This window comes from Rickettsiella endosymbiont of Aleochara curtula, assembly GCF_964030935.1.
Lineage (GTDB): Bacteria > Pseudomonadota > Gammaproteobacteria > Diplorickettsiales > Diplorickettsiaceae > Aquirickettsiella.
This window is the reverse complement of record NZ_OZ034990.1, coordinates 634,384-865,000: the sequence shown is the minus strand read 5'-3', so window position 1 is coordinate 865,000 and position 230,617 is coordinate 634,384. Positions and strand designations below refer to the sequence as shown.

The following is a 230,617-nucleotide window of genomic DNA, read 5'->3' as shown; positions in this document are numbered from 1 at the left end:
TTTATGTTTCTCTTAAAAAAGTGAAATAAAAGCTGATCTAGAAAATCAAGTATTTTAATTTAGTTCGAGGCGGGCGCGCTTTGAGAAGCGCAGTGTACTGGAAAGTACATGAGCATTCGAAAAGTAAGTCCAACGAAAAAATAAATTAAAAGACGAAGATTGTTCACCGATAAGAGTAACGAGTTGGGTTCTCAGATCAAGTAATGAAGCGCAGAAGGTGAATGCCTTGGCAGTCGAAGGCGACGAAAGACGTGGAAGCCTGCGAAAAGCTTCGGGGAGCTGGCAAACAAGCTTTGATCCGGAGATATCTGAATGGGGAAACCCGATCTATTTTATATAGGTCATTGTTAACTGAATACATAGGTTAACAAAGCGAACCGAGGGAACTGAAACATCTAAGTACCTCGAGGAAAAGAAATCAAATGAGATTCTGCAAGTAGCGGCGAGCGAACGTGGAAGAGCCTTCACGAGCTAGTTAATAGGTTAGCCAAAAGGTCTGGAAAGGCCTGCCATAGAGGGTGAAAGCCCCGTCGGCGAAAATCTGTTAATGAGACTAAACGTGAAAACAAGTAGGGCGGGACACGAGAAATCCTGTTTGAAGATGGGGGGACCATCCTCCAAGGCTAAATACTCTCGACTGACCGATAGTGAACCAGTACCGTGAGGGAAAGGCGAAAAGAACCCCGGTGAGGGGAGTGAAATAGAACCTGAAACCGTCTGCGTACAAGCAGTAGGAGCTCCGCACTTAAATTACTTTGTAGACCAGTTAATAGAGATATGAAACTGAAAAATAAAGAAGACTATTAGGATAATAATAAAAAACAAAATTAAAGATTATTGTCTTAGATAGTACACAGAGTAATTAAAGTGCGGAGTGACTGCGTACCTTTTGTATAATGGGTCAGCGAGTGACTTTTAGTGGCAAGCTTAACCGAATAGGGTAGGCGAAGGGAAACCGAGTCTGAATAGGGCGTTGAGTCGCTAGGAGTCGACCCGAAACCGAGCGAGCTAGCCATGTCCAGGGTGAAGCTTGGGTAACACTAAGTGGAGGCCCGAACCCACATCTGTTGCAAAAGATGGGGATGAGGTGTGGCTAGGAGTGAAAGGCTAAACAAGCTCGGAGATAGCTGGTTCTCCTCGAAAGCTATTGAGGTAGCGCCTCGTGTTAACGACTAGGGGGTAGAGCACTGTTTCGGTAAGGGGGTCATCCCGACTTACTGAGCCGATGCAAACTTCGAATACCTAGGACGTGATGCACGGGAGACACACGGCGGGTGCTAACGTCCGTCGTGAAAAGGGAAACAACCCAGATCACCTGCTAAAGTCCCAAAAGTTAGGTTAAGTGTGAAACGTAGTGGAAAGGTTTAAACAGCCAGGAGGTTGGCTTAGAAGCAGCCATCCTTTAAAGAAAGCGTAATAGCTCACTGGTCGAATCGGTCTGCGCGGAAGAATGAACGGGGCTCAAACCTAATACTGAAGCAGTGAATGTCATTGATTTACGAATTAATGATGTGGTAGAGGAGCGTTCGGTAAGCCGTTGAAGGTGACTTGTAAAGGTTGCTGGAGGTATCCGAAGTGCGAATGCTGACATGAGTAACGATAATGCGGGTGAAAACCCCGCACGCCGAAAGTCCCAGGATTCCTGCGCAACGGTAATCGACGCAGGGTGAGTCGGCCCCTAAGGCGAGGCGGAAACGCGTAGTCGATGGGAAACAGGTTAAAATTCCTGTACTTTTATAGACTGTGATGGGAGGACGAAGAAGGCTAGGTTAGCCGGAGACTGGTAGTTCCGGTTTAAACGTGTAGAGAGAATCTCTAGGAAAATCCGGAGGTTCGTTAATCTCGAGGCGTGATGACGAGTTGTTAACCTCGGTTAACGATGAAGTAATTGATGCCCTGCTTCCAGGAAAACTCTCTAAACTTCAGGTCTATAGGAACCGTACCGCAAACCGACACAGGTGGACAGGTAGAGAATACTAAGGCGATGAGACAACTTGGGTGAAGGAACTAGGCAAATTGGCACCGTAACTTCGGGAGAAGGTGCACCTTTTTTGGTGATTGGGTTTACCCCAAAAGCTGAGGGAGGTTGAAATAATCAGGTGGTTGCGACTGTTTACCAAAAACACAGCACTCTGCGAACTCGAAAGAGGAAGTATAGGGTGTGACGCCTGCCCGGTGCCGGAAGGTTAATTGAAGTGGTTAACTTGCGCTGAGATGGCTTTTGAAATTGAATTAGAGAAAAGAATAATTCGAAGAGAAAGATCAAAAGTCATGTCAGCGCAGGTGAAGCTGCGGATCGAAGCCCCGGTAAACGGCGGCCGTAACTATAACGGTCCTAAGGTAGCGAAATTCCTTGTCGGGTAAGTTCCGACCTGCACGAATGGCGTAACGACAGCCACACTGTCTCCACCCAAGGCTCAGTGAAATTGAAATCGCTGTGAAGATGCAGCGTACCCGCGGCAAGACGGAAAGACCCCGTGCACCTTTACTACAGCTTTACACTGGACTTTGAATTTAACTGTGTAGAATAGGTGGGAGGCGATGAAGCGAGTTCGCTAGAATTCGTGGAGCCGACCGGTGAAATACCACCCTGTTAAAGTTGAAGTTCTAACCTAGGGCCCTTAACGGGTTTGGGGACAGTGTATGGTGGGTAGTTTGACTGGGGCGGTCTCCTCCTAAAGAGTAACGGAGGAGCACGAAGGTACCCTCAGCGCGGTCGGACATCGCGCATTGCGTGTAATGGCACAAGGGTGCTTGACTGCGAGACAAACACGTCGAGCAGGTGCGAAAGCAGGTCATAGTGATCCGGTGGTTCCGAATGGAAGGGCCATCGCTTAACGAATAAAAGGTACGCCGGGGATAACAGGCTGATACCGCCCAAGAGTTCATATCGACGGCGGTGTTTGGCACCTCGATGTCGGCTCATCACATCCTGGGGCTGAAGCAGGTCCCAAGGGTATGGCTGTTCGCCATTTAAAGTGGTACGCGAGCTGGGTTCAGAACGTCGTGAGACAGTTCGGTCCCTATCTGCCGTGGGCGCTGGAGATTTGAGAGGAGCTACGCCTAGTACGAGAGGACCGGCGTGGAGGTACCGCTGGTGGTCCGGTTGTTTCGCCAGAAGCATAGCCGGGTAGCTACGTACCGACAGGATAACCGCTGAAAGCATCTAAGCGGGAAGCCTCCCTCAAGATAAGATCTCCCGAGGATTTATTCCTCCTAAAGGTCCGTTGAAGACGACGACGTAGATAGGTGGGGTGTGTAAGTACAGCAATGTATTGAGCTAACCCATACTAATTGACCGTGTGGCTTGATTTGAGAATCCAACTGGTTATTCTTTGGAATATACTTTGGAGCTGAATAAAGCATATCCACACAACATTTTTCTTACAGATTTTTTTGTTTTGATAAGCATTATTTAAGAATTATTTCCGTCAATGCGAGGGCAGAAATCCTCGTCATTGCGAGCGCGTAGCGCGCGGCAATCCAACTAGATGGCCACGCTCACTAACGTGAGCTCGCCATGACGGAAATTAAAAGAACGCCTGGCGACCTTAGCGAGTAGGTCCCACCTGATCCCATTCCGAACTCAGACGTGAAACTACTCTGCGCCAATGATACTTTGGGGTTCCCCCATGGGAAAGTAGGGCATCGCCAGGCTACTGTGTAACCAAAAAACCCGCTTAACCGCGGGTTTTTTCTTTATACTCTTCGCAATTGAACTTTGGTCTGTGTTGCCACTCAACTCGCAATCCTCATGTATTATTAATACACTCTGGTTGCTCCGTTTTCGCGGCGCCTTGACAAAAATACAATTGCGAAGAGTATATAATCAGCGTCTTTTTATTTACACTTTATGTTACAAGCTCAATATAAACTGGAAGACTTCTCTTATGAACTTCCTGAGAAACTAATAGCGTGCTACCCATCGAATCAGCGTACTGGTAGTCGTTTACTTTGTTTAAATAAAAGTAAAGGTGATATTGAACATAAAAAATTTAAAGACATATTAAATGTTATAAATGCAGGTGATTTGTTAATTTTAAATAATACACAGGTTATTCCGGCGCGCTTGTTCGCAAACAAAACGACGGGTGGCAAAGTAGAAATTTTAATTGAGCGTATTTTAGATAAAAAACGGGTTTTAGCGCAATTAAAATCAAGTAAACTCTTGAGGTTAGGCACGAAATTAATATTAGAAAATGGTGTGAGTCTAGAAATATCTTCTAGGGTGGAAAATATATTTGAATTAATTTTTTTAGTGGAAGTTCCCTCTATTCTAGAGCTACTAAATAAAATAGGCCATATTCCATTACCCCCCTATATACAAAGAGCGGATGAGTTATTTGATTGGGAGCGTTATCAAACTGTATTTGCCTCCGCACCTGGTGCAATTGCTGCACCCACAGCAGGTTTGCACTTTGACGAAGATTTGTTAGCTCAATTAAAAGCTAAGGGCGTCAATATTGCTTATATTACATTGCATGTTGGCGCAGGAACTTTTCAACCTATTCGTAGCATTCGCTTTGAAGATCACCGCATGCATAATGAGCATGTGACGGTGTCAGAAGCTGTTTGTGACCAAATAACCCTTACTAAGCAAAAAAATAAACGTGTTATAGCGGTGGGCACGACAACGGTTAGGAGTTTAGAGACCGCCGCTGTAAATGGCCAATTAAAAGCATTTGCCGGAGATACGCGCCTTTTTATTTATCCAGGTTTTAAATTTAACTGTGTCGATGCCCTAATTACTAATTTTCATTTGCCGCAATCGACATTGTTGATGTTAGTGTGTGCCTTTGCAGGCTATGAGTCTGTTATGCAGGGATATCGCGAGGCTATTAAACTAGAATATCGATTTTTTAGCTATGGCGATGCCATGTGGATTAGTTAGAGAGAATTTTCAACACACAAAATTTGCGAATAGGCAGCGAACCAGGTAAATTGCTTGGCTTAATATGATTTCCTCAGGAGAAAAGTATGAGTTTTTTTATCACTGATGTGTTGGCGCAATCAACCGCTACTTCTGCAGCCCCTCAAGCGAATGGTTATTCTCAAATTTTAATTTTATTAGGCTTTGTCGTTATTTTTTACTTGTTATTGTGGCGGCCACAAGCGAAGCGCGCAAAAGAACATCGCCAATTAATGGCCAGCTTAGCGGTAGGCGATGAAGTGACGACTACCGGTGGGATTGTCGGTAAGATTGCTCGGCTCAATGATGATTTACTTAGCCTAAAAGTTGCAGAAAACGTTGAAATTAATATACAAAAAGCAGCTGTTTCTAGTGTCTTACCTAAAGGGACTATAAAGTCTTAAACCACTTATGCTCAATAAATATCCTCTCTGGAAAAATAGTTTATTACTGGTGCTGTTGATACTTGGCTTTATTTATGCAGCACCTAATCTTTTTCCAGAGCAGCCCGCCGTACAAATTTCTCCTTCTACAGCAATAATGCATGTGAATTTGGAAGCTTTACAAGCTAGAGTCAACGCATTGATTAAAGCAGTACAGATTTCTCCTGTTAGTGAAGAGCTTAATCAGCAAACGCTTTTACTGCGATTCAATAACACCGATACTCAGCTTAAAGCCAAAGATATTTTATCTTCTGAATTAGGTGATGATTATACGGTAGCGGTTAATTTATTGTCATCGACACCGCGATGGATGCAGGCTATTGGTGCATCTCCGATGAAGCTAGGGCTGGATCTACGTGGTGGTGTACACTTTGCTTTAGAAGTCGATATTAATAATCTTATTGCGCAACGCATGCAGGGCTTAGCAAAAAATATTAGTGAAAATCTTCAACAAGCGCGTATCCGTTATATGGAATTAACGCCAAACGAAAAACGATTATCTATTTTATTCAGGGATACAAGCAGCTTAACGCAAGCGAAAAACTTGTTGCAACAACAGTTTCCAGCATTTGAATTTTCCGAAGTAACCGACAATCCCAAACAGCTTATTGTTGTTTGGTCAAATCAAGGGCTCAATAGCTTACGACAACTGGCTATAGACCAAACTATCAATACTTTACGAAATCGAATTAATGAACTCGGGGTTGCTGAACCGATTGTTCAACAACAAGGAAGTAATCGAATTTTAGTTGATTTGCCTGGCGTCCAGGATATTGCGCGAGCACAACAAATTTTAGGTGGGACAGCGACCATAGAATTTCGTTTAGTGGATACACTGCATGATCCGCATCTCGCTCAAACAAATAACGCTGCACCTGTGGGTTCGCAACTCTATCAATATGAAAATCAACCAGTATTACTGAACAAACAGGTTATTTTAACGGGTAATTCGATTACTGATGCGTCAACTAGTTTTGATGAGTCGGGACGATCCGCGGTCAGCATTAGTTTGGGTGGAGGTGGAGAAAGTTATTTTCATCAAGTTACCGGTGAAAATGTGGGGAAACCACTGGCTATAGTGTATGTAGAAACTAAAAGCACTGTAAAAGTTGTGAATGGGAAAATTACGCATATTCCTCGTAAAGTGGAACGAATTATCAGTATTGCCAGAATTCAGACTGCACTTCCGCCTAATTTTCAGGTAACAGGTTTAACCAATCCACAAGAGGCCTTAAACCTATCCTTATTATTACGTGCGGGCGCTTTGCCAGCACCGATTTACGTAGTTGAACAACGTACGATAGGTCCGCAGTTAGGCGCAGAGAACATCCATAAGGGAATTATCTCTATTGTGGTAGGATTTATGTTGGCGGTTGTGTTTATGGCTATTTATTATGGAGTATTTGGTGTCATTGCAGATATAGCTTTAGCACTTAATTTAGTATTATTAGTAGCCTTATTATCTTTGTTGGGGATGACGTTAACTTTACCTGGTATGGCAGGGATCGTGTTAACGGTCGGTATGGCGGTTGATGCTAATGTCTTAATATTTGAGCGTATTCGTGAAGAATTACGCAATGGTGTTTCACCACAGGCGAGTATTCATGCGGGTTATGATCGTGCGTTAATCACAATTATTGATGCCAACGTGACAACTTTAATTGTCGCATTAATATTATTTGGTGTTGGTACAGGTTCGATCAAAGGATTTGCTGTGACTTTAACCATAGGATTACTTACCTCTATGTTAACCGGGATCATGATAACCAGAGCCTTGATCAATGCATGTTATGGGGGACGTCCTCTAAAACGTTTGCCGATTGGTATTTAGTTTTAAAGAGTAAAAACTGTGGAATTTTTTAAAAAACAAACCCATATAAATTTTTTAGGCTTGCGTCGCTGGGCGGTGGGTTTATCTTTGCTATTAGTTATTATTTCGACCGGGGCCTTAATTACTAAAGGTTTACGTTGGGGTTTAGATTTTACCGGTGGTAGTCAATTACAAGTTTCTTTTAATCACACTGCAGATATACCGTTATTAAGAAAACAATTAGTGGCAGCAGGATTTAAAGATATCTTAGTACAAAGTTATGGAACTTCACGTGATGTATTGATAAGTTTGGCATCCCATCAACAGACTACGCAACATGATTTAAGCGCACAAATTATAAAAGCTTTACCAGGTGCACAATTAAAGCAAATTGAATATATAGGCCCACAAGTAGGGCGAGAGTTAGCCACGCAAGGTGCGCTTGCTGTTTTTATTGCCTTATTAGGCATCATGATTTATATCGCGCTACGTTTTGAATATCGTTTTGCCGTCGGAGCAGCTATAGCCTTGATTCATGATCCTATTGTTATTTTGGGGATTTTTTCTTTATTTGGGATTGAATTCAATTTGACGGCTTTAGCCGCTATTTTAGCAGTGATTGGTTACTCACTAAATGATACGATCGTTATCTTTGATCGAATTCGTGAAAACTTTCGTAAGCTACGCAAAGGCACCGCAGTAGAAGTGGTGAATCTATCGATTAACCAAACTTTGTCGCGTACTATCATGACGTCGGCCACGACATTGCTAGTCGTGCTTTCACTCTGTATTTTTGGCGGAACGATGATACATAGTTTTGCTTTAGCCTTAGTGATAGGAATCGTGGTAGGAACTTATTCGTCGATTTATGTGGCAGGAACCATCGCAGTCGCATTGGGTCTTGATCGGCGTAATTTCTTACCCCCCGTCAAAAGTGTCGATGATAGACCTTAATGCAATATGCTTCTTTAGAATTCTCAAACGAGCTTATATTTAAGTCTTTTAAAAACTATAAGTTTTTGAATAATTACTTAAGTTATCGTTGGTAATATATACCTTACTGAAAAATAATAAAAAGATACCTGTAACGGGAAAAAAAATGAATAGTTTTGCCTATGATATTACAAAATTTAAATTTTCTGTTGCTGATATTGAACAAGTAAAAAAGGACTTTACTAGAGATTTTGAGCTTATTTTTATAAATGGTAAGTCGCTAAAGGAAATTTATAACGACATGAACATTGTTGTCGAAAAGGAAGGTGACCTTCAAGAAAAAAACTTATCAATGATATGGAATGAATTCTGCTTTACAGAAGCCAATGAAGAACAATTATCGCATTGGCAAAAATTTGCTAATGCGTTATTTCATCAGGGTGGTTTGCTCTATGCGTTTGAATCAGTTTTAAGAGAAAAAATGAGTGTGCCTGAGAATAACAGTAAAGTCTATATTCCAGAAAAACCTGAAAAAGAAGTGCATATTAGTTTTGATAAGCAGCGTTTAACTATTCAAGAAAAGTGTATATTTACACAGATTCGAGACCCTGAAGAGGAGGATAATTTAGTAGCAAAAAAAGGAAGTTATCTAATAAAAGCACAATTATCACATTATATAACTTTAATCAAAGAAAATGACGAGCTAAGGTTTCGGCACGTTATTGCAGAGCCTGAATATAAATGTAAACACTCAGAGTTGCAGAAATGTTTAAATCAAAGAGAATTATCAATAATGGAAGCTTTTAAGAATATCATAAGGAAAGTATTTGGATTGAAGCCTGAGCCAAATAGCCACTCTTTTTTTCAAAAACCATGCTATCAGACTCAAATTAACCAGAGTCAAATTAATATGCAAGATGAGAGTAATAATATGCTGAAAAACCGTTACACCAAAATAAGCAATCACGGCTAAACTGAACGGATCGCTTGTAATAGTAATGGGCAAAGTTTTGGATTTGCAACCAAAATATGACCGCTAGTAAAATAATCTTCACCACCTTTTATATCACAGGCTATTCCACCGGCTTCTTGAACCAGTAAAACACCCGCAGCCATATCCCAGGGAGCGAGCTCTAGCTCTAAAGCGGCATCTAAACGTCCGGCGGCAACGTAGGCTAAATCTAATGCTGCCGATCCGGTTCTGCGTATACCACTGGCTTGCGACATCATGGCGCGTAAAGCTTCTTTATTTATAGAAGCAGTCAGTGTGTTAAAACCGCGGCTAGGAATTGAGATTCCTATTAAGGATTCTGGAATACTGGAACGTGTACTGACACGTAAACGACGCGTATAACGTTGCGTATTATCTAAATAAGCACCTTGGCCTCGCGTTGCAGTAAAGGTTTCTTGACGCAAGGGGTCGTAGATTAGCGCATGTTCGATACGATTTTTCTCATTGTTTTTAATGGCAATCGAAATAGCAAAATGCGGAAAATCATGCACGTAATTACTGGTTCCATCGAGCGGATCAATGATCCAAGTATAGCTATCACCGTTGATGGGTTCGCTTTCCTCAGCAAGTATTCCATGACTGGGATAGGCATCTTGGATAGTAGCGATAATAATTTTTTCCGCTTTTAGATCAACTTCAGTGACAACGCCGCGATTGTCTTGTTTTTGTTGCATACGCAGTCGGTCTAGGCGGTTCAAACCATCTAAAATAGTTTTGCCTGCCAGACGGGCGGCGCGATCGGCTATATTTAAGAAAGGGTGCATGGATATTGGCGATAGAGTGAAAACTAATACTATATTTTTAAAAGTATAAGAATGATACCATAGCTTATGTCTCTAAAATATCTTTATATGAAGCTATGGAAGCCAGGTATTTAAACAACAATATAAATCTAAACTGATCGACCTCTTAAAAGAATACAAAAGCGGCTAGTCGAAAGGTTTACAGGTAAAGCCATGTCATTTTCACAAATTCGGATCGTCCTCGTTGATACCAGTGATCCTGGTAATATTGGCGCTACTGCCCGTGCGATGAAAACCATGGGTTTAAGACAGCTTTATCTGGTTGAACCTAAGGCCTTCCCACATGTAAATGCTTCGGTACGAGCGAGTAATGCGATTGACGTGTTGGCTGAAGCAGTTGTCGTTGATGATTTAGCGGTAGCACTCCAGGATTGTCATTTGGTATTTGGTACCAGTACGCGTATTCGCGAGCTCAATTGGGTTTCTTTAACTGCTCGAGCGGCGGCTGAGAAAATAGCGATTAAACCTAAGCAAAAAGTAGCTATAGTATTTGGGCGCGAACGATGCGGTCTTACCAACAAGGAATTACAACAATGCCATTTTCAAATTAATATTCCAGCAAATCCCGATTATAGTTCCTTAAATTTAGCCGCTGCCGTGCAAATTGTATGTTATGAATTACGCATGGCCGTTTTACAGCAAGAAAATAAAACTGAGGAACAAGCTATTTCGTTAGCGGATGTCAAACAACAAGAATATTTTTACCAACATTTAGAGGGCGTACTTAATAAAATTGAATTTTTAAAACCGCTGCGTAGCCAACAAATCATGGATAGATTACGTCGCTTATTTGGCCGATCCGAATTAGATGAAACCGAAGTGAAAATTTTACGCGGAATATTAAGCACTATTGAAAAAAAATTAGCTTTTAAGCCATAAATCGATGTTTTATGAATAATTCATTTAACTGTCAATTAATCAAATCGAGCAAGAATTGCCATGCTCGAGTCACCAAAATAAGTACCGCGCATGGGGACGTGTTGACCCCTGCTTTTATGCCCGTGGGAACTCGAGCTTTCGTAAATCATATGACTCCTCATGATCTGATGGATGCAGGTTCGCAAATTATTCTAGGTGGTAATACTTATCATATGTTACTCAATCCTGGTATGGAGGTTATTTTCGCCAGTGGAGGCATGCACCGTTTAATGGCTTGGGATGGCCCGATGTTGACCGACAGCGGCGGGTTCCAAGTATTTAGTTTGTCGAAAAACGCCAAAATTTGTCGCATTGATGCAGATGGCGCACATTTTAAACATTCTATTAGCGGGAAAGTAATCCATTTGACGCCCAAAAGCTCTATTGAGGCGCAAAGAATTATTGGCGCTGATATCATGATGGCGTTTGATGAATGTACACCTGAAAATGGTGGCAGAGATGCCGCGTTAGCGGCGATGGAGCGTACGCATCGTTGGTTATTAGCCTCAAAAGAAGCCTATCTCGCTTCAAATGCAATTTATAGTCATTCACAAGCTTTATTTGGAATAATACAAGGCGGAAGTTTTCGGGATCTACGCGAGTTGAGTGCGCAATTTATTTTAGCGGCGCAACTGGATGGTATTGCAATCGGTGGAGAAGTGATTGGTTTTGATATGCAAAAAACTGCAGAAGTCATCGATTGGGTTCGGCCTTTGCTACCGGATGATAAAGTTCGTTACACCATGGGTGTGGGACTAAATCCGCAAGATCTTATTGATGTGGCCGCTAAGGGAATTGATTTATTTGATTGTGTGGCCCCCACACGCAATGCTCGACATGGTGCGCTATATCACGGGAATATCATCAAAAAGGGGAATTGGTTAGAATTTATGAGTGAAAAAAATCAATCAAGAATATTGATTAAAAAATCCATTTATGCAAAAGATGAAAACCCTATTTTAGCAGGGTGTTTATGCTATACTTGTCGGCATTTCACCCGCGCCTATTTACATTTTTTATTTAAGCAAGGATCGTCACTTTATAACCAGCTGGCATGCATACATAACATACACATCATGCACAATGTTTGTGAACAAATTCGACGTATTATTTTTGATGAATAAATGACAATATACTCGTAGCAATTGCATTTTTGGCAACACAGACAAAAATTCAAATGCGAAGATTTTATTCTAATGGATTGCCAGCGGTAATTTTTTATCGGTTTCTGCGGAACAACATCGATACAAATGCAATAATCGCTAATACTATGAATATGAAAAAGAGTATTTTGGCAATACCGGCGGCTACAACAAAAACACCTGTGTATCCGACGATGGCAGCAATGATAGCAATAGCTAGAAAGATAAATGCCCACGCTAACATAATACATCTCCTCTATTTAAATGGTTTAAGCTTTAAGGTTAGTTGATGAATCCAGTAGTCGCAAGTGGCGACAGTCATTCTTCGAAAAGTGTCGTCATATTTTGGTCGTTTTGACAACAGGAGTATAAAATATGTCTAGAAACGAATCACAAACAATAGATACTGTCTTAAACCCAATCAAGGTTTATGCCCCGTCAAAAAAGTTTTCTGATCAAGCGACAATCAAGTCTATGGCCCAATATGACGAGATTTATCGTTACTCGATGCAGCAGCCCGAACAATTTTGGGCTAACATCGCCGGTGAATTACATTGGATGCAAGCTTGGAAAAAGGTATTAACTTGGCAGGAACCGTATGCAAAATGGTTTGAAGGAGGTAAAACTAATCTGTCTTATAATTGTCTTGATCGACATCTGGAACAATATTCAGAAAAAACTGCGTTGATCTGGCAGGGCGAGCCCGAAGAAAAATGTCAATTTACTTATAAGGAATTACATCAAGCGGTTTGTCGATTTGCGAATGGTTTAAAAAAATTAGGTGTGAAAAAAGGCGATTGCATCACGCTGTATATGCCTTTAATACCTGAGCTTGTTATTGCCGTATTAGCTTCTGCGCGCTTAGGATGCATACATAATGTGGTGTTTGGTGGTTACTCGGTACAAGCGCTAGACACACGCATTCAAGATTCCCAATCTAAATTTGTGATTACTGCGGATGGCGGCTATCGACGCGGCAAGATCATTCCACTTAAACAGGTGATGGATGAAGCCTTACTCAGTTGTCCGTTAGTAGAAAAAGTGATTATTTATCAACGCACGCATGCTGAAATTCCTTTAAAAGCCGATCGGGATGTTTGGTGGCATGATGTGATAGCCGGACTTAATGAAAACTGTCCTGCGGAAGCGATGGATAGCGAAGATACGCTTTTTATTCTTTACACTTCAGGCTCTACCGGAGTGCCGAAAGGAATTTTTCATTCTACCGGCGGCTATATGGTAGGCGCTTATTATACTTCCAAGATAGTTTTTGATCTAAAACCAGAAGATGTTTACTGGTGTACGGCCGATGTGGGTTGGATCACAGGCCATACTTATGTAGTTTATGGGCCGTTGCTAAATGCCGCAACAGTCCTTATTTATGAAGGAGCGCCCGACTGGCCCAAGCCGGATCGTTTTTGGCAGTTAATTGAAACTTACCGAGTGAGCATTTTTTATACGGCTCCTACAGCAATACGTTCTTTTATGAAATGGGGTAATGAATGGATAGACAAAAAAGATTTATCCAGTTTAAGATTGTTAGGCAGCGTAGGTGAGCCATTAAATCCAGAAGCTTGGGGTTGGTATTTTGAAAAAATTGGTAACAAACGATGCCCGGTTGTTGATACGTGGTGGCAAACCGAAACCGGATCAATAATGATTGCACCACTTCCTGGAGCAACACCTACGAAGCCCGGTTCTGTGGCTAAGCCCTTACCCGGTGTAGAAGTTGACATAGTGGATCCTACGACAGGACTTCGAGTAGAGCAAGGAAAAGGCGGGGCGTTGGTCATCCGTCGACCTTGGCCGAGTATGTTACGCGGTATTTGGAATGATCCAAAAAGATATGAAGAGCAGTATTGGAGTAAAGTTCCGCACGCTTACTTTTCTGGTGATAGTGCGCATTATGATGCACAAAGTTATATTTGGATTATGGGACGTACTGATGACGTCATTAAAGTGTCAGGACATCGCTTAGGGTCTGCGGAAATTGAAGCTGCTTTAGATAGTTATCCAGCGGTTGCCGAATCCGCGGTGGTGCCTATTCCGGATAAAACCACCGGTCAGGCTATCGTTGCTTTCGTTGTACTTAATGATGCCGAAGAACCAACGCCACAATTAAAAACAAATATTATGAATCAAGTTCGAAATAGTATTGGTGCCTTGGCATTACCCAAGCGTTTAATTTTTACGGTTGCTTTACCAAAAACGCGTTCTGGGAAAATCATGCGCCGTTTATTGCAAGATATTGCAGTGAACCGTCAAATTGAGCAAGATACATCGACTTTAGAAGATTTCTCAGTGCTTAAGCAAATACAAGAACAACAAAGTGGGGAATCAAGTAATCATTATGCAGAATAAAAATATCATCGTTATTCCAGCACGTTATCAATCCAGTCGTTTTCCAGGCAAGCCACTCAAGTTGATTAAAGGCCATAGCTTAATCTATCGAGTTTGGTGTATTGCTAAGACTATCAGGGGCGTTGACGAAGTCTATATTGCAACCGATCATGCCGAGATACAAAATCATGCTTTGGGTTTTGGCGCTAAAGTCTTAATGACCGGAGAACATAAGAATGGCACGGAACGAAGTTTTGCTGCGCTTTCATTATTAGAAAATAGGCCGAATATTATTCTAAATCTGCAGGGAGACGCTGTATTAACTCCGCCTTGGATTATTCAAGCTTTAATTGATGCCATGATCGCTAATCCACAGTTAGAAATAACCACGCCGGCAACGCAAATTGATAGAAACCAATATTCTCTTATGGAAAAAGCCAAATCAAAAGGTGAAGTGGGAGGAACCATGGTTGTTTGTGATAAAGATTTAAATGCCATGTATTTTTCTAAAAGTATGATTCCCTATTTAAGAGACGAAAAGATGCAATCACCGCCGCTTTATCGGCATATTGGTTTATATGCATATCGTTACGCGGCCTTAAAAACTTATGTTTCATTAACGCCGACCCCCTTAGAAAAATTAGAAGGACTAGAACAGTTGCGAGTACTGGAAAATGGTCAACCGATACGAGTGGTGTTAGTAGATTATAAAGGACATACGCATGCGTCTATTGATAGTCCAGAAGATGTCATGCGAGTTGAAAAATTAATAGGCGTAGAAGGCGAATTAGTAACCCTGTAGTAAAAAATGATATGAGAATTATTTTATCTCGACATGGTAATACTTTTTCTGAAGGCGATCCGGTGGTTTGGGTAGGTGCGACAGAAGATTTACCTTTAGTTGATTCAGGTATTGTACAAGCTAAATGTCTGGCACAAGCTTTGCAAAAAACCGATAGCCATCCTAACGCCGTGTATTGTGGTCCTTTAAAACGAACGCGTGATTATGCCACCATTGTATTAGAACAATTACATTCCTCTGTAAAACCCATTGTGGATTCCCGTTTAAACGAGATCGATTATGGAAATTGGTCTGGTCTAAGTAATACGCAAATTCAAGAAATAGGCGAAGGTGAGGAATTATCTGCTTGGGAAAACTTAAGTATTTGGCCAAAAATTGCTGGCTGGTCTGGCTCTCCAACACATATAGCCAAGGAAGTTAAAGCGTTTAGCAAAGTGTTAGTGACTCAGTATGATTCCACCGACACCATCTTAGTGATTTCTAGTAATGGTAGGTTACGTTATTTTCTGAAATTAATTCCCGGTCTATTTGAGCAATATGTGCAGAATAAAGAATTTAAAGTAGCAACGGGTAATATTTGTTTATTAACTCACGAAAATAGAAAATGGCAAATAAAATTCTGGAATAAAAAACCCGAATATCTTTTGCAATATAAAAATGAGCGTTAAAACAATCAGTCTTATTAATTACTCGACCAAAAAATTAAAATAAGTATTTTTATAAGGCTCATTTTTTAAAGTAAAGTGCCACCATTCAGTTCTAATGGGCATAAAACCAGATTTGATCATTAACGACTGTAGTAACATCCGATTTTTAAATTGTTCTGGAGTCACATCCTGATTATCCGGATGGGACAGCGGATCAAGATAATCGAAAGGCGTGCCCATATCGAGTACTTGATTGCTTGCAAGGTCAACGATGGTTAGATCAACTGTGCTGCCGCGCGTATGTCCCGAACGACGAGCGATATAACCGCGTTTAAAGAGTTCTTTTTTATCAAGATGTGGATAAAACAAGCTTTTGGTTTTCTCATCACTATTTTGACTCCATAGGATAAAATCATCAACTGCCATTTGCGGTCGATAACAATCGTATACCAATAGACCCAAATTTTGTTTATTCAGTTCTGTTTGTATGTTCAATAAGGCATGAGCAGCGACACTGCTTAAAATACAGGCTGGTTTTTTATAGCCAACAATAGGACGGCCAACAAAATTATTACTGCCAAAATAACGCATATCTTGCTGAATGTTAGGAATAATCTCAGTGACATAAACAAAATTATCCGGTTTTTCTTCTGCAAAAACATCCATAACCATAAAAACCATCAAGTAAAGAAATATAAAATATTTTGTAAAGATTATTTTACACATAATAATAATGAATAATAAGAAAAATCAGTATTTATTTTATAACAGAAAATTTGCTTAGGCTAGGATGAAGAAAAGCATTTAATTTTCTTAGCAAGTATGTGTTATTTATTTTGAATAGACTTAGTATTGGCAATGTTTTTTAAGGAATCCGGAATTTGGTCATTTAAATATAAGTCACTAATTTTTGGAGTATCTTCGATATAATAAGCATAAGGCATCCAAAAAGTAGTGTGGTTAAATCGATCCAATAGAAGAAATTTGAGGAGAATTTCTGGTCAGAGTTTGTTCTGTTTAGTTTAAATATCGCTTTGCTAGTGACTACGTAATTTAATTGCTTCAAATATCAACAGTCTGTGTCCTTGATTATCACTTTCTTCTCTAGCATAAACACGGATATTTCCACATGCGCCTAGAGGCTTGGCTTTGAATTTTGCAGTAAACCACGCCCCCTGTCGATCCTTAACGGGCGTATGAGTGCGGACAATTCCTTGACTATTTTTTTTAGATACGATATGCGCGTTGGTAATAATATCTTTGAAGCGATCATAAGCGTCTTCTTGGCAGCGGGGAAAATCCTCGCGTTCGAGTTTAAATAGTGAAAATAAATTATGAGCTCCTCGGATTTTAACTACCTCCGAATCTTTAGTATTAGAGTAAGTGCCTGAAGGCCATTTGTAATTTTCAGATACGCTCAATCTTTCAGAAGTAGCTTGCACAGCGCTACTGGTTAACATCTCTTTTTTATTTTCTCTATCAGTTCTAGGAAAAAAGATCGTATTGGAAAGATTCTCCGGTTTCGCAATCTCTGCTGTAATAGTTGGGTTTTTAGCCTGAATTAGGTGTTGTTTGTAGGTACTGAATCGCTCTTTTAAAAGTTTTAATGCGCTTTCGTATCTTGATTGTTCAATGAGCGTGGCTAGCGTAATGATCGCAACCTTTTCATTGGCTGGAATAGAGCAGTTGTCGCCGAAACAATCATTTAATTGTGTATATAACTCCGCCTTTAAAAAATCAGGAATTTTAGCTAGCTGAATAATAAAATCGTAATTCGTTACGAAATCATCGTTATTAGTTTCTTGGATCTCATATTCAGGCGCTACTTCGATAGAAGTAAATAACTTATCAAGTTGTAACTTGAGCGTACGTTTATTTTTTATGCTTCTCAAACGATTTTCAAAAGAAGCTTTAATTTTTTCAATCTTAATATCTGACAATGGTTGCTCGGCGAACAAAGCTAAAGCAAGTTCGTGTTTACTATAGGCTATAATACGTATACATTCATAACTATAAAGTACACAAACTAATTCTTTTACTAACCGGGAAATCGACATATCTTGGAAGAGCTCTCGCCCTTTCTTGATATCCTGTCTAAATATACTTAACTGAAAATAACAAACTTCCATATCATCACTGTCTACCCTATTCCATTTAGGTAGATTTATCGAAGTAGATAAGTTATTGAGTGATTGTTCACCCATCTCCATGATATTTACTTGCTTATGTTTAAGCTTACGTTGGCACCGACGATTGTCCATGTTATCCCAAAAATTTGAAAATATTACAGATGGGAGCCAGAGATTCATATGATTGATAACATCGCCGAAGTAAAGGTTTATCATTAGGCTTGCTAGCGCAAATATGAGCAATATAGAATATGTTTCTTCGCTTAAAGACACTAAACGTTGCTTAACGATTTTCAATTCACTAATAGCTTTAGCCACTTCATTATGCGTCAGCGGTATTTGATGTTCTCGCAACAAAAGAGGATGTGGCGCTGTCCCATATACTCCCTGAGGAAAGACTTTAAAAAGTAAAGGCGTCATAACATACCTATTCATTAAGACTAATAGGCTAAATTTTATCAAATCTTCCCTTGCGTAGATAAGCTGATCATTAAAGTTACGATTATTCGGGTCAGCAATTGCGTCTGGATAATTTTTATCTTCCGAAAATGAAGGTAAAGTGGGAATTAACGAAGTTGACCAGGCGTTAAGTCGTCGCTCCCAACTACAGAAAAAACTATCAGAGGGAAAAAGCGCAAGCGAGAAGAAAATTGCAGCAGGCCTATTAACCTTGGCAGCTAACACCTTGACAGTATTTATGTAGGTTTGTAGTTCAACCAGCTGTTTTATTGAGGGTGGCTGTCGTTGATTAACAGAACTATGCGTTTTAGACGTCTTTGCATTTTTATTTTTTTTCTTAAGCATTTTTTTCTTCCCAAAAAGTGGCAATGTGAATTTAATTACTAACAATATAATTTTTGTTTGGTTTGTACTTACAAAGTCAAGCTGCTTTATGTAAATTAATACGATAATTTATCATACAATCACCATGATTATTTAAGTATTTATGGGATAGGTACTGCAGACGCAGTACCAATGATTGCGTCAGCATTGGATGGATTTTCTATCGTTACATTTTCACACATTCTTCACTTTCTTCGACATTCCGCGTCACGCTTAGGTCTTAACTATCGTCTAAGTCCTGACTATTTACTCCGGATAGTTTCTGTAAGCCCCTCATACAGAGTTTCAGTAAAAATCTCTAGTATTTATAGGGTTATTATCCAAATACTATAAGTAAATTGCCAATCGAAAAATCAATGAGAGCTTAGTGTCATGTATCAAGACTTATTATCAAATTGGTAAATAAAAATATTTTTATTTAAGGATTGTTTAATAATAATTTTATACATTAATTATTAATAGATATTTTTAAGGAAAAATAATCTATCCCTCTGCATATGTATAAAAACTCTCAAAACTGAGGTATATAATGCCTGCACTCATTACAGCTAGTCAACTTCGCGAACGATTCAAACTTGTTGATACAGAATTCAATAATCAAATTAAAAAAAATAATAAAGTGTCTGCTGAGTATGGAAGCATTGCTAGTAAATATGATGAGCTATTGACATTAATAAGTGACGTTAACCAGCTTAACGTTGACCTAGAATCTTCGCAAAGAAAATGCTTTGAGCTCAAAGCCCGTTTAGGGAGTCTACAATGTCGAATGAATTCCTTGGAGGTATCTCCTGTCGATGAAACAGTCATTCAGCAAAATGACGCTACACTTTTCTCATTAGCGCAGGAACTTGCTAAAATTGAATCTACAGCCAAAGAAGTTGCAGGCCTTTCAAAAAAATCTTTTCCAAAAACTTTTGGTACATTTAGATCAAATTTAAAGCTTACTAGAAAAAATTGGAGTAAAAATACACAAAAATTACAAGCGGCTTATTACTATAATTTCGGCGATTATTTCGCCAATTTTATCGTAGATGGAATAAAAAAATCGCATAAATTATCCACATTAAGTAAAAAAACAGAAAAGGCGATTAAGTATCTGGAAAAAGCCGCTAGTCTTTACCGGCAAAATGGTATGTCGGTATCCGAAAAACAGACGGAAAGCAGAATAACCGAAGTAAAAAAACCCTTAGAGCAGTTGCTAAACTTATCAGACTGGACAGTAAGTTTGAAGCGAGAAGAAAAAGCACAGAAAGCCAAGCTATCAGGGTTAATTACTAGTAGTACACAAGAGACAGAAAACCCTAAGCCAGAACCAGCGATTGTCAAAATAGAAAGGACCGAGAAGTTAGATGAATCTCTTCCCCGACATAAGATTGACAATAACTTACCGATCTTACAAGACCCGGAAAATCCGTCACACAGCTTGTTGTCGGAGGCCGAGGTACCGATTGACGAGCTCAAAGTCTCCCATTGGGGAGTCCTGAATGAACGGTTCAAAATACTAAAGATAAAAGAAGTCAAAAAAATACAAGAGAATATTTACAAAGAAATCCGTGAGTGGTTGCGAAGTGAAGGGCAACATGAGGAAAAATTTAATGAATTCTTAGGCCAGCCAGCAATTCCAATAGATGACGGCCCCTATCGTGGAATGAGTGTTTTTGCTAAGCGAGATATCCCGAGCTTCAAAGTAGTTGGTCCTTATAGTGGAAAATTTCTCCGAGATTCTGAAGTGCTGAATCGTGAGTATAATAGGGCGGGTAAGCATAATGTCGTTACATATCTTTTTGGTACTCGTTCAAAAAATCGAGCTGTCAGTGCTTTTGGCTCCGGCAATATACTTAGTTTAATCAATACGGCTGACCCACTACGGCTATCATCGGAGCATGCTAATGAGAGCTTGGAAGTCTGTGGTAAACACAACAATGTAGCCGCAATCCAAGTAGGCAAGAACTTAACCTTTTATGTGGCGTTAGAAAACATCAGTAAAGATACGGAGCTCTTAGTGAGTTATGGTCCTGTCTACGATCCAATGCAGGAGCAGACGACGCAAGATACTAGTCGCTTAGAAACTAGCAAATTGGATGTTCCTGTAAAAAATATACATTCAGTGGATCAATCTAATTGCTCAGTAATACAAGAAGAAAACGAAATAAACCGCAACAGCACAATAATCTCCTCGCCAGAAATATCACTAAGCTTAAACGCAATTACCCACGACGACTCATCCGATATCTCGCCGGATCCTCAACGCGTAGCAGTAGTTAATACGCCTACTAAACGTAGATACAGTGCCCTCCCTTCTTTTACAGCAGAAAACTCTAGAGATAATACCAGCAAAAAAAGCAAGCTAGATCTCGGCATGGAAGACAAATATTTGAAACTGGCGAAAGAAATATTACAATCGATCGAAACAAGTTTAGAAATAAAATCATCAACTGATTATGAGTCCTCAGAGAGCTTGTGTAATGAGGTTCATAATATTATAGAAAAATTTAAGGAGATTTATGGTACTGTAGAAAAATATATTGAAAAATCCGTGGAAACACATACTGTAAATCATTTTACTGACTATTTAAACAAGTTATCTCTCACCTCGTGCGATAACTTTCAGCGCTTTCTAAATACATTGTCCGATTTTTCTACGACACAAAATAGTGCAAAAAGTGAAGGAAAAGAAGGGCATATATCTATTGGGCAAACTATACAACTTTCATATGCTACTCTTTTAAAGGAATTAACAGAATCCTTTTCAACAGTGAACAATATTCCAGGAACGATTTTTTTTAAACCAACGGTATCCACTAGTAAAGAAACGCTTATAGAAACACTAGGTTTGGGTTTGATAGCTATTAAAAATAAATATAAAATCCCATGCGCTACATTTCTGGTTGTTTATAAGAATTTGCTTTGCATTATAGGCAATCAGTTTGATCAGTTTAATATAAATGCGAATACGATTATTATCAGACCCTAATACTATGTAGACCTGATAAATGTGTGCCTTTGCATCGCTCCAGTGGCGCCATGCTCTTCTAAGTATTGCTTATCTTCAGAATGCAGCAGAACGTGTAGCTGGTACAAAACTGGTACATGCGCCATAACGGACTCAAAACGAAATTGCTAATCCCGCTTAAATTAGCTACAATTCGGCTCCTCTCGTGTGAAGGGCCCATAGCTCAGTTGGTTAGAGCAGCGGACTCATAATCCGTTGGTCCTAGGTTCAAGTCCTAGTGGGCCCACCAGTATAATCAAACACTTACACTACTCAAATGTTGGGTTTTTGCTACTTTAGGGATATCGCCAAAAAGCGGTTCTTCGCTAGCAGTTAATTTTTTAGGCGGATCGGATCTTCATCGATTTGGATTCAATTCGCTTTTTAGTGCATGCTGCGGTTTACGATACAATTTTTGAGGTGATTATAATCTGTGTATCCCAAAAATCTTAGATTTAATTCTATCTTTTTGCTTTTCAACTTTTATAATAGTTTTATTTAATTTATTGTCGAAAGAAATAGGTAAAATGGGATTTTTTAAAGATTTTCGAGAAATAAGATCAAAAAGCATGAGTGTGCTATGAAGATTCGGTAGTTGTGGCTCTATATGCGGATAAACAGCGTGCTGATTCGTTTTTTTCGATCTAGATTCATTTTGTTGGTAACCTAATTTAGGAGCTATCGATAGGGATTTTGTAGTCGATTTAAAACTGTCTTGATGAGGTAAAAATTTTGGCTTTGCTAAAAAATCTCCTTTTTTATCAAAATTTGAAACGTTAAAAAACGTTTTTTTTAGTCTAGCGGCTTCTGGTTTAGAAAGAGAAAATGCTTGGAACCGCTTATCGGTTTGTGATTTTGCTAACACTCTCAGATTATTTTGAGAAGAAAAGTTCGGCATAGCGTGTTTGTACGAATTGCCACCCTTTTTGTTTTGAAAAGGGTGATTTTTTTCAATAAGGGGCTTAGCTTCCTTCTGGACTGATAGAAGCGAATTTGTTTTTTTCTTTTTATCTTTTGTTTGATTGCTGTTTTTCCTGCCACGATAAGCTTTAATTTCCGAATCGTCGTATTTTTTTAGATAATCATCGGCCATCGCTAAGATACGTTTTTTCTCATCAACAGTCCTAGATTGAAGGTAGTGAGTCATTTGAGGAAAAAAGGTTTGATCGGTGTGCTGAGATACTTCCTTAGAAAGAGTCGATTTTTGAAGAGTATTGACGGCTCTTTTTTCTTCTCGATGAGCTTGGCGCTTACGGCGTAATTTCTTCTGGTTCTGCATTTCTACCGTATTTAAAAAAGTATGGGTTATTATGTTACTCACATTATTGGAAGAAAATACTTGAGATAAATGCTGAAAATGAGTCGCATGCTTAATTTCCTTTTGATAATCCTGAAGATGAATTTCGTAGTCAAAAAATTTAAATGTCCCGGATAATATCTTTTTTTTCATTTCGGGCATTTGATAAAATTGGCAACAGATAATCGTGGAGTAATCCATAGAGGGTGGAAAGGCATTAGTCAAAATAAGATCTGCTTCATCACGAAAAAATGCAAAATTTCCTATGTTTTTCAATATGAGAACTTCAGTCTCCTCTTCTAGATCTTGATGAGTAAGAAGGATAATCTTCTTATCATCCGTAAACATTAAAGGTGCTGCAGTCAAAGTCCAAACGTCATCCTCAAGGGGTACTATATTTCTAGAGACTGAATCCAAAACAATATCAAGTTTTTGATACCAATTACTATTATCAAGCAGTGCATTTTTTAATTGGACAGTCATCCAAGGCCGGAAGCAAGTGGAGTCATAAAAATTAGGATAAACCGGAGAATACACTGAATCACTTAGTGTTAAGATTAAGTCATTCGCAGAGGGAACTACATGTGAAGAGATAACAGCCTTCGGATAGACTTGTTTATATTCCTTTATCATTTCCCGTAAATCTAACGTATCTATCCGCTCGATTAAGTCATTTGACTCTCTTTCTGAAGTATCGTATAAGATGATTTTAGGGAATGGAAACTTAGCATTCTTCCCCGGTAAAATAATATAAACATTTTCACCGCCATTACCTACTAAATGACTTTCATGTAAGCCGTTGATATAAAAAATTTCATGTTTTTTTTCTCGCCCTATGGAGAGGGTGAGGTTGTTTACTAATTGAATAGAGAAAGTTTTTTCTAAACGATTCGCTATTGCTCTAAATAAACTTATTTTTTCATCCACTGTTTTATTGTTAGAGATTATTTCTTGTCCATATAAATGTTCATTATTGATTAATTTTATTTCAATATCTTGAAAAAAATAAGCTATATTGTTTGAAAGACTCGTTGCATTCTTTGTTTGATTACTGTTTGAGGTAATCCGGTTTGAAATAGTAATAGCAAATAGTTTTCTATCTATACTTTCAGAAGTGAGCACAGAAATATGTAGCGTATTATTTTTTACCGTTATTGTCTCTAGATGCTTTAAAGGATATTCAAAAAAGAATTGATGCTGAAGAGTTTCTTTAAAGTAATAGTGAATCCACGATTGACCTATCTCGCCAGAAGGAATTCTATATTCGATAGAATCGATTGTTGGGTTTGATAAAAATGTGATGAGTGTATTGTTTCTTAATACAAACTTCAGATTTTTATAAGAGTGATTAGTGATAAAAAAATTATCGGGATGGGTTTGATTTTTTCCACCATAACCATCGATAAAACAAACATCCTGATCGAGATATAAAATATCAGATTCATTTTTTCGTCCGTAAATGTGATCGATCCCATCGATTTGGACTCTAATCTCATCAGAAGAGCAAAAAGGTGGAATCGATTGCATGGAGTCTTTGTTTTTTCCACATAAAAATCCCTCTGCATCAAGCAATACATAATCACTGTTTTCAGGATAAAAATTATGTAGATCCAGTATATCGGATCCCTTGCCGCCTTGTAGTCGGCCTGTCGTAGCATTGCCTTGTAAATTAAATACATTGCCATTATCACCTCCTACGTACCATTTTTTACCGTTTTGCACGATAAATAACGTGGGAGAATGAGAAAAAGCAATGACTTCGTCCTCTCCTTCTCCTAAATCGACTAAGGTTCCATTCCCAGTTCTGTTTAACGTGTAGCTTACGCCTAAGGTTTTATGGCATAAATAATACTTCATTTTTATATTAGGTGGCTCATAAGGAGGTGGAGAGGCGGATAAACAAACTAAATCGCCCTCAGTGGGTTTGTCAGGATTATTATCGTCAGGTGTAAAATTTATTTTTTCATTTAAAAAAACTTTACGAATTTTGCATACGTCTTCCACAAAGGTAAAAGCAGGAAAAATAGACCACTGAATAGCGGTATTACTTTTTAAAAAATCTATAGCACGTTCTATCAATTGCCCATTATTTGCTTTAAGTTGTATGTACTCTAAAGGTGCTTGATGAAGCGTGGCAAGTAAGAACTCAAAAAATTTTTCACCCCTAGAAAGATGAACATATTTTTCAATCGCTTCCACTTGTTGTTTGGCAGCGTATCCTTCAGCCCCTAGCCAAACATGTAATGCAATGCCTTCTCCGAGAGGACCTGTGAATGCCGATATCCCGGTAATAAATCCAAGAAATTCAGCGCCCTCGATACCGGCTTCGATGCCATCAATACCTAAAATAAGACTATTCGAAATGATATTCGGAAGAACGGTTTTATCTCCCATTCTATAGGCTTGTATTTCATTCTTAAGATTGTAAGCAAAAAAAATTGAGGTGGCTTTGCCAAGAAAAGGTGAAGCAACTTGCATTGCTTTTCCTAACAATTTTCTTTTACCCATGGATAATACGTCTTCATTAAAGAGAATAGTGAGCACTTTTTTGTTTTCCAAGCCTAAATTCTTTTCAAGTAAACTGGCATCGGAGGCTAAGTTTTTTCCTTGAGTGAGCAAGCTATTTGATATTTTTCCAAAAAACAGACTGCTAGTCATTAATCCGAAATTAATGGCCACCTCATCAAAATGACCTTGAAGTAAAGCCGATAACGTATCTTTAGTCATAAGCGCTGAACTTATATAACGGGATACCTGTTCTATTTTTTTAAAATGAGCTCTAATACGTGAATTATTGATTTCTGTGATTCTATCTTGATCCGATTCAGATAACGAACAAATACTCCTTTTTAGATTATGGGATGGGCAGCTATCGTAATTGGAAAGTTGATTCCCAAATATTTTCATCTTTAGTTCAAAAAGAAGTTTTATTGCTTGTTTTTGATTTGCTTTTTTTGAAGGAATAGTTGAATAGCGCTTCATCTTTAAAAGAGGGTTTTTCATATTATAAAAATGATCCAAAATGTACTTAATATTTTCCTTAGACAGGACTTCTATCCGCCATTTTTTTTCAATATAGTTAAATATTTCAGACAAATTAAAGAATGAGCCTAATTTGATATAGTAAGCTACTGCATCGCCTAAAAACCTAAGGAATTTTTCTTTGGGGTATTTGAGATAGGCCAAATCAATAAAATAATGGCAATATTTTACATTTTGTAAAAGTAGATTATCAAAAAATGTTTTCTCTGGATGGGAATACATTACTTTAGATATTAACTCTTTGTGTTCAGACATATAGAGAAGAAAATGCAGATAGTGGAAAACACTTTCTTCATCTTTTTTAAAAGTAAAATGCCAAAGCCAAAGTAAGTGTTGAGTTTTTTCGACTATCTTTTTAAATTTAGGTTGATCTTTTTCGAGATCAATCCGTATGATTTGTTGAACTAATCGATGAATCGTATATTTACCCTCATGTTCAAAAGTAATCATGGAATAACTGCTCAGTAAATGCATAATGGCATCTAAGTCATCAATTTTTAACTCTCGATTGATGTGATTAAAATAATAAAATTTTTTACTGGTAATAATATCTGGATATAAGTAGCCCATAATATTTAAAATTTCTATTGCATGGTTGCCGAGTGGATCCGCTTTAATTTTATCTAGCGTAATGCGCCAGGTTGTAAAAACTGTCTCTAAATAGGGGTCATTGGAATAATGTGAGAAATCAAAGTTTAATAATTCTTGATTTTTTTCTTTATAGAGTTCGATGTAGTGATAAAGAGAAAAACTAGTGTCGATGTTTCTTCTCAGTTTAATATAAGCGAGTGCTTGCTGTAATGCCAAAGGTAATCCTTGAAGCAATTTATGTAATTCTTTTATTCTTTCATACGGAATATCACCTTCTAAATCCAATGATTTCTTAATGAGTTCTCTGGTTTCTTGTTCCGAGAAAACATTCAGTGTCATAATAGTGGCAATATTACTCCAATTACTATAGCGTGAAGTGATTAATAAAGTCGGTTTATTGCCAGGCTGAGATTTAGGTAAATAAGCTTCTATGGCACGGTAATTCTCAACATTATCAAAAATAAATAGACTTTTTCTATCCGAAAAATATTCATAAACCTCTTCTACAATCTTTTCCAACACTTTTTCTTGGTTATAAGTGTCTTTAGTTGTAATTTGTAATTTTGCAGTTAGTCTGTTGAAAGAATAAGCTATATTTTCCTTGGTTTCTGCATTAATCCATAAAACATTATGATCATAATTTTGCGCATAAAGCTCAGCATAGCGTAATGCTAATTGAGTTTTACCGATTCCTCCTAAACCATTAATTGATAACTGGGAACCGGAAGCTTGTGATGACTCGCTATCCGGAGGACTTAACACCCCCGTAATTGGAGAAATAGATAACTTAGACCAAGAAGGTACAATTGCGGTTGTTCTTTCTGAGATTAAGGTACGATGCAATCGCTCAAGTACTTGAATTCTTCCACTGAAGTTTTTAACTGGCTTTCTTAAATCGAAATAAATAGGTTTTTTACTATCGTATTGTCTAGTAACCAATTGAGAAGGATAACGGTACTTAATTTTATCTAGGATACGCTGTGCTTCCGCTTGATTCGTCTCGGTATGTAGACGATAATAATACCGTCTTGAAAGAAATTGAAAAATGTCTTTTTCTTGAAGAAATTGCTTCTCTATATGCAAGCGTTTCAAGCTTTCTTTCAATTCTCCGTTGTCCTTTTTTTCCCATGCAAAAAGACGGCGATAACCATATTTGCTATATGGATATTCTTTAAGGACATAAAATTTATGAGGTTGGTCCTTTATACTAAGTTCAACTAAGCTTGTTTTTTCATATAAACTGGCGGTATTAATTTTATCTCCCTCTTTGTTTTGTATGCTATAACCTGAAATTCTCAGTTTGGCCTGTTTAACATTAGGGTCGAAGAATTTTTCTGATGGCCCTTGCAGCACACTTTTTTCTATCAGTTCTCTGGAAATAATATTATCTAGGTTGGAATATTTCTCTATACCGTTGAGTAACCGACCTACCGCATCTTCTGCTAATTTTTCTATCGCCACTTTGTCGCCAGCTTTATCCGTTACCTGCATAAATTGACTTTCGAAGCTGTGAAAAATATTTACTGCTGCTTCAGATAAAATGGAGTTTAAATGATCTGACTGAATTTCAGAAAAAATTTTGGTAATTTTTTGGGCTTTATCTTTGGTTGGGTAAAATTTACCACTAATCATTCTCAGCGAAGCCACCAATGATGGAATTGAACCAACAAGGCTTTGAGAAATACCTACTCCTAGTAACGCACCGGTTAACCCTGTTTTTAATTCAAGTTTCAAATTTTCTTCTGTTAGGTTTTCTCCTTTGGCTAGCAAATGATAGGCGCCAAGCTTTTTTACAAAAGCACTCATAAATGTTTCGACAAAAGTTTCTAATAAAATTGTTACCTTTTCCTTTTCATCTTTAAGCATAGCTTTAAATCGTTTAGGATCTGGTTCAATGTTAGTTTGTAACGCTTCTTGGATGGTAAGCTCTTGCGAAAACAGTGGATGTCGTTCACTCCAAAGGGGATCAGCACGGAGTTTTTCGGCAAAATATTCTCTTCTTAGATCAAAATATTCTTTACTGCGGGGCCGTTTTAATTTTTTAATTATCCATTGTATTGATTGATCAGACTCAAGCATCTGATTCAAATCAGCTGCATTTTCGAGTGCCCATAAGCCGCAATTACAGTCATCTTTTTGTTGAATAAAACCAGGGCTTAAGTTTATTAATGGTTGTATTAGAAATTGATTAAATAGAAGTTGAAAATATCTTGATGGAATGGGATTGTTTTTTGAATCCGTATAATAGCCCACATACTGATCATTTTTATAAGAAATAACCAATGTTACCCAATGTAAATTCTCTAAATTAATAATTAAACTAAGACGAGATTCAGTTAATTGATTAGCTTTAACTTTTAATTGAAATGACTCTAAAGTAATTTGTAATTGTGATGTAGAACCTAATACTTCATTCAGCATGGCTCTCTCCGTGATAATTGTTATATTTTAAGCGAGCGATCTCAGCGATATCTTCTTGACTTAACCAATAGGTATACTGGTTTTTTGCTGTTGCTTCCACCAGCGTTTCATCATCACCGGCTCGCTTAATGCGTGATCTTAAAAGAGTGTGTATTGAAATATTATTAAAATTATTTTTTTTGCTAAGGTCTGATAAGTGCAATACAGTTTGATCATATTTAATATCCATGTTTGTTGTTTCCTTTAATATCAAATATTAACTTTTTAGTTTCATTTCTAGGAAGATTTAGATCGTATTTAGTTATAATTGTTATTATATAAAAAATTATATCAAAAGAATATCATGGCAGTTTTTGGAATAAAATTTTATTGATTTTCCGGCATGGATTAGCATTGCGTAGTGATTTAGTACAATTTAAATCAGCGTAAAGGAGTTGTAAGGATTTTCCAAGTTATAAATTTACCTTAATATACCATGATAAAGAAAACCGCTAATTTATAATAATTAAATTATGGATGTCATTATGTCTGTTAAAAATATAATACAATACTTAAGCCTTTATCCTTGCATAGAGCTTTGCGTAATAGAAGGTATAGCGCCCAAATTTGAAATATTATTGCATGAGTTCAAATTTCATGTTCTTTCATTTTCAGCAAAGTTAACCGCGCATGATTTTTATTTTTTTAGACCTTCTGCAACTAACGCCGCTTGTACAGCCGGGCGTTTTGCAATGCGCTCGAAATAAGCCATCAAGTGTTTGTACTCATTCATATCGAACTTCATAACAAATCCCCAACGTAAAATAGTAAACAGATAAGCATCAGCGACCGTGAAATGGTCTCCTTGTAGGTATTCATCTTGTTTTAGAGCTTCATCTAAATATTTGAATTGTGCTTCCAGTTTTGCTCGTAGAATTGTTTTATATTCTTCTGGCGTGTTCGGGTGGAATAGCGGACTAAAGCTTTTATGCAGTTCGGAAGTGATATAGGCTAGCCATGTAATGGTTTGATAGCGTGACAAGTTACCGACAGGTGCAATCAGATTGGAGTTCGGCGCTTTGTCTGCTAGATATAACACGATAGCTATACCTTCGGTCAATAAGTTGCCATCGTCTAATAAAAGTGCAGGCACTTGTCCTTTGGGATTGATGGTCAGATAGTCTGCTCCGGACCCGGTCGTTTTTTTCGCTAAATCGACTTTTTCTAACGTAAAATCTTTTCCTGTTTCACGCAACACGATATGAGGGGACAGCGAACAAGCGCCGGGACTATAGAATAGTTTCATTTTTAACTCCTTTAAATAATGAATTATCAGAAATAATCTACATTATACCTGTCTAATTCCGAAAATTATCTAGCTATAGAAGTGATTACGCTCAATTTTTTATTAGAGATAATTTTATTTATATTAGATAGTTTAATCTGCTTTCTACAATATAATAAATAACATATAACAATTTATATATATAAATTTGATATAGAGAGATTTTCTGTGAGAGAATCATCGAATGGCGATGGATGCGTTTCTTAGCGCTGGATGGGCTTAGCTATCCATCGCAGCTATTTTCTTTCACTTTAAAAAAATTATGTCCAGTGCTTATCGATGTATTATTTCACATACTTATCTTATTCCTTATCTATCGTCGGCGGTGCATGCGGGATTTCCTTCGCCGGCAGATGATTTTTTAGAGGGGCATCTCGATCTCAACGAGTATCTGATTCACCATCCTGCGGCCACTTACTACGTGCGCGTTAAAGGTGAATCAATGATTAATGCGGGTATTCATGATGGTGATCTATTAATTGTCGATCGCAGCTTGGAGCCACGGGATAATAAAGTGGTGATTGCGGTCGTTGACGGCCAATTAACCGTGAAGCGACTTAAAAAGTTAAAGAATCAACAGTTTGTCTTGCTGGCGGAAAATCCAGATTTTCCGGCAATTGCAGTGAATGAAGAGAATAATGTCAGTATCTGGGGAATTGTGACTAATGTTATTCACGCGGTGTAAGTATGGCTTACTTTGCCTTGGCTGATTGTAATAATTTTTATGTTTCCTGTGAGCGTGTTTTTAATCCGGCTTTAGAAAAACAAGCTATTATTATTTTATCGAATAATGATGGTTGTATTATTTCTCGTTCTAATGAAGCTAAAGCATTGGGCATTCCCATGGGCGCGCCGGTTTTTAAGTATCGCGATCTGATACGACGCGGGCAAATTAAATGTTTTTCTTCAAATTACGCGCTTTATGGAGATATGTCGCAACGTGTGATGAATTCATTGCGACGCTTGTGTTCGGATATGGAAGTGTATTCCATTGATGAAGCGTTTTTAAAGCTCGATCATTTTTCATACTATGATTTAACGGCTTACTTAATAGATATTCGCCAAAAAGTAAAACAGTGGACCGGTATTCCTATTTCTATCGGTTTAGCGCCTAGCAAAACTTTAGCTAAAGTAGCGAATTTTTATGCTAAGCGGGTTATTAAAGCGGGGGTTTGCGATTTACGTAGCGCGCCATTACGTGATTCGTTATTACAGACGCTGCCTATAGAAGAAATTTGGGGAATTGGACGCAAACTGACTGAAAAACTCCGGCACTATTCGATTAAAACCGCTTTAGATCTACAACAAGCCAATCCGAAAATCATGCGTCGACGTTTTAGTGTGGTAGTTGAACGTATTATTCTCGAATTAAATGGTATCTCTTGTCTGAGTTTAGAAAGTGTAGCGGCTAAAAAACAAATTATGTGCTCGCGTTCTTTTGGTAGACCCGTGACCGACCTGCACGATTTAAGCAGTGCGTTGAGTCGCTATACCGCGCGTGCCGCGTATAAATTAAGAGAGCAAGATTGCAAAACGCAAGCCATTTATGTGTTTATTACCACCAACAAGCATAAAACTAGCGATCGACAATATATGAAGGGTTTAACATGCTCTTTAGTGACAGCGACGAATGATACTCGCGTACTAATAACCGCAGCGCAGCAGATCTTGAAGCAATTATATAAAAGCGGATTTAATTATAAAAAAGCTGGAATTTTGTTAATGGACATTATACCGAGTCACCAACAATCCAACGATCTATTTATCCAACCTACTTCACAACGTTCAGTCGCATTAATGAGAGTATTGGATGAGACAAATCAGATTTTCGGTGCACACACGCTTTTTTTTGCTGCGGAAGGTGGTGCACAAACCTCTTGGGCGATGCGTTCTGGACATCGTTCACCACGCTACACAACAAATTGGCAAGAAATTGTTAACGTAATCGCATAACGCTGTGATTCAGTGCCTGATTTATTTTTTTATTTTTATAGAGATCTAGTCAATACTTAAAATATAAATTATACTTTTTAATCTTCGTCAGCTGATGCTGAAGTTTATTTTTTAAAGGAATAAAAATATGAAACCACATATTATCTTTGTTGGATTTCGACCTGATATTATTGACTTGGTTGATTGGGAAAAAAATAAAGTTAGTATTATTACGCATGAGTTCATTGTCGATCAATTAGATGAGTCTGTGCGTTCTAAATTAGCCGGTATCGGTGTACTCAAGGTTTCTCATTCAAATAATTTGGAAGAAGCCTATACCGATGCTATGCCGCAAATTGAAAAGCTCGCGGAAGAATTAATTGCGCAACATGGCCCGGCGAAGGGGTTTATCGCTTTATATGAGCACTCCACGTTGCCAGCGGCGTTATGTCGAGAAAAATTTTCTGTGCCTGGCACGTCGGTAGCTACGGCGACATTATGTCGCGATAAAGTGAAAATGAAACAAAGCTTAATGGGTTCCGGCATTCGTTATCCGCTATTTAGGCCGGTTAACAGTCAAACAAGCTTGGCAGAAATCAAGCAGTTTACGCAACATATATCAGGAAAAATAGTATTGAAGCCAAGAGCACAGGCCGCTAGCGAAGGAATATTTATTTTTGAAGATGCATCTGACTTATTCCAACATATTTCTGAACATGGATTGCAGGATCGGTATCAGCTCGAAGAATTTATTGAAGGTCAATTATGTCTTTTTGATGGTATTGTGCGCGATAAAAAATTGATGTTTTTTAGTGTGTCAAAATATACGACCACTTGTTTTGAATACATCCATCAACGTACACCCATCGCCACAATTACCACCGATGATGTGCAATTAAGCCGTAAAGCGAGTCAATTTACTAGCGCTATCTTAGAAAAGGTCGGTTTGGAAAATGGCACATTTAATTGTGAAGCTTTTCTGTTACCGAATAATGAATGGGTATTTCTAGAAATAGCCAATCGTTTTGGTGGTGCTGGCGTGGCGCCATTGATGAAGCAAATGTATGGCGTGGATCTGATTAAGGAATGCATATTAGCCGATATGTTGGAACCTTCAGAGATAGAGAAGCCGATTAATGTGTCAGATTACAATTTTTCTTCGGCTTGGATGTACGTTCCTGTCCCTCAAGCAGGACCTTGTAGAGTTACAGAGGTGACAGGTTTAGATCAATTGCCTAATAGTATTGTTAAGGCGGACACGGTGCGACCAGGGCAAGATTTAAATCAAGCAGCGGGTGCGTTTCTCTATGCAGGGCGATTTTTTGTTAAAGCCGAAACTTCCGCACAAGTAAAAAAGGATTGCGCAAAGATTGCTAAAAATTATCATGTTAATGTGGCTAGCCCTTAAAACATGGATTTAGTTTCTTCTAGTCAAGCTTAATATTATCAATTATACTCCTAAGCCAAATTTTTCTAATGGAAAATATTTAAAAAACATGGAAATGTAGAAGTTTCGCAAATTAAATTACAGGCGAATAATGTAAAAAGATCACTGTCATGGCGAGCGAATGTAATGAGCGTGGCCATCCATGGATTGCCGCGCACCTACGGTGCTCGCAATGACGATTAATAGTTTACGCGCTCGCAATGACGAGTGAGTCATTATCTGAAAAGGTCGAGTTTTTGGGTTTTATTCGCGAAACTCCTATAGTTTTCACATTGCATCTAAGGAAAGATAAAATGTCTCATGCTATAAGTAATGTCATTAAAGAAGTGCTGGTCAAAGAGTTGATGGTCAATGTGCCCGTCGATAAGATCAATGACGAGGATAGTTTCCAATCGGTATTAGGTTTAGATTCCCTATCGTTTGCCGAGTTACGTTATCAATGTGAATCGCGTTTTAGTATTGATATAGCCGATGAATATTTTGTACCGGATTATTTTAATAATCTAAAAAATCTTGTTGCTCTCATCGCTAAGTTGCAAGCCGAACAAACTAGCACAGTGTCATGATGTCAGTCATGGTAGAAGGTCTCAATGCAGCAAATGCTTTGCATATGGATCATTATGGCGGGCATCGTTTAGCTTATAGCTGTATTAAAGCACAGGGTATTCATAAAACATTTTTACACTTAAAAGATTCGCATCAACAATTTGAAGTAATGGATATTAGTGGCGGTTATGCAAGCGCTTGTTTGGGAGCAAATAATCCGCATTTTTGGCAGCATTTACAAGCTAAATTATCACAGTGTAGTGCCGTTACCGATGAATTGTTAAGTCTAGAGCGTGCGGAATTTTTACAACAACAGTTTGGCAGACACGGACTATGGACGGATCATTTTCCGTATGGTGAATATCATGTCAGTGGCCGTAATTCTGGATCTGAAGGAGTAGAACTTGCACTGAGATTGCTATTAGAAAGTTTGCTGGATAAAAGACGACAAACCAAACACCCGCAGAAAATAAATAAAAAAATCATATTGGCTTTTGAAGGCGCTTGGCATGGATGGACAGCAGGAATTATTCCTTTATTAAACCGGCGTTATTATACGCATGGTTTTCCTAGTTTAGAGTCGCAAGGATCTTTTGGGATAGAAGTGAAATTTTTACCTTTCGGCGACCCGGCATTGTTAGAATGTTTTTTTAAAGAATTTGGTGAAAGTTTAGCCGGTGTTGTAGTTGAGCCGATTCAAGGGGATGCTGGAATTTTAGTTCCCCCACCCCATTATTTACGACGATTAGCTGATTTATGTCAACATTATCAGGCGTTATTAATCGCTGATGAAGTGCTGACATTTGCTAAGACCGGTCAATTTTTTGCAATGGCGGATGCCATGGGGCCTATTAGCACGGATATCACTATCATCGGTAAAAGTTTAGGTATGGGCTTAATGCCGATTTCGTTAGTGATTGCTAGAAAATCATTAACCGTTCGAGCTTGTGGCGCTGTGGCCACCAATGATTTGCGTGATTTTGCTTGCGCTGTAATGAGTGCGGGTTTACAAGTCATTAACGATCAAAAATTAATTCAACAATCAAAAACGCATGGTCAATTATTGCAACAGACATTGCAAATTCAATTGGTTGAAGCGTTTCCAGATATTTACAAGGAATGTCGCGGAATTTCGCATTTATTTGGTGTTGAGTTAACCGAGCAAGCAGCACAAAAATTATTGTTGTTTAGAGAAAACATGATCCATCATGGTATTTATCTAGAATTTATGGCCGGTGCAGGAAAAAGATCACATGGATTACGCTATATTTTCCCGACTATGCGTATTGCACCCGCTTTAATCATGGATGATGCGCAGTTAACTGAAATGCTTGAACGATTAATCAAGGCAAGCGTTGCATTTAGGTTGTTAACGAAAAAAAATAAAAGTAGCGAAAAAGGGAAAATGCATGCTTTATACTGATACACGATGTGTAGAACACATCGATACTGATGCATCGGGCGTGGTTCATTTTTCGCGTTATGCTATCTTTTTTGAAACGGTTTTTCTTAATTTTATTCGTAAACATAGCCTTCAGCTTATGGATGAAGAAAATCTTATCCATAGCTTACGTGTGACAGAGTTACAAATGAACTTTATAGCTCCCTCGGTATTTGCTGAAGTGTTACAAATAGAGATGTTATTAGTAAAAATGCGACAGGTTACGTTTGAGTTAGGCTTCATATTATATGCGGATAATACCGAAGTGCAGCGCAATAAAGCTCAAATGACCTTTTGTTATGTAGGTAAAAATAATAAACCAGCGCGGATTCCTGAATTTATATCAAAAATATTGGGGGAAGTGAATGTCTGTCCTGCTTGAACAAAAAAAAGGATTGGGGTTTAGTGAAATAAAAAAATGGCTGCGCCATAAACATCCTATGATCTATTTAGATCGCGTGATTGACTATGAGCCAGGTGTTTATTTAGCGGCAATACTGGCAATTTCCGGGAATATGGATTGCATGGCCGGGCATTTTCCTGAACGCGCAATATTTCCAGGTACACATTTATTACAGAGTTTTAGTCAAGCGGGAATACTTTTATTTCAGTTGAGTACACGATTATTGCAAGAGGACGAAGTAACCGTAGTAGGCGCGATTAATGGCCGTTTTTTTGCTCCTATCGTACCGGGTGATCAAGTTGACCTACATTTATCGGTTGAAAAGCTCTATCAGGATATTATTTTCTTTAACGGCGAAGCATTAGTGCATGGAAAACGAGTTGCCGCAATGAAAGCAAATATTAAACGTGTTGCTGTGACGCAATTTACGGAGGTTGCATGGTAGCTGAGCCGATACCTATTATTGGGCGAGCTTGGTCAACTGCATTAGGTAATGATATTGATGATGTTTGGGGAGCACTCTGTGCTGGCCGAACTGGAATCACTGAATGTCCTACCAAGGTATCGTTAAAAAATAATTTAGCAGCAAGTATCCAGGGTTTAAACCAGTCGTCCAGTGAACGTTTCTTGCAATTGGCAAAAAAAACGTTAGCTGCTAGCATACAGTCTATTGATCTAAGCCTTTATAAGCGCGTTGCGTTAATTGTGGGAACTAGTTTTGGTGCGCGTCTGGATGATCCAAGCGCAGCCGAAGCTGACTTAGATGCTTGGGGACAACAACTGGCAGAAGTAAGTGGCATCAAACAAGTCATCACGCTTTCTACCGCTTGCTCTTCAGGCGCTGATGTCGTCTATTTAGCGGGTATGCTCATTGCAGCGGGTGAGTATGATCTCTGTATTTGCGGCGGCGTTGATATTTTAAGCGATGCAAAACGTTTAGCACATACCGCATTAGGCACTTTAGCATCAGGATATTTAAAACCTTTTGATGAGGCTCGTACAGGGACAGTGTTAGGAGAGGGTGCTGGTTTTTTAGTATTGGCAAGAGCACCTATTAATCAGCAAGACATTTATGCCTATTATTGTGGCGGTGGTAGTGCCAATGATGGCGCTGGACTTACCGCACCTGATGCTAAAGCGATTGGCGCGATCTATGCCATACAACGCGCATGTCGCGAAAGTGGTATTTCACCGGATGATATTGGAATTATTAATGCGCATGGTTCTGGCACACGACTGAATGATCAAATTGAATTAGAGGCTTATCGGCATGTATTTCAGCATCAACCGATTATTTTTGCAACTAAGGGTGCATTTGGTCATAGTCTAGGTGCTACCGGTAGTATCGAGTTAATTGCATTGATTGAGTCATTGCGACGTCAACAAGTCCCACCTATTACTGGCTTAGTTAACCCCATAAAAGATTTTTTTACGCCGGTATTGAAGCAAGAAACTAGTATCAATGCTCATTATGGTATGAGTCTAACGCTAGGTTTTGGCGGCTTTGATACTAGCATTATTTTAAAGGCCGCTTGAATGCAGCAATCCTATCGATTGAGAAAGATTATTATAGAACGAGCCATTCGAGAAGATTTTCCCACATCATTAATTCAACATATTCGCTATATCGATCCAGTCATTTGGCCTGGTTTATTAGGCGTTTATGAGTTATTGCAATTGCCGGATCAAAGACCTAATGGCGATGATGTGGCTGTTATTCTTTGCGGTAAAAGTTATCCAAAGCAAGCTTCGCAGCAGGTGTCAAAGAGTTTATTGACCAGCAGGCGTGTTTCTCCTTTTCATTTTACTGCAGCGAATGCAGCAGCTAGCATTTCCATGATCTGTGCTACTTTTCATTTTCATGGCCCCACACTCAATTTATGTATGCCAGTACAAACTGCTTTACCAACGATAGAAGTGATTATTCAGCATTGGCTTCACCAAGGCTTAAAAACAATTTTTGTGATTAAACAGGATCATGAAAGTCATGCTGAAGTCGAACATATTTTTGTTGAAAATGAAAGGCTTGGGAATGCGCTTAGCGATGTGAGTAGGAAATGTGATGATGAAAGTTTCTGATCAGAATGTTAACAATATAGAAAATATCTCGGATCTGAAGCCTAATCATCGACAAGAAATTAATAATTTTTGGCTTACGCTACAAGTAATACCTAAAGGTGCGGCTATATTAGTATCTTTGGCTAACTCAGTGGACTTGCTCTATCATGTTTTAGCGATATTAGATGCGGGTTTTGTTCCTATCTTAGCAGCTCCGACATTGCCGAAGTTACGCTTATTAGATTTACAAACCAGGTTTGGCTTCCATGGTTTTATACAGGGTGCGTTACAAATCGCAGCTATATCTTATCAGCAACGTTTTAATATGGGTGAGCAGACTTTTTATTTATGTTCACAGCAAGAAAAAATTCATTTAAATCCAGGAGAAATAGTCTTAACTACGTCTGGTACCTCGGGATTTGCTAGTGGCTGTGTGTTTGATATCGAATCACTCTGGCGTAATGCCAATAAACATGTCAATGCGATTGGACTGACCGCTAAAGATACGGTGTTAGTGAATTTACCTCTATATTATTCTTACGCGTTTGTCGCGCAAGCATTAGCCGCATTAACGGTTGGTGCGAGATTGCTGATTACAGGCCCTCCATTTAATGAGAGTTTTTTTATAAAGACCCTCCAGGAAAAACAGGTTTCAGTAATTAGTATCACACCTTTATTAGCGCGTCGGTTGCTTAAACCAGATTATGCTTTACCGAGTTGTTTAAGAGTAGTAACCATAGGCGGTGATTTATTTAGTAAAGATGAAATTATACATTTTCTGCGCTTAAATCCTCTTCAAGAATGTTATATAACGTATGGCTTAACAGAAGCAGGCCCGCGTGTAGCGACGTTAGCGGCCCATACGGAATCAGCTGCAAAATTTGCTTCAGTGGGGCGTGTACTTCCACAGATAGAAACCCATTTAGAGCCCAGAGCGGCAGGGTGTGAGTTGTACTTAAAAACAGATACATGTCTTAAGCAACGACTTGGATCGTCTGAAAAACCGACTTTTCACCATTTAGCATCAGGTCGTTGGTTGCAAACCGGCGATTGTTTTCAGATAGATCAAGATGGTTATTTATTTTTTCGAGGAAGATGTTCAAATTTTCTTGTCATACACGGTGAGAAAGTTAATTTAGATGCGATAAAACAAGTTGTTTTAGAATTGCAGAGTGTTATCAGTGTTAATATCAAGTTAATATCCGAGCAGGATTTAATTTTAGGATATGAACTTAATGTCATTACTACTAACGAACTCTATATTCGTACTCATATTTCAAAGTATTTACGAAACTATCTTTATCGACATGAGCAACCATCCAAAATAAATATTCAAACATTAGATGCTGAAGAAGTAATATCTTTGCATAAATAAATCTGGATTAAGAAATTAATTTTATTCATTTAATTTTTCATTATTATATTTACAGCAATTAAGTTTTTGGCAACGCTGCGATAATAAGCAATCGGAGTGTATTAATAATACATGAGGACTGCGACTTGAGTGGGCATTTATTCAAGTGCGAAGCGTATATTTGAAAATAAAAATATTGCGTGTTAGTTTAACCGCTCAATTTTTATAAAAGGGAAAATTTATGAGAGAAATATTGTGGATTTCCTTACCTGAGCAAGTAGCGCAAGAGATTAATAACGTTTTAAAATTTATTAATAAAAGAAAATTACCTTCTTTAAGTGTCAAACAATTATTGCTTGATTTAATTGATAATAAAGCAAATGACTGGAAACAAGTATTTGCACACTATAATAATATTACTGCAGTGGATGATATTAATTTATCAGAATTACTTGCAAAGACGCTAAGCTTAAATAACCAATTTCTACGTCATGAAGAAGCGTTAGAAGATAAATTATTTAAACCTAATCAACTCATTAGCTTAATTATTCTATGTTATTCTGATCCGGATTTAGTTGGGCGTAAATTATGTAAAGCACTCAAAGATAATAATAGCAAAGGTATAGCTAAAGAAATTTTAGAAAACTCTGCTTATGTAAAAGCGCAACGAAGGATAGTGCCAGCGGTTAGTAATTTACGCCTACTGAATTATGCATTTTATGCTAATTCCCCCGCAGTTCAGTTACCAGACACTGTTCGAAATAGTGTGAGAGCAGGAACAGTAAGAGAAGACATAACATTATTAGAAGTAGGCCAATTTAGTTTTATAAATCAAAGTTTTTGGCGGCCGGTTGCTGCTCCTTTAAAGAATAATGCAAGTATTTATTTTGAAACATCACCAGCAATAGAATCTTCTACTTATCTTGCTGTTACCGCTGAAAAATCTTCTTTGCCAACTAACGCGGGAAACAGCAATCATATTGATAGTGTATTAGTCGGTAGTTTGGCGTTTTTTCATTTGGTAAAAAATACGCCCGTGCTAGGTGTAGTCGTAGGTAATATTCATAAAGATATTGGAAATACGTTGAGATATATTAGAAATTTTTTCCTAAAACAAAATACTCTGCGCCCTGAACAAATTGAGCAAACTAGCAGATTTTCCTCTCCGACAACTACTTGATAGCATGAAAAGTGAGCGATATAAAACAGTTAATTTTCACCTTATTTCCTTATAAAATATTTTATAAAATAAACCACTATAAGATAATTCTAAAAAATTTTCTTATTAAAATTAATTATTTTTATTATAATTTTAATTAATTTTTTCTATTTTTGTTTGTAAATTAATATTCTGCATGTTACTTTATTTAAAGAATATATTAAATAAGGAGTGATTTTATGAGTGAAACATTATGGATTACATTACCAACCCATGAAGAAAATGAACTTAAAGCGATTCTTAATTTAATTGTCACTAAAAATCTTGATAATTTAAGTATAAATCAATTAATTGAAAAAATAAAAAATCACCAAGCTCAAGATTGGTTAGAGGTATTGGGTCATTATAATTCGATAATATCGATCAATAATATTAATTTGTCTCAAATACTTACTCGAGCAATTAGTGTAAAGAATAAGTTTGATAGGGAAAATAGCAAAAATGGAATTATTTATCCAAACTTAAAAAATCAAGTATTTACCTCCAATCAACTACTGAGTTTAATTATTCTGTGTTATTCCAATCCTAACTTAATAGGTCCTAAGTTATGTAAGGCATTAAATGACAATAATGAAGCTGATATAAAAAAGGAAATACTCGAAAATTCTTCTTACGTACGTGCCCAAAATAGAGTGGTCCCTTGGACGCTTAATTTACGCTTAGCTAATTACGCGCTTTATGCGAATGAAACTTCGGTTAGATTACCCGTTGCAATTATCAATAGGGTTAAAAACGAAACCATTCAAAACGGGCGTACTGTCCATCTAGTGGACCAACGCGGGGGTTTTGATGAATGGGTCAATGGTACTGAGAGAGCTGTTAGAGGTGTTCGAGCCGCCAACGATGAAATCAAGTTGGATTCCTATCAAATATTGCAAAGTTTACAATCAGATGAGCAAGGTCTTTCTGAAAATACCCAATCTATAACAACGTTACCTTCCAACCATTCTTTATCACAAATGAATGCTTATCGGCTTATTAATGAGTCCTCTTCAGACTATAATGCAGCGAATTCTAGTAATGGCAATAGTTTAATAATGGGCAGTTTAATTGGCTTCCATGTTTTTAGAAATCTACCGATTATCAGTCCAGTGTTGCGTAATGTGCGTAAAGATATTGTCACGGCAGCTAGCCATATTGGAAGTTTTTTCTCAAAGCATAATCCTGAAAATGCAGAACAACTCGAGCAAAAAACTCCACCTTTATCCGCTGTCATTAAACCTTGAGTGGATAAAAAAAAGAGGAATGGATATTCATTATCTATTCCTCTTCCCCTGTTTTGTTATTCTTGGTCGAGAAAACTACGCAAGGGTTCTGAACGGGTAGGATGACGTAGTTTGCGTAATGCCTTGGCTTCAATTTGTCGAATACGCTCACGTGTTACATCAAATTGCTTACCTACTTCTTCCAACGTGTGGTCGGTATTCATGTCGATACCGAAGCGCATGCGTAATACTTTTGCTTCACGCGGAGTCAGCGATGCAAGAACTCGCTGTGCAGTTTCGCGTAGACCTTCGATGGTAGCGGCATCGATGGGCGATAAGGCGGTTGCGTCTTCTATAAAATCACCTATATGGGAATCACCATCTTCATCACCAATCGGTGTTTCCATGGAAATGGGTTCTTTAGCAATTTTAAGAATTTTACGGATTTTATCTTCAGGTAAACCCATTTTTTTACTGAGATCTTCGGGCGAGGGTTCTTTCCCCGTTGCTTGTAATATTTGGCGTGAAATACGATTCAGCTTGTTAATCGTTTCAATCATATGCACAGGAATACGGATAGTTCGTGCCTGATCGGCAATAGAGCGGGTGATGGCTTGTCGTATCCACCAAGTGGCATAAGTTGAAAACTTATAGCCGCGCCGATATTCAAATTTATCGACGGCCTTCATCAAGCCTATATTACCTTCTTGAATTAAATCAAGGAATTGCAAACCACGGTTGGTATATTTTTTGGCAATAGAAATAACGAGCCGTAAATTGGCTTCGACCATTTCTTTTTTTGCCCGTCGCGCTTTAGCTTCACCTGCTGACATTTGGCGATTGATTTCTTTTATTTCAGCTATCGTCATGCTTATGGTTTTTTCTAACTCACGCAACTTATTTTGCGCGTTCGTGACGGGTGTGTGTAAAGTTTTTAAAGCTTGCGAATAAGTCTTTTTAGCATTGATGTGTTTTTTGAGAAAATTTTCATTGGTTTCATTTTTTGGAAAAGTGCTAATGAAAAGTTGGCGTGGCATTTTGGCTTCATTAATACATAAACGCATGATGATACGTTCTTGCATGCGAACTTTTTCTAATAGCTCACGCATTTTGCGTGTCAGCTTATCAAGCTGGCGCGGTATTAACTTAAATTTAGTAAAGGCATCGGCTAATAAGGCCGCTTGTTTTAGGGTTTTTTTATCATGACGACCGAGTTTTTTTTGCGTAGCAATATAGGCTTCGTAAAGTGCTTTTAACTCAGCAAAACGAGTGTGAGCTAGTTCCGGATCGGGTCCGCCCTCCAGTTCACCAAATCCTTCCTCATCATCGGTTGTACCGATTTTAGTTTTGGTTTCATCGCTATCATCATCGGCGTCTTTATCATCAACGCTTTTAGCTTCGCTAAAACCTTCATCGTCTACTTCACCTTCAGGAACAATATTTTTTCCGGGTGGTAGTTCGAGAGGTATGGATAATTCTTCTAGATCCAGAAATCCACTAATAATGTCATTTAAGCGGATTTCTTGTTGTTCATAACGTGTATAATCACTCAGTATATCGAAAACATTTTCTGGATATTGAGTGAGTGCAGAGAGTATTGCTTGCAAACCTTCTTCAATACGTTTGGCAAGTTTAATTTCACCTTCGCGCGTGAGTAATTCAACGGTACCCATTTCACGCATATACATACGTACTGGATCCGTTGTGCGTCCTAATTCGGCCGCGATATTGCCTAGGATATTAGTATTTTCCGAACTGGTTTCTTCTTCCGATGAATTGCTGGCTATGCTCGAAGAGAGTAAAGTCTCCATATCCGGCGGAACTTCATACACAGGTATGCCGATATCATTGAGCATCAAGATAATTTCATCGAGCTGAAGTTGCTCTTGCTCGGCTTCAGAGATAATATCATCCAACAGATGGTCATTTATTTCAGCGTAAGTGACAAATCCTTGCTTTTTACCGTGTGCAATAAGCTCTCGTAAACGGGATTGTTGTTGTTCGAAATCCATAGCTGCGCATGACCTCTTGGGAAAGTAATAATTTTATTATATACCTAATTAAGATAAACCTATAAACCTTTAACGTCGAAAAGGCAAGCCCTTTAAGGTAAAAAATATGCTAATACTCAGTTTAGGTACAAACTTAGGCGATAGTTTAAATAACCTACGCTTAGGCCTGCAATTATTACAAAAATCACAGAAGATTGCACCTTTACAAATTTCTCCTCTTTATAGCTCTTCAGCACTACTCCCTGCGTATGCGCCCGTGGCTTGGAATCGACCCTATTTAAATCTAGCCGTTGTTTGTGAGACAGATTTGTCTCCATTAGAAGTGCTAAAACTTATTAAACAAATAGAACGACAGCTAGGGAGGGAAGAAAGCCAGCGTTGGGCGCCACGAATTATCGATATTGATATTTTGGCCTGGGATAATTGCGCGATTGATCAAATAGGTCTAAAAATACCCCACGCCGAGCTATTATCTAGACCTTTTGCTTTGTGGCCACTGCTCGATTTGTGGCCAGATTGGCAGCATCCAACAGCAGAATTTACGGATATATTGCAGCGTTGGGGTTCACGTTATACCGGCGAGCTAGCGCCCTGTGGGACCAAACAACTTCCACATCGTTTAGAGGGAAGTGCTTTAGTGGGAATATTAAATATAACACCCGATTCTTTTTCTGATGGCGGCAAATTTATAACTGTACCTAATGCATTAGCGCAAGCGGAAAAGTTAGTGCGTGAAGGAGCTGAAGTTTTGGATATAGGAGCCGAATCGACGCGTCCAGGAGCTATGCCTGTTTTACCTGAAACCGAGTGGGCATTATTAAAGCCTGTTTTAACCGCCTTAAAAGAACATACTAAACAATGGGCTTTTAAACCAAAGATTAGTATCGATACTCGACATGCTATCGTCGCAGAAAAAGCCATACAGTTGGGTATAGACTGGATTAATGATGTCAGTGGGTTTGTTGATCCGAATATGCGTGCACTTGCCGCAGGTAGTCCAGTAAAGTGTGTAGTCATGCACAATCTTGGCGTTCCTGCGCAGAAAAATGTTGTTTTAGCTTCTCACCCTAATATATGTGAGCAAATAATGGATTGGACTGAACAGCGCTTCGATGAGTTACTTGATGTAGGTGTTGATGCTAAGCAACTGATCTTCGATATTGGCATAGGTTTTGGAAAAACATCGCAACAATCCATTTTTTTGTTAAAAAATATCAAGCAATTTCGTCGTTTAAATTGTCCGTTGTTGGTGGGTCATTCACGAAAATCTTTTCTAAATTTGATCACAGAAAAACCTTTTCCAGATCGAGATTTTGAGACTGCGATGGTGTCCTATCAGTTGGCCGCACAGGGCGTAGATTACTTGCGCGTGCATAATGTCGGTTTAAATGCTGAAGCCATTGCCATGGCAACACAACTTATTTCAACAGATGAGTTAGTCACTGCGTAAGTGAGCGATATTCCGTCATGACGAGCGAATAGAATGAGCGTGGCCACCCAGTTTTATGAATTCCCTAGATTGCCGCGCACCTTCGGTGCTCGCAATGACGAGAGATTTCTATAGAAATGATGATTAACTTTGCCAGGTAAGATCTAATTCACGCACCGCTCGTACATCATCTAAACGTTGTAGAGTTAAATGATGCGGTGCATTATTTAACATGCTTGGGTTTTCTTTCGCTTCAACAAGAATTTTTTCCATAGCGCTTATAAACTGATCTAACTCTTGTTTTGATTCCGTTTCCGTAGGCTCTATCAATAAGCATTCTGGAACGAGTAAAGGAAAATAGGTCGTTGGGGCATGAAAACCAAAATCGAGTAAACGTTTACCCACATCCATCGCGGTGACATTAAATTGTTTAGTTAAGGTTTTTAATGTCAAAATAAATTCATGGCTGGCGCGTCGTTGCGGAAAAGCGGGAATATATCCAATTTGTTGTAATCGTTTAAGTAAATAATTGGCATTTAGCGTAGCGAATTCTGACACGCGTTTTAGACCATCGCGACCTAATAAGCGCGCATAGATATAGGCGCGCAAAAGAATACCGGTATTACCCATAAAAGTGGATAGGCGACCAATACTTTGTGGCCGATCACTTAAGTTTAGCCAACGATATTGATTATTTTCAAAAGTGACAGTTGGAATGGGTAGAAATGGTAGGAGACGTTCTCCAACAGCAACAGGTCCCGCACCAGGACCACCGCCGCCGTGCGGTGTGGCAAAAGTTTTATGCAAGTTGAGATGCATGACGTCAAAGCCCATATCCCCCGGCCGAACTTTACCTAATATAGCGTTCAGGTTAGCTCCATCATAATAGAGTAATCCACCGGCTTGATGAATAATATTAGCAATTTTCTCAATTTGTCTTTCAAAGATTCCTAAAGTCGAAGGATTGGTTAACATAATTCCCGCAGTATGTGGTCCAACGGCTGCTTGCAACGCGACTAAATCTAAATCACCTTCAAGATTAGTGGGAATTTCACGGACTTTATAACCACACATGACTGCAGAAGCAGGATTGGTACCATGCGCGGCATCAGGAATAAGAAATTCGGTTCTGGCATGATCATTACGTGAAGTATGGTAGGCCTTGATCATAGCGACACCCGCAAATTCGCCTTGCGCACCCGCCATGGGTGTCAGTGAAACACCAGACATTCCGGTTATATCTTTTAAAATTTCTTGAAATTCGTAAAGACAACGTAAAGTGCCTTGGCAACTTTCTTCAGGTAATAAAGGGTGTTGATTAAGAAAGGCAGGTAATGATGCCAAACGATGTACGCCACGTGGATTGTACTTCATCGTACAGGATCCTAATGGATAGAAATTTGTGTCGATAGAGAAGTTTTTTTGTGACAAACGAGTAAAATGACGTACCACTTGTAATTCAGAAACCTCGGGCAGAGAAATTTTTGTTTTACGTAATAAATTGTCAGGTATAGTAGAGGACAGATTGCGCGGTAAATTGGGAATTTGCGCTTTTGCAGTACGACCTGGTTGACTCAATTCAAAAATAAGCATAAAAATTTTTTAAGGTAATGTATAAAGTAAATTTGATAATTCTTGTTGATAAAGCTTTAAATCAGTTTGACTTTTAGTTTCCGTGACACAAATTAATAAAGCATGGCCTAATTCAGGGTAGAGCGTCGATAAATCATATCCACCGTGTATTCCTAGTTTTGCTAAATCGTGTAATAAGCCAGGAACAGGTTTAGGTAAACGAATAACAAACTCGTGAAAAAACGGGCTACTGAAAATTAATTCTACATCAGGTATTTGGTTTAGTAGATCAGCGAGTTGCTGAGCATGGTGATGAGATACCGACGCAACTTGTTGTAAACCCATGGGTCCTAACAGGCTCATATAAATCGTTGCAGCAGTGACTAATAAACCTTGATTGGTGCAAATATTCGATGTGGCTTTCGCACGACGTATGTGTTGTTCACGGGCTTGCAGTGTTAATGTAAATCCTGGTTTAGCATTTTTATCCACAGTGCGGCCTACAATTCGACCTGGCATTTGTCGCAGCCATTCTTTTTTGCAACACATAAAACCAAAATAAGGTCCGCCACCGGCAAGAGGTACACCGAGTGCTTGTCCTTCACCACATACGATGTCTGCACCTTGCTTGCCCCAACTTCCCGGCTCTTTAAGCAAAGCCAAGCTAACCGGGTTGGTGACAGCAATGACAAAAGCATGTTGAGCATGTGCCCATTCAGTTAATTGATCAACTTCTTCTAAGCAACCAAAAAAATTAGGTTGTGGTATCACTACAGCGCAAATATCTTGTTGCTTCCAGTTATCAAGCGTTGCTAACAATGTCTTACCTTGTTCTGGACAATAAGGCAGATCAATGAGTTCTATGGCTTGTTGAGTAACAATAGCTTGTAAGGTTTGTCGATAATGAGGGTGTAAAGTGCGTGGGACTAGAATTTTTGCCGATTGCGTTTTTTTGTTGCTTCTTACGGCCATCAAAACTGCTTCAGCCAAAGCAGAGGCACCGTCGTAAAGTGAAGCATTAGAATAATCCATCCCCGTCAGGCTTGCCATCATAGTTTGATATTCGTAGATCAGTTGTAATGTTCCTTGACTTGCCTCGGCTTGATAAGGCGTATAGGCTGTCATAAATTCGCCGCGGCTAGTAATGTCCCAAACGGCAGCTGGAATATGATGTTCGTAGGCACCGGCACCAATAAAACAAAGGCCTTTTTTATTTTCTTGACCATGTTGTTCTGTTAAACGTGTCATTTCCATTTCCGTTAAACCTGCAGGAATATGATTTAATTCTGCGGTTTTAAAATGAGATGGAATTTCATCAAATAAATCGTCTATGTTATGTATACTCAATGTCGCCAGCATTTCTTGTACTTCGACATCGGTATGAGGAATAAATGGCATGTTAGGCCTCAACCAAAATTTGTTGTTGGTAAGTTGCAAAATCCAATAAGTTGTCTAATTCAGTCGCATCGGAAAATTGAAGACGAAATAACCATCCTTCTCCATAAGAGTCAGAATTGATGAGCTCAGGTGACTCATTAAGAGCAGTATTTATTTCAGTGATTATGCCTGAGAGCGGGGCATAAACATCTGCAGCCGCTTTTACAGATTCTAAAACACAAGCTTCTTCACTTTGTTTTAAGATCTTTTTAAGCGTAGGTAATTCAACATAAACGATATCACCTAACAATTCTTGTGCGTGTGCGGTAATTCCAACGCAGACAATATTATTATCTTCGAGTCGAAGCCATTCATGTGTAGAGGTATATTTTAGAAATTCGGGTAGTTTTTTCATGGTAATTACTCTTTAATAAATTCAATTTTAAATAAAAGTTTTTTTTCCTTTCCGTATGAAGGGAGGTTTAATGATGCGTGCTTGATATTGCTTGCTGCCCATGATGACATCACAATAATCTTCGTTATGTGAGTAAGGTATTCTAGCAAAAGCGATAGAACTGCCTAACGTGGGAGAATAACTGCCACTGGTAATTTCACCTTCTCCTTCAGAAGTAATAATCTTTTGATGGTTGCGTAAGATACGACCTTTTTCTTCTAACACTAAACCAACTAACTTACGCGTGAGATTTTTTTGTTGTTTGATTAAAGCTAGGCGGCCAATAAAGTCGCGATCGATAGGGTCCCAGGCAATTGTCCAAGCTAGATTGGATTCTAGAGGAGTTGTAGTGACATCCATATCAGAGCCATGCAAATTCAATCCGGCTTCTAGACGTAAAGTATCTCGTGCGCCTAATCCACATGGTTTGTTACCACATTCAATTAAACGTTGCCAGAAATCTTCAGCTTCATGTACGGGTAAGATTACTTCTAATCCATCTTCACCCGTATAACCCGTTCTAGCGATACACCAATTATCTTGTTGAACACAATGAAAAGGTTTTAAATCTTTAATCAAGGATTGTAGACTTGAGCTAAAGGCTTTACTTGCTTTTGATGTGGCATGAGGACCTTGGATAGCGATAATCGCTAGATCGGTACGTTCAACTATAGAGAGGGATGAATAATGCTGGGCTTGTTTCTTCATCCAATCCAGATCGGATAGGCGATTTCCTGCATTGATAACGACGCGATAAAGTTGTTGTGAAAGCTGATAAACGATTAAATCATCCAAAATGCCGCCCGCATCATTTAGCATGCACGTATATAAGGCTTTTCCTGGGATGAGGCGCTGTGGATTATTTGCCAATAAAAAACTGAGATAATGAATTGCATTTTCTCCGCCAATGTCGACAGCTAACATATGCGAAACATCAAATAAACCGCTGTCTTGTCTGACTACGTGATGTTCCTGTATTTGCGAGCCATAATGCAGAGGCATTTGCCACCCTGCAAAATTAACAAGTATCGCTCCGTTTTTTTTATGCTGTCCATGCAGAACTGTTTTATTTTCCATTAGCTGACCACTTAATAAGTTTTCGATAGCTAATTATAACTTGTGAGGGATAAATTACTACTCTTCACATTTGAAGATTTGTGTTAATCTGCTTGGTGGGTTGGAAAATTAATTCATATGGGACAGAATCCCATCTAATTCTTCTAAGCTATTATAGTGGATGATGAGTTGACCTTTTCCTTTGCTTGTTTGCTTAAAATATACTTTAGCGCCTAATGTTTCGGATAATTTACGTTCAAGTTGTTGTACATCAGTATCAACTTTTAACGGAGTGCTTACTTCAGGTTTAATAAAACAAGCATTCTGTACTAAGCGTTCTGTTTCGCGAACAGACAATTTATTTTTTACAATTTTTTCAGCTGCTTGAATTTGTAGGTTCCCAGAAAGACTTAACAGAGCTCTGGCATGACCCATTTCGATTTGACCTTGCTGCAATAAAAGTTTTACTTGTGGAGTCAAACTTAACAAGCGGAGTAAATTCGTAATCGTAGCTCGCGAACGGCCTAAGGTTTTAGCAATTTCTTGATGGGTTAATTTGAATTCGTTGATAAGTCGTTGTATACCTTCTGCTTCTTCCAATGGGTTGAGATCTTGTCGTTGAATATTTTCAATCAATGAAATCGCCAGTGCCGTTTCATCGGAGATTACCTTGATTAAGACGGGTACTTCATTCAGCTTAGCAAGCTGAGCCGCGCGCCAGCGACGCTCGCCGGCAATAATCTCATAACAATTTTCATCAACCAGGCGTACGACGATAGGGTTGATGATGCCTTGTGTGCGAATTGAATTAGCTAAATCTTCTAATGCTTCTTGAGCAAATTCTCTTCTGGGTTGATAACGACCGGCTTGTAACCATTCAATCGGTAGATGACGTAATTCTTCTTTGTGAGGTTTGACTGTTTGTACTAAATCTTCAAAAGGCTGACCACTTAATAACATGTCAAGATTTCTACCTAAACGCGATTTTTTCATCATAGTACCTGTTCGACAGACTGAGATTGTTCATAATTAGAACGTTTTTTTAAAAAAACGTTCGATGGAATATCACTAGGTGATGCTACTGAGGGGATAGGGCATCCATCCCGGGTTAACACTTCCTTAGCTAAACTTAAATACGCTTGACTACCATTTGATTGTGGGTCATATAATAAAGCAGGTTGTCCATGACTAGGGGCTTCGGCGAGTCGAATATTGCGTGGTATCAGTGTGTTATACATTTTATCTTTAAAATGAGTGAGTAATTCTTCCGAAACTTGTTTGGCGAGACTATTTCGACCATCAAATAGTGTACGAAGTATGCCGTGGATCTGTAAATGTGGATTAACCGTGGCACGTAAACTTTGTAAGGTGTTCATCAGATTGCTTAAGCCTTCTAAAGCAAAATATTCACATTGTACAGGGATGATGACGAAATGAGCGGCCACTAAAGCATTAACAGTCAATATATTTAAAGACGGAGGACAATCGAGTAAAATATAATCATAAACGTCGGCCAATATGCTTAGCTTTTTTTTCAGTGTATATTCACGTTGTTCAATCTTTAACAATTGGATTTCAGTCTGGGTTAAATTTCCTGAGCCAGGAATCAATGTATAATTTGCTGGCGTAACCACTAGGCTCTGCTCTATTGGAACTTCATCTAAAAGTACTTGGGCAATATGCGGCTCGAGGTCTTTTTGTAAAAGACTGCCTGTGGTTGCATTGGCTTGAGGATCGAGGTCTATTAACAGCGTTTTTTGTTCTAACAAGGCCATCGATGCAGCAAGATTAATACAGGTGGTGGTTTTCCCCACGCCCCCTTTTTGATTTACGATAGCGATAATTTTACCCATAGTGTCCCATAATAGCTTGACAGGTTTGATATAGTATACTCTTCAAACTTGAATTTTTGTTTGTGTTGCCGATTAATTCGCAATTCTCTTCGCGGCACTTGCCAAAAATCCCATTGCTCTGAGTATAAAAAAAGGTTTTTTCATGTTGAGATTTTTACTAGCTTCAGCCTTGCTATTGGCAATCAGCTTTACAACGCCTAGTATAGCAAAGCCTATCCACATTATCGCTGCTGAGAATTTTTATGGTTCTGTTGCGAAACAGATCGGTGGGGATTTTGTCCAAGTCACCAGCATTCTTAATCAACCTGATCAAGATCCACATTTATTTAGTTTAACACCGAGTGTCGCTAAGATTTTGGAGCAAGGAGATCTGATTGTTTATAATGGTTTGGGCTATGATCCTTGGATGCAGAATTTATTAAGTGTGGGCTCAGGCTCAGTAAGAAGCGTTATTTGTGTCGCTGATTTAATCAACAGAAAAGAGGGGGCTAATCCGCATATTTGGTATGATCCAGATACTATGCCCGTTTATGCGAAGGCATTGCGCGGCTATTTGATCAAGCACGATCCACAACATCAAAAGAAATATCAAGCGAACTACCAGCAGTTTATTTTACAACAGCAAAAATTATGGCGACTAATAAAACAAATTAAAGTTCAACATCAAGGTAGCTCGGTTATTGCGACAGAACCGGTGTTTGGATATATGGCGCAGGCCTTAGGATTTCGTATGCAAGGAATTCCGTTTCAACTCAGTATGATGAATGGAGTGGATCCTAGTCCTAGACAAGTACAAGAGTTTCAACTTCAGTTGCAGCAGCATCGAGTCAAATTAGTATTTTACAATAGCCAAGTGAGTAGTCCTTTAGTCTTACATTTATTACAACAGGCTAAGTTGTTAGGCATTCCTATTGTGGGAGTGATGGAAACTCAACCCGTGCATACTACGTATTATCAGTGGATGCAGGATCAATTAACACGAGTAGAGCAGGCATTAGATGAACGCCATTGAATTTAAACAACTTAGTCTTGCCTATGGGCAGCGCTGCATTTTCCAGGATTTCACTGCCGACATCAAGACCGGTGAATTTGTTGCCATTTTAGGTGCTAACGGCGCCGGAAAAAGTACTTTGTTGCGATCGATACTAGGTTTAGTCGCTCCAAGCAAAGGCAGCATTACATTGTTCGGACAAGCGGTACATAAAGGGGCCGCTTTTATTGGGTATATGCCACAAATGCGCCAAAATAGTGGGAATAGTTTAAGTGCGTACGCTTGGTTGGGCGCCAATTTAAATGGCTATCAGTGGGGGTTACCGGTTTTAAATGCACAACAAACCGAAGAATTGCAACGTGTTATTCAATTGGTAAAAGCTGAAAAGATTGTCAATCGACCTTATAGCCTTTTATCAGGAGGGGAACGACAACGTTTATTATTGGCTCAAGCGTTGTTGAATAAACCCAAGATTTTATTGTTAGATGAACCGCTAATGAATCTAGATCCTTATTATCAAGCTACGTTGGTCAGTTTAATTGATGAGATTCGTTTGCAATATGGCATTACCATATTGTTTACTTCACATGATATTAATCCGCTGTTAACCAGCGTCGATAGAGTACTCTATTTGGCGAAAGGTAAAGCAGTGATTGGTTTAGTCGATGAAATTATCAATAGTAAAAAATTAAGTGAACTTTATGGCTTGGATATACAGGTTATTCAGCATGAACAGCAACTTTTTGTCATCAATAAAGAATTAGGATTCCATCATCATGTCAACCATTGTCGACCCGACCTCGATCATTTCTCTGTTTGAATATCATTTTCTACGTAACGCACTGCTAGCGGGTACGATTGCAGCGATGCTGGCCGGTTGCGTCGGATATTTTATGGTCATTCGTAAATTGGCTTTTGCTGGTCATGCCTTAGGGCATATTGGTTTTGCTGGAGCGACGGGTGCCGGCTTAGTGGGTTTAATGCCGGTAACAGGACAGTTGCTTTTGACGATATTGGCGGCCATCGGCATGGGTAGCTTAGGTCATCGAATGAGTAAAAGTGATGTGGCTATCGGCATAGTGTTGGCATTGGCGCTAGGATTAGGCGTTTTATTTTTACATTTTTATACCAGTTATGCCGCACAAGCGATGACGATACTATTTGGTAATCTCTTAGGCGTGTCAGCACATTTAATAAATATGATGTTGATTTATTCGGTTCTCAGTTTGTTAGCCCTAGGTGTCATTGCCAGACCTTTATTATTTGCTAGCTTAGAACCTGAATTAGCGGAAGCGAAAGGTGTTTCCTTACCTCTCATCTCTATTTTATTTATGATCATCGTGGCAGTTGCTGTCACTGAAGCGAGTCAAGTGGTGGGTGTACTCCTAGTATTTACTTTATTGATAGGACCTTCCGCAGCGGCGTTAAATTGGACGCATCATATTTTAAGCGGCTTGTTTTTAACGGTATTGTTTGGCGTCTTAATCGTCTGGCTAGGTATCATTTTAGCTTTTGTCACGGACTGGCCTATTCCGTTTTGGATTAGTGCAATAGCTGCCGCTAATTATTTTTTAAGCTTTATAGGAAAGGCGAATTAAATTAACCTATTAAAAAAATCACCGTCATAGGCGAGCGAATGTCTAGATTGCCGCGCACCTATGGTGCTCGCAATGACGTCTATATTTTACACGCGCTCGCCGTGACAAGTAATTATTTAATCGTCCCAATTCAAACTGCCGCCGGTTTGATATTCCGTTACGCGGGTTTCAAAGAAATTCTTTTCTTTTTTGAGATCAATGATTTCACTCATCCATGGTAAAGGGTTGCTAACACCAGGATATTGTTCAGGCAAGCCAATTTGTGCGAGACGTCGATTACCGATGAAACGTAGATAATCCCACATCATGTTAGCATTTAATCCAAGGATGCCGCGCGGCATAGTATCTAAAGCATATTGGTATTCTAGATCAACGCCTTCTTTGACGAGATCAATGACATAGCGTTTGAACTCCGATGTCCATAAATGTGGGTTTTCTAATTTAATCTGATTGATCACATCGATACCAAAATTTAAATGCATCGATTCGTCGCGTAAGATATATTGAAATTGTTCGGCGGTTCCAGTCATTTTATTTTGCCGACCCATGCTTAGGATCTGTGAAAAACCAACATAGAAAAATATGCCTTCGAATACCACATAAAAAGCAATTAAGTCACGCAATAGACGTTGATCATTTTCGGGTGTGCCGGTACGAAAATTCGGATCAGCTAAACTTTGCGTAAAAGGAAGCGCCCATTCTGTTTTTTTAGCTACCGTAGGTAATTCGCGATACATATTAAAAAGGCGTGCTTCATCCATACCTAAACTTTCTATGACATATTGATAGGCATGTGTATGCAAAGCCTCCTCAAAGGCTTGTCTTAATAAGTATTGTCGACACTCTGGGTTGGTAATATGTCGATAGACGGCTAAGACCAGATTGTTTGCAACCAGGGAATCGGCGGTTGAGAAGAAACCTAAGCTGCGTTCTATGATCAAACGTTCATCTTCGCTTAATCCTTTTGGATCACGCCATAATGCAATGTCTGCCGACATGTTAACTTCTTGTGGCATCCAATGATTAGCGCAGGCCGCTAAGTATTTTTCCCAGGCCCATTTATATTTAAATGGGACCAGTTGATTGAGATCGGCGCGACAGTTGATGATCTTCTTGTCATCTACTTGTACGCGTGCCGCACCTATTTCGAGTGTTTCTAGACCGGTAAAACCACCGGTGGCATGTTCAGTCGTATTCATCGTTTTATCCTCTATAATACTCTTCGCACTTGAATTTTTTTCTGCGTTGCCACTCAACTCGCAATCCTCATGTATGACTAATACATTCCGGTTGCTCATTTTCGCGGCGCCTTGCCAAAAACCCAATTGCTGTGAGTATAGTAATTCTATTTACGAAATTAGTCGTTTATTAGACCTCTTTACTAAATCAAGTCTATAACGCAGGTTTAGAAAGAGGTCTATTGACATGATTCGCAACCTGGGTCAATTATCGAGCAAGCAGGGCCGGTTACACTATCCATTTGTACTGAATTTAAGTGACTTTTTTCTAAGGTTGCCTTTTCAGTATGTGTAGCGCCCATCGTCCGTAAGTAGTAACTTGTTTTTAATCCTTTCAGCCAAATTCGTTTATAAAGCTCATCGAGTTTTTTACCTGAAGCTTGTGCCATATAAAGATTTAACGATTGACTTTGATCGATCCATTTTTGGCGGCGCGATCCGGCTTCAACCAGCCAATGCGTGGGAACCTCAAAGGCAGTGGCATAGAGTTGTTTTAAGCTATCAGGAACACGTTCAATTTTTTGCAAACTACCGTCATAATATTTAAGATCATTTAGCATCACAGCATCCCATAATCCGAGTAATTTCAAATCTTTGACTAAGTAGGGATTGATTACGGTGAATTCACCGGACATATTGGATTTTACAAAAAGGTTTTGATAAGTCGGCTCTATCGATTGTGCAACGCCACAAATATTGGAAATAGTGGCTGTCGGTGCGATGGCCATACAATTTGAGTTACGCATACCTTCTGTCATTACTTTTTTGCGTAATGTGTCCCAATCTAAATGCGCGGTTTGATCTTGATCTAAGAATTCACCACGGGTTTTTTGTAATAGCGCAATAGAATCTAAAGGTAATATTCCTTGGCTCCACAATGATCCATCAAAACTTTCATACGAACCCCGCTCTTTGGCTAAATCGCTGGAAGCTTCTATGGCGTAATAGCTAATCGATTCCATAGAGTGATCGGCAAAAGTGATGGCGGCTTCTGAAGCATAAGGTAAACGTAATTGATATAAAGCATCTTGGAAGCCCATTAGGCCTAAACCGATAGGACGATGCTTTAAGTTCGAACGGCGTGCTTGTGGCACGGTGTAATAATTGATATCAATGACATTATCTAACATACGAATGGCAGTGCGGATAGTACGACGCAATTTCGCTTGATCGATCTCTCCTGATTCGGTCAGATGTTGAGGTAAGTTAATACTTCCCAAATTACAGACAGCTATTTCATCAATAGAGGTATTGAGCGTAATTTCAGTACATAAATTGGAGCTGTGAATGGTTCCCACATGTTGCTGTGGTGAACGTAAGTTGCAAGGATCTTTAAAGGTAATCCAAGGATGTCCGGTTTCAAATAATAAGCTCAGCATTTTTCGCCATAGATTGGCTGCAGGAATAGTTTTGAAATTTTTAATTTCACCGCGCGCGGCTTTGGCTTCATAGGCTTGATATTTTTCTTCAAATTCTAAGCCGAACGCATCATGTAAGTCCGGTGTTTCATCGGGTGAGAATAAAGTCCAGTTTTTTCCTTGCATGAGACGTTTCATGAATAGATCAGGTACCCAATTTGCGGTATTCATATCATGCGTACGCCGCCTGTCATCACCGGTATTTTTTCGTAATTCCAAAAATTCTTCGATATCTAAGTGCCATGTTTCTAAATACGCGCAGACCGCTCCTTTACGTTTACCACCTTGATTGACGGCTACGGCAGAAGCGTTGGCTACGTTTAAAAAAGGTACGACGCCCAGTGACTTGCCATTGGTACCTTTAATTCGTGCACCCATTGCTCGAACTGAAGTCCAGTCATTGCCTAAGCCACCAGCAAATTTTGAAAGTAGGGCATTATCTTTTATGGCACTGTAAATTTGATCGAGATCATCCGATACCGTGGTTAAGAAACAACTTGAAAGTTGTGGACGCAGCGTTCCAGAATTAAATAACGTAGGCGTGGATGCCATGTAATCAAAAGATGAAAGTAGCTGATAAAACTCAATCGCTCGTTCTTCTTTATTAGGTTCTTGTTGTGCAAGTCCCATGGCAACACGCATGAAGAAAGCTTGGGGCAATTCAAAGCGGATATCATCGGCATGCAAAAAATAGCGATCATATAAAGTTTGTAAACTTAGATAAGTAAATTTCTGATCGCGCTCAGGTAATAAGGCCTTACTTAATTTTTCTAAATCAAAGCTTTGTAATTGTGGATCCAATAATTCTAAGTTAACACCGCGCTTGATATAGTGTTGAAAGTAGTGATGGTATACGCCATGATCGCTGGTGTGCGTCGTCGTGGGGAGTTCAAGAAAGTTTAATGCTTCTGTATATAAGGTGCGTAATAAGAAACGTGCAGTTGCGTAAGTATAATTAGGATCTTGTTCAACGAGAGAACGTGCGCTGATAATGAGTGCTTTATCAATTTCTGCGACAGGCATGCCGTCATATAGATTACGTAAGGTTTCTTGTAAAATGAGTTCGTGTTTAACTTCGCTTAAGTCTTTACAGGTCTCCGTGATCAATAGACTCAGTTGTATGAGATCGAGTGGGCGTTGGCTACCATCGGCTAAGGTTATTTGTAACTGAATGTCAGATTGTGATTTCGTTTCTGCACGCATTTTTCGTCGTTCTTCACGATAAAGCACATAGGCGCGCGCGACTTGATGCGCTTCCACTCGCATTAAAGCCAACTCAACTTGATCTTGTATGGCTTCGATAGGTAATGTTCCACCATTGGGGTGGCGTTGTTGTATGATGTTCGTGACTTGCTGTGTTAATTGCGATACCCGTTCATGAATACGTGTGGACAGTGCCGCTTGTCCGCCTTCTACAGCAAGAAAAGCTTTAGTAATGGCAATCCTAATTTTACTTGGATCGTAATTAACAAGTTTACCATTACGTTTTATAACCTGTAGTGTATAGATCGGTTTACTCTCTTGTTCTGCTTCCGCTTCAGGTTGTAGAATCTCGGCGCTGTTAAGCAGAAGAGAAGAAGTCATTAGTTCGGATGAAAGTCCGCTCATGGATGCTCCTTAAAAAAGGTTGTGAGGAATTATGTCTATGGAAATGATATAACACAATATCATGTGGTTTCTATACTATGCAACCACTATATGAAGTGAAGAAGACTTTAGTAAACTGTGAGTAAGCTGGGTAAAACATGTTAATGGTGGCGTGATTTTCGGTTGAAGAGGCCGTCGGAATTAGCTTTATGCATCGATGCTTAAATTTTTTGTATGATGAGTGTATTTTTGTCGATTTGTAGGTAATAGAGGTGATATGCAACAAGTTTCTTTTACAGAGGTTTCAAAAAGTATTTTTCGTGCCTACGATATTCGGGGCATCGTGGGTGAGACGATAACGCCAGAGCTTATCTATACACTAGGAAAAGCCATTGGGAGTGCCACTCAGGAGCAAGGTGAACACACTATTATCACTGCGCGTGACGGACGTTTGTCAGGACCGGTTTTGATGCAGGCTTTACAGCAAGGATTACGTGAAAGTGGCTGCGATGTAATAGATATTGGTCAAGTTCCTAGTCCTGTGCTTTATTTTGCAACACGTTATTTAAATTATCGTTCAGGGGTGATGTTAACAGCGAGCCATAATCCATCGAATTATAATGGCTTAAAGATAGTGTTAGCAGGAAAAAGCTTATCCGAAGGTTCTATAGAGGAACTTTATTTACGTGTCCAAGCAGGGGGCTTTAAATCTGGAAAAGGAAGCTATCAGCAAATATCGGTTACGGAAGCTTATCTCAATCGAATCACTCAAGATATTGTTTTAGCGCGACCTTTACGCGTCGTGCTTGATTGCGGAAATGGAGTAAGTGGTGTCGTTGCTCCTGAATTATTGAGGCGTTTGGGTTGTGAAGTGATTGAGTTATTTTGTGATGTAGATGGCCATTTTCCTAATCATCATCCGGATCCGAGTGTGCCAGAAAATTTAAATGATTTAATTGCCAGTGTAGAACAACATAAGGCCGATATTGGTTTGGCCTTGGATGGCGATGGCGATAGGCTGGGTGTGGTTACGAATCGAGGAGAAATTATTTGGCCCGATAGACAAATGATGTTGTATGCAATAGACGTATTATCGCGTAACGCAGGCGCGCTTATCATTTATGACATCAAATCGACAGGTCATTTAGCCAAGCTTATTGCCGAATACGGCGGCCAGTCTTTAATGTGGAAGACAGGGCATTCGATTATGAAATCTAAATTAGAAGAATCAGGTGCATTATTGGCGGGCGAGATGAGTGGCCACATCTTTTTTAAAGAACGTTGGTACGGTTTTGACGATGGGTTATATACCGCTGCTCGATTATTAGAAATTGTCGCTAAAAGTAAAAAAAATGTGAGTGATCTATTTGCCGAATTACCGAATAGCATTAATACACCCGAGTTAAAGTTACCTATCGCTGAAGATAAAAAATTTGCATTTATTCAAGTTTTCCAAGCACAGGTGGATTTTCCGGACGCGAAACTGAGTAAAATAGATGGTGTCCGTGCTGAGTTTAGTGACGGTTGGGGCTTGGTGCGCGCATCGAATACCAGTCCTTATTTAATTCTGCGATTTGAAGCAGATAACTCAACTGCCTTAAAACGTATACAAACCCTCTTTGGGAATGCCTTGTTAGCGATGGATCCCGATCTCAAGTTACCTTTCTAAGTATACTCTTCGCACTTGAATTTTTGACTGTGTTGCCGCTCAACTCGCAATCCTCATGTATGTCATATACACTCCGGTTGCTTCGTTTTCGCGGCGCCTTGTCAAAAACCCAATTGCTGTGAGTATATGCGTATTATTACTTTAAATGTGAACGGTATTCGCTCTGCTGCGCGCAAAGGTTTTTTTGATTGGTTGAAACTGCAAAATGCTGATGTTGTTTGCTTACAGGAAACCAAAGCACAAAAAGCTCAATTGGATACGTCACATTATCCTGAGGGTTATCAGGCGTATTTTTTTGATGCTGAAAAAAAAGGTTATAGTGGTGTGGCGATTTATAGCCGTATCAAACCTGATTCAATTACTGCCGGGTTAGGTTGGGAATGCGCGGATAAAGAAGGGCGTTATCTTCAGCTGAATTTTCCTAGATTGAGTGTTGCTTCGTTATATATGCCATCAGGTAGTAGTGGTGAATTACGTCAGCAGCTTAAATTTCAATTTTTAGATCATTATTTACCTATTTTGAAAAAACAATGCCAGCAAGAACACGATTTTATTATTTGTGGAGATTGGAATATTGCGCATCAAGCCATCGATTTAAAAAATTGGCGTAGCAATCAAAAAAATTCTGGCTTTTTACCTGAAGAGCGGGCTTGGTTGGATGAGCTATTAGGACCCATAGGTTATGTGGATGCTTTCCGAGAGATGAATCAACAAGCCGAACAATATACCTGGTGGTCAAATCGCGGACGTGCTTGGGATAATAATGTCGGATGGAGGATTGATTATCAAATCATTACACCCGGACTTAAGAATAAAATTAAATCGGTTGGGATTTATAAAGATCAACGCTTTTCAGATCATGCTCCTTTAATTATCGATTATAAGTTTTAGAAGTAGTTGGAATAAGGTCTGGAACTTCAGGTGTTGAACAGTTAAAAAACAAGGGTAGACAGGATGAGGATTTTCGTTTTAAACATAAATTTTCTTCGGGGCAGATTAATTTCTCTTGATCACTATTGAAGATTCCATGGAGTTTAAAAGTTTTTTTTAACTCTTGAGAAAATATTTTTATTATAGTAGGTAATTTGGCAATATTTTTTTTCAGTTTCTTACTTGTTTTTTCCGATAAAGGTTTAGAGGGCTGTGGAAGATCAATTTCTTCTGGCAAAAATTTAGCTAAACCATCTGTTTGTTCTTTCGGTAATAAATAATTCCAATGCGAGCTTACATTGACTAGTGTAAATAAGGACTTAGATTTATCTAATGGAGTTTGTGCCCAATAATAACGCTTAAGATTCGGATTGTAGGCGATTAAGTTTATTTCTATTTTAAAATAGTTGGCTAAAGCAATAAGAATTTCAAATCCCACGTAATTTCCATCTTGATTTAATTTTTTATCTTCTGGTTCAAGATCGGTCAATTGAGTTTCTTGATTTAAAAGCGCAAGATAACCCGCATAGCCGATTTTACGTAAGGGATTGGAAAGTAATGCAGTTAAGTTAATAAGTCCTTGACGTGAACTTTGTTGATGTAGAAAGGCTTTAAATTCAATAAAACAGAGCGAAGGATTTTTTAACAGTTTTTTGAGAGGGCAGGAAGCTAGATTGTTTAATACTTTTTCCCTAAAGTCTTCGAATAAATGTTTATCTAAAATTAGTTGATTGCGAGTGATGGCATCAATTAATCCGCAAGCAAAGGCATACAGCCCACAATTTCCATCGGCAACCGGCGATATTACCCAATAAAAATTATTATCGATAATGCAAGAAAGATTTTTTCTATAGTCATTATCCCTAAGACTCAGCATAACAAAATCAATAGTATTATTGTAGTCTCTATATCCTCAGGGTTTGAATAATATTTTATTTTATTAAATTTAACAATGTTTGTAATGCAAATTCTACTGCTGCATAACGAATAATTAATCGATCACCGGTATAATGCTGGCATTCGGTTTTGCTAAAAGCGTTTTCACTCACCCAAGCCGTCCATATTGTACCTACCGAGAATTTTTCTGTTCCTCCGTCAGGTCCAGCAATGCCGGTAATGGCAATGCTGACGCTGGCTGGACTTTTGTTTAAGGCACCCATAGCCATTGCGAGTACGACTTCTTCACTCACAGGTCCATATCGCTTTATGAGTGATTCGTCTATTCCTAGTGTTTGCTGTTTAGACAAATTAGAGTAAGTAACGAATCCACGTTCAAACCACGTTGAAGCGCCAGGAACACTGGTAATGGTTTGTGCTAATTGTCCTCCTGTGCATGATTCAGCGGTTACTAGCTGTAACTCCTGTTGTTTGAGTTTATCGCCTAACTTTTTTGCATCGCAATGCACTTGGGATAATGGGTGGCTCATCAGTTGTTTAGCTTCCTATAATGGCTTCCTATTTAAGAGTATAACGGCTGGTGTAAAAAAAGGTTATTGTAAACGCATGGCATTTACGGCAACATAGCCTCTTATTAGAGATGTGATAGAGTTAATTGCTAGGTAATTTATGGCCAAAGAAGATCAGATAGTGATGGAAGGTACAGTCATTGAGACCTTACCAAATACCTTATTTAAGGTGGAATTAGAAAATGGGCATGTTATTAATGCCCATATATCCGGACGTATGCGAAAAAGTTATATCCGAGTCCTTACCGGCGATAAGGTGAAAGTCGAAATGACACCGTATGATCTAAGCAAGGGTCGTATCATATTTCGCGGTAAAGGCTCCGAGCCAGATAAGTCTAAGCCGCCTCCTGCTGCTGCTGGTTAGCTGATAGGCGCTTGAGTTAGATTTTTATTTTGTTCTTCAGGGGGAATAATAATTCCTCTTTTTTCCGAAATAATTAATTGTAATTCATCGCTGCTACACGTTAATATTAAATGACCACCATGTACTAAACGTCCAAAGAGTAACTCATCAGCTATCGGCTTTTTGATTCGCTCTTGTATGAGGCGCATCATGGGACGTGCCCCCATGCTTCTATCATAACCATGTTTAGCTAACCAGATACGGGCAGGTTTTTCGACCTGCATGCTAACGTGTTTCTTTTCGAGTTGTGCTTCTAACTCGAGTAAGTATTTGTCAACTACTTGAGAAACGATGTTTGCATTTAAATAATTAAAGTAAATAGTGGCATCCAAACGATTACGAAATTCAGGAGAAAATACGCGTTTGATAGCTTCTGAATTTTCAGCATGATTCAAACTAGGTGTAAAACCTATCTCTTGACGACTAAACTGTTCAGCTCCTGCATTACTGGTCATGACTAAAATAATATGACTAAAATCGGTTTTTCGACCATTGGTATCAGTTAAGTTACCGTTATCCATCACTTGCAATAAAAGATTAAAAATATCCGGATGAGCTTTTTCAATTTCATCTAACAATAAAACGGCATGTGGATGTTTAGTCACTGCTTCGGTTAATAAGCCACCTTGATCATAACCAATATATCCTGGAGGAGCTCCGATTAGACGAGAGACACTATGTCTTTCCATATATTCAGACATATCGAAACGTAGTAGTTCGATGCCCATGAGTTCTGCGAGTTGACGTGTAACCTCGGTTTTCCCCACACCCGTTGGTCCGGCGAAAAGAAAAGATCCTATAGTTTTATTGGTTTCTCTTAAACCAGAACGCGTCAATTTCATCGCAGCGCAAAGATTTTCGATGGCTATATCTTGGCCGAATACGCGAGCTTTTAATTTTGCTTCTAAGTGACGTAAACGACTCTTATCTGAAGCAGAAACATTTCGCGTGGGTATACGTACCATCTTAGCGACAATGGCTTCGATTTCATGGATACCGATGATATGTTTTCTTTTATGGCTAGGTCGTAAGGCCTGATAGGCGCCAGCTTCGTCAACAATATCAATCGCTTTATCGGGTAAGAACCGATCCGGTAAATAACGTGCGGCAAGCTCGACGCTAGCACGTAAGGCTGTCATACGATATTTGACGTGGTGATGTTCTTCCAGTCTATCGCGTAATCCGCGTAAAATGGCAATAGTTTCTTCTAAATTAGGTTCAGGAACATCGATTTTTTGGAAACGTCTTGCTAAAGCACGATCTTTTTCAAAAATGCTACGATATTCTTGGTAAGTGGTAGCACCGATGCATTTTAATTCGCCGGTCGTGAGTAACGGTTTAATTAAGTTAGAAGCATCCATCACACCGCCTGAGGCAGCACCCGCACCAATGACAACATGAATCTCATCAATGAAGAGTACGGATTGAGGTTCTTGTTTAAGTTGTGCTAATAAAGCCTTAAATCTTTTTTCAAAATCCCCTCGATATTTGGTTCCAGCTAATAAACTACCTAGGTCTAAAGAATATATGGTGCTGTTAGCGAGAACAGAGGGAACCTTTTTTTCAATAATGGCTTTAGCGAGTCCTTCCACAATTGCCGTTTTACCGACACCGGCTTCACCGACTAATAAAGGATTATTTTTACGACGGCGGCAAAGAATTTGAATCACGCGTGCTAATTCTTCTTCACGACCAATTAAAGGATCAATTTTTCCAAGACGCGCTTTGCTATTTAAATTAATGGCATAAAGCTCTAATGGACTATTTCCAGGGCCCTCGATAGTGACTTCTTCTTCAGTCACAAACTGATTTAATTTAGGCTCCAAATTATCTTGTAATTTAGGCAGCCCTTGAGATATGTAATTCGATACATCGGAGCGCGTCACATTTTCGCGACGCAAAAAATAAATAGCTTGGCTATCTTGCTCTCCAAAAATAGCAGCTAAAATATTAACGCCATGTACTTGGGTTTTTCCACTGGACTGTACTTGAAAAATGGCGCGTTGCAAAACCCGTTGAAAACCTAATGTAGGTTGTATATCGAGATTAGGATCAGCCGAAGGAAACAAAGGTGTGGTTGCTGCAATAAAATTACTAATCTCGTTCTTAAGCCGATTTAAATTCGCTCCGCATGCTTTTAATGCAGCAACGGCGGAAGGTTCATCTAAAAGTGCTAACAATAGATGTTCAACTGTTAAATATTCATAACGTTTTTCACGAGCTTGTTTAAATATTGAATTTAAACTAACTTCAAGCTCTTTGCTAAACATGGTAGCCCTCCTTTTCGAATCGTATAAAATCCGTGACTTCCCGCATAAAGGCGAGTTTCACTGTTGTTATACAAGCTGGGTAGTCCATGTTGAAAAAATTATTTCCCTTTATTTTTAAGCCTAGTCGAAATTTAAGGATTTGCGAGTTTGCGTAATTTTAAGCCTTTTAAATACAGGGAAAGGGAATAGCTGTATTTTTTAGATAGTTTGCTAGCGCTTTTGTAGTAAGGAAGAGCACTCAGACGGATGATTTTAAGAGGAAAATTGAAATTTTCCTCTTAACTTAGTAAAGGATTATAAAATGATAATTTTTATAATGCAGTAGCCGAGGCAAGTGTTTGTTTATTGCACATATGATCGACAATAGCTTGGGCAAAATCAGAGCAACTGACTTCTTTGGCATCGTTCATTAAACGGGCAAAGTCATAAGTCACGGTTTTTGCTAGGATAGCGCCTTCCACACCGGTAATGATGTGATCGGCTGCTTCATTCCACTCCAAATGCCGTAACATCATTTCAGCGGATAGGATCAACGATCCGGGATTGACCTTATTTTGTCCGGCATATTTGGGTGCTGTGCCATGAGTTGCTTCAAACATGGCCACTTTGTCACTCAGATTTGCGCCAGGGGCAATGCCGATGCCGCCGACCTGTGCGGCTAAAGCATCTGAAATATAATCACCATTCAAATTTAATGTTGCAATTACGCTATATTCGGCGGGACGGAGTAGAATTTGTTGTAAGAAGGCATCGGCAATGAAATCTTTAATAATGATTTCTTTAGCAGTTTTCGGATTTTTTAAGCGCATCCATGGGCCGCCATCAAGCAACTCTGCACCAAATTGCTCTTTAGCCACTGCATAACCCCAATCTTTAAAAGCACCTTCGGTGAATTTCATGATATTGCCTTTATGCACTAAGGTTACTGAGGGCAGATCTTGGTCTATAGCATATTGAATCGCGCGTTTGACTAAACGTTGTGTGCCTTCTTTCGATACCGGTTTAATACCGATGCCACAGTGCTCAGGAAAACGAATTTTTTTAACGCCCATGTCATGTTGTAAGAAAGCGATCAATTTTTTGGCTTCTTTACTGTCGGCTTCCCATTCGATTCCGGCATAAATATCTTCAGAGTTTTCCCGAAAGATGACCATGTTAGTTTTTTCCGGTTCACGAACCGGGCTAGGCACGCCTTTAAAATAACGGACTGGGCGTAGGCAAACATATAAATCTAGTTTTTGGCGCAATGCCACATTTAACGAACGAATACCTCCACCTACTGGCGTGGTGAGCGGCCCCTTGATCGAAACCACATAATCACGCACTGCAGCGAGTGTTTCTTCGGGTAACCAAACATCAGAACCGTAAATCTGTGTGGCTTTTTCTCCGGCATAGATTTCCATCCAAGCAATTCGACGTTTATCGCCATAAGCCTTGCTGACAGCGGCATCAACCACGAGTCGCATCGCTGGCGTGATATCAACACCGATACCATCACCTTCAATAAAAGGAATTATTGGTTGATTCGGCACATTTAAAGAATAATCTGAATTAACCGATATTTTTTCGCCGGAACTTGGAATCTGAATATGCTGGTAAGACATTACGCTCTCCGCTTTTTTTTGGGATAGAAAAATTTCGATCCAATTTTACAGGATTTTGTTTACTTGAGCGAGTTTACTTTGTTAATGTTAACGCAGTGATAAAGGCGAATAGACAAGCTTTCCTGAGTTTTGCTGATTTTCAACTTTTATAGCATTGTTTTCCGGGCATGATAAGTTTTTAAAGAAAGTTCGAGTGTCTCGAATAGGTAAAACAAGTTTTTTATCACTAACTACTGGTTTATCGAAGGTAGTTTTTTCATTAGTGGATGCGATAGAAGCTAATTTTTTTATGCTTAATGTAAGTATATTTATGCATTGCTTTGCTTTATCTTTTTCTTTTAAAAGATTAGTCTGAGTATAAAAATTTGAGGAATTTAAAAATTGCTTTTTGGCTTTTTCTAAAAGTTCCAGTTTTTCAGAGTCAGCTGCATTCTTTTTTGAGTTGATTAAATCCATTATTATGGTTATTGCATAATTGTTGCAAGCGATAGCGCGACGTTCGTTAAATGATTTCTTATGGAAAGGATTGAGGATACCTTCAAGCTTATCGTTTATTCTCATTTGTGAGAACTCGTTTAATAAATGTTCACACTCTTTTTTCCATTGGGACTTTATTTTATGATGGGGGGCGATAGCAGGATCTATTTTTACTTTTTTAGCTGGCTTGATGTCATTGTCAAATGATTCTCTTTTACGCTGAGTTGGTTTGATCGCATCTGAGGCAGCTATTTTTTGCGTTACTATAGGAAGTATGGATTGATCAAGCACTTTAGGCAATTTATCCGATGTTTCCTTAGGAGTTTCTTTATAGGATGCGGTCCATGTTATTGCTGCATGTTTTAACGGGGGAGATGTTCTCCTTAAAACTACGACGAGTTTTTTATTCGGGTGCGAAGTAAAATGATTATTCTTGGATGAATTCTGTAATTTTTGTGCTGTTATTTCAAGTTCTTTTATGCGCTGCTCTGTTTGATCTGCGGATTTTGATAGATTAGCCTGTTTATAAAAATTAACGGCTTTTGCTAAAAACTTCATTGCAGCTTCTACCTGATTTATCTGGCCATTCGCTTTATCTTTTAATTCTATTTTAGATTTTTCGACTAAAGTTTCTGCAAAATTATAATGACTATCTGCTAGAAGTCTTTTTTCCTTAGTTTTCCAGGTCTGTTCAAAATCATCGATATACTCTAGCAGCGTAACCGAGTTTTCATCTTTTGAATCTAAACTTGCTTTTTTCGTTTGTAATTTTATGAAATCAATTCCAATAGCTAGAATCTTTTCGTTTAATTTAATTAGTTCCTCTTCTGTTTCTGGATCCAAATTTAAGGCATGCACATCAGAATAGAGCGTTGATATCCATGCTTCCAGATAAATTTTATTAATTAATGCTGTAGAATTTCCTTTTGATTCAATAATAGACTTAATTTTTTGGAAATTTTCCTTACAAAAGCTAAATTTTTCTATATTGGGGTTATTTTTATACATACGATATACGGTGTTATAATGCCCGTTGGCAACCGTCATAATTTCCGTTAAGTGTTTCTCTAGATCTTTTTCATTATTTGCATTTTTTGCACTAAGAAATGTATCTTCATGCATCAAAATCGACTGGGTATTTTTTGCGGGCATTTTTTGGTCTCAAGATTAATTTGTAATTTTTAAACTACTGTAATTAACTTTCCTTAACGCATTATTAAATTAAAGGTCAGCCTAATTCTGCTTTCAGAAAGCCAAAAAAATATGGATGTCATCAGTAATGAGAAATATTGTTAGGTTTTAGCGTAAATCAGGGCATTTTTGGCAAGCTTTCGAATCAGTCTATTCGCCAATTTAGTTTGGATGAGTATATACTTTAGTTTAATGAGGTTATTGAGTTAAAAGATGATAGGTGATTTTTCTTTAGGCCAAAAAATAATACTATGGGTGATACCTTTACTGTTCGCTATCACTGTCCATGAAACCGCACATGGCTGGGTTGCCTCAAAATGCGGCGATCCTACGGCTAAAGTATTGGGCCGTTTAACGCTGAATCCATTGAAGCATATTGACCCCATCGGCACCATTATTGTACCAGCCATTCTTTTTTTCCTGGGTGGGTTCGTATTTGGTTGGGCGAAACCGGTACCGGTTACTTGGCAAAATCTTAAAAACCCCAGACGTGATATGGCTTTAGTCGCCGCCGCGGGCCCTATGGCGAATCTCGCGATGGCTTTTTTGTGGGTGGGTATCGCCAAAATAGCGATGTTATTTGATAATGCGCCGATTATTTATATGGCCCAGATCGGCGTGTCGATTAATTTGGTATTAATGCTATTAAATCTAATTCCGATCCCACCTTTAGATGGTAGTCGCGTAGTGGCTAGTTTTTTGTCACCGGCGATGGCTTATCAGTTTAATAAATTAGAGGTGTATGGGTTTTTTATTTTAGTGCTGTTATTAGCCAGTGGTGTTCTGGCCAGAATCTTAGGTCCGCTATTGCAGGGGCTATTATCGGTTTTTTTTAGATTTTTTGGCTTATAACCATTACACTGGAGCTATGACTGAAAACCTACTTGCTACGACACCAGCCGATACGCCTATTGCCACTATACGTGGTCAACCCTTGGCCCAAATGCCTAGTGATCTGTATATTCCTCCTCAGGCCTTAGAAGTACTGCTAGAAGCCTTTACAGGACCTTTAGATCTGCTGCTCTATCTGATAAAAAAGCAAAATTTTGATATTTTGGATATTCCGGTTGCAGAAATAACGCGCCAATATATGCAATATATTGAGTTGATGCAGGTATTGGAAATTGAATTAGCCGCCGAATATCTGGTCATGGCGGCCATACTCACTGAAATTAAATCACGTCTGCTTTTGCCTAAGCCCTTCGAGGCGCAAACGAATGATGAGGCCGATCCTCGGGCTGAATTAATACGTCGTTTACAAGAGTACGAAAGAACCAAACAAGCCGCGCAGACTTTAGAGCAATTGCCGCGTTTAGGCCGCGATGTTTTTTTAGCGATGGCGGAAGCCGTTCTGCCGTCTGTTTCGGCAGAAAATCCCAGACAACTTCCGCCTTTGGCTTTAGAGGAGTTAGTGGAAGCTTTTCAAGCGGTTTTATCTAGGGCTGCTTTAAGAACGCATCATGCCATTGCCGAAGAACCGTTGTCGATTAAGGATCGTATGGCGCAAATTTTGCATAAAATAACCACGCAATCTCAGTTAAAATTTACTGAGCTGTTTAAACTCGATGAAGGTCGTATGGGTGTCGTAGTGACTTTTATGGCTTTGTTAGAATTATGGCGCCAATCCTTAGTTAAACTTTCGCAAGCCGACCCTTTTGGAGAGATTGAAGTGCGAGGAATCTAATGTTTCAAAATAAAACAATTATAATAACCGGTGGATCATCAGGAATTGGCGCAGCAACTGTCGCGTTATTCAGTGGTGCAGGAGCAACCGTTTACATACTCGATAAAAAAAAATTGGCAAATGTCGCATCTCAGTCGATTCATTACTTAGCGTGTGATGTTTCGAAAGCTGATCAAGTTAAATCAGCGATGCATACCATTCTTCAGAAAAACCCAACGATTGATTATCTTTTTTGTAATGCGGGTATACATTTATTTGCTAACATAGAAGAAAGTTCTGATGAAGCTATGCAAAAAGTCTTTGCAACCAATTTAATGGGTACGATTTATTGTTTGCAGCAAGTATTACCTTGCATGAAACAGCAAGGATTCGGAACAATCGTTTTAATGGCTTCGGATCAAGCTTTTATCGCCAAAGAACAATGCGCCATTTATGGTGCAAGTAAAGCAGCTATTGCACAATTAGCTAAAAGTACGGCATTAGATTATGCCGCTTATGGAATTCGAGTTAATTGTGTTTGCCCCGGTACTATCGATACACCGATGTATCAAGCTGTTTTAGAAAGTTTTCGGCAAAAAACAGGCTCAACACTTTCTTCTATTCAAGCACAAGTGGCTGAAAAATTACCGCTGAAGCGCGTAGGAAAACCTGAGGAAGTGGCGCAGCTGGTCGGTTTCTTATGTAGTGATTCCGCTTCGTTTATGACGGGTGCATTGGTTAATATTGATGGTGGCTACACCATACAATAAAATACTCTTCGCACTTGAATTCTTGTTACATCAATGGGGAATCTGTACGACTGCGGATTCGAGCAATCGGCCTAGATTATCGCTTGCTTTCGCGGCAAAATGTACCGTTCCTTCATGCGTAATCGGTTCATCACTAAGTCCAGCCGCTAGATTCGTTACTACAGAAATGACCGCTACATTTAAACCGCAATGTCTAGCAACAATCACCTCGGGAACGGTGGACATTCCTACTACATCCGCACCTAACTGTCGAAAAGCCCGTATTTCTGCAGGAGTTTCAAAATTAGGACCTAAAACACTAACATACACCCCTTCGTTTAAAGGGATAGACAACTTTTTTGCCGTTTGTTGAATGATATGTCGGATACCCGAATCATAAGCATCATCCATAGGGAAGAAACGTGGACCAAATTCTTCATCATTAGGTCCGGCAAGAGGATTCATCGGTTGAAAATTGATATGATCGGAAATTAAAATCAATTGACCTAATTCCACATTTTTATTTAAGGCTCCGACAGCATTCGTCATTAATAGGGTATGGCAGCCCAAACATTTTAAGGTGCGGATAAATGTTTTAAAGTCTTTACCTTGCATCCCTTCATAGGGATGAACACGCCCTTGGCAACATACAACAGGTATTTTGTTGAGATAGCCAAGTATCATTTTTCCATGATGTCCTATTACGCTACTCACTGGAAAACCAGGAAGTTCAGCATAGGGAATTGAGATGCTGTCAGTAAGCTTATCGGCAATATCTGCTAAACCAGAGCCTAAAATAATTCCAATCTTAGGTTGGAAATCAGTTCGACGTTTCAAAATAGATTGAGCAAGCTGTTGTGGGGAAAAATGGGCTGTCATGAATCACCTTTTAGTGAGATAAACTCGTCTTTTATATGATTTTAATGAGGGTCACTATACCCCGGTGGAGGAGTGCTCGCTACTTCATCCGATCCAAATAAAAACTTTTCCATTTCTTTTTTCAAAAATTCCCGTGCTTGAGGCTCGAATGTACTTAAGCGATATTCGTTAATGAGCATAGTTTGATGGTTTACCCATTGTTGCCAAGCGGGTTTACTAATCGATTGATAAATGCGTTGACCTAATTCTCCGGGGTAAGGGAGATAATCAAGTCCTTCTGCTTGGGTATGTAGTTTAATGCAATAAATAGTTCGGCTCATAAATACTCTTCGCATTTGAATTGTTGTCTGTGTTGCCGCTCAACTCGCAATCCTCATGTATCTTGAATACATCCGGTTGCTTCATTCTCGCGGCGCCTTGCCAAAAATCCAACTGCTGCGAGTATACTCTTCGCATTTGAATTGTTGTCTGTCACTTAACTCTGCGGTATTTGCCAAAAGCATCATTGCTATGAGTGTATGTGGCTTAATAATTTTCTGACTGGTGCGGCAAGACCTTTCGTGGCTAATTGTTGCTTGTTATACCAGACTATGCGCTCAGATTCCATTAGTGGCGGGCACCATTGTTTTACAGGTATGACGACAGGCCTAATTTCCAGTTGAAAATGACTAAACGTATGTTTTAAAAAATGATATTTTTTGATAGGTTTCTCTATTTCACAATAATAGTGTTTTTTGCAAAAATTTTTCATATTTTCTGTTATTGAACATTCCGGCAAACTCCATAATCCCCCCCAAATTCCGAACGGCGGCCGTTTTTCTAGTAAAATTTCTTGCTGATCATTGATTAAGATTAGCATCTTGATGGTACGGCAAGGGATGGTTTCACGTGGTTTGGGTGAGGGATAATCTGTAGTGTTATTTTCAATATAAGCTTGGCAATGGCTTTGTAAAGGGCATTCTGTACATTTGGGTTGCGTGCGTGTGCAAACGAGTGCGCCCAGATCCATCATCGCTTGTGTATATTCACCAATGTATTTATTTTTGGGCGTATAATGTTCAGCTAAAGCCCATAATTGTTTACTTACTATGCTTGAACCAGACCAGCCTGAGATGGCATGAAACCGCGCCAGTACTCGTTTTACATTTCCATCGAGTATAGTCGCAGGCTGGCTAAATGCTAAGGCAAGTATGGCGCCGGCTGTTGATCGACCGATGCCAGGTAGGTTTTGTAGTAACAATAAATCTTGTGGAAATTTTCCTGAATATTCTTTTTCAATGGATTGCGCACAGCGGTGTAAATTGCGTGCCCGAGCATAATAACCTAAGCCTGCCCAAAGCATAATAACCTCATCGATATCTGCTTTAGCGAGTGAGGAAAGTGTCGGAAAATGTTGAACAAAACGTTCAAAATAAGGAATCACTGTGGCAACTTGGGTCTGTTGCAGCATGATTTCCGAAAGCCAAATAAGATAGGGTGATTTTGCTTGCTGCCAGGGGAGATGTTTGCGGCCCGAGCTACTGAACCAGGTTAATATTTTTTGTTGAAATTGTTTAGCTGTTAGTGTCACGGGACGCTTTATAACAAATTAGTTACTGATGTTTTGCTTTAGTAATTAATGAAATAGTTTGTTTAAATCTAATTTTTTTAATGTATCGCCTAGTTTCCCTTTGAGTTTTTCTTTGATGATGTCCACACTGAGTTGATCCAGAATGGGGCTGATAGAAATGTGTTCTAAAGGTCCTGAGATCCGAATCGGTATGGCAATTCCTTCAGGGCTACCGTCGGCTAAAATCGGTTGGGCTTGTAATTCATAATTGATTTGTTGCAATGGTAAATTCAACAAGCCTTTACCATTGACACGCAAACGACCGCTGCTAATGATTAAATCATTGTTACTGACGATGCCCTGATTAATATTAAAACTACCATTAAATTTATCGAATGGTGTATCCGAACCTGTGTTCTTAGGTGTGACTTCGTGTTTAAGTAGTGCTTTTCCTAATGCTATCCAATAGGATAAATTAATTCCTTTTAGTGCACCTTGATCTAAATTAAAGTGACCTTGTCCGCTTAAATTTTTTATGAGTGCATCAGTGGTATCACCGGTCGTGGTTACATTAAGGTTCAATGTCGCTAAACCGGCTAATTGTATCTGACTTTTATTAATTAGATCTTGCAACAATAATGCAGTGTTAATTTGATTAAATTGATTTTGCGCAGTAATGAAGGGTACTTTTGGATTAAGATTGACAGTGGCTTTTCCCTGATAATTGCCTCGATAAAATTGGGCATTAATAGGATTAAGCGTAAGCAAATTATTTGAAAATTGAAAGCCAAGATGTATTTGTTGAAAAGTTAATTGTCCTGTTTTAATTTGAGGGCTGTTTAAGCGACCCGCAAAGCTAGGATTATTTAAAATATGTTGTCCTGTAATCTGTCCGTTTAGTTTAATTTGATTAATAAAGGCAATGAGGTCATCAACGGTAATATCTTGTTTATTTAAATCGAAATTGATATGTCCTTTTAGAGAAAGAGGAAGTACGCCTTTAGGATAATTAGGCCCTTTTAAATAAGTATTTAAATTAAGATGATTAAATTCTAGATGGCTTCTATCGGCACTGAGCAAGATATCTGAGCGCAACTTAACGGCAGCATTAATATTAGGTACGTTAGAATTTAAGTTAAACTGAATGTCAAAAGGGGAAGTTTTATTAATAGCAAGATTTGCACTTTTAAGCTGTAGTCCAGTTATCTCAATATGCTTATTTTTTTGCTGGTCAGCATAAATAATATGGCCGTCACGAATGCCTAAACCGGTTACGATAAATCCTATTGGTTTTAAACGATCTAAACGATTATTTTCTGAACTACTAGAAGTTTTGTTAGACGAGGTCAGCGGACCTTCCCAGTTGACCTGACCCTTAGCATTTTTTACCAAATAGAGTGTGAGTCCATTTACTTGAAACTTACCAATTTCCAACTGCTTATGTAATAAGGGGAGTAAACGAACTTGAATGTCTAACTTTTTAATTTGTGCGAAGGGATTACTACCAAAGCCCGGGCTATTAGTCAGTTTGGCATCATTTAATTGTAATCCTAACCAAGGGAAAATAGACCATTGAATATCACCACCTAATTGCAGCTGACGCCCAGTAAACTTGGTGACGGCTTGACTAATCTGTGGTTTAAGATCGTTGGGATTCACGAACACCACTAATCCTATCAAAGAGACTAGGGCTAGTAATATAACAGCGCCAATAAAAGTAATAAAAATACGAAATATCTTAGACATGGGGTTTTATTTCCTCAAAAATCTTCTAAACGGACTATCGCGTAAGCAGGTTCTTCATAGGGGTGAGATTTTTTTAAAGCTGCTATGACCGGCTTAATATTTTTTTCATCACAAAGCATTTCAACTAAATATTCGTCGAGCGTTTCTACGTTTCCTTTTTGACCTTTAAAAGGGTTAGACTGTGCCAAGGGGCGAAATTGACCTCGTCCTAATAATTGCCAAGCACAGTGATCATAATTCCCTAGTCGACCGCCACCCTGATCAAACATTGCTAGTTTGACTGCTTCAAGATGATCGCTAGGAATATAGACTGAAATTTTATACATGGATATTAGTATATAGTATTTGAGATTAAATTTGCGAGTGAGCTAAGATTGTCTATGATAAATCGCGTTAAAAACATTGTTTTCAGTCAATTATGGGAGAATTATAGCTCTCATTTAACCGAGTTAACTACGATTCAAAGTTATATTCAGAAGCATTTTCAGGAAGAATTAATTCTGGATCATTTTGCAATCATTGATTTGCCGGGTCCTTTTACGGGCATGGATACGCTTTCTTGTTTATTCTCTTATCTCGGTTATAGGATACGCGGACAGGACTATTTGGCTGAAAAACAAAATAATTTTAGATGGTTGTCCGAAGAAGTAAGTCCTGAGACTTTGGCCACTGAGGTATCACCGCAAATAGTAGTTGCAGATTTTCGCCGCGAAGCGTTAGCGCCCCAAGTATTAAAAATTATTGATCGTTATGCCGGGTTTGCACAAGCATTAGATCATGAGCAATTAAAATTGTTACATCAGCGTACTTTACAACAAGATGAACAGGCCGCTAAACAACTAGCGAAATTCATTTTGAATTATCTTCAATCTAGAGATTGGCCCTTACCTACTCTGCAAGAATATGCAATAGTAAAAAATCAAAATGAATTGTTAGCGTGGGTGTTAGTGATGGGTCGTCAGGTTAATCATTTCGCTTGGGGAATTCATTTATCTAAAAGTTTTGCTCAATTAAAAGAATTTAATCAATTTTTGAGTTCTACTTTAAATATTCCTTTGAATCAAAAAGGTGGTTTGATAAAAGGCAATATTAATAAGGGTATAGAACAAAGCGCTACCCAACCCACTCTTAAATCCATAAAACTTGCTGATGGAGTCATAGATTTATCGGATCGATTTATCGAATTTGTTTGGCGTTATCCCAAAACAGAAAAAGCCGAAGAAAAAATACGCTGGCATGATTATTTTACCGGTTTTGTTGCAGATAATGCCGATCGTGTGGTTGAATCATTGTATTTAAAATAACTTTTGGAAATGAAATTGAACAAAAAAATTTATTATGTCACCAATAATGCAGGTAAATTCGAAGAGGTTCGCGATTTCTTTGATAAGACTGCTTCGTCTTTCCAGGTTGAACAATACGCTATCGAAATTGATGAAATTCAGAGTTTAGATCAAAAAATAGTGGTGTCAGATAAGGTAAAAAAAGCATTTGACGTGGTTAAGCAACCTTTGTTGCTTGATGATGGAGGATTATTTTTTGCTGCTTATAATCAATTTCCTGGAACTTTATCGAAATTTGTATTCCAAGGATTAGGCTTTAAAGGCTTATTCAAATTGGTAGAGGAAGACAATCGTGCCTCTTTTATTTTACAGCTAGCCTACACCGATGGACTGCAAACGCAATTATTTGAAGGTATTTGTCAGGGTAGGATCATCATGCCTGAAGATTTATCTTCGCATCCTAAACTTCCATTTACAGCCATCTTTAAACCCGATGGTTCTGATAAAACCTTGGCGCAATTACGTTACACAGAGGATTTTTTTCATTTTTCTTTTCGTCAACAAGCATTGCAGAAATTTTTAGATTGGTATCAAACTCAATAAGCTCCTCAAGGAAAAAATTCTGACCAAGGATCAAAAAAAGCTCATTTTTTCAGCTTGTATAGGGACTATTTTAGAATGGTATGATTTTAGTCTTTATGCGTATTTAGCCGGTATGTTTGCGCAGATTTTTTTTCATAGTCTACGTAGCACGGGTTTATTACTGAGCTATAGTGTTTTTGCAATGGGCTATTTGGCACGCCCTTTGGGTGCAGCGCTATTTGGTTATCTAGGCGATACGCAAGGTAGAAGAAAAGCCTTAAGCCTAAGCGTTTTACTAATGGCGATAGCGACTTGTGGTATAGGCTTGCTTCCAGATTATGCAACGATCGGAATAAGTTCTGCATTTTTATTACTTTTCTTTCGATTACTACAAGGTATAGCAGTAGGAGGCGAAGCGTTTGGTTCTGCGTGTTTTATTGTAGAATCGATACCCTCTAATAAAACCGGTTTTTTTTCCTCATTAATTTGGGCTAGCTCCGTGATCGGATTGTTATTTGGGTCACTCATTGTTTTTGTTTTATTCGTTAGTTTTCATGGGCCTTTACTGTATCGTTTTGCCTGGCGTTTACCTTTTATGTTAGCCGCTATTAGCGGTTTAATCGCTTATTATATACGGACACGAACTGCAGAGACACCGGAATTTCAGCGTTTACATACTCGATGTTTAATAGAAAAATTTCCTTTAAAGACTATTTTTGTAGTGCATAAAGTATTGATAGTTCAATTAATGGGACTTTATTTATTATCGGCTTTGATAACCTATCTAGTATTTATTTTCATGCCGGTTTATTTCACAGACGTGTTAGGTCATTCTCGGATCCACGCACATGCATTGAATACGTTAATATTAATTTTACTGATACTGCTAGATATTTTTTTTGGTTGGCTTTCAGATAAAGTGGGTCGAAAACCTTTAATGTTATTAGGTGCAAGCGGATTGATGTGTTTTAGTTACCCACTTTATGTGATGATTGTGCACGGTGCTTTTTTTTCTGTTGTTATTGCGCAATTAGTTTTAACAATTCTTGCAGCCAGTTTTCAAGGGCCGTTGATGGCGCTTACGTTGGATCTGATACCGGTTACAGTGCGCTATACCTTGGGTTCGCTTAGCTATAACCTCGCTTATTCCATTTTTGGTGGCACAGCACCATTGCTTGCGATTTATTTAATAACAAAAACTTCTAATGTCGCCATACCCGGCGTATATCTTGCTATGGGTGCCGTTGTGGCAGTCGTTATGTTAATAACGATTAAAAAATTCACTATCATGGCGAGCGAATAGAGTCAGCGTGCATTCATGGATTGCCACGCACCTACGGTGCTCGCAATGACGAGTAATATTTTACGTGCTTGCAATAAACCGCTCTATTCACGAAATTCCTATCCTATAAGTGTATTTTAACTAGTTCCATTATTTTTTTTACATTTTCTTTATCTTTACTAGCCAATAGTTTTAATTCTGGCCAAGAACGTAACCAAGTTAATTGACGTTTAGCCAGCTGACGCGTTGCAATAATGGCAAGTTCTTGCATCTCAATATAGGAAATATTATTGAGTAAATAATTCCAAATTTGTCGGTAACCTACCGTACGGAGTGCGGGTAAATTAGTGTTTAGATCGCCACGCTTAAATAATTTTTCCACTTCTTCTATGAAACCTAAATCTAACATTGTTTGAAAACGCATTGCGATAGCTTTATGTAGTAGGTTTCTATCCTCTGGAAGCAATGCAATATTAATAAATAAATAGGGTGACGCTGAGAGAGAGGGTGTGAGTTGTAATTCAGTTAATGTTTTCCCTGAAATTTGAACAACTTCTAATGCGCGTAAGATTCGTTGCGGATCATTAGGATGAATACGCTGTGCAGCAATCGGGTCAATAGCAGACAAACGTTCATGAAGCTTATTTAAGCCCAAATCTTTTAGATCTTTTGTTAATTGCTCACGAACCAGAGGATTAGCGGGTGGTAAAGTGGCAATGCCTTGTTGCAAGACATGAAAGTAAAGCATCGTTCCACCTACCAATAAAGGAATACGACCTTTATTAATAATTTCTTCAACTGCGCTGATAGCATCTGTCCTAAATTCTGCGGCGGAATAGACTTCGCTAGGATCATGCGTATCAATTAATCGATGCGGAGCTTGTTTTAAAATAAGCGTAGAGGGTTTGGCTGTACCGATATCCATGCCACGATAAATCATAGCTGAATCGACACTAATGATTTCACAGTCTAAATAGGAGAGTAAATCGATGGCCAGATTAGTTTTTCCTGAAGCAGTAGGGCCCATCAGGCAAATAACAGGTTTAACGTCCACGTAAAAACAACCGGTCAATATCAGATAGAGACAACTGTTTCCAGGTTGGTCGACCATGGTTACATTGATTACTGTGCGAAGTTTGTTCCATATCTCGCAGTAGTTGGTTCATTTCCATCAGTGTCATGTTGCGATGCGCACGTACGGCACTATGACAAGCTACGCTAGAAAGTAATTCGTTAATTTTTTCAGGAATATGCTGGCTGTTAGTATGTTGATTTAAATCACTTAACACGTCATGTACTAATTGCTCAAGATTGCTTTGGGCTAAAAGTTCTGGAATTTGACGAATAACGATAGTTTCAGGACCTAGATTTTCAAGTTTAAAGCCAAATTCTGTGAATAGATGAGCATATTCATCTAATAACAGTATCTCTTGTTGAGATAATGTTAAACAGAGTGGAATTAATAAAATTTGAGTTTTTATACCGGCATTTTTTATGTCTTGCTTTAAGCGCTCATAAAGGATGCGTTCGTGTGCGGCATGAATATCTACAAGAATTAAGCCCTGCGTATTTTGGGCCAAAATATAAATACCATGCAATTGTGCTAAGGCAAAACCTAAAGGTGGATCGTTGAGCAAATTTTCTGTAGGTGTAATTGTTAATGGAATAGAAAATGATCTTTCCGTTAACAATTTTTTCTGTTCTGCAGGCGAAATACTAGGCTCATGATTGATTTTAATATTTTCAGTACTGTAAATCGGAGTATCTAGTGCAACCTGTAAAGGAAAACTGCTTTGACGAGGGTTAGCAATATCAGTAGATAGTTGAGCCATGTTCTCATTTAACTCAGTTGCCGGGATTATTGATTCAACTGTTTGTGGCTGAGGAGAAGTATTAGTCAAAGCTTTTTGTAGACTTTGTTTGACAAAATCGTAGACCAAGCGACTCTCGCGAAAGCGAACTTCATGTTTCGCCGGATGAGCATTTACATCAACTGATTGCGGATCTAGCTCGATAAATAGCGTAAAAGCAGGGTGACGGCCATTATAAAGAACATCATGATAAGCTTGTTTAACGGCGTGATTGATTAGCTTATCTTTCACCATGCGTCGATTAACATAAAAAAACTGGTGATCGCTTTGGCTGCGTGAAAAAGTGGGTAATGAAATCCAACCCCATAAACGCAGATCGATGCCGTGCATATCAATGTAGATAGCATTTTCGACAAACGCGCGACTACATAGTGTGGCAATACGTTGCTCTTTTGACGCTTCGTCGTAAGCAGGATGCAATTGGTAAATGGGTCGTTTATTATGCTGTAAACTAAAGCCTATACCAAAATGACTGAGGCTCAAACGTTTTATCAAGATTTCTATATGCGCGAATTCGGTTTGTTCTGACTTTAAAAATTTACGCCTACCAGGTGTATTAAAGAAAAGATCGTGAATTTCTACTGTTGTTCCTCGTGCACGAGCAATAGGGACAGGTGTTAGCGGATGTTCCTGGTGATAATCGCAACTGATTTTCCAGCCTTGTTGCGTAGTTTCTGTTGAAGAGCTTAAGTTAAGACGAGCGATAGAGCTGATACTGGCTAAAGCTTCGCCTCGGAAACCTAGGGTGTTGATCCGTTCTAAATCATTGAGAGTGTGGATCTTGCTGGTTGCATGTCGATCCAAAGCTAAAATTAAATCATCTTTATGTATCCCATAGCCATTATCGCGGACACGGATGCGTTGCATGCCGCCTTTATCAATATCAATGTCAATTTGCTGACTTCCAGCATCCAGACTATTTTCGACGAGTTCTTTAACGATAGAGGCAGGCCGTTCAATCACTTCTCCGGCTGCAATTTGATTGGCCAAATGCGATGTTAAACGTTGGATACGACCTGACATAATTTGCTACAGTTAAAAGACGGTAATTCTATCAAATTTTTAGCACTAGCTGAATAATCGGATTTTATTGGTGGATTGTTTGCAGAATTTAAGTTTTGATATCCAATATTGGAGATTTATTGAAAATAAAAAAACGCTGTATGGTAAATGAAAGGATAAATAATGCAATTTCCGCAATAATTTTGCTGCTATATACGTTTATTCCAAAACCATGGATTAATGTAATTAAACTGTAAGCAATAAGCCCTAAAAAACTGGCTAGTGCGGTGTATTTCAGCGCAGCAGGTAACCAGTGATTTTTGCTTTTAAATGCGAGGTGCTGATTTAATTTGAAATTGAAAGTGGCCGATAAAATACGACCCAATAATACTGCTAGAAATATATTTTTTTTAAGCCAGTAGGTTAAGAAAAACAAAGCAAAATCAATGGCCGCTGAAATTAAGGAAATGGCAGCAAAGCGGATAAACACAAAATAAATTTTGATTGAATCTATTAAAGGATTAAAATGAGATGAACGATTATGATCTAAATACACCGTTTTTATCGGGATTTCTTGAATATTGACTTGGTGATCTTCGGCAATTAATAACATTTCTAATTCAAATTCATAACCACGCGCATTCGAATTTAATAAAGGTAATAATAATTCCCGAGGAATGACGCGTAAACCGGTTTGCGTATCTTCTAAGATAGTTTTACTAAATAGGCGTAAAATATATTTAGTCAATTTATTGCCAAATCGACTACGCCAGGGAATCGGTGCTTGGTTAAATGTACGTCTTCCTAAATATAGATCAGAAGGTTTTTGCATGAAAACGGTGGAGAGATGAAGAATATCGTGAGGAAGATGTTGCCCATCAGCATCCGCAGTGACGATGCCTAATTCTTTGGGATGACTGGTGGATAACCAATGCTGAAATCCTGTTTTTAATGCCTGACCTTTACCTTTATTTTTTGAATGGCGCAGAAGTTCGATATTAAAAGCTTGAATTCTTGAGAAAATGTTTTGCGTATCAACATCCGATCCATCATCTACCACAATAATCCGTTGTTTAGATTGACTTTCGCGTAAAGATTTTATCAGTGTTACCAGATTATCGTTAGGCTGGTAAGCAGGAATAAGAATAGTTGGATAAGAGAAGTCCATTAACATAGCTTGAGTATAAGTAAAAGAGATAGAGGAGACTAGTCCTTTATAAGATTCACTTTAATAGAAGGTTGCAAAGCTTAAATCTAAAGTCAATGATTCATTAGGTAAGTATCGAATAAGGATAAGGTTTGTTCACCTTCAGGGGTTTTGGCAAAGAATCGAAATTGTCGGTTCATATCGATCAAATCGATATGACAAACAATATCGGGTTTGGGTAGAAAGTTTACAGCACGTTCAGGCCATTCTATTAACCAAATGGCGGCGTGACCAAATTCATCGTAAAGCCCCATGTCGAGTATCTCGTTGGCGGATTGCAAACGATAGAGATCGAGATGATAAACAAAGTAACCCGCTATCTCATAAGTTTCCATTAGTGTGTAGGTAGGGCTTTTGACTAAGCCTGGAAAACCTAAACTTTTTACGAGAGCACGCACAAAGAATGTTTTGCCTGCGCCTAGTTCGCCATTTAAAAAAATGATCAATCGTCTATTTTTAGGACAGAATTTGGCAAATTCTTTGGCTAACTGTACGGTTTCCTTTTCTGTTTTAAGCAACGTGCAAGTCATAAATCACTCTAGAGCATTCGATGAAATCTGAAAAATAAGCAGCATCCGTTAATGCGTTAATTTTTTAAATTTCATTTTTTTTTCTGATTGAGCTTCCTGATCACCTAGGCGACTTGAACGATCGGCTTCATAGTCAGAAAAATTACCGGTAAAGCATTCTATTTGATTATTGTCTTGAAAAGATAGGATATGCGTCGCGATTCTATCTAAAAACCAACGATCATGAGAAATAACCAAGGCACAACCGGGAAAACTTAACAGGGCTTCTTCTAAGGCACGTAAAGTTTCTACGTCTAAATCATTGGTAGGCTCATCGAGAAGTAACACGTTGCCTCCGGCACGCAATAATTTGGCTAAATGGACACGATTACGCTCACCTCCGGAAAGATTCTTTACTAATTTTTGCTGGTCAGAACCTTTAAAATTAAAGCGCCCAACATAGGAGCGAGAAGGCATTTGAAATTGATTAATCGTCATAATATCCAGTCCTTCAGAGATTTCTTGCCATACGCTATGATCAGGGTTTAGTGAATCACGACTTTGATCGATATAAGCAAGCTGTACTGAAGCGCCTTGATGGATGTGGCCGCTATCGGGCTGTTCTTGTTGCATAATCAGTTTAAATAAAGTGGATTTTCCAGCACCATTTGGACCGATAATGCCTACGATGGCACCTTTAGGCACGGTAAAGCTAAAATCATCGATTAGTACGCGTCCGTTGAAGCCTTTAGTAAGGTGATCAAATTCCAATACCGAATCGCCTAAGCGTAATCCGGGTGGGATATAGAGCTCTTGAGTTTCGGCGCGTTTTTGAAATTCTTGCGAGCTAAGCTCTTCAAAACGTGCGAGCCGGGCTTTGCTTTTTGCTTGCCGACCTTTCGGGTTAGTCCTTACCCATTCCAATTCAGCCTTTAAGCTTTTTTCATGAGCGGCTTGTTGTCTGCCTTCTTGAGCGAGACGCTTTTGTTTTTGCTCTAACCAAGAGGAGTAGTTTCCTTCGTAGGGAATGCCATGACCGCGATCGAGCTCCAAAATCCAGCCGGCTACATTATCTAGAAAATAACGATCATGGGTTACAGCAATGACGGTGCCTGGATAATCATGTAAAAAACGCTCTAACCATGCCACACTTTGTGCATCTAAATGGTTAGTGGGCTCATCTAATAGCAACATATCAGGGTTAGATAATAATAGTCGACACAAAGCAACACGGCGGCGTTCACCACCGGAAAGTTGAGTCACTTGAGCATCCCATGGAGGTAAACATAGCGCGTCCGCAGCAATATTCAGTTTACGCTCTAATTCCCATCCACCTTGTGCATCTATCTGAGCTTGTAATTCACCTTGTTCTTCAAATAGCTGATTCATTGCCGTTTCACTCATCGGTTCAGCAAATTTCATGCTAATTTCGTTAAACCGATCCAATAGTTTTTTAGTATCGGCAATGGCCTCTTCCACATTGCCACGCACATCTTTAAGTGGGTCTAATTGTGGTTCTTGGGGTAAGAAACCTATTTTGGTTCCAGGTAATGCCCGCGCTTCACCTACAAAATCCTTATCCACCCCCGCTAAAATGCGTAGTAAGGTTGATTTGCCAGCACCATTCAGCCCTAAGACCCCAATTTTTGCTCCGGGGTAAAAAGATAGCCAAATATCTTTTAGAATTTCCCTTTTAGGCGCAACGATTTTACTCACTGCTTGCATGGTATAGATATATTGTTGTGACATAACTTAGAATTAATTAATGGATTATTAGAAAAAGAGAATACTAGCAACATTAGCTTGAACTAGCCAGATTTTTTGTAGCCCTAATCCTACTAAATTCGGTTATTTTTAGGTAGAAATGTAAGGGGAACGGTCGCCATATAGATCTCAGCGCTAGATCAATTTGCTTGTTATTAGTTGAGTTAAGCAGTCGCACACAGCAGAATAGTTTTGCATGACGGACTCATTTCCTACCCTACGTGAAGTCAAAAACTAGTTTTTGATTAGTGCTTAAAAAGCAAGTAAAATAAATAGAATTTTTATTAATAATAAATTTTTTGTCATCCCCAAAAAGGATTAAATCATCATGTCTTATTTTTTACGAGAAACTATTAGCGATTTTGATCCTGATTTATGGTCTGCAATGCGCAAAGAAGCCAAGCGTCAGGAAGACCATTTGGAATTAATCGCTTCAGAAAATTACACCAGTCCGTTAGTCATGCAAGCACAGGCTTCCGTGTTGACGAATAAATATGCAGAAGGTTATCCCGGTAAACGCTATTATGGCGGTTGTGAATATGTTGATATTGTCGAGCAATTAGCTATCGATAGGGCAAAGGAATTATTTCAAGCGGATTATGCCAATGTACAAACGCATTCTGGTTCTCAGGCAAATGCCGCAGCTTATATGGCTTTGCTTGAGCCCGGTGATACTTTGTTAGGGATGAGTTTAGCGCATGGTGGGCATTTAACGCATGGAGCAAAAGTGAGTTTTTCGGGAAAAATGTATCAAGCTTATTCTTATGGTGTAACGTCCGATACACAATTGATTGATTATGATGAAGTAGAACGACTGTCAAAACAACACAAACCTAAATTAATTATTGCGGGTTTTTCAGCTTATTCGCGAGTAGTGGATTGGCAACGTTTTAGAGATATTGCCGATGAAGTGGGCGCCTATTTTTTGGTGGATATGGCTCATGTGGCTGGACTGGTGGCAGCCGGGTTGTATCCTTCACCCATTCCCATTGCCGATGTGGTGACAAGTACCACACATAAAACTTTACGTGGGCCGAGAGGAGGCTTAATTTTAGCGCGCTCAAATCCCGAAATCGAAAAGAAATTAAATTCAGCCGTATTTCCAGGGCAACAAGGCGGACCGTTGATGCATGTTATTGCCGGTAAAGCCGTCGCTTTTAAAGAAGCTTTAGAGCCAAGTTTTAAAGTCTACCAGCAACAAGTGATAGCTAACGCAAAAGCTATGGTTGAGGTGATGTTGCAAAAAGGTTATAAAGTCGTCTCGGGCGGGACTGATAACCACCTTTTCTTAATCGATATGATAGCAAAAAATATCACCGGGAAAGAAGCAGAAGAGATATTAGAAAAAGCCAATATTACGTTAAATAAAAACATGCTGCCTAATGATCCTCGCTCACCCTTTGTTACCAGTGGTTTACGTATCGGTACGCCAGCCATGACGACAAGAGGTTTAAAAGAAAAAGAGGTGAAACAAGTCGCGCATTGGGTATGTGATGTGCTCGAAAATCTAAAAGACCCTGCGACGATAGAAAAGGTCAGAAAACAAGTCATGGCACTATGCGGTCAATTTCCAGTATACTCCGCCACGAGGGTGTCTTCAATTGCACAATGATGGCCAAAAACCGCTATTTTTCTGCGTTTCGTTACTCATACTATTGTGAGTGTGCCGTTACGATACTTAAAAAATAATGTTTTTGGACCTGTCCTTGCACAATTGAAGATACACTCGGAGCTCAGAAATCTTTTTCTAGAGAAACAATGATGTTTTGTCCATTTTGTAATGAAGCAGATACTAAAGTGATCGATTCGCGTCTGAGTAGTGATGGTCAGCAGGTCAGGCGTCGTCGTGAGTGTTTACAATGTAATGAACGCTTTAGTAGCTTTGAATCGGCTGAGCTAGGATTGCCGCGCGTGGTCAAGCGTGATAATACACGCAGTGCATTTGATCAGGAAAAATTAAGAGCGGGTATGCTCAAAGCCCTAGAAAAAAGACCGATTTCCAGCGAGCAAGTGGAGGCGATAATTTTACGTTTAATGAAAAAATTACGCTCCTTGGGAGAACGTGAAATTTCTTCTCGACAAATTGGTGAGTGGGTTATGGAAGAGCTGTGTGATTTAGACCCCGTCGCCTATGTAAGATTTGCTTCGGTGTATCGCAGCTTTCAGGATATACAGGCATTCAATCAAGCGATTGAACAATTAAAACAAGATATTTCTGCTAATAAAAAACAAGCTCATGACACTGAAATCGAAAAAAAATAATAATTTTAAGCCAAAACAACGCGCACGACGTTTTGCTATGCAAGCCATTTATCAATGGCATTTAACGCAGGAAAAATTTTCTGTTATTCAAGCTAGATTTTTGCATCAAGAGGAAATGGTGAGTGTAGATACTGCTTATTTTCTTTTGTTGGTTCAAGGAGTCTTACAGGATCAAATATCATTAGATAAGCATTTACAGGAATGTCTCGATCGTCCACTAAAAGAATTAGATTTGGTAGAACTGGCAATTTTAAGATTGGCTGCTTATGAATTACTTCAATGTGCCGAAGTCCCTTATAAAGTGGTTTTAAATGAATCTATCGAGCTGGCAAAAATGTTTGGTGCTACCGATAGTTATAAATATGTTAATGGAATTTTACATTTACTAGCAAAAAAAAATCGCCCTACGGAATGTAAATAATTGATAATTATTTTCTCATCATCAATTAATAATGTCTTTTAATGAATTTGATTTGATTCAACATTTTTTTAATCAAGAAACAAGTAATCGTAAAGATGTTGTTTTAGGCATAGGCGACGATGCTGCTTTATTGCAAATGCCACTTGGCCAACAGTTGGTGGCAAGTACCGACACATTAGTATCAGGTCGACATTTTCCTGAAAATACACCCCCGGCAGATATTGGGTATAAAGCATTAGCCGTTAATTTGAGTGATCTCGCTGCAATGGGTGCTGAACCAGCCTGGATATTATTGGCACTTACTTTACCTAACGCCAATGAAATTTGGCTCCGAAAATTTACCGACGGCTTTTTCCCCTTAATGCAACGTTTCCGATTGCAATTGGTAGGGGGAGATATGTCGCAAGGGCCACTTACAATTACCGTTCAAGCTTTGGGGTTTGTTCCGCCGGGAAAAGCTTTATGTCGTATCGGAGCACGCCCAGGTGATCGCATTTATGTCACTGGAACCGTAGGTGATGCAGGTTTGGCGCTAGAAACAATAAATAAAAAAGATTGCTTAGAACTAACATCTTCACAAATTCTTGCAGTCATGCAGCGTTTACATCGACCAGAACCTCGAGTCGAGATAGGCTTAGCGCTAAGGAATATTGCAAGCAGTGCTATTGATGTTTCAGATGGATTAGCGGCCGATTTGGGACATATCTTGTCTGCCAATCAAGTAGGTGCGATTCTGCAATTAGAAAAACTTCCTTTATCAGATAGTCTGCGAGCTTTACCACTCGAAAGAGCATGGCAATTGGCGTTAAATTCAGGAGACGATTATGAATTATGTTTTACCGTGCCAGAATCGCATGAAAGGATGTTACAACAACATTTAACTGCATTGAATACACGCTATAACTGTATAGGGACTATTAAAAAAGAACCTGGATTAATATTGCTTGGGAACAATGGAGCAACTTTTAGTATTGATAAAACCGGATTTCAACATTTTATCTAATAATAAGCGCTGTTATCTGTTCGCCATGGCTTCTAATCAGTATATAATCTTTTTCCAAGAGTTTCGCGGATAAAATGATACGCCAAGGGTGAAAACCGGGAAAACACCGGGCGAGCGGATGTGATGAGCGTGGCCATCCAGTAGATTGCCGCGCGCTCCGCGCTCGCAATGACGAGTAAACTATATATGGTACTTATGTGAGAAAATTATGCAAAAGGATCTAGTGCGCAAGGTATTTAGTCATCCTATCTACTTAATTGCTTTTGGGTTTGGTGCTGGACTATCACCTTTTGCGCCGGGTACCTGTGGAACATTAGTTGCTATTCCCTTGTATTATTTCATACAGTCCTTTTCTTTAGTAAATTACGGATTGGTTTTGCTATTCGCCACTTTGATAGGAGTATGGATTTGCGACATTACAGAGCGAGGCATAGGTGTGCATGATTATTCAGGGATAGTTTGGGATGAAATATGTGGATTCGGTTTAACTATGTTTGCTGCGCCGAAAGGTTGGTTATGGATAGCGATTGGTTTTGTTTTATTTCGTTTGTTTGATATTGTGAAACCTTGGCCTATCGCTTGGATAGATCGCAAAATGCCGGGTGGAATAGGCGTCATGGTCGATGATTTAATGGCGGGCGTGTATGCTTGGATAGTGTTACAGCTAATCTATCATTTTCATTTATTTTAAAAAGCAATCACATATTCAAGTGCGAAGAGTAAATTCTATTCTCGGTGATAAGGATGATTACTTAATAGACTCCAAGCGCGATACAATTGCTCTGCTACAACAATTCGAACCAATGCATGCGGAAGTGTCAAACGGGAGAGTGACCAAATACGCTCAGCATGGTTTATACAAGTGTCACCTAAACCATCAGGGCCACCAATTAACAAACTGACATCTTGTCTTTCTAGCTGCCACTGTTGTAAAGTTTGCGCCAATTGTTGAGTATTCCACATCTGTCCTTTGACGTCTAAAGCAATGACACGAGAGCGCTTGGGAATGGCAGCTAATATTTTTTTTTCTTCTTCGGCAACGTGTTTAGAGATTTGAGAATTTTTATTACGTTTACTGAGCGGTATACTTATTAAATTAAGCTTACATTCCGCCGGTAAACGTTTCTGATAATCTTGAAAACCCGCTTCTGCCCATGAGGTGCATCGGCTTCCTACGGCAATTAGATGAAGGATCATGGTTCTCTAGGGTTGGCTCCATAACTTTTCAAGATTATAAAATTCACGCTCTTGAGGTAGCATGATATGGATAATTGCATCGACTAAATCGATCAATACCCATTCCCCTTCCTTCTCACCTTCAATCCCATAGATGGTCATGCCTTTGGCTTTGGCTGCTGAGATTAAATATTGTGCCAAGGTTTTAACATGCCGATTAGAGTTTCCGGTGCAAATGATCATCAGATCGGTAATGTCAGTAATTTTACTGACATCGAGGACGGTAATATTTTTTGCTTTGTGATCTTCTAATAAATTGACTAGGTCAGTTTGCAGATCTTTATTTAAAGTAGGTTGTATCATAAATATAACTTTTGTTCCAAAATGTAATCCAGGACGGCAGGAGGTAATAAACCAACAGGGTAATTACCACTCGCAATGGTCTGGCGTATGTAAGTGGCCGAGATGGGTAAAGCTTTTACATCAGTCATGAATAATAATCCAGCGGGTTGTTGAGATAATAACAAAGGATTCAAAGTTTGATAGCTTTCAACAAAAGCGTGGATTTCCTTAGGATAAGATTTAGCCTGATCGGGTCTAGGCACAATTAATAAATGTGCATAATCGATTAGCGAGGTCCATTGCTGCCAGCGATCTAATGTGGCTAAATTATCATATCCTAAAATAAGGCCCAAGGGCGTATTCCCTAATTCTAGACGTAGAGAAGCTAAGGTTTCTATCATGTAAGAAGGAGTGGCTCTGCGTAGTTCTCTTTGGTCAATCGAAAAATATGAATAGGGTTGTAAAGCAAGTTGCAGCATGGTAAGTCGCTGTTGTCCGCTAGCCACTATTTTTTTGTCACTAACTGAATTCTTACAAGGAATGAAACGGACTTCGTTCAAACGGAGCTGTTGATAGAGAGTTAATGCAACATGTAAGTGCCCATAATGGATGGGATCGAAGCTGCCCCCAAATATACCTATCATGTGTTGCTGGGCTCTGCAAATTCGAGGCTAAGTGTCTGTAAAGCATTCCAAACTTGACCGTTACCTATCCCTTTTATAAGTTGGTCAATGCGGCTGGCAAGACCTAGTAATCGATACCAATGCGTAAGCGGGTGACGCGTTAAGGCTTGTTGAAATAATATTTGACGCTTTTCCCATACCTGCTGTTCTTTAAAAAGCGTTATTAAATTTTGGCCTTGCTTAAGTTTATAGGAAAAAGAAGCTAATAATCGACATTCGCGACTCAGTGCCCATAAAATTAATAAAGGTTCTACACCTTCTTCTTTTAGGTGTGCTAAGATGCGTAAACAACGTTCAGAGTTTCCTTCTAATGCAGCATCGGTTAGTTTGAAAGGATCAAATCGTGCGCTATCGCTGAGTGCTTGCGTTATCATGTCAGTCGTAATGACATTAGCTTTTTCGTTAAAATATAAACTAAGTTTCTCTATTGTTTGCGCGGTCGCTAATAAATTTCCTTCGGTAGCAAAAATTAGGCATTCAATAGCCGCTTTTTCTGCTTTTAAACCCATGGCGTGAAAACGTTCTGTTACCCATCTAAATAATTGTGAGGTTTGCAGGGGCCATATGGGAATGACTAAACCTACCTTATCAATACTTTTAAACCAAGTAGTTTGCTGTAAGCGACGATCCAGCTTCCCGGCTATGATGAGTAAAAGTTTATTGGAAGGAGGATTTTTAGCATAGAGTGTGAGCGTTTGTGTGATAGCTTCAGAGTAGCCTTGTGATAGATGTAGTTCTAGCAGTTGTCGGTCTGCAAATAGTCCATAATTATTCATACAGCCAATTAGCGAGGAAGCATTAAAATGCGCGTCGGCATAAAATACTTGTCGATCGATAAAACCTGCGTTTTTTGCTGCTAGGCGTATGGCGTTGCAAGCTGCTTGAATTAATACTATTTCTTCACCGGCTACAAAATAAATCGATGCTAAATTAGGTTTATTTAATTGCTGATGTAACTGTTCATATCGACATTGCATAATAGATCTCTTTCATAACCTGCGTTATAGGCTTGATTTCATCGTTAACGCTACTCTGTGGTCCTCATTTACTTATGTAAACTTCGGTCCTCGATTATCGTTCGCTTCGAACTCAAGCCTATCACTTGCTTATGCAAGAGATCGAATAGATCATTGCTGAGGGCAAGTACTGCAGCGAAGCTGCTGGCGTAACTCTGGGGAACCTAAACGAATTAACAGTTGTTGAATAACATCCTGCTGCATATTTTCTTGTAAATCAGTTTCCGTATTCAGATCACCGGCAAGTTGATTGGAAGTAATCGAAAAGGTTCGTGTGGCTTGTATTAATTGTGGTGCCAATAAAACATGGCCCTTACAATCTATGATCTGAAATAAAATATTATAAACAAGCAAATAAGTGGTTGTTTGTCCAGCATTTCCTAGACTGGTAGTCGTGCGAGTAAAGTTTTGTGCAAGGATTTTTAACCGGGGGGATGCTGGAGTCGCGAGTGCGGTATGAACACCTGCCGCCGCTAATGCTTTTTGTAGTTCTTTGGTGAAACTGCTATAGGGCTGATCAGATTCCAAAGAAAGCGTATGAAAAGGTAAGGAAAACTCACAATGACCTCTTAATTGAAAGCCACAAGCAGTTAGCATGAAGCTAAAAATAAGACTAAATAATAACGGGTACCAACGAGTCGTCATAAATATACTCTTCGCACTTGAGTTTTTGTCTGTGTTGCCACTCAATTCGCAATCCTCATGTATCTTGATAAATGAAGGTTGCTTCATTCTCGCGGCGCATTGCCAAAAATCCCATTGCTGTGAGTATACTCATTTTAAATGACAATATTAACTAATTTTTTGGGGACTATAATGATTTTTTTAATCGTTTGATTTTCAGTATAACGTTTGATTTGGGGGTCATTAAGAATAATCGCTTTCAGTGTTTCATCGTTATAGTGTATATCAAGTGATAATTGTGCACGTAATTTACCATTTACTTGTATCACCCAATCAATTTTTTCAACGGTTAAAGCATCAGCCGCCACTTTCGGCCATTGTGCCTTACTAATTAAACCGCAAAATTTGAGTTCCTTCCATAAAGCATGAGCTATATGGGGAACGATAGGGGCTAGTAAGCGTAGTAATATGCTTAAACCTTGCCAGATTAAATGTTTAAGCGTGAGTGCTGCATCATCATCATTAGTAGAGTGTAATAAATGGCTGGCTGTTTGTAGCGTATTCAAAAGTTTCATGCAACTGGCAATAACGGTATTAAATTGTTGCCGTTCATAATCATTGCGCGCAACTTGTAAAATCTCATGAATTTGCCGACGTAAACTACGATATTCATTTGGAATTTTTGTCCAATCGATGGCCTGTGTGAAACTATGTTTATGCGTTTCATTGAGTTCCATTATCCAAGAATTGCCATACGCTAAAGCCCATAAACGTTTTAAAAATCGATAAGCGCCTTCGACACCTGCATCAGACCATTCTAAGGACTGCTCAGGAGGGGCCGCGAATAAAATAAATAATCGTAAAGTATCCGCTCCATACTGTGACATCAGTTTGGCAGGATCGACAGTATTTCCCTTAGATTTAGACATTTTTGCGCCGTCTTTGAGCACCATGCCTTGTGTCAGCAAGCGTGTAAAGGGTTCATTAGAATTCAGTAAATCTAAATCGCGTAATACTTTATGAAAAAAACGCGCATAGAGTAAATGTAATACCGCATGTTCAATGCCGCCAATGTAATGATCAACAGGCGTCCAATATTTTGCTCTGTCATCTAACATGGCTCTGTTTTGCGTCGGGCAGGCAAAACGTGCGTAATACCATGAAGATTCGACGAACGTATCTAGAGTATCTGTTTCTCTGGTGGCTGGCTGTTTACACGTAGGACAGTGGGTTTGATAAAACTCAGGCATATTTTTTAAAGGCGAACCAACGCCCTTAAATTCTATGCTTTCCGGAAGTACAACAGGTAAATCTTCTTCTGGAACAGGAACTACACCACAAGTAGGACAGTAAATAATAGGAATAGGTGTTCCCCAATAACGTTGACGTGAAACACCCCAATCACGAAGTCGGTAATGGGTGGTATGCACAGCGGTTTTTTCTTTTATTAATTGTTTTGCAATCGTTACAGAGGCTAATTCAACACTTAATCCGGTATAAGGACCCGAATTCATTAATGTTCCAGTATGCGAAATAAGCGCAGCTGACTGATAATCGTGTGACTGAGCGGATAGTATGACCGGGCGTATTGGTAGATCATATTTCTTTGCGAATTCAAAATCGCGCTCATCGTGAGCAGGCACTCCCATAATCGCTCCCGAGCCATAGTCAGTTTTGACAAAGTTGGCAATCCATATCGGCAAATTTTCCTTAGTCAGTGGATTGCAGGCGTTGAGTTGAGTGCTAAAACCTTTCTTTTCTAAATGCGCAGTGGCTTCTTCAGATGTTGGGATTTGTTGATAACGGGCAATGATAGCTTGCAACTTGGGATCGTGCTTGGCGACATAGTGTGCAATCGGATGCTGAGGCGAAACCGCGATAAAAGTAGTGCCAAATAGAGTGTCAGGACGGGTAGTAAAAACTTCAATCGAGTCTAATGCAGGATGATCAACTGTAAACTGAATCGTTAAGCCTTGAGATCGACCTATCCAATTGCGCTGCATGGTTTTGACTTCATCAGGCCATGCTTCTAAAGTATCAAGGTCATTTAATAATTCATCGGCATAATCGGTGATTTTTAAAAACCATTGCGGAATTTCTTTACGTTCTACAAGTGCACCAGAACGCCAACCGCGACCATCAATCACTTGTTCATTCGCTAATACGGTTTTATCAACAGGATCCCAATTCACCACGGCGTTTTTTTTATAGGCTAAGCCGTTCTTAAGTAATTGAATAAAAAGCCATTGCTCCCATCGGTAATAATCGGGTTTACACGTAGTAATTTCTCGACTCCAATCAAAACTTAAGCCGAGTTGTTTAAATTGTTTACGCATATGCTCAATGTTGGCATAAGTCCATTTGGCGGGTGGTATTCCTTTTTCGATCGCAGCATTTTCAGCAGGTAATCCAAAAGCATCCCAACCGATGGGGTGCAAAACATTTTTACCTAGCATGCGCTGATAGCGCGCAATGACATCACCCAACACATAATTACGAACATGACCTACGTGTAAATGACCGCTAGGGTAGGGAAACATAGAGAGGCAATAAAATTTTTCTTTATTAAGATCTTCAGTGACCTTGAAACATTGATGCTCTTCCCAAAATTTTTGGATGTCAGCTTCAAGTGCTAATGGTTGATATTGTTCTTGCATGTGGCTAATACCTTGTTTTATATGATAGCCGTTTGGATAAGGCTTGAGTCTGTGAGCCTGAATTAACCGAAGTATATCGGACTAAGTATAACCTTTTCGATAAGCGTAACATAAGATACATAATCCTACTAAAAAGATAATAATGGGACCATCGCCTAGATACACCCAGGGAGTTAAACCGACACTTTTATAGATCAAGCTGGTTAGTACACCGCTCTCGAAGGCAGGAAGTTGCGCTATAATTTTTCCTTTAGGTGTCACGATTGCTGTTAGGCCAGTATTGCTTAGGAAAGCTAAATAGCGTCCGGTGGCTAAGGCTTGAAACTGACCAATTTGTAGATGTTGAGCTAAAGCAAAAGAATGCCCGAACCAAGCATCATCATTTATGGTTAATAATAACTGAGCATGGTCTTGCAATGCTTGCCGTACTAAACCGGAATAAGCAATTTCGTAACAAATAAATGTGCCCAAATCCACATTGGCTACGTTGAATGCCGGTTGGTGATTGGGTCCTGGTGAAAAACTAGACATCGGAATATCTAATAAATTTAATAAGCCATGAGCCCAGATAATCCACCAAGGGAGATATTCACCGAAGATAACCAGTCGTTGTTTATAGTAAGTGGCATGATCCAGGCCTAAGGCTAACATGCCATTGTAGTATTGAAAGCCTTTCTGGATAGGAATTCCAGTAATCAGTGTGGTTTTATGTTGTTTGGCTTGCTGGTCAAGCTGTTTTAAAAAAGCTTGTGCTTGATTTTGTAAGAGAGGAATGGCAGCTTCTGGCCAAATGATGAGTCGACTATTCCAATGCGATTGTGTTAATTGCTGATAATGTATTAATGATGCTTTTTGATATTCAGGCTCCCATTTTACTTCTTGGGGAATATTAGCTTGTATCAGACTGATTTGAATTGGTTTCCCTTGAACGTGTGTCCAAGGGATAAAAGTTAAGGCATAACCTATCGCCCATAAGCCTATCAGCGCAAATAAGGGGCGACAATAATGAAAATTTTTTAGATCAAACTGACAATCGAAATATTTATTTAAAAAAGGGCAGAATAAAGTAAGCAATAAACTGGCAGACAAAGCGATTAGAAATGCGAGTGCATAGATTCCAAAAATCGGAGCATAGCCACTGAGAGGCGTGTTTACTTGGCTGCTGCCTAGTAATAGCCAAGGAAAACCAGTCAATATCCAACTCCGCACCCATTCTGCTAATGCCCAAGAGCTAGGAAAGATTAAATAAAGCTTGGTGAACGTATTACTAGGGAAAAAACGATTTAACAGAAAACCTTGGATGCCGGTAAATGAAGCTAAAATAAAAATAAATAGCGCAGTAATTAAGGAAGCTAAAAAAACAGAAGTATGGCCAAATTCATGAATACTAATAAATACCCATGAGACACCTATACCATAAAAACCTATACCAAAAATTAATCCCAAAATAAAAGCACGTTGCGCTGAGCTATTTATCCAGAGTAATAACAATAAAGCGGGTGAAAAAATAGCTAAAGGATAAATACCCATCGGGGCAAAAGCGAAGGCTAGCAAGCCGCCAGCAATGAGCGCGCTTATTTCTTTATAGTAGATCATAAAATTGCATAAGAACGAGTAGGCCAGTTGCATAACCGGCGTGCTAGACTTAATTTCATCGTTAAACGCCAGTCTACGGCCCTCATTTACTCATGTAAACTCCGATCCTCGACTATCGTTTGCCTCGAACTTGAGCCTATCACTGGGTTATGCAAGGGGTTTTTCAAGAAACCGATTTAAATGATACATCTTTTACAGATTTAAAGCTGCTATAGCGAAGGTTTAGTCTTCAAGAGCGAGCGCTAGTTTTAAACCACATTAATTTACTAAGAGCCGATTGTACATTACCGCTTAATTTCTCTGCCACTGATTTTTTAGTCAGATATTGGCATTCATAGATTTCTGCTTTATCACTACCTGCCAACAAACTTAAATAATCATCGCTGGTGATGAGTTCATCCACTAGATTGAGTGCTAAAGCATCTTTTGCCAGCCAATGCGCCCCAGTAGCAACCTCAGCCATATCGACTTGTTTACGATTAGTTTGGATAAAGGCTTTAAAAAGATGATGAATTTCTTCCAGATCTTGCAGGGTTTTTTCACGTGCTTTGGGTGTGTTCTCTCCAAAAATGGTGAGGGTACGTTTATATTCTCCTGCGGTTAACAATTCAAAATCAATATCTCTTTTTTTTAAAAAACGATGAAAGTTAGGAAGTTGTGCCACGACTCCGATAGAACCAATAATCGCAAACGGTGCCGCTAAGATTTTATCACCGACGCAGGCCATTAAATATCCACCACTTGCGGCTATTTTATCTATGGTAACTGTCAAAGGGATGCGTTTATCTTTTAAACGTTGTAACTGCGAAGCGGCTAAGCCATAAGGAGCAACCATCCCCCCGCCACTTTCTAAGCGTAAGACCACTTCATCTTGAGGCGTAGCCACTTGTATCAGTGCGGTGATTTCTTCGCGTAGATTATTAACGGCTGTAGCTTTGATGTCACCTTGAAAATTTAAAACAAATACCCGTTTTTTTACTAACTTAGCAGTCTTTTTCAATTTAGTTTTTTGTTCTTTAGCATATTTTCTGAGTTGTTTTTTATTAAGAATTTCCGAGTTTAAGGTTTCAGCAAATTCTTGATATTTTTTATTAAGTTTTTTAACGCAAAGTTTATTCTTGTTTTGTTCTTTTGCTTTGCGAGCAATAGAAAAAACGCCGGCGGTAACTATCAAAATAGCGACTACCAAGGTAAAGAGCTTCGCTAGAAATACAACATATTGGAGAAGAAATGACATGGCATTTGGCCTTTTAAGTAGTCTGGAAAAGGAATAATATAACTTACGCTTCGTTGTGTATACAATAGAACTACACTACCCCAAATAGACAGATATAAAAACAGAAACATCGAACAAAAATGCGTCTGAAAATCGATATTTATCAAGGATTGAATAGTGTTAACCGTGGAGAGACTTGGCTATGCACGTAATGACAGAGTTCTGTTTAAACAACTTACATTTCAACTTTTTCCAGGACAGATATTGCATATAGTCGGTGCTAATGGTTCAGGTAAAACCACGCTATTGCAGATATTAACTGGATTACGTATTCCTTTAACAGGAAATATTCTGTGGCATGGAATCTCAATTGAGAAAAATAGAGTAAATTTTACTGAAAATTTACTCTATGTTAACCATCGTTTAGGTATGAAAGCAGCTCTGACGCCAATTGAAAATCTGTATTTATGTTTGGCTAGACGTAATTTAATCCATAAGCAATCTAAACAAAGAGCACTGCATGATATTCAACAAGTGTTAGAACAATTAGATCTAAAAAATTGTTCAGGAACGTTATTAACGCAGCTTTCAGTGGGTCAACAACGGCGTTTGAATTTAGCGAAATTGTTATTGATCAAAGCGGACTGTTGGATCTTGGATGAACCTTTTACTTCTCTAGATAAAGCAGGAATTGCATTTCTATCCTGTTTGATGGAAAAACAAAGCGCTAGAGGCGGAACCATAGTTTTTACTAGTCATCAAGTGGCTTATACATCATCTGCAGAAATAAAAACAATTTTTTTAGACGCTAACCATGTTAAATGATAATTTTTTTTTAAAACTAGGAACCAACTTACGTTGCGAGTTATTAGCTATTTTTCGTAATTATCAAGAATTGATTTACCCATTATTATTTTTGATTTTAGCCATTATTTTATTCCCTTTAAGTATAAGTGCCGATCCTGTTTTATTAGAAAAAATATCCCCTGGAATTTTTTGGGTGGTAGAATTATTTTTAGTATTATTAATGCTCGATCAACTGTTTCGAAATGATTGGAGAGAGGGTGATTTGGAGCAGCTTATTTTACTGCCGAATGAACTTGCTTTAGTATTATTTATTAAATTAATCGTTTTTTGTTTAGTGATTAGTGTGTCTTTGTTTCTTGTGACGCCGATTTTGAGTTTAAGCTTGTTTATTCCGGTCGTGGCGCTAAAGACCTTATATCTCAGTATCTTACTCGGCACTCCAACGTTAATATTTCTGGGCGGCATTGCTCGCGCCTTAACCTTGGGTCTACGTCATAGTGGCTTATTAATAGTATTGATAATAATTCCCTTTTATATTCCGGTATTAATTTTTGCCAGCAGTGCAGTTACGCTGGCGAGCATGGGATTGTCTGCCAATGGAGCTTTAGCTTGGTTAGGTGTGTTAATGGTCCTGAGTATGAGTTTATCGCCGTTGGTTATAAGTAAAATATTGCGTTTAGGTATCGCTTTTGCTTAATACTCTTCGCACTAGAATTTTTGCCTGTGTTGCCGCTCAATTCGCAATCCTCATGTATCTTAAATACACTCCGGTTGCATCATTCTTGCGGCGCCTTGTCAAAAAATCCAATTGCTGTGAGTATACTCTTCGTACTAGAATTTTTAAGGGAATAATAAAATGAATCGTGTAAGAAAAAGAAATAAAATCTACCGATATATCGCAGTACATCACTTTTATACATTGTCCAACTATTTAGTTCCCATCTTTGCTTTATCTTTATTAGTATTTGGTATTTATGGAGCGATAGGGGGTTTATATTTAGCCCCTGCGGATTATCAACAAGGAGATGCTTTCCGCATTATTTATGTTCATGTGCCTAGCGCGTTTTTATCGTTGTTTATTTATTTTATTATGGCATTTTTCTCTGTCATCGGTTTAATTTTTCGTATCAAATTAGCAGAGTTGATTGTTTCCGGTAGTGTTTTTTTAGGTTCATGGTTTACTTTCTTAGCGTTGTTAACAGGAAGTGTTTGGGCTAAACCAATGTGGGGAGCTTGGTGGGTTTGGGATGCGCGTTTAACTTCGGAACTCGTCTTATTATTTTTATATTTAGGTGTTATTGCTTTACGTTCCGCCATTCCTGAGCGCCATATTGCAGCGCAAGCGACAGCGATATTGCTGATGTTAGGTTTAGCCAATATTCCCATTATTCATTATTCAGTCTATTGGTGGAATACGTTGCATCAAGGCGCCACACTACATTTTTTAAGTCCTTCATTAATCGAGCCTTCTATGCTTTATCCTTTATTATCGATGCTAGTAGCCTTTATAAGCTTTTATTTTGTTGTTTTATTATTACATATCCGCTGCGAAATTTTACAGCAATATATTAAACTCAAACAAGTTAATGACATGTAATGGGTCCAGGTGAAAATGTTGAACTAATGGCAGGGCTAGGTCGATTAAAATCATCTCTAAAATTACTGTTTCCATAGCGCCAAAAAGTCGATGCGCAAGCGGCAGATTGTAGTTGTATTTTAGCGATCTGATTACATTCTAGCAGTCGTGTTAAATAATGACTAATGATCATTTGTAGTAATAATTGAGCAAGAAAAATATTTTCTTGGTTCGGTGCGCTGCAACCCTTAGCGAGACTTGGTTGATTTGTCTCAGTAAAGTTCGGCATGTATTCTCGATGGGGAAGTTTAACTGACGCAAGCATTTTATTTAAGCAGCCTTCGAAGTTGGCTTTTAATAGTGGACATTTTAATTCTTTAACATACTCAACTAAACAAGTAGACCAAAAATCGGTTAAATCGGGAATTTCAGTATCAATTTTGGCTTGTTTTTTAAACAAAGACCAAAATATTAAAAATTGTTCATCTAAAAAATAGTCAATTTTTTCTTGGTGCGCGAAATCTGGCTCAAGGGTTTTTGTCAGTATAATGCTGAGTAATTTAATGAAATTCAGATCAGTTATCCAATGATTGAGCTTGTTTTTGGCACTTTTAATTTTTCTCATATCACTTATTTCGCTTATTCCATGTCGAGTGACGGCACCGATAGCGTGAAATATGGCAGAAGAAACCAGCCCAGCGGAATAGGTCAATATAGAGATCACCTTAGTCACGATATCTGGGTTTAAAGCAATATTTTTTCCGTGATCGGCATCGATGATTTTTAAAATATCAATTTTTGCGGATAGCCTATTGTAAAAATGCAAATAGGCATGTTCATTAACTTTATTATTTTGTATATAATGTTGATAGAGTTTATGGACGGCGTTTTCTGCATGATATTGAGGGAGAAAAGCCAACAAGCTTTCCTTTAATTGATATTCGACTAAAGGTTTATGCTCGTTAAAAAATAAATTTTTATTGATTCCTAAACTATTGTTGCTAAGTTGTTGACGGCGCTTTTTTGTTACCTTTTGCCATAAGCTTTTTTTTGTTTTTTTAATTAAATTAAAAGGCAATCTTTTTTTAAAAAGAGTAGGTTCTTTTTCTTTATTTGAGAATATAATTTTATTATTTATGAAGTGCATTCTCATACTACCTTATTATTATTTTTTACCATATTAACACCAAATTAAATTTTTTAAAAAATATTTTTTCTTGCGATAATTTCATTTACTAAAGGTTACTATTGACCGGATTTTAATCCGCTCTCAGTTGCTAAAGGGGGTAGGACTTCATTAAGTTTAAGAGTAAACTATGACCCTTTGATTTTGCGCTAATTATTATTATGAAATTGCTAAATTTTGAAGTCGGTATTGATCAACCTTTATTTGTTATGGCAGGGCCTTGCGTGGTGGAAAGCGAACAGTTAGCGATGGAAACCGCTGGACGCTTAAAAGAAATAACCAATAAATTGAATATCCCCTTTATTTATAAATCCTCCTTTGATAAAGCAAATCGCTCTTCAGCTAACAGTTTTCGTGGTTTGGGTTTAGAGGCAGGCTTAGCTATTTTAGCCAAAGTAAAAAAGGAATTAGGTGTTGCCATAGTCACCGATGTTCATGAAGACACACCCTTAAATGAAGTGGCGAGCGTAGTCGATATTTTGCAAACGCCCGCATTTTTATGCCGACAAACTAATTTTATCCAAAAAGTCGCGCAGCAAGGTTTACCGGTTAATATTAAAAAAGGTCAGTTTCTTTCTCCATGGGATATGCAATACGTCGTCGAGAAAGCCCGTCAAGTAGGGAATAAACAAATTATGGTTTGTGAGCGTGGAGTGACTTTCGGATACAATAATCTTGTTTCCGATATGCGTTCATTGGCCATTATGCGCGCAACGCAATGTCCAGTGGTATTTGATGCGACACACTCTGTACAATTGCCCGGCGGTCAAGGTGGATCATCAGGAGGCCAACGCGAATTTATACCAGTATTAGCACGTGCGGCAGTGGCGGTTGGCATATCTGGACTTTTTATGGAGACCCATCCCAACCCAGAGCAAGCATTGAGCGATGGACCCAATTCATGGCCATTGGCAAAAATAGCTGAACTGTTAACTACCTTGAAAGAGCTAGATGCCATCGTAAAAAAAACCAATTTAATAGAAACAACGCTATAGGTAGAAGTATGTCAAAAATTGCTGAGATTAAAGCGTATGAAATTTTAGATTCGCGGGCTAATCCTACTATTGCCGTCGAAGTCATCTTGGATTCAGGATTAAAAGCAGACGCTAGTGTACCTTCGGGTGCATCGACAGGCTCAAAAGAAGCTCTAGAATTAAGAGATACTAATCGATCGGATCGTTACCAAGGTAAAGGTGTTTTATTAGCGATCCAAAATATTTTAGGACCGATTCGGAAAAATTTAATTGGAAGGGAAGTGACTGATCAAAAAACATTAGATCATTTAATGAAAGAACTTGATGGAACTGATAATAAAGAAAAATTAGGCGCGAATGCTATTTTGGGTGTTTCATTAGGTTTACTGAAAGCCGCTGCTTTAGCCCAAGGACAAGAACTGTATGTGCACATTGCTGAGCTGATGGGTCAACACGATAAGAAATACCTAATGCCAGTTCCGCAGATGAATATTATTAATGGGGGCGTCCATGCCGATAATCCCTTAGCGATACAAGAATTTATGATCTTACCGCTAGGCGCACCGACTTTCAGTGAAGCTTTACGCTGGGGTGTAGAGACTTTTCATTGTTTAAAATCCTATTTAAAAAAACAAGGTTTCAATACCAATGTGGGCGATGAAGGAGGTTTCGCACCTGATTTTCAGACGCACCATGCAGCGATAGAAAGTATTTTAGAGGCTATTCAACAAGCGGGATATAAGCCAGGGAAGGATATCTATTTAGGATTGGATGCCGCCAGTAATGAATTTTATGATCAAGGGAAATATTGTTTAGAAAATAAGGAATTAGATGCCGAACAGTGGATTACCTATTTAGAGCATTTAGTGCAACAATATCCTATTATTAGCTTAGAAGATGGTATGGCCGAATCCGATGAACGAGGTTGGATGCAACTCACGCAACGACTGGGTAAAAAAATTCAACTGGTCGGAGATGATTTATTTGTAACTAATCCGGCTTTATTTCAGCAGGGAATAGATAAAAAATTAGCCAATGCTATTCTGATTAAGTTGAATCAGATTGGCACAGTCAGCGAAACCTTAGAGGTGATTAGCTTAGCGAAACAAGCGCATTACGCTGCAGTTATTTCACATCGTTCGGGCGAAACAGAAGATACTACAATAGCCGATTTAGCCGTCGGCACGGGTGTAGGACAGATAAAAACCGGTTCGGCGTGTCGGACCGATCGAACCGCTAAATACAATCGCTTATTACGTATTGAAGCAGAGCTTGCAAAGAAGGATCAGGTGAATTATGCCGGTAAAAATGCTTTTTCACGTTTTTTAAATGCTTAAATCAATGAAATCTCTCATAGCTATTTTGACCGTACTTTTTTTAAGTTTGCAATACAAACTATGGTTTGTACAAGATGGCGTATGGCGAGTACATCAACTTAAGAAACAGATTGCTCAGCAAATGAAAGAAAATGCACAAATGGGCCAACGCAATACGGCGATGGTGGCAGAAATCAAGGATCTTAAGTCAGGTAAAGTCGCATTAGAAGCGCACGCACGTCGCGATCTGAATATGGTAAAACCTAACGAGCTATTTTATATGCTAGTGGAAAAGCCAGAACAGAAACACTCAGTAAACACCCATTAAAATTTAACCGGTTTCCAGATTCGGATAATCGGTGCTAGGGATAATACTTTGATATTGCGTAAAGGCGGAAATTCTAAGGAAGCATCCGAATTAACAACATACAGATCGTAACTATTAGCAACATGACCAATTTTTACGCGTCTAATCAATAATTCTCTTCCTTCAACTTCAACGATACAGTCTGCACCATGAGCCAGCTCCATATTTTTATCCGTTAATTTTTTTCCAGCGACGAGATCACCAGGGCTATAAAGTGGATGCATACTCTCATTATCAATTAGATAGATCAGATGCTCAGGATAATTTTTTCTAAAAAGTGCTAATTCCTCTTTAATTTCAGTATTTTCCGTCGGGTAATCAAATTTCTTTTCACTAATAGAGGTTCTGGTTAATGAAGCAAGATTTTTATAATTTAATTTGGAAAGTTTACTTGAATCAGTTACCTTCGGCGGTTCGCCATAACCTGTCATTAACCAGATCACCGAACACTCGATGCCTTCTTCACGCATAGACTTGCAGACTTTTTGTGCCCCACGTTCAGTGACACTACTATATCCTTGTTCCCAATAGTTAACAGTGGTTAAGCCAAGATTACAATGTTGAGCAAATTCTTTCATCGAAAGATGCGACATTTTACGCAAAAATCTTAATCGATTGGCACGTTCTTGAATATCCATTGACACTATAGTGTTTTTTTCTTTTTTGGACTTAGGATGCTTTTTCATTATCTTCCTTTACTAAATTTGACATAAAATATCTATTAAGATAATATTTAGTCTTAATAAAAGACTAAATAACTTGAGCGTTACATTTTTTATTGTAGGTACTTTGTCTATGTAGATTCTTTGCATTTAATAATTTAAAAATAGGGTTAAAAAATTAACTAAAAATAGTTTAGTTCACCGGTTAACATTACTTATCTAAAATAAATAAATTTTCCGGCTTAACTGAAATAGTGCTAAAAAATTTTTAATAATAGCTATAAAAATACCCTGGAGTTTAAATAACAGGTTAGTAGTTGATGTTTACTTTAAATTTAAGCTGAGTTTTCATGACATTTAAAACTATGCTCAAAGCAATTAAATTTTTGGCAAGGCGCCGCGAAAAGGAGCAACCTTTGTCCCTATAATATACATGAGGATTGCGCGTTGAGCGACAATACAGCCAAAAATTCAAGTGCGAAGAGTATATCTATCATTATTTTATAGACACAACTCAAGCCTACAATAAAGGAAACATCTCGTTAAGTTTATCCATTATAACGAATATCCTCGATAGAGTGGATAGTAAGAGTTGTTTTTATTTAAAATAAGCTATGTGGATTAGACCATAGTGATTTAGCTATGCTGATTTTACTTTGTTACTGGCTAAAAAGGATTAATACCTAGAGTCTACTTTAAGTTCCTGGATTACGGCGCGCAACACGCTCGCAATCCGTAGACTATCGCGATCTAGTTTTATAACGATCAAGTGATGGGAAATAAAACGATTGCTAATTTATGGAGAAGAATAATGTCAATTTTAAAATTACGAGCTAACCTCGTTGGAAAAATTAAAGATTTTGGAAATTGCTTTCACCCCATGTTGAAAAAATCTTTAGAAGAATTAAGCTTACCTACAAAAAAAATGACTGACTCTTTGGCGCGAATTTTATGTATAGACGATAACAAAATTTGTCAAACAATCAATATCAATCAACTTCAAAAATTTGGTTGCCGGGTGGATTGTGTTAATTCTGCACGCAGTGCTCTAGAGAAACTGACCTTAGCTTACCAAGTTATTTTCTTAGATGTCCATTTGCCGGATTGCAGCATTGACGTATTGATTAATTTAATCCGTAGTGATGAGGGTAATGTTAATCAAAAGGTACCCATCATATTAACCAGTAGTTGGCTTAACGAAGCTTTCAAGAAAAATTATCTCGCTTTAGATGTCGATGATGTGTATGTAAAGCCCATGCAAGAAAAGGATTTTAAAAAAATTTTACAAAACTATGGTGTTATAAAATTTTAAATGACAACAAACAGCTTAAGGTGATTAGATTTTTTTCAAGCAGGCATTAACTGGCCATCTTCCATATGTAAAATTCGATCTAATCGACTTGCGAGACCTTGATCATGCGTGACGATAATTAAGCTGGTATTAAATTCTTCATTGAGTTCGAGTAAAGTTTGATAAACCTGCTCGGCCGTGTGGCTATCGAGATTACCCGTGGGCTCATCCGCTAAGATACAAAGTGGATTGTTAACTAACGCTCTGACGATGGCAGTGCGTTGACGTTCTCCACCGGATAATTCACCGAGCTTATGGTGTTGCCGATGTATCAGACCGACTTTTTTTAATAAAGTAAGTGCTTTCTTTTGGGCTAAGGAGGGCTTAACACCTGATAATAATAAAGGAATACACGTATTTTCTAATACACTAAATTCAGGTAATAGATGGTGAAATTGATAAATAAAACCAAGATAACGATTACGCAGCTGACTACGCTGGTTCTCGGTCAATTCCGCTAAATTTTGTCCTGCCAGAAAAACTTCGCCAGAACTAGGGCGATCCAATCCACCTAATAAATGTAGTAAGGTACTTTTTCCTGCGCCTGAAGGACCAACGATAGCAATACGTTCGCGAGCTTGCACAGAAAAATTGATAGGTTTGAGTACTTCTACATACAGTGAACCATCGTGAAAGGTTTTACTTAAACGCGTACAACTCAGTACAGCAGCATCCTGTTTAGATGATCTATTCATAACGTAAAGCCTCCGCAGGAAGTGTACGCGCGGCTTTTAATGCTGGATAAATGGTGGCTAATAAGCTCATACCCAAAGCAGCTAAACAGATATGGATAACGTCAGCGGTTTCAATTTTGGAAGGTAACTTATCTACGAAAAAGTAAACATTAGAAGCAAAAATTTGCACATGAAAGGCATGTTCGATAAAGCTTAAGATGTTACTCACTTGAGAGGCCAATGCAATGCCACCGATTAAGCCCAATAAAGTACCGCTAAAACCAATCACGCAACCTTGAACCATAAAAATACTTAAAATCGTACCGGGAGTCGCGCCCAAAGTACGCAAAATCGCAATATCGGATTGTTTATCGGTGACCACCATCATTAACGATGAAACTAAATTAAATGCCGAGATGGCGATTAGTAATAATAAAATAAAAAACATCATTCTTTTTTCTAAAGAAATAGCATATATCAAACTACCGAAGGTACTGGTCCAATCAGTTACGGTATAAGAGGGTGGTAATGCTTTATTAAGTGCACTCGAAACACGCGGTGCGAGATATAAATCATTTAACTTTAAACGTAAGCCGCTTACGCCTTGACCCAATTGAAACAATGTTTGTGCATCTTTTAGGGCGACGTACGCCATGCCACTTTCAAATCCAAAACTTCGTCCAACACGAAAAATTCCGCTGACCGTAAAGGTTTTAAAGCGAGGAATAATTCCGACAGGGGTTAAGCTGACACTAGGTGTGATGACATTAACTTTGTCTCCGACTTGAATGCCCAAGCCTAAGGCTAATTCTTCACCCAACACAATATTATATTGACCGGGTTCTAAGTTGAAATTACCTTCCACAATTTTATGCGGTATTTCAGAGACATTTTTCTCCAAATTAGGCAGTACACCGGTGATCATAATCGGATGCGGTTGGCCTTGATCAATTAATAAACCTTGTCCCGCAGCATAGGGGGCGCTGGCAATAACGTCGGCCTGTTGCGATACTTTTTGTGTTAACGGAGCAATTTGCGTCAGTGGATGTCCATTCGTCGCAGTGATAGTGACTTGAGTTGCTATATTATAGATGCGATCACGTATCGCATCATCAAAACCATTCATCACCGATAATACTGTGATTAGCACCATCACACCGAGTGCGATACCTATCATCGAGGTCAACGAAATAAAGGAAATGAAATGATTACGCTTTTTTGCACGCGTATAACGCAAACCTATGTATAAAGCGATAGGACGGAACACACCAAGCACCCTCAATGTTGTTAGGCTAGGTAATATACCACTCACAATAAAGAATGCGAATGTTTAATGCGCGGAACGCCTGCTGATAAGGGTAGAAATAGACTTTTCTCGCTATATCTTTGTTGCGGCTTCGGTAGGCTCGCCCATGGCGACGATGGCATGAAATCCACCATCTACATGCACTACTTCGCCGGTAATACCGGAAGCCATATCGGAACAAAGGAACGCCGCGGTGTTTCCGACTTGTTCTATCGTAGTATTTTGGCGTAATGGCGTAACAGCCGCATTATACGCCAAGATTTTTCGAAAGCCCGAAATGCCCGAGGCAGCGAGTGTGCGTATGGGGCCCGCCGAGATAGCATTAATCCGGATGTGCTTAGGGCCTAAACTATTGGCCAGATAACGGACATTGGCCTCTAAACTCGCCTTAGCTAAGCCCATAATATTATAATTTTGCAAAGCCTTTTCTGCACCAAGATATGTGAGTGTTAGAATGGCTCCGCCGTTAGTTTGATCTTTCATCATGGGCAACGCCGCTTTCGCTAATGCCGCTAAACTGTAACTACTGATATCATGTGCAATTCTAAAACCTTCACGATTCACATTGTCGAGATAATCACCTTGTAATTGGTCGGCAGGTGCATAAGCAACCGAATGAACCAAGATATCCAATCCATCCCAAGTGACATTCAGTTGTTTAAAAAGTTCGGTAATTTCTTCATCGCGACTGACATCGCAAGGAATGACGATATCTGAATTAAAATCCCGATTAGCCATTTTAGTGACACGTTCTTTTAATTTTTCACCTTGATAGGCAAAGGCTAGTTTGGCTCCTTCGCGGTGCATGGCTTCAGCAATTCCGTAAGCAATCGATCGATCACTCGCTAAACCAACAATTAATGCACGTTTATTATCTAGCAGACCCATGGTTTTCCTCTTTGCTTTTGTTACTAAAATTATTTAATAATTCTCGGATTTTTGCTTTGATGAGTTCGATCGCAATCCGGTTTTCGCCGCCACGTGGAACAATGATATCAGCATAATGTTTCGAAGGCTCTATGAATTGGGAATACATCGGACGAACGGTTTGTTGGTATTGTGTTAACACGGCTCCGATTTCTCTACCACGCTCTATGACATCGCGTTTGATGCGACGAGTTAAACAAACATCTAACGGAGTATCCATATAGATACGGATATCCATCAATTCCCTTAAGCTAATTTCCGCAAACAGCAAGATACCTTCTAAGACAATGATCGTATGTGGACCTAAGCGTCGGGTTTGCTGTTCACGTATGTGTAACGTGTGATTATAAATCGGAATTTCTACGGATTTACCAGCCTGTAATTGCTTAAGATGACTGATGAGCAGGTGATGATCAAACGCATCCGGGTGATCATAATTGGTTTCTAAACGATTCTCAAAGGGGATGTTACTGTTATCCTTATAATAAGAGTCTTCAGAAATGACAGCGACTTGCTCGGAGCCTAGCTCTTTTACGATGGTATTGGCCAATAAACTCTTGCCCGAAGCAGAGGCCCCGGCGATACCGATGATGATACAGCGCTGAGTCATACAAGCCTTAGTATGGAATAAATGCCCGTAAGTTAGCAGTTTTTTATAAAAAGGTAAATGGCATAACAAATATTGATGGATTAATATTATATTTATTTAATAATTTTATTATGTTAAACAACTATTATATGTGAAAATATAATTATAAAGAAAATCATAAAAAAAGGATAATAAATGGACATAGAAACTATTAATGAAGATGCAGTAAACAGGGAAGATGACAGTCAACATATAAGTTATCTCCCCTCAAATTTTTCAGAAGAACCCGTCGTTTTTTCAATGCTAGCATTTAAGAAAATGTTAGGTATGTCCGCGCCATTGATGTTATCCCATTTAACAAATATGTTAGGTGGATTTGGGAATGTATATCTTTTTTCTAGATTAAGTGCTAAGTCGCTTGCTTCTGCTGGGCTCATTACTGCAACACAAAATCTTTTTGTCGCTTCTTTGGGTAGTAGTCTATATGGGGCGAGCGTATTGATGGTGGAAGAGCGAAATCAAAGGAACCCCGAGCCAAAAAATATAGGGGTATTGTGGCGACAAATTCAATTAATAACCTTGGCTTACGATATAGTCGCGGTACCCCTTTTCTTAACTATCGAACCTATTTTATCCGATTTAGGTCAGGATGATACGTTGCTTTCGCATGTCCAAAATTATTTTAAATATTATGGTATTGGATTTGTCGCTAATCTCTTAAGTTTAGGTAATCAACAAATATTGTTAAGTCATGAGAATACTTTGCCTATTTTATTAATTAATATAGTTAATAATCTTAGCAATTTTGGTTTAGGATATTTGCTAATTACCAAAAAAAATAATTGGAAAGAAAGTGCTGTGAGCATAGCTTATGGAATTTCGTCGTCCGTTAGCTTGTTACTGGGAAGTGTATATATTACTTTAAAATATCGGCAAAATAGATTATTATCGTTTAATCTAAGGCCCTGCTTAACTAATTTTCGTAAATTACTGCAAAAAGGTTTTCCGATAGGCTTGCAAAATGGTGCCGAAGTAATTGCTTTATGGGTTTCTATGTTGATGGCAGGTTATTTTGGTAATGCCAATTTGACAGCCGCTGAAATTGCTGGCCAGTATGTTTATATACTAACAGTTCCTGGTTTTGCCTTAGGGCAAGTCACGATGATCTTAAGTGCCCAACAATATTCAAGAATGAATTATTCCGAGTTGGTAAGAGTGGGTATAAGAGCCATGCTTTTATCACAAATATTACCAGCATGCGGTATGGTATTTTTTTTAACCGTCCCTAGACAGCTAACCCAGTTTTTTTTAACTAATAACGCTGATGCAGATGAGATTTTGCAAACGACATCGCGTTTATTAATTATTAATGGAGTTGGACAATTATTTGATGGTCTACGTCAAACTTTAACGGGGGCTTTAATTGGTCAAGGTGATAATGTTTATCCCATGATTACTAATATATCTTCGATGTGTTTTATCGGGATTTTATCGTCTTATCTAATTGGTTTTTTAGCCAACAAAGAGGTTGATGGAATCTTTGCAGGACGGAGTATTTGTATGTTTTTAGCGGCACTTATGTTGGGTATCCGTTGGTTTAGAACGACACAATTTTTTTTATCGACCCCTTTACAACAAGATGCATGGGCAGGTAGTAGAACAGCATTTTTGGATGATACTGAGGATTTAATGGATTCACAGCAATCTATTTCCGAAATAAATTCTATATCGGCTACATCGAGTGCTAATTTCTTTCCAAGAGTTCCTTTAGTTCGGTCTCATAGCTTTCCTGATTTTCAAGTTGAATCCATCGAAAGGAATGGTCCTTCTTTATGTCCCTATATTTGAGTGGCTGAAAAGGAATATAACTCAATATAAAGCAAAATGAAAAAACGGAATAGGTCATTGGATACATTTCTTAAGCAACAGTTTAATCTTGATGAAGATTATATCCATTTGTCTTTGTGTCTAATAGCGTCGCATCCAAATTGCGTTCAGGATATGATTGATTATTATCAATACCAACTTAATCGAAACCCAGCTTTATTTTACCGTAATAAAGATTCATTAAATGAAAAAGTTTTACAAGCTGCTGCAGATTATTTATTAAGCCATCCAGATAATATTGCATTAACAAATAATACAACAGAAGGTTTAGCCTTGGTTTATATGGGTTTTAAGTTAGATGCAGGCGATGAGATTTTAACCAGCATTCACGATCATTATGCTTCAGATAAAATTTTGTTTTTTAAAGCAAAACATTCAGGAGCGATAGTCAAAAAAATTGAATTGTATAGAAATCCAGCAGAGGTGACCGAGCAAGAAATTATTAAAAACCTAAAGAAAAATATTAATGCTAAAACAAGATTATTAGCACTAACCTGGGTGCATTCTTGCACGGGGGTTAAATTACCAATGAAAAAGATTCAAAATTTAATAGCGACTATTAATACATTTAGGATCAAACACGAAAGGATTATTTTAAGTATAGATGCAGTACATGGTTTGGGGGTAGAAGATTTTAATAATGTAACAGATATCGGATGCGATTTTTTGATTAGCGGTTGTCATAAATGGTTACATGGGCCAAGAGGCACGGGTTTGGTATGGGGTACAGAAGAAGCTTGGATGCGTTTAATTCCTATTAGTGCTTCGTTCGATCTACCCGCATTTCTTCCTTGGAGAAAAAAAGAATATGAAAATACATTTTGCCCCCCTGCCCGTAGCTGTAACCCAGGAGGGTTTCCAAATTTTGAATATCGCTGGGCATTAACAGAAGCGTTTAATTTTAATAATAGCATTGGAAAAACCATAATAAACCAAAAAATTTTGCTACTAGCGGATATATGCAAAGAAGGATTAAAAAAAATCCAGGGGATTCGTCTGTATACCCCGTTAGAAAAAAAAATTTCTTCAGGGTTAGTTTGTTTTGATGTAATTGGATGCAATCCTACAACAATTGTCGATGCTATGTTAGAAAAAAAAATTATGATAGGCCAAACACCCTATAGAAATTCTTGTTTACGTATTGCACCAAGTATTATTAATAAAAAAGAAGATATTTATAGGACGCTTGAAGCTTTAATAAATATAGTGGAAATTTTAACAACAGGGATGAAGGATGAAAAACATATTATGTATAACGGATACATTAAATGATTTTAAAGAAATAACTAAAGAGCATGCGACTTATTTTTTTCCGATTAAACAATTAAGACCTTCAGAGCATAATTTTTCATTGTTTGAATCTGCATTTAAAAAATTATCAAATCAACTTGATTTAAATCAAATTGATTTGATTCTTGCAGAATATATTGAGGCTCTACCCTTAATATATTTTATCCGTCGCGCGGGCTTTTATTGTCCATCCATACTTATTCCTCATACGAATGCTTACCCTTTAGATATTTTAATTTACTTTATTTTACTGAGGAGCTATCCACATTCAGAAGATATTATTTTATGTGGTTCAGAACATGCGGCGGTTGCTTATAAAAAAATAGTAGATATAAATGCAAAAAACATAGCAACATTTGGGATTAAAAAGGATTTTAAGCCTTTAAATAGAAGCTTATGTCGAGAAGAGCTGCAACTATCAAAAGAAAAAAAAATAATGCTTTATACGGGGCGGTTTATGAATGATAAGGGATTAGAAACCTTATTAGCTATTTATTCATCGTTGTTAAAACAAAAACAAAATGTCCAATTAATTATTAGCACGAGTCATATTGATCCTAATTATTATAATACATTAGCTCACTCTACGAAAGATGTAATCATTTTTTATAGACTAGAAAGAGATAAGCTAGTAAAGCTTTACAATGCGGCTGATATTTATATTTCTTGCGCACTAAGCATTTTTGAAACTTATGGAAAGTCACCTTTAGAATCAATAGCTTGTGGCACTCCCGTTGTAGTACCTGCGTGGGATGGTTTTCCTTATTATATTACTCCTGAGCGTGGATATTTGGTGAAGGTGAATTTTAATGACAAATCTTTTGTATCTCCTTATCAGTTTGCAACGATAGATCAACAGGATTGCATAGAAAAAATAATCACTGTTCTTGAAGAAATGCCACGCATTAAGTCCATTTTACCTAATTGGGCTTACTATGATTACTCAATACAACAGATTAAAGATCTGATTCATACTCTCTTGAGAAGTCCTAGTTCCAAAAAATTTTATAAAGAGCTTGAGACAAGTAAAAAGAAGCTTGACAAATCTTTATTTAGCTCAGGCGTCAATGCGATTTTTAAATTTTATGAAATAAAAAAAATAGAAGATTTAATTGTTAAAAGTAATGAAGGTGTTTTTGCCAATAAATGTCAACAGGGGCGCGAAGAAATTTTAAAGATATTACATCATGAGATTTTTAATTCAATGAAATCATGCCATGAAAAAATGGAAGAAATACAAGAAATCGAAGTTTAGGTTTGATTATAGATGTTAAAAAGTCATAATTGATATTTTCATATCATAAATTTATTGTTAACATATCTAAAGGAGTATTTATGTTAGAAAAAAGGTTACTAGTTACAGGAGCGGCAGGTTTTATTGGCAGGACCTTAGTTAAGCAATTGGCGGAATCAGGTTATTGGGTTGATGCATTAGATAGTTTTCGATTTTCAAATCGTAATCAAATTTACACACATAAAAATATTCAATGGGTAGAAGGAGATACGCGTAATTGGAAGTTGATTTCTGAACTATCTAAAGGAAAACAAGCCATCATTCATCTTGCAGCGCCATCTTCCTTTCTGATGCATGAAGAAAATGATTTAGAGGCCTGTGAATTTACGCTGATGGGATTTAAAACTGTTATGGAAGCCGCTAAAAAACATGCTATTAAGAAAGTCGTATGGGCTAGCACAAGCGCAGTTTATGAAGGAAACCAAGTTCCTTACCACGAAAGTATGCCGCTTAATCCACCCGATAGTAAAGCAGGGTGTAAATTGTTTTGTGAGCAAGAGGCACGACGTTACAGCGAGCGCTATGGAATCACCTGTATTGGCTTAAGACCCTTTTCAGTTTACGGTGTAGGCGAACATACTAAGGGAGGATATGCCAATATTGTTTCATTATTTACTTGGGCCATTATGCATGGAGAAGAGCCTGTTGTGTGGGGTGATGGTCGTCAAACGCGAGATTTTATTTTTGTTGAGGATGCGGCGACTTTTTTTCTGAAAGCTTTAGAGGCAAATATTTCTACTCAAGAGTTGAACGTTGGTTTTGGTAAAGAATATAGTTTTAATGATGTAATTCAACACATAGCACAAATATTGGGTAAAAAAGTCAAGCCACGTTATGTGCCGATCCCTATTAAAATTTATGCTCATAGATTATGGGCTGATATGCGTAAAACGGAATCGGTTTTGAATTTAAAGCCGCATATTGATTTGTCTCAGGGTATAAAGAAAATTATTGAAGCGACTGCAGCGTTAAATAATGATCTACTTCGCGACAAGCAACATTATTATTTAAGTTTAAACGAGCTTATTTAGAAGGGACTCAAAATATGTCGGCAGAAACGATAAATGCTTTACCTACGGATAAGAAAATTCTATGGTTATTTCCATTATGTCTAATCTTTTATGAATTACCATTATATTTTGCAACTAATATGTACTTGCCCGCTTTACCAGCCATGAGTCAAACATTTGGAGTTAACGCAAGTTTAGCACAATTAACCATAGCAATTTGGTTTTTGGGAGCATCTAGTTTTCAAATTTTTCTAGGCCCTTTGGCAGATCATTTTGGGCGTCGTCAAGTTTTATTAGGGAGTGGATTATTTTTTGTAATGGCGAGTATGTTGTGCGCACTAACAAGTAATATTGGTATTTTTATCGCTGCACGATTTATTCAAGGTTGTGTGGTGAGTAGTATTTTAGTAACTGGATATGCAGCTATACATGAGTTACTTGACAGCGAACAGGCTATTAAAACTTTATCTTGGATGGGAGGTATAACTGTATTAGCTCCGGCTATAGGACCCTTTTTAGGAAGCTTTTTGATAAATATATTTTCTTGGCGGAATATATTTTTTCTACTTGCTTTAATAGCAGCTTTGGCCCTTTATTTGCTTTATTTGTATATGCCTGAGACCCAAGAAAAAAAAATAAATTTGTCATGCAAAGACACTTTAAAAAATTTCAAAATAGTAAGCATTAACAGAAATTTCCTATATTTTACACTTCCATTTTGTCTTTTATTTGCAGCTATGATGTGTTGGGATACTTTCAGTCCATTTTATATTATTAAATATTTAGGACTAAGCGTATTTTATTTTGGAATAGTTCAGTCCATCGTTTATGGTGGATTTATTATCGGTACTCATTTAATTCGTGTGTTTATTACAAAAGTTAATCTCATCATTCGCTATGGATTAATAAGCGCCTTGTTTTTTTCCATTTGTGTCATTTTTACACTTACTTTACTACCAAATAATGGAAGTATGGTTTTATTTTTTCTAACAGCTTTTACATTAAGCACAGGTTTAGTTTTTTATGCTTTACATAGAAAAGCAATTGAATCAGTAGAGGCTCCTATGGGAGTAAAAATGGCTGTATTTTCAACGGCAATGAATTTATTTGGGTTTTTTGGCAGTTTAATTGCAAGTATGATTCATTTCTGAGTTTAAAATAAGGTAAAATTATGTCTGATGTGTTAGACAGGTGGGATCCTAGCGAATACGAAAAAAATAGTGACTTTCAATATGGAAGTGCAATATCTATACTGAAAGATCTGCCCATTAAATCTAATCAAAAAATATTAGATATAGGCTGCGGCCCAGGAAGAATTACTGCGGCCTTATCAAAACGAATTATTAATGGAAAACTTACCGGAATTGATGTATCAGGAAAAATGATTCGGTATGCTAGAAAACAATATGGATCGATAGAAAATTTAAATTTTATAGAGATGGATGCACAAGCCTTGCAATTTGGTCGTTACGGTTTGAAAAAAATTTACTATGATTGGGTAATTTCTTTTTGGACATTATCATGGATCAAGCAGCATGAAAAAGTAATTTCTGGTATAACCAAGTGTTTAGCAGAAAAAGGAAATATCTTTTTACTTATTCCTCTTAATAATCCGTGCATCGAAAATACTTTTTTAGAATTACGGAAAGAAAAAATATGGAGAAATTATTTTATAAATTATCAAGCGCCTAAAAATGATTTTTCCCCCAAGCTACATATAGATTTAGTTGAGAAATATGGGTTTACTGAAACTAGCTATGCATATAAAAAAATTACTAAAGAATTTCCAGACCGTGAATCCTTAATAAATTTTGCTCGCCCGTGGTTACCTTATCTAGATCCTGTTCCTGATGTGGTTCGAGACTGCTTTCTTAAAACATTTATTACGTCTTATTTAGCAAGATCTAGCTATAATAAAAATATTATAGGATTTGATGTTTTTACGATAACAGCTTCCCAAATGTCTATGGTCAGACAAAAACTTAGGAACAATCAACTACTAAGTTATGAAAAAATTTAAAAAAATTAAGTTTTACTGGGATGATTTGCACATTTATTTATACTATTGGCTTTACAGGGGTAGGATGTCCCACCCCCAATCTAATTTTAGCTGCCGGCAGGGTAAAATAGGAGCGAGTTGTAAAAATGATTGCCATTGTTGGCTGGTTCACTATGAATCCAAGTTGTTTCCGAGGTAGCAAGCCAACAGATGTCCGCTTGAACCCAATGAGGGACTTGGTTTTTTTGCCAACAAGGTGCATTATATTGACACCACATGGTTTCAATTTTATCCATTATATTATCTCCGTATATAAATAAAGACGATACAATATTAGTACTTAAATTATTATTAATCAATGAGCTTTTTCATGTGATTTTTAATTAATTTTACAATCTGGGTGGTTATTTTTCATATATTATCTATTTATACTTATATAAAGATATGATTTAAAAATAATAAAATTCTAAATGTAGAAATAAAACAAAGGAAGTTTTCTGTGACATATTCTTACGCGCTATTATTAGGCGCTTTTTTTCTAGCCATCATCCAATGCTATGTTCCTTTAGTAGGGCTTAATTATCAACATTTGAGCTGGTTAAAATGGATTAAACCGGTAAGTTGGTCGCAATTTAGCTTGGTTACACTAGCACTTATAAGTTTAGCGTATGCTTTTTTAACGAATGATTTTTCTTTTGCGTATGTAGCGCAAAATTCTAATACGCACTTGCCTTGGTTTTATCGCGTGTGTGCCGTATGGGGCGGGCATGAAGGTTCCATATTATTATGGGTTTTTATTTTAAATCTATGGACAGTCGCAGTTATCATATTCAATCCAAGCCTAGAACCTGCCAAGCTAGCGCGAATCGTAGCGGTACTAGGATTCATCAGCGCAGGTTTTTTATTATTTTTATTGACACTCTCCAATCCATTTAGTTTAGCAACCGAAAGATTGATGGATGGACGTGATCTCAATCCTTTATTACAAGATCCCGGCTTAATATTTCATCCACCGTTACTCTATATGGGTTATGTCGGTTTTTCGGTCAGCTTTGCGTTTGCCATCGCCGCATTATTAAGCGGTCGCTTTGATAAGCAATGGGCAAACCGAATGCGACCGTGGACCTTAGCTGCCTGGTGTTTTTTGACCTGGGGAATTGTATCCGGCAGTTGGTGGGCGTACCGCGTGTTAGGTTGGGGAGGTTGGTGGTTTTGGGATCCTGTAGAAAACGCCTCACTATTACCTTGGTTAGCCGGCACTGCATTAATTCATTCCTTATTAGTGGTAGAGAAAGAAGAATTACTAAAAACCTGGGTTATATTACTGGCTATCTTAACGTTTGCGTTAAGTTTAATCGGCACTTTTATCGTGCGTTCCGGAATTTTAATTTCGGTGCATGCCTTTGCCGTTGATCCCTGGCGTGGAGTTTTCATGTTAGGTTTATTAGTGGTACTGATAGGAACAGCATTGGGCATTTATGCCTTCAAGATCCAACATTTTAAACAGCCCACTGCCCAGATTAGCTTACTCTCACGCACTACCTTGTTAATCGTGAATAATGTTTTATTAAGTGTGGTGATATTTACCGTGTTACTTGGCACGCTCTATCCTTTGATCATTGAAGTGCTTGGTTTAGGTAAACTTTCCGTAGGCGCGCCGTATTTTAATATCGTGTTTGCGCCATTTGCGATTTTATTATTATTTTTTATGGGCCTATCCTATTTAATTCCCTGGAAACAAAATGTGCGTGCCGATGTATTGAAAAAGATCGTCAGTATCCTGTTAAGCTCTTTCAGTCTTAGCTTTATATTAATTATTCTATTTAGTAAGGATATGCAATGGCAAGCGCTCATAGGTTTAGGTTTAGCATTATGGATTATATTAAATACTTTGCAGTTATTGGCCGCATCATTCAAAAAAAAATTAAGCTTAAAAAATATTTTTAAAACGCAGGGCGCGATGTTAGTCGCACATTTAGGCGTCGCTATATTAGCGATAGGCATCATTTTAAGTAGTTATTATAGCCTTGAGCGTAATGTGCGGATGAGCGTCGGGGATGACTTATCATTAGCGGGTTATCACTTTAGATTGCAACAAGTATATGCCTTACAAGGGCCCAACTACACCGGCGCAGTAGCCAATATTCAAGTCAATCGCCACAGTAATCAATTGCTACACCCACAATTACGATATTATCCCATAACCGATGTCATGATCAGTAAACCGGCAATCGCGGTTGGACTATGGCGCGATTTATATGTGTCTTTGGCCGAGCCGGTGGGCAAACAGACTTGGGCCTTACGCTTTTATTACAAACCTTTTGTGCGTTGGATTTGGGTGGGTGGACTTTGCATGATGCTCGGCGGTGTATGGGCTATACTTTCCAGACGCTATAAAAAAATTAAATAGACTCTTCGCACTTGTATTTCTGGCTGTGTTGTCGCTCAACTCGCAATCCCCATGTATATTAGATACACTCCGGCTGCTTCATTCGCGGCGCCTTGCCAAAATCCAATTGCTGTGAGTATATTGATACACCGATGCGTTATATTCTTCCGCTGATTGTTTTGTTGATCTTGGTCTTTTTTCTATGGCAAGGGCTTGCAAAGGATCCTAATCTACTGCCATCGCCATTAATTAACAAACCCATCCCAGAATTTTTAGCGAATGATTTACTAAAAAAATCCACCAGATTAAGAAAAAAAATATTTTTACAACATTGGACATTGTTAGTCGTATGGTCAAGCTGGTGTTTAACCTGTACCGAAGAACAGTCCTTTTTGTTAAGCTTACGAAAAAAACATACGATCGAAATGATTGGTTTAAATTACCGTGATGACTTGCAGCGCGCACGACGTTGGCTAAGACAGCAAGGCAATCCATTCCAAAAAATTATCTTTGATCCAGAAGGTTCGTTGGCTATCGATCTCGGTGTTTACGGCGTGCCGGAAAGTTATTTAATCGATCCGCAGGGTGTCATACGCTATAAGCAGGTCGGGCCGCTCACTGCCAGCGTATGGACTCAACAAATGACAACCTTAATTCATTCATCTGTCTAATAAAAGTTTCTTTTATACTCAGGATTAAGCATGCACCTATCTAATAGAAAATCTTTAACGCAGTTTGGTTTAAGCGGAGTTTTTTGTTTGGTAATATTGTTTTCACCATTAGCCGTGGCTAAGTTAAGTGAAATGTATGTCTTTGATTCAACACAGAAAAATAACCAATTTGCAGAAATTATTCATGAAATGCGCTGTCTGGTTTGTCAAAATCAAAATTTAGCGGATTCGAATGCACCACTCGCCAAAGATTTACGCTTGGTGATTTATCGACGGATTAAAAATGGCGAATCGACTGTCCAAATTAGAAATTATTTGGTGAGTCGTTATGGTAATTTCATTTCTTTTAAGCCCGCTTTTTCAGGTTTAACCTACTGCTTATGGCTAAGTCCATTTATTCTATTATTAGTTATTTTGCTCATACTATTATTCAAAATAAACAAATTTGATATACGTGCTTCTCGTCATTAAATTAATTCTACTGTCCTTTTAGACAGCTTACTTTTTATTTTTTATTTCTGCATAATTATTTTTTTGATAAAAAAATCATATTTTTAAATTTAATTAGACATCTATAAGGGATAAGCATGGAACACCAAGAAAAACAACTGCAAGAGACAAGTGTGACTATTGGCAAACGCGCCTTGTTAGTTGAAGACTACATACCGTGCCAAAAAATAATGACGCATTATTTAAAACAACTCGGTTATGAAGTAGAACTGGCAGATAATGGCATCACGGCCGTAGAACAAATACAGAGTAAGGTCTATGATTTAATTGTTGAAGATCTCGGTTTAAGTGGCGTAACCGGCAAAGAAGTGATTAAAAAGGTACGTGAAAGCCCACTCAATGTAGGGACGCCCTTATTAGTATGGAGTGCTTACGTTAATAGGTATGATGAAGAAAAATATCTGGCTTGGGGAGCGGATGGTGTTTTAATCAAGGTATGTCAAGTTAAAGAATTAAAAAAAGCGATAGATAAATGTTTTTCGAAAAGCAGATACCATAGAAAATTTCATTATCAATTACAGAATTTTAAAAAGAAATGCGATCAATTTTTCGATGAAGCCCAAGCCTTAAAGGATAGCGAATGTGTTAATCAATTTAAATTTAGTTTGCATGAAGCGTTAGCAACCATAGAAGAACATCAGCATTGGCTGAATCTAAACAAAAATGAAAAGCACGTAGGATAAATACCATTATAATGAAAAATTAAAATGGAGTTTTCAATGGATAAAATTAATACGAATATTTTTAGAGGTCCATGTATATTTAAAGATGACGCTTTTACGATAAAGCATACAACTTCCTAAGCGCCAGACTTATTTGCTTGGATAATGAAAAGTAAAAATGAGCAATATCAAAAAATAGAATATATTTCAAAAAAAATTAGTAATAAATTTAAAATCTTAAAGAATACATACGATAAGGAAGTAAATTCATCGAATGTATAAATTAAATAAAGATAAATATTTAGATGATACGTTTGTTATTCCCGTCGGTAAGGATAGCAAGAGTCAGAATGGAATGACCACGTTTTTCAAAAAGCCGGTAAATTCTTGGAAATAAACATCTAAAATATCTTTCCAAACAGAGTCATGATTTGCTCGTATATTTTGTTCAGCCATTTTTATTCTTCCTTATGGTTAATGGATGGAGATTCGAACTTGATCAATATCTAAAAAGACAGCATACTGTCTGAAAAATGTTTAAGGATATTCGAATAAAAGATCAATTAAAAATTTTATATCAATATAATAAAAAAATTAACATTATTTTTTTAAAATTTTAATATATAATATTTTTGCGTGATTAATATTTAACTATTATGAATAATATAAAAACAGTTTCTGCGCTAGATAAATTGCATGAAATATCCATTTTAGGTATTTATGACAAAGAATTAATTTATAAAAATAGCTTGTGTTGACTCTTTTGCTAAAAATATTAATAATCGCGATACCATAACTTAAGCGTAACTCTGTTTATTGCAGGTATAAAAATGACAAAAGAAAACAATCCTATAAAAGCACCAAGTTTTCGTATCGCGCATTGCGGAACTTTTCCAAACTACCACCTGGGGAAATTATTTTTAAATGAAAAAAATATAATTTATCTTGTGAGTGTAGGAAAAGAGAAATTTGAAAAGAAATGGGTAGAGCGTTTTGTTAATTTCATTAAAGAAATAAAACCTAAAAAAACTATTATTGTTGTAGCTGATAGTTTACAGCGATTTAACATCGAAGTAGATGAAAATATGTCAGAAATTGCAGCCTTACAAGAATCTAAAAATAGAGGGGAAAAATGGGTGGAAAAATATAAATCTTATTTCTCAACCCCAGAAATAAACTACGAGTTTACTCATTGGGATACTCTAAAAGAAGATGTGGATTTTGAGCAGTATTTAGGCGAAATTATAAGTTTGAGCACTCAACATACCGAGTTTAAAGAGGCTCTTTTAGACTCTTCTAAAGAATATACTGAGCGACCGTCTAGAATAAATTCAAATCATGTATCGGATCAAAAAAAAGCAGAAAGCAAGTCTTGTGATTTCTTACAAGAAGAATGTGCGGTATTTCAGATTCTAGCAAAAGAGAAAGATAATATAGCCATCGTATATCCTGGTGCTGCTACCAAAGTGTTAGCTTTCTCTATAGCGCATATTAATAAAAACTATAGAGCCGATAACTCTTTTTATTGGCTGCATATGCGCGCTACCAAAGAACGAAAGAAAAATAAAAAACTAGATGTACAACTAAGCAATAATATTGAATTGGATAATAAAGAATGCAAAACTATCAAAAATCATTTTAAAGTAAAATTTTTTAGACGGTTCTCTTTAGATGAAAGTCAATCATTTAATATTCAAACAAGTAAAAATAAAGAAAATGATTTGAATCCCTCTCCTTTTTTCAGAAGACCTTCCCTAGATGCTAATGCGTACAATCAGGTACTAAAACATTACATTATATAAAAGGGGGTTTAAAATGTCTAGAACAACAACTTATGAAAATTTAATAAATATTGTAGCGAAAGCACCGGGACATTTTTATTGGAAGGATACAAAAGGAGTATATCAAGGCTCTAATGATGCGCAGGCTATTTTTTTAGGATACAAATCTGGTAAGGATTTGATTGGGAAAACTGACTTCGATTTACCTTGGAAAGAGCAAGCTGGCTATCTACAACAAATCGATAGACAAGTCATGGAAACTCAAGAGGAATACTCTGTAGAAGAAGTTGTTAATTGTAATAAGGGTTTAAAAGCAATCTTTTTTTCTCGAAAGATTCCATTATATGATCCTAAAACTAAAAAAGTGATTGGAATCATTGGATCTTCTTTAGATATTACAGGGAGTAAGAAAGCTGAAATTGCTAAGCAGGAATTTTTAATGAATATGAGCCATGACCTTCGCACGCCTTTGGCAGGGATTATTGGCCTTTCAAGTTTACAAATCGATGAAGCAACCAGTGCTCAGGAAAAAAAGTATGGCGAATGGATCCATAGTGCAGGTGAGCAGCTTTTAGGATTACTTAATTCTGTGATAGAAGTTACGGCTACTGAACAGCAAATTGAAAACAAAAAAAAAGAGAATATTAATTTATCGCAATTTGCAGAGGAACTTCTAGCATTAATGCAACCCGCAGTAGCGGCTAAAGAATTAGATTTTCAAATTAAACTCGATAAACATTTACCCTTGGTTATTAGTGACCGTATTAAGCTTAAAAGAATTATACTTAATCTCTTATCTAACGCATTAAAGTTTACTAAACAAGGAACTATAACTTTAAAAATAAATGTATTGACCATGAAAAATGATAAAGCCGCAATAAAAATATCAGTAATCGATACCGGCATTGGTATTAGTAAAGATAAACTTGAAAAGATATTTGATCGTTTTTATCGTGTGCATCCCTCCTACCTTGCAGAATATACTGGATATGGGCTTGGATTATACCTAGTTAAAAAAGCTACTGAATCATTAGGTGGAAAAATAAAAGTCTCTAGCGAAGAAGATAAAGGTAGTTGTTTTAGTGTGGAATTTAACTTTACTGTAGTCGAGCCTGATTCTAACGCGCTATTATCGATATACTCAGAACCTATTATGGAACCTCAACCTATAACCGATAAGCAAAAAGGTTCGGTTTTAGTTGCAGAAGATAATACTTTAGTTTTATATGTTGTTAAAAAAATGTTATCAAGCCTAGGTTACCAAGCTATAACAGAATCGACAGGAGAAACAGCATTACAGGCATTAAAAACGCAAGTATTTGATTGGGTATTATTGGATATTGGTTTACCCGATTTAAGTGGGATAGAAGTCGCAAGACACTATCGTCAATGGGAACAAGAAAATAATAAATCACATCTACCAATCTTTGCTTTAACAGCACATGCGGAAAAACAAGTTAAGCAACAATGTAAGGATGTAGGTTTTGATTATGTGCTTCAAAAACCTTTTACCGACAAGGACTTCAAAACCATAGAAAAATTTTTAAAATAAATTAAATATTTGTTATTTCAATATATAATATTTAAACTATTACAGTATTGTTATGTAATTATATGGTTAAAAATAAGTTAAAAACTTTTACTATTTTAAATAAACTACATGGACAAGAAAAACAATCTAAAAGAGAAATAGCTCAAACTTTCCTAGAATATGTAGATAGCCTGCCAACCAATAAACGCATCGAACAAATGGAGGCTATACTTTATGAAAGAAACCTGCCTACACTGGATCGTCGTTTAACTCCACAAGAGAGAAAATGTCTGTTCTTAGCCAGTAAGGGAAAAGAAATCAAAGATATGGCAAGTATTTTAGGCCTATCGTAGCGTACTATTAAATATCATAGAGCGAATGTTATTAAAAAACTTGGGGGTGAAAATATTACAGCTGCTGCTACTTCCAGTTTCCAATATCAGATTAATGAAGATAAAGATTATATATATTCTCGCTTATCTGGGACTCAGAATAATTAAATTTTTGCTGAAAAGAGATAGTTTGAAAGTTTTACATTCAGGACAAGCGAAGCTTAATATTAAGGAACCACCTATAACAAATCGGGATGCTAAATGGATCAATTTCCTAACAAGCCGCATACCTATTTTAGATCGTAATAATAAAGTGACTAGCGTCGTTGGAATTTCAATAGATATTACTGATCTAAAAAAAATAAATATAGGTTTATGATTTTATAAACTTGTAATTCTGTTGATCCTTAAGCTTAATTTCTTATAAGTAAAGTTCATGACATGCAACTAATTATTGAAGTGTTATGTTCCTATTTGAGGAATATATTAATTCTTTATTTTTTTAGTTTAACAGATAGGTCAAAGAAATCTTGGTCAGAAATAATCTATTTACCTTTCAGCAAAATTTTATATTTGATAATATAAAATACAATATAATTTTTTATTAAAAAATAATAACTCGAGATAACTATATATGAAAAAAATAAAAAAAGCTAAGTTCAAAGGAAATATTGAGGGCCTTAAAAAAGCTAAATGTATTTTAATGGGTATTAGCATGAAGCAAACTCATCAATCTGGTGAAGAGTTACATGCTTTCATCAATGAAATCGGTAAATATACGAATATAAAAAAAATTATTTTTGTAATAACTGATTATTTACATCGTCATTATGTGCAATTAGAGTATGGCTTTACGCCTGAAAAATCTGGAGAAGAATCAGAAAAAATGGGCGAGGTTTGGATGCAAGACAACAAATTTATTTTGAAAAATTTAACTTCTGTTGAGCTGGAAATAATTAAATGGAAAAGTTTAATTGAGAATTCTAATCTATCTAATGAAGATATCCCTTTTGTTAATTGTTTAAAAACAGTACAAAATTATTATAACAAAGACGCTTATTTTCACCAATTAGTAGATGTTTACTCAAAAAAATTTGGGAATAAATATTATAATCGATTGAAGGATAAAGTTACATTGGAACTGTGCACACAGACGGCTAGGGATTATTTTTTAGAAGAAAGTGCAATTATTTTAAAATTTATTTCCCTAAAGTTTGATATAATGACTTACCCCGGAGAATGTAATCAAGGAATAAGCTATGTTTATGATCAATGTTTTGGTAAGCCTTTAAATTTTATCTCTTATCGTTTTCGAAAAAACGGCAAAGAAAATAAATTTTTTCCTACAATTGAACAAGAACAAGAACAAAAAGAAGTTAATATTAATGAAATCCACCAATTTAAAAAAAGTATTTGAAGATTCACAAGAAACCTTAAATCAATTTTTAATTACTCAATTACCAATTAATATTTTTTTAATTAATACAGAAGGTTATGTCTGTTGGGCTAATAAAAACCTTTTAGATTTTGTAAGTATGGATACGGTAGATGATGTGATAGGAATGCATATAAGTGAGTGGGATAAATGTCGATGGCATGCTATTGAGGAAGTACTTAAATCTCAGCAAGAGACCATTACCGAGGAGTTTTATAACGGAACATTTTTTTCTACTGTAAGAAAACCTGTTATTCAAAATGGCGAGCTTATTGGGGTATTAGGGCTATCTATTGATATTACTGAAAAGAAACAATCTGAAATTGCCAAACAAGAATTTTTGATGAATATGGCGCATGATTTGAGGACGCCTTTAATGGGTATTATGGGTCTTGCAAATCTTCAAGCTAATCAACAGATGGATCAGCAAGATCAACAACAATACGGACAATGGATTCATGGAGCCAGTGTACAACTTTTAGAACTGCTTAATTCAGCGATCACAGTCAAAACTTCTGAACTTCAGATAGAGTGTGTGAAAAATGAAAAAATAGATTTACTACAACTTGCTCATGAGTTACAAATACTGATGAAACCCTCATTGGAGTCCAAAGGGTTAAGCTTTCAATTACAATTAAAAAACGGATTGCCGGTTGTTATCAGTGATCGAATAAAACTGAAAAGACTTTTACTTAATCTCTTATCTAACGCATTAAAGTTTACTAAACAAGGAACTATAACTTTAAAAATAAGAGTATTAACCATAAAAAATGGTAAGGCTGCAATAAAAATATCAGTGATCGATACCGGCATTGGTATTAGTAAAGATAAACTGGAAAAAATATTTGATCGTTTTTATCGCGTTCATCCCTCCTATCTTGCGGAGTATACTGGTTACGGTCTTGGTTTGTACTTAGTTAAAAAGGCGACTGAATTACTGGGTGGAAAAATAAACGTCGCTAGCGAAGAAGGCAAGGGTAGTTGTTTTAGCTTGGATTTTAAATTTAGCTTAGCTGAGCCATGTTCTGATATGAAATCTCCTGTAGATTCAGCACCGACTTTTGTGCCCCAGGTTATCGCAGACAAATTAAAAGGCTCGGTTCTAGTTGCTGAAGATAATACGTTGGTTCTGTATGTCGTTAAAAAAATGTTGGCCGGTTTGGGTTATCAAGTTACAACGGCGTCAACCGGCGAAGAAGCATTGCAGGCATTAAAAATGCAACCTTTTGATTGGGGAATATTAGATATTGGTTTACCGGGTTTAGATGGTATCGAAGTCACCAAACAATATCGCGAATGGGAACAACTAAACAATGACTCTCGTTTGCCAATTTTTGCTTTGACTGCGCACGCCGAGGATAAGGTTAAAAGTCATTGCCAGCAAATAGGCTTCGATTTTGTTCTGCATAAGCCTTTTACGGAGAAAGATATGAATATTATCCAAAAATTTTTAAAATAAATTAAATAGTTGGTTTTTTGTTTATAATGTTGTTTAAATATTTCGAATCACTCGAGAATTATTTTACATTTATATGCTTAAAAATAAACTAGGGACTTTTGCTCTTCTACACAAATTATATAAACAAGAAAAACTATTTAGGAAAGAGCTGGCTAAAACATTTCTAGATTACCTTGAAACCCTTCCGATAAATAAACGTATTGATCAAATTGAATCGCTGCTGCATGAAACGAAAATTAACAGTATAGTGACACATGATTCACGTTTGACGTCACAAGAAAAAAAATGTCTATTTTCGGCAAATAAAGGAAAAGAAGTCAAGGAGATGGCAAGCATTTTGGGTCTATCGCCACGTACTATTAAATATCATAGAGCTAATATTGTTAAAAAACTTGAAGTTTCTAATCTTACGGCCGCGGTTGCTTCTAGATAATGTCTTGTTGGTCATTGCGAGCGCGTGGCAATCAGTGAATATGAAACGGTGGATGGCCACGCTCATTGCATGAGCTCGCCATGACGACCAATAATCTTGTTTCATTTCATAGGCTCGACATGACATGTAATCTACTTGTCATTGCGAGCGTGCAGCGCGCGGCAATCTAGCAAGTCTGAGTTCGTGGATGATCACGGAAATGAATATTTGCTCACCATGACGAAGAAAATCTGTATTTCAATTTGCAATACTTTTGTTATTATATAGAACATAAGCATAATACTTCATGCTTATAGATTCAGTATAAACTTCCCCTATGAGGAGTGTTGCTTGATTCATAAAGTTGCTGTTGTTGGTGCTGGTATTATTGGAATGACCAATGCGATTGGTCTTCTTCAAGAAAATAAAAATGAAATTATATACGACGTGACTATTATTTCTAAAGAAGGTCCGTTGGATACAAATTCGGATCAGGCGGTAGCTACTTGGTTCCCACCCAACGATGATAAGCCTTTATTACAAAAATATTGTTTGGAAAGTTTGGAAAAATTTAATGAATTAATAAAGAATAAAACTCCTGGGGTAGATAAAATTCAACAAACTCTTTTTTTCGAAAACAAAAAACATTTTGAAAATAGTGTTTGGTCAAAAGCAACTACAAGAGAATTAGTTCAGCTTATAGAGATTCCGCAAACTGAATCAGAAACCCAAGATAGTTTGCCTGCTGTACGAGTAACGATCCCTCTTATTAATCCTACTTTTTATCGCCCGCACATGTTAGAACACTTTAAAGCCTTAGGTGGTAAATTAGAGCATGAAGAAATAACTTCATTAAGCAATCTGACTAAGTCATACCCTATCGTTATCAATAGTACAGGTTGGGAGGCTAAATATTTAACTTCCGATGATTCGGTTTATCCTGTGCGGGGTCAGACTGAAACATTTGATACACCGCTCAAATTAAATAAAGGTTCTATTAACGTTGAGCATTTGACTATGTATGTTGTTTATCGTCCTGCCAAAGTAGGGAATGGAGATTGCGTGGTTGGAACAACCTATCAGGAGCATGATGCAAATAGAGAAGTCAGAACGAGTGATAAACAAGATATTATTAGTAGAGTCTCAACATTTTTTCCTACGGTAAAAAATATGACTACCGTTTCAAAGGTTGGCATACGTTGCGGACGACCTGAGGTGCGCGTCGAGGAAGAAAGAGTCGGAGAATCCATGATAGTGCATTGCTATGGACATGGTGGCAGCGGCTATAGTGCTTCTTGGGGAAGTGCAAATAAGGTGTTGGAGTATTGCAATCGTTTTGTAAATGAAAAGACCCAACAAATTAGACCAAAAATTTAATTTTTCTTGGATTTGTTATGTTTATTCTGATAGTCGGTATTAAGGCTAAACGGATTAAAATTAGTTTGCGTATCATAGATATCTAAATTTTCGATCATTTTTAAGCGTTTGGCCAGGCGTATTGAAAAGGGTAATAGTAAAATCTCAATAGAGACCATAAATCCCCATGAAGTTAGCATGTGTTGTAAGAAATGTTTGTTTGGAATCAAGTTATAAAAGGCTATCGGGGCATAGATTAGTTCATTAAACGTATAAGCGGTTAAAGTAGAGCCGATAAAACGTAGGCCCATATACTTACCATCTAATTTAATCTTTAGTTTGGCGACGATATAAGAATTAATACTTTCAGTAATTAAATAACTTAAAATCGCTGCAAAAATAATACGATTATTGGTATACAAAAAAGTAGTGATGGCGACTCGTGAAATAGAGTCAGGAGCAAGCAGAGCAATAACTAATTGGCCATAGAGAATAAAGATTAAAAAAAATAGTAAGGCTGTCCAAACGGCTATTCTTGCGTGTTTATAGCCATAAACTTCGGTAATAATATCAGAAATAAGATAGGTTAACGGAAATACGATGGATCCAGCTCCGGTGTTTAATCCAAAAATTTGTATTTGTCTTGGGTCAAACCAATTAGACGTAAAGAAAATTAACGTATAGGCTAAGATGAATAGCCATAAATATCGATGTCTAATATTGCTTAGTTGCGTACTATCGGTTTTTACCGCTCCTAAGCTCATCGTTTAGTTTTCCTTAAAATTTATTTTTTTAATACCTGCAAGCAATTAAAGGTCTAGCTTATTAAATCCATTATTTCTAGCAATGTAATTTACCTCAAATCTAAAAAAATTAAACTGTGTGTTTTGGTCATATATGTCTATTTCTTCTATTTTTTTTACTATTTCTATTAAGTAAATCATGATTGGTAAGATAATTAATAATGTTAGTAGGCTAATAAAGGCATTGGAAATAAATTTTTGATTCATTAAAGCAGCATAGGTGTTAATGAGACTAAAAATTGATCCGCTGATTATTATTGAGAATATAACCGGGATTAACAGTCGTAATTTCATATAATATCCGCTCAGTTTCAATTTTAATTTTGCCAAAAGCAATATATTGAAGGGTTCAGCAACAAAATAGCTTAGCATAAAGATAAATGAACTTTTTAAATAGCTGCTTATGATCGAATTAAAAGTCATATTATGGATGGCGTAACAGGGACTGGGTAAATTAATAATGAACAGTGCATAGAAAATTGATAGTATATTGAAAAAAAATCCACACCATACTGCGCGTCGGGCATTTTTATAGCCATATACTTCGGCAATGAAACTAGATAATAGAAACGTAATAGGACAAATGATTATTCCTGCATTAAGCGTTAAATTTTTTAAAGAAATGCTGCATATGACAAACCAACTGCTCAGTAAGCTCAACATGGCATAACTCAGCGTGATAAACCATAAACATTTAGTATCTAAACTACGATAAGCATTATTATTCAGATTTTGACTGATCAATTGCAACTTCCTCGAAAGAGATGACTAAGCCCTTAGCAATACTTTTGCCGACAGCTAAACCTATCTTTTCATTAATTATGACGTTGGATTTTTTTAAATCATTGTTATTAAAATCATTCCAGGGTTCTTTAAAGATATGTCGTTTATAAGGGAGGGCACTGGTTACGATAAGATAATTATTTTTCATGCATAGACTTTGCGGTCTAATTTTTTCTTTATTTATGCCAAGATAAAGACAAAATAGGTTATCAAGTTTTTTCGCCAACATGGTTAATAACATACTCCTCCATGCGGGATTTAAGTTTTAGCATTGACTTGTACGACCACACCTAAGATTGAATGTAACTGTGGGTCCAAGGTTAATGGCGGTGTACTGTTATCGTAAGTCATAAGTAGCATCTTATGGGGTTCAAGATAAATTTTTCTTATTAAAGTATGAGGGTTATCTTTGATTTTAACGGCGACTAAACTATCATTTTCTAGCGTTGCATTCGGATCAACAATAAAAATAGAGCCTTTTTTAAAGATAGGTTTAATTTCTTCTTCGGACAGCAGCGCAATTAGGTTTTTAGCTGAGGTGCTTAACTTAATGTGTATTTGACCAATTTTATCGAGCTTAGTTGCATCAAAAGAATAAAGCGGTAACTCTGCCTCGGTATTAAAAGAAAAAGCCTGCTGCTCCTGAATAGTCATTTCAGATTCAGCGCTAATCCCCATCAACAGATCATTAACCGTGATATTAAAGCCGTCTAATTTAAAAAATTCGACAATTTTATATAAAGTATCAATTCTAGGATTATTAACACGTTTAGTGGGTTCTAGATGAATTAACCTTAGCAGCACCGAATGTGGCATATTTAAGGATTTTGCCAGCCGATATAGCGTAAAATTTACGCCGTCGCGTGCCGTTTTCATTTGCATTAAAGTTCTTAAAGTGAGATGTATTTTATTAGCATTCATGGTGCACTTCACTGTTATTAATATTCAATATTTTTTTATATTTGATGCTATGTCTTAAAGCACATACTCATCCATAAGATAGAATGCACAACTTGTTATTCCTAATAAGCTAACGCAAATTGAATAACTATTCAATTTATTTGTAAGTTTTTTTATAAAAAATGCTATTTAGAAAAATTTATTTAAACAGCCAAATAATAAGAAAAAAAATCATAAAGTTTTATCTGCTCCAGAGCGAGGTGCCATACCAAAATCTTGATGATCATCCTTATTTTTTTTCTTATAAAAATCACAGTAGGCTTTTTTATCAGGAAATATGCTGAGGAGCTGCTTTAAATCTTCGATTTCCTTTTTAATGACCTCGATATCTGCTTGATATTTCAGAATGGCACCCTGATACTTAATATACATATCCCAATTATGATCAAGCTTTTCTCTTAATTGATTTATTTCATCTAAGTTTTGAGGGTTCTGGATTAAAGCGGCACTTAATCTTCGCTCTGAATCGTTAACAAAGCTTAATCTTCCACTTTTTAATTGAATCGAATCACTAAGTAGCTCATTCAATGCGCGCAAACGATCTCTTTTTGGATTCAATTGCGCGAGTAAATTTTTAGCATCCATATAATTAATTAAATAAAAATTAAATTATACAAAATAGTTAATTTCGTATCTAGTCAATTTAAAAAATGTAGATTAGACTAAAAAAGCTACGAAAATCATAGGGAACAACTACAATAAAAGGACTTATTCATGCTTCAAGAAGTTAATGCCAATTCATTTGATCTCGCCTTCAATCGATTTATACAAGATGGTTTTTTTGAGTTAAGTAACTCATCTCTACATTTAGGACAACTTAATCAACTTCAAGAATATATTTCTGGTGAACGTAATCCAGAAATTCCTTACTATCAATTTCATTTAAACAACGTTTATCTCATTCCACATTATGTCTTTGAAGATGTCATCGCTGGTGCAATTACTGAGCATGAACATGTCGTTGGAAATGATCACCGTGATAGGCATGTTGATGCCCATTTAGTCAGGATGCTTGCTCCTTCGAATAACTTTAATTTGGGGCTACCCATTACGAATCAAATCACTGATTTTAATAGTCAAAAAAATCATTTTGAAAGAACATTATTTTATTTATTAACTGTTCCTGCAACCTGGAATGAGATTGACTTAAATGGTGCTTATTTTTCTAATGAGAATAAAGATCTACCATTAAGCTTTAATTTCGGCAATAATTTGTTAAAAAAATTAGAGAAAGACGAAACTATCCTAGAAAAATTAAGTTTAGTGGGAATAGATTTTCGGCAAAATATCTTGATTGAAACCTTGGAAAGAGCCTCAGCATTGGAATTTTTAGGCCTAAAAATAGATTGGCAGCATGATGATGAATTTCATTGGTTAGTCCCTGAATTAGCCAAGCATCCCAGTTTAGTGACCTTGGACTTAGGAAATATTCCCCTTGAAAGAACGAGTTATAACAGTTTAATTTCACTACTTTCTAGAAATTATCGAATCAATAGAATTAGATTTAGAAAGCCAGTAGCTGAGAAGTTTATTGGTTTAGAAGCAACCCACGAAGCGATCAGGCAACGTTTAGCAGGAGATCGAGAAGGACAGTTTAAATCTGAACAATTAAATGAAAATAAATTGGTATCTTTAGCGGAAGAAGCCATACAATTCAATCATGTCGAGTATTTACAAGTAGTCTTAAGTTATCAATTGGATTTGGGTAGCATTACTGCTGCAGATAAAGATAACAATAAGGAAATTTGGATACAAAGGGCTTGTAGTATTTTACCCGAAGTTTATAAAAATCATCCAGAATATCTACAAGAGGCTTCGTCGCTGGTTGCGCTTGATTTAAGCAAAGTTTATAAAGAGACGAATAAAACCATTGGCTATTATTTATTGGAAAAGGCTTTTAGGGTAAAGAGCGCAGGTAGTATTCAATTATTATTGCAAGCAGGGGCTAATATATTTGAAACACCGAAGGATCAAAAAATATTTTTATTAAAACGACTATTTGATGGAAACGAGTGCCCACCCTGGAAAGAAGCGGTGATAGAACATATCCAACAAAATTTAAGCATTTTAGCGCCTAATATTTCAAAGTTACATAATTTCTTTGATTTATATGTCACATTTAACAATATAAAAAAGCATTTTGATAACTACTTAGATAAATTAAAAACGAGAATGACGCATCCGGTTTATATACAGGTGATAACCGGTGTACATGCATTTTTAGAGGAAAGATACGAACAATATATCAAAAGTTTACATCGATTAGTGGATTCCATTACAGCTGTTACTACCAAAGGCCTCAATGAAGAGGGAAATATTGCCTATGACTCTATGGTAAAGTTGATGCAGTACACTAAAGAGATGATAGAAGATGCAAAAAAAGCTAGTCGAGGTGTTTTAAATCGTTCTGAATTCAACGATGGCTTGATACGCTTAGGAGAAGAATTACATTACGAAATCGATCGTTGTAAAGATATTCTCCATCATCGAGAACTTGCCATGGCTAAAGCTGCCGCTCCCCACCTAGAAGAAACTATCTTAGTAGCAACTAAGGCACATAAAGAAAAAAAGAAAGAACAAGGAGGGCAATTGAATATTCAAATGGAAAAAAACAATGTACTGCGGGCGCAATTGAGTGAACAAATTACGGAAAATAATTTTCTTCGAGAACAAGCTAATGCTCAAGAAGCTGAAATTAAAAAATTGAATGAATTAATGAAGCAATTTTTACCTCAGCAGAAGGTCAATCCAGCGCAAAAAGAAACAACCCGAGCTGGGCCAAGTTTATTTAGACGCTAGGAAGACTATGGAGGGTAATGAAAGTAACTATGCTAACTATGTTATTACAAAACATTGGCCAGCGACTTTCTAAGCAACCCTTCACATGGATGTCTTGGTGGTCGGGCTTAAGATGGGGAGCTTTTATAAGCATTCACCCTCCACTAACCGAAAAGATTGCCTTATGGAGTCGAGATGATAGTAGCTTAAAGAGTATAAAGCTCTTTAAGCTAACTCCTAATGAACTACAAGCTGAGATTACTCGTTATTGGGAAAAACCCTTTTGGCACAGATGGCTATTGCGTTTATTTACCTCTATTGGAAGTAAGATTAGGATTTGGTCTTATTATCAACAATGTCTCTCATTTAGAGAGGTGCATAAACAAAACCCCATTCTCGATCAACGTTTACTACGCTATGAACCGGAACAAAAATTCGTTAACTTGTTAATCTCTGCATTAAATCGAGAAAATCTAGTCTTAGAGCAGCGTTTAGAAAGGTATTTCGGTAATCAACCATGGATACAAAAAAACTTTAGCTCGTTATTAATACAGCACGAAAATAGAAGACAGCATACTTTTGTAAAATTAATGGAAAAGCAATTAAAGAAATTGCCATCGGAATATAATCGAGATTTGATAAGAAGGAAATTAGAAAAAGAATATCAGGAGCTTGAAAAAATGCTAAGAGCTTATCTACAAGGTTGGTGTCGAGATACGCCTCAGCAGGACTCAAAAACATCTGAAAGCGATAATGCATTGGTTTATGTGGGACCTCCTGCTATTATAGAGAGGACCGTAAATCCATCCTCTGAAAGTGATCTGAGTTGTTCGAGCTCAATTAATCTTTGGGTTAACCGTAGACGTCAAACTATCGATGCCATTTTGCGGGAACAGCTATCCGAAGAAGAACAAACTAATAAAGTAAAAATAGTATTGGAAGAAAGTCTAAACAGTTTAAATTTACTGACAGATCCCCAGATAGAAAGTTACCAACGAGTGGTAAAGGAAGCGATCCAAGGAAAAGTTAATTATCAAGAAGTCATCAAATGGTCAGAATCGCTGCAATCAGGCTTATTAAAAGTTTACCGAAATGGTGCGCGTTTATTCCATCCAGATAAGCTCAATGGGTCGCCTGGTTTACAAATGTTATTGACGCAGTTATTCCAACAATTTAAACGATCCTCAGAATCTGCTTTAGAAAAGATCCAGCAAGGACAAGATTCCCTGGAAAAATGGTTTGGACATTCTCTCGAATGGGAACTAAGAATTAAGAAACTATTTGAAGAATTAGTAGAAGATCGCGCACGACATAACGAATATATGAGACAAAAACTTGATGAACTAGGAGAGTTACAAAAATCTAATATAGAACAATTTGATGTCTTAAAACAACAATTTAAAGCTAACAAAGCGGCTGTTGATGCTAATGGTGAAGAAATTAAAAAATTAACCAAGTTAGTAAAACAGTTTCTACCTATCTCTGAGAATCAAGCACAGAAACAAGAAGAAAATGAAGAAGCTACCACAAGGTTTTCACCGAGGCCGTAAAAAGCGCTGATATACTCTTAAGCTGTAAAGGGCTTTCTCTAATTCCGTTGAACTCAAATTAGGTAATTGAGTTACTTTTTTATTATGTCAAAAGGAATCAATTTTTATTTCAGCAGAAGGTCAATCCAGCGCAAAAAGAAACAACGCAGACGAGTTTATCTTACAAATTCCCTACATTCGGATTGTGTGGCATAACGATCAGTTTGTTATATGGAGTAAGAAACAACAGTATTTCCAGATGTTAGTCGTGGTCGGGATGAGAGGATTCGAACCTCCGGCCCCTAACTCCCGAAGTTAGTGCTCTACCAAGCTGAGCTACATCCCGCATTTGGCTAATAGGTCAAAAAACTGTGGGGAATTTTATCAGTTTTAGTTTCATTCAGCTAGTTTCAATATGCTTATGTAGGGTTTGTTCCCCCCTTTTTGTGGTAATTGCTAAATTCATTTTATGCCATGGTGGATATCATGCTGGCGATAAGCCTCGGATATTTTTTGTTGATGTACATTAAAAAATCCTACAGAAGGCAATGGTTGAATCGCATTTTTTCGTGGAGTGGGTATAGGTTTTTTTATTTTTTTGAGCTATCATTAACGAACAACACTTTATTAATAGATTCGATTAGATCTGGAACAATGAAATTTTTCTCTTTCATTACTAAATCTGCTTTAAGATTTTCTACGAAATCTGTTAAAAGGTTAACTAATGCCCTTTTTTTAAAGATTGTTGGTAAAGTTAGATAGTCGCTTATAAATTCTTTCAAGATACTGAGATCTGAGATAATTGCTTCGCGATTTGGATCTAGGATAAAATTTTCGGTTACTAATAGATCAAAATTAATTTCTTCATGAATTGCTTGGTTTAAATTCTGATGGTAGGTATCGAGTTCTTTAGCAAAGTTTTTTAGAGTAAACTCTTGAGTCATATTTCGAAGTATGATCCCCTCGATATTAATTTTGTATTGATTTTCAAATTCAGTGAGCAAGAAGAATTTACGCATGGTTTTAAAGGTTCTTAAGTACTTTAAAAAATCGATAATTTCCTCGCGCGCTGGATTGCTCTGGCGATATTTATTAAAAGCGGATATTTGTTCAGCTGCCAATGCTAACTGTTGTTTTCTAACAATGATGAAATTAGAAAATTTCGTTATATCGCTAGGATTAGCGATATAACTTTGGATGAAAAATTGAATCAGTTCATCTGGCATCGAAATAATACGCAAAATAGTTTGATATAATTCATTTTTATAATACGTGCTTTTCTTGATCTTTTTATCTAATTTTGTGGGTTCTTTTTTTATGGCACGCCTTTCATTCAAGTTCCAATGAATTTGGTTTAGCCAATTACAAGCCTCGTAGTTTACTAAATTAGGCAGTGTTTTCAGGTCGGCTTTAGTAATATCGAGATTTTTCCCTTCATGGAGATTATTAAACTTAGGATTTAATTTAATTAAACTTAAACCACCATCAATTTTTATAACTTTTCCGTCTCCATCGACACCTACGTTACCGGCTTTGAAATCAATTTCATTTAACCACAAGGCTAGGACTTGTGTAGCAGCCAAACCAGTAATGCTATTATCGAGTATTAATTTATTTTTTTTTGGAAATAAAAAAAAATGTTCATCAAAGTCAGATATTTCTTTAGAGATCACATAATATTCGCTCGATTGTTTTATAGCCGCCTCATTTCCAGGCATACATACCCAACGTGTTTTTGGTTGTTGAGAAAGTATCAAGCGATAAAATTCTTGGGCAAGCGTTTCTAATATAACTTCTTTTTTATTTTCTCCTAAAAACTTAGCATACCATTGACTTTTTGAGGTTCCATTTTTAAACTTTTTTAAGAAATAAACTTGATGTGAAAAATTATTATTATTATTGTTTAATGTTTTTAAATATTCGAAATTATTTAGATTTTTATAAGGTTTTTTTACAGTTTTTGGCATAGAAACTAAATTATAGGAATTTTTTATGGAATTTTAATGGAACTTTATTAACTCAACCTTAATAGACGCTAATTTTTTTTAAAATAAAAAACGCGAGTAAATCCTCAATTTATCTTACGATAGGAGTAATTCAGTCTTGGTTTATATAAGTTAAACGAAGAATTAATGGCTAATAAGTACGGGTACTGGCGAATTTTGCCAATTGTGCCAGTGCTCGACGGTAGGCTGAATCAGGAATGATCTTTAAGTGCATCAAGGCTTGGTGAATATATTGCTCCGCGAGATTACGCGTATAATCGATGGCGAGGGTCGATTGCATGATGTCAATAATAGACGTTAAATGCTTTTGGCTGCCTTGCGTCAGTGCGGTTCTTATAAGCGCTGCTTGCTCAGCATTGGCATGTTGTAAAGCATAAATTATAGGTAATGTTGGTTTGCCCTCGGCCAGATCATCACCTAAGCTTTTGCCTAGTTCTAGGCTGGTTCCAGAATAATCGAGTGCGTCGTCAATCAATTGAAAGGCGATGCCCAAATGTGTTCCATAATGGGCCATGCCTGAGATTTCTGCTTCAGAGCGTTTAGTTAAAATTGCCGGTTGTTCTGCGGCGATAGAAAACAGCACGCCCGTTTTACCTCGGATAATTTTTAAGCAATATTCTTCATCAACATCGGCGTTGTGACAACTGAGCAATTGTAGAATTTCTGCTTGGGATAGTGTATTGGTGGCGTCAGCGAGCGATGTGAGGACACGCGAATTATTGATTTGACTGATCAATTGAAAAGCACGCGAATAAAGAAAGTCGCCGACTAGAACACTAGCTGAATTACCCCATAAATTATTGGCGGTTTTTTTACCGCGTCGTAGCTCAGATCCGTCAATGACATCATCATGTAATAAGGTGGCGGTATGGATGAGCTCTAAACTAGCAGCCAGTTGTATGTGTGCCTCGCCCTCGTAACCAAAAGCTTTTGCGCTGAGTAAGGCAATTAGAGGACGTAAACGTTTACCCCCGCTATTAATAAGATGCTTGGCCAATTCTGCTATCAAGGGGATGTCAGAATAAAGGCAGCGATCGATGAGGACATCGACTTGGTTAAGATCGCTCTTAACCAAGTCTGTTATGGGGGCTAAATCCATAGAATTGATTAGAAATAATGATTAATTTAAAGCCGAATGCTAGGCGGCGTGGAAAGACCTGTCAAGCAGCAGGGATTTATTGCTTCTTGAGGGGCCCGACCGTATAATGGGCCCGCTTTTAAGGGTAGTCCTTTTAAGTGTACTCGCTCTACCACGCTAGTTGGAGGGCTTCAACCGAGAGATATACTATGAGTCAACCTCAAATTGAAATGCGTCATTACGAAATTGTGCTTTTAATTCATCCTGATCAAAGCGATCAGGTTTCTGCTATGGTTCAGCGTTACACGGCCATTGTTAAAAATAGCGGTGGACAGGTTCACCGTCTTGAAGACTGGGGTCGTAGACAGCTTTGCTATCCTATCAATAAGCTTCTCAAAGCGCATTATATTCTGATGAATATCGAGTGCGGAAAAGAAGCTATGGCTGAACTCAGCGATAATTTTCGCTTTAATGATGCCGTGTTACGCCAGCTCACTATTCAAGTCGATCGGGCAATTACTGAAATGTCTCCCATAGCAAAAGCCAAAGAAATGCAAGGCCATGAACATAGACGAGAGTATTCCAGAGAAACTGAAGTTGAAGGAAGAGCTTAACGGATACCTTGTATGCTGCATAAGCTTTTTTTAATTATTAAATGAGTAGATTATGAACAATTATCAAAATAGACGCCGTAAGCATTGTCGAATTTCTGCCGAAGGCACAGAGGTCGATTATAAAGATATCCCGCTTTTAAAAAATCATCTGACGGAGACAGCTAAAATAGTTCCCAGTCGTACGACAGGAACCTCAGCCTCCGTTCAGCGTTTGATAACGCAAGCGATTAAACGTGCACGATTTTTAGGTTTACTTCCTTACTGTGATAAACATCAAAACATGGGCTAATGTGTTTTGAAGAGAGGATTGTGAGTTGAGCGGCGACACAGACAAAAATTCAGGTTCGATGGGTATGCTGCATCGTTTTGCCAGCTATGTCATGCGTGGCCGCCGCCAGGCAGTCATAGTGGGGCTATTATTTACTATCCTGCCTTTATTTGGCTGGGTTAGTAATGTCATCGTTGCTTTGATTACTTTACGTAAAGGCGCTAAAGAAGGGGCTATCGTATTATTGTGGATTATTTTGCCGGCGGTAGTTGTTGCTGGTTTAGGTAATCGTTTGATTATTTTGTATGGAATTATCGGCGGCAGCTTATTTACTTATGTGTTAGCCCTAGTGTTACGCAGAACACAGAGCTGGAAAACGGTATTAACAGCCATTCTATTGCTAGGCTTATTGGCGGTAGTATTGGTACATTGTTGGATACCCAATATCACCGAGATCTGGGTAAATCAGTTTGACCATTATGCATTATTAGTGAAAAATCAATTTAATGTGGCGGTTAACACTGCACATTTGAATTCTTTTGCTAAGTTTGCTACGGGTTTTCAAATAGCGTTTATTTCCTTGTCGGTACTTATTAATTTAATACTTGCACGAGGGTTCCAGTCAATGCTATACAATCCGGGCCAACTTCGCCCTGAGTTAAAAAGTGTTCGACTTAGCTTATGGGAAGTACTAGCTTTTATAGGCATAGGTGTGTTGAGTTTCTTAGGCATCGTTATGGCGCAGGATGCTTTGCCTGTGGCGGGACTGATTTTTGCATTAGCGGGTTTAAGTGTTTTTCATGCGCTGGCAGATTTAAGAAACGTGGCTAATAAATGGGTTTTTTTATTTTATGTATTATTAGCCGTTTTTTTTCCTTATGTAGCGGCTGCGCTGATACTATTCGCAATAATTGATAGCGTGTTTAATTTACGTTATCGATTAAATAGAGTTAACAAGTGAATTGAATATCGAGGTTTATTTTTTATGGCACAAGTGATTTTATTAGAAAAAGTACATTCTTTAGGTGATTTAGGTCAGCAGGTTACGGTACGTAATGGCTATGCACGAAATTATTTAATCCCGCACGCCAAGGCGGTTCCTGCCAATAAGGAAACGATCGCTGAATTCGAAATCAAGCGTGCAGAATTAGAGAAAATTGCACAAGAAAAATTACAAGTGGCTGAAACACGCGCAGCGGCGATCAATGCTTTAGTTTTAAGTATACCGGTTAAATCAGCTGAAGAGGGTCGTTTATATGGCTCTATTGGTGTTTCTGAATTAGTTCGAGCAGCAGATGCTGAAGGCGTCATACTTGAAAAGAGTGAAATTCGCTTACCTAATGGTCCTTTACGTCAATTAGGTGAGCATGAAGTTTCTGTGCAATTACACAGCGATGTTATTGCTGTGCTGAAAGTAAATATTGTTGCAGAAGAATAAATATTCAGTTTGATTACAGCTGGCTAATATAACTCGGATGTTGTATTTTGGATGTTAACTTCTATATTAATAGGAATAACTAGCAGCGACCATACGGAGGGAATCTTCAATTGAAGACCCCGGCTAATGATTTCTTATCAAAAGATTTAATATAAACTAGCATTGAGGATTTTTTGTTAGTTTATGGTTTAGGCAATTCTTGCTATGCAAAAAACCGATCATCTTAAGTTACCTCCACACTCACTTGAAGCCGAGCAATCGGTTTTGGGTGGATTAATGCTGGATAATCAAGCATGGGATAGGGTTGCGGATCGATTAAAAGAAAAAGATTTTTATCTTTTATCACACCGCATTTTATTTCGTACTATCGTCAGTTTTGCCAATCACGCTAAGCCTTTTGATGTCGTTACACTTACCGATGCTTTAAAAAGTACGAACGAATTAATAGAGATCGGTGGCGATCTTTATTTATTTGAATTGGTGCGTAATACACCGAGTGCTGCCAATATTGTTGCTTACGCAGATATCGTACGAGAACGTTCGGTTTTGCGCCAATTGATTGGTATTGCTTCTGAAATCACCGAAAATGCTTTCATGCCCGAAGGCCGTTCGATTACTGAACTAGTCGATGAGGCTGAGCGAAAAGTATTTCAGATTTCCGATCAAGGCGCGCGTGGTAGCGGGCCGCAGAGAATTGGTGACTTTTTGGCAAAAGCGGTCGATAGAATCGATATCTTGTTTCACTCCGATCAAGTTATTACCGGACTTTCAACTGCTTACAAAGATCTAGACGAAATGACATCCGGTTTGCAACCGGCTGATTTGGTGATCGTCGCAGGTCGCCCTTCCATGGGAAAAACGACATTTGCTATGAATATTGCAGAACATGCTGCAATACAAGGCGATAAACCGGTGTTGATTTTTAGTATGGAAATGCCAGGTCAAGCATTAGCCATGCGTATGATGTCATCATTAGGACGCATTGATCAGCATAAAATTCGTACTGGGAAATTAAGTGATGAAGATTGGCCTCGAGTGACTTCGGCAGTTAGCATGTTGTCCGAGGCAAAAATGTTTATTGACGATACGCCGGCGTTAAGTCCTGGGGAAGTGCGTGCGCGCGCGCGCCGAGTTGCAAAAGAACAAGGTTCATTAGGCTTAGTTGTTATCGACTACATACAATTGATGCAAATACCTGGTATTAAGGAAAACCGTACCACAGAAATATCTGAAATTTCGCGTAGTTTAAAAGCTTTAGCCAAAGAACTGGATGTTCCTATCATCGCATTGTCACAGTTAAACCGAAGTTTAGAACAACGCGCCGATAAAAGACCCGTGATGTCCGATTTACGGGATTCGGGTGCTATTGAACAAGATGCGGATTTGATTATTTTTATTTATCGTGATGAAGTTTACAACGAAGGCAGTCCGGATAAAGGTAGTGCAGAAATTATTATTGCCAAACAACGTAACGGACCTACCGGTAAAGTTCGGCTGACTTTCTTAGGAAAATATACACGTTTTGAAAATTTTGCAGCACAACGTTATCATGCTGAGAATTATGCATGAGCAGACCGTTTACTGTAGAGCTTGATTTAGCTGCGCTACGACATAATGTTAAACGGATACGTAATATTGCTCCACAATCCAAAATATTGGCCATGGTTAAGGCCAATGCCTATGGACACGGTTTAATTTCTATCGCTAAAGCATTAACCGATGCCGAGGGTTTCGGCGTTTCCTGTTCAGAAGAAGCTTTGTATTTACGTCAGGCAGGAATAAAACAACGAATAGTGCTAATGGAAGGTTTGTTTTCTAAGGATGAAATTCCTTTATTAACCGATTACGAACTTGACACGGTCATTCACGATCGTAATCAATTAAGTTTATTAAGCGAACATCCATTACCGCATACCATTAATGTATGGTTGAAAATAAATACTGGAATGAACCGTTTAGGTTTTTCGCCGCATGATTTTGCAGCTGTTTTGCAAAAATTAAATCATTGTCCTTGGCTGAATATCGTGTGTGTGATGACACACTTTGCTAGCGCGGATAAATCAGAAGATACAAGCACTAAGTGTCAAATAAAACTATTTGAACAGACCATCAAAGAGTATAAATTTCCCACCAGCTTAGCTAATTCTGCTGCAATTTTAGCTTATCCTAGAGCGCATGCCGATTGGGTGCGTCCAGGTTTAATGCTATACGGTGTTTCCCCTTTTCCAGATTCTTCCGGCGCACAACATGCACTAAAACCGGTGATGACTTTAAAATCCGAAATTATTTCTATTCATCAATTGGAATCAGGTGATAGAGTAGGATACGGGGGAGCATGGATGGCGCCTAAGCCACTACGGGTTGGAGTTGTGGCAATAGGATATGGAGACGGTTATCCACATCGAGCTGAAAGTGGCACACCTATTTTGGTAAATAACAAACTCAGTGAATTGATAGGACAAGTTTCTATGGATATGCTGACGGTCAATTTGTCGAATCAACTGGACGCTAAGATAGGCGATCCCGTGGTGTTATGGGGAACAGGTCTTCCTTTAGAACAAGTGGCAGAAAGTACTTCATCCTTTCGTTTCGAATTATTATGTGGAATTAATCGAGGACAGTTAGTCCGTACGCGCATTGAGGAAATAAATGATGCAAAAAAAAATGATTAAGTGTTTATTCATTTGGGTGTTTATTTTAAATTTAACAGCGTGTGCCAGTCACCCAGTGCAAACGTCACAAACCCATATGGAACCGCAGCTTGATAATAGTAAGGATATTTTTGTCGATCCTTCTATTGCGCATTTTATGGGAAATGCCGATCATAGTAAGTTGCAAGATTTAGTGGCAACGGCACAATCTCAACAATTTGTCAGTTGGACTAGCGATACTACTGGTGCGCGCTTTGCATTTACCAGTAAAGAAATTTTTGTTAATTCCGAAGGACAAGGCTGCAGAGATTATGAAATAAAATTAATTCGTGGTTTTTTTGAGCATCCTTCTTTCAATTACACCGCTTGTCGAAATAATCAGGGCATATGGCAAGTTATCACACATTAATTTTTCGAGTATCCATGTTCTTGTCATTGCGAGCGCGAAGCGCGCGGCAATCCAGGAAATACTGGATTGTGGATGGCCACGCTCATTAACATTCGCTCGCCATGACGATAATTTTATATTTCATATGAAAAACAAAAAATATTTTTTTTTGAAATTTTTATTTATTATTTTTTGTGTGGTCTGTGCACCCATACTGGCTAATGAAAATAATCATGTAATTCAAACATCAGAATTATGGGTTGATTTGACGCATCCTAAGATTCTTTATGCTAAAAACCAGCAATTACGTTTAATTCCCGCATCGGTGACCAAACTTTTTATTGCTGCTAGTGCATTAACGCATTGGGGTGCTAGACATACTTTTTCTACGCAAGTTTACGCAAGAGGGCACTTTACAGCAGGCGTATTATACGGAGATTTAGTTTTTTATGGTTTGGGCGACCCTGAGTTTACCAATGAAAAAATGTGGAGCTTAGTCAATAATCTGCAACAAATAGGTTTAAAGAAAATTACTGGAAACATAGTTGTTAACACGTCTTATTTTGGAAAGATCATTTTTGATGATCCGGATCGGAGATTAGCAAAAACTCACTCAAATGTAGCTTATGATGGTTTACCTTCTTCATCGGGCACAGATTTTGGCAACATCGCTGTTTATATTTCACCTGGGCCCAAAATAGGTAACGCTGCTGTAGTAAAAATTTTACCTTATCCGTTAGTTAATATTGTGTTAAAAGGATCTGTGCAAACTATTTTTGGAAAAAATAATAACATTCGACTTAACCGTATTACTCATAATAAACAAGAAATTTTAATTATTTCCGGACAATTAGGCCTGCAAAGTAAGCCGCTCACAATTTATCGTTCAGTCGGCGATCCAAATTTAACAACCGCAAACTTATTAAGCGCGTTTTTGCAAGAAGCGGATATCAGTTTCAATGGTAAAGCGCATGTTGAAGCTAGCCCTTTATTATCAACAGATAGTTTGTTAACGCAGATAGATAGCGATCCGATGATTCATTCTTTACAAGATATGTTATTTTATTCCAATAATTATATCGCTGATATGTTAATGCTGAATTTATGGCGGGACCATCAGACGCATTTCGTTGCATCATCGGTAAATTTAACTGCTGCAACACAATTACTTTTTGATAGTTATAAATCGATGTGGGTAAAGTCAAATTTTCTCACTAAAGGCCAAGAAGGTTTACCGGTCTTTAAAAATGCGAGCGGATTGACGCCATTTAATCGATTATCAGCGAGTGATCTTATTATTCTATTAGAAGGAATGTATAAAAATAAACGTGATTTTCCTATCTATTATGGAAGTTTAGTGATGCCCGGACAGCAAAAAATTTGGCGTGAGATGATTACTGCTCACCACCCCTGGATGCAACGGTCAAGTTTTAAAACAGGCCATATCAATGTCCCAAAATCTGTGTATAGCATGGCCGGTTATTTCAGCATGCAAAATGGTGATTTGGGCGCGTTTGCAGTATTATTTAATGCGCCACCGGAAAAAAATAAAAATGGAAGTTTATTTACACAATTCATGCAACATTTAGATCATCAATTTCAAACGCTTCGCACTTGACATTGACTGTGTTCCAGTCACAGTCCCAATTCCAATCCTCATGGTTATTGTATATACCAGATTGCTGCACGGACGCGGCACTTGCCAAAAATCTCATTGCTGTGAGTTTATTTAGTTTGCATAGTAAATTTGTTTTTCTGTTATCACTGCATTTAAAGGAACATCCCAGTTTTTTTCAGTAAATGTTGATAATTTTTGCCATTCATAGGCAAGGCCAAGTAAAAAAGGGCGTGTGGGTCTAGGGCAATTTAACAAAAAAGCGAAACTACGATCATAAAAACCGGCACCCATTCCTAAACGTTGACCTTTCTCAGTAAAACCTACTAAAGGGACTAATACTAAATCTATATCTTTCTTTGCAATACAGGCATTTGAAGATAGCGGAGGCTCTGGGATATTAAAATGATTTTTTTTTAGTACAGTTTGAGATTCATACGCACAGAATATTAATTGTTGTCCTTGTAAAATCGGTAAATAGCAAGTTTGTTTATTTTGCCAAGCTTTTTGTATAAGTGTCGATGGATCAATTTCTTGTTGAATGGCTATATAGCTGGCAATTGTTTGGCTTTGTAAAAATAATGGATGATGACTTAATTGTTCGGTAATGATGCTAGAAACCTTTTTTTGTTCGCTAACAGTAATTTTAGCTCGTTGTTGTTGTAATTTCTTGCGAGATAGTTGGCGAGTATCCATTTGATATCATTGGGTATTAAGAAGATCTGACTCAGCTCTGTTTCCTGATCCTGGGATGCAGGTGGGATTATGCTACCTACTTTAGGCTTCTTGCTAGGGTGTGGCCATTATAATGACGGCATAGCCTACAAGCATGCACACCGTAAATAAGTCAATTATCCCTAACTTTATGAAAGTATCGATCGAAAAACTATCGACTGAGTCAGATACTCGACTAGTATAATCTATTTTAAGGGAGTGTCGCGAATAGAGTTTAGAAAAAAGGATTTAAGCCTGCATGAATAATGGCTGTTCATCATTGCAAGTGCGTAAGACATTTTATTATTAAGATTTGCTTAACTGTATTAACCCGGCTTAGAATGGTAAAATACCTCAGACTTACTTTCTTTACAGAGTACGCCCATGCAAACTCAGGCTAAATCTCCCGCTTTCGACGATTTTTACCACCTATTGACCCAAGCAGAAGTGGCTACTTCTCCGGCAGAAATACATGGTATGTTATGTGGTTTTGTTTGTGTAGGTCAAAAACTTAATGGTGGTTTTTTGATCGATATTTTATTGAAGCGGCTTGGGACTCGACCTCCTTTTATGCTGGGATCGCAAGGTGCGGTTGTTGGTTTGTATGATGCGGCTTGTCGTCAGTTAAGTGGCTTACAAACTTTTCAATTATTGCTGCCCGACGAACAGCATGAATTAGAAGAACGTGCTGAAGCCTTAAGTTTGTGGTGTGAGGGGTTTTTATATGGCTTAGGTTTAGGCGGAAGCTCTATTGAAGATGAGACGCCTGATGTGATACACGAAGCCTTATATTGTATCGCTGAGATTGCTAAGCTTGAAATTAACCATTTAGAAGTGACTGAGCTCGATAAATTGGCGTATGATGAAGCAATCGAGTTTATTACACATGCTATCCCCTTGATATACGAAGAATTGATTCGCTATTCAGTAGAAGGAAGTACAGGCTCTATGTATCTTCATTAGGGGCCGATCTACTGGTAATTATACGCTTCGCACTTGGATTTTTGTCTGTGTTGCCACTTAGCTCGCAACCCTCATGTGTAGTATTGTGTACATACCGATTGCTGCACGGTCGCGGCACTTGCCAAAAAATCAATTGCTGTGAGTATATCTATGTTTAAACTTACTGAGTTGCAGCATCGGCGGCAACAATTAGTATCCCATATTAAGAGCGATGAATTAATTGTCTTAATGTCGGCACCAGAGCATATACGCAATGGTGATGTGTTTTACCCCTATCGTCAAAACAGTGATTTTTATTATTTAACGGCATTTCCTGAACCTGAGACCATTGCTTTACTCATACCAGATCGCAAGGGTAGTAAGTTTATATTATTTAATCGTGCTGAGGATCCGGGCGCAGCTATCTGGAATGGAGAACGCATTGGCCAAACCAGAGCTAAGAAGGAATACGGTGCTGATGAAGCTTATACTATTGAGCAACTTGAAACTAAATTGCCTGAATATTTAGCGAATACGCGAGTTTGTTATTATCTTGGCGATGCAACACCTAATAACCCAATGTTAGTGCGAATTAATAAGATATTGGAGCGTTTAAAAAAACCACCGCTAGAATATACTAAAAAACTAGTTGAAAGCGTACATGAAATGCGACTTAGGAAAAGTCCTACAGAATTGGATTGCTTACGTAAGGCGGCGCATATGTCCGGTGAAGGCCATCTGCGTGCGATGCGGGCTTGTCGGCCTGGATTATATGAATATCAATTGGAAGCCGAATTAATGTATGCGTTTTATGGACAAGGGAGTCAAGCCTTGGCCTATCCCAATATTGTTGCGAGCGGGGCGAATGCTTGTATTTTACATTATACGGATAATCGCGCAGAGTTAAAAAAGGGTGATCTCGTGTTAATCGATGCGGGCTGTGAATATCAAAATTATGCTTCAGATATTACTCGCACTTTTCCTGTCAATGGTCGCTTTAGTCCAGAACAAAAGGCTATTTATCAAATTGTGTTAAAAGCACAACAGGCTATTCTAGCGTTAATAAAACCCGGCGTGGCATGGAATCAGTTACAGAAAACCTGCGTGGAGCTAATAACGCAAGGTTTAGTGGATGTGGGTATATTAAAAGGGAAGCTTGGGGACCTGATTCAACACCAGAGTTATCAGAAATTTTATATGCATGGCTGTAGTCATTGGTTAGGTTTAGATGTTCATGATGTAGGGTGTTATAAAATAGAAAAAAAATGGCGTAGTTTAGAGCCAGACATGGTTTTCACGGTAGAACCTGGTATTTACATCAGTCCCGCAGCAGATATCGACAAAAAATGGTGGAATATCGGTATCCGAATTGAAGATGATGTGCGAGTGACGCAGGAAGCTTGCGAAATATTGACATCACAAACACCCAAAGATCTGACTGACATTGAAAACATAATGCGAACATCCTCATGAAGCACGATTATGATATTCTTATTGTCGGTGCCGGAATTGTAGGAACGAGTTTGGCATTAGCATTATCGCATTTACCTTTGCGTATCGTTTTGATCGAACAATCCCCTTTTAAATCGCTTGATGCTGTTTTGTCTTCAGATAGTAAACCTATTGCTTTGAATCTTGCTAGTTTACGCATTTTACAGTCATTAAAGGTATGGTCCGCTTTAGAAGTTTATGCGAATCCCATCCAGAGTGTAAATATTTCGAAGCAAGCTTGTTTTGCGCTATCAAGAATTAATGCTAAAGAAATGGGTGTTCCGCAATTAGGTGCGGTTATTCCTGCGGCGCGTTTGGGACATGAATTAACTAAGGCTTTGCTTCAGGTTGCCGCTAGCAAAACCTCACAAGGCACCTTAGATCTTTACAATCCAGCAAGCTGTGAGGCGATAAGTCGACATGCAGCTACTTGGCAGGTGGAGTTTAATCATCTTCAAGATGAAAGAAAAATTATTTATCCACGTTTAATTATTGCTGCGGATGGTGCGAATTCTACTGTTCGTCGCTTGTTGAATATTGGTTTAAAAATTAATTCTGCTTCAGAAGCGGCTTTGACGACAGTTATAGAGATTAGCCAACATCATCAACATACCGCCTATCAGCGTTTTACTCCTCAAGGAATTATTGCTTGTTTACCTTTACGGGATAATAAAATCGGCTTAGTCTGGACTTCCAAACAACAAACTATTGAAACACTACAAAATTTAACTGAGCAAAAGTTTTTGGAGAATTTACAACAACAATTCTCTTATAGTTTTGGCAAGTTCTTGCGTTATACCCAGCCACAGATTTATACATTAAAAAGCTGTACTTCCGAAATTCAAGCGCAAGCAGGTTTAATCTTCCTAGGAAATGCTGCGCATACTTTACTTCCTATTGCAGCTCAAGGTCTAAATTTAGGATTACAAGATATGGCAGAATGTGTGGATGTGATTGCGAATGCATTGGATCAGGCTACCGATTTAGCGGATGCAAGTCTGGCGCAATCGTATCTTAAGTCACGCTTGGCAGTACAGCGACAAATCATCGGGTTTACCGAGCAATTGACACGTTTGCAAACGCCCGGGCCGTTGACTTTCATTTACAATAATGGTCTATTAGCAATGGATTTACTCTCACCCTGCAAAAGAAATTTATCACGCCGCTTAATGGGAATGCATGGCCGACTTCCACGTTTGGTTCGTGGTTTAACTTTATGCTCACAGCGATTGGATTTTGGTCAAGTGCCGCGTTCATGTACTAATCATGGTATATTCAATAACCATGAGGATTGTGATCCCCGCGATACACCGGCAATGTCAAGTGCGAAGGGTATACAACAAGAAGAATATTAGTATGTCAAAATTTAGATTTATCACCGATAAAAATGCTAAGGTTCTTTACCTGGAAACTAATGTCTCGGGTTCAGCTGTATTAGCCACAGCAAAATTAAATAAAGGCACTGCATTTACTGAATCGGAACGCCAACAATTAAGATTACGCGGTAAATTACCGTATAGTATTGAAAGTTTGCAGCAACAAGAACTGCGCGTTTACCAACAATTCTTAAAAAAAGAAAATAATTTAGAAAAGCATCTCTATCTTCGTAGTTTACATAACGCCAATGAAGTATTGTTTTATAAATTAGTGAGTCAGCATTTAACTGAAATGTTACCTATTCTGTATACACCCACGGTTGGAAAAGCGGTAGAGCAATTTAGTCAGGAGTTTCAACAACCACGCGGTTTATACATCGCTTATCCTGATAGAGATCATATCGATGAAATTCTTGAGAATCGTTTGAATCCCGAAGTAGATATTATCGTCATGACCGATGGCGAGGGTGTATTAGGTATTGGCGATCAAGGTATTGGTGGTATGGATATCTGTATTGCTAAATTGATGGTTTATGTGTTGTGTGCCGGCGTTAATCCCAATCGTTTATTACCTATTCAAATCGATGTCGGAACTAACAATGAACAATTGTTAAATGATCCTATGTATTTAGGCTGGCGTCATCCGCGTTTGGTCGGTCAAAAATATGATGACATGATAGAAACGATAGTCTCAGGTATACAAAGAAAATTACCTCGTGCTTATTTGCACTGGGAAGATTTTGGACGTGAAAATGCGCGGCGTAATTTAGAGCGCTATCACGATCAAATGTGCACGTTTAATGACGATATGCAAGGAACGGGTGCCGTGACTTTGGTCGCACTCTTGTCCGCTATTCATCGTACCAAAATTCCATTAACTGAACAGCGTGTGGTTATTGTGGGTGCGGGAACCGCTGGCACAGGGATTGCCGATCAACTCTGCGCAGGCATGATGCGCGAAGGCTTATCTAAAGAGGAAGCATTATCGCGGTTTTATTTGGTGGGTCGACACGGTTTGCTACATGAAGCTACACCCGATCTGACAGCCTTTCAAAAACCTTATGCGCAACGTTTAATAGGCGAAGCCGTTGCTACATTACAGTTATATGATGTGGTGAATAAATTTAAACCCACGGTATTAATTGGATGTTCTGGTCAAGGTGGAATATTCACAGAAGCAATAGTTAAAAGCATGGCAGCATCGGTTGAATACCCTATTATTTTTCCTTTATCCAATCCTACTGAAAAATCCGAAGCAACACCGGATGATTTATTGAATTGGACGGCAGGGCGAGCACTGATTGCTACGGGCAGTCCTTTTGGTCACGTTGATTTTAAAGGTGAAAAGATACCGATTGCGCAATGCAACAATGCGCTTATTTATCCAGGTATAGGTTTGGGTGTTCTGATAGCACAAGCGACACGTTTGAGTGAAGCGATGCTTTGGGAGGCGTGTAAAGCTTTAAGTAGTTTTGCGAGCAAAAGTTCCAATGCAAAAGATGCATTGTTACCAAATTTTGAAGACATCCATGCTATTAGCCGCTGTATTGCGTTGTCAGTAGCAACTCAAGCGCGCCATGAAGGATTAGCCAAAGTTAAAGATTCCGTTGATTTCGCCCAGGAAATCGATCGCCAATTTTGGTATCCGGAGTATGTTAACTACCATTATTCAGAATCACTATGACTTCAGACGAAATACAAACGGATTATGATATCGTTATCGTTGGTGCGGGTATCGTTGGCTTAGCATTGGCTTGTCAGTTAAGGGATCAAGAATTAAGCGTCGCGATAATTAATAAGGACGCTATTCAAAAAAAAACCTCAAGTGTAATATCAAAGCTACGTGTTATTGCAGTTACACTGGGTTCGCAGCATTATTTGGAAGCATTGAACGTTTGGCAGCGACTCGATACACAACAATCTGCGCCATTCCGTAGTATGCAAGTATGGGAATCTGGTCTAACCTCGAATCTTTTTTTTGATAGTGCGGATGTCGGTGAAGCATGCTTAGGTTTTATAGTAAAAAACATAGATTTGCAGCAGGCATTATATACCCAAGCAAAAACCGATACTGAATTGACTTGGTTTGCACCCGATGCTTTACTCGATATGCAGTTGCAAGAAAATCAAATATTAGTAACATTAGCGTCTGGAAAAGAAATAAGTACACGTTTACTCGTCGGTGCTGATGGGGACCATTCTAAAGTTAGAGAATTGGCCGATTTTCAGATTAAATCTACCGATTATGCGCAGCAAGCAATCGTTGCAACGGTAAAAACGGAATTGGCGCACAAACAAATCGCAAGACAAATTTTCTTACCGAATGGTCCCTTAGCTTTTTTACCTTTAAATGATCCCCAGCATTGTTCCATCGTTTGGTCGACTACACCCGAAGAAAGTCAGCGCTTAGCAGCTTTAGATGATCAACTTTTTTGTACTGAGTTAACGCATGTTTTTGAGGAACGATTAGGCCAAGTTGTATCAACAAGCACACGTTTAAGTTATCCATTAAAAAACCAAGAAGCGGAACATTACATCAAATCGGGTGTTGCTTTAATTGGAGATGCAGCGCATACCATTCATCCTTTAGCGGGACAGGGTGCTAATTTAGGTCTCGCCGATGCGCATTGTTTGGCGAAAGTGATCCTGGAAGCCAAACAGAAACATCGATCAATAGGCGCACACCATACTTTGCGCCGTTATGAACGAGAGCGTCGCTTTCGTAATCGTGTCATGATGGGTGGTGTGGATGGAATTAAACATTTATTTGCTATCAACAATCCGATTGTTCAGAAAACGCGGCAGTATGGATTAGGCATTATCAATAATATAGCTTGTTTGAAAAATGTTATTGCTTGTTATGCGATGGGGAGTAAATCAAAGTTTTAGCTGATTTAAATTATTCGTAGGGAGAAGAAATTCTTCGAACAGATTTAAAGAAGCTGTCAAATTTTTTAAGTTATTCTGTATATTAATTTTTTGTGTCTCATTGTATGACTTTGAATTTTTGTCAAAAAATAAGTAAGTAGTTTTGCTAGCAACTTTACTAGGATCAATGGACTTTTCTAGGGATATAAAAGCAGCTTTGACTGCTCCAATGCTTGACCTAAAGAGGGTAATGTTAACATTTTCCTCTTCTTTTGGCTCGCCTAGTTTACCCTGCAGAATATCAAGTGGTTTTTTTAAGAAGTCGGTTTTTTTCTTTATAGATTGATAGGATTCCTGAATGTTAACGTAAGATGAGAACTGAGCTTTCTCGAACAACTTATGAAATGACAGAATATCTGCCCGAAGCGCTTCTATGAGTGAGATTAATTCTTCTTTACTGGACATAATTGTATATTTTTTAACCTGTTATAATTATCCCAAAAGTATAGGCCTTTAATATTAAGAGAGACTTAAAGGAAGCAAAAAATGGCTAAAAACACCCCATTTATCATCCTGGACCGGGATGGCGTGATTAATTTTGAATCTGAGGCGTATATCAAGACCCCTGAGGAATGGTTACCTATTCCGGGTAGTTTAGAGGCTATTGCCTTGCTGACTCAGGCAGGCTACACCATAGCCGTGGCGACTAATCAGTCGGGTGTGGGGCGCGAGTTCTATACCGAGGCAGGGTTAGCCGTTATCCACCAAAAATTGTTCGATAGCGTAAAAGCACTGGGTGGCAAGGTGGATAAGGTGTTTTACTGTCCCCATCTGCCTGAAGACCATTGTAGTTGTCGTAAGCCAGGCATCGGTTTATTTGAACAAATTGCCGATTATTATCAACTCGATTTGCGGGGCATTATAGCCATCGGTGATTCACTGCGGGATATTAAAGCAGCACTTAAAGTCGGTTGCGAGCCTATCTTGGTTTTGACCGGAAATGGGGAACAAACCCTGTTAAATAATCGCGAATTAGCCGATGAGATCCCGATTTTCCCCGATTTGTTAAGTGCCGTGCAGAAACTATTACAGGAACAACAGCATGTCGAAACCTAAACGCGTGTATAGCTGTCAGTCGTGCGGCGGACAGTTTTTACAATGGTCAGGCCAATGTGGTGAATGCCAAGCGTGGAATAGTTTATTAGAAGATAGCGCCTCTGTCTCACCACGTGCACTTCCACGTGTAAATGGTTATGCGGCCGTAGATGCGAAAATAACCGATTTAAATAGCATTCAGTTTGGTGAAGTAAAACGCTTTTCTTCGCGGATCAAAGAGTTGGATAGGGTACTTGGGGGAGGAATAGTCCCAGGCTCGGTGATACTCATGGGCGGTGACCCAGGCATAGGAAAATCGACTTTATTATTACAGAGTCTTTGCCAGCTGAGTGAGCACCATTCGGTGCTTTACATCACGGGAGAAGAATCACTGCAACAAGTCGCCTTACGCGCGCAGCGTCTAGAATTGCCACAAAAAAATATTCGTCTACTGACTGAAACCCGCGTGGAAAGTATTTTAGCGCATGCATTACAAGAAAAACCGCAAGTTCTCGTCATTGATTCGATCCAAACCATGCATACCGATTTACTGCAGTCTGCGCCGGGTGCGGTAGGGCAAGTCAGAGAAAGCGCAATGCAATTGACACGTTTGGCAAAACAAACGGGTATTGCTTTATTTTTGGTCGGGCATGTGACGAAGGATGGCGCACTGGCAGGTCCCCGGGTTTTAGAGCATATGGTGGATACAGTTTTGTATTTTGAAGGTGAAGCGGATAGTCGGCATCGGTTGATCCGATCGGTTAAAAATCGTTTTGGTGCGGTGAATGAATTAGGTGTATTTGTCATGACCGAGAAAGGTCTCCGTGAAGTGAGTAATCCTTCAGCGATGCTATTGTCACGATCTGGGTTAACAGTTTCAGGTAGTTTAGTCACTGCCACATGGCAGGGGAGTCGTCCTTTATTGGTCGAAGTGCAAGCACTCGTTGATAATAGTCATTTAGGTAATCCGCGTCGCGTAACCGTAGGTCTAGAAAGTAATCGTTTAGCAATGTTATTAGCAGTATTGCATCGACATGCAGGCGTTATGACCTATGATCAAGACGTTTTTATCAATGTCGTGGGCGGCGTGCGTTTATTAGAAACCAGCGCTGATTTACCGGTTTTATTAGCGGTGTTATCGAGTTTACGCAATAAACCTTTTCCGGAGGATTGTTTGGTATTTGGCGAGGTGGGTTTATCCGGCGAAATCCGCCCAGTACCTAATGGCCAAGAACGTTTACGCGATGCCGCCAAACATGGATTTAAATCGGCGATTATTCCTAAGGCTAATATGAGTAAGCAAGCAATTAATGGTATGACGGTTTTTCCGGTTGCGCAGCTGAGTGAAGCCTCGGATATAACGCGACAGATTGCTAATCTAGAAAGTGTCAAATAAAGCTAAAGAAGAGTATATAATTCCTCCGTTTTAAATACGCTTTATGCCAGAAAAATAATATACGTTCGGATTGGAGTTAATAATGAAAATTTTATTACTAGGAAATAGCCTACATAGCATGATCAAATTTCGCTGGGATATTATAAAGTACCTAGCCAATAATCATCATCAAATTTATATCATTTGCCCTTTGGATGTTGAAAATTATAAACTAAAATACCAACATGAAAACGTTTTTTTCTTAAATATTAATTTTTGTCGTTCCATTAATATAGTCAAAGATCTTGCAACGCTATTTCAATTTAAGAAAATTATAAAAAAAATCAATCCAGATGTTATTTTCTCTTACTCGTTGAAATCTAGTTTTTTTTCTATGTTTGATAACTGGAAAATTCCCAATGTTTATTTTATTACGGGCGTGGGTAGTAGCCTCATTAATAAATATAAATTTTTTATCGAAAAAATTATTTATACATTAACTCATCTACGGAAATTAATAATAAAACATCCAGATTTTTTTATTTTTTTAAATAATGACGACAGAAATTATTTTATCAAAAAAAATCTTTGTTTGAAAAAATACGCCATGGTCTTTCCTGGAGAAGGAGTAGATTTAGAATTTTATAAGTTTTCTCCTATTAATGAACATAAAAAAACGATATCTTTTTTATTCATTGGTCGACTCATCAAAGATAAAGGGATTATTGAATTGATGAATGCCTGTAAAAAGCTAAAAAGCAGTCAAATTCAATTTCATTGTACGGTCATTGCACCTTTTGATTATTATAATCCCTCTAGTTTACATAGTATGAATGTAGATGATTTTCAAAAAAATGGTATTGAATACTTCTCTTATGTTGATGATGTCAGAACTTACATTAACGCATGTGATGTAATAGTTTTGCCGAGTTATTCCGAAGGGATGCCTAGAGTATTACTCGAAAGCATGGCGATTGGTAGGCCTATTATTACTACCGATACGCATGGTTGTAGGGAGCTGGTCAACCGTGATAATGGTATAGTGGTGAAAGTCAAAGATGTTCAAAGTTTATATGATGCAATGGTTTGTCTGTCTAAAAAAACCAGAGATGAATTAAGCCAAATGGGTTTAGCTGGGTATAACTACGTTAAAGAAAAATATTCACTACTTAACGTCATAAATAGCTATCAGGTATTAATAAAAGATTTAATACAGTTTAAAGAAGGGAATTAAATAGCTGTCCAATGTTAACGCACAATAAATTAAATAAAGAGTAGGTAAGGCGCGAAATACTGGTTTAGGAAATGTGTGATAGAGATGGCCGCTAATCCAAGCAGATTTTTTCAGCGCTTTTAACCAAGTGCCCAAGTATTTTACTGAGTGAGGAGCATGTTTTGATTCAATGATAGGATAACATTGTAAGGAAATACCTTGCCCGAACTCTTCATTAAATTGCTTGTTGCGGTAAAAAAATATTTGAAATTCTTTTGGATTCCATATTATTTGCTTAGCAATTTTTCTGCAAAATTTTATTCTAAAATTATTAGTAAATTTATATGAAGATATAGCGTCTAAGACAGACCGCTGAAAAATAGATATGCTGCGGTCAGCCACATTCATTTCAACTTTTTTATATGTTTCCGGTAAAATCTTGTTATTTTTATCGACAATATATCTTTTAACTGAATCTTGTATTGGAGTACATAGAAATTCTAATGGCAATACAAATCGCATTAAACAACTAAATAGTGGGTTGACAGCGGAACCGTTCCCATCAAATAAAAAGGCTTTTTTAAAGTGGTTTTCTGGAATAAATTTCTTTTGACGATGTAATCCTAAATAAAATCCATAAATTTTTTTTTCTGGAAAAATTAGGTTAATATTATCTTGTATACTACCCCGCCAGCCAATATCAACGATTCCCACCGAAGTTTCATCTAAAAAATAATTTTGTTTTAGATATTCAGTTAATAATATTTTTTTAGAGGCAATGGCTTTTTTAATTATCTCATTTACAGTATTGTCTTTTAAAAACTGATTAAAAATAGGATTTTTTGCTATACCTAAAATCTCTTGGTCATAGTACCCGCCGTATTCTTGGTTATATATTGTTTGCAATCGATCATCTTCGATGTCTAATGATTTGAAGAATGTTTGAGGAGATTGATTTGGATAAATATTCCATAGTCGCTGAAATGCATTTTGACTATTTATATCGACAGATGGTAAAAAAGTTGCAAGTCGGCTGACTGAAAGCAAGCGACACTCTATGTCTGTGTGAAGATTAAATTTTTTTTGTAACGCTTTTACTAATTCTATAAAAAAAGCACCTTCCCGAGTAAAAAAGAATAACTTTTTTATATTTTGTTGATGACAGCTATAAAGTAACCAATATGCAAATTCGTGAAAAAGTAGACTCCATTCTTTCCCATAAAATTGTGCTTCGGCAACAAGTTGATTATTTATGTTCTTCGCACTTAAAATTTTGTCTGCCTTGCTCCTCGACTCGCAATCCTCATGCATGGTAATACACTCCGGTTGCTTCGTTTTCGCGTCGCCTTGCCGAAAATCTAATTGCTTTAAGTATGTTTCAATTTTTTGCATGTTAAGCCGTCGAAAGTTTTTTATTCCAAGCGAGTTCAGAAAAAATGATTTCTTTATAAGGGTCTTCGAATAAAGATTTCCAACCTAAAGACTGTATACGTGTATTATCCGCTACAGAATAAGGGATATCAGCGCTTCTTCTATTGCCTATGCTATAGTTTAATATATTATCTGACAGTGAATTGATAAGTTGAACTACTTCGAGAACAGATAATCCTTTACCATAACCAACATTAAGTATTAAATTTTTGCTTGCCGCGAGTTGGTTGAACTGATTAACCGCCATCACGTGTGCATTGGCAATATCCATTACATGAATGTAGTCTCTTATACAGGTTCCATCTGGTGTATCGAAATCATTACCATAGATAGTGATTGCTAATTTGTTCATGACACTATTGCGGCAAACCAATGGGATGAGAGCCCCTGACGATCGATTGAAATTACCGACTCTTAAAGATGAATTATGCCCGGCAACATTAAAATATCTGAGTATAGTGAGTTGTATAGCATATTCGCTTGCTAAGTGACTTAATGCTAATTCTGCAATATATTTAGATTTACCATAGGGGTTACCAGGATTGATGTCTTGGTTTTCAGTGACAGTTTCTCCTGTGGCTTGTCCGTATACCGCTGCAGTTGATGAAAAAATAAAATGTTTAACAGCATATCGACCACAAACTTTCATTAAAGTAATAGATTTTAATAAGTTTTCTTCGTAATAAAATTCTGATTGGTGAATAGATTCTTCTACTGAAGTTTTTGCGGCAAGATGCATGACAATGTCTATTGGATGCCGATTAAATACATCGTCTAAGAAATTAACGTCGCCAAAATCTCCTATTTCGTAAGTAATATTTTCTAACATATTGTCGCGATGACCAGTAGATAGGTTATCTATAACAACAATATTAAATCCTTGATTTTTAAGGAGTAGCGTAATATGGCTACCTATGTAACCACAACCACCGGTAATTAAAATGTTTTTATTCATATTTTTTTATTCAATTTTGAGTAATAAACTTGCTTAACAATTGCTAATTTAGGATATTTCTGTAATAAAAATATAAAAACTTTTTTTACATTATAGGATATTTGATAAACAAGATTTTGATCTTTTATAGCTCTTTCATATTGGTTAAATGCCAATGTTAACTTTCTTGTAATGTCCTGAATGTTATAGTAGTGTTTATTGGAATCAAGGACTATATTTTTTAAGGATTTATAAAATTTTCCACTGGATTGTTCCCAGTTTATCCATAAACCGGCTGTTTTAAATGCGCCGACTTTAAGCTTATTTAAATAATTTCGATCCTTTGCTAGTAAGTTTATAGACTTAACAACACTATCTTCATCATCTGTTTTTATAACAATGCCATTATAGCCGTCTTTAATATATTCATCATGGCCGGTTACATCATAAACAATACAAGTTCCACCACAGTGAAAAATTTCTAATGGAGGTCCAAACATTCCTTCCACATAGGACAATTTGACCAGAACATCACAGGAACGATACACTTCGGCGGCTTTATCAATGGGTAAACAAGAAAATACTTTATCTACATTTTTGTATCGAGTAACTTTGCTACTGGTTAACCACCAGAGCTCAATATTAGGGACTTTTGAACAAAGAGCTAAAGTTTTCTCGATATTTTTCAATGGAACACCCAGGGGACCCTCAACTAAAACACGAAGTTTACTGGCTTTTTTTTGAGTTAAATAAGTTGGATTTGTGAAATAAATGTCTTTGCGTATACCATTATGGACTAGTTCTGCTTGTGTACCATATCTTTGATAAAGATAATTTTTAATCCATGTGGCTTCAGTAATCACTGGAAGATTAAAGGTGTAAGTGGAATTGACAATATAATATATTGGCGAATCCAAAGGGTCATAAAATTTTGATTCTATGGATTGCACAAAATATAGATAAGATTTTGCCTGGACTTTAGGAAGATAATAGATCGTCCTCCACCAAGTAAAAATGGCAATGTCGTAATTTTTTTTATCACTATCATTGATAGATATAAAGTGAAGTTTTTTTAATGCCGGGTGCCATGGGTAATTTTTTGTTTTTAATAAGAGACACTCTTCAAAGTTAATACAAGCTAAAGTAATATTTAATCCTAATTCTTGCAGATAGAGTGCATGCTGGAGTATGACATACGTCCCTCCAGAAATGTTGGCACTACCAATTAAAAATAAAATTTTTTTCATGTTCTAAAAAGGGACTTTAAATATAATAAATACCATCTATATAAACGTGCTATAAACCATAAACCGTCTTTTGAAAGCTTTAAAAATGGCCAGAAGGTTGATCTTATATATTTTTTTGGAGATTTTATTAGCGTAAATAAATTTTTAATGGGTGGGGTACTAAGTTGTTGTAAATCGCTTCCTATTTGACTGTGGGTAAATAGACCAAAATTTTCAAAGTGTTGAACATCGATTAACCATTCGACTTCTTTTTTATTCGGTGAAAATATTTTTTGTTTAAGTAAATCAATGGCATAATTTTCTGTTAGAAATGTTCCCAACGCGTAATTATCAAATAATAATAGTAATTTCGAAAAATTCTCATGAATTTTTTGATGAATTAAGGAAATTTTTTGCAAAAAAAGTTGATTTTCCTTATCGTTAAATTCTAAATCAACTATAACATCACCATTATCCTCTCGACTATATTGCTTTGCGCTACCATGGTCAGCATTTAATATAATTTCAAATAAAGAAAGATTTTGATGGTAAATCCAATAGTTTTTATTTTTTTGTCGAAAATCAAACAGAATTCCTTCTTTCACATTATGGGAGTGCATCGCACCAGGTGCTACCAAACCTAGGTAGTAACCATGAATATGCGTATTGGGAAAAATTTTACTTATATTATCTTGCATTGAGCCTTTCCAACCAATATCAAATAGAGTTAACTGTTCATCGTGTAGAGTAAAATTTATACTTTGCAAATAATCTATAAAATTTATACGTTGATGCTTTCTAAAATCTTCATAATATTCAATAAAACGAATATCTTTTTTTAAGCGTTTAAAAAAATCTGACGAAGGTAAATGATTTTGAATTTCATCCATATCAATTGATTGCGAGTCACAAATCGATTTAATTTTTTCAATATCAAAACTATAAGACAAAGAAAATTGTTTGATAGAAATATTCGTGTATTGGCGAAAGAGCGTGGTAAACTCTTCGTGATTTAAAGGGCCAAGACTGGCTGCCGCTGTGGAGCGTCTTGAGGCTAATAAATAATGGGTTGCGATATGCTGGCTACTGAATTGTTTAGCGTGTATATATAATTGATATTGATCAAAAAGGTCTTTTATAATTTTTCCTTCTCTGGATAAAAAATAAAGCTTTTTAATTTTGTGCTTTAGACAACGATGATAAAGTTTATTTATTATATGTAATAATAACAAGGGTAAATACTCAAATATACCATCTTCTTGATGATTAATAAGCTGATCAATAGCTGATAAGCAGGCTTTTTTCGATTCTGAAAGTTTTTGCTGTTGGTTATAAAAGATATTTTGTTGTTTGCGTTCGACATAAAATGTCTTTAAACCAAATTGCTCTGCCATGACAATATCAGAGTAATAATTATCTCCCATCATTAAAATATTGGAAGAATGACATAATGCCGAATTGTTAATAATTTCTTGATAAAGCTTACCGGATCGTTTGGTTTTCATTACATCGGAAGAAACAAAAAGATGATCATAAATATCTTCAATATTATGAAAAGTTAACATGGAGTTAACTAAATCACTGCTCATGTAGAAATCACTTAGCAGAATTATTTTTATCCCTTTGGCTTTCTGTTTTCTTATAAAATTTACGAGATGTGTGTCCGGAATTTGATTTCGATATTCGATAGCCAATTCTATCGATTGATGTGCAAGGAAAAATTCATTTTTAGTTAGAAAAATATCCGAATGATATTTTTTTTTTAATAGCTCATATATAGTAGAAATTAAATAGGGATAATTAATTTCTTTTTCACCATAAGAAATTTTATATTTTGAATAACAATATTGTTCAGCATTTTTTCTAATTTGATAAAAATCTGTTGGAGATATCCTAGGGAATAGGATGCTTAACCGGGCTGCAACAAGCTGTTTGATGCTTTCAGGGTGAACTTTTCTACAAATAATCGTATCAAAAATATCGGAAAGAATTATATCTATTTGATGGATATGGATTAAATAATTCAGCGAGTTAAGTTCTATATTATCCAATATCATCAGGCTTTCCTTTTATTATTTAGGAAGGCTTCTTTCTTACTTACTGTAAAAAATTGAATCTGGGTAAGTAGTCCTGTGATTTGATAAATTACATGGAAATTTCGAACGCATAATGCTACACAAAAATTCATATTTTAAACTCAAATCTTATTATTTTTATTTAATTAATTTTTCTAAATTTATGATACTAGATACTAAACGATGGTATAGAGCGACCTAGGCTAATTCCTACGTCGATAAAACTTGGTGCGAACATATCCTAATATTCTAAACTTAAAATGATTCTGGTGGCTATGGGTGGGCTCGAACCACCGACCCCAGCATTATGAATGCTGTGCTCTAACCAACTGAGCTACATAGCCTAAACTTTTTTAACTTCGATTCACTCTGTCTGTGCTCCTTTCTGCGCGCGCATCCTGCTTCGGGCGTTCGCAAAGAAAAAGCTGCGCTTTTTCTATTCTTGCTCACCCAACTGAGCTACATGCAAAAGGTGGCCTATTGTGCTAAAGCCGCACTGAACCTGTCAAGCAATAAACTTAATTTTTATCTTTGGAGTAATAACGTTGCGTTACCCCTAAAGCAGTCAAGATATTTTTCATCGGTAATGCCTCATTAGACAACATCTTACCTTGGAGGTTTTGGATTTGGTAATAACCTGACGGGAATATGGAAATGATGTGTTTATCATTCACTAGGCCTATGTTTGTATAGCTATGCATAAATAAAAAGTCGGGAGTTTTTTTGCTAAACAAGGATTGGCCGATACTATAATCGGCTATAGTGTTTTGCAAGTCAAAGATTCGGCTTAGTAAGGTCGGTATTACGTCATAATGGCTAGTCATATGCTTAACCCGCAGTGGTTTCTGGCCTGGCCAGTGAATGATCAAGGGGACTTGGGTTTGGAAACGTGTGAAATTACTCGCGTGTCCCCAATATCCTAGATGGTTGTCGTTGAATTCATTCCCATGGTCTGCAGTGATAAGGACTAACGTGTTATCTAATAAATGACGTTTTTTAAGTAACGCCAGATCTTGCCCTACCAGCTGGTCGATATAATATAAGGCATTTTTATAACGGTTAAAGGTGGGAGTGGGATCGGTATGATTCGTATAGGTTAAGCGGTCGCAAACCGCTATGCTAGGCTGAAAAATAGGTACAGGGCTATTTCCGATACAGAAACTGTGCGCGGCATCATAAAATAAAAAGCTAAAAAAAGGCGATGGCGTCTGTGTGATAAATTGTTTAAATTCTTTGGTAATCTGTTTATCTCTATCGTAGGGTGTTTCTCCTAGCGTTGAGGTTTTTAGATCTTTTATACGTACAAATACATTTTGGTTAAACGGTGGAGCGAGGAGTTCGGCGCTTGCGAAAATACCCATATGATAATTTTCTGAAAGCAGTTTATCCATAAATAAAGGGCTTTTATGTTGACTGATAGTGGCCGCCCAATAGGTAGCAGGTAAACTATAAAATAAAGAAAATAGGCCGGGTTGAGTTCCATTTCCACCGCTGAAATGCTGTTGAAATTGCCAGCTTTGCTGTGCAAAGCGATAAATATTCGGCGTATTGACAGCATTCAACATATCAAAACGCCAGCTATCGATCAGAATGAAAACGATATTAATCGGTTTTTTAACCGTTTTGTAAACTAATGTATGCAAAGGGTAGTTAAGCTTTTGGTTGTCATGATTGATTTCGACAAAATCTGAGCGGTAAAGACTCTCTAGTTCAGACAGCGCTTGCTTACCGGGTAATAGTTTGGCTAGGACTTCATAATAAAGAGGTATGGTGTAAGCTTGCTGGTTAAGTGCTAGTGCAGTTGAGGTTTTGATTAATATGGCTAACATATAATAAGAAAATAAAAGACAAGCCAGCGTTGCGACAGGATAGTGCAAGATAAAAGTTTTATGACGTAATTTTTTCCATATGAATATGGCTAAACCTATTTCTAAGGCTAACAACAAGCTGGATAATAATCCTATCGATAGCCATTCTAGCCAGGAAAGATCGAATACCTCACCGGCTTCTCCCCCTGTGAGTAATTTCCAAATAACCCCATTCAAATGGAAATGAAATTGGCCAAATACAAACGTATCGACACTCAGCAAATAAGCGAATAGGAAGCCTATAATGACTGAAACAGAAAGTATGAGTTTTTTTCTAGGACAAAGAAAGACAAGTAGGATGGGGATAATCGCTGCAATACACGCAAATAAACCAAGCTGACCGAAAAATGCACTGAATAAAAACAAACTCGCCAGTAGCTGATTAGCTAGGGACGATACAGATAAATGAAAGGGAATAATACTGGCAAGATAATGCAAGCCAATTCCCCAAAATAATAAGGCATTTCCGATGAAAAACCAAAATATCCAATTAAAATAGATTTTTCTTGTTGTTAAAGACATTTTATTTATTGTTGTTATTTTTTTTTATAGTTGTACGAGAGGTTTATTTACTAGTCTGGATCTAGCAAAGATCGCATTGTTTTAGTTTTTTACGTAAAGTACCGCGACTGATACCTAACATTTTAGCTGCTTTGGTTTGGTTTCCGCGAGTTTGGCGTAATACCACTTCCAACATAGGGGATTCAACCTCAGCTAAAACAAGGCCATACAGATTAGAAGGTGAGTTCCCATCTAATTGCGAAAAGTAATTTTCTAAAGCCTGTTCGACATAAGTTTTTAGCGGCTGCTGAGGGGCGCCAGCGCTAGCAACCATAGGTAGAACAGGAAGTTGATCGAGTGCATTTTGCATATACATTATCCTTTGAGACTTGACTAGGTCAGAGGAGTTTCCATGATATAGTAGCTAAGAGGTTGCGACAAGCGTCTTTTGGCGGATTTTTTGATTTTCTTAGCCTCTGAGTTAGGCCCAGCCCTGATTTTTCTTAAAAAATTTTGCGAAACATTGTTTTTTCTGTGAGATTTGCTAGAAAAATAGCGCGTAAAGGTCTATTTAATAAAAAGGCTCGATACTCATATCTATCTAAAAGGAAACTATTTTGTTTAATTTAATTAAGTTTTTTAAAGTTTTACTCGTTGGATTGAGCTTGGGCGCAGGAATATTACCCGCTTATGCTAGTCAGCAAGCTTTACCTGTGGATCAGGTTTTTCAAGTCTCAGTGCAGCGTTTAAATGATAAAACGCTAACCGCACGTTGGACTATCAAGCCCGGTTACTATCTTTACCGCGACAAAATACATTTCGAAAGTACACCAATCCGCATAAATTCGGTGGTTTTTCCTAAGGGCACCATTAAACATAACCAATTTATTGGCAAATACGAAGTTTATCAAGGACATGTCGTCACGTTATTAAAATTTGTAAATCCGCTTCCCGATCAAAATCTGGATATAATGATCCATTATCAAGGTTGTGCCATAGCCGGTTTTTGTTATCCACCTGTAGTTAAACATATAAGCTTAACGCATGCTGGAATGTCAGTTAGCGATATTAACCAAAATTCCGTGGACATAGGTCAGAATTCATCGAAAAATCAAGTTCAGGGAAGTATAAAAACCGCTAGTGAACAAAGTAAAATTCTGACTTTATTAGCAGGTCACAATATTTTTTGGACACTGCTTAGTTTCTTTGGATTTGGTTTATTGCTATCACTGACACCTTGTGTTTTGCCATTGATACCGGTGTTATCGGCTATTATTTTAGGCCAAAAGCATTTGACGACAGCTAAAGCCTTTAGTTTATCGATAACTTATGTTCTTGCCATGGCATTTACTTATGCCATAGCGGGTGTTTTTGCTGGTTTAGCAGGCAGTTATTTACAAGCATTTTTACAAAGCCCGTGGGTCATTATCATTGTTTGTGCATTGTTTGTTGCACTTGCCTTCTCTTTGTTTGGTTTCTATGAGTTACGCCTGCCTGAGAGTTGGCATGAAAAGCTTATTCATATTACTAATCGTCAACAAGGTGGTAATTATATCGGTGTGGCCTTAATGGGATGTTTATCCACCTTGGTTATTTCTCCGTGTATAACAGCACCTTTAGTCGGCGTATTAACCTATATTGGGAATACCGGGAATGCCATACTAGGTGGACTCGCTTTATTTGTTTTAGGTTTGGGTTCAGGCGTGCCTTTATTAATTATTGGGACTTCGGCAGGTAAATGGTTACCTAAATCCGGCCCTTGGATGAATGGCATTAAAATTATTTTAGGTGTGCTAATGTTGGCAATGGCTGTATGGCTGCTAGCACGAATCATCCCTAGCAATTCTCGACCCTTTAGCCTTCTGCATCCCAATCAAGTTGCAAGCTCCGAGACAAGTAATTTTCAGACAATTAAAGGCATTTCTGATTTAAGACAAGCTTTAATACAAGCAAAACAACAGCATAAACCGGTGTTAGTCGATTTTTATGCCAATTGGTGTCTATCTTGTAAGGAAATGGAACGGATAGTCTTCACTGCACCACAAGTTAAATCTTTGATGTCGCATTTCATCTTGTTAAGAGCGGATGTCACTGCGAATGATGATCAAGATAAAGCTTTAGAACGTCAATTCCATGTGATTGCCCCGCCGACCTTTTTGTTCTTTACGCCGAATGGACAAGAATTGAAAGATTCTCGAATAGTTGGACAAGAAGAAAGTCAAACTTTTGCGAATCATTTACGTCAGATTTTAGCGAGCAAATAGACTGACTCTATTCTGAAATAATACAATTCACTTAAAATAATCTCTTATATTGAGAGAGTGATTGATTGCAAGGAGTAAAATTTATTTTTTAAAATTATTAAAAAAATTAAAATAACGGCGACTAAATTTTTTTTGATAAAATAATAAAAATAATTGACTAAAATGCACATTAAATAGTAAGGAAAAGTTGAATGATGGAGTGGTTTTATGTAAAAATAAACTTTCTTATTACATTGAAAAATATTCATAAGAATATTAAATAATAAGTATAGGAGTAAATTAAATGGAAAAATATAATATATCTAAAACTTCTCAATCACCCATCAACTTGAAAACTTATGAATCTGAATTGTTTGAATCGGATAATTTTGGCAATACTCGATTACATGTTGCTGCGGCTTTAGGAGATTTAAACGCAATTCGAAATTTAGTCACTAAAGATTCTAGTTTGATGGAGAACAAAAATAAATATGGAAGTACACCACTACATTACGCTACCTGGGAAGGCCAATTAAAGAGTGTGGAATATTTAGTTGAGCAAGATTCTGATTTAAACACTAAAGATAATTATGATCAGACATTGTTGCATGCCGCTGCCTGGAATGGTCACTTAAAATTAGTTAAATATTTTTTTACTCAGGGGCTTGATTTAGAAAGTAGGGATATCCAAGGTAACTCTCCCTTAATTTCAGCAGCTAAGAATGGTCATTTCCAGGTAATAGAGTTTCTTATTTCTAAAGGTGCCAACGTAGAAGCTAAAAATAGTGAGGGTGATACCGTTTTATCTTTAGCGATTAAGAACGGTAATACAAAAATAGTTAAGTATCTTGTTAATGAGAAAAAAATAGATTTATCGGTAAAAGATAATGAAAATAATACGCTACTACATTTAGCCGTTTCAAATAATCGAAAAAAGCTTATAAAATACCTTCTTGATAACAAGGCAGATTTAGAAGCTAAAAATAGTGATGGAAATACTCCTCTACATATGGCAGTGGAAACTGAGAATATTAGGCTGGTTAAATACTTGCTTACGCAAGGTGCCAATATAGAAGCTAAAAATGTTGATGGAAGTACTCCTTTACATATGGCAGTGGAAACTGAGAATATTAAGCTTGTTAGATCTTTGCTTACGCAAGGCGCAAGTATCGAAGTTAAAAATAATGATGAGTCTACGCCTATAGATATTGCAATAGAAATTGGAAATAATGATCTCGCTCACTATTTGAAGCAAGGTACAGCGGTAAAATCTATAAATAATGAAGGGAATTTTCGTCTCCATAGGATTCGTCAAGATAATCCAGAAGAACTAGGTAATTATCTCTTAAAACAAAATGGAGTGTTATTAAATCCAGAGGATAAAAGGCAACGCCATAAAACTCGTGATACTTCTTCCAGGGAGCAAGTATCCGTATTAAAAAGTGATCTTTTTGCTATGAGTGAATTAAATGAGTCGCTTGCGCCTTTGGTGAATGCAACGGGATTTTTTAGAACCAATCCTCTCGTTGCGCAGGCTGAAGCTCGTGGATTCAACCTGAGTTCAATGTCTGAAACAGACCTAGCGGATAATAGGGGAGTGAATAATAGCAATGCCAATGGGACATTACTTTTAGCAAGTACATTATTTAATAAAAAACCAAGAAAAAAATCAAATACTAATGTTATTGATAGTGAACGTCGCGAGGGAGATCGAATTATTGATTCTATAAATACATTTGAGTCTTCTAACTTAACAAAAAAAACATATTAACTTACAAGTAATTATATAATTTGAATGTTCAATAGAGTGAGCCACTATGAGGTAATAAAACCCCTTGTTGCCTTTTAGTTGTACCAGTTTGAATGGTCTAAATAAATTATAATTTATTTTTTATAAAATAGCTGATTGACTTAGGTAAATTTTTAGGCCATTGAATTAATACCACGCCAAATAAAATGGCTATTATGCCTAAGCCTTCTGACCATTGCGGGCGATTGTGAAAAAAAACAAAATCCCACAGTATAGCCATGATAGGAACGACATACATTACCGCGCTGGCGCGTACGGCATCCCATTCGCGAATTAAATGATAATAAATAATCCAAGCTATTGCAGTGGAAAATAAACCCATGTAAATACTTGCCACCCAAATAATCGGCGTATGCAATAGTAAACTACTACTCGGCCAATGTTCGAATAAGAGTGATGCCAACATGAGAAAAACAAGACTGGCCCAATGTTGATGATAGATATTGGCATAAAAATCTAATTTAGTTTGACCTGATAACATACGTTGATTGAGCAAATTACCGATCGAATAGCTGATTGCCATAAGTAAGACAGAAGCGGTGCCTAAAAGGGCTGAATGTGCGGTATCAAAATTCAATAAGGGCCAAAAAATAATACAAATACCTAATAAACCGGTAAATAAACCTATGCATTTTAAGAATGAAAAATTTCTAGTCTTAGGAGAAATTAAGCTAAATATTAATGTCCAAATGGGCACCGTTCCATTTAGAATACCTGCTAAACCTGGCGAAATATGTTGCTCACCATAAAATAAGAAGAAGAATGGAAGTCCTTGTGAGAAAAGTCCCATTATCCAAATGCGCCAGCGTAGATTAAATGCAACAGCCACGCTTTTTCTTAAGAAACAAAAAATAAGACTTAAGAATATTAATGCTAAACCTACGCGTAGCATCGCTCCAAAGAAAGGAGGTACGTGTAATACTACCGCTTTAATGGCGACAAATGAACCGCTCCAAAAAGCGGCTAGTAAAAAAAACCACAAATAATTTATATTTTTATTCATTATTGAAATTAACCATTAAATCAAGTTAAGTCGACGACTAGCGCATCTAATTTTTGCAAACCGCGTGGCAATTTATGGCCGCGTTGACCTCTTTTCCCGATATAATTTGCTAAATCTGCACCTTTCAAAATAAATTGTTTTTTTCCTGAAATTAACTTCAATTTACTATTCTTTGAAGGTAAAATAGCTATTTTACTTATAAATTCTTCGCGTAGTTCGAGTTTTTTAGACGGAATTTGCATCATTTTATTGCCTTTACCACGCGCTAATATCGGTAATTCTTGTACAGCAATAATTAATAAATATCCTGTATTGGTAGCGAGTGCAATATAGTTGGAATCAATCGGATTAACCATTAACAAAGGTAGAACCTGGCCATGAGGAGATAATTTTAATAATGCTTTTCCATTGCGATTTTTAGAAAACAGTTCGGATAGTTGTGTAATAAAGCCATAGCCGGCATCAGCGCTGACTAATATAGACTGTTCTGGATCTCCCGTTATCATGCCTTCAAAATTAGCACCGGCGGGAGGATTAAAGCGACTGGTTAAAGGCTCTCCGGAACTTCGTGCGGAAGGCAGCGTATGTATCGCTGTTGAATAACTACGTCCTGTAGAGTCAATGAAAGCGATCAATTGATTACTACGGCCAGGTAGTGCCGCTTTCAAGGAGTCACCCGCTTTAAAGGTTAAACCACTGACATCAAAGTCGTGACCTTTTGCCGCACGGATCCAACCGCGCGTCGATAAGATAACAGTCATAGGCTCAGAAGGAATTATTTCAGTTTTTTGCATGGCTTGCGCTGCGCTACGTTCAACCAATGGTGATTTGCGGCGGTCACCATAGAGTTTTGCATCTTCTTGTAATTCGGATCGAATAAGTCGTTTTAATTGCACTTTAGAAGACAAAATTTTCTGGATTTTGTCACGTTCTGCGATTAAATTTTCTTGTTCGGTTTGCAATTTAACTTCTTCAAGTTTGGCTAATTGTCGTAACCGTATTTCTAAAATAGCGTCGGCTTGCGTATCACTTAATTTAAAACGCTTCATTAAGCGGATTTTTGGATCATCGTATTGTCGTATAATTTTTATGACTTCATCGATATGCAAATAGACAATTAAAAAACCTTCTAAGAGATGAAGGCGATGCAAAATTTTATTTAAATGGAACTCTAAACGTTTCCTTACCGTAGCTTGTCGGTATTCTAGCCATTCTTGTAATATGACCAGCAGATTTTTTACCTTAGGTCTTCCGTCGAGACCTATCATATTAAGATTAATACGATAACTACGTTCTAAATCGGTCGTAGCAAATAAATGTGTCATTAAGGATGCACTATCAACACGATTAGAACGGGGTATAATTACTAGTCTGGTTGGATTTTCATGATCCGATTCATCACGTAAATCTTCCACTAAAGGCAATTTCTTGTCGCGAATCTGTTCAGCAATCTGTTCGATAATTTTGGCGCCAGATACCTGATAAGGCAGATCGGTAATAATAATTTGGTTTTTTTCTTCGGTGTAAACTGCCCGTGCACGAATGACGCCTTGACCTTGTTGGTAAATATTACAAATCTCACTGCGCGGTGTAATTATTTCTGCAGCGGAAGGGAAGTCGGGTCCAATAACCAGTTCACAAAGCTCAGCTAAGGTGGTGTCTGGTTCGTCTAGTAATCGAATACAAGCACTGACTACTTCGCCAAGGTTGTGTGCGGGAATATCCGTCGCCATTCCGACCGCAATGCCTGATCCCCCATTTAATAAGATATTAGGCAAGCGCGCAGGTAATAGTTTAGGTTCTTCCAGTGTAGCGTCAAAATTAGGCACCCAATCCACCGTTCCATCCGAAAGTTCATTGAGTAACGCTTGGGCATAACGGGTTAAGCGCGATTCGGTATAGCGCATCGCGGCAAATGATTTAGGGTCATCTTGAGAGCCCCAGTTTCCCTGTCCGTCAATGAGAGGGTAACGATAGGAAAAATCTTGCGCCATTAACACCATGGCTTCATAGCAAGCAACATCACTGTGAGGATGAAACTTACCTAAAACGTCACCAACAGTTCGGGCTGATTTTTTATATTTTGCGAGTGCGGTTAAACCTAATTCAGACATCGCATAAATGATGCGTCGCTGTACAGGTTTTAAGCCATCACCAATATGTGGTAAGGCACGATCAAGAATGACGTACATGGAATAATCAAGGTAGGCCTTTTCTGTGAAAATGCGCAGTGCTTGATGTTCAATCGGTGAATGTTCAGATGATGATTTGCTTTTGGCCATTGCTTTATAGCCTCTTAAAAAAAGATCCTTAGTTCATTGGCGCCTTTTTGTAAGGACGAGTTAGGATGGGCATGTTAAGAACAGCTTGTGTGCAGTATAAGATGATCATGATATTTTACAATATAGTTTTTAAAAAAACCTTTATAAGTAATTTTGCTTGAGCTCTAAAACTCATAGCCCAGTGTAAATAAATGCTTTACATCGATGCCTTGATTCGGGGGCAGCAAACTGGCATTTGAATAATGTAAGTAGTGATAGCTCAATGTGCCTATCACCGTTTTACTTATTCGCCAACGTAGACCTAGGCCCATTAAATCTTGAAAAGCAAATTGCCCTCCCAAATTTCGATGGCCCAAATGATTATTAGAAAGCCAGCTAGCACCGACACCCAATTCGAGATATGGCTGGGCGGCTAGCAGCCAATTTTCGCGGCTCTGTAGGCGTATGAGCGGAGAAACTGCCAAAATGCTGATAGAGCGTGGCTGATTGGCAAGCGGCGGGTTGGTATGCCAATTGGCATAGCTGAGATCCCAATAGCCGGTTAAATTCACCGGGGATTTAGAAAAACCTACCCATGGCCAAAATTGTTGAACAGCAACTCGATACCCCTTTAAATGGTCAGGATCTCCGGTTCCATAGGAAATTTGTAATCCATGCATTGCGGGATAGGCATTTTCAGGAATTAAACTGATCACTATGGAGCTGATATATAGGAATAAGAGGCAATTTTTTTTGATTAAAACACGTAAAATTTTCAATTAACACTCCTTGTGGCTTCGAATTTTATTGGTTGTCTGCTTTATGCAGATGATTTTATATCCCGCTTCCCTCTCCAAATGCAAACGCTATTTCTAGGTTTATATTCAGCCCCCCTCATCAGTATTTTGTACATAAACAACTTACTTTTTAGGCTTAAAAGGGGGCTATTTCAGAATGGGTTTTCAGTCAAAAATTTTGTTTTATAATTTGTTCTGTTATAATGCCGGCCTCATTCTATTCAAGGGATATAAAAATTATTATGCAGCAAGATATCCATCCATCCTATAACATAGTTACTGTTACGTGTAGTTGCGGTAATAGTTTTAAAACTCGTTCTACTTTAGGTGAGCCTGCTCTTACTATAGAAGTATGTTCAAAATGCCACCCCTTTTATACCGGTAAGCAAAAAATTGTTGATACCAGTGGACGTGTTGACAAGTTTAAACAAAAATACGGTAAACGTACTATCAAAGTAAATGCGGATAAGTCTGACCCAGCAGAAGCTGCTTAGTATAATCCATTTCATTAGTTGGCTTGCTTAAAATTATCGTTAATTTTTAATTCGCGTGCCTATACTACTCAATCTATTACTCTGGGGGTATGATTATGCCGAGAAAACGTATTGACCTTTTTCCCTGGTTAGTATGTGGCTTAGGGGCTCTTTTTTACTGTTATGAATATTTTTTGCGAATCTTGCCTAGTGTTATGACGGAAGATTTACTAAAAATGTTCAATATCAGTGGGTTGGCATTTGGAAATCTAGTCGCTTTCTATTATTACGCCTACACACCTATGCAGTTACCCGTAGGTATGATGATGGATAGGTTTGGGCCTAGGAAGTTATTGGCTTTTGCGTGTTTAGTTTGTGCCATAGGTACTTATCTATTTGCCCACCATTATCTCTCTACCGCTCAAGTAGGTCGTTTTTTAGTAGGATTTGGTTCTGCATTCGCCTTCGTAGGTGTGCTTAAGCTTGCTGCAATATGGTTTCCCCCTTCACGTTTTGCTTTTATTGCGGGTATGGCAACTTCTCTGGGAATGATTGGTGCAATGACTGGAGATATTATTTTATCAAAATTAGTATTTGCCTTAGGATCCAATGTCACACTGTATATTTCAGCGACCGTAGGTTTATTTTTAACTGTGTGTTTGTGGTATATCATACCCGGAAGTAATGGTGCAAGAACGTCACACGAAGGAGGTACGCCAACAACTCAGAGCTACGGGGAGTTTTTCCAGGCGGTGTTTAAACTGTGTAAAAATCCACAGATGTGGTTGGTAGGAGTCATAGGCAGCCTTTTATATTTATCCTTATCTGCGTTTGCTGAAGTTTGGGGAATACCATATTTAATTAGAACTTATGGTCTATCAAATTCAATGGCAGCGGTTAATATTTCATTTATATTTTTGGGTTGGGCGATAGGTAGTCCTTTGGTTGGTTGGGTTTCTGACAAAATTGGAAATCGACGTCACCCAATTATTATCGGTGCTTTATTAGGCGCTCTTATATTTACTTTACTCATTTATTTCCCATTTTTTTCTAGACATTGTCTAGGGGTTTTATTATTCAGTTTTGGTCTATGTAGTTCTGCACAAATTATTGTTTTTCCTATAGCTCGAGAACTTAATGTTCAAGGCTTAGCAGGTACGGCAATTGCAGTAACTAACTTGCTAGTTATGTTTGGCGGTGCTTTATCTGAGCCCTTAATAGGTAAAGCCTTAGATGTATTGACTGGCACACATGTTAGAGGAAATTTAATGGCATTTTCAATCGAAAGCTTTCAACATGCGTTAACCATTATTCCCGTTGCATTTGTTATCGCCGCAATATTAGCCCTTTTTGTTAAAGAAACACGCGGTGTGGTTGCCGATACATCTAAAGAGAGTTCAGTTGCAGGCCTTTAAGCCAAACCAGCTAGAGCTGTTTTTAATTGTATTAACGCTTTTTTTAGGCTGACATTATCTAGCGCATAGGAAAGGCGTAAATAACCGGGTGCGCCAAAGGCGGAACCAGGGACAGTAGCAATGTTAGCATTATTGAGTAGGTAATCGGCCAACTCATAATCTGAGCTGAATTTTTTACCAGTTCCAATAAAGGCATGAAAGGAAGGGAAGCTATAAAAGGCTCCTTGCGCAGGTAAGCAATGTACACCAGGAATGTCATTAAGACCCGCTGAAAAAAAGGTATGGCGTTGATGGTAGATCTCGTTCATATGCTGCACAGAGTCTTGCTTGCCGGTTAAGGCAGCCGTTGCAGCAAATTGAGCAATAGAATTTGGGTTAGAGGTGCTCTGTGACTGTATATTGGACATGGCGCGTATGACTTCTTTTGGTCCAGCCGCATAACCAATGCGCCAGCCAGTCATGGCATAAGCTTTTGAGCAGCCATTTAAGACTAAGGTTCTATCATGCAACTCAGGACATATATTAATAATGTTTTTAAAAGGCTCGTTTCCCCAGTAGATATGCTCATAAATGTCATCAGTTAGTATAAACACCGATGGATGACGTAATAAAATTTTAGCTAGCTCATGGAGTTCGGCATGCGTATAGACCATACCCGTAGGATTGGAAGGACTATTAATGATAAAAAGTCGAGTGTTTTCAGTAATCGCTGCTTCTAATTGCTGCGGTGTAATCTTTAAGCAGGACTCAATACAACCTGAAATAAAAACTGGCTTAGCTTCCGCTAATAAAGCCATATCTGGATAGGATACCCAATACGGTGCGGGGATGATAACTTCATCGCCTGGATTTAATAAGGATTGCATAAGATTAAAAATGGATTGTTTCGCACCACTAGAAACAATCACCTGATCCAATGCATAATCCAGTTTGTTTTCATGCTTAAATTTATTAACGACGGCTTGTTTTAAACGTAACGTGCCATCTACCGCGGTGTATTTGGTAAATCCTTCATCTAAAGCGAGACGGGCGGCTTGTTTAATAGATTCTGGAGTATCAAAGTCTGGCTCGCCTACGGTCAGATTAATAATAGGTTTGCCGCCGGCTTTGAGTCGATTGGCGGCTGCAGATAAGCTTAAAGTAGGGGATGGTTTAATTTGAGAAACCCGGTGTGATAGATTTATATGCATAGAATAGGTCTACTTAAGTTAAACTGGTGTTATAGGGTCTTTATAAGCTTCGCACTTGAATTTTTGGCTTTGTTGCCGCTCGGTTCGCAATCCTCATGTATTGCATATACACTCCGGTTGCTCATCTTCGGCGCCTTGCCAAAAACCCAATTGCTGTGAGTATATATTATCGGCGAGAGTTTAATAATAAAGCAAGTCAGCTCCAAGAACTATTTTTACTAATGTTTAATTCATTATTTCATGCCTAACACTTTTGTATTAACTTCGAATTTTAAACCAGCAGGCGATCAACCCATAGCAATCGAAGGAATGCTTAAGGGTTTGGAAGCAGGCTTGGCACACCAAACTTTGTTGGGCGTAACGGGTTCGGGGAAGACTTTTAGTATTGCGCATGTGATAAAAAAAATTCAGCGTCCCGTTATTATTTTGGCTCCTAATAAAACCCTAGCGGCGCAGCTGTATGGTGAGATGCGAAGTTTTTTCCCGCAGAATGCCGTGGAATATTTTGTTTCTTATTATGATTACTATCAACCCGAAGCCTACGTGCCTACGACCGATACTTTTATTGAAAAAGACGCGGCGGTCAATGAGCATATCGAGCAAATGCGTTTATCGGCTACCAAATCTTTGTTAGAACGACGAGATGTGATTATTGTAGCAACGGTATCGGCTATTTATGGTTTAGGTGATCCGAATACTTATATCGATATGATGTTACATGTGCGTCGGGGCGATCAAATCGATCAACGTTTTATCTTAAGACGTTTAACTGAACTACAATACAATCGTAATGATACGGATTTTCGTCGCGCCACTTACCGCGTACGTGGCGATGTAATCGATGTTTATCCTGCAGAGTCTGCCGAAGAAGCAGTACGTATTGAATTATTGGATGATACCATTGAACAGCTTAGTTATTTTGATCCTTTGACAGGTGAATTGCTTAGACGCGTACCGCGGCTGACTATTTATCCAAAAACTCACTATGTGACGCCACGAGATAAAATTTTAAATGCGGTAGAATCAATTAAAATTGAACTAAAAGAACGTCTGGCGCAATTACAAGCGGCAAATAAGTTAATAGAATTTCAACGTTTAGAACAACGTACGCGATTTGATATCGAGATGCTTTTGGAGTTAGGTTATTGTAACGGCATAGAAAATTATTCCCGTTATTTGTCCGGTCGCGATGCGGGTCAGCCGCCACCTACTTTACTAGACTACTTACCAAAAGACGCTTTGTTGGTGATTGATGAATCACACGTTACCGTCCCACAACTAGGGGCCATGTACAAAGGTGATCGTTCACGAAAAGAAACCTTAGTTGAGTATGGTTTTCGTTTACCTTCCGCTTTGGATAATAGACCCTTACAGTTTCAAGAGTTTTCTGATTTAGTTTTTCAAACCATTTATGTTTCCGCAACGCCGAGTGCTTATGAGCTTGAGCATTCGGGTGCAGTGGTGGAGCAAGTCATTAGGCCAACAGGCTTAGTTGATCCTTTGATTGAAGTAAGACCGGTCGCTACGCAGGTGGATGATTTGCTTTCCGAGATAAATCGCTGTGTAGCAAAAAACGAACGTGTTTTGGTTACCACACTCACTAAGCGCTTATCTGAAGATTTAACAGAGTATCTTGCCGAACATGACGTGAAGGTGCGTTATCTGCATTCTGACATTGATACGGTAGAGCGAGTCGAAATTATTCGTGATTTGCGCTTAGGTAAATTTGATGTACTGGTTGGAATTAATTTACTGCGCGAAGGACTGGATATGCCAGAGGTTGCATTAGTGGCGATTCTGGATGCAGATAAAGAAGGATTTTTGCGTTCCGAGCGTTCCTTAATCCAAACCATAGGTCGGGCAGCACGCCATATTCATGGTAGGGCTATTCTGTATGGGGATAGAATAACCGGCTCGATGCAAAAGGCAATAACTGAAACCGAGAGACGCCGCGCTAAGCAGCTCGCTTTTAATAAAAAACATCACATTACGCCAAAAGGGATTGCAAAAGCCGTGCATGATATTCTTGAAGGAGCGCGATCCGATGTTTCTACGAATAAACAGCATCTGCTTAAAGTGGCTGATGAGCAGGCTTACTATGCCGCTTTATCTCCAGAAGAACTCGCCAAGAAAATTAAACAATTGGAACGCGAAATGTTTAATTACGCGAAAAACTTGCAGTTTGAAGAGGCTGCAGAAACCCGCGATAAATTAAAAAATCTTAAAGAAAAAATAATGGGAATTGATTAAGCAGTTGCGTCTGTAAATCAAGAGTGTTATTTTCTCGTTTTATTTTTAGCATTTATTGCTTCGCGTGGAAGTGTCGACTGCGTTGACGGGTGACGCGCAGGCTAAGTTTATTTTTTGTTTGAAACAATAAAAAATAAACTGCCGAGAGCGGCAGGACCCGTCGATATAGAAGGACACCCTCTTATAACCTGTAGGCACGTAGCTCAGTGGTAGAGCACCACCTTGACATGGTGGTGGTCGGTGGTTCGATCCCACTCGTGCCTACCAACATTTTTTATAGAACTATGCCCGTCATTACTTTACCGGATGCAACCCAGCGTACTGTTGCAAGCGCTACTACCGCTTATCAAGTGGCAGAGCAAATCGGTCCTGGTTTGGCAAAAGCAGCTATCGCAGCTGAAGTGGATGGTCAGCTTGTCGATTTAACCTATCCCATTGATAAAGATGGTCATGTACGGATACTGACAGTGCGCGATCCGGAAGCTTTAGCCATTATTCGTCACTCGACTGCACATTTGCTTGCCCATGCCGTCAAGCAGTTATTTCCAACGGCACAAGTCACCATTGGACCGGTCATCGAAAATGGATTTTATTATGATTTTTCTTTATCACATGCGTTTACACCCGATGATTTGTTAAAAATAGAAAAACGTATGCGGGAATTAGTGAAGCAGGATTTACCCATACAACGTTCTACGATGCTGAGAGAAGAGGCCATTAAATTTTTTCGGGATTTGGGTGAGGAATACAAGGCAGAGATTATTACCGCTATTCCAGAACAAGAAGTATTGTCGCTGTATCGTGAAGGAGATTTTATTGATCTTTGTCGTGGGCCACATGTACCGAGTACCGGTAAGCTTAAAGTCTTTAAATTAACGCATGTTGCCGGTGCTTATTGGCGTGGCGATGCTAAAAATGAAATGTTGCAGCGTATTTATGGTACTGCTTGGTTAACAGAGAGTGATTTAAAAGATTATTTATATCGCTTAGAAGAAGCTGAAAAACGTGATCATCGCAAATTAGCGAAGCAATTAGATTTATTTCATATTCAAGAAGAAGCACCAGGTATGGTGTTCTGGCATCCTAATGGCTGGACGGTTTATCAAATTATTGAGCAATACATTCGTTCACGTTTGCAAAATGCAGGTTATCAAGAAATACGTACACCGCAATTATTAGCGCGTCAGCTTTGGGAAAAATCAGGTCATTGGGATAAATTTTTTAAAGAAATGTTTACCACGGCGACGGAAAATACCGAATTTGCGATTAAGCCAATGAATTGTCCGGGCCATATCCAAATTTTTAATCAAGGCATAAAAAGTTATCGCGATCTTCCATTGCGTTTCGCGGAATTTGGCTCTTGTCATCGTAATGAACCCTCAGGTGCTTTACATGGTTTAATGCGCGTGCGTGGCTTTGTACAAGACGATGCCCATATATTTTGTACCGAAGATCAGATTCAAGCGGAAGTGGCCGCTTTTATTGATTTGTTGTACGGAGTTTATGCCGACTTTGGTTTTAATGAAGTTATCCTTAAATTGGCGACACGCCCAGAAGCGCGTGTCGGTTCCGATGAAAGCTGGGATAAGGCAGAAAAAGCCTTAGCGCAAGCCTTAGATGCAAGAGGGCTAAAATGGACTTATTCGCCGGGTGAAGGGGCTTTCTATGGCCCAAAAATCGAATTTTCTTTAAAAGACTGTCTAAACCGTGTTTGGCAGTGTGGAACCGTCCAAGTGGATTTTTCTATGCCAGGGCGCTTAGGCGCTGAGTACGTCAGCGAGCAAGGCGAGCGCAAAACACCAGTTATGCTGCACCGAGCCATTTTAGGCTCTATAGAGCGTTTCATAGGGATACTGATTGAACATTATGCCGGTCATTTTCCCCTTTGGTTAGCGCCTACCCAGGTGGTTATCATGACGATTACGGATAAGCAGCGAGATTATGCTAATGAAATAGCCCAGGAATTAGAGCGTTTAGGGCTAAGAGTCAAGTTGGACTTGAGAAATGAGAAGATCAGCTTTAAGATTCGCGAACATAGCTTGCAGAAACTTCCTTTTCAGCTGGTGATAGGGGCAAAGGAAGTCGATACAAAACAAGTCGCCGTACGTAGACAAACAGGGGATGATTTGGGTAGTATGTCGGTCCATGCGTTTTATCAGATGATTCGGCAGGCTTGTGCCCCACAGTCGAATAGTCGAATCGATACGGAGAAATAGTTATTAGTACAGAAAAAGTTATACAGCAGCATAGACCAGGAGGAAGTTTTCAACCTAGGTCGGGAACCGGCAATGCAAAAAAGGTTAGGGTTAACAGCGAGATTCGCGTTCCACAAGTAAGGTTAATTGGCCCTGATCGTGAGCAGTTAGGCGTGGTTTCTTTAAATGATGCGCTAAGAAAAGCGGAAGACGCTGATCTTGATTTAGTAGAAATTGCACCAACAGCGGTCCCTCCCGTTTGTCGGATCATGAATTATGGTAAATATCTCTTTGAGTTGAGTAAGCAGAAAACTGCGCAGAAAAAAAAGCAAAAGCGTATTCAATTAAAAGAAATTAAGTTTCGACCCGTAACAGAAGAAGGGGATTATCAGGTCAAGCTACGCAACCTGATACGTTTCCTGCAAGCAGGCGATAAAGCTAAAATCACGGTACGATTTCGGGGTCGCGAAATCGCCCATTTGCACTTAGGCGCTAAGCTTATTGAGCGTTTAGAAAAAGATCTGGCTGCTTATGCCGCGATCGATGATAAACCTAAGATGGAAGGCCGGCAGATGGTGTTAGTGGTGAGTCCAAAAAAAACCAAGTAGCTAATATAATTAAGTAATGCGGAGTATCTATGCCAAAGTTAAAAAGTCACCGAGGAGCTGCAAAGCGTTTTAAGCCCACAGCTAAAGGTTATAAATGTGCGCAATCACACCATAACCATATCCTTACTAAGAAAGATAGTAAGCGCAAGCGTAACTTGCGTCATACAAATTTAGTTAATCCCAGTGACGTGCGTGCTGTCGAACGTATGTTACAAGGTTCTTAGAAAACAACGAAAGATAATTAAAGAGGTTAAAGACGATGCCAAGAGTGAAACGTGGGGTAACTGCAAGAGCCCGACATAAAAAAATCCTAAAAGCAGCTAAGGGATATAAGGGCGCACGCAGCCGCGTCATTAGAGCGGCGAAGCAAGCGGTAACTAAAGCCGGTCAATACGCTTATCGTGATAGAAAGCAAAAGAAACGTGATTTTCGTGCACTATGGATCGTACGTATTAATGCCGCTGTACGTGAACATGGTATGATTTATAGCCGCTTTATTGCGGGCCTTAGCAAAGCAGAAATTGCTGTTGATCGTAAAATTTTAGCGGATTTAGCCATTACCGATAAAGCTACTTTTGCGCAGCTCGTAGAGAAAGCTAAGCAAGCCTTAGCTTAATTTATTCCTATTCTATTACGTCTTAGCGCGAGCGTATTAACCGTCATTGCGAGCACCGTAGGTGCGCGGCAACTAGACATTCGCTCGCCATGACGACCATTTTTTTAAAATATCCACTACTCACTTAAGGTTTAATTCGCTAACTTTGATGGTGGGAATATATATTTAAAAATTATTAATTTAATTATTTATTTAAATTAAAATAATTATTTTAATCTTCCCAATTTTTTTTATTCTGTTAGCATGGTTAAGTGTTTTATATTTAAATAAGGATAATAATTATGCCAAAAGAAGATTTTATATGGCGCGGTGAAGAAATTGTTGTTAAAAAAAATAGTTTTGCAAATAGCTTAGTGGATGGTCTCAATGACGTTTTTCAAAATGGATTTAAGCAAACTGCAGTAGACAAAGAAATTTTAAGTGAATTTAAATATTTATCTCAAACTTATATTACTGCATCAAGTACAAAATGTAGTGCCATTGGTCAGGATAACGAGCTTCTTTCGGCTGGGACTTATGGGTATATTTACTTAGTGAAGGCTGAGCAAATACAGCTTGCTTCTTTACAAAAAGGATCTTACGCAATTACACCAGAAATAGATTCTAGTTTTATCGTCGGTGCGATGCCTTCTGCATTTGTAGCGTTTGCTTTAGGAATAAATGAGCAGAGCTTTATTACAAATCCACGGTATCAAGAAGATGAGTTAAACGAGGATCTAAAAAAGCGTTTAGGAATAGTAAACTGTATCGTATCCGATAATTTTTCTAAGAAATATTCTAAAGATACCTTAGAAAATATTTATAATCGTTATTTACATACGGATGTTGTAACCGAATTTTTCAAACAAAATCATGCTTCAAGGTTATCGCAGGCATCACCACCAGCGCTTCATCCTTGAAACATGTAGGGCCCGATGACGATTAAACGGTGACACGTGCGAATAGTGATCGAGCTAGCGTATGATTATCAATAAACTCTAGCTCGCTACCTAATGGAACACCATGCGCAATGCGACTGATCTTAATCCCTTTTTGTTTAATCAGTTCAGTGAGATAGTGTGCCGTTGCTTCGCCTTCTACGGTGGGATTAGTTGCTAAAATAATTTCTTGCGGCATCTGTGTGTTGATACGCTGGACAAAATGTTTGATACCTAATTCCTCAGGACCAATTCCATCGAGTGGCGACAAGCGTCCCATTAGAACAAAATAGTAACCACGGTAGCTGGCAGTTTGTTCGATAGCGAGCACATCCACTGGCGTTTCAACTACACACAGTAGACTACTATCTCGATTTGGATTTGAACATAGCGCACAAATAGATGTTTCGCTTAAATCTCGACACTGTTCGCAATTTTTCACTTCTTGAATCGCCAGTTCTATAAGCTTTGCAAGCGCTAAGCTATCTTCCCGTTTTCCTTCCGCTAGTATAGTGCCATACACTATACGTGCTGCAGATTTAGGCCCTATTCCCGGCAAGTAACAAAATTGGGAGATTAATCGTGTTATCAAAGGAGTAGCCATTTTTACATCTACATAATAATAAAAATATATTAAGTTATTCAGTAGTTGCTAAGTCACTACTAAACTTGGTCTGCATCAGACTGGTTAAGTCATTTAATTTTTGACGTGATGCTTGTTCAATTTCTTTTAGTGCGGCATTAAATGCAGCTACCAGCAATTCTTCTACAAATTCTTTCGGTTCTTTTAACGAAGCGGGGTCCAGCCAAATAGATTTCACCGTGTGTCGGCCATCCATTTCAACTTTAACCATACCGCCACCGGCTTCTCCAGTAACCACTATTTGCGCTAATTCGGCTTGAGCAGATTGCATTTTGGACTGCATGTCCTGGGCTTGTTTTAAAAGTGTATCTAGGTCAACTTTCATATTCATTTTATTTTCCTCTTAGTAAGATCATAATTTACTTGTCATTGCGAGCGCAGTAGGTGCGCGGCAATCTAGACATTCGCTCGCCATGACGACGATTATCAAGATACTGGTTCGCATCTTGAAGTGCAATAAGTATATATGGAGGTTTATTCAATCTTCATCTAGAAGCTGAATAGACTCAGTCTGTAGTTTAGCATCAAATGTTTGCATAATCGCTTGAATGGCCGGATCGTTTTGTAGTGCTTTTGTCGTGTGCTCTAAACGCTGCGATTGGTGTTGTTGCTGTAAACGTGCGGGTGTCGATAAATCCGTATCGCCAAGGCTGATCGCTAATGTGGTTGGCTTCTCGAAATAGCCGGAAAGCGCTTGTGCTAACTTAGCTTCTTGTTTAACGCTGCGAAGTGCGGCTTGCCTAGGGTCTAAGCATAAAGCAATGTGGCTGTCTTGATAAGACTGTAAGGCACACTGCTGGGCGAGAGCATAGGTTAATCCGGTTAAGTTTAATTGTTTGATAAGTGTAGGCCAGTGTAAGTCCTTGTGTGTAGCCGGCGTTATTACTTTGTGGTCTATTGGGTGCGTAGCGGTTTGTTTTTTTGCTGTTAGCTTAGGTGGAGGAGCGGTTTTTTTTGCTACGTGGTGAGGATCGGTCTCTTCCATAGCAGGTTTGAACGCTAACAATCTAAGTAACAGCATCTCAAAGCCTAGTCGTGGCGTGGGTGCCAACGCTAAATCGCGCCGGCTTAATAAGGCAATTTGATAATAAAGCTGGATGTCTTCCGGCGAAAACTTTTGGGCGAGGTCAGTGACGGCTTGAGCGTACTTAGTTTCAGTCTTAAACCGCTGGCTCAGTGCCATATCATGTAAAAAAGTCAGGAGTTCATCAATAACCCATGAAAAATCTACGGCGAGCGCGTTTAACTTTTCGACTAGGGACCAGAGCTGCGTAGTATCTTCTAAAATCAATGCTTCTAATAGACTGCTTACTTCAGTGTTAGCGACATGACCGAGTAATGTATTGATATCCTGTTTGGTGAGATTTTGATTGGTATAAGCGATCGCTTGATCCAATAAACTTAACGCGTCACGTAAACTACCGCGCGCGGCTTGTGCAAGTGGCGAGAGTGCTGCGGATTCGTAAGGAATATTTTCATTTTTTAATACATTAGCAAGATGATCACTGATTTGCGTGGCAGAAATAATTTTTAAATGAAACTGTAGACAGCGTGAAAGTATGGTGGCGGGTAGACGCTGTGGATCGGTGGTCGCTAATAAAAAAATGACATGCGGTGGAGGTTCTTCGAGAGTTTTTAGTAAGGCATTAAAACTATGCGAAGAAAGCATATGTACTTCGTCAATAAGATAGATTTTATAGCGGCCTTGGCTGGGCGCATAGTGAACATCAGCCAGTAGATCACGTGTATCCTCTACTTTGGTGCGTGAAGCGGCATCCACTTCAATGAGGTCGGTAAAACGATTTGTATTAATCGCTAGGCATGGTGCACACCGATTACAAGGCTCAGGCGTGATTTTGGTTTGGCAATTTAAACATTTAGCGAGTAAACGTGCTAAGGTTGTTTTGCCAACTCCGCGCGTGCCGGTAAAAAGATAAGCGTGGTGAATTCGTTGTGTATTCAGCGCATTTTTTAGAATGCGACAAGTAGATTCCTGACCAATTAACTGATCGAATGACTGAGGCCGATATTTTCGTGCAAGGACTTGATAACTCATAAGAAACCCCTTGACCCGATCGTCAAATCTCTAATGGAGGCGGTTATAGCAGCCACACCTCGGCACACACATGGACAACTACCGCTGCTTCCTTCCGGATCTGACGGGGTTCGCTGCTTTGCGTTGCGAAGGGACCGATATAACCACCATTGGCGGAGAGAGCGGGATTCGAACCCGCGGTAGGGATGAACCTACACACACTTTCCAGGCGTGCTCCTTAAGCCGCTCGGACACCTCTCCCAGAAAGCTGCCAGGTTAAACTAGAATACTTAATTTGGCAATTATCAGATGAGGAATTTGCTAGCGTCATTATCGAATAGATGAATTAGATGAAAACGGCGGCGCAATTTCGTATACAATAGTAGCCCTTTTAAAATAATGCTTCTTTTTAATATTAAATTCATATGTCAGACCTAGCATTTCCAGCAGAAATTTTATCTAGAAGAACATTTGCAATTATTTCTCATCCGGATGCGGGTAAGACTACATTGACAGAAAAGCTTTTGCTGTGGGGAGGTGTCATACAACTGGCTGGGACGGTTAAAGCGCGTAAAGCCGCACACCATGCTACTTCTGATTGGATGGCCTTAGAAAAGGAAAGGGGAATCTCTGTCACGACTTCTGTCATGCAATTTCCTTATCAGGATTGTATTTTTAATTTATTAGACACGCCTGGACATGCCGATTTCTCTGAAGATACCTATCGTACGTTAACGGCTGTTGATTCTGCCTTAATGGTGATTGATGCGGCTAAAGGCGTAGAGCCGCGTACCAAAAAATTATTAGAGATTTGTCGTTTACGCCAGATTCCCATTTTGACTTTTATTAACAAAATGGATAGAGAGGCGCGCACACCTATAGCATTATTAGATGATATTGAATCGACATTGGGGATCGCTTGTGCGCCGATCACTTGGCCGATAGGAATGGGGAAACAATTTAAGGGTATTTATCATACGCTAGAGGACAAGGTTTATTTTTATGCACCGTCAAGTAATTTAAAACGTAAAGAGAGTGAATGTTTTGTAGGTCTGCATCATCCTAAGGTAAAAGAACGAGTCGGAGTTATATTTGATGAGCTACAAGATGAATTAGCACTCATTAAAGGAGCGAGTGCAGATTTTAATGAACAAGATTATCTTGCAGGAAAGTTAACACCGGTTTTTTTTGGCTCGGCGATTAATAATTTTGGCGTACAAGAATTGTTAGCGGCTTTTGTGAAATATGCACCGTGTCCACAGCCTAGACAAACTGATGTTCGAATTGTGTATCCGCAAGAAGCGAATTTCAGCGGATTTATATTTAAAATTCAGGCAAATATGGATCCAGCACATCGCGACCGTGTTGCTTTCTTGCGAATATGTTCTGGAAAATACACACCGGGTATGAAAATATTTCATGTCCGAGCGCAGCGTGAAATCACTGTACATAACGCACTGACTTTTATGGCAGGTGATAGAGTTAGAGCGGAAGAGGCGTGGCCAGGCGATATTATTGGTTTGCATAACCATGGTACGATACAGATAGGTGATAGTTTTAGCATGGGAGAAACGTTAAAATTTTCTGGGATTCCCTCGTTTTCACCAGAATTATTTCAACGAGTCCGTTTAAAAGATCCATTGAAATCTAAAGCCTTATTAAAAGGATTGATGCAATTATCTGAAGAAGGCGCTATACAAATTTTTAGACCTTTGAATAGTAGTGAATTAATTTTAGGGGCAGTGGGTGTTTTACAATTTGATGTGGTGGCGTACCGATTAAAGCACGAGTATAGAGTAGAATGCGCGTATGAAGCGGTTAATATTGTGGCGGCGCGCTGGGTGAGTGCAGAGGATAATAAACAATTAAAAGAATTCGAACATAGAGTAATTCTAAATTTAGCCCATGATGCTAAACAAAATCTGATTTATTTAGCACCGAGTCAGGTTAATTTAAAGTTGACTATGGAACGTTGGCCAGATATTTGTTTCTCACAATTAAAGGAGATCTAAACTTTTCTAATATACTCTTCGCACTCGAATTTTTGTCTGTGTTGCGGCTCAACTCGCAATCCTCATGTATCTTGAAAAAATGAAGGTTGCTTCATTCGCGCGGCGCCTTGCCAAAACCCACGCTGAGAGTTTAGCCGGGCATGTCAAGAAGGAAAAAATAATGAAAGAAGAAGCTTATCAGCATCTATTAGCCACTGTCATCAAAAATGCTAGACGTGCGGTGAATGCTAACCATGCAAAATCGGATTTTATTTCTAATCTAAGTTATGAATTGCGCACCACTTTGGCTAATATTATCGGTATGGCGCAATTATTAAGTATGGATTGTTTACTTCCTAAACAGCAGCGCTATGTTACGGATATTCTTGAAGCAAGCGAGGCTATTTTACCGTTAGTGAATCGTTTACTCAATCTTTCTGAGTTAGAAGCACAACATATCGAGTTGCAATTCTGTACTTTTAATTTAAAGCATTTATTAGAAAAAGTGATTAATCAATTATCTTATCAGGCAGGGATGCGGCGCTTACAGTTAATACTGGATTACCCAGAAGATATTCCTCGTTTTTGGATAGGCGATCCGAATTTAATTTACCATATCTTATTCCATTTAAGCAGCCACGCCCTAAATAATACCGAACAGGGTATGGTTGTTATATCGGTTGTTAGTCCTATAAAAGAATTTGCTTCCTCGCAAACCGAAATTATCTTTAGTATTAAAGATACCGGAAAAGGTTTAAATGAGACTGAGTTATTAGCATTGAAGGCTTGTTTTAATCAAGTTAATCATCGTCGTCGTTATAAGACTTTTAATTTAGGTTTGTCTATTATATTGAGTTATTTGCGCGTATTAAAAGCGACTTTAGAGGTTGAGAGTACACTTGGAAAAGGCAGTCATTATATTTGTCGAATTCCGTTACAAGAACTTAAAGAACCGATCGACGTTACACGCATAACCAAGAAAAATAGTTTGGCTATTTCTAATACTATGACATTACGAGTCTTGGTAGTAGAGGATAATGAAATTCTTCAGCGTATTTATAGTTCCTTTTTGGAAAAAAAAGCCATACTTTACGATATGGCTAGTAATGCTGAAGTTGCTTTAAAGTATTATATGCAAAAACAGTACGATCTTATTCTTATCGATATTGCTTTGCCGGATAGTGATGGTATGGCTATTGCACAAATAATTCGTCAGCAGGAAACAGCTAACGAACATATCCCAATTATTGCCTTAACCGCTTATGGTCAGACTAGCGATCAGCAGCAATTTCTTCAAGCCGGTATTGATGAAGTACTGATTAAGCCTATTAAAATTGAAGAAATAAATTATTTATTAGAAAAATGGATACAACCTAAAGTAGTCTTAAATGTTTGAAGCAACCTAATTGAGTTGTTTTATTTGTAGACGTTCTTGTTGTAGAGAGATCTGTACACTGCCTTTGTTCAAGGTTTGCTGTAAATCATGTAAATCTTCACTTAACCAATAATGCCCAGCAATTGCAACAAGTTCTGCTTCTAAGTTTTGGCAAAAAATATGTGCCTGCTGATTTCCAGTGACGCCTGCTAGCGCTCGACCTTTTAATCGACCATAAATATGGATGTTACCATCCGCTAATAGTTCTGCTCCTGGGCTGACGGAAGCAATTACAATTAAATCACTATTTTTAGCATAGATCTGTTGGCCGGAGCGTACCGGTTGGGTAATCACCTTAGAATTAATACCAGGTGTAGAAGTAGGAGCATTTGTTTTGGGGGTAGTGTCGGTGGTTTCAGTTTTTATATTCGCTAGGATAGCCAGGCCAGATTGTATAGCAAAAGTTTGTTGCTCAGCCGTACCACCACGTATCCCGACAGGAATTAAACCGTAACCACGCAGACAACTGATAATGGCTGGGAAATCGATAGGTCCACAGGGTGTAGGTAAGGAAAATAAATCCAAAATGATAGGTAGTTGTTGAAAAAAGCGCGGAGTTTGCTCAACTAAAGGTTTCAATTGTTGATGAACCAATTGTGCATCAGCGTTTAATAAGTGAAAAGTTGTTAATGTGAATAGACTTGCCTTTAATTTAAAGGCTTCTTGTGATGTTCCCATCAAGCTGTACATAAATAGTCCACCTGGTCACTTTATAATGTCGAAATGAAGTAGGTATTATATACATATTGCATATCAAGATGCGAACAAACATCTTGATGCTTGAGATGCAACGCTTCGGTAAGAGCGGTCTATACTAAAACTTGGGGAGTATTCGCCTTTAATTTTCTAGGTGGTGAATGATGGAAAAAATTTGGTTGAATCGTTATCAGCAACAAGTTCCTGCTGAGATTAATCCTGATATTTATCAGTCGCTCGACCAATTATTTGCAGATGCGTGCGAAAAATTTTGTTCGCTGCCCGCACTAAGTTTCTTTCAGCAAACGATTAGCTATGGGCGATGGGCTGAATTAAGCGGTTGCTTAGCCGCTTATTTACAGCAGCATTTGCAATTGAGTAAAGGGACTAAAGTAGCGCTCATGCTGCCTAATTGTCCACAATATATGATATCGATTTTTGCTGTGCTGCAAGCAGGATTGGTGGTCACTAATGTTAATCCATTTTATACCGAACCAGAATTTAAGCAACAAATCGATCATTCACAAGCGGAAGTGTTAATCATATTAAATAATTTTCTACCCAATATAATCCTTGCACTAAAAAATACTCATATAAAATATGTCATTACTACGCATTTAGGCGATACACTTACTTGGCCGCGATCTTGGTTGATCAATGTTTCTGCGTGGTGGGCTATAAAAAATCAAAAACAAAAAAATTCAGCGATTCATCCGATTGATTTTTTAATGGCTATAAAAGTTGGTCGGAACTTAACACTTTCACCAGTTGCAATCAAAAGTGGAGATCTTGCTTTTCTACAATATACCGGTGGGACCACGGGAGTTCCTAAGGGAGCAATGTTAACTCATCGTAATATGTTGGCCAACATTGAGCAATTGACCGCTTGGGTGAGGCCTATATTACATGAAGGCCAAGAAATATTTATTACCGCTTTACCTCTGTATCATATTTTTTCTTTGATGGTTAATGGGCTGATGTGTGTGCGTTTAGGTGGAGAAAATTATTTAATTCCCGATGCACGCAATATAAAGCAACTGATTCAGGTACTTGCAAGTACACCCTTTAGTACATTGTTAGGCGTCAACACTTTATTTAAGGCGCTTCTCAAACATAAAGCATTTACAAAATTAGATTTCAGGAGTTTAAAGATCGCTTTAGGAGGAGGAGCTCCTTTGCAATCTGCGGTTAAAGTTTGCTGGAAGCAGATTACTGGAAAATTATTATTCGAAGGTTATGGTTTAACCGAAGCGTCTCCAGTGGTCTGTGCCCCGCCTTGGGATTTAGTGGTAGCGGGTGAACATGTCGGTTTGCCACTTCCCTCCACAGATATTCGTCTTTGCGATAATAACAAAAATGAAGTGAAATTAGGTGAAGTAGGAGAATTATGCGTAAAAGGCCCTCAAGTTATGCAAGATTATTGGATGCAAGCGGCGGATGTTGAGTATGCATTAACAGCGGACGGCTGGTTATTAACAGGGGATTTGGCGCGTATCGATCATCAGGGTTTTGTGCATATCGTAGGACGTAAAAAGGAACTGATTTTAGTTTCTGGTTTTAATGTCTATCCTGAAGAAATTGAACAAATTATTCAACAAAATCCTAAAGTAAAAGAGGTTGCGATTATAGGGGTGCCATCCACTAAAACCGGAGAAGCGATAAAAGCCTTTATCATAAAAAAAGATGAGAGTCTCACGTCAGAAGAACTATTAAATTATTGTCGAGCGGCACTCACGAGTTATAAATTACCGCATGAAATTAAATTTGTGAATTATTTACCAAAATCTGCTTTGGGAAAAATATTAAAAAAAAATTTACATTAAGTCTAATTTTAAAAAAATAGATATTAAATATTTTAAATTATTTTGTTAATTAATAAATAAATTTAATTGACAATTTTATTTAATAAAAGTAGCCTGTCATTTATCAAAAATAATACCCACAAAAAATAATAATAAAAGAGGTATTTATGAATGTTAAAAGCTTTGATGAATTGTTAAGCGAATATAATGCCAAATTAAGTATAATTTCTAAAACAGATATTACCTATAAAATTTCTATTAATCAGGCAGCGATAATTTTTTTTGAAGGAATAAATAAATTAGATAAAAATATTTTAGAATATTATTTTAAGAATATAAACACAGAAAATATCAATGAAAACGACGTTCAAAAAGATGCTTTCAATTGTTTATTTATATTGACAATTAAAAATACAAGTAACGTTGACTTTTTCGTTAGGTTTTTCCCTGAATATTTAGAATCAGATTCAACCGCTAAGTCCAAATGGTTTATTATTCGTTGGTTGCAATTTTTTATTTCCTGGTTTAAACCTCAATTCAAGCTCAACAATTTACCTGATGCTATCAGAATGTTAAATGCTCTGAGAGATGTAAAGTATCGCCTAGAAAGTGATAAAAACAATTTATTTGATGTTAACTTAGAAATAGAATCATACAAAGCTTTCTCTTTTATAGTAGAAAAATTTCTTGAAAATAAAGTTTTACCTTTAATTTATACTCCTATTAATGAACAGAATTTACTTAAAGACTGGTTCGTAGCTTACGTGCTAAAACTCGAAAGTGCTCAGTATAATAAGGAGTTTTTAGAGAAATATTCAGAAAAACATTTAGAAATAGATACTTTACTTAAATATTTGAAGTATAAGATTAAACTACTCGTAGACTCAGATGAAAAAATTAAATTATTAAATGAATATATAAAATTACAGGATTTTGTTTATAAAAAAGAATTTTCTTCATTTGAGGAAAAAATTTATGAAGTAAAAGAATTTATAAAAAGCAAATTGATTCAAGAAAACTCAGTAAAAATACAAAGCATCTATAATCTTTTGAATGGAATTAAAGAACGACTTAGGATTTTATGCGAATTTAATGATGAAACAGATTTGATAGATAGCCATCCAAATTACTTAACCGCTCATTTTAAACAGTTACTAAATTCAAGAATGGATAAAATACGATTTTATTATGAAACATATAGAAAAAATTTAGATCAACAAGTTGAGCTTTGTTATGGAAATACTCCTAAATTTTATGAAATTTTAAATAAATTGGAATCCAGCTTCTATTCTGATAAAAGTTTATTTTTGCATACTAGTAGTCAAGAATTTTCTAGTAGCAATTTTGCAAATTTATCTGCAAGCTTACAGCGGATACTAATACTTGCTAAAGACCTTGAAAATTGTGCAACAGGGATGGATCCTAAGTCATTAGAAAGTGACCTGCATAAACTAAGTCAATTTGTTTTAGAAGAGATTTTATTCCTACAGTCTGAATTAGCAAAAGAAATTGAAGAACATACCCGCCTTTCTGCTTACGATTCTGATGAAGATGATGAGTGGAATGATGAGTGGGATGATGCATCGAATATTTCTGAAATTTCAGATGTTGAGCAATTAGAGCAAGAAGAAAATGTAAATACAACCAGTGTTTTTATAACAAGCGCGGATAGGCAATCTGACAGTGGTATTTCAGATGAAGAGGAAAATAATTTAGATCATCATACTCGAACCACTCAGTTGCCTATTACTACACCATTTTGGCAAGATTCATTTAATAGGCAAAAAGATCAGTTCGTCATTGCGAATGCCGAAGGCGCGCGGCAATCTATGGATGGCCACGCTCATTACATTCGCTCGCCATGACGGGGTGAAGTTTTGAGCCAATGCGATAGCTACATTTTTTTTGGAAAACAAACTTCGACTTGGAGTCCAGTGCCTTCTTCGGGTGTATCTAAGCCTATCGAACCTTTATGTAATTTTGCAATTTGTTCTACAATAGCCAGTCCTAAACCACTGCCTTGTGCATTAGTTCCTAAGACACGGAAAAAACGTTCAAAGACACGTGCACGTAATTTATCAGGAATACCCGGTCCGTTGTCTACTACTTGCAAGATGATGGAGTCCAATGTATTAAAGATAAGTACCTTAATAATCCCACCTCTAGGCGTATACCGAATGGCATTATCGACTAGGTTGCGGATTAATACATGTAAACCGGTGGTATTACCTAGCAGCTTATAGTCAGCTTCTTTTGCAATTAATTCAATTTCAATCTGTTTAAGGATAGCTTGCGGTGCTAATTGTGCGATGACTTCAGCCGCTATGCGTGACAAGTTTACTTGTGTAAAGTGTTCCGGCATGATGGTTTCTGGGCTTAAGCGACACAATGTCAGTAATTGTTGGATGACATGTGAACAACGATCAACACTCGCAATGACTTGCTTTAAATGCATATAGCATTCTTGTGGATCGGTGGCTTTGAGTGCTACTTGTGCTTGGGTTTTTAAAGCAGCGAGAGGCGTATGTAATTCGTGAGCAGCGTCAGCGGCAAAACGCTGTTCGCGTTCAAAAGCCTGTTGTAAACGCAAAAAAAGTTTATTCAGTTCATCTACCAAAGGACTTATTTCGACAGGAACTTCATTTAAATCGACAGGATCTAAATGATCCGCCGCTCTTTCTGCCATTTCTTTAGCAAAAAAACGAATACTTTTTAATCCGCTACCAATGATTAACCAAATAAACATGCCTGATAAAGGGTAAATAAACAGTGTAAGGTAAGTGTCGCTGACGAGCATCTCATGGATCATAGTATGACGCGCCGCGTATTGCTCGGCTAACACTAAAATGACGCCGCGTTTACTATCGTAAATGGTGAAAGTACGCCATTTTTGGCCATCGATAATTTTATCGCTGAGTCCTGGTTTACTAATGAGTGGTGTTGTCGGTGTTTTTTCTGAGCTTAATAGCAACTTACCATCACCATCCCACAATTGAAATTTATAACGTAATTGCTTTTGAGTGACATCGGTTAGATTTAGGAGGGCGGTAGAAGAGAAGTTTTTTTTTGGAATATTTCCGGTATTGAGCTGTAATTGAATAACTCTAAGTGCTGCGGGTGTTAAGAAACGGGGATTATTGGTAATGGTTTTAAGGAGCGAGCCGGTTTCTACTAATAAATTATCTAGACCCGCATTGATAGCCTGAGTGTCTATATAATAATTACCAAAAGCGGTGATGATGATAGTCGCGATAACTGTGCTTAATAGATTAAACAATAAAAAACGTCTAATCGAGAAAATAGTAAACATTAATTATTTTCCTTCTCCGCCATATACCCCACACCACGTATGGTTCGAATAAAGTTAGTGTCTACTAATTTCTTGCGTAAATTATGGACGTGCACTTCTAATGTATTACTATCAATTTCATCCCCCCAGCCATAGAGACATTGATTAAGCGAGTCACGCGAGACAACATGGCCGGCATTTTCTAACAATTTTTGCAGTAAACTAAATTCACGACGCGACAAACTAATTGCCGATCCTTTGAGTGTGACGGTAAATGAGCTGGGATCTAATTCAATATCGCGATACGTCAATAGAGGGGCGGCGCGGTTGCTGGAAAAACGTCGTTGTAACGCCCGAATTCTGGCAGACAATTCGTCTAGGTCAAAAGGCTTAGTTAAATAATCATCAGCACCACTATCTAAACCCTTAATTCTATCTTCGATGGCATGGCGCGCTGTTAGGATCAGTACAGGCATGGTGATGCCCGCTGCACGCATTTCGCGGAGAACAGTTAAGCCAGGTAGACCTGGTAAATTCAAATCGAGTAGGATGACATCAAATGTTTCTGTCTTGATAGAGCTTAAAGCGGTTCGGCCATCGGTGAGCCAATCAACCGTATAGCCATACTGTTTTAGCCCTTTGTGAATTCCATCACCTAATGCTCCATCATCTTCAACTAATAGAATGCGCATGGTTTGCCTCGTTATTGTTATTTTTATTACCCTTTGCACTTGACATTGGCTGTGTTGCCGCTCAACTCGCAATCCTCATGTATGTTGTATACACTCCGGTTGTTCGGTTTTCGCGGCGCCTTGCCAAAAATCCAATTGCTGTGAGTATCTATTAAGTTTGCACTTAAAGATGCGTATCTTTCAATTCATAGCGAACGGTATCTTCGCTGCGAGATGATTGCATAGCAAGATGCCTGTTAGGCTCTTGATGTGCAAGTACGAGTTAGTTTTTATTACCAAAACGGTAATTTTACGATAAATTGGCCTTCTTTAACAGCTCTAAAAATTTTTTTTCCGACAGGATGCTTAGACCTAATTCCTGGGCGCGGGTGAGCTTAGAACCAGGGTCTTTGCCCACAATCACATAATCGGTTTTTTTGCTTACGCTAGAACTGACTTTTGCCCCGAGTTCTTGCAGTAAAGCGACGGTCTGCTCGCGACTTAATTCTGATAAGCTACCGGTTAAGACAAAGCTTTTCCCGGTTAAGAGCGAGGTGTGCTGTGCGTTAATAACGGTCGGTTTTGGCCAAGTAATTCCGGTGGCCAATAGATTTTTGATCACCTCAAGGTTATGAGATTCGTTAAAGAATTTTTTGACATGCGCCGCGACCACAGGACCTATATCGGTAATTGCTTGCAGGGATGCTTCGCCGGCATGCATGATGGATTTCAGATCTTGAAAATGTTGAGCAAGGTTTTGAGCTGTGGTTATACCTACATCACGTATCCCCAGCCCATATAAGAAACGGGTTAAGCTGGTTTTTTTACTAGCGCTTATGGCCTCGCATAATTTCAAAGCAGATTTTTCACCCAGATGCTCCAGATCGGCTAATTGTTCAGGCATTAAATGATACAAATCAGACACATCTTTAATTAAACCGGTATCAACTAACTGATCGACTAACTTATTACCTAAGCCTTCAATATTCATGGCTTTACGGGAGGCGAAGTGTTTAATAGCTTCTTTACGTTGCGCTGGACAATAGAGCGCACCACTGCAACGCGCGGCAGATTCGGTTGCTATTTTAACGATATCTGAGCCGCAGATAGGGCAATGTTTAGGTAGCTTTAAAGCTAGGGTATGGACAGGCCTTTTTTCTTTAACAACACTGACGATTTCGGGAATAACATCTCCCGCCCTACGAATGATAACCGTATCACCTACCCGTATGTCTTTGCGTTTAACTTCGTCCATGTTATGTAAAGTGGCATTGCTAATCGTAGCCCCACCCACAAAAACCGGCTGTAATCGGGCTACTGGGGTTAAGGCTCCGGTACGACCGACTTGAAATTCAATGGCCAGCACTTGCGTAAGTTCCTCTTCAGCAGGGAATTTATGAGCCAGTGCCCAGCGTGGAGCACGCGAAACAAAGCCTAGTTGCTGTTGTAAAGCGATAGCATTTACTTTGTAGACGACGCCATCAATTTCATAGGGCAGCGTAGGGCGTTGTTTTTCTATTTTATGATAATACGCTAAGCAGGCTGAAATATTTTTGGCAGTCTGAGTTTGTGGGCAACGCGGTAAACCCCAATGTTTAAATTGATCTAAAATTAAAGTGTGTGTAGGGGCCAATTTGCCATCTTCAATTTGTCCGACACTATGTGTAAAAAAAGCGAGAGAACGTTGCGCAGTAATTTTCGGATTTAATTGCCGTAAACTCCCCGCTGCTGCGTTACGTGGGTTAACAAAGGTTTTTTCGCCGGCTTCTTTTAATCGGTCGTTAAGTTGTTGAAAAGCTTTTTTGGGAATATACACTTCTCCGCGTACTTCTAAGCGCGTAGGATAATTTGAAGCTCGAAGCTGTAAAGGAATGCTCAAAATGGTGCGAATATTTAAAGTAATATCTTCTCCGGTATTGCCATCGCCTCGAGTTGCAGCACGAATTAATTGCCCCTTATGGTAGATTAAGCTCACGGCAATGCCATCTAATTTGGGTTCACAGGAATACTCTATATCTTTTTCGGTATGTAAACGTTCTTGTATGCGCTTATTAAAAGCGAGTACTTCTTTTTCAGAAAAGGCATTTTCCAAAGAAAGCATGGGGATGGCATGCTGGACTTGTTGGAAGGATGTTAAAGGGGCACTGCCGACACGTTGGGTGGGGGAATCATTGCTAATAAGCTCGGGATGTTGTTTTTCGAGATCTTCTAATTCACGAAAAAGCTTGTCGTAAGCTGCATCACTAATTAAGGGCTCATCCAGAATATGATAACGATAGTTATGTTCGTTAATTTTTTTTTTAAGTTCGGCGATTTTTTTTATATTAGCGGATGGTTTAGGCATAAGTATGTAACTGTGTATGATAACGAGTCAGATCCTCAATGGGCTGTAATTGTCTATCGCAGAGTATGCCGCCCAGATCTTGAGCGAGAATTTGTGCGGTTTCCCACATTAAGTCAAGCGCGGTCAGTGCAGATTTGACCTTATGAATTGACATAAATAGGCATAATCCAGGGCAAACTATTTCTCCAGTATTATCTAAATCAAACGTTCCGGGTTCGATAGCGGAAGCGAGACTAAACAAAAGTTCTTTCTTGCTTAAAGGATCAGCATAAAAATGAAAAATATTCATCCTGCCATAATGAAAACCCGCACTCGTCAGTGTTTGGATAAGTTCATATCCTCGATAAGGTCTTTGTTGAGGAGCCATTAACTGTAAGATAATATAATTATCAATATCATGTTGGGTCGCGCAGTTTGTGCTGTTGGTGGTTTCTTCTTTAATGTTTGATTGAGTTAGAGTAGGCTCGAGTCGCGATGTTGTTGATATACTCTTCGCACTTGAATTTTTGGCTGTGTTGCCGCTCAATTCGCAATCCTCATGTATATTAATACACTCCGGTTGCTTCATTCTCGCGGCGCCTTGCCAAAAATCCGATTGCTGTGAGTATGGTTTGGTTTGAGACGAAGGCTCTGTTACTGAATCCTCAGCATTTAAATGGACTTTTTCTTTTTCTTTTTTACTGCGAAAATGTCCATGCCAAATAATGAGTATTAAACCAAAAACTCCGAGGAAAATAATACTGGGTAAAATAATGAGTAAGTAGTCAATGTCCATTACATTGATGCCTCTTGCAGGAAATAACCATTTTGGCCAAAGAAAGAAAACGTTTGAGCTATTAAAGTTTCCATGTGCCTCCCCATCATCTAAAGTAGCTGATTCATTGTAAGCTTACGCTTGAGCAATGGCTATGGCTTTTTCTAGATCGACTGCGACCATCCGTGATACGCCAGGCTCATGCATCGTCACTCCGGCTAAGTGATGTGCCATTTCTATGGCTACTTTATTATGGCTGATAAAAATAAATTGTACTTCATTCGACATCTCTTTCACTAACTTACAAAATCTCAAAACATTAGTGTCGTCTAAGGGCGCATCAACTTCATCTAACATACAGAAAGGAGCCGGATTTAACTGGAAAAACGAAAAAACCAAAGCCGTTGCAGTCAAAGCTTTTTCTCCGCCTGAAAGCAGGTGTATGGTGCTATTTCGTTTTCCGGGCGGTTGCGCCATGATGCAGATACCACTGCTCAGTAAATCGGGATCTTGAAGTTGTAATGAAGCGACACCGCCTGAAAACAATCGTGGAAATAAAAGAGTGAAATTCTGATTGACTTTATCGAAGGTTTCTTTAAAACGGTTACGCGTTTCTTTATCCATTTTTTGTATGGCTGTTTGTAACATTTCTAAAGCAGCGGTTAAATCTTTATATTGATCGTCTAAGTATTTTTCACGTTCTGAAACGATTTGCTGCTCTTCTAAAGCAGCGAGATTTACTGCACCCATTTGTTCAATACGCTGAGTTAATTGTGTCAATTGCGTTTCACATTCAGCGATATCGATCTGTCCAGCGGGAATTTCTGATAAAAGTGTTTCCAGTTCATAACCTTGTTCTTGTAATTGCTCTTCTAAGGTTTTAGCGCGTATACGTAATTCTTGCGATAATAAACGTTGCTGTTCTAAGCCATCACGATCTACATTAAGATTAGTTTCCAGTGTTTGTAGTTGATCTTCGGCGTGTTTAATTCTTTCATCAATGGTTTCTAACTGTATTTGGCTGTTTTTAAGTTGTAAGCCAAGTTTATTTTTCGTATCGAGTTGTAGATTGAGTTGTTGCTGGAGTGAAGTTATCGGATTTTCAGCCACGTCCAGTATTTTATGCAATTGATCAAGTCGTTGCTCTAACTGCAAATGTTGCTGTTTTACGTTGGATAAAGTGGCAAGCTCGGTATTGAGTTGATGATGTGTGGATTGTAAACGTAACTCATGTTGATGAAGTTCTGTTTCATTAGCTTTGGTGATACGCATAGATTCACTGCGTAGATTTTGTAATGTTTCTTTATCTTGCAAATATATCAGCCGTTGTTTCTCCATTTGCTGTAGCTGTGCGTCCGCTATCTTTTGCTCCTCGCAGGTTTGCTGTAATTTTTCAAGTGTACTTGCATAATTTTGTTTAGTTTCCTGCAATTCTTGTTGTATCACTTGCAGACGTTGTTCAGCTTGGGATATCCGAGCTTGTTGTACTTTTTGCCGTGCGCTTAAATCCGCTTGTTGGGCAATTAATTCAGCAGAATGCTTTTGTTGTAGCGCTTGTGCATCTTCCAGTTCTTTTAATTGCTTTTGCACGCATTGATAATCATTTTGTTTATTTTCAAGTTGTTCTTGAATATCCTGTTGAGCTTTTTGTAGCTGAGCGATTTCACGTTCCCGTTGCAATAAGCCTGCTTTATGATCATGACCGGCGGTTAAGTGTATCCAATGATTTCCTAAACAAATTCCTTCGCGTGTGATGATGGATTCATAACTTTTCAATTGCTTGGTATATTGCATGGCTTCAGTCATGTTCTCTGCGACATACACTCCCGCTAATAGGTGTTCGAGCGGCCATGGAGCGGTAAATTTACTACTGATAGGTGCTAGCGCTAACTGATTCTGGAAGGTCGTTGCAAAATGTTCACACGGCATCGACTTTGTCATTAAGCTGACGGTGTTCGGTGGCGGGTTATTTAAAAAATCATCTAATGAATCACGATCGGTAAAACATACCGCTTGGATGTGTTGATTTAGGGCAACTTCTACAGCACGCTCCCAGCCGGTTTCAACTTGCAATAACTGTACCAGTCGAGGTTGTTCGGTTAAATTATGTTTTTTAAACCATTGCAACAGGGTGTGTTCACGTTTACCTAAAGCTTCTTGTTGCAAGGCCATCAGCGAAGCATATTCGCCTTGAGTGATTTGTAGGCGACTTTTTAGTTGATCGAGTTCTTTAGTTAATTGTTGTAAACGGGAACGCTGTTCAATAATTTGTTGAGTTATTTGTTCATGTTGCGTTTTACACAGTGTTTGTTTTTCTGCAACTTGAGCTAAAACTTGGTTTAAATCTTCAGGTTGTTCAGCCTGAAAATTTAAAATTTTAGCTTGTTCAGCATGATCTTGCAGTAAACGTTCAATACGTAGGTTTAATGTTTGTGATTGCTGTTGATAATAATGATTTTGTGTTGCCGCACTATGTTGTTGCTGCTTCAGTTCAGCAAAAGAAGTTTGAGTTTTTTCCCATTTTGTTTGCCATTCGGCATAATTTTTTTCAGCTTCTTTTAACAAGGCTTGACTTTGTTCAGTCGCTATTTGGAGATCATTTTGTTTTTGCTGAAGTTCGGTAAGCGTTTGCTTAATTTGCACCTGACTCGCTACACTGGATTGGCATTGCTGTTCAAGAACCGATTTCTTTTTAGTTAAATCGGCTAGTTCGAGCTGATTTTGCTGAAGCTGGGTTGTCTGTGTGCGTAAATTTTCTTCCAAACGAGTTATATTATTGCCTAGTTCATAATATTCTGTTTGGATTTTATCAAAATTTAGTCTTGCTTGGGTTTGTTCGGCACGATCCGTTACTATCTGCGCTGATAAATGCTGTTGTTCAAGTTGAGAGGTATGTAGTTGTTCTTCAACAGATTGTATTTCTTCTATCTGAGAGTGTAGTTGTTCCTGAAATGTTCGGTAACGTAAAGTCTGTAGTTGAGCTTTTAGCAAACGTTCTTCTTGCTTAAGTGTTTTATAGCGTTCCGCGGCATTAGCTTGACGCTGTAAATGCTTAAGCTGCTTACTGAGCTCTTCTCTTAAGTCATTTAAACGATTTAAATTTTCCTGTGTATGTTCTAAGCGTAATTCAGTTTCACGACGTCGTTCTTTATATTTTGAGATGCCGGCTGCTTCTTCAATATAAGCGCGAAGCTCTTCGGGTTTAGCTTCGACTATGCGAGAAATCATGCCTTGTTCGATAATGGCATAACTGCGCGGACCCAGGCCGGTTCCTAGGAAAATGTCACGTATATCTCGTCTGCGACAGCGCGTGCCATTCAGCGAATAGATCGATTGGCCTTCCCGTGTGATTTCACGCCGTATCGAAATTTGCGTGTAACTACTGTATTGGCCGCCGAGGCTGGCATCGGAGTTATCAAAATTTAGCTCAATAGCCGCTTTACCCAGTGGTTTACGGGTATGGCAGCCATTGAATATCACATCATCCAGTGATTGACCGCGTAACTGTTTCGCAGAGCTTTCGCCCATAACCCAGCGTATGGCATCGATAATATTCGATTTTCCACAGCCGTTGGGCCCTACAATAGCGGTAAGATTACTCGGAAAAGCCACCGTAGTTGGGTCAACAAAGGATTTGAATCCTGCTAATTTGATACTTTCTAGACGCATAATAAGTGTATTGATCGGTTTGATAGGCAAAAGTATAGCATTTATAGGGAATATACCCATAACCCGTCAAGATGGGAGTTTGTGTTATAGGGGGGGTGAAATAAAAAAGCCTAAATACACGCTCTTTTATTCAGAGCGTATATCTAGGCTATTCAATGTAAAGGCTAGATTCTAGTAGCGATTACCTGAGCTGCCTGCAAGACTGCTTCCTGCTACAGCACCTAATCCGGCGCCGGCTATCGTAGCTATCGTATTACCCGAACCTCCGCCAATTGTGTTGCCTAAAAGACCACCCACCGCAGCACCACCTAAGCCACCAGCGACGCGTCTTTGGTCGGGTGTCATTGAGTCACAGGCGGTTAGGCCTACTAATAAAACGCCTATTAGGACGAATGAATTAAATTTTTTCATATTATACCCCATGGAAAATGAAATAATTTTTGTACTATACTCCTCGCACTTGAATTTTGGTTTGCGTTGCTGCTCAATTCGCAATCCCCGGTATCTTGAAGAAATGAAGGTTGCTCATTCTCGCAGCGCCTCGTCAAAAATCCCACTGCTATGAGTATATTTATTTGCCGTTCTTAACAAAAGTATAGGCAGCAAGGGGGGTAAATACCAGTTATCAGCCCCTAAAACTGTTTAAAAATTATACAATTAAACTACGTTATAATAAGAGTCCATTTCTGAGGACCTGATAATGCAAAACATCCAGCTGAAAATTTTGGACTCCCGATTAGGCGAGGAATTTCCATTGCCAAGCTATGCGACCGATGGGTCTGCGGGGCTTGATTTACGCGCTTGTAGCAAGCAAACCATACAATTATTACCGAACCAGACTGAGTTAATTTCAACCGGTTTAGCCATTCACATCGCACAGCCAAATTTAGCCGCGGTGATTTTACCGCGCTCTGGTCTTGGTCATAAGCACGGTATTGTGCTCGGAAATCTAATTGGTCTCATCGACTCCGATTATCAGGGTGAGTTATTTATTTCATGTTGGAATCGCGGCCATAGTGAATTTGCTATCCAACCCGGAGATAGAATTGCACAGCTGGTATTTGTACCCGTGGTTCGAACGCAATTTGAACTGGTTCCGGAATTTGTAGAAACCGAACGTGGTGCAGGTGGTTTTGGACATTCTGGCGTGCAATAAAAACAATTATCAGTAAAATTGATTATTAAATAAATATAATATAAATTTTTTTTCTGGAATAATTTTATTCGCAGAAGCGTAAAATTTTTCTGTTAGACTACGCACGACCGTTTCTTACAATAAAAAAAGATTATTATGACAACTATAAATATCCTAAAAAATAAAGCTAAAGCCGCAGGAAATTTAAATTTTAAAAAAAACGAAAAACAGAATTTACTACATCATTTAAAAAAAGTTGAACATTCATCTTTTTCTCTAATTAAGTTAAAAGAATTGGTTAACCAAAAAGAATCTTACGGACTGCTGACGTCATCTGAACTAATAGCAATTATGGCTATGTTGCCTAAGGAACATCAATTAGATGCTTTAAGTGTTATCAAAAATAATTTTGACCTTGTATTGACTGGGTTGGAGCGAGAAGCGCTAAAAAAATTTTTATTAAAAGATCATTCTTCAAGCGCATTAGATCAATACTCTATTTTAGATTTCCATAAGGTATTAACTAATATTACTAAATATCGCGTAAATAAAAGATTACAACAGATCCAAAGTTTAAGTAAACAATATCAATTGTTTTTTTCTGATCGCGAAAACTTAAAAACTTTGATCAGTTGTTTTAATAAGAAGGATTTCCTTAATTTGGTAAAAACTCCTATAATTTGGGAGCAGATAATAAAAATTAATCAAGGTAAAAGACCCGTTCTACCTTTGAACGAGCAACAGGCCATAAAGCTTTTGGAAAAACTAAAGCTTTATTCCACTAATTTTACTATCTTTGATAGTTTTCAAACATTTATCAAACAACTTTCAATTACAAATGAAAGAAATCAATTAAATTTATTATTGAGTTTACAATCATTCAAACCAGAAGTTTTGATGACGTATCTTAAAACCAGTGAGAATATTGCCAAATTATTTCGATGGATTCCTGAGAATTCGGTGCGTAGGTATCTTGAATTACCCTTTATAGCGTCGGCTATCAATAAAGTAAGCTTTTCTTGGAATGACATAGTCGACATGTTAAAAAATAGTGATAATAAAGGCGCTTATGTCTTTATTGATTATTTATTGAAAGAAAATAAAATAAGCAACCCTATCGATATTGAGCAGCTCAAAATACTTTTGATAGCCTTAGATTATGAAAAAAGATTAGGTTTCTTTAATATGCTCAAGTTGAAACATCTTATCTCAGAAATCAATGTTCGAGATAATAGAATAGTAGAGCTATTACCAAATAAAGAAGATTATTGGAATAATAATATTCCCCAGCAACCATTATTTTTTTGGAATAAAGCATTCAACCTGACGGCTATAACAGAGGAACCTAATGAGAATATTTGTGAAAATAAAAATTTAAATTAGCTTAATCGGTATTCAAACAGACATATTTAATTTCTAAATATTCTTCGATACCATATTTTGAGCCTTCACGGCCTATGCCGGATTGTTTGAAGCCACCGAAGGGCGCGACTTCATTGGAAGCACGTCCGGTGTTGATGCCGACTATGCCATAGTCTAATTGTTGCGCGACATCGATAATTCGATTGACATTTTGCGCATAAAAATAAGCGGCGAGTCCAAACTCAGTGTCATTTGCTAAATGAATGGCTTCTCTTTCTTCAGAAAACTTAAATAATGCTGCGACAGGTCCAAAGGTTTCTTCTTTAGCGATTAACATTTCGGCTGTGCAATTTTTTAAGAGTGTAGGTTGAAAAAAACTTCCACCTAAAGTATGCATTTTTCCACCACATACCAGTTCAGCGCCTTTTTCTAGCGCATCAGCTATATGTTTTTTCACTTTATTAATGGCGGACTGATTGATCAAGGGACCTATTTGAACATTATCTTCTAAACCGTTACCCACTTTTAATTGTTGGATGGCATGAGTTAATTTTTTTGTAAAGGTTGCATAGATTTTTTCATGAACATAAAAACGATTGGTACAAATACAGGTTTGACCACTATTACGAAATTTCGATGCAATAGCGCCCAGGATGGCTTTATCGATATCGGCATCATCGAAAACAATAAACGGCGCATTACCACCTAACTCTAAAGATATTTTTTTTACCGAACTGGCCGCTTTCTGCATTAGTAGTTTACCAATCACTGTTGAGCCAGTGAAAGAAATTTTGCGTATTAGGGGGCTATCGGTAAAAATATTGCCAATTAATTCGGAATTACCGGTGACTATATTAAACACTCCCGCGGGAATCCCGGCTTTTTCGGCGAGTACCGCCAATGCCAACGCTGAAAAAGGGGTTAACACCGAGGGTTTGAGTATGATAGTACAGCCAGCTGCTAAAGCGGGCGCGCATTTACGTGTGATCATGGCATTAGGAAAATTCCAAGGTGTAATCGCAGCTACCACGCCGACGGATTGTTTACTGACAAACAAATGTTGTTTGGGTAAGGGGGCGGGAATGATATCACCGTAGACACGTTTTCCTTCTTCAGCAAACCATTGAATGAAAGAAGCGCCATAACGAATTTCTTCCATAGCTTCTTTAAGTGGTTTGCCTTGTTCGAGTGTTAATAATACGGCTAAATCATTAATGTTCTCTAAAATTAGCGTGTACCAACGATATAACAACTCGGCACGTTCGGCGGCGGTCTTCGAGCGCCACATCGGCCAGGCTGCTGCTGCGGCGGCGATGGCATCAAGTATGTTTGCTGTTTCTAAATCTGGAACGGTCCCTAGGGTTTCCTCGGTAGCAGGGTTGTTAACTTGAATAGTTTTTTTTGCCTGGATCCATTTTCGATTAATAAAACAATTTTGCTGAAACAGCGAAGCATTATTTAATTTCATGTGGAGCATTCCCTAGTTGGTTTTTTCAATATTGACTTGAAGTAAGCGAATAAGTCGATTATCAGCGCGTAACACTTTAAATCGAAAAGGATGAATAGTGGTGCTGGCACCGCGTTTCGGTAAATAACCAAAGCGATTTGCGATCACGCCACCTATGGTATCAAATTGATTCGTTGCCAAATGCGAATTAAAAAAGTCATTAAAATCTTCAATGGGCATCATAGCTTTGACAATAAATTGATTAGGATTTTGTTCCTGTATAAAAACCTCGTCATTGGCATCGTATTCATCTTCAATTTCGCCAACAATCTCTTCTAAAACATCTTCAATGGTAACCAGACCCGACACAGCGCCATATTCGTCTACGACAATAGCCATGTGATAATGTTTATGCTGAAATTCTTCGAGTAAACTGTCTAGCCGTTTACTTTCTGGTATAAACACCACCGGACGAATAATATCGTGGATATCAAAGTCGTTTTGGTGAGATAAGGGATTGTATTTGAGTAAATCTTTAGCCAGTAATAAACCAATAACTCTTCGTTCATCATTAATCACCGGGAAACGCGAATGGCCGGATTCGATTACGAGTGGTAGCAGTTCAGGCAAGTGTGCTTTTTCAGAAAGAACCGTAATTTTGGCATGCGGTACCATAATATCTCTGACGTGTATATCCGAGATTTGTAATACGCCTTCGAGCATTTTAAGTGCTTGCGCATTGAGTAAATTGCGTTGTTGGGCATAATACAATAACTCAATAAGTTGTTTTCTATTTCTTGGTCCTTGTTTAAAGGCTTGATGAACACGCGTTAACCAGGGCCGACGATTTTTTTTAATCTTAAGTTTATCGTCAGATATAGGGGTTTTCATAACCTAAGTCCTCTAATAATTGAATTTCTAAAGTTTCCATTTTGGTGGCATCTTTATCATGAACATGATCATAACCTATTAAGTGTAAACAGCCATGAATAACAAGATGTGCCCAATGAGTTAGAGGGGTTTTCGCTTGTTGTTTGGCTTGTTGATTAACGAGTGGGGCACATATGACTAAATCGCCTAAAAACGCTGAGGAAACTCCAGGTGGTGGCTCAAAAGGAAAGGATAAAATATTAGTAGGGCCATTTTTATGTCGGTAAGTGCTATTTAGCGCAGCACTTTCCTTTTTGCTAACGAGTCGTATGTTCACTGCGTTAGTCCCCACTTGTTTGGATAATGCTTTGTTTACCCATCGTTGTAGGAAATAACGACTAGGAATAAAAGTGTTACTAGTAAGAGCTTGTATGGTAATTTTAATGCGCTTTTCTTTGATTTTCGTTTTGCGCATAGGCTTGTAGTATTGCTTGTACCAAAGTATGCCTAACAATATCTTGCATTTGGAATTCAGTAAAGCTGATACCCTTTATATTTTTTAAAATATTTAAACAATGACACAGACCTGATTCTAGGCCTCGCGGTAAATCTGTTTGTGTGGTATCACCACTCACAACCACTTTGGAGTTAAAACCGATGCGTGTTAAAAACATTTTCATTTGTTCTTTCGTGGTGTTTTGTGCTTCATCCAAAATAATAAAGGCATCATTTAACGTACGTCCGCGCATATAAGCTAAAGGAACGACTTCAATAATATGTTGTTCGACGAGTTGCATGACCAACTCAAAACCGAGCATGTCATTCAATGCATCATAAAGGGGACGAAAATAGGGATCGAGTTTTTGCGAAAAATCGCCGGGTAAAAAACCTAATTTTTCACCGGCTTCAACCGCAGGTCTAACGAGCACGACACGACTAACTTGTTCTTTTTCTAAAGCGGATACCGCGCAAGCCACAGCCAAATAAGTTTTACCAGTTCCAGCGGGTCCTAAACCAAAATTAATATCGTGATTTAAAATCCGCTCAATATATATCGCTTGGTTAGGGCTATGTGGTTTGATGGGACCACGTTTGGTTTGGATCATTATACCTGGAGTTTGCGTGGGCTCTAATGTCATGTTGGGATCAGTTTGCGCGGTTTGCAGCACTAAATGAATAGTATTGGCAGTCAATGTGGTTTTTTTTGTGCCAGTTTCCGCGTAAAGATGGTGTAATACCTTGGCAGCCACTTCGACAGCAGGGTCAGGACCATTAATTTGAAAATCATGGCCGCGATTATAAATACAAACGTTAAGTTTTTGTTCAATTTGACGTAAATGTTGATCAAATGGACCGCAAAGATTCGCTAAACGATGATTATCTTCGGGTATGAGTTGGAAAGTATAAGCTTGAGTATTCAATTGACTATTAATTCTCCTCGTAAAGAGTTTCTTAATACCTCAGTAATCGTAATAGGAACTAATTGTCCTATTAAACGCGCATGACCTTTGAAGTTAACCACGCGGTTATTTTCTGTACGTCCTTGCAGTTCATCTTTATTTTTCTTCGAAGGACCTTCAACCAATATGTGTTGAACATGACCACACATTTTTTTACTTAAGGCCTGTCCTTGAAATACTAGGAGATTTTGCAGGATCTGTAAACGTTGTTTTTTTGCAGCGGGGGTTACATCATCAGCAAGCTCGGCTGCCGGTGTGCCGGGACGGCGGCTGTAAATAAAACTAAATGAATTATCAAAGCCTATAGATTCTACTAAATTAAGTGTAGCTTGAAAGTCCGCTTCCGTTTCGCCAGGGAAACCGATAATAAAATCTGAAGTAATGGCGATATCGGGTCGAACTTTACGCAATTTACGCATCTTAGATTTAAATTCTAGTACCGTGTAACCACGCTTCATCGCCGCTAAAATTCGATCGGAGCCACTTTGCACCGGTAAATGCAAATGATCGGCCAATTTTGGCACATCGGCATAGGCCTGAATTAAACGTTCTGAAAAAGCTAAGGGATGAGAAGTGGTAAAGCGTATGCGCAAAATATCTTCTATTGCAGCGATATAGTGTATTAAGTCCGCTAAGTCGGCTGTACCACCTTCATGGCGCGGGCCTTGATAATCGTTAACATTTTGTCCTAATAAGGTAATTTCGCGGACACCTTGTTCAGACAACTGTACAACCTCTGCGAGCACGTCATCTAAAGGACGGCTAATTTCTTCGCCGCGTGTATAAGGAACGACACAAAAACTGCAATATTTGTTACATCCTTCCATGATAGACACAAATGCGCGTGGACCCTCGGCGCGTGGCGCTGGTAAGTGATCAAATTTTTCGATTTCTGGAAAAGAGATATCAACCACAGACTGTTTTTTTTCTAAGACTTGATTGATCATATCCGGGAGTCGATGCAAAGTCTGAGGCCCAAAGACAATGTCTACATAAGGGGCGCGCTGAATAATGCCCGCACCTTCTTGACTCGCAACGCAGCCGCCCACCGCGATGATGAGGTGGGATCGCAAGGCTTTAATTTTACGCCATTGTCCGAGCTCGGAAAATACTTTTTCCTGTGCTTTTTCTCGAATAGAACAAGTATTTAAGACGATGACATCGGCTTCGTTAGGATCTTTGGTTGAGATCAAACCATGAGAATGGGATAAAAGATTATACAGACTGTCCGAGTCATACTCATTCATTTGACAGCCATGCGTTTCAATATAAATTTTTTTTAATAACATATTTCGTCACTGCCAGATAAACAATAACTGTCATTGCGATCGCCATTTTTTTTCGTCATTGCGAGCACCGAAGGTGCGCGGCAATCTAACTGGATGGTCGCGGCCTCACTAACGTTTCGGCCTCGCCATGACGGACTATTTTTCATTTTTTTCTTCTACTGATTGAGTTTTTCTTTTAATAAAGTATTTAATTGTTGTGGATTTATTTTCCCACCGGAGGCTTTCATGACTTGTCCGACAAAAAAACCAAATAGTTTATCTTTCCCTGCCCTATAATCCGCTAATTGTTCGGGATATTTTATTAAAATCTCATCAATAAGTGTCAAGATGGCGGTTTGATCCGTGACTTGTTGTAGATTTTTTTCTTGAATGATTTCATCACTGGTTTTTTGGCTGGTCCACAACGCTTCAAACACATCTTTAGCGATGTTGCTAGAAATAGTGTTATCAGCAATTCGTTGCAGCAGACCCGCGAGTCGTTGGGCACTAATAGGTGATGCAATAATGTTTAAGTTAGATTTATTTAGCGCGGCAGCAAGTTCTCCCATAATCCAATTAACCGCTAATTTGGGCGAAGCTTTGGCTTTGACGACAGCTTCAAAGTAGTCTGCCAATTCGCGTGCCGCGGTCAGTAAATTGGCATCATAAACACTCAGCTTATATTCTGATTGAAAGCGAGCCAATTTTTTTTGTGGTAGTTCCGGCAAGCTTTGATAAAGTTTTTCAATAAAGTCCGCATTGATGACGACAGGACATAAATCAGGATCAGTGAAATAACGATAATCTCTAGCATCTTCTTTGCTACGCATCGGGCGAGTTTCTTGTTTATCGGTATCATATAAACGGGTTTCTTGAGTGATGCTGCCACCGCCTTCTAAAACTGCAATTTGGCGCTCAATTTCGTATTGAATGGCTTTTTCTATAAAACGAAACGAGTTTAAATTTTTAATTTCAACGCGTTTTCCTAATTGTGTTTCATTGACTCTACGTACCGAGACATTGGCATCACAGCGAAATGAACCTTCTTGCAAATTGCCATCTGAGATATCCAAATAACGAACCAGTGTATGCAAGGTTTTAAGATAGATAACCGCTTCTTTTGGCGATCTTAAATCGGGTTCTGAAACAATTTCTAATAAAGGCGTGCCAGCACGATTCAGATCGATACCACTCATATTTTCGAATCCTTCATGCAAGGATTTTCCAGCATCTTCTTCTAAATGGGCGCGCGTAATATTAACAGTTTTTTGTTCGCCATTTTCTAAACTTATTGTTAAGTGTCCACGCCCGACGATAGGATTTTCATGTTGACTAATTTGATAGCCTTTGGGTAGATCAGGATAAAAATAATTTTTACGCGCAAAGATTGAATAATGCGGGATGTCAGCTTGAATACTTAAACCGAATTTGATGGCCATATTGACCGCTTCTGCATTTAAAACCGGTAGTACGCCGGGTAAAGCTAAGTCTATCGCACAGGCTTGTGTATTCGGTTCAGCACCATAGGCGGTAGCTGCACCTGAAAAAAGTTTCGATAGTGTTGATAATTGGACATGTACTTCAAGCCCTATAACAGACTCCCAGGCACCTGCAGATTTTTCAGGCTCGACTTTGCTATTTTTTGATGATTTTTTGTGTATAGCCGAGGTCATAGATTGAAATTCTCCGGTATTTTTTTATGCCAATCAGTCGCTTGTTGATAACGATGCGCGGCATTCAATAATTTTGCTTCGGTAAAAGGACGCCCAATGAGTTGCATGCCTAAGGGAAGTCCATCAACAAATCCTGCTGGAATTGAAATAGCCGGTAGGCCTGCTAAATTAATAGCGATGGTGTAAATATCCGATAAATACATACTGACCGGATCATTGATTTTTTCACCTAGCTTGAATGCGGTAGTCGGTGTCGTCGGCCCGAGTAAGATATCAACCTGGTTAAATGCCTGTTTAAATTCTTCGATTAGTAGCGCGCGAATTTTTTGTGCTTTAGCATAATAAGCATCATAAGAACCAGCAGATAAAACATACGTACCCATTAATAGCCGACGTTTTACTTCATTACCAAATCCTTCGCTACGAGTTCTTTCGTATAAATCTTTTAAATCAGTAGGGTTATTACAACGATAACCATAACGCACGCCATCATAGCGAGCAAGATTAGAAGAGCATTCAGCTGATGCAATGATGTAATAAAGTGGAATAACTAAATGACAATTGGGTAAACTGACGCTACTCACTTTTGCACCTAATTTTTCATAAAGCTTAATAGCTGCTTGGATAGTTGCTGCTACTTTAGGATCAAGATCTTCGGAAAAATATTCTTTGGGTAATCCAATTTTTAGCCCTTCGAGTGAATCATTTAGTGTCGAGAGGTAGTTGGGAACGGGTTGGTCGATACTCGTGGAATCTTTCTCATCAAAACCTGCCATGACATTCATTAAGAGCGCAGCATCTTCGGCGGTTTGTGTCATCGGGCCGGCTTGATCTAAGCTAGAGGCAAAAGCAATCAGCCCATAACGCGAAACACGACCATACGTGGGTTTAAGCCCAGTAAGATTGCACAATGCTGCGGGTTGCCTTATGGAACCTCCGGTGTCGGTACCGGTTGCTGCAGGCGTTAATCGGGCCGCTACAGCGGCACTAGAGCCACCCGAAGATCCGCCGGGGACGCGTGCAATATCCCAGGGGTTTTTTACTGCACCATAAAAACTGTTTTCATTGGATGAGCCCATGGCAAATTCATCCATGTTAGTTTTACCCAATAATACCGTCCCGGCTTGATTAAGCCGACTGACCAGTGTGGCGTCATAGGGAGCAATAAAATTATCTAACATTTTAGAAGCACAACTCGTCTTAATGCCAGCGGTGCAAAAAATATCTTTATGTGCGAAAGGAATACCGGTCAGGGGTCCAGCGCTGCCATTTTGGTGTTGTAAATCGGCTTGCTTGGCTTGCTCTAGCGCAAGAGTGGGCGTGACAGTAATGAAGCTATTTAAGGTTTTATCAAATTTATCGATACGCGCTAAAAAATGTTGGGTTAATTCTGTACTGGATAATTTTTTTGCATGTAGCGCGGTAGATAACTCAGTGAGCGTATAATTATGCATATTTTTTAATCTCTAAAAGTTATTCTAAAACCAGCGGGACACAATAAAGGCCTGCTTCAGTATGCTGAGTGAGTTGCTGAAAGTCTTTTCTATGCACTATTTCTGTGATTTTATCAGCACGCAAGCGTTGGGTGATGCCAAATGGGTGAGCGACGGGTTGTACGGAGCTTGTATCTACGGCATCCATCTCAGTGGCCAGGTTAAAGATGCCTTGTAGGCTTTTCAAATACTGAGTGGCCTCTTCAAGATTGATTTGTATTCTAGCGAGATCAGCAATCTTATTAACGTCTTCGAGCGTAATGACCATAGTGAGCAAAACTCCAAATCTAGTACGACTACTCTTCACACTTGAGTTTTTGTCTGTGTTGCCGCTCAATTCACAATCCTCATGTGTCTTAAATACACTGTGGTTGCTTCATTCTCGCGGCGCCTTGCCAAAAATCCAATTGCTGTGAGTTTAAAAATTTCGGTATTATACCTATTACGCTTAGATTTGCGAATTTCTCATCGAACCTCCTAATCTTACGAGCTTGCTTGCATAAAATCTTCTAGATTTGCTAAAGTGCGTAGGCACACACTATATTGTGTAGGTAAACGTTCATACGTAGGTGGTCAACTTTATGCTAAGCAAATTCCGCGGTTTATTTTCTAAAGACATTTCGATAGATTTAGGCACGGCAAATTCATTAATTTATGTTCGTGGCGAAGGAATTGTTCTCAATGAACCGTCCGTAGTCGCTATTCGGTTAGAGGAGGGCAATCAACGCCGTGTGCTCGCAGTGGGCTGGGAAGCGAAGCGCATGTTAGGGCGTACGCCGGGCAACATTAGTGCGATACGTCCGTTAAAAGATGGTGTGATTGCTGATTTTTATGTGACTGAAAAAATGTTGCAACATTTTATTAGTAAAGTACATCAAAATCGTTTTTTACGTCCCGCTCCCCGAATTTTGGTTTGCGTACCTTGTGGATCCACACAGGTTGAACGTAGAGCGATACGTGAATCGGCTTTAGGTGCCGGTGCCAGGGAAGTATATTTAATTGAAGAGCCTATGGCAGCGGCTATTGGTGCAGGCATGCCTGTCGATGAAGCGCGAGGATCATTAGTGGTGGATATTGGTGGTGGAACCACTGAAGTTGCTGTCATTTCTTTAGGTGGCGTGGTTTATTCTCAATCCGTGCGGATAGGCGGTGACCGTTTCGACGAAGCTATCGTCAATTATGTTCGACGCAGCTATGGAAGTTTAATTGGTGAACCGACCGCAGAGCGGATTAAGCATGAAATTGGTACGGCTTTTTCTCTATCTGAAGTGCGTGAAATTGAAGTACGTGGACGTAATATTTCAGAAGGTGTTCCCAGAGCCTTTGTTTTGAATAGCAATGAAATTTTAGAGGCTTTACAAGAACCCTTATCCAATATTATTGGCGCTATTCGCACTGGCTTAGAACAAACGCCACCTGAATTAGCCGCGGATATTTCCGAAAGAGGGATGGTTTTAACCGGTGGTGGTGCGTTACTCAGGAATTTAGATCGGTTAATTACTGAAGAAACCGGTATGCCTGTCGTCGTCGCAGAAGATCCATTAACCTGCGTCGCGCGGGGTGGTGGACGAGCACTTGAAATTATCGATGAAATGGGTGGAGATTTTCTAGTCAAAGATTAGCAGGTAAGCGTTATTAAACTATTATTTAACCGTGGAAAAACCTCATTAGGGTTAAGGCTAGTTTTTTTCGTTATTTTATCGCTATTACTTATTCTGTTGGATTATCATCATTATTTACCGTCGCTACGACGTGTACTAAATAACGTCGTAGCACCTTTGCAGTATATGGTCGATGCTCCGATACAGTTATTTCAAAATATAAGTAGCAATTTTGTCACACGACAAAAAATACAATCTGAAAATACGGCTTTGCGTACCCAGCAAGTATTATTACTAGCGAAGTTACAACGCTTTTCTGCTTTAGAAAGTGAAAATAGGCAATTAAATCAACTTTTAGCGGCGACTGAACATCTAAAACAACAACATTTTAGTTTAGCGCGCTTGTTATTGGTTAATGCCGATCCGTTGTTGAATGAAGTAATAGTCGATAAAGGGCAATCGAATGGCGTTAAAGTAGGACAACCCGTACTAGATGCAAATGGTGTAATGGGTCAAGTTATCAACGTTGATTTTTTAAGTAGCCGTGTGCTTTTACTCACTGATTTTCGTAGTGCGATTCCCGTTCAAGATGTGCGGAGTGATGCGCGTGGAATTTTAGTGGGACGAGGACGACTCGCAAAACTTTTATTAAAGGATATACCTGGAACAGTGGATATTAAGGTCAATGATCTATTAGTAACATCTGGTTTAGGCGGACGTTATCCGGCGGGTTATCCTGTGGGCGTTGTTAGTGTGGTTAATACCAATGTGGCTACACAGTTTGCCAGTATACAAGTTGATCCGAGTGCACAATTAAATAGAAATCGGCCGGTATTATTAATTTCCTCTGTCAATTCGCCTAAGTCTGAAGTTAATTCGAAAGTTAAAACCCACTCACGCCCGGTTAAAAATTAGGATAGCAAAATGAAACCACTTTATTTTTCTACCTTATTGCTCGTTGCAATTAGTTTTTTTGCGGCGATCCTACTGAATATTATTCCTTTACCCCCTGCTTTGGCCTTATTTTTTCCTTTATGGCTACCCTTAGTGTTAATTTATTGGGTCATGGTATTGCCCGAGCATATTCATTTTACTTTAGCTTGGATACTCGGATTATTTATTGATGTGTTATATGGCAGTTATTTGGGAGAACATAGTTTGGCTTTATGCGTAGTTGCTTATTTGGCTTACCGTTTTCATTTGCAATTTCGCATGTTTCCGTTGCCGCAACAAATATTATTTATTTTGGTCATGTTAACTATCTATCAGATGCTACTTATTTGCATACAAGCTTGGTTGGGATTCCCCGTTGATTTTCGCTGGACTTGGGTTTCATTATTAGTCAGTGCTTTAGTTTGGCCGTTAATGGGCAATGTCCTAAAAATAAACCCTTTAGATATGCGCCACTAGTTGTCAGTACCAATTTTTTATTAAAACTTATTTAATTAGCGGTATACTAACAAACTATTAAGCGTATTTATAGAAAATTAAGGAGTTTATATGCATATAATAAAAGATCCCGCAGGTCCTGCCGATTATGATCGACGCATTCATTCTATTGTATTGCATTATACAGTTTCTGACGAAGACGATGCTCGCGAAACGCTTAAACATGGCGGCGTGAGTGCGCATTTTTTAATCCCAAAAACGGCTAAGTCCGATGGCACTGATGTATGGCAATGTGTCGATACTACCGATCGCGCCTGGCATGCCGGTGTGAGTGTTTGGCAGAATCGTACTGGTCTTAATGATACGTCGATAGGGATAGAAATAATTAACTATGCTTATGGTTTAGTACAGGATTCAGGAGAAGTATTATTTACTTATCAAATTGAAAGTCAACTTAAAGAATTTATTTTACAGACTTTACAAGAAAAAGATAAAAATTTATACCAGCTTTTAACTGAAGAAAAATTATTAACTGCCTTTTTATCCGACATGAGGCGTGGTTTGGTGCCGCCGCGTGACCGTATTGCATATGAAAAAAAGGTATCTCCAGAATTAATAGCTAAGTATCAGAAATTTACTAAAGAATGGCGTGAAAAAAATGATCCGTTTCAACCTATCAAACAAGAAGACCTTTACCAATTAGAACAACAGGGTAAGCTTAAATGGGATGAATTTACTGAGCATCAACATCTTATGCTGGTTGACTTACTAAAAAAATTACTTGAAGAGTTACAAATTAGGGATGGTGATACTATACGTTATCAAATAGATCCCACCGCTATCATCGGGCATTCAGATATTGCTCCTGGTCGTAAGCAAGATCCTGGCCCTAAATTCCCCTGGAAATATTTAGCCGATCATGGCATAGGCGCGTGGCCAGATGAAAAGCAGGTATCAGCTATTGAGAAAGAAATTCAGCTTGATCAAGCCATTAATTATAAATGGATACAGGATAATCTAAGGCTTTATGGATACAAAATAGAATCTACAGGTCAATTAGACACACAAACAAAAGACGTCATCAGAGTTTTTCAAATGCATTTTGAGCCTGAAAACTATTCAGGAGAGCCTACTGGAAAAACCATAAGCATTTTGGAAGCGTTAATTAAAAAATATTACCCAAATCATCAATCGGATTATCCGCGCTGTTTTAGCTCATTTGCTAAAAAAAAAAGTAACTTCTTCCCCAGTCCCAAAAGTGATACAAAGTCGGCAACAAATAATCGCATGACTGCGTTTAATTGTTGTGTAATTAGTTAACAATCTTATTTTCATTACCATGTTGATCATACTTTTGAATGGTCAACATTATTTCTTTTCAAGTATCTTTTTTTCATTTAACTAGCTATTGCTAACTCTATTATTACGTTTAAAAATTTACTTACCAGTGTGTAACGTGTTGTATAAGCTGTGTAAAAGCCTTTGAAAACTTGTGGATAATGCAATCTTTTGCTAAAATTGTTATACGTGATTGTATAAAATAACGTAAGTAAAATATATAACACTATATATAGTTGTTTGAAAAAAAATTAACACTATATTTAGTAAGACTTGTTTTCACAATTTATGCATCAAAATTTTCAGAAAAACTGATGCTAGCCAAATCTAACTAATAAAAGCTTCACTCAAGTCAAAAATTAAAAGAGCTCAAAGCTTAATGAGTATCGATTAAGTATCTAGATTGCCTAATTCCAAAAATCATTATCATCAACAACTAAAAATATACTCATAGCCAATGTTAAGTGCGAAGAGTATAGCCAGCAATCTAAAGAAAATGGTTCCAAGGGGGATATATGTTTAGTAAAGCGAGTAACAAGCGTAGTTTATTAAGCTATTCAGGGAATGCGGCATTTAAAAAACGTATTGCACCAAAAATAGCGGCTCATATTGAAAGGCCTATTAATGTCAGTTTAAGCGGCGAAGATGCCTGCTTAAATAAGTGGCTATTGGACAATCTAAGCACCATACTGCCGATACATATCACTTTAGCGACAGGTCGGTCCTCACAAAGGATTGCAAAGTCATATCCTAAAAAGGCTTAATATGAGTAAAGTAAAGATTGTATTATCTGACGGTACAGAGTTTGAGCATGATTTTGGCTGTAATAACCATTATGCCGAAATGTTTCAAATTATTCGCGAAATTATTGGTATTGACTCTCGAGTGAAGTGGTTTAAAGATTTAAAAGATGAATTTTATAATATACAATGCTTTGGCGATGTAAAAGTTGATATTTCAAAAAACAACCCGTAAGAATTATACGCTTCGCACTTGAATAAGTGGCCGCTCAATGACGAGCGTGCCATCTGTATAGTATTGCCAAGTAAAAATATTTATAAAGGGATATGCGCAAATCACCGCCAGGAAGGCTTTTAATTATTTGCATTCGTCGTATTGGCGATGTTTTGCTCGTTACCCCCTTAATTCGAACCTTTAAACGTCATTGGCCAGAAGCTAAGATTGATTTGTTAGTTTTTAAAGGGACCGAGTCACTACTCAGTGCAAATCCTGATATTCATAATATTATTAGTGTTGCCGAACATCCGGATTTTTTTCAACATTGCCAATTAATAAAAAAGATTTTTCGTGCGTATGATATGGCGGTATCGACCTTAACTGGAGATAAAGCGACGCTCTATGCTTATTGTGCCGCCAATTATCGCATCGGTATGTTAGGTACAGATAAGAGTCGCTGGTGGAAACGTCTATTACTCACCGAAGCCGTAGAATTTGATAATATTTCTACGCATACCGTATTAATGAATTTACGATTGGCAGAAATTTTACAGTTAAAACTTTGTCCGGACATTGTAATTGCTTGGCAGGAAAAAGATTCCGAGAAAGTAATGCAACTCGTTGATATGAATAAAAAATTAGCTATTTTGCATCTGCGTCCTAAATTTTCTTATAAAGAATGGGTTAAAGAAGGTTGGATAGGTATAGCGAATTGGTTATTACAAGTCGGGTATACCATTGTTTTAACCGGAGATAAAAACGAATCAGAAGAAAAAATGGCGGATGAGTTGCTGGATAGACTGCCCGAAGGGGCTATTAATAGGGTGGGTCATTTTAGCTTGAATCAACTCGGTTTCTTATTGAGTAGGGCTAAAATTTATATTGGTCCGGACACTGTGGTAACACATATGGCGGCTGCGTTAGGCATTCCAACCATGGCATTATTTGGTCCGAGCAATCCAGTAAAATGGGGGCCCTGGCCAAAAGCATGGACACTAAGCAATCCATTTGTTCGTGTCGGATCGCAACATAGAAACAACGTTTACTTAATGCAAGGTTCTGGAGCTTGTGTTCCTTGTTTCCAAGAAGGTTGTGATCAACATATTCGAAGCCGTAGCCAATGTTTGGAAAAATTAACCGCCGAACAAGTGATTAATAAAGTCAGATTATTAATTAATCAACAGGATATTCCCTCTGTATAATCACATTCCTCGTCATTGCGAGCACGTAAAATATTGGTCGTCATTGCGAGCACCGTAGGTGTGTGGCAATCCATGAATGGCTCGCTTATTATATTCGCTTCACCATAGGTAATTTTTTTACTCGTTTCCCGTGATTAACATACCAGCGATACCTACCTAATGAGTATATGGTATATTCTGCAGCTTTCTAAGCTTTTTTAAAATTTATATGCTAGCGTTAAGTGTAATTGTGATAGTAAAAGATGTGGCGATAGATATCCAACGTTGTTTGGAGTCTGTAAAATGGGCGGATGAGATTATTATTTTGGACTCAGGTAGCCAAGATAATACTTTAGAAATTTGTCGGCAATATACGCAGAATGTTTTTTTAACCGACTGGCCAGGATTTGGCATGCAAAAAAATCGAGCTTTAGATAAAGCCCAAGGTAAATGGGTGTTATCCATAGATGCAGATGAATATTTAAGTGATAGTTTAATTGAAGAAATAAAACAGATTATTTCTAATAATAAAGATCAAAATGATGCTTATGCCATTAAAAGAATTTCTTTTTTTTGCGGGAAAAAAATTCGCCATGGAGATTGGAGTAGGGATAGCATTGTAAGATTATTTCGTCGTTTACCGCATATACGTTTTACACCTGCAAGTATTCATGAAAATCTAAATGGATATTTACATTTAGGGGAATTAAATCAGGTTATTTTTCACAATACGATGAAAACTATTAGCCAAGTGTTACTGAAACTAGAACATTATTCAAGCTTAACTGCGCAAATGGCCTATCAACAACACAAAAAATCCAATATCTTCAAAGCTATTCTACATGCGACTTGGTGTTTTATTCGCGGTTATTTAATACGTTTAGGTTTTTTGGATGGTCGCGAAGGTTTTATATTGGCAATCTCGAATGCTTTAGGTGTTTTTTATCGTTATGTAAAATTAATCTATCTTTATCATAGGAAAAACCATGTCAGTTGATGTATTGACGCCATCTCGTCCACTCAGAGATTATTTTCAACGACTCAGTCAAATTTTTGCCGTAGTGACTGCATTTGTATTACCACTATCTACGGCGGCGTTGATGGTTTTTTTCTCGGTGACTGTGCTTTGTTGTTTATTAGCCGGAAATTGGCATGAAAAATATCTAATTCTGCGTTATAACCCGATGGCGTTAATGTTTATAATATTTTTTGCGCTATTTCTAATAGGGCTTAGTTATACCACGGTGCCACGATCGGTAGGCTTACATACATTAACAAAATACAGTAAATTTTTGCTAGGATTTTTTTTGTTTAGTACGTTTCGAAACGAAAAAACCGCGACTACTGCTTTTTTTGCATTTTTAGTAGCGGCAAGTATAACACTGCTATTTTCTTTCATAAAATTTTTTGGACATAGTGATTTACTACATCGCTTTGGTTCTGATTCTGGCGTGTTTAAAGATCATATTTTTACCGGCTTTTTACTAGCATTTAGCAGTTATTGCTCTGCGGTGTTTGCATTCTCAATCAAAAATGCTTGGCGATGGTTGTTTGTTATCTTGTTTTTATTAGCGACTTATAATGTGTTATTTATTAATCTGAGTCGTTCCGGTTATGTGGTGTTATTTAGTTTAATGCTGTTATTAGCGTGTCAACTCTATACTTGGAAAGGTTTATTAGCGGGACTGCTAATTTCAATTTTTTTATGTGGTGGCTTATTATTTTTACCAGCTAATTTTAAGCAGCGCTTCAATTTAGCGCATAGCGAAATTACACAATATGAACATGGAAGTTTTGCTACTTCGGTAGGCTTACGATTAGAGTTTTATCATAATAGTTTGAAACTATTAAAAGCACATCCTTGGATAGGAACGGGTACTGGGAGTTTTGCGCAGGATTATTTAGCGCTTACACAAGATAAACAATTTGCTACCAAAAATCCGCATAATGAATATCTTAATATTGCCGTTCAATTTGGCTTAGTAGGTTTGGTTATTTTATTAGGCATGTTTATTGTGCATGCCTGGACAAGCTTGCGTTTACAGGGCTTGCGTCAATATTTTGCCCAAGCAGTATTGGTATCTATAGCAGTCGGTTCATTGTTTAATTCATGGCTAATGGATGTCACGCAAGGTTGTTTTTATGTTATTTTTACTGCTTTATTATTTGCAGGCTTAACTTTTAAATCAACTTAATTTGAATTGTCCAAGCCAATTTTTGCACGAATTCGTTGGTTTTCAGTTATTTGCTTGAGTAAATTGAGATTGATGTGCTCTTTTTCGCGATCATTTTGTTGATGCCATAAATGAATAACCGGTATGGCGAATTTTCCAGATTTACGATAAATGTCGGCGCAAATTAAACGTATGACTAAATCCGAATCTTCATAGCCCCACCCGATAAAACTTTCGTCAAAACCATTGACGCTCAAAAAATCTGCTTTCCATAGACCTAAATTACAACTTTTTGCTCCTTGCCAATGTTTAGCGTGTAATTTGCGTAATTTATTTAATCGGATGCGAAGTAAAGGAAATAGACGATTCGACTGGCGATTAAAATAGTGCGATAGCCATTGTAGCGTTGAGTCTTTATAAATAGGTAAAAGTCCTTGCAGAATTTTTTGCGTCAATTTCTTTTCTAGTAAAATACGATGTCCAGAAACAAACCAATCTGGCTCGGCCAATAAACGGTGTTTTTCGATAAAATCTGGAAAGGGTATACAGTCGCCATCCAGAAAAATAAGATAATTGTGATTGGCGCTTAGAGCCGCTTTATTGCGGATTTTAGCGGCTTGAAAGCCTTCATCTTTTTGCCAAACATGTTGCAGCGGATAATTAAGTTGATTTTGTAATTGGCCAATTAATAACCGCGTTTCATCGGTGGAGCCATCGTCAGCGACGATGACTTGATTAGGTAACTGTGTTTGTTGTGCTAAGGCCAACAAAACTAAATGCAAGGCATCGGGACGATTGTAGGTAGTCACAATGACAGAAATACTGGGTGATTTTGCAGACAGATTGTTTTTCATCAGTTGATTAGCAAGGGCATTAAAAAAACAAAAAATTTAAAGTGTTTTAAAGTATAATGAGTATATACTCATTGCACATCTTGGTGCTAATAGGTATGTTGACGCACCATCATCTAATAAAGCATTTAATAATTTTTACAGTTTAAAATGTTGGTATTTTATAGCTGCTAGCGCTCGATATTCATTTTTCTTGGCTTTCATCGAATGAAACAATTCCTGTATTCACTATCACGCTTACTCATCGTATTTTTAACGAGTAGTATCGTTTTTTTTGCCCTGGTAGTCGTTACAGGACGAGCTTTAACTCCTTACCTAAACAAACAAGCACAAGGAGTTTCTGACTTAGCGGCTAAAGTATTGCACAAACCGGTACAAATTAAGCAATTCTCTGTAGCGTGGCAGGGTTTAACACCTATTTTTCACGGTACTGATGTCGTAATTTGGGATGACACGCGGACCCATCCTTTATTAAGCGTAAGACAGCTAAATATAGCGATTGATATCTTTCATAGCTTAGTGAGTGGAAGTATTAAATTAGGGGCAATAAGTGTCAATGGGATTGAATTAGTAGCACACCAAACTAAAGATGATCAATTGGTTTTTACCGGAATTAGCACATTATTCGATCAATCTTCCACATCTAATTCGAATGCCACGAATGAATTGATCGCTTGGTTTTTAGCAGAACCGCAATTAAGTTTAGATAATGTCGGTTTAAAATTTTACCCAAAATCAGGTCCGACTTGGCCACCGATGCGAATAATTTTGCTATTAAAAAACAGCGGTGATCAACATCAATTAAGTGGTCGTTTAGGTTTTGTACAAGAAAAAGTTTCTGAATTTAGTTTTAAAGTCGATCTGAAAGGGTCTCCCTTATCCTCTTCGCAGCATCATCTGAGTGGACCTATTTATTTACATGGCGAAAATGTTTTACTGGATCGATGGTTAAAGCTATGGAAACCCACATGGCAACTGCAAAACGCAAGAGCTAATTTTAAAATATGGGCCAATTGGCAATTTGATCATTTTACGCAATTTCAAGCCTTGATCAGTAGTTTACAGACAGCATCAATTAAGCTTGATAAGCAACCTAGCATGGCTTTTTCACCTTTTTCCACGCATTTACTTTGGCAAACTACGCAGCAAGATAATTGGAGTATTGATGCGATAGTTCATGATTTTGGTATGCAAGCCTGGCAAAAAATTCCAGGAGTCCAAGGGTTAGACGCTTTTCTGCATATGACCCCTGCGATGGGAAATATTATTGTGCATGCCAATGATTGCAGCATAGATTTTAATAAGCTATTTAAAGCGCCGATACATTTGGATAGCTTAACCAGTCAAGTGAATTGGCAGCAAAAAAATGGGGAATGGATCGTACAAGCCCCACAATTTGAAGCAACTAATCAGGATATAGCGGTTAATTCACAGTTTTCCTGGTTAATTCCTCAACTCGCCAGTCAGTCGCAAATAAGTTTATTAGCCCATGTGAAAATACATAATTCGACGCATATTGCTTATTATTTGCCGCAAACACTATTAGGTCCAGAACTTAAACATTGGCTTAGTACGGCTATTAATAAAGGTTCAGGTTTAGGCAGTTTAGTGTTACAAGGACCCGTGAATCAATTTCCTTTCGATCAACATAACGGAACTTTTTTAGTTGATACGCAAATAACCGATGCTAATTTAAACTACCAGCACGCTTGGCCAAGTTTGAAAAAAGTTGATGGAGAACTTATTTTTTCGGGTCGGCAAATGCAAGTCTTAGTCGATACGGCAGAATTGCTGAATATAAGCTTAAAAAGTATTAAAGCTAATATACCCATTATTAAGAAAAACGTGCAGGCCGTATTACATATTGATAGCGGCGAAATGAATACACGTTTAGAAAAAGGCCAAGCTTTTTTAGTGGCTACACCGCTTGCAAAAGGAACACTAGGTCAATTAAAAAATTTAATACTGACAGGCCCTTTACAACTTAGTTTGCAAATGGCCATTCCTCTGGAATCAGGAAAACAAAAATTAAATTTATTGGGCCAAGCACACACAGAAAATGCTAAATTGAAAATTCCAGCGCATGATATTCAATTAGATCAATTAACCGGACCCTTCACTTTTAACCAGGACGGTGTATCAGCGGAAAAATTAACTGGAATTTTATGGAAGAAGCCCATAGAGTTGGCAATTCATTCCACACCGAATCTGCAAATTACTATTCATTATGATGATATCCTGACCAATTTAAAACCCGAACAAAATGGTTGGCGTTTCAGTATTGATAATCAAACCGCCAAAGGAACGGTTTTGATACCGAATAGTAATTTACAACCTATCCTAGCAAATTTTGACGTTATCAATTTAGATTCGTCGATTGAGTCTAATGAAACCAATACTTGGAATTTCAAGCAATTACCGAAAATTAATTTAAACGCAAGAGAAGTACGTTATAAGGAGATTAATTTTGGAGCGGTACAATTAAAATTAAATCCCATATTAGGTGGCGTGTTAGTAAGAGAATTAAATGCTGGCGATGCAAATTATCATCTCATAGCCAGTGGGGCTTGGCATACTCAAGAACGTAACTCCACAGAATTAATCGGACAATTGGACAGTGCTAATTTAAGCAACTTTTTAAGAAGTTGGGGTTTGCCGGCGAGTATCGTCGCCGAACAAGCGCATATGCGTTTTAATTTGAATTGGCAGGGGGCTCCCTATCAGTTCAGCTTTACTAAACTCAGAGGTCATTTTTCTTTTAATGCAAGTAATGGTCAGATAGTTGACATAGGATCCAGTAATGAAGCTAAATTAAATTTTGGCCGACTACTTACTTTTTTAAGTATACAAAGTTTAACTAAACGCTTGCAGCTGGATTTTAGTGATTTAAAAACCAAAGGTTTTGATTTTACCAATATACAAGGCAATTTTACGTTAAGAAACGGTAATGCCATCACGCGTGATGTGACGATAGAAGGTCCCGTTGCTTCGATAAGTATTGCTGGCCGAATTGGTATGCTGAATAAGGATTATGATTTAGTCATTAAAGTGGTGCCGCATTTTACCTCCAGTTTACCGGTGATAGTCGGCTTGGCCGGTGGTCCAGTTGCTGGCGTAGTCGCTTGGTTGGCTAATGCAGTATTAGGTTCTACGGTACAGAAAATTGCTGAGACTTCCTATCACATTACTGGCTCGTGGAGCAAACCCGATGTAGTCAAAACATCGGCGTAAAAATTTCAGATTGAAGAATATAAAATAGTTTACGTAAACTAACTATTACGCTAAATTACCGCCCCCGTACAATCTGATTTCAATATAAAACTAACAAAAGCTGATTATGCTTGAAACCCAGAAAAAAAATTTTAAATATAATAAGAAACCAACTAAGCATAATTTTTTTTATTGCTTAGATTGTCAATCCGGTGAAGGATTGGTTAATCCATTACTTAGCGAATTAAAAAATACTTCTAGCACAGAATTTAAATTCTATCTTAAATTTATTTTGCAAAAATGTATTAATGTAAACCGAAGTTTTTCCGATGCAGTTGAGTTTTTGTCAATTTGGTTAAAGAAATCTCCAGACAATCTTTTATATCAATTAAAAAATGCCAAACTAAAGCAGTTTTTTAATAGAACAGAATATGATCATGAAGGGTTAAATTGGTATTTTCCAACATTACTGCGTAAATTCGCAGCTTTAGTAAAAGAACCGGTTACTGCAGATGAAATTTTGCATTATTTATTTGAAACTTTCGATTTTTTTAGCATACCAGAGATTTTTGTCACAGATGTTATTGGTTATAATCGATTAGAACAGTGTGTTAAAGAAAGTCCTGCGATTTTTAGACAAGCGTTATTATCGAAAATGTATGAGTTTGTTGAACGAAATAAAACCATTGATGTAGGATCGATTAGCCGGACATTCTTAAACAATAATCTAACAACTGATGATAAAAAAAATATTAAAGCTAAACTAGAACTAGAGAGAGAAAAGGAGCGTCAGGAGTTAATTTCGTACATACAAAATGGCGGCCTTTTTACTTATCCAAATGGTTATTCAAATGAAGGTGAATTCAATACTCATAAATCTTATGTTAGAGGCATTAGTAACTATTAAATTTGTTTACTCCAAGCCTAAAATTGCATCCTGACTTCAGCTAAGTTAGGATGACGGGCATGATGAAAAATACTCTTACCTTAGCCCGTGAAACACTGTTAGACCCCGCTGGATTGACTGAAAATCAGTTACAAGTGATTTTAGGTCGCTTATTAACACCTAAAGTGGATATGGCCGATCTTTATTTTCAAGCCACTCAGTTAGAGAGTTGGGTTTTAGAAGATAGCATCGTCAAAAACGGTAGTTTTAATATCGAACGGGGTGTTGGCGTGCGTGCCATCAGCGGCGAAAAAACCGGTTTTGCCTATTCCGATGATATTATTTTACCCGCTTTAGAATCAGCCGCTACGATGGCTGCGAGTATTGCTAGAACAGGGCAGCAGGGTCAAATCCATGCTTGGCAGAAAAATTCGCTTTTAAAGCCATTATATCAACCGACTAATCCTATTTCCTCCTGGACAGAACTGCAGAAATTAAGCTTACTGCGTGAAATAGACGAAGTAGCTCGTGCTTGCGATCCACGTATTAAACACGTGAATGTTAGTTTAGTCGGTGCACAAGAAGTAGTTTTGGTCATTAATAGTGATGGTCGTATGGCGGCGGATATTCGGCCGCTGGTGCGTTTAAATATTAGTGTCATCGCCGAAGATAAAGGTATGCGCGAACAAGGTTTTGCTGGTGGCGGTGCAAGAACCGATTATAGTTATTTTATTAAAGATCAAGTGGCCACTGACTTAGCAAAAGAAGCGGTGCGTTTAGCACTTCTGAATTTAGATGCAGTAAAAGCGCCTGCGGGCAGTATGCCTGTGGTGTTAGGACCGGGCTGGCCCGGTGTTTTACTGCACGAAGCCGTGGGTCATGGTTTAGAAGGAGACTTCAATCGTAAAGGCAGTTCCGCATTTTCCGGTCGAATAGGTGAGCGCGTTGCCTCAGCCGGTTGCACGGTCGTGGATGATGGAACGATTCCTTTTCGGCGTGGATCGCTGACGATTGATGATGAAGGCACACCTACACAGCGTACGGTTTTAATTGAGAAAGGCATTTTAAAAGCCTATATGATGGATAAATTAAATGCGCGTTTGATGGGAACCCAATCGACAGGCAACGGCCGTCGCGAATCGTTTGCACATTTGCCCATGCCGCGCATGACTAATACCTATATGTTACCGGGTCCTTATGTTCCACAAGAAATCATTGCAACGGTTAAAAAAGGACTGTATGCAGTGAATTTCTCTGGCGGGCAGGTAGATATTACCTCAGGAAAATTTGTATTTTCTGCCTGTGAGGCGTACTTAATTGAAAACGGTCAAGTGACACGACCTGTTAAAGGAGCGACTTTAATTGGCAATGGTCCCGATGTGTTAACGCAAGTATCTATGATCGGCAATGATCTCAAATTGGATAGCGGCATCGGTAGTTGTGGTAAAGAAGGGCAGAGTGTTCCGGTAGGTGTCGGACAACCTACTTTAAAAATAGATGCTTTAACAGTCGGTGGTACAGCCATTTAATCAAAGATATGACACAACAACATACATCGCAAAACCAAAATGGGTTTTCCAGTTATCGACGTTTGCTACATTATCTGCGCCATTACCTAGGCTGGTTTTTATTGGGAATCATCGGAACTATTTTGTTGGCGAGCACCGATGCGGGACTTATTTGGTTTTTAAAACCCTTGCTTAATAAAGGTTTTGTCGACAAAGACGAGCATTTTATCCGTTATTTACCTTTTATTTTAATCTTTGCTTTTTTATTGCGCGGGGTAGCTAATTTTTCATCGAGTTATTGCTTAGCCAGAGTGGCAAGAAGTGTAGTGATGAATATACGGCAAGACATACTGATTAAATTATTACGTTTACCCGCTAAATTTTATGACAACATCACCTCCGGTCAATTACTTTCGACGATTATTTACAATGTCGATCAAGTAGCCAATGCCAGCAGCAATGCTTTAATTACTTTAGTGCAAGAAAGCTTTTTTGTACTTGGATTGATTGCGGTAATGTTAATGGCGAGTTGGCAATTGAGTCTATTGTTTTTTATTACCGTTCCAACCATGATCTGGATAGCCCGTTATTCTAGCCGGCGTATGCGTAGTTTAAATAATGCTGTTCAAGATTCGATGAGTGAAATGACGCAAGTGGCGGAAGAAGTTATCGATGGCTATAAGGTCATACGAACATTTGGTGGTGAAGAATATGAAATTAAAAAATTTAAAAAATTATTAACCGTCAATCGCTTTCGTGAATTAAAAGTGGTGGTGACTAATTCACTTGCCAGTTCAGGCGTGCAACTGATTGCCGGCGGTATAGCCGTAATAACTATCTACTTAGCCATTTCACATTTGACACATATTACTGCGGGTGGATTCACTTCTATGGTAGGGGCCATGCTACTATTGCTAAAACCCATGCGTAATTTAGCCGCGGTGAATAGTATCATACAGCGCGGAATTGCTGCAGCTGGCAGCATTTTCAGTTTATTGGATGAAAAAAATGAATTAGATGAAGGGACACACACGCTGAATGTTCTTAAAGGCTGCTTAGAATACCGAGACGTTAGTTTTGCCTACTTACCTGAACAACCTGTTTTACAAGATATTAGCTTTACAATGAATCCCGGCGAAACCATCGCTTTAGTAGGGCGCTCAGGCAGTGGAAAATCCACGTTGGTAAATTTATTGCCGCGCTTCTACGATAATTATTTAGGAAAAATTTTAGTCGACGGTGTTGATATTCGGGAATTAAAGCTAAAAGATTTACGCAGTCAATTTGCTTTAGTTTCCCAACACGTTACATTATTTAATGACACCATTGCACATAACATTGCTTATGGACAATTAAGCGAAGTCAGTGAGTCAATGATAATACGTGCCGCTAAAGCCGCGCATGCCATGGAATTTATCGAACAATTACCACAAGGACTTAATACTTTAATTGGCGAAAATGGTGTGTTACTATCAGGCGGTCAACGGCAAAGGATTGCAATTGCACGCGCACTACTTAAAAATTCTCCATTTTTAATTTTAGACGAAGCAACCTCTGCATTAGATACCGAAGCTGAGCGTCATATTCAAGCCGCACTAGAAGAACTGATGCATAATCGTACTACGTTAGTCATTGCACATCGACTTTCCACTGTGGAAAAAGCAAAGCAGATTTTAGTTTTAGATGCGGGACACATCGTAGAAAGAGGGACACACCAAGAGTTGCTCGCAAAGAATGGCTATTACGCCAAACTTTACAGTATGCAGTTTAGGGATTAGTTAAGACTTCTAAAAACAATATTCATTGATCGAACAAAAGGATGATTAGAATTTGTTTAATAAATGGATTTTTTCTTGAATAAAATAAATAAATATAATCTGTTATGGGTCCCTGTTTTATTGGGAATTGCAGCATTTATCTTCGTGACCGGAGGAAAAATAGTTTGGCCTGCTAATATCAATTGGCTTTATATGAATGGAGATACAGCAAATGATTTAATTTCATGGCAATTTTTTAGAGAAACGCCCATTTTACAAAATCCATTAGGTTCTAACTATCCCTACAGCATGGGAGTTGGTGGATCTATTGTTTATGCAGAACAACTTTTCCTTTTTGCTTTTCCTTTCAAGCTATTTTCAAAAATCTTATCAACTCCCTTTCAGTATGAAGGTTTATGGATATTATTGTGTTTTATTTTTCAGGGCCTTTTTGCTTGGAAATTAATAGAAAAAATAACGAATGTTTTTATATTAAA

The 230,617-nt window shown here is 38.1% G+C and carries 197 protein-coding genes, 5 tRNA genes, 2 rRNA genes and 2 other RNA genes (1 of these 206 cut by a window edge); 118 read left to right on the top strand and 88 right to left on the bottom strand.

Going from position 1 to position 230,617, the window contains the following annotated elements; all coding sequences use genetic code 11:
• The first annotated feature begins 194 nt into the window (after nt 1-194).
• From AAHF87_RS03750 to AAHF87_RS03720, 7 genes are all read left to right on the top strand, one after another.
• Nucleotides 195-3,315: ribosomal RNA gene (locus AAHF87_RS03750) — 23S ribosomal RNA — on the top strand.
• A 226-nt stretch (nt 3,316-3,541) separates the two neighbouring features.
• Nucleotides 3,542-3,657: ribosomal RNA gene (rrf, locus tag AAHF87_RS03745) — 5S ribosomal RNA — on the top strand.
• A 196-nt stretch (nt 3,658-3,853) separates the two neighbouring features.
• Entirely contained in the window at nt 3,854-4,891 is a 1,038-nt protein-coding gene (gene queA / locus AAHF87_RS03740) for a tRNA preQ1(34) S-adenosylmethionine ribosyltransferase-isomerase QueA (protein WP_342147116.1), read from the top strand.
• Between the two features lie 86 nt (nt 4,892-4,977).
• Nucleotides 4,978-5,313, top strand: a complete 336-nt coding sequence (gene yajC, locus AAHF87_RS03735) for a preprotein translocase subunit YajC (RefSeq protein WP_342147115.1) — start codon at nt 4,978-4,980, stop codon at nt 5,311-5,313.
• A gap of 7 nt (nt 5,314-5,320) precedes the next feature.
• The gene (gene secD / locus AAHF87_RS03730; protein ID WP_342147114.1) at nt 5,321-7,183 is read left to right on the top strand and encodes a protein translocase subunit SecD; all 1,863 of its coding nucleotides are present in this window, start codon (nt 5,321-5,323) and stop codon (nt 7,181-7,183) included.
• 18 nt (nt 7,184-7,201) lie between these two features.
• Nucleotides 7,202-8,116 carry a protein translocase subunit SecF gene (gene secF, locus AAHF87_RS03725; protein WP_342147113.1) on the top strand — a complete coding sequence of 305 codons (915 nt, stop codon included), beginning with the start codon at nt 7,202-7,204 and terminating at the stop codon, nt 8,114-8,116.
• Between the two features lie 145 nt (nt 8,117-8,261).
• The gene (locus AAHF87_RS03720; RefSeq protein ID WP_342147112.1) at nt 8,262-9,068 is read left to right on the top strand and encodes a hypothetical protein; all 807 of its coding nucleotides are present in this window, start codon (nt 8,262-8,264) and stop codon (nt 9,066-9,068) included.
• On the opposite strand, the gene AAHF87_RS03715 is transcribed toward AAHF87_RS03720, so the two are convergent.
• Nucleotides 9,065-9,871 carry an inositol monophosphatase family protein gene (locus AAHF87_RS03715; RefSeq protein WP_342147111.1) on the bottom strand — a complete coding sequence of 269 codons (807 nt, stop codon included), beginning with the start codon at nt 9,869-9,871 and terminating at the stop codon, nt 9,065-9,067. The two genes, AAHF87_RS03720 and AAHF87_RS03715, sit on opposite strands and share 4 nt — an antisense overlap.
• Nucleotides 9,872-10,063: 192 nt before the next feature.
• Here AAHF87_RS03715 and AAHF87_RS03710 point away from each other — a divergent pair, with 192 nt between their 5' ends.
• Nucleotides 10,064-10,789 (top strand): RNA methyltransferase, encoded by a 726-nt coding sequence (locus AAHF87_RS03710; protein WP_342147109.1) that lies wholly within the window; start codon nt 10,064-10,066, stop codon nt 10,787-10,789.
• An 11-nt stretch (nt 10,790-10,800) separates the two neighbouring features.
• Nucleotides 10,801-11,952: a tRNA guanosine(34) transglycosylase Tgt gene (gene tgt / locus AAHF87_RS03705; RefSeq protein ID WP_342147108.1), complete on the top strand. Its 1,152-nt coding sequence runs from the start codon at nt 10,801-10,803 to the stop codon at nt 11,950-11,952.
• 94 nt (nt 11,953-12,046) lie between these two features.
• Here tgt and AAHF87_RS03700 read toward each other — a convergent pair whose 3' ends face one another.
• On the bottom strand, nt 12,047-12,214 hold the full coding sequence (locus AAHF87_RS03700) for a DUF1328 domain-containing protein (RefSeq protein WP_342147107.1): 168 nt from the start codon (nt 12,212-12,214) through the stop codon (nt 12,047-12,049).
• Nucleotides 12,215-12,345: 131 nt separating this feature from the next.
• On the opposite strand from AAHF87_RS03700, the gene acs reads away from it, so the two are divergent.
• From acs to AAHF87_RS03685, 3 genes are read left to right on the top strand one after another with little or no spacing between them, the layout of a single operon-like run.
• The gene (acs, locus tag AAHF87_RS03695; RefSeq protein ID WP_342147106.1) at nt 12,346-14,331 is read left to right on the top strand and encodes an acetate--CoA ligase; all 1,986 of its coding nucleotides are present in this window, start codon (nt 12,346-12,348) and stop codon (nt 14,329-14,331) included.
• Nucleotides 14,321-15,112: a 3-deoxy-manno-octulosonate cytidylyltransferase gene (gene kdsB / locus AAHF87_RS03690; protein WP_342147105.1), complete on the top strand. Its 792-nt coding sequence runs from the start codon at nt 14,321-14,323 to the stop codon at nt 15,110-15,112. Before acs ends, kdsB begins: the two co-directional genes overlap by 11 nt.
• A gap of 11 nt (nt 15,113-15,123) precedes the next feature.
• On the top strand, nt 15,124-15,780 hold the full coding sequence (locus AAHF87_RS03685) for a histidine phosphatase family protein (protein ID WP_342147104.1): 657 nt from the start codon (nt 15,124-15,126) through the stop codon (nt 15,778-15,780).
• A gap of 18 nt (nt 15,781-15,798) precedes the next feature.
• On the opposite strand, the gene AAHF87_RS03680 is transcribed toward AAHF87_RS03685, so the two are convergent.
• Entirely contained in the window at nt 15,799-16,431 is a 633-nt protein-coding gene (locus AAHF87_RS03680; RefSeq protein ID WP_342147103.1) for a M15 family metallopeptidase, read from the bottom strand.
• 365 nt (nt 16,432-16,796) lie between these two features.
• A complete protein-coding gene (locus AAHF87_RS03675; protein ID WP_342147102.1) occupies nt 16,797-18,692 on the bottom strand; it encodes a hypothetical protein in 1,896 nt (631 codons plus the stop codon).
• A gap of 568 nt (nt 18,693-19,260) precedes the next feature.
• Between AAHF87_RS03675 and AAHF87_RS03670 the strand changes: the two genes are divergently transcribed.
• The gene (locus AAHF87_RS03670; RefSeq protein WP_342147101.1) at nt 19,261-21,705 is read left to right on the top strand and encodes an SET domain-containing protein-lysine N-methyltransferase; all 2,445 of its coding nucleotides are present in this window, start codon (nt 19,261-19,263) and stop codon (nt 21,703-21,705) included.
• A 191-nt stretch (nt 21,706-21,896) separates the two neighbouring features.
• Nucleotides 21,897-21,973: transfer RNA gene (locus tag AAHF87_RS03665), tRNA-Ile, on the top strand.
• A gap of 174 nt (nt 21,974-22,147) precedes the next feature.
• On the opposite strand, the gene AAHF87_RS03660 is transcribed toward AAHF87_RS03665, so the two are convergent.
• From AAHF87_RS03660 to gstA, 3 genes are all read right to left on the bottom strand, one after another.
• The gene (locus tag AAHF87_RS03660; RefSeq protein ID WP_342147100.1) at nt 22,148-29,074 is read right to left on the bottom strand and encodes an NB-ARC domain-containing protein; all 6,927 of its coding nucleotides are present in this window, start codon (nt 29,072-29,074) and stop codon (nt 22,148-22,150) included.
• On the bottom strand, nt 29,064-29,303 hold the full coding sequence (locus tag AAHF87_RS03655) for a hypothetical protein (RefSeq protein WP_342147099.1): 240 nt from the start codon (nt 29,301-29,303) through the stop codon (nt 29,064-29,066). Before AAHF87_RS03655 ends, AAHF87_RS03660 begins: the two co-directional genes overlap by 11 nt.
• 447 nt (nt 29,304-29,750) lie before the next feature.
• Nucleotides 29,751-30,359 carry a glutathione transferase GstA gene (gstA, locus tag AAHF87_RS03650; RefSeq protein WP_342147098.1) on the bottom strand — a complete coding sequence of 203 codons (609 nt, stop codon included), beginning with the start codon at nt 30,357-30,359 and terminating at the stop codon, nt 29,751-29,753.
• Nucleotides 30,360-30,660: 301 nt separating this feature from the next.
• Here gstA and AAHF87_RS03645 point away from each other — a divergent pair, with 301 nt between their 5' ends.
• The 12 genes from AAHF87_RS03645 (at nt 30,661) to AAHF87_RS03590 (ending at nt 42,024) form a co-directional block, all read left to right on the top strand.
• The gene (locus AAHF87_RS03645; RefSeq protein WP_342147096.1) at nt 30,661-31,083 is read left to right on the top strand and encodes a translesion error-prone DNA polymerase V autoproteolytic subunit; all 423 of its coding nucleotides are present in this window, start codon (nt 30,661-30,663) and stop codon (nt 31,081-31,083) included.
• 2 nt (nt 31,084-31,085) lie between these two features.
• Entirely contained in the window at nt 31,086-32,351 is a 1,266-nt protein-coding gene (locus AAHF87_RS03640) for a Y-family DNA polymerase (protein ID WP_342147095.1), read from the top strand.
• A gap of 127 nt (nt 32,352-32,478) precedes the next feature.
• A complete protein-coding gene (locus AAHF87_RS03635) occupies nt 32,479-33,738 on the top strand; it encodes an ATP-grasp domain-containing protein (protein WP_342147094.1) in 1,260 nt (419 codons plus the stop codon).
• A 332-nt stretch (nt 33,739-34,070) separates the two neighbouring features.
• Nucleotides 34,071-34,343: an acyl carrier protein gene (locus AAHF87_RS03630; protein WP_342147093.1), complete on the top strand. Its 273-nt coding sequence runs from the start codon at nt 34,071-34,073 to the stop codon at nt 34,341-34,343.
• A complete protein-coding gene (locus AAHF87_RS03625; RefSeq protein WP_342147091.1) occupies nt 34,340-35,746 on the top strand; it encodes an aminotransferase class III-fold pyridoxal phosphate-dependent enzyme in 1,407 nt (468 codons plus the stop codon). The genes AAHF87_RS03630 and AAHF87_RS03625 overlap by 4 nt, the downstream gene beginning before the upstream one ends.
• The gene (locus AAHF87_RS03620) at nt 35,733-36,146 is read left to right on the top strand and encodes an acyl-CoA thioesterase (protein ID WP_342147090.1); all 414 of its coding nucleotides are present in this window, start codon (nt 35,733-35,735) and stop codon (nt 36,144-36,146) included. The genes AAHF87_RS03625 and AAHF87_RS03620 overlap by 14 nt, the downstream gene beginning before the upstream one ends.
• The gene (locus tag AAHF87_RS03615) at nt 36,130-36,612 is read left to right on the top strand and encodes a hypothetical protein (protein ID WP_342147088.1); all 483 of its coding nucleotides are present in this window, start codon (nt 36,130-36,132) and stop codon (nt 36,610-36,612) included. The genes AAHF87_RS03620 and AAHF87_RS03615 overlap by 17 nt, the downstream gene beginning before the upstream one ends.
• Nucleotides 36,606-37,703, top strand: coding sequence for a beta-ketoacyl synthase N-terminal-like domain-containing protein (locus AAHF87_RS03610; RefSeq protein WP_342147087.1), 1,098 nt, complete (start codon nt 36,606-36,608; stop codon nt 37,701-37,703). Before AAHF87_RS03615 ends, AAHF87_RS03610 begins: the two co-directional genes overlap by 7 nt.
• The gene (locus AAHF87_RS03605) at nt 37,704-38,246 is read left to right on the top strand and encodes a hypothetical protein (RefSeq protein WP_342147085.1); all 543 of its coding nucleotides are present in this window, start codon (nt 37,704-37,706) and stop codon (nt 38,244-38,246) included. It begins immediately after the preceding gene.
• Nucleotides 38,230-39,600 carry a class I adenylate-forming enzyme family protein gene (locus AAHF87_RS03600; RefSeq protein WP_342147084.1) on the top strand — a complete coding sequence of 457 codons (1,371 nt, stop codon included), beginning with the start codon at nt 38,230-38,232 and terminating at the stop codon, nt 39,598-39,600. Before AAHF87_RS03605 ends, AAHF87_RS03600 begins: the two co-directional genes overlap by 17 nt.
• Before the next feature lie 220 nt (nt 39,601-39,820).
• The gene (locus tag AAHF87_RS03595) at nt 39,821-40,759 is read left to right on the top strand and encodes a hypothetical protein (protein ID WP_342147082.1); all 939 of its coding nucleotides are present in this window, start codon (nt 39,821-39,823) and stop codon (nt 40,757-40,759) included.
• Between the two features lie 218 nt (nt 40,760-40,977).
• Entirely contained in the window at nt 40,978-42,024 is a 1,047-nt protein-coding gene (locus AAHF87_RS03590) for a hypothetical protein (protein ID WP_342147080.1), read from the top strand.
• A 56-nt stretch (nt 42,025-42,080) separates the two neighbouring features.
• Here AAHF87_RS03590 and rpoD read toward each other — a convergent pair whose 3' ends face one another.
• The gene (gene rpoD, locus AAHF87_RS03585) at nt 42,081-44,015 is read right to left on the bottom strand and encodes an RNA polymerase sigma factor RpoD (protein ID WP_342147079.1); all 1,935 of its coding nucleotides are present in this window, start codon (nt 44,013-44,015) and stop codon (nt 42,081-42,083) included.
• 106 nt (nt 44,016-44,121) lie between these two features.
• Between rpoD and folP the strand changes: the two genes are divergently transcribed.
• On the top strand, nt 44,122-45,465 hold the full coding sequence (folP, locus tag AAHF87_RS03580) for a dihydropteroate synthase (RefSeq protein WP_342147078.1): 1,344 nt from the start codon (nt 44,122-44,124) through the stop codon (nt 45,463-45,465).
• Nucleotides 45,466-45,588: 123 nt separating this feature from the next.
• Here folP and gcvPB read toward each other — a convergent pair whose 3' ends face one another.
• The 6 genes from gcvPB to AAHF87_RS03550 form a co-directional block, all read right to left on the bottom strand.
• Entirely contained in the window at nt 45,589-47,037 is a 1,449-nt protein-coding gene (gene gcvPB / locus AAHF87_RS03575; protein WP_342147077.1) for an aminomethyl-transferring glycine dehydrogenase subunit GcvPB, read from the bottom strand.
• Nucleotides 47,038-47,046: 9 nt separating this feature from the next.
• On the bottom strand, nt 47,047-48,414 hold the full coding sequence (gene gcvPA / locus AAHF87_RS03570; protein ID WP_342147076.1) for an aminomethyl-transferring glycine dehydrogenase subunit GcvPA: 1,368 nt from the start codon (nt 48,412-48,414) through the stop codon (nt 47,047-47,049).
• Between the two features lies 1 nt (nt 48,415).
• Nucleotides 48,416-48,808 carry a glycine cleavage system protein GcvH gene (gene gcvH, locus AAHF87_RS03565; RefSeq protein ID WP_342147075.1) on the bottom strand — a complete coding sequence of 131 codons (393 nt, stop codon included), beginning with the start codon at nt 48,806-48,808 and terminating at the stop codon, nt 48,416-48,418.
• Between the two features lie 27 nt (nt 48,809-48,835).
• Nucleotides 48,836-49,924: a glycine cleavage system aminomethyltransferase GcvT gene (gene gcvT, locus AAHF87_RS03560; RefSeq protein ID WP_342147074.1), complete on the bottom strand. Its 1,089-nt coding sequence runs from the start codon at nt 49,922-49,924 to the stop codon at nt 48,836-48,838.
• 108 nt (nt 49,925-50,032) lie between these two features.
• On the bottom strand, nt 50,033-50,899 hold the full coding sequence (locus AAHF87_RS03555) for a ParB/RepB/Spo0J family partition protein (protein WP_342147073.1): 867 nt from the start codon (nt 50,897-50,899) through the stop codon (nt 50,033-50,035).
• On the bottom strand, nt 50,896-51,756 hold the full coding sequence (locus AAHF87_RS03550) for a ParA family protein (protein WP_342147072.1): 861 nt from the start codon (nt 51,754-51,756) through the stop codon (nt 50,896-50,898). Before AAHF87_RS03550 ends, AAHF87_RS03555 begins: the two co-directional genes overlap by 4 nt.
• A 142-nt stretch (nt 51,757-51,898) precedes the next feature.
• Here AAHF87_RS03550 and AAHF87_RS03545 point away from each other — a divergent pair, with 142 nt between their 5' ends.
• Genes AAHF87_RS03545 through AAHF87_RS03535 form a run of 3 tightly spaced genes read left to right on the top strand, consistent with a single transcriptional unit; the run spans nt 51,899 to nt 54,345 of the window.
• A complete protein-coding gene (locus AAHF87_RS03545) occupies nt 51,899-52,768 on the top strand; it encodes a metal ABC transporter solute-binding protein, Zn/Mn family (RefSeq protein WP_342147071.1) in 870 nt (289 codons plus the stop codon).
• Nucleotides 52,755-53,567 carry a metal ABC transporter ATP-binding protein gene (locus tag AAHF87_RS03540; RefSeq protein ID WP_342147070.1) on the top strand — a complete coding sequence of 271 codons (813 nt, stop codon included), beginning with the start codon at nt 52,755-52,757 and terminating at the stop codon, nt 53,565-53,567. Before AAHF87_RS03545 ends, AAHF87_RS03540 begins: the two co-directional genes overlap by 14 nt.
• A complete protein-coding gene (locus AAHF87_RS03535) occupies nt 53,524-54,345 on the top strand; it encodes a metal ABC transporter permease (RefSeq protein ID WP_342147068.1) in 822 nt (273 codons plus the stop codon). Before AAHF87_RS03540 ends, AAHF87_RS03535 begins: the two co-directional genes overlap by 44 nt.
• A gap of 116 nt (nt 54,346-54,461) precedes the next feature.
• Here the strand turns inward: AAHF87_RS03535 and AAHF87_RS03530 are convergent, their stop codons facing one another.
• Both AAHF87_RS03530 and AAHF87_RS03525 read right to left on the bottom strand, forming a co-directional pair.
• Entirely contained in the window at nt 54,462-55,643 is a 1,182-nt protein-coding gene (locus AAHF87_RS03530; RefSeq protein ID WP_342147067.1) for a ribonucleotide-diphosphate reductase subunit beta, read from the bottom strand.
• 119 nt (nt 55,644-55,762) lie between these two features.
• A complete protein-coding gene (locus tag AAHF87_RS03525; protein ID WP_342147066.1) occupies nt 55,763-58,609 on the bottom strand; it encodes a ribonucleoside-diphosphate reductase subunit alpha in 2,847 nt (948 codons plus the stop codon).
• Between the two features lie 256 nt (nt 58,610-58,865).
• Between AAHF87_RS03525 and AAHF87_RS03520 the strand changes: the two genes are divergently transcribed.
• Both AAHF87_RS03520 and AAHF87_RS03515 read left to right on the top strand, forming a co-directional pair.
• On the top strand, nt 58,866-60,257 hold the full coding sequence (locus tag AAHF87_RS03520; RefSeq protein WP_342147065.1) for a phosphomannomutase/phosphoglucomutase: 1,392 nt from the start codon (nt 58,866-58,868) through the stop codon (nt 60,255-60,257).
• Between the two features lie 126 nt (nt 60,258-60,383).
• Nucleotides 60,384-61,148: an exodeoxyribonuclease III gene (locus AAHF87_RS03515; RefSeq protein WP_342147064.1), complete on the top strand. Its 765-nt coding sequence runs from the start codon at nt 60,384-60,386 to the stop codon at nt 61,146-61,148.
• On the opposite strand, the gene AAHF87_RS03510 is transcribed toward AAHF87_RS03515, so the two are convergent.
• Complete coding sequence (locus AAHF87_RS03510) at nt 61,129-62,064, bottom strand: hypothetical protein (protein WP_342147062.1); 936 nt, start codon at nt 62,062-62,064, stop codon at nt 61,129-61,131. The two genes, AAHF87_RS03515 and AAHF87_RS03510, sit on opposite strands and share 20 nt — an antisense overlap.
• Before the next feature lie 55 nt (nt 62,065-62,119).
• A complete protein-coding gene (locus tag AAHF87_RS03505; protein WP_342147060.1) occupies nt 62,120-62,614 on the bottom strand; it encodes a CinA family protein in 495 nt (164 codons plus the stop codon).
• Between the two features lie 139 nt (nt 62,615-62,753).
• Here AAHF87_RS03505 and infA point away from each other — a divergent pair, with 139 nt between their 5' ends.
• Nucleotides 62,754-63,017, top strand: a complete 264-nt coding sequence (gene infA, locus AAHF87_RS03500) for a translation initiation factor IF-1 (RefSeq protein ID WP_342147058.1) — start codon at nt 62,754-62,756, stop codon at nt 63,015-63,017.
• On the opposite strand, the gene clpA is transcribed toward infA, so the two are convergent.
• The 3 genes from clpA to AAHF87_RS03485 form a co-directional block, all read right to left on the bottom strand.
• A complete protein-coding gene (clpA, locus tag AAHF87_RS03495; RefSeq protein ID WP_342147057.1) occupies nt 63,014-65,326 on the bottom strand; it encodes an ATP-dependent Clp protease ATP-binding subunit ClpA in 2,313 nt (770 codons plus the stop codon). The genes infA and clpA overlap by 4 nt on opposite strands.
• Nucleotides 65,327-65,637: 311 nt before the next feature.
• Complete coding sequence (icd, locus tag AAHF87_RS03490; protein WP_342147055.1) at nt 65,638-66,930, bottom strand: NADP-dependent isocitrate dehydrogenase; 1,293 nt, start codon at nt 66,928-66,930, stop codon at nt 65,638-65,640.
• Nucleotides 66,931-67,017: 87 nt separating this feature from the next.
• Nucleotides 67,018-68,559 (bottom strand): hypothetical protein, encoded by a 1,542-nt coding sequence (locus tag AAHF87_RS03485; RefSeq protein ID WP_342147054.1) that lies wholly within the window; start codon nt 68,557-68,559, stop codon nt 67,018-67,020.
• A gap of 252 nt (nt 68,560-68,811) precedes the next feature.
• Here AAHF87_RS03485 and AAHF87_RS03480 point away from each other — a divergent pair, with 252 nt between their 5' ends.
• From AAHF87_RS03480 to AAHF87_RS03470, 3 genes are read left to right on the top strand one after another with little or no spacing between them, the layout of a single operon-like run.
• Nucleotides 68,812-69,450 carry a site-2 protease family protein gene (locus AAHF87_RS03480; RefSeq protein ID WP_342147053.1) on the top strand — a complete coding sequence of 213 codons (639 nt, stop codon included), beginning with the start codon at nt 68,812-68,814 and terminating at the stop codon, nt 69,448-69,450.
• Between the two features lie 16 nt (nt 69,451-69,466).
• A complete protein-coding gene (locus AAHF87_RS03475; protein ID WP_342147052.1) occupies nt 69,467-70,282 on the top strand; it encodes a ScpA family protein in 816 nt (271 codons plus the stop codon).
• The gene (locus tag AAHF87_RS03470; protein WP_342147051.1) at nt 70,282-71,031 is read left to right on the top strand and encodes an SDR family oxidoreductase; all 750 of its coding nucleotides are present in this window, start codon (nt 70,282-70,284) and stop codon (nt 71,029-71,031) included. The genes AAHF87_RS03475 and AAHF87_RS03470 overlap by 1 nt, the downstream gene beginning before the upstream one ends.
• Before the next feature lie 30 nt (nt 71,032-71,061).
• Here the strand turns inward: AAHF87_RS03470 and AAHF87_RS03465 are convergent, their stop codons facing one another.
• The 5 genes from AAHF87_RS03465 to AAHF87_RS03445 all read right to left on the bottom strand — a co-directional run bounded on the left by AAHF87_RS03465 (nt 71,062) and on the right by AAHF87_RS03445 (nt 75,510).
• Entirely contained in the window at nt 71,062-71,889 is an 828-nt protein-coding gene (locus tag AAHF87_RS03465) for a purine-nucleoside phosphorylase (RefSeq protein WP_342147050.1), read from the bottom strand.
• 41 nt (nt 71,890-71,930) lie between these two features.
• Complete coding sequence (locus AAHF87_RS03460; protein ID WP_342147049.1) at nt 71,931-72,209, bottom strand: oxidative damage protection protein; 279 nt, start codon at nt 72,207-72,209, stop codon at nt 71,931-71,933.
• Nucleotides 72,210-72,397: 188 nt separating this feature from the next.
• The gene (gene mutY, locus AAHF87_RS03455) at nt 72,398-73,459 is read right to left on the bottom strand and encodes an A/G-specific adenine glycosylase (protein WP_342147047.1); all 1,062 of its coding nucleotides are present in this window, start codon (nt 73,457-73,459) and stop codon (nt 72,398-72,400) included.
• 45 nt (nt 73,460-73,504) lie between these two features.
• A complete protein-coding gene (locus AAHF87_RS03450) occupies nt 73,505-75,184 on the bottom strand; it encodes an AsmA family protein (RefSeq protein ID WP_342147045.1) in 1,680 nt (559 codons plus the stop codon).
• A 14-nt stretch (nt 75,185-75,198) separates the two neighbouring features.
• Nucleotides 75,199-75,510, bottom strand: coding sequence for an NGG1p interacting factor NIF3 (locus AAHF87_RS03445; protein WP_342147044.1), 312 nt, complete (start codon nt 75,508-75,510; stop codon nt 75,199-75,201).
• A gap of 54 nt (nt 75,511-75,564) precedes the next feature.
• Here AAHF87_RS03445 and AAHF87_RS03440 point away from each other — a divergent pair, with 54 nt between their 5' ends.
• The 3 genes from AAHF87_RS03440 to AAHF87_RS03430 are packed head-to-tail and all read left to right on the top strand — an operon-like array spanning nt 75,565 to nt 78,352.
• Nucleotides 75,565-76,488 (top strand): 2-oxoadipate dioxygenase/decarboxylase family protein, encoded by a 924-nt coding sequence (locus tag AAHF87_RS03440; RefSeq protein WP_342147042.1) that lies wholly within the window; start codon nt 75,565-75,567, stop codon nt 76,486-76,488.
• Nucleotides 76,489-76,503: 15 nt separating this feature from the next.
• Nucleotides 76,504-77,070, top strand: coding sequence for a non-canonical purine NTP pyrophosphatase (locus AAHF87_RS03435; protein WP_342147040.1), 567 nt, complete (start codon nt 76,504-76,506; stop codon nt 77,068-77,070).
• Nucleotides 77,051-78,352 carry an MFS transporter gene (locus AAHF87_RS03430; protein ID WP_342147871.1) on the top strand — a complete coding sequence of 434 codons (1,302 nt, stop codon included), beginning with the start codon at nt 77,051-77,053 and terminating at the stop codon, nt 78,350-78,352. Before AAHF87_RS03435 ends, AAHF87_RS03430 begins: the two co-directional genes overlap by 20 nt.
• Nucleotides 78,353-78,455: 103 nt before the next feature.
• Here the strand turns inward: AAHF87_RS03430 and miaA are convergent, their stop codons facing one another.
• The 5 genes from miaA to ettA all read right to left on the bottom strand — a co-directional run bounded on the left by miaA (nt 78,456) and on the right by ettA (nt 84,669).
• Nucleotides 78,456-79,358: a tRNA (adenosine(37)-N6)-dimethylallyltransferase MiaA gene (gene miaA, locus AAHF87_RS03425; protein ID WP_425288010.1), complete on the bottom strand. Its 903-nt coding sequence runs from the start codon at nt 79,356-79,358 to the stop codon at nt 78,456-78,458.
• A 16-nt stretch (nt 79,359-79,374) separates the two neighbouring features.
• Nucleotides 79,375-81,225, bottom strand: a complete 1,851-nt coding sequence (mutL, locus tag AAHF87_RS03420) for a DNA mismatch repair endonuclease MutL (protein WP_342147036.1) — start codon at nt 81,223-81,225, stop codon at nt 79,375-79,377.
• A gap of 88 nt (nt 81,226-81,313) precedes the next feature.
• A complete protein-coding gene (locus tag AAHF87_RS03415) occupies nt 81,314-82,372 on the bottom strand; it encodes a bifunctional glycosyltransferase family 2/GtrA family protein (protein WP_342147035.1) in 1,059 nt (352 codons plus the stop codon).
• A gap of 92 nt (nt 82,373-82,464) precedes the next feature.
• Nucleotides 82,465-82,941, bottom strand: a complete 477-nt coding sequence (tsaE, locus tag AAHF87_RS03410) for a tRNA (adenosine(37)-N6)-threonylcarbamoyltransferase complex ATPase subunit type 1 TsaE (protein ID WP_342147034.1) — start codon at nt 82,939-82,941, stop codon at nt 82,465-82,467.
• A 48-nt stretch (nt 82,942-82,989) separates the two neighbouring features.
• Nucleotides 82,990-84,669, bottom strand: a complete 1,680-nt coding sequence (ettA, locus tag AAHF87_RS03405) for an energy-dependent translational throttle protein EttA (RefSeq protein ID WP_342147032.1) — start codon at nt 84,667-84,669, stop codon at nt 82,990-82,992.
• 343 nt (nt 84,670-85,012) lie between these two features.
• Between ettA and glyA the strand changes: the two genes are divergently transcribed.
• The 5 genes from glyA to AAHF87_RS03380 all read left to right on the top strand — a co-directional run bounded on the left by glyA (nt 85,013) and on the right by AAHF87_RS03380 (nt 89,061).
• Nucleotides 85,013-86,296, top strand: coding sequence for a serine hydroxymethyltransferase (gene glyA, locus AAHF87_RS03400; RefSeq protein WP_342147030.1), 1,284 nt, complete (start codon nt 85,013-85,015; stop codon nt 86,294-86,296).
• Between the two features lie 149 nt (nt 86,297-86,445).
• Entirely contained in the window at nt 86,446-86,946 is a 501-nt protein-coding gene (gene nrdR, locus AAHF87_RS03395) for a transcriptional regulator NrdR (RefSeq protein ID WP_342147870.1), read from the top strand.
• Complete coding sequence (nusB, locus tag AAHF87_RS03390; protein WP_342147028.1) at nt 86,921-87,367, top strand: transcription antitermination factor NusB; 447 nt, start codon at nt 86,921-86,923, stop codon at nt 87,365-87,367. The genes nrdR and nusB overlap by 26 nt, the downstream gene beginning before the upstream one ends.
• Before the next feature lie 31 nt (nt 87,368-87,398).
• Nucleotides 87,399-88,370 carry a thiamine-phosphate kinase gene (gene thiL, locus AAHF87_RS03385; protein ID WP_342147027.1) on the top strand — a complete coding sequence of 324 codons (972 nt, stop codon included), beginning with the start codon at nt 87,399-87,401 and terminating at the stop codon, nt 88,368-88,370.
• Between the two features lie 208 nt (nt 88,371-88,578).
• Nucleotides 88,579-89,061 (top strand): phosphatidylglycerophosphatase A family protein, encoded by a 483-nt coding sequence (locus AAHF87_RS03380; protein WP_425287993.1) that lies wholly within the window; start codon nt 88,579-88,581, stop codon nt 89,059-89,061.
• 35 nt (nt 89,062-89,096) lie between these two features.
• Here AAHF87_RS03380 and rlmH read toward each other — a convergent pair whose 3' ends face one another.
• The 8 genes from rlmH to sohB form a co-directional block, all read right to left on the bottom strand.
• The gene (gene rlmH, locus AAHF87_RS03375) at nt 89,097-89,567 is read right to left on the bottom strand and encodes a 23S rRNA (pseudouridine(1915)-N(3))-methyltransferase RlmH (protein WP_342147026.1); all 471 of its coding nucleotides are present in this window, start codon (nt 89,565-89,567) and stop codon (nt 89,097-89,099) included.
• Nucleotides 89,568-89,573: 6 nt separating this feature from the next.
• The gene (gene rsfS, locus AAHF87_RS03370) at nt 89,574-89,909 is read right to left on the bottom strand and encodes a ribosome silencing factor (RefSeq protein WP_342147024.1); all 336 of its coding nucleotides are present in this window, start codon (nt 89,907-89,909) and stop codon (nt 89,574-89,576) included.
• Entirely contained in the window at nt 89,906-90,532 is a 627-nt protein-coding gene (gene nadD, locus AAHF87_RS03365) for a nicotinate-nucleotide adenylyltransferase (protein ID WP_342147023.1), read from the bottom strand. The genes rsfS and nadD overlap by 4 nt, the downstream gene beginning before the upstream one ends.
• On the bottom strand, nt 90,529-91,548 hold the full coding sequence (gene holA, locus AAHF87_RS03360; protein WP_342147022.1) for a DNA polymerase III subunit delta: 1,020 nt from the start codon (nt 91,546-91,548) through the stop codon (nt 90,529-90,531). The genes nadD and holA overlap by 4 nt, the downstream gene beginning before the upstream one ends.
• Nucleotides 91,549-91,698: 150 nt before the next feature.
• Nucleotides 91,699-92,232 carry an LPS assembly lipoprotein LptE gene (lptE, locus tag AAHF87_RS03355; protein ID WP_342147020.1) on the bottom strand — a complete coding sequence of 178 codons (534 nt, stop codon included), beginning with the start codon at nt 92,230-92,232 and terminating at the stop codon, nt 91,699-91,701.
• A 134-nt stretch (nt 92,233-92,366) separates the two neighbouring features.
• Entirely contained in the window at nt 92,367-94,868 is a 2,502-nt protein-coding gene (gene leuS, locus AAHF87_RS03350) for a leucine--tRNA ligase (RefSeq protein ID WP_342147018.1), read from the bottom strand.
• A gap of 81 nt (nt 94,869-94,949) precedes the next feature.
• Nucleotides 94,950-96,464, bottom strand: coding sequence for an apolipoprotein N-acyltransferase (gene lnt, locus AAHF87_RS03345; protein WP_342147017.1), 1,515 nt, complete (start codon nt 96,462-96,464; stop codon nt 94,950-94,952).
• A gap of 229 nt (nt 96,465-96,693) precedes the next feature.
• Nucleotides 96,694-97,701: a protease SohB gene (gene sohB / locus AAHF87_RS03340; RefSeq protein WP_342147015.1), complete on the bottom strand. Its 1,008-nt coding sequence runs from the start codon at nt 97,699-97,701 to the stop codon at nt 96,694-96,696.
• Nucleotides 97,702-97,857: 156 nt separating this feature from the next.
• Between sohB and ccmA the strand changes: the two genes are divergently transcribed.
• The 3 genes from ccmA (at nt 97,858) to AAHF87_RS03325 (ending at nt 100,084) form a co-directional block, all read left to right on the top strand.
• Nucleotides 97,858-98,505: a cytochrome c biogenesis heme-transporting ATPase CcmA gene (ccmA, locus tag AAHF87_RS03335; protein ID WP_342147014.1), complete on the top strand. Its 648-nt coding sequence runs from the start codon at nt 97,858-97,860 to the stop codon at nt 98,503-98,505.
• Nucleotides 98,495-99,184 carry a heme exporter protein CcmB gene (locus AAHF87_RS03330; protein ID WP_342147012.1) on the top strand — a complete coding sequence of 230 codons (690 nt, stop codon included), beginning with the start codon at nt 98,495-98,497 and terminating at the stop codon, nt 99,182-99,184. The genes ccmA and AAHF87_RS03330 overlap by 11 nt, the downstream gene beginning before the upstream one ends.
• 159 nt (nt 99,185-99,343) lie before the next feature.
• On the top strand, nt 99,344-100,084 hold the full coding sequence (locus AAHF87_RS03325) for a heme ABC transporter permease (RefSeq protein WP_342147011.1): 741 nt from the start codon (nt 99,344-99,346) through the stop codon (nt 100,082-100,084).
• Here the strand turns inward: AAHF87_RS03325 and AAHF87_RS03320 are convergent.
• The gene (locus AAHF87_RS03320) at nt 100,071-101,210 is read right to left on the bottom strand and encodes a hypothetical protein (RefSeq protein WP_342147009.1); all 1,140 of its coding nucleotides are present in this window, start codon (nt 101,208-101,210) and stop codon (nt 100,071-100,073) included. The two genes, AAHF87_RS03325 and AAHF87_RS03320, sit on opposite strands and share 14 nt — an antisense overlap.
• A gap of 200 nt (nt 101,211-101,410) precedes the next feature.
• Between AAHF87_RS03320 and kdsA the strand changes: the two genes are divergently transcribed.
• Genes kdsA through ftsB form a run of 3 tightly spaced genes read left to right on the top strand, consistent with a single transcriptional unit; the run spans nt 101,411 to nt 103,867 of the window.
• Nucleotides 101,411-102,244, top strand: coding sequence for a 3-deoxy-8-phosphooctulonate synthase (gene kdsA / locus AAHF87_RS03315; protein ID WP_342147008.1), 834 nt, complete (start codon nt 101,411-101,413; stop codon nt 102,242-102,244).
• A gap of 8 nt (nt 102,245-102,252) precedes the next feature.
• Nucleotides 102,253-103,560, top strand: coding sequence for a phosphopyruvate hydratase (eno, locus tag AAHF87_RS03310; RefSeq protein WP_342147007.1), 1,308 nt, complete (start codon nt 102,253-102,255; stop codon nt 103,558-103,560).
• 4 nt (nt 103,561-103,564) lie between these two features.
• On the top strand, nt 103,565-103,867 hold the full coding sequence (ftsB, locus tag AAHF87_RS03305) for a cell division protein FtsB (protein ID WP_342147006.1): 303 nt from the start codon (nt 103,565-103,567) through the stop codon (nt 103,865-103,867).
• On the opposite strand, the gene AAHF87_RS03300 is transcribed toward ftsB, so the two are convergent.
• The gene (locus AAHF87_RS03300; RefSeq protein ID WP_342147004.1) at nt 103,864-104,592 is read right to left on the bottom strand and encodes a hypothetical protein; all 729 of its coding nucleotides are present in this window, start codon (nt 104,590-104,592) and stop codon (nt 103,864-103,866) included. The two genes, ftsB and AAHF87_RS03300, sit on opposite strands and share 4 nt — an antisense overlap.
• Before the next feature lie 787 nt (nt 104,593-105,379).
• On the opposite strand from AAHF87_RS03300, the gene AAHF87_RS03295 reads away from it, so the two are divergent.
• Complete coding sequence (locus AAHF87_RS03295; protein WP_342147003.1) at nt 105,380-105,880, top strand: response regulator; 501 nt, start codon at nt 105,380-105,382, stop codon at nt 105,878-105,880.
• A 35-nt stretch (nt 105,881-105,915) separates the two neighbouring features.
• On the opposite strand, the gene lolD is transcribed toward AAHF87_RS03295, so the two are convergent.
• From lolD to udk, 4 genes are all read right to left on the bottom strand, one after another.
• Nucleotides 105,916-106,614 carry a lipoprotein-releasing ABC transporter ATP-binding protein LolD gene (gene lolD, locus AAHF87_RS03290; RefSeq protein WP_342147001.1) on the bottom strand — a complete coding sequence of 233 codons (699 nt, stop codon included), beginning with the start codon at nt 106,612-106,614 and terminating at the stop codon, nt 105,916-105,918.
• On the bottom strand, nt 106,607-107,860 hold the full coding sequence (locus AAHF87_RS03285; protein ID WP_342146999.1) for a lipoprotein-releasing ABC transporter permease subunit: 1,254 nt from the start codon (nt 107,858-107,860) through the stop codon (nt 106,607-106,609). Before AAHF87_RS03285 ends, lolD begins: the two co-directional genes overlap by 8 nt.
• Nucleotides 107,861-107,971: 111 nt before the next feature.
• Nucleotides 107,972-108,787 carry an enoyl-ACP reductase gene (locus AAHF87_RS03280; RefSeq protein WP_342146997.1) on the bottom strand — a complete coding sequence of 272 codons (816 nt, stop codon included), beginning with the start codon at nt 108,785-108,787 and terminating at the stop codon, nt 107,972-107,974.
• A complete protein-coding gene (gene udk, locus AAHF87_RS03275; RefSeq protein WP_342146996.1) occupies nt 108,771-109,436 on the bottom strand; it encodes a uridine kinase in 666 nt (221 codons plus the stop codon). The genes AAHF87_RS03280 and udk overlap by 17 nt, the downstream gene beginning before the upstream one ends.
• 174 nt (nt 109,437-109,610) lie before the next feature.
• On the opposite strand from udk, the gene AAHF87_RS03270 reads away from it, so the two are divergent.
• The 18 genes from AAHF87_RS03270 (at nt 109,611) to AAHF87_RS03185 (ending at nt 129,454) form a co-directional block, all read left to right on the top strand.
• Nucleotides 109,611-111,263: an MATE family efflux transporter gene (locus tag AAHF87_RS03270; RefSeq protein ID WP_342146995.1), complete on the top strand. Its 1,653-nt coding sequence runs from the start codon at nt 109,611-109,613 to the stop codon at nt 111,261-111,263.
• Nucleotides 111,264-111,299: 36 nt separating this feature from the next.
• Nucleotides 111,300-112,574, top strand: a complete 1,275-nt coding sequence (locus AAHF87_RS03265) for an aminotransferase class V-fold PLP-dependent enzyme (protein WP_342146994.1) — start codon at nt 111,300-111,302, stop codon at nt 112,572-112,574.
• Nucleotides 112,537-113,847: a glycosyltransferase family 4 protein gene (locus AAHF87_RS03260; protein WP_342146993.1), complete on the top strand. Its 1,311-nt coding sequence runs from the start codon at nt 112,537-112,539 to the stop codon at nt 113,845-113,847. Before AAHF87_RS03265 ends, AAHF87_RS03260 begins: the two co-directional genes overlap by 38 nt.
• Nucleotides 113,848-113,927: 80 nt before the next feature.
• Nucleotides 113,928-114,917, top strand: a complete 990-nt coding sequence (locus tag AAHF87_RS03255; RefSeq protein WP_342146991.1) for an NAD-dependent epimerase/dehydratase family protein — start codon at nt 113,928-113,930, stop codon at nt 114,915-114,917.
• A 14-nt stretch (nt 114,918-114,931) separates the two neighbouring features.
• Entirely contained in the window at nt 114,932-116,047 is a 1,116-nt protein-coding gene (locus tag AAHF87_RS03250; protein ID WP_342146990.1) for an MFS transporter, read from the top strand.
• 20 nt (nt 116,048-116,067) lie between these two features.
• On the top strand, nt 116,068-116,916 hold the full coding sequence (locus AAHF87_RS03245; protein WP_342146988.1) for a class I SAM-dependent methyltransferase: 849 nt from the start codon (nt 116,068-116,070) through the stop codon (nt 116,914-116,916).
• A 478-nt stretch (nt 116,917-117,394) separates the two neighbouring features.
• Nucleotides 117,395-119,305 carry a heme lyase CcmF/NrfE family subunit gene (locus AAHF87_RS03240; RefSeq protein WP_342146986.1) on the top strand — a complete coding sequence of 637 codons (1,911 nt, stop codon included), beginning with the start codon at nt 117,395-117,397 and terminating at the stop codon, nt 119,303-119,305.
• 92 nt (nt 119,306-119,397) lie between these two features.
• Nucleotides 119,398-119,955, top strand: coding sequence for a DsbE family thiol:disulfide interchange protein (locus tag AAHF87_RS03235; RefSeq protein WP_342146985.1), 558 nt, complete (start codon nt 119,398-119,400; stop codon nt 119,953-119,955).
• Nucleotides 119,956-119,985: 30 nt separating this feature from the next.
• Nucleotides 119,986-120,426 carry a cytochrome c-type biogenesis protein gene (locus AAHF87_RS03230; protein WP_342146984.1) on the top strand — a complete coding sequence of 147 codons (441 nt, stop codon included), beginning with the start codon at nt 119,986-119,988 and terminating at the stop codon, nt 120,424-120,426.
• Nucleotides 120,427-120,542: 116 nt separating this feature from the next.
• Nucleotides 120,543-121,148 (top strand): response regulator, encoded by a 606-nt coding sequence (locus tag AAHF87_RS03225; RefSeq protein WP_342146983.1) that lies wholly within the window; start codon nt 120,543-120,545, stop codon nt 121,146-121,148.
• Nucleotides 121,149-121,957: 809 nt separating this feature from the next.
• Nucleotides 121,958-122,929 (top strand): hypothetical protein, encoded by a 972-nt coding sequence (locus AAHF87_RS03220; RefSeq protein ID WP_342146981.1) that lies wholly within the window; start codon nt 121,958-121,960, stop codon nt 122,927-122,929.
• 13 nt (nt 122,930-122,942) lie between these two features.
• Nucleotides 122,943-124,460 carry an ATP-binding protein gene (locus tag AAHF87_RS03215; protein ID WP_342146980.1) on the top strand — a complete coding sequence of 506 codons (1,518 nt, stop codon included), beginning with the start codon at nt 122,943-122,945 and terminating at the stop codon, nt 124,458-124,460.
• Between the two features lie 62 nt (nt 124,461-124,522).
• Complete coding sequence (locus tag AAHF87_RS03210; protein WP_342146978.1) at nt 124,523-124,792, top strand: hypothetical protein; 270 nt, start codon at nt 124,523-124,525, stop codon at nt 124,790-124,792.
• A gap of 169 nt (nt 124,793-124,961) precedes the next feature.
• Complete coding sequence (locus tag AAHF87_RS03205) at nt 124,962-125,150, top strand: hypothetical protein (RefSeq protein ID WP_342146976.1); 189 nt, start codon at nt 124,962-124,964, stop codon at nt 125,148-125,150.
• Nucleotides 125,151-125,405: 255 nt separating this feature from the next.
• Nucleotides 125,406-126,188, top strand: coding sequence for a hypothetical protein (locus AAHF87_RS03200; RefSeq protein ID WP_342146975.1), 783 nt, complete (start codon nt 125,406-125,408; stop codon nt 126,186-126,188).
• Complete coding sequence (locus tag AAHF87_RS03195; protein WP_342146974.1) at nt 126,157-127,665, top strand: ATP-binding protein; 1,509 nt, start codon at nt 126,157-126,159, stop codon at nt 127,663-127,665. The genes AAHF87_RS03200 and AAHF87_RS03195 overlap by 32 nt, the downstream gene beginning before the upstream one ends.
• A gap of 73 nt (nt 127,666-127,738) precedes the next feature.
• Nucleotides 127,739-128,098, top strand: coding sequence for a helix-turn-helix transcriptional regulator (locus AAHF87_RS03190; protein ID WP_342146973.1), 360 nt, complete (start codon nt 127,739-127,741; stop codon nt 128,096-128,098).
• A 330-nt stretch (nt 128,099-128,428) separates the two neighbouring features.
• A complete protein-coding gene (locus tag AAHF87_RS03185) occupies nt 128,429-129,454 on the top strand; it encodes an FAD-dependent oxidoreductase (RefSeq protein ID WP_342146971.1) in 1,026 nt (341 codons plus the stop codon).
• Here AAHF87_RS03185 and AAHF87_RS03180 read toward each other — a convergent pair.
• From AAHF87_RS03180 to AAHF87_RS03160, 5 genes are all read right to left on the bottom strand, one after another.
• Complete coding sequence (locus tag AAHF87_RS03180; RefSeq protein ID WP_342146970.1) at nt 129,451-130,197, bottom strand: queuosine precursor transporter; 747 nt, start codon at nt 130,195-130,197, stop codon at nt 129,451-129,453. The genes AAHF87_RS03185 and AAHF87_RS03180 overlap by 4 nt on opposite strands.
• A 45-nt stretch (nt 130,198-130,242) precedes the next feature.
• Nucleotides 130,243-130,980 carry a VUT family protein gene (locus AAHF87_RS03175; RefSeq protein WP_342146968.1) on the bottom strand — a complete coding sequence of 246 codons (738 nt, stop codon included), beginning with the start codon at nt 130,978-130,980 and terminating at the stop codon, nt 130,243-130,245.
• Nucleotides 130,958-131,260, bottom strand: a complete 303-nt coding sequence (locus AAHF87_RS03170; protein WP_342146967.1) for a hypothetical protein — start codon at nt 131,258-131,260, stop codon at nt 130,958-130,960. Before AAHF87_RS03170 ends, AAHF87_RS03175 begins: the two co-directional genes overlap by 23 nt.
• Nucleotides 131,261-131,277: 17 nt before the next feature.
• Complete coding sequence (locus AAHF87_RS03165) at nt 131,278-131,940, bottom strand: S24 family peptidase (RefSeq protein WP_342146965.1); 663 nt, start codon at nt 131,938-131,940, stop codon at nt 131,278-131,280.
• A 210-nt stretch (nt 131,941-132,150) separates the two neighbouring features.
• Entirely contained in the window at nt 132,151-132,564 is a 414-nt protein-coding gene (locus AAHF87_RS03160; RefSeq protein WP_342146964.1) for a hypothetical protein, read from the bottom strand.
• A 129-nt stretch (nt 132,565-132,693) separates the two neighbouring features.
• Between AAHF87_RS03160 and AAHF87_RS03155 the strand changes: the two genes are divergently transcribed.
• Both AAHF87_RS03155 and AAHF87_RS03150 read left to right on the top strand, forming a co-directional pair.
• Nucleotides 132,694-134,778, top strand: coding sequence for a hypothetical protein (locus tag AAHF87_RS03155; protein WP_342146962.1), 2,085 nt, complete (start codon nt 132,694-132,696; stop codon nt 134,776-134,778).
• 17 nt (nt 134,779-134,795) lie between these two features.
• Complete coding sequence (locus tag AAHF87_RS03150; RefSeq protein ID WP_342146961.1) at nt 134,796-136,307, top strand: hypothetical protein; 1,512 nt, start codon at nt 134,796-134,798, stop codon at nt 136,305-136,307.
• Nucleotides 136,308-136,555: 248 nt separating this feature from the next.
• On the opposite strand, the gene AAHF87_RS03145 is transcribed toward AAHF87_RS03150, so the two are convergent.
• The 3 genes from AAHF87_RS03145 to AAHF87_RS03135 all read right to left on the bottom strand — a co-directional run bounded on the left by AAHF87_RS03145 (nt 136,556) and on the right by AAHF87_RS03135 (nt 139,391).
• A tRNA-Pro gene (locus AAHF87_RS03145) sits at nt 136,556-136,632 on the bottom strand.
• Between the two features lie 244 nt (nt 136,633-136,876).
• Entirely contained in the window at nt 136,877-138,253 is a 1,377-nt protein-coding gene (locus AAHF87_RS03140; RefSeq protein ID WP_342146959.1) for a hypothetical protein, read from the bottom strand.
• A 169-nt stretch (nt 138,254-138,422) separates the two neighbouring features.
• Nucleotides 138,423-139,391 (bottom strand): polyprenyl synthetase family protein, encoded by a 969-nt coding sequence (locus AAHF87_RS03135; RefSeq protein ID WP_342146958.1) that lies wholly within the window; start codon nt 139,389-139,391, stop codon nt 138,423-138,425.
• Between the two features lie 209 nt (nt 139,392-139,600).
• Here AAHF87_RS03135 and rpsF point away from each other — a divergent pair, with 209 nt between their 5' ends.
• From rpsF to dacB, 8 genes are all read left to right on the top strand, one after another.
• Nucleotides 139,601-139,984, top strand: a complete 384-nt coding sequence (gene rpsF / locus AAHF87_RS03130; protein WP_342147868.1) for a 30S ribosomal protein S6 — start codon at nt 139,601-139,603, stop codon at nt 139,982-139,984.
• Nucleotides 139,985-140,036: 52 nt separating this feature from the next.
• Entirely contained in the window at nt 140,037-140,273 is a 237-nt protein-coding gene (gene rpsR, locus AAHF87_RS03125) for a 30S ribosomal protein S18 (RefSeq protein WP_342146957.1), read from the top strand.
• A gap of 25 nt (nt 140,274-140,298) precedes the next feature.
• Complete coding sequence (locus tag AAHF87_RS03120) at nt 140,299-141,213, top strand: hypothetical protein (RefSeq protein WP_342146955.1); 915 nt, start codon at nt 140,299-140,301, stop codon at nt 141,211-141,213.
• A gap of 24 nt (nt 141,214-141,237) precedes the next feature.
• The gene (gene rplI, locus AAHF87_RS03115; protein ID WP_342146953.1) at nt 141,238-141,690 is read left to right on the top strand and encodes a 50S ribosomal protein L9; all 453 of its coding nucleotides are present in this window, start codon (nt 141,238-141,240) and stop codon (nt 141,688-141,690) included.
• Between the two features lie 204 nt (nt 141,691-141,894).
• Nucleotides 141,895-143,259 (top strand): replicative DNA helicase, encoded by a 1,365-nt coding sequence (gene dnaB / locus AAHF87_RS03110; protein ID WP_342146952.1) that lies wholly within the window; start codon nt 141,895-141,897, stop codon nt 143,257-143,259.
• Nucleotides 143,256-144,362, top strand: a complete 1,107-nt coding sequence (alr, locus tag AAHF87_RS03105) for an alanine racemase (protein ID WP_342146951.1) — start codon at nt 143,256-143,258, stop codon at nt 144,360-144,362. Before dnaB ends, alr begins: the two co-directional genes overlap by 4 nt.
• Nucleotides 144,340-144,750 carry a hypothetical protein gene (locus AAHF87_RS03100; protein WP_342146949.1) on the top strand — a complete coding sequence of 137 codons (411 nt, stop codon included), beginning with the start codon at nt 144,340-144,342 and terminating at the stop codon, nt 144,748-144,750. Before alr ends, AAHF87_RS03100 begins: the two co-directional genes overlap by 23 nt.
• Nucleotides 144,751-144,874: 124 nt before the next feature.
• Nucleotides 144,875-146,347, top strand: coding sequence for a D-alanyl-D-alanine carboxypeptidase/D-alanyl-D-alanine endopeptidase (gene dacB, locus AAHF87_RS03095; protein WP_342146947.1), 1,473 nt, complete (start codon nt 144,875-144,877; stop codon nt 146,345-146,347).
• Nucleotides 146,348-146,458: 111 nt separating this feature from the next.
• Here dacB and AAHF87_RS03090 read toward each other — a convergent pair whose 3' ends face one another.
• Complete coding sequence (locus AAHF87_RS03090; protein WP_342146946.1) at nt 146,459-147,040, bottom strand: 5-formyltetrahydrofolate cyclo-ligase; 582 nt, start codon at nt 147,038-147,040, stop codon at nt 146,459-146,461.
• A gap of 19 nt (nt 147,041-147,059) precedes the next feature.
• Nucleotides 147,060-147,252, bottom strand: a non-coding RNA gene (gene ssrS, locus AAHF87_RS03085) — 6S RNA.
• A gap of 190 nt (nt 147,253-147,442) precedes the next feature.
• Between ssrS and AAHF87_RS03080 the strand changes: the two genes are divergently transcribed.
• The 5 genes from AAHF87_RS03080 to AAHF87_RS03060 all read left to right on the top strand — a co-directional run bounded on the left by AAHF87_RS03080 (nt 147,443) and on the right by AAHF87_RS03060 (nt 153,756).
• A complete protein-coding gene (locus AAHF87_RS03080) occupies nt 147,443-148,021 on the top strand; it encodes a UPF0149 family protein (RefSeq protein WP_342146945.1) in 579 nt (192 codons plus the stop codon).
• Between the two features lie 150 nt (nt 148,022-148,171).
• Complete coding sequence (locus AAHF87_RS03075) at nt 148,172-149,473, top strand: aminopeptidase P N-terminal domain-containing protein (RefSeq protein ID WP_342146944.1); 1,302 nt, start codon at nt 148,172-148,174, stop codon at nt 149,471-149,473.
• Nucleotides 149,470-150,846 (top strand): FAD-dependent monooxygenase, encoded by a 1,377-nt coding sequence (locus tag AAHF87_RS03070; protein WP_342146943.1) that lies wholly within the window; start codon nt 149,470-149,472, stop codon nt 150,844-150,846. Before AAHF87_RS03075 ends, AAHF87_RS03070 begins: the two co-directional genes overlap by 4 nt.
• Before the next feature lies 1 nt (nt 150,847).
• A complete protein-coding gene (locus AAHF87_RS03065; RefSeq protein ID WP_342146941.1) occupies nt 150,848-152,551 on the top strand; it encodes an NAD-dependent malic enzyme in 1,704 nt (567 codons plus the stop codon).
• Entirely contained in the window at nt 152,548-153,756 is a 1,209-nt protein-coding gene (locus AAHF87_RS03060; RefSeq protein WP_342146940.1) for a UbiH/UbiF/VisC/COQ6 family ubiquinone biosynthesis hydroxylase, read from the top strand. The genes AAHF87_RS03065 and AAHF87_RS03060 overlap by 4 nt, the downstream gene beginning before the upstream one ends.
• Here AAHF87_RS03060 and AAHF87_RS03055 read toward each other — a convergent pair.
• Nucleotides 153,745-154,200 carry a hypothetical protein gene (locus tag AAHF87_RS03055; RefSeq protein WP_342146938.1) on the bottom strand — a complete coding sequence of 152 codons (456 nt, stop codon included), beginning with the start codon at nt 154,198-154,200 and terminating at the stop codon, nt 153,745-153,747. The two genes, AAHF87_RS03060 and AAHF87_RS03055, sit on opposite strands and share 12 nt — an antisense overlap.
• 81 nt (nt 154,201-154,281) lie before the next feature.
• Here AAHF87_RS03055 and gmhB point away from each other — a divergent pair, with 81 nt between their 5' ends.
• The 3 genes from gmhB to AAHF87_RS03040 all read left to right on the top strand — a co-directional run bounded on the left by gmhB (nt 154,282) and on the right by AAHF87_RS03040 (nt 157,439).
• On the top strand, nt 154,282-154,851 hold the full coding sequence (gmhB, locus tag AAHF87_RS03050; RefSeq protein WP_342146936.1) for a D-glycero-beta-D-manno-heptose 1,7-bisphosphate 7-phosphatase: 570 nt from the start codon (nt 154,282-154,284) through the stop codon (nt 154,849-154,851).
• Nucleotides 154,838-156,226 (top strand): DNA repair protein RadA, encoded by a 1,389-nt coding sequence (gene radA, locus AAHF87_RS03045; protein WP_342146935.1) that lies wholly within the window; start codon nt 154,838-154,840, stop codon nt 156,224-156,226. Before gmhB ends, radA begins: the two co-directional genes overlap by 14 nt.
• 82 nt (nt 156,227-156,308) lie before the next feature.
• Complete coding sequence (locus tag AAHF87_RS03040; RefSeq protein ID WP_342146934.1) at nt 156,309-157,439, top strand: glycosyltransferase family 4 protein; 1,131 nt, start codon at nt 156,309-156,311, stop codon at nt 157,437-157,439.
• On the opposite strand, the gene AAHF87_RS03035 is transcribed toward AAHF87_RS03040, so the two are convergent.
• From AAHF87_RS03035 to fis, 7 genes are all read right to left on the bottom strand, one after another.
• On the bottom strand, nt 157,413-158,810 hold the full coding sequence (locus AAHF87_RS03035) for a hypothetical protein (RefSeq protein ID WP_342146932.1): 1,398 nt from the start codon (nt 158,808-158,810) through the stop codon (nt 157,413-157,415). The two genes, AAHF87_RS03040 and AAHF87_RS03035, sit on opposite strands and share 27 nt — an antisense overlap.
• Before the next feature lies 1 nt (nt 158,811).
• Nucleotides 158,812-159,804: a UDP-glucose 4-epimerase GalE gene (gene galE, locus AAHF87_RS03030; RefSeq protein ID WP_342146931.1), complete on the bottom strand. Its 993-nt coding sequence runs from the start codon at nt 159,802-159,804 to the stop codon at nt 158,812-158,814.
• Nucleotides 159,801-161,030 (bottom strand): glycosyltransferase family 4 protein, encoded by a 1,230-nt coding sequence (locus AAHF87_RS03025; RefSeq protein WP_342146929.1) that lies wholly within the window; start codon nt 161,028-161,030, stop codon nt 159,801-159,803. The genes galE and AAHF87_RS03025 overlap by 4 nt, the downstream gene beginning before the upstream one ends.
• Nucleotides 161,027-163,066, bottom strand: a complete 2,040-nt coding sequence (locus AAHF87_RS03020; RefSeq protein ID WP_342146927.1) for an HAD-IA family hydrolase — start codon at nt 163,064-163,066, stop codon at nt 161,027-161,029. Before AAHF87_RS03020 ends, AAHF87_RS03025 begins: the two co-directional genes overlap by 4 nt.
• 285 nt (nt 163,067-163,351) lie before the next feature.
• Nucleotides 163,352-163,428 (bottom strand) — tRNA-Met (locus AAHF87_RS03015).
• Nucleotides 163,429-163,602: 174 nt separating this feature from the next.
• Nucleotides 163,603-165,474, bottom strand: a complete 1,872-nt coding sequence (locus AAHF87_RS03010; RefSeq protein ID WP_342146925.1) for a DUF3413 domain-containing protein — start codon at nt 165,472-165,474, stop codon at nt 163,603-163,605.
• 61 nt (nt 165,475-165,535) lie between these two features.
• Nucleotides 165,536-165,823: a DNA-binding transcriptional regulator Fis gene (fis, locus tag AAHF87_RS03005; RefSeq protein WP_084028721.1), complete on the bottom strand. Its 288-nt coding sequence runs from the start codon at nt 165,821-165,823 to the stop codon at nt 165,536-165,538.
• 247 nt (nt 165,824-166,070) lie between these two features.
• Between fis and dsbD the strand changes: the two genes are divergently transcribed.
• Both dsbD and AAHF87_RS02995 read left to right on the top strand, forming a co-directional pair.
• Nucleotides 166,071-167,717, top strand: a complete 1,647-nt coding sequence (gene dsbD, locus AAHF87_RS03000) for a protein-disulfide reductase DsbD (protein ID WP_342146921.1) — start codon at nt 166,071-166,073, stop codon at nt 167,715-167,717.
• A 283-nt stretch (nt 167,718-168,000) separates the two neighbouring features.
• Nucleotides 168,001-169,467: an ankyrin repeat domain-containing protein gene (locus tag AAHF87_RS02995; RefSeq protein ID WP_342146919.1), complete on the top strand. Its 1,467-nt coding sequence runs from the start codon at nt 168,001-168,003 to the stop codon at nt 169,465-169,467.
• A gap of 106 nt (nt 169,468-169,573) precedes the next feature.
• Here the strand turns inward: AAHF87_RS02995 and AAHF87_RS02990 are convergent, their stop codons facing one another.
• The 3 genes from AAHF87_RS02990 to AAHF87_RS02980 form a co-directional block, all read right to left on the bottom strand.
• A complete protein-coding gene (locus tag AAHF87_RS02990; protein WP_342146917.1) occupies nt 169,574-170,509 on the bottom strand; it encodes a DMT family transporter in 936 nt (311 codons plus the stop codon).
• 20 nt (nt 170,510-170,529) lie between these two features.
• A complete protein-coding gene (gene parC, locus AAHF87_RS02985; RefSeq protein WP_342146915.1) occupies nt 170,530-172,791 on the bottom strand; it encodes a DNA topoisomerase IV subunit A in 2,262 nt (753 codons plus the stop codon).
• A 164-nt stretch (nt 172,792-172,955) separates the two neighbouring features.
• On the bottom strand, nt 172,956-173,549 hold the full coding sequence (locus tag AAHF87_RS02980) for an acyloxyacyl hydrolase (protein ID WP_342146913.1): 594 nt from the start codon (nt 173,547-173,549) through the stop codon (nt 172,956-172,958).
• 260 nt (nt 173,550-173,809) lie between these two features.
• Here AAHF87_RS02980 and rpmE point away from each other — a divergent pair, with 260 nt between their 5' ends.
• Nucleotides 173,810-174,061 (top strand): 50S ribosomal protein L31, encoded by a 252-nt coding sequence (rpmE, locus tag AAHF87_RS02975; protein ID WP_342146912.1) that lies wholly within the window; start codon nt 173,810-173,812, stop codon nt 174,059-174,061.
• A 95-nt stretch (nt 174,062-174,156) separates the two neighbouring features.
• Nucleotides 174,157-175,455, top strand: coding sequence for an MFS transporter (locus tag AAHF87_RS02970; protein WP_342146911.1), 1,299 nt, complete (start codon nt 174,157-174,159; stop codon nt 175,453-175,455).
• Here the strand turns inward: AAHF87_RS02970 and AAHF87_RS02965 are convergent.
• Complete coding sequence (locus AAHF87_RS02965) at nt 175,452-176,645, bottom strand: pyridoxal phosphate-dependent aminotransferase (RefSeq protein WP_342146910.1); 1,194 nt, start codon at nt 176,643-176,645, stop codon at nt 175,452-175,454. The two genes, AAHF87_RS02970 and AAHF87_RS02965, sit on opposite strands and share 4 nt — an antisense overlap.
• Nucleotides 176,646-176,885: 240 nt before the next feature.
• On the opposite strand from AAHF87_RS02965, the gene uvrB reads away from it, so the two are divergent.
• The 7 genes from uvrB to AAHF87_RS02930 all read left to right on the top strand — a co-directional run bounded on the left by uvrB (nt 176,886) and on the right by AAHF87_RS02930 (nt 183,213).
• Entirely contained in the window at nt 176,886-178,895 is a 2,010-nt protein-coding gene (uvrB, locus tag AAHF87_RS02960; protein ID WP_342146909.1) for an excinuclease ABC subunit UvrB, read from the top strand.
• A gap of 192 nt (nt 178,896-179,087) precedes the next feature.
• A tRNA-Val gene (locus AAHF87_RS02955) sits at nt 179,088-179,162 on the top strand.
• Nucleotides 179,163-179,179: 17 nt separating this feature from the next.
• A complete protein-coding gene (gene thrS, locus AAHF87_RS02950; RefSeq protein WP_342147867.1) occupies nt 179,180-181,111 on the top strand; it encodes a threonine--tRNA ligase in 1,932 nt (643 codons plus the stop codon).
• A 20-nt stretch (nt 181,112-181,131) separates the two neighbouring features.
• The gene (gene infC / locus AAHF87_RS02945) at nt 181,132-181,698 is read left to right on the top strand and encodes a translation initiation factor IF-3 (RefSeq protein ID WP_342147866.1); all 567 of its coding nucleotides are present in this window, start codon (nt 181,132-181,134) and stop codon (nt 181,696-181,698) included.
• 29 nt (nt 181,699-181,727) lie between these two features.
• On the top strand, nt 181,728-181,922 hold the full coding sequence (rpmI, locus tag AAHF87_RS02940) for a 50S ribosomal protein L35 (protein WP_342146908.1): 195 nt from the start codon (nt 181,728-181,730) through the stop codon (nt 181,920-181,922).
• Between the two features lie 35 nt (nt 181,923-181,957).
• The gene (rplT, locus tag AAHF87_RS02935) at nt 181,958-182,314 is read left to right on the top strand and encodes a 50S ribosomal protein L20 (RefSeq protein ID WP_342146907.1); all 357 of its coding nucleotides are present in this window, start codon (nt 181,958-181,960) and stop codon (nt 182,312-182,314) included.
• A 281-nt stretch (nt 182,315-182,595) separates the two neighbouring features.
• Nucleotides 182,596-183,213, top strand: coding sequence for a hypothetical protein (locus AAHF87_RS02930; RefSeq protein ID WP_342146906.1), 618 nt, complete (start codon nt 182,596-182,598; stop codon nt 183,211-183,213).
• A gap of 22 nt (nt 183,214-183,235) precedes the next feature.
• On the opposite strand, the gene recR is transcribed toward AAHF87_RS02930, so the two are convergent.
• The 5 genes from recR to AAHF87_RS02905 form a co-directional block, all read right to left on the bottom strand.
• On the bottom strand, nt 183,236-183,835 hold the full coding sequence (gene recR, locus AAHF87_RS02925) for a recombination mediator RecR (protein ID WP_342146904.1): 600 nt from the start codon (nt 183,833-183,835) through the stop codon (nt 183,236-183,238).
• 34 nt (nt 183,836-183,869) lie between these two features.
• The gene (locus AAHF87_RS02920; protein WP_342146903.1) at nt 183,870-184,205 is read right to left on the bottom strand and encodes a YbaB/EbfC family nucleoid-associated protein; all 336 of its coding nucleotides are present in this window, start codon (nt 184,203-184,205) and stop codon (nt 183,870-183,872) included.
• Nucleotides 184,206-184,352: 147 nt separating this feature from the next.
• A complete protein-coding gene (gene dnaX / locus AAHF87_RS02915) occupies nt 184,353-185,930 on the bottom strand; it encodes a DNA polymerase III subunit gamma/tau (protein ID WP_342146902.1) in 1,578 nt (525 codons plus the stop codon).
• Between the two features lie 43 nt (nt 185,931-185,973).
• Nucleotides 185,974-186,070, bottom strand: an RNA gene (gene ffs, locus AAHF87_RS02910) — signal recognition particle sRNA small type.
• A gap of 10 nt (nt 186,071-186,080) precedes the next feature.
• A tRNA-Ser gene (locus AAHF87_RS02905) sits at nt 186,081-186,170 on the bottom strand.
• Between the two features lie 164 nt (nt 186,171-186,334).
• On the opposite strand from AAHF87_RS02905, the gene AAHF87_RS02900 reads away from it, so the two are divergent.
• Together AAHF87_RS02900 and AAHF87_RS02895 are read left to right on the top strand one after the other, a co-directional pair.
• The gene (locus AAHF87_RS02900; RefSeq protein ID WP_342146900.1) at nt 186,335-187,921 is read left to right on the top strand and encodes a peptide chain release factor 3; all 1,587 of its coding nucleotides are present in this window, start codon (nt 186,335-186,337) and stop codon (nt 187,919-187,921) included.
• 64 nt (nt 187,922-187,985) lie between these two features.
• Nucleotides 187,986-189,296 carry a hybrid sensor histidine kinase/response regulator gene (locus AAHF87_RS02895; RefSeq protein WP_342146899.1) on the top strand — a complete coding sequence of 437 codons (1,311 nt, stop codon included), beginning with the start codon at nt 187,986-187,988 and terminating at the stop codon, nt 189,294-189,296.
• Between the two features lie 6 nt (nt 189,297-189,302).
• Here AAHF87_RS02895 and minC read toward each other — a convergent pair whose 3' ends face one another.
• Entirely contained in the window at nt 189,303-190,025 is a 723-nt protein-coding gene (gene minC / locus AAHF87_RS02890; RefSeq protein WP_342146898.1) for a septum site-determining protein MinC, read from the bottom strand.
• 167 nt (nt 190,026-190,192) lie between these two features.
• Between minC and AAHF87_RS02885 the strand changes: the two genes are divergently transcribed.
• Both AAHF87_RS02885 and AAHF87_RS02880 read left to right on the top strand, forming a co-directional pair.
• Entirely contained in the window at nt 190,193-191,854 is a 1,662-nt protein-coding gene (locus tag AAHF87_RS02885) for an AMP-binding protein (RefSeq protein WP_342146897.1), read from the top strand.
• A gap of 146 nt (nt 191,855-192,000) precedes the next feature.
• Nucleotides 192,001-193,698, top strand: coding sequence for a hypothetical protein (locus AAHF87_RS02880; protein ID WP_342146896.1), 1,698 nt, complete (start codon nt 192,001-192,003; stop codon nt 193,696-193,698).
• A gap of 29 nt (nt 193,699-193,727) precedes the next feature.
• Here AAHF87_RS02880 and AAHF87_RS02875 read toward each other — a convergent pair whose 3' ends face one another.
• From AAHF87_RS02875 to AAHF87_RS02850, 6 genes are all read right to left on the bottom strand, one after another.
• Nucleotides 193,728-195,143 carry an ATP-binding protein gene (locus AAHF87_RS02875; protein ID WP_342146895.1) on the bottom strand — a complete coding sequence of 472 codons (1,416 nt, stop codon included), beginning with the start codon at nt 195,141-195,143 and terminating at the stop codon, nt 193,728-193,730.
• Entirely contained in the window at nt 195,143-195,814 is a 672-nt protein-coding gene (locus AAHF87_RS02870; protein WP_342146894.1) for a response regulator transcription factor, read from the bottom strand. Before AAHF87_RS02870 ends, AAHF87_RS02875 begins: the two co-directional genes overlap by 1 nt.
• Before the next feature lie 289 nt (nt 195,815-196,103).
• Nucleotides 196,104-198,137, bottom strand: a complete 2,034-nt coding sequence (ligA, locus tag AAHF87_RS02865; protein WP_342146893.1) for an NAD-dependent DNA ligase LigA — start codon at nt 198,135-198,137, stop codon at nt 196,104-196,106.
• Nucleotides 198,130-198,912 carry a cell division protein ZipA C-terminal FtsZ-binding domain-containing protein gene (locus AAHF87_RS02860; RefSeq protein ID WP_342146892.1) on the bottom strand — a complete coding sequence of 261 codons (783 nt, stop codon included), beginning with the start codon at nt 198,910-198,912 and terminating at the stop codon, nt 198,130-198,132. The genes ligA and AAHF87_RS02860 overlap by 8 nt, the downstream gene beginning before the upstream one ends.
• A 114-nt stretch (nt 198,913-199,026) precedes the next feature.
• Nucleotides 199,027-202,590, bottom strand: coding sequence for a chromosome segregation protein SMC (gene smc, locus AAHF87_RS02855; protein ID WP_342146891.1), 3,564 nt, complete (start codon nt 202,588-202,590; stop codon nt 199,027-199,029).
• 141 nt (nt 202,591-202,731) lie between these two features.
• On the bottom strand, nt 202,732-202,971 hold the full coding sequence (locus tag AAHF87_RS02850) for a glycine zipper 2TM domain-containing protein (protein WP_342146889.1): 240 nt from the start codon (nt 202,969-202,971) through the stop codon (nt 202,732-202,734).
• Between the two features lie 289 nt (nt 202,972-203,260).
• On the opposite strand from AAHF87_RS02850, the gene dut reads away from it, so the two are divergent.
• Together dut and AAHF87_RS02840 are read left to right on the top strand one after the other, a co-directional pair.
• A complete protein-coding gene (dut, locus tag AAHF87_RS02845; protein WP_342146887.1) occupies nt 203,261-203,716 on the top strand; it encodes a dUTP diphosphatase in 456 nt (151 codons plus the stop codon).
• Between the two features lie 135 nt (nt 203,717-203,851).
• Nucleotides 203,852-205,078, top strand: a complete 1,227-nt coding sequence (locus AAHF87_RS02840; protein WP_342146885.1) for a hypothetical protein — start codon at nt 203,852-203,854, stop codon at nt 205,076-205,078.
• A gap of 1 nt (nt 205,079) precedes the next feature.
• On the opposite strand, the gene AAHF87_RS02835 is transcribed toward AAHF87_RS02840, so the two are convergent.
• The 8 genes from AAHF87_RS02835 to gatC form a co-directional block, all read right to left on the bottom strand.
• On the bottom strand, nt 205,080-206,525 hold the full coding sequence (locus AAHF87_RS02835) for an NAD-dependent succinate-semialdehyde dehydrogenase (RefSeq protein WP_342146884.1): 1,446 nt from the start codon (nt 206,523-206,525) through the stop codon (nt 205,080-205,082).
• Between the two features lie 12 nt (nt 206,526-206,537).
• Entirely contained in the window at nt 206,538-207,395 is an 858-nt protein-coding gene (locus AAHF87_RS02830) for an HlyC/CorC family transporter (protein ID WP_342146882.1), read from the bottom strand.
• Nucleotides 207,376-207,849, bottom strand: coding sequence for an rRNA maturation RNase YbeY (gene ybeY, locus AAHF87_RS02825; RefSeq protein ID WP_342146881.1), 474 nt, complete (start codon nt 207,847-207,849; stop codon nt 207,376-207,378). The genes AAHF87_RS02830 and ybeY overlap by 20 nt, the downstream gene beginning before the upstream one ends.
• Nucleotides 207,815-208,795 (bottom strand): PhoH family protein, encoded by a 981-nt coding sequence (locus AAHF87_RS02820; RefSeq protein WP_342146880.1) that lies wholly within the window; start codon nt 208,793-208,795, stop codon nt 207,815-207,817. The genes ybeY and AAHF87_RS02820 overlap by 35 nt, the downstream gene beginning before the upstream one ends.
• Nucleotides 208,792-210,123: a tRNA (N6-isopentenyl adenosine(37)-C2)-methylthiotransferase MiaB gene (gene miaB, locus AAHF87_RS02815; RefSeq protein ID WP_342146879.1), complete on the bottom strand. Its 1,332-nt coding sequence runs from the start codon at nt 210,121-210,123 to the stop codon at nt 208,792-208,794. Before miaB ends, AAHF87_RS02820 begins: the two co-directional genes overlap by 4 nt.
• Before the next feature lie 155 nt (nt 210,124-210,278).
• Nucleotides 210,279-211,775 (bottom strand): Asp-tRNA(Asn)/Glu-tRNA(Gln) amidotransferase subunit GatB, encoded by a 1,497-nt coding sequence (gene gatB / locus AAHF87_RS02810; protein WP_342146877.1) that lies wholly within the window; start codon nt 211,773-211,775, stop codon nt 210,279-210,281.
• Nucleotides 211,772-213,229 carry an Asp-tRNA(Asn)/Glu-tRNA(Gln) amidotransferase subunit GatA gene (gene gatA, locus AAHF87_RS02805; RefSeq protein ID WP_342146876.1) on the bottom strand — a complete coding sequence of 486 codons (1,458 nt, stop codon included), beginning with the start codon at nt 213,227-213,229 and terminating at the stop codon, nt 211,772-211,774. Before gatA ends, gatB begins: the two co-directional genes overlap by 4 nt.
• Nucleotides 213,230-213,248: 19 nt before the next feature.
• Nucleotides 213,249-213,605: an Asp-tRNA(Asn)/Glu-tRNA(Gln) amidotransferase subunit GatC gene (gatC, locus tag AAHF87_RS02800; protein ID WP_342146875.1), complete on the bottom strand. Its 357-nt coding sequence runs from the start codon at nt 213,603-213,605 to the stop codon at nt 213,249-213,251.
• A gap of 244 nt (nt 213,606-213,849) precedes the next feature.
• On the opposite strand from gatC, the gene AAHF87_RS02795 reads away from it, so the two are divergent.
• The 9 genes from AAHF87_RS02795 (at nt 213,850) to AAHF87_RS02755 (ending at nt 221,929) form a co-directional block, all read left to right on the top strand.
• Nucleotides 213,850-214,890 (top strand): rod shape-determining protein, encoded by a 1,041-nt coding sequence (locus AAHF87_RS02795; RefSeq protein WP_339051158.1) that lies wholly within the window; start codon nt 213,850-213,852, stop codon nt 214,888-214,890.
• Between the two features lie 12 nt (nt 214,891-214,902).
• The gene (gene mreC, locus AAHF87_RS02790; RefSeq protein WP_342147865.1) at nt 214,903-215,784 is read left to right on the top strand and encodes a rod shape-determining protein MreC; all 882 of its coding nucleotides are present in this window, start codon (nt 214,903-214,905) and stop codon (nt 215,782-215,784) included.
• 9 nt (nt 215,785-215,793) lie between these two features.
• Complete coding sequence (mreD, locus tag AAHF87_RS02785) at nt 215,794-216,279, top strand: rod shape-determining protein MreD (RefSeq protein WP_342146873.1); 486 nt, start codon at nt 215,794-215,796, stop codon at nt 216,277-216,279.
• A 90-nt stretch (nt 216,280-216,369) separates the two neighbouring features.
• Complete coding sequence (locus tag AAHF87_RS02780; RefSeq protein WP_342146872.1) at nt 216,370-217,578, top strand: N-acetylmuramoyl-L-alanine amidase; 1,209 nt, start codon at nt 216,370-216,372, stop codon at nt 217,576-217,578.
• 533 nt (nt 217,579-218,111) lie between these two features.
• Nucleotides 218,112-218,360 carry a hypothetical protein gene (locus AAHF87_RS02775; RefSeq protein WP_342146871.1) on the top strand — a complete coding sequence of 83 codons (249 nt, stop codon included), beginning with the start codon at nt 218,112-218,114 and terminating at the stop codon, nt 218,358-218,360.
• 1 nt (nt 218,361) lies between these two features.
• Nucleotides 218,362-218,571: a hypothetical protein gene (locus AAHF87_RS02770; protein WP_342146869.1), complete on the top strand. Its 210-nt coding sequence runs from the start codon at nt 218,362-218,364 to the stop codon at nt 218,569-218,571.
• Between the two features lie 92 nt (nt 218,572-218,663).
• Complete coding sequence (locus tag AAHF87_RS02765) at nt 218,664-219,755, top strand: glycosyltransferase family 9 protein (RefSeq protein ID WP_342146867.1); 1,092 nt, start codon at nt 218,664-218,666, stop codon at nt 219,753-219,755.
• Between the two features lie 208 nt (nt 219,756-219,963).
• Nucleotides 219,964-220,731 carry a glycosyltransferase family 2 protein gene (locus tag AAHF87_RS02760; protein WP_342146865.1) on the top strand — a complete coding sequence of 256 codons (768 nt, stop codon included), beginning with the start codon at nt 219,964-219,966 and terminating at the stop codon, nt 220,729-220,731.
• Nucleotides 220,721-221,929: an O-antigen ligase family protein gene (locus AAHF87_RS02755; RefSeq protein ID WP_342146864.1), complete on the top strand. Its 1,209-nt coding sequence runs from the start codon at nt 220,721-220,723 to the stop codon at nt 221,927-221,929. The genes AAHF87_RS02760 and AAHF87_RS02755 overlap by 11 nt, the downstream gene beginning before the upstream one ends.
• On the opposite strand, the gene AAHF87_RS02750 is transcribed toward AAHF87_RS02755, so the two are convergent.
• Nucleotides 221,926-222,762: a glycosyltransferase family 2 protein gene (locus AAHF87_RS02750; RefSeq protein WP_342146861.1), complete on the bottom strand. Its 837-nt coding sequence runs from the start codon at nt 222,760-222,762 to the stop codon at nt 221,926-221,928. The genes AAHF87_RS02755 and AAHF87_RS02750 overlap by 4 nt on opposite strands.
• Before the next feature lie 204 nt (nt 222,763-222,966).
• On the opposite strand from AAHF87_RS02750, the gene AAHF87_RS02745 reads away from it, so the two are divergent.
• The 5 genes from AAHF87_RS02745 to AAHF87_RS02725 all read left to right on the top strand — a co-directional run.
• A complete protein-coding gene (locus tag AAHF87_RS02745) occupies nt 222,967-225,990 on the top strand; it encodes a YhdP family protein (protein WP_342146860.1) in 3,024 nt (1,007 codons plus the stop codon).
• Nucleotides 225,991-226,096: 106 nt separating this feature from the next.
• On the top strand, nt 226,097-226,876 hold the full coding sequence (locus AAHF87_RS02740) for a hypothetical protein (RefSeq protein WP_342146858.1): 780 nt from the start codon (nt 226,097-226,099) through the stop codon (nt 226,874-226,876).
• Between the two features lie 62 nt (nt 226,877-226,938).
• Complete coding sequence (gene tldD, locus AAHF87_RS02735) at nt 226,939-228,384, top strand: metalloprotease TldD (protein ID WP_342147864.1); 1,446 nt, start codon at nt 226,939-226,941, stop codon at nt 228,382-228,384.
• An 8-nt stretch (nt 228,385-228,392) separates the two neighbouring features.
• Nucleotides 228,393-230,141 (top strand): lipid A export permease/ATP-binding protein MsbA, encoded by a 1,749-nt coding sequence (gene msbA, locus AAHF87_RS02730; protein ID WP_342146856.1) that lies wholly within the window; start codon nt 228,393-228,395, stop codon nt 230,139-230,141.
• A gap of 75 nt (nt 230,142-230,216) precedes the next feature.
• Nucleotides 230,217-230,617, top strand: partial view of a DUF6311 domain-containing protein gene (locus tag AAHF87_RS02725; RefSeq protein ID WP_342146854.1) — the beginning only. 1,723 nt of this gene lie beyond the right edge of the window; 401 of the gene's 2,124 nt are visible here — the first part of the coding sequence; the start codon lies at nt 230,217-230,219; its stop codon lies beyond the right edge, outside the window.

Bases quoted from the DNA above. Each gene is read 5' to 3' on its own strand.
- queA (WP_342147116.1), top strand. From the start codon at position 3,854: ATGTTACAAGCTCAATATAAACTGGAAGACTTCTCTTATGAACTTCCT.
- yajC (WP_342147115.1), top strand. From the start codon at position 4,978: ATGAGTTTTTTTATCACTGATGTGTTGGCGCAATCAACCGCTACTTCT.
- secD (WP_342147114.1), top strand. From the start codon at position 5,321: ATGCTCAATAAATATCCTCTCTGGAAAAATAGTTTATTACTGGTGCTG.
- AAHF87_RS03720 (WP_342147112.1), top strand. From the start codon at position 8,262: ATGAATAGTTTTGCCTATGATATTACAAAATTTAAATTTTCTGTTGCT.
- AAHF87_RS03715 (WP_342147111.1), bottom strand. From the start codon at position 9,871: ATGCACCCTTTCTTAAATATAGCCGATCGCGCCGCCCGTCTGGCAGGC.
- AAHF87_RS03710 (WP_342147109.1), top strand. From the start codon at position 10,064: ATGTCATTTTCACAAATTCGGATCGTCCTCGTTGATACCAGTGATCCT.
- tgt (WP_342147108.1), top strand. From the start codon at position 10,801: ATGAATAATTCATTTAACTGTCAATTAATCAAATCGAGCAAGAATTGC.
- AAHF87_RS03700 (WP_342147107.1), bottom strand. From the start codon at position 12,214: ATGTTAGCGTGGGCATTTATCTTTCTAGCTATTGCTATCATTGCTGCC.
- acs (WP_342147106.1), top strand. From the start codon at position 12,346: ATGTCTAGAAACGAATCACAAACAATAGATACTGTCTTAAACCCAATC.
- kdsB (WP_342147105.1), top strand. From the start codon at position 14,321: ATGCAGAATAAAAATATCATCGTTATTCCAGCACGTTATCAATCCAGT.
- AAHF87_RS03685 (WP_342147104.1), top strand. From the start codon at position 15,124: ATGAGAATTATTTTATCTCGACATGGTAATACTTTTTCTGAAGGCGAT.
- AAHF87_RS03680 (WP_342147103.1), bottom strand. From the start codon at position 16,431: ATGGTTATGGATGTTTTTGCAGAAGAAAAACCGGATAATTTTGTTTAT.
- AAHF87_RS03675 (WP_342147102.1), bottom strand. From the start codon at position 18,692: ATGCTTAAGAAAAAAAATAAAAATGCAAAGACGTCTAAAACGCATAGT.
- AAHF87_RS03670 (WP_342147101.1), top strand. From the start codon at position 19,261: ATGCCTGCACTCATTACAGCTAGTCAACTTCGCGAACGATTCAAACTT.
- AAHF87_RS03660 (WP_342147100.1), bottom strand. From the start codon at position 29,074: ATGCTGAATGAAGTATTAGGTTCTACATCACAATTACAAATTACTTTA.
- AAHF87_RS03655 (WP_342147099.1), bottom strand. From the start codon at position 29,303: ATGGATATTAAATATGATCAAACTGTATTGCACTTATCAGACCTTAGC.
- gstA (WP_342147098.1), bottom strand. From the start codon at position 30,359: ATGAAACTATTCTATAGTCCCGGCGCTTGTTCGCTGTCCCCTCATATC.
- AAHF87_RS03645 (WP_342147096.1), top strand. From the start codon at position 30,661: ATGTCCAGTGCTTATCGATGTATTATTTCACATACTTATCTTATTCCT.
- AAHF87_RS03640 (WP_342147095.1), top strand. From the start codon at position 31,086: ATGGCTTACTTTGCCTTGGCTGATTGTAATAATTTTTATGTTTCCTGT.
- AAHF87_RS03635 (WP_342147094.1), top strand. From the start codon at position 32,479: ATGAAACCACATATTATCTTTGTTGGATTTCGACCTGATATTATTGAC.
- AAHF87_RS03630 (WP_342147093.1), top strand. From the start codon at position 34,071: ATGTCTCATGCTATAAGTAATGTCATTAAAGAAGTGCTGGTCAAAGAG.
- AAHF87_RS03625 (WP_342147091.1), top strand. From the start codon at position 34,340: ATGATGTCAGTCATGGTAGAAGGTCTCAATGCAGCAAATGCTTTGCAT.
- AAHF87_RS03620 (WP_342147090.1), top strand. From the start codon at position 35,733: ATGCTTTATACTGATACACGATGTGTAGAACACATCGATACTGATGCA.
- AAHF87_RS03615 (WP_342147088.1), top strand. From the start codon at position 36,130: ATGTCTGTCCTGCTTGAACAAAAAAAAGGATTGGGGTTTAGTGAAATA.
- AAHF87_RS03610 (WP_342147087.1), top strand. From the start codon at position 36,606: ATGGTAGCTGAGCCGATACCTATTATTGGGCGAGCTTGGTCAACTGCA.
- AAHF87_RS03605 (WP_342147085.1), top strand. From the start codon at position 37,704: ATGCAGCAATCCTATCGATTGAGAAAGATTATTATAGAACGAGCCATT.
- AAHF87_RS03600 (WP_342147084.1), top strand. From the start codon at position 38,230: ATGATGAAAGTTTCTGATCAGAATGTTAACAATATAGAAAATATCTCG.
- AAHF87_RS03595 (WP_342147082.1), top strand. From the start codon at position 39,821: ATGAGAGAAATATTGTGGATTTCCTTACCTGAGCAAGTAGCGCAAGAG.
- AAHF87_RS03590 (WP_342147080.1), top strand. From the start codon at position 40,978: ATGAGTGAAACATTATGGATTACATTACCAACCCATGAAGAAAATGAA.
- rpoD (WP_342147079.1), bottom strand. From the start codon at position 44,015: ATGGATTTCGAACAACAACAATCCCGTTTACGAGAGCTTATTGCACAC.
- folP (WP_342147078.1), top strand. From the start codon at position 44,122: ATGCTAATACTCAGTTTAGGTACAAACTTAGGCGATAGTTTAAATAAC.
- gcvPB (WP_342147077.1), bottom strand. From the start codon at position 47,037: ATGCTTATTTTTGAATTGAGTCAACCAGGTCGTACTGCAAAAGCGCAA.
- gcvPA (WP_342147076.1), bottom strand. From the start codon at position 48,414: ATGCCATTTATTCCTCATACCGATGTCGAAGTACAAGAAATGCTGGCG.
- gcvH (WP_342147075.1), bottom strand. From the start codon at position 48,808: ATGAAAAAACTACCCGAATTTCTAAAATATACCTCTACACATGAATGG.
- gcvT (WP_342147074.1), bottom strand. From the start codon at position 49,924: ATGGAAAATAAAACAGTTCTGCATGGACAGCATAAAAAAAACGGAGCG.
- AAHF87_RS03555 (WP_342147073.1), bottom strand. From the start codon at position 50,899: ATGATGAAAAAATCGCGTTTAGGTAGAAATCTTGACATGTTATTAAGT.
- AAHF87_RS03550 (WP_342147072.1), bottom strand. From the start codon at position 51,756: ATGGGTAAAATTATCGCTATCGTAAATCAAAAAGGGGGCGTGGGGAAA.
- AAHF87_RS03545 (WP_342147071.1), top strand. From the start codon at position 51,899: ATGTTGAGATTTTTACTAGCTTCAGCCTTGCTATTGGCAATCAGCTTT.
- AAHF87_RS03540 (WP_342147070.1), top strand. From the start codon at position 52,755: ATGAACGCCATTGAATTTAAACAACTTAGTCTTGCCTATGGGCAGCGC.
- AAHF87_RS03535 (WP_342147068.1), top strand. From the start codon at position 53,524: ATGTCAACCATTGTCGACCCGACCTCGATCATTTCTCTGTTTGAATAT.
- AAHF87_RS03530 (WP_342147067.1), bottom strand. From the start codon at position 55,643: ATGAGCAACCGGAATGTATTAGTCATACATGAGGATTGCGAGTTGAGT.
- AAHF87_RS03525 (WP_342147066.1), bottom strand. From the start codon at position 58,609: ATGAGCGGACTTTCATCCGAACTAATGACTTCTTCTCTTCTGCTTAAC.
- AAHF87_RS03520 (WP_342147065.1), top strand. From the start codon at position 58,866: ATGCAACAAGTTTCTTTTACAGAGGTTTCAAAAAGTATTTTTCGTGCC.
- AAHF87_RS03515 (WP_342147064.1), top strand. From the start codon at position 60,384: ATGCGTATTATTACTTTAAATGTGAACGGTATTCGCTCTGCTGCGCGC.
- AAHF87_RS03510 (WP_342147062.1), bottom strand. From the start codon at position 62,064: ATGCTGAGTCTTAGGGATAATGACTATAGAAAAAATCTTTCTTGCATT.
- AAHF87_RS03505 (WP_342147060.1), bottom strand. From the start codon at position 62,614: ATGAGCCACCCATTATCCCAAGTGCATTGCGATGCAAAAAAGTTAGGC.
- infA (WP_342147058.1), top strand. From the start codon at position 62,754: ATGGCCAAAGAAGATCAGATAGTGATGGAAGGTACAGTCATTGAGACC.
- clpA (WP_342147057.1), bottom strand. From the start codon at position 65,326: ATGTTTAGCAAAGAGCTTGAAGTTAGTTTAAATTCAATATTTAAACAA.
- icd (WP_342147055.1), bottom strand. From the start codon at position 66,930: ATGTCTTACCAGCATATTCAGATTCCAAGTTCCGGCGAAAAAATATCG.
- AAHF87_RS03485 (WP_342147054.1), bottom strand. From the start codon at position 68,559: ATGCCCGCAAAAAATACCCAGTCGATTTTGATGCATGAAGATACATTT.
- AAHF87_RS03480 (WP_342147053.1), top strand. From the start codon at position 68,812: ATGATAGGTGATTTTTCTTTAGGCCAAAAAATAATACTATGGGTGATA.
- AAHF87_RS03475 (WP_342147052.1), top strand. From the start codon at position 69,467: ATGACTGAAAACCTACTTGCTACGACACCAGCCGATACGCCTATTGCC.
- AAHF87_RS03470 (WP_342147051.1), top strand. From the start codon at position 70,282: ATGTTTCAAAATAAAACAATTATAATAACCGGTGGATCATCAGGAATT.
- AAHF87_RS03465 (WP_342147050.1), bottom strand. From the start codon at position 71,889: ATGACAGCCCATTTTTCCCCACAACAGCTTGCTCAATCTATTTTGAAA.
- AAHF87_RS03460 (WP_342147049.1), bottom strand. From the start codon at position 72,209: ATGAGCCGAACTATTTATTGCATTAAACTACATACCCAAGCAGAAGGA.
- AAHF87_RS03450 (WP_342147045.1), bottom strand. From the start codon at position 75,184: ATGTCTAAGATATTTCGTATTTTTATTACTTTTATTGGCGCTGTTATA.
- AAHF87_RS03445 (WP_342147044.1), bottom strand. From the start codon at position 75,510: ATGTATAAAATTTCAGTCTATATTCCTAGCGATCATCTTGAAGCAGTC.
- AAHF87_RS03440 (WP_342147042.1), top strand. From the start codon at position 75,565: ATGATAAATCGCGTTAAAAACATTGTTTTCAGTCAATTATGGGAGAAT.
- miaA (WP_425288010.1), bottom strand. From the start codon at position 79,358: ATGGGCCCTACTGCTTCAGGAAAAACTAATCTGGCCATCGATTTACTC.
- mutL (WP_342147036.1), bottom strand. From the start codon at position 81,225: ATGTCAGGTCGTATCCAACGTTTAACATCGCATTTGGCCAATCAAATT.
- AAHF87_RS03415 (WP_342147035.1), bottom strand. From the start codon at position 82,372: ATGGACTTCTCTTATCCAACTATTCTTATTCCTGCTTACCAGCCTAAC.
- tsaE (WP_342147034.1), bottom strand. From the start codon at position 82,941: ATGACTTGCACGTTGCTTAAAACAGAAAAGGAAACCGTACAGTTAGCC.
- ettA (WP_342147032.1), bottom strand. From the start codon at position 84,669: ATGTCACAACAATATATCTATACCATGCAAGCAGTGAGTAAAATCGTT.
- glyA (WP_342147030.1), top strand. From the start codon at position 85,013: ATGTCTTATTTTTTACGAGAAACTATTAGCGATTTTGATCCTGATTTA.
- nrdR (WP_342147870.1), top strand. From the start codon at position 86,446: ATGTTTTGTCCATTTTGTAATGAAGCAGATACTAAAGTGATCGATTCG.
- nusB (WP_342147028.1), top strand. From the start codon at position 86,921: ATGACACTGAAATCGAAAAAAAATAATAATTTTAAGCCAAAACAACGC.
- thiL (WP_342147027.1), top strand. From the start codon at position 87,399: ATGTCTTTTAATGAATTTGATTTGATTCAACATTTTTTTAATCAAGAA.
- AAHF87_RS03380 (WP_425287993.1), top strand. From the start codon at position 88,579: ATGCAAAAGGATCTAGTGCGCAAGGTATTTAGTCATCCTATCTACTTA.
- rlmH (WP_342147026.1), bottom strand. From the start codon at position 89,567: ATGATCCTTCATCTAATTGCCGTAGGAAGCCGATGCACCTCATGGGCA.
- rsfS (WP_342147024.1), bottom strand. From the start codon at position 89,909: ATGATACAACCTACTTTAAATAAAGATCTGCAAACTGACCTAGTCAAT.
- nadD (WP_342147023.1), bottom strand. From the start codon at position 90,532: ATGATAGGTATATTTGGGGGCAGCTTCGATCCCATCCATTATGGGCAC.
- holA (WP_342147022.1), bottom strand. From the start codon at position 91,548: ATGCAATGTCGATATGAACAGTTACATCAGCAATTAAATAAACCTAAT.
- lptE (WP_342147020.1), bottom strand. From the start codon at position 92,232: ATGACGACTCGTTGGTACCCGTTATTATTTAGTCTTATTTTTAGCTTC.
- leuS (WP_342147018.1), bottom strand. From the start codon at position 94,868: ATGCAAGAACAATATCAACCATTAGCACTTGAAGCTGACATCCAAAAA.
- lnt (WP_342147017.1), bottom strand. From the start codon at position 96,464: ATGATCTACTATAAAGAAATAAGCGCGCTCATTGCTGGCGGCTTGCTA.
- sohB (WP_342147015.1), bottom strand. From the start codon at position 97,701: ATGTCATTTCTTCTCCAATATGTTGTATTTCTAGCGAAGCTCTTTACC.
- AAHF87_RS03330 (WP_342147012.1), top strand. From the start codon at position 98,495: ATGTTAAATGATAATTTTTTTTTAAAACTAGGAACCAACTTACGTTGC.
- AAHF87_RS03325 (WP_342147011.1), top strand. From the start codon at position 99,344: ATGAATCGTGTAAGAAAAAGAAATAAAATCTACCGATATATCGCAGTA.
- AAHF87_RS03320 (WP_342147009.1), bottom strand. From the start codon at position 101,210: ATGCACTTCATAAATAATAAAATTATATTCTCAAATAAAGAAAAAGAA.
- kdsA (WP_342147008.1), top strand. From the start codon at position 101,411: ATGAAATTGCTAAATTTTGAAGTCGGTATTGATCAACCTTTATTTGTT.
- eno (WP_342147007.1), top strand. From the start codon at position 102,253: ATGTCAAAAATTGCTGAGATTAAAGCGTATGAAATTTTAGATTCGCGG.
- ftsB (WP_342147006.1), top strand. From the start codon at position 103,565: ATGAAATCTCTCATAGCTATTTTGACCGTACTTTTTTTAAGTTTGCAA.
- AAHF87_RS03300 (WP_342147004.1), bottom strand. From the start codon at position 104,592: ATGAAAAAGCATCCTAAGTCCAAAAAAGAAAAAAACACTATAGTGTCA.
- AAHF87_RS03295 (WP_342147003.1), top strand. From the start codon at position 105,380: ATGTCAATTTTAAAATTACGAGCTAACCTCGTTGGAAAAATTAAAGAT.
- lolD (WP_342147001.1), bottom strand. From the start codon at position 106,614: ATGAATAGATCATCTAAACAGGATGCTGCTGTACTGAGTTGTACGCGT.
- AAHF87_RS03280 (WP_342146997.1), bottom strand. From the start codon at position 108,787: ATGGGTCTGCTAGATAATAAACGTGCATTAATTGTTGGTTTAGCGAGT.
- udk (WP_342146996.1), bottom strand. From the start codon at position 109,436: ATGACTCAGCGCTGTATCATCATCGGTATCGCCGGGGCCTCTGCTTCG.
- AAHF87_RS03270 (WP_342146995.1), top strand. From the start codon at position 109,611: ATGGACATAGAAACTATTAATGAAGATGCAGTAAACAGGGAAGATGAC.
- AAHF87_RS03265 (WP_342146994.1), top strand. From the start codon at position 111,300: ATGAAAAAACGGAATAGGTCATTGGATACATTTCTTAAGCAACAGTTT.
- AAHF87_RS03260 (WP_342146993.1), top strand. From the start codon at position 112,537: ATGAAAAACATATTATGTATAACGGATACATTAAATGATTTTAAAGAA.
- AAHF87_RS03255 (WP_342146991.1), top strand. From the start codon at position 113,928: ATGTTAGAAAAAAGGTTACTAGTTACAGGAGCGGCAGGTTTTATTGGC.
- AAHF87_RS03250 (WP_342146990.1), top strand. From the start codon at position 114,932: ATGTCGGCAGAAACGATAAATGCTTTACCTACGGATAAGAAAATTCTA.
- AAHF87_RS03245 (WP_342146988.1), top strand. From the start codon at position 116,068: ATGTCTGATGTGTTAGACAGGTGGGATCCTAGCGAATACGAAAAAAAT.
- AAHF87_RS03230 (WP_342146984.1), top strand. From the start codon at position 119,986: ATGCACCTATCTAATAGAAAATCTTTAACGCAGTTTGGTTTAAGCGGA.
- AAHF87_RS03225 (WP_342146983.1), top strand. From the start codon at position 120,543: ATGGAACACCAAGAAAAACAACTGCAAGAGACAAGTGTGACTATTGGC.
- AAHF87_RS03220 (WP_342146981.1), top strand. From the start codon at position 121,958: ATGACAAAAGAAAACAATCCTATAAAAGCACCAAGTTTTCGTATCGCG.
- AAHF87_RS03215 (WP_342146980.1), top strand. From the start codon at position 122,943: ATGTCTAGAACAACAACTTATGAAAATTTAATAAATATTGTAGCGAAA.
- AAHF87_RS03210 (WP_342146978.1), top strand. From the start codon at position 124,523: ATGGTTAAAAATAAGTTAAAAACTTTTACTATTTTAAATAAACTACAT.
- AAHF87_RS03200 (WP_342146975.1), top strand. From the start codon at position 125,406: ATGAAAAAAATAAAAAAAGCTAAGTTCAAAGGAAATATTGAGGGCCTT.
- AAHF87_RS03195 (WP_342146974.1), top strand. From the start codon at position 126,157: ATGAAATCCACCAATTTAAAAAAAGTATTTGAAGATTCACAAGAAACC.
- AAHF87_RS03190 (WP_342146973.1), top strand. From the start codon at position 127,739: ATGCTTAAAAATAAACTAGGGACTTTTGCTCTTCTACACAAATTATAT.
- AAHF87_RS03180 (WP_342146970.1), bottom strand. From the start codon at position 130,197: ATGAGCTTAGGAGCGGTAAAAACCGATAGTACGCAACTAAGCAATATT.
- AAHF87_RS03170 (WP_342146967.1), bottom strand. From the start codon at position 131,260: ATGTTATTAACCATGTTGGCGAAAAAACTTGATAACCTATTTTGTCTT.
- AAHF87_RS03165 (WP_342146965.1), bottom strand. From the start codon at position 131,940: ATGAATGCTAATAAAATACATCTCACTTTAAGAACTTTAATGCAAATG.
- AAHF87_RS03160 (WP_342146964.1), bottom strand. From the start codon at position 132,564: ATGGATGCTAAAAATTTACTCGCGCAATTGAATCCAAAAAGAGATCGT.
- AAHF87_RS03155 (WP_342146962.1), top strand. From the start codon at position 132,694: ATGCTTCAAGAAGTTAATGCCAATTCATTTGATCTCGCCTTCAATCGA.
- AAHF87_RS03150 (WP_342146961.1), top strand. From the start codon at position 134,796: ATGAAAGTAACTATGCTAACTATGTTATTACAAAACATTGGCCAGCGA.
- AAHF87_RS03140 (WP_342146959.1), bottom strand. From the start codon at position 138,253: ATGCCAAAAACTGTAAAAAAACCTTATAAAAATCTAAATAATTTCGAA.
- AAHF87_RS03135 (WP_342146958.1), bottom strand. From the start codon at position 139,391: ATGGATTTAGCCCCCATAACAGACTTGGTTAAGAGCGATCTTAACCAA.
- rpsF (WP_342147868.1), top strand. From the start codon at position 139,601: ATGCGTCATTACGAAATTGTGCTTTTAATTCATCCTGATCAAAGCGAT.
- rpsR (WP_342146957.1), top strand. From the start codon at position 140,037: ATGAACAATTATCAAAATAGACGCCGTAAGCATTGTCGAATTTCTGCC.
- rplI (WP_342146953.1), top strand. From the start codon at position 141,238: ATGGCACAAGTGATTTTATTAGAAAAAGTACATTCTTTAGGTGATTTA.
- dnaB (WP_342146952.1), top strand. From the start codon at position 141,895: ATGCAAAAAACCGATCATCTTAAGTTACCTCCACACTCACTTGAAGCC.
- alr (WP_342146951.1), top strand. From the start codon at position 143,256: ATGAGCAGACCGTTTACTGTAGAGCTTGATTTAGCTGCGCTACGACAT.
- AAHF87_RS03100 (WP_342146949.1), top strand. From the start codon at position 144,340: ATGATGCAAAAAAAAATGATTAAGTGTTTATTCATTTGGGTGTTTATT.
- dacB (WP_342146947.1), top strand. From the start codon at position 144,875: ATGAAAAACAAAAAATATTTTTTTTTGAAATTTTTATTTATTATTTTT.
- AAHF87_RS03090 (WP_342146946.1), bottom strand. From the start codon at position 147,040: ATGGATACTCGCCAACTATCTCGCAAGAAATTACAACAACAACGAGCT.
- AAHF87_RS03080 (WP_342146945.1), top strand. From the start codon at position 147,443: ATGCAAACTCAGGCTAAATCTCCCGCTTTCGACGATTTTTACCACCTA.
- AAHF87_RS03075 (WP_342146944.1), top strand. From the start codon at position 148,172: ATGTTTAAACTTACTGAGTTGCAGCATCGGCGGCAACAATTAGTATCC.
- AAHF87_RS03070 (WP_342146943.1), top strand. From the start codon at position 149,470: ATGAAGCACGATTATGATATTCTTATTGTCGGTGCCGGAATTGTAGGA.
- AAHF87_RS03065 (WP_342146941.1), top strand. From the start codon at position 150,848: ATGTCAAAATTTAGATTTATCACCGATAAAAATGCTAAGGTTCTTTAC.
- AAHF87_RS03060 (WP_342146940.1), top strand. From the start codon at position 152,548: ATGACTTCAGACGAAATACAAACGGATTATGATATCGTTATCGTTGGT.
- AAHF87_RS03055 (WP_342146938.1), bottom strand. From the start codon at position 154,200: ATGTCCAGTAAAGAAGAATTAATCTCACTCATAGAAGCGCTTCGGGCA.
- gmhB (WP_342146936.1), top strand. From the start codon at position 154,282: ATGGCTAAAAACACCCCATTTATCATCCTGGACCGGGATGGCGTGATT.
- radA (WP_342146935.1), top strand. From the start codon at position 154,838: ATGTCGAAACCTAAACGCGTGTATAGCTGTCAGTCGTGCGGCGGACAG.
- AAHF87_RS03040 (WP_342146934.1), top strand. From the start codon at position 156,309: ATGAAAATTTTATTACTAGGAAATAGCCTACATAGCATGATCAAATTT.
- AAHF87_RS03035 (WP_342146932.1), bottom strand. From the start codon at position 158,810: ATGCAAAAAATTGAAACATACTTAAAGCAATTAGATTTTCGGCAAGGC.
- galE (WP_342146931.1), bottom strand. From the start codon at position 159,804: ATGAATAAAAACATTTTAATTACCGGTGGTTGTGGTTACATAGGTAGC.
- AAHF87_RS03025 (WP_342146929.1), bottom strand. From the start codon at position 161,030: ATGAAAAAAATTTTATTTTTAATTGGTAGTGCCAACATTTCTGGAGGG.
- AAHF87_RS03020 (WP_342146927.1), bottom strand. From the start codon at position 163,066: ATGATATTGGATAATATAGAACTTAACTCGCTGAATTATTTAATCCAT.
- AAHF87_RS03010 (WP_342146925.1), bottom strand. From the start codon at position 165,474: ATGTCTTTAACAACAAGAAAAATCTATTTTAATTGGATATTTTGGTTT.
- fis (WP_084028721.1), bottom strand. From the start codon at position 165,823: ATGCAAAATGCACTCGATCAACTTCCTGTTCTACCTATGGTTGCTAGC.
- AAHF87_RS02995 (WP_342146919.1), top strand. From the start codon at position 168,001: ATGGAAAAATATAATATATCTAAAACTTCTCAATCACCCATCAACTTG.
- AAHF87_RS02990 (WP_342146917.1), bottom strand. From the start codon at position 170,509: ATGAATAAAAATATAAATTATTTGTGGTTTTTTTTACTAGCCGCTTTT.
- parC (WP_342146915.1), bottom strand. From the start codon at position 172,791: ATGGCCAAAAGCAAATCATCATCTGAACATTCACCGATTGAACATCAA.
- rpmE (WP_342146912.1), top strand. From the start codon at position 173,810: ATGCAGCAAGATATCCATCCATCCTATAACATAGTTACTGTTACGTGT.
- AAHF87_RS02970 (WP_342146911.1), top strand. From the start codon at position 174,157: ATGCCGAGAAAACGTATTGACCTTTTTCCCTGGTTAGTATGTGGCTTA.
- AAHF87_RS02965 (WP_342146910.1), bottom strand. From the start codon at position 176,645: ATGCATATAAATCTATCACACCGGGTTTCTCAAATTAAACCATCCCCT.
- uvrB (WP_342146909.1), top strand. From the start codon at position 176,886: ATGCCTAACACTTTTGTATTAACTTCGAATTTTAAACCAGCAGGCGAT.
- thrS (WP_342147867.1), top strand. From the start codon at position 179,180: ATGCCCGTCATTACTTTACCGGATGCAACCCAGCGTACTGTTGCAAGC.
- rpmI (WP_342146908.1), top strand. From the start codon at position 181,728: ATGCCAAAGTTAAAAAGTCACCGAGGAGCTGCAAAGCGTTTTAAGCCC.
- rplT (WP_342146907.1), top strand. From the start codon at position 181,958: ATGCCAAGAGTGAAACGTGGGGTAACTGCAAGAGCCCGACATAAAAAA.
- AAHF87_RS02930 (WP_342146906.1), top strand. From the start codon at position 182,596: ATGCCAAAAGAAGATTTTATATGGCGCGGTGAAGAAATTGTTGTTAAA.
- recR (WP_342146904.1), bottom strand. From the start codon at position 183,835: ATGGCTACTCCTTTGATAACACGATTAATCTCCCAATTTTGTTACTTG.
- AAHF87_RS02920 (WP_342146903.1), bottom strand. From the start codon at position 184,205: ATGAATATGAAAGTTGACCTAGATACACTTTTAAAACAAGCCCAGGAC.
- dnaX (WP_342146902.1), bottom strand. From the start codon at position 185,930: ATGAGTTATCAAGTCCTTGCACGAAAATATCGGCCTCAGTCATTCGAT.
- AAHF87_RS02900 (WP_342146900.1), top strand. From the start codon at position 186,335: ATGTCAGACCTAGCATTTCCAGCAGAAATTTTATCTAGAAGAACATTT.
- AAHF87_RS02895 (WP_342146899.1), top strand. From the start codon at position 187,986: ATGTATCTTGAAAAAATGAAGGTTGCTTCATTCGCGCGGCGCCTTGCC.
- minC (WP_342146898.1), bottom strand. From the start codon at position 190,025: ATGTACAGCTTGATGGGAACATCACAAGAAGCCTTTAAATTAAAGGCA.
- AAHF87_RS02885 (WP_342146897.1), top strand. From the start codon at position 190,193: ATGATGGAAAAAATTTGGTTGAATCGTTATCAGCAACAAGTTCCTGCT.
- AAHF87_RS02880 (WP_342146896.1), top strand. From the start codon at position 192,001: ATGAATGTTAAAAGCTTTGATGAATTGTTAAGCGAATATAATGCCAAA.
- AAHF87_RS02875 (WP_342146895.1), bottom strand. From the start codon at position 195,143: ATGTTTACTATTTTCTCGATTAGACGTTTTTTATTGTTTAATCTATTA.
- AAHF87_RS02870 (WP_342146894.1), bottom strand. From the start codon at position 195,814: ATGCGCATTCTATTAGTTGAAGATGATGGAGCATTAGGTGATGGAATT.
- ligA (WP_342146893.1), bottom strand. From the start codon at position 198,137: ATGCCTAAACCATCCGCTAATATAAAAAAAATCGCCGAACTTAAAAAA.
- AAHF87_RS02860 (WP_342146892.1), bottom strand. From the start codon at position 198,912: ATGGACATTGACTACTTACTCATTATTTTACCCAGTATTATTTTCCTC.
- AAHF87_RS02850 (WP_342146889.1), bottom strand. From the start codon at position 202,971: ATGAAAAAATTTAATTCATTCGTCCTAATAGGCGTTTTATTAGTAGGC.
- dut (WP_342146887.1), top strand. From the start codon at position 203,261: ATGCAAAACATCCAGCTGAAAATTTTGGACTCCCGATTAGGCGAGGAA.
- AAHF87_RS02840 (WP_342146885.1), top strand. From the start codon at position 203,852: ATGACAACTATAAATATCCTAAAAAATAAAGCTAAAGCCGCAGGAAAT.
- AAHF87_RS02835 (WP_342146884.1), bottom strand. From the start codon at position 206,525: ATGAAATTAAATAATGCTTCGCTGTTTCAGCAAAATTGTTTTATTAAT.
- AAHF87_RS02830 (WP_342146882.1), bottom strand. From the start codon at position 207,395: ATGAAAACCCCTATATCTGACGATAAACTTAAGATTAAAAAAAATCGT.
- ybeY (WP_342146881.1), bottom strand. From the start codon at position 207,849: ATGCGCAAAACGAAAATCAAAGAAAAGCGCATTAAAATTACCATACAA.
- miaB (WP_342146879.1), bottom strand. From the start codon at position 210,123: ATGTTATTAAAAAAAATTTATATTGAAACGCATGGCTGTCAAATGAAT.
- gatB (WP_342146877.1), bottom strand. From the start codon at position 211,775: ATGACCTCGGCTATACACAAAAAATCATCAAAAAATAGCAAAGTCGAG.
- gatA (WP_342146876.1), bottom strand. From the start codon at position 213,229: ATGCATAATTATACGCTCACTGAGTTATCTACCGCGCTACATGCAAAA.
- AAHF87_RS02795 (WP_339051158.1), top strand. From the start codon at position 213,850: ATGCTAAGCAAATTCCGCGGTTTATTTTCTAAAGACATTTCGATAGAT.
- mreD (WP_342146873.1), top strand. From the start codon at position 215,794: ATGAAACCACTTTATTTTTCTACCTTATTGCTCGTTGCAATTAGTTTT.
- AAHF87_RS02780 (WP_342146872.1), top strand. From the start codon at position 216,370: ATGCATATAATAAAAGATCCCGCAGGTCCTGCCGATTATGATCGACGC.
- AAHF87_RS02775 (WP_342146871.1), top strand. From the start codon at position 218,112: ATGTTTAGTAAAGCGAGTAACAAGCGTAGTTTATTAAGCTATTCAGGG.
- AAHF87_RS02770 (WP_342146869.1), top strand. From the start codon at position 218,362: ATGAGTAAAGTAAAGATTGTATTATCTGACGGTACAGAGTTTGAGCAT.
- AAHF87_RS02765 (WP_342146867.1), top strand. From the start codon at position 218,664: ATGCGCAAATCACCGCCAGGAAGGCTTTTAATTATTTGCATTCGTCGT.
- AAHF87_RS02760 (WP_342146865.1), top strand. From the start codon at position 219,964: ATGCTAGCGTTAAGTGTAATTGTGATAGTAAAAGATGTGGCGATAGAT.
- AAHF87_RS02755 (WP_342146864.1), top strand. From the start codon at position 220,721: ATGTCAGTTGATGTATTGACGCCATCTCGTCCACTCAGAGATTATTTT.
- AAHF87_RS02750 (WP_342146861.1), bottom strand. From the start codon at position 222,762: ATGAAAAACAATCTGTCTGCAAAATCACCCAGTATTTCTGTCATTGTG.
- AAHF87_RS02745 (WP_342146860.1), top strand. From the start codon at position 222,967: ATGAAACAATTCCTGTATTCACTATCACGCTTACTCATCGTATTTTTA.
- AAHF87_RS02740 (WP_342146858.1), top strand. From the start codon at position 226,097: ATGCTTGAAACCCAGAAAAAAAATTTTAAATATAATAAGAAACCAACT.
- tldD (WP_342147864.1), top strand. From the start codon at position 226,939: ATGAAAAATACTCTTACCTTAGCCCGTGAAACACTGTTAGACCCCGCT.
- msbA (WP_342146856.1), top strand. From the start codon at position 228,393: ATGACACAACAACATACATCGCAAAACCAAAATGGGTTTTCCAGTTAT.